This is a genomic window from Terriglobia bacterium, from assembly GCA_020072645.1.
Lineage (GTDB): Bacteria > Acidobacteriota > Terriglobia > Terriglobales > Acidobacteriaceae > Angelobacter.
In genome coordinates this window covers 1-230,686 of the sequence record JAIQGK010000001.1, presented here as the reverse complement: position 1 = coordinate 230,686, position 230,686 = coordinate 1, and the positions used below count along the sequence as shown (strand labels likewise).

Genomic DNA, 230,686 nt, shown 5'->3' with positions numbered 1-230,686 from the left:
CTGGCTGAAAAAATTCAGGAAGCTGGAATCGGACAGAGTTACGGACGAGTTAATGTCTCCGCTAGCCCCTCCCATCAATGTCGGGCTTCCGGAAGATGCGCCGCCGCCAAACTGGAAATTACTGAGGACAGCCATGGTGCTGCTGTTTCCCGCGCCACTTCCATCCGTGAGCTGAAAAGCCAGGTAAAACGGACCGGCGGGATGACCGACTAATTGCGACGTGTCCATTGTCACCGTGACGAGCGTGTCGGCGTGAACAAGGCCGCCCATGACGAACAAAACCGCCAAGAGACAGCCATTGCGAATTGACCAAGCCTTAAAAATCATGATGTGCTCCTTTTACTGGTTCGGGGTTCCGCTTAAGACTCGTGTCGTATAGGCAATGCCAAATGGGTCCTGCGATGCGAAGACCAGTGGCACACCGGCGGAGCCGCCCTGAGGCAACTCGCCGCCTACCAAGTTGAAAACGAGCGGAATGAGATAACTTCCCATCGGAGAGGTCGTACCACAATGGGTGACAAGCTGGTTCCCGAGCAGCCCCTTCGAACTGGTGGGAAGCCCGTCAAGCACCAAGTAAAGCGGCCCAGGTATGGCTGGTCCAGAATTGCTGACGGTGATGTTTTCCGAATATTCGTAAGTAGTGAACGGCAGAAAATTCATGCCTGAGCGCACGACACGCACCTGACTTGAAACGTCTGTTGCGCCGCAGGACTGGCCTGTTGGTGGTGTTGTATTTACATTTCCACCTCCGTTGATAATCGCACCAGTAAGTGCCAGGGATCCGGGCTGAGCTCCCGCAGGGAACGTGCCGACCAATGTCAATGCACCGTTGGCGGGATTAATGCGATAGCTCCCAACGTTGCCATCCGTATTGTTCGATACCAATACAACAGCTCCAGTCGCGTCAACCGCTATCGAAGCAGGGAAGCGGCCTGCTGGAAAAGGGGAGCCTGGAGCAGGTGTCAAGCTACCGCTGGCCGGGTCGACTCTGAATGCAGAGACGCTCCCTCCTGCGTTCGCTACAAACGCGAACTGACCTGATGGATCCAGCGTGATCCACCACGGACAAAAGCCTGCTGGAAAAGGTGAGCCGGCGATCGAGGTTAATGCCCCCGTCACAGAATTGATGCTGTAGGCCGTAATACCATCGCTGCAATTTGCTATATAGGCGAATGCGCTCTTGTGGTCGATGACGATTGCTTGCGGGGTTACTGGAGTTGGGAACGGAGATCCGGCAATTGGCGCCAGTCCTCCGGTCAAAGAATTGACTACGAAAGCGGACACGTCGTTGGAATTCCGATTGGTGACGTAAAGAAACTTCCCAGAAGGATCTATTTTCACTGAATTCGGCAACGTTCCTACCGGAAACGGAGAGCCGGGGATTGGCGACAGAACACCTGTTGCACCGTCAATCGCATACACAGAAATGTTATTCGAGCTAGCGTTAACCACATACAAAAAACTACCTGCAGGATCTACAGTCAGCGCGAAGGGTTGCAGACCTGCCGGAAAAGGAGATCCCGGGATTGGCGTCAGGGCACCAGTGGCAGGATTAATGGTGTATGCCGAAACGCTGTCTCCAAACCAATTCGCGACATAAGCAAAGCGGCTGCTGGGATCTACTGCCACAGCAATCGCCCCAGAGCCGGCGCTAAAAGGCGAACCCGGCACGACGGTTAACGTTCCAGTAAGCGGATCGATGGCGTATGCTGACAGGTTACTTGACGCAAAATTTGTTTCATAAGCAAAGCTCTCCTTCGGCGTCGGTGCAAATGAGAAGTTGTCTAGTATTGGAAACCCGCTCAAGGCAGAGAAATCTACAGAGTCAATGGGAATTGCTGAAACAAATCCAACAAACGCGCGGTTAGGATGGGTCAGAGACGCGACCTGAAATCTGGAACTTCCCCCAGCCGTGGATACCGTCACCTCAAATGGCGAGGCATACTGCAGAATACTCATGATGTCCGTTCCGAACGAGGTAACACCTTTAGGAAGCGTCACGTGGATATGGCTGTTGGGCCCGCCTTCCCCGGATGGACCGATCGGAACCGGCGGCCCAAGCAGGATGGCACCGGAGCTCCAATCGTAAAAAGCAGGGCCAAAAAGTGGATCGACCACAATAAGTTCAAACTGGAGCCTATTGCTGGGTTCTTGTCCTGCAAAGTTAACTCCCGATAAAGTCAGCCCTGAAGGTGTGTCAAAGAAAGTGAAGCTACCAACAGGAGCTATTCCTTCAAAGTCAATTGTGGAAGTTATCTGTCCTGAAACAGCTTGGAGCCACGCTTGACGGTTCGTGAATGAAGTGAATGCCTCGTTTCCCCGGATCGTCGCCACACCAGCGGGGCCAAAAGCTATTGCATCCTCATTGGTGAGGAACGTCAAAGAAAAACTGGACACGGATGTTCGAAAAAAAGAGGCCCCAGGAGGATTACCCAACCCGGCCTCGGTGCTGGTAGCGACCCGGTTTCCCGCGCGCCATGTCAGAAGATTACTATTCCCTCCTGTCAAAACGAGGTTCGTGGTGGCTGAGGACAAGTTGAAGTCCCGCGTTGTGGCTGTAAAGAAAGATTCCGTGGCCGGAACATCCGGATTAAAAAGGTTTACATTTACGCGAAATTGACCCACGAACGGATTGGCATTTGTAGTGCTTAGCGTGATGCTGTAGTTTCCTGTCGCATTGTCAAAAGTCATCAGCAAACCGGTGATGTCAATGGGGCCAGTATTGTCCCCGACCGGATCAGCAAATGAAATCGTTAGATTCCCCGACGGCGTTCCGGCGGAGGGCAGTGGTGTCGGCAAGGGCGTAGGCGTTGGAGCAGGCGCTGTTACGCCAGTGCCGCTCAGAAAGACTGTTTGCGGTACACAGCCAAGCGCACAGCCCAGATCTTCAATCATCGCCGTGCCAGTTCTTGAACCAATTGCCGTAGGTGCAAACACAATATTCAGATTGCAGCTTGAGTTTGGCCCAAGGCTCCCGAAGAAGGGGCAAGTGTCGCCAGATCCTATGCGAAAATCGGGGGTACTCAGCGTTATTTTGAAGCTAAGGGAGAATAAACTGCTTGGATTGTTAATTGGAATCATCTGCGGCGCGCTCGGTGTCCCAACAGCCTGATTACCAAAGGTCGAGGAAGACTGGGCTATGGCAGGCATACCCAACCAGCAAACTGACATAACCAAGCACAAAACAAAATTTCTCTTGCGATAGCTACACACCACAGACTTCTCCTTATTCTTTACAGCCAATGCAATGCTCCATTTAGGGAACGCACAGTGCTTGAGGGGTCGCTCAAAGCTACTCAGCCTTAAGCTGCCCAAGCTCGACACGGGAAGATAGTTCAGGGTTTGCTTTCCTAATTTAGCGTTGTACAATCCCTCTCACCGCCCCGCTACCGTTCAGCTACTCACACCAGCGGTGCAGTAAAACACCCCCTTCTTGCAACCGGCAAGGAAACATCCGGTAAAAAATTGGTAAAAGTCCCAAACGTATGCAAGGAAAGCCCATATACGAATTCGGACGGTTCCGTTTAGATCCCGCAGAACGTCGTCTCTTACACCAAGGACAGCCGGTTAGCCTGAGTCCTCAGCTTTTTAGTTTGCTGGTAGTGTTTGTCGAGAATTCCGGCAAGCTTATTTCTAAGGAAGCACTAAGAAATAAGGTTTGGGGAAATGCTTATGTGTCCGAAGACGCGCTTAAGGTGATCATCGGCAATCTCCGCAAGGCAATAGGTGAGAACGGTGAACGCTATATCGAAACCGTGCGTGGCGGAGGTTATCGGTTTATGGCGCCGGTCACAATAATCGAAGAAGTGAAGCAAGATCTTATCGAGGCGGATCGAGAGCCGGCCAGCTTTGACTCTTCCAACATTTCTGCCACTAGCGCAAACACAGCGGCTGCGTCTTCTACGCCTGCACCCAAGATCCGGTCTTTATGGGTAAAAACTGTCGGCGCATGCATGATCGCGGCCTTGGTAGTCGCAAGCGGGCTGTACTGGTCTAGAGTCCGCGAAAAAGATCGCCTGCGAGTTCCGACAAAGGATCAGCTTGTCGAGCAACAGGCACGTCCCTCCGTTGCTGTAGTTGGCTTTCGCAACTTATCGGCTATGCCAGGCAAAATGTGGCTCTCCACGGCTTTTTCCGAGATGCTGAGTACCGAGCTAGCCGCCGGTAAAGGGTCGCGGGTGGTGCCTCCAGACCGGGTGGCCAGGGCCAAGCGCGAACTCACCATAAATGACAATGAGAATCTAAGCCCTGAAACCCTAGAAAGAATCCATAAGAATCTGAGCGCCGATTTCATCGTGGCCGGTTCCTACACTGTGGTGGGAAGAGGCGAAAACAGCCAGATTCGGCTCGATGTTCGTGTCCAAAACACAAGGACTGGGGAAACTGTCGTCTGGAAAAGTATTGTAGGCAAGGAAAAGTACCTATTCGGTTTTGTCTCCGAGGCTGGCAGAGTGTTGCGCACCAGCCTCGGTCTGACCGAACTTCCACCAGAGCAGGCCAACACTATTAAGACCCTCTTTCCTTCCAACCCTCAAGCAGCGGAAATATATTCCGAAGGGCTGGAAAAACTCAGGTCATCCAACTTCCTGGAGGCCCGCAATCTGTTTCAACGCGCGCTGGCGCTGGAGCCACGGCATCCTTTGATTCACTCCGCTCTCGCGGCAGCATTGTCAAATCTGGGATATGAGGTTTTGGCCCGCCGTGAGGGAGAAAGTGCGGTGTCATTGGCAAGTACCCTTCCTCTGGAACAGCGGCTTTCCGTAGAAGGACAATACCGCCAGAGCACAAAAGAGTGGGACAAAGCGATTGACGTGTACAGAACACTTTTCAATTATGTTCCGGATCGCCTGGAATATGGACTCCAGCTTGCCAACACTCAGACCAGTGCTGGCAAGGGTGTCGACGCACTGATTACTTTGGATGCTTTGCGGAAAAATCCCGTATTCCAGGATGATGGTCGCGTGGACCTGGCCCAGGCGTCCGCTAAGCTGGCGCTCGGCGATTTCAAGGCATCTGACGAAGCGTCACAGCGCGCAATCGCGAAGGGCAATGCCGCGGGCGCGCGTACGCTAGTAGCCGAGGCGTTCTCTATCAAAGCAAGTGCTGACCGGTATTCTCGGCTGAATGACGCTGCCATTTCAGCCAGCGAGCAGGCTGAGCATATTTACGAGCAACTTGGAGACCGTGCGGGGATGGCGAGGGCTCTCGTCTTGCGGGCCGGGGCGCTCAGGGACAACGGCCCTGTTGCTACACGAAAAAAAATGTACGAAGACGCCATCGCTGTCTTCGAGCAGATTGGTAACAAGAGTGATAAGGCGCGAACGCTGAACGCCTTGGCCGGGGTGTATGAAGACCTGGGCGACATGCAAACTACGATAGTCATGTATGAGGCGGCGTTGCGGCTGCGCAATGAGATCGACGACAAAGCAGGAACCGCAGTCTGCCTGAATAACATTGGCACGGTTTACGGTATCCAAGGCGACCTGCAGCGTGCTAAACAAAAATATGAAGAAGCCCTGGCATCGTTCAAAAAGCTGGATCACAAGCAAGGCATTGTACTGGCCACAGGAAATATTGCCGGCATCCTTGAACGTCAGGGGGCACTTACGCAATCGAAAGAACAAAACGAGCAAGCGCTGGCCCTGTCCCGAGAGCTCGACGCCAAAGATAATATCGCGAGTCATCTGGAAAACATCGGCAACATCCAACTGGCTCAGGGCGACGTAAGTGGCGCGCTGACTTTGTTGCGCCAGGCCCTTGCTGAAAGTAAAACCGGACACAACAAGTTGCTTCAAGCAGGGATTCTGAACAGCCTGGGAAAAGCTTTAGCAGCACAGGCCAATTTTGCTGAAGCCGAAGAGGCACATGCAGAAGCGGCTGCGCTGATCAGCCAAGTGGGCGGAAAACTTTCTCATGCAGCAAACCAACTTGGAACAGCTGAGCTAATGATTGTGGAAAATCACTATGACCAGGCAGAGATAATGGCCCGAGAAGTTGTGAAGGAGTTTGAAAAGCAGCGCGAACGAGATGGGCTTCTCGAAGCCAGAGAAGTTCTTGCCCGCAGTCTACTCGGCACTAAGCAATGCACCGCTGCCAGCGAAGAGATTGGGCGCGCTCTGACATTGGCAAGACAGAGCCAGAACCCGAGACTTCAGGCTTCCGTTGCCATCACGGAGTCCCGCATTCAAGGCGCTTGTGATCCCGGCTCCTCCTCAAAAGCGAAGGTACGCCTGCTGAGTGCGATGCGCGATTCGCAAGCTCGTGGCTTTGTAGCGCTCGCCCTCGAGTCCAAGCTCGCCTTGGTAGAACTTGAAGCGAGGACGGGATTCTCTAATACCAGTGACAGCATGGTGGCAAGTCTTATTCAGGAGGCGAGCGCGAGAGGGTTCGCCCTCATCGTGAATCATGCGAAAGGACTTCAACCGCGACCTTTATCGGGGTCAAACTAAGTAGCTGCCTAACCAGTATTCAATCGGCTGAACCACCCAGAGAAAGGTTCGGACGATTCGCGCGCGAGGCGATCATTGATCACCGCCCGGAGGATTAACAAACTGCCCATTTTAGGATGTCGTCTGTGCCGTCAATTGGTTGCCAGATTCCACACCATAGTTGTGCCGGTCCCCTCATGCAATGCGATCGAGAACTTCCCTGCCCTCGCCGGAAACGTCAGGACCGAATCGCTGATTCCCTGCCTCTTCCAATTGCGCACCATAAGCATTGCGCTCTTTCTTGCTCTCACGTACCGGCAGCAATCCCGCATGACTTGGCGGGAATACAAAGTGATAAACAAAGTCCAGCCGCTCCTCTGTAAGGCGATTCCCTACAACATCCCTCGTGTGTTTCCGGCAGAATTCACAGAAGTCTTCTGCCTCGATAATGACCCTCACGGCCTTTCCGGTTTCCACCTGTCTTGCCTTCAGCCATCCGCGCGAGATCCACTCCTGAATTTTTTCTGGGCGAACATGCAGAGCTTCCGCTAACGTGTACACAGTGAAATTATCCTTGCCCATCTTCGCATTTGCCCCCATGCGCTGGAGCATGTGCCAGATTGAACTCTGTGACCGACGCATCAATCTGGCGATTTCATTTACGGGATGTAGATCAATCAGCTTCAATAAGCGCTGCTGTTCCTGCTCTGACCACATGCGATAGGGCCGTCGCGCTTGGATGCCCATGCTGCGAACGAACCTTCGGCAGGCCCATCTGGGGTTTCCAGATTCCGCCACCAGTCGTGAAATCAACAAACTCACTTCGCTTCCACTGGCATTCATATTCGCTCGCACGAGGTCGCGTGCGGATTTTGACCAGCGAAACTCACGGCGAGAATTCCTGTCTTTGATGTTATCCGTGTGACTCGCAATACCAGGCTCGGTAGCAGCTAATTTGGAACTATCGCTGTACTGAGATAACGGAGGCGAGGTCAGGGCATTCTCTTCTTGCGAACTGTCACGTTCATGGCGATTCGAGTTCATCGTTGACTCACGTAGTTCTACACGAGCGCGAGCCTCAAATGTGTGGCGCTATCGGAGCAGATACACCTAATGGCGAAACCCAGGAAAATGAGGCGTGACGAACCAGGTGTTGTTTTTTCAGGAAAGCTATCGGTTATCAACCACTTTGAAGGTGAACCGGTCTGTTCTGTCGGAGGAATGCAGGTGCACGGTGTAGTAGGTATCGGCTTTCAACAGATCGACTGGAACCACGATCTCTACGACCGAGCCGTTGTCGGCTCGCGTCGGCTGGAGAAAGTTCTGTGTCATCAGCGTCTGATCCCCTGTGAAGGTCTTCAATTCAGCGCTGTAGGTTGAATCTTTCGCTGTAGGGGTAAGTGGAAGTTCAAGGCTAATTGCCGGCGAATGGAGATGCAATGAAATCTCCGGGATGCCGGCCGTCTCAGTTCCGCGGACCCTCTGATCATCCCGAATCAGGGCATAGGAGATGATCGCGCGAGCAGCTGTCGGTGACAACTGCTGTTGACTCCGACGGGCCAGCTCGAGTTTTTGTTCGAGCTCTTTAACCTTGTGCGAGTAGAATGCAGTCGCCAATCCCCAGCCAATGAGAGCGATAGCTAACCCTGCAAGGACGTACTCACGAAGGGTTATCCGAAAGCTGGCGAGCTCGCGCCAAGCCATCCAGGGACGAGTCAATTGGAACGCTGAATGATAATTCAGGCTCAATATAGCCTGAGGCGGCCTCTGTCCACCTGTCGCAACCGGTATGATTTTAAACTCCAGTTTGCCCGCGCCGAGTTTCGCTGTTCCCCTTGAGGACTCAAAAGTGTTATTTACGTAGGGAATGAAGTGGGTCGCTAAGAGGAGGTCACCGTGTTCGTCATGACCCCGTATTTCGATCAGACTGGCGCCCGCGTCAAGGACAACCTGCAATTGGTGTTTCTGTGTCAAATCAAGCTGCGCGTGTTCCACGCCATCGATCATGATTGTTACGATGCGCGGATTTGCGTTACGTCGGCGCGCGTCCGTCACTGCCAACCGCCGCTGAATCTGATCCAGGTCCTCCTGGGACAACTCAGGGGGGCGCGGTGGTTGGACATTATTATCGTCACTCTTTTCTTGTTTGTCAGGCATAACAAATCTTGGCAAGGCCAGCCTCGTTTCTGGCGCATCGAACGCCAAGTCCTCCATCAGTTGGTCGTAGCACGTGGGTTCTATCAAGATGTGGCAGCATCTCAGCTCACTTTCGTTCTGATCAGTATCGGCAGACTTCTGTGCCGCTTTGAGCTTGATGTTGCCATTTACGCTCACGAATTGAGCGCAGTGTCCTTGTGTGCTCCAGGGAGTGAAGACACTTCAGAGAATCTCTGACCGCGTTGACCCATTGTTCCTGATTGTCTGAGGTTTCAAACCTAAGTTCTCCATGGTCCACCCGGGCTATCTTTAACAAACCGGCAAAGCGCTCGCTCATCTTATCCATCAGTGCAGATTTGGCTCGGCGATATTCATCTGGCCCGAGAAAACGGGACGTAAGCATTTCGTATAGACGTTGTGCTTCCGAAGTACTGTAGTTGTGGAGTAACCGGCTCACACCGACGTTGACGTAGAACGAGGACAAGGCGGTTGTGATCTGTATCAGGTGTTTGATGTAACGGATTGCCATGCCCCCTGATGAAATGGAGCCGGCTTGCTCCTGGGCTCTTTCGTCTTGCTCGGCTTCGAACATGATCAGCCACTGCAACATGTCCATATCGCTGCGCGCAATCCGCCTAACTGGCCGCTCTGCGTGCTTATCGCGCCAGTACAGTCTCTTCATTTCGCGTCGGCTTCGTGCACGGATCTTCTCTAGTGCACGGGTGAGTATGCCAATTGCAGTCACACGATCTGGAATGAGGAAATAGGCAAGTTCAAAGCCTCTCTGGAGCAGTTCGGCGGGCGCATCGGACTTTGTTGCGTCCCAATTACGGACCGGTAGTACTACCCGCTGCAATTGGGATGAAAAGCTTGATCGTTGTGATGGTCCACTGCGCATTTCGCGATTCCACTCTTCGTTTCGGAAAGAGTGAGTGAGAGTGTACCGCAATAGTCGCGCTCGGAGGTGTGGCACTGTTGGACTAATCGACTTCGGCCCGCTGCTTTCGGTAATCGCCAGCATCCGCCAAATCTGGTGCAGCCATCACGAACGCCAGCCAAGCCAATAGAAGCTCAACCAGCGTTTGGGGCAGGCCTTTGTCTGCTGGCGAGTTCAACGTGTGAGGCTTCAATGAAAGGGGCCATACAGCGTGGCACTATTGGACTAATGGCACATTCAGCGTCAACTCTGGATTGACATCCCAGGGCTGGTTTCCTATGATTCCCACTATACGGCAGATCTCAGGAGTTTGGGACAGTCTCTCATGCTGAAACTCTCTACCGTGCTTTCCCGAACACCCGCTAAGGTGGATCCCATCTGCTTTCGACAATGCAATTTCTTGTTCGATAAGGTCTGTCTGAACGAAGCCAGCCAACTCTTTTTTGGGAGAAATTTATGTTCTATTGGCTTTTGATGTTTCTAACCCTAGTAGCCGCTCAGTCAACGACCAGCGCCCCGTCTACTCGTGATGCGTCGCGCCCACACCCTGAACCTACTCCGACCTGCCCAGGCGGGGATGGAGCAGTTGATCCTTGTAATTGAGAATAATTCGAGGGTTGACGAAAAATTTAGTCAGCCCTTTTCTTGTCGTCTAATATGCTGTGTAAAGCCGTAACTGTCCCACTTGCCATCGTCTTCAATGTCACCCTATGTGCATTCTCCGCTGCCGAAAGTCCTTCTCCGTCCCGCACAATTGAGCCCGGGCTCGTCGTTGAATCAGTAGTAAGAGGCAGGCAAGCTGACAAGTTAGGTGTACGCCCCGGAGATATCATACGTAGCTGGAGGCGGGGCGATGCGAAGGGCATATTTGATTCACCATTTTCCCCTGCGTTTGTTGCGATCGACCAGGCTTCCCGAGGATTGGTCACAGTTCACGGTTCGAGAGGGACGCAGAGTCGGACTTGGATCTTTCAATCAGACTCATGGGGAGTCCAAACGCGGCCGAATTTTTCTGGAACATATTTGTCGATCTACCAGCAAGCGATGCAACTTGCAGCCGATGGCAAATCCATTGAAGCCGCTGAGTGCCTCGAGTCAGCTATTGCGATCACAAGCAATGACGACCCTATATGGCTTGCGTCCTGGTTCCTTGCTAGTGCGGCTAGGATCCTGATTCATGCCGGCAAATGGCAAGAATCTGATCAAAAACTGGAGCAGGCGATACACCTTTCGCAAAATGCAGGACCGATCGTCAGAGCGGAACTCTTTCGTATCTGGGCCAGCTCTTTTGAATATCGTGGCGAACTCACAAGAGCGGCCAGCTATTATCAGGACACCCTGCAGGAATCAGAGAAACTTGATACCGATGGCATGGAAGTTGCCAACAGCCTTCTGTTGCTCGCGGCAGTCGATTTGGAGCAAGATGACAGTGATCAGGCAGACGCTCATTTAACACGAGCCTTGGCGATTGCACGGCGGCTGGCCCCGTACAGTTTTCAAACCGCAACAATCCTTGAGCACTTTGGAATCCTGTTCGAGGATCGAAGTGACCTGGAAAATGCCGAGCGGTACTATCTGGGTGCATTGAAGATTGAAGAGAGATATTTTCCTGACAGTCGCCAATTGGCTAGTACCCTCACCAACCTTGGCACACTCATGCATTGGAGAGGCGACCTGGGCAGAGCCGAGGCCTATCATCGCCGCGCCTTGAGCATTGCTGAGAAAATTGAGGAGAACGGACCCCAGCTAGCAGAGATCCTGAACAATATTGGGGAATGCGTTTTAGAGCAAGGCGACGCCGCAAAGGCAGAACAATATCAGAAGCGCGCCCTGACAATTAGAGAACAGTCAGCGCCCGGGACCGTTGCCGTTGCGCTTACTCTTGGAAGTCTAGGCGAGATTGCGAGGGTCCGCCACGACTTCGCGCGGGCTGAAGCATACTACATAAAGGCGATCGAGGCTGCGGCGAAGGCGAATGCTCCGGAGCAAGAGAGCGCGCAACTTCTTACGGGCGAAGCCAATGTCTTCCGGGATCAGGGCGAGTATCACAAATCGGAGGAGCTTTACCGCCGTGCCCTTGAGATTGTCGCGAAGTCCAATCCGGGAGGCATGGATCATGCTGAACTCCTTGCGGAATTGGCGGGTACTCTGCAACATCAAGAACAGACGCAAGGCGCCTCAGAGCTATATCGAGAGGCCCTCACAATCATAGAGAAGCAGGCTTTACATCTGGGCGGAGTGGTGGAAGACCGCTCCCGTTACAGGGCAACGAACATTCGCTACTACCAAGGATATGCTGATGTCCTGCTTCGGCAAGGGCGACGGGAACAAGCATTTGAGGTTATGGAGCGCTCTCGGGCGCGAACATTATTAGAACTGCTTTCTAACGGCCACATCAACATCGGGAAGGGCGTTGACAGTGTCCTCCTCTCCCGAGAACGCGATCTCCAGCGAACGCTGCAGGCAAAAACGGAGGTCCGAGTACGTTTGGTGGCAAGCGAGCACACGCAAGAACAAGTGTCCCGTATCGATTCGGAAATCGACAACCTCTTAATGCAGGCAAAAGATATCAAGGCGCAGCTCCTTTTGAACACCCCCGAATACGCGGCATTGGTTGAGCCGCGGCAGCTTAGCACAACCGAGATTCAGCAACTACTCGATGGGAATACGTTATTGCTGGAGTACTCGCTAGGCGAGAATGGCAGCCATCTCTGGGCCGCGACCAATGATGCGTTGATGGTTTACGATCTGCTGCCAAAGAAGGAGATTGAGCGCGCAGCTCGTGAGTTGTACGATCTCTGGGCCTCGCGAGTAATTGAACAGGCCGGCAAAGGCAAAGGGGAAAGGGATTATGAGCGGGCAGCTCGGCGCCTTAGTCAGATGGTGTTGGAGCCGGTTACAGGGCTTCTTGGAACGAAACGATTGGTGATTGTCGCCGATGGAGCTTTGCAGTACATCCCGTTCGCGGCGCTTCCCGAACCGGGCAAATCCTTGAGTTCAATGCCGATAATTGTCCGGCACGAAATCGTAAACTTACCATCCGCGTCAGTCATTGCAGAAATCAGGCAGCGCCATAATAGCCATCCCAAGCCGCCAGGAATGATCGCGATTTTGGCGGATCCGGTGTTCGATGCGAAAGACGAACGCGTCTCCCCAACGGATCTGAAAACGGCGACAAATGGTACGATCCCAATCCGCAGCAACGAACTCGGACGTGCTGCTGCTGATCTGGGATTGACTAGGAATGGAACAGTTCATCTCAATCGTCTGATCTACACTCGCAACGAAGCAAACGCAGTGATGGCGGTCATCCCCGTGGGAAAAGGCTTTCAGGCGCTGGATTTTGAGGCAAGCCGTTCGACGGCCATGAGTGGAATCCTTGCTAAATATCGCGTTATCCATTTTGCAACTCATGGTTTGCTGAACAACAAACATCCTGAACTGTCTGGATTGGTGCTTTCTCTTGTGAATAAACAGGGCAAGACACGCGACGGGTTCTTGAAGCTCCAGGATATTTACGACATGAAATTGCGGGCTGATCTGGTCGTGCTGAGCGGCTGCGAAACCGGTTTGGGTGAAGAAATCAACGGAGAAGGCCTGGTTGGCTTGACAAGGGGTTTCATGTACGCAGGAGCCAGCCGTGTCGTGGCGAGTCTGTGGAGCATCAGCGACCTAGCGACAGCAACGCTCATGGCCGAGTTTTATAAATCCATGGAGAATGGTCTGCGGCCAGCTGCAGCCTTACGTGCAGCTCAGATTCAAATGTGGAAACAGCAACAATGGAAGTCGCCATATTATTGGGCCGCATTCCAGATTCAAGGTGAATGGCGGTAGCGTTTCGTACTTTGACGGCTGAAGGTTTCGCGTGCATAGGTCCATGGACGGGGTTACAACACATGAAGGCACAGTTTGTTCTTATCACCATTGCTTTAATCTCATTCGGGGCAATGAACCGGGTCGTCGCGCAGGAGTTATCCGACCTCAAGCAAAATCAGAAAGTCGGCGCTTTCGCAGTTGCCAATTTATATGCCGATTCGGATGGAAAGATCGTTGGGGCAAAATTCTTGCATACCCTGAGTGGCGCGCCGGTTTTTGTGATTCAAATTGAAACCGCCCCACAGACATTCATGTGGGTCGACACGCCGGCGCTCTCTAATAGAGGATTGGCTCACTCTCTTGAACATCTTCTTGCGAGAAAGGGGACAAAGGGCCGCTACCTGAACCTGCTTCGAATAATGCGGCTCAGCCAGTTTGGGGCCGCAAGTTATGAAGACTATAACTTGTACTGCTTAACATCTGGAACGGGGATGGCTGGATTCACCGAACAGTTTCATGCCTTCCTCGATGCGCTATACACGCCGGATTTTACTGATATTGAGGCGGAACGAGAGTTCTACCACCTCGGGATCGCCTCCGACCCGACCACAAAACAAAGGCACCTCATTGAACAAGGCACCGTTTACAACGAGGTGCAGACGGATCAGGGGAGCCTCAACTTTTATTTTGGGCTCAATAAACAGCAATTCGGAAGTTCAAACCCGTTTACTTTCAACATCGGGGGATCGCCGGATGAAATGCGGGATGTTACACCGACTGAAATACGGCAATTCCACGCTAAGCACTATCGACTCGGGCCCGCAACCGGTTTCATTTTCGTGTTCCCGCCCAAAGAAAATGTGACGAACTTCTTGACGCAGATATCCGCCGACTTTGCAAGGCTTCCCAGAGGTGCCGGCTCGTCAGAGAGCCCCTTGGCTCCGAAGCAGCCCAAATATGATTTCACGTCATTGGCCGACAAGGAAATCAAGATCTATCCATTCCCGAGTGCAAATGACTCCGACCGAGGGGAAGTGCGCTTCGGATGGGGCCCAATCAGAGCAAACTCGCAAGTGGAATTACGGTTGCTTCAGTTGCTTCTTCGGGCCGTGGCCGATGGAGAGCGTTCACTGCTATATAAGTCCTTGATCGACACCAAGAGCAAAACTTTGAACTCGGAAGCCACAAGCATCGAGTCCCAAGTGTTTCTCGGAAACTCACCTTGGTTTCCTGCAGAATCCATAGGGCTGAGCGGCATTCCCGGCAACCGCATAAACACTGACACGATTGAGCAATTGCGCCAGCATATTCTCACGACAATTAAAACAGTGTCATCGTATTCAGACGATTCACAGGAACTCCTCGCGTTCAATCACCTGGTTATGTCATATGCGAAAGCATGGGAGCGGGACCAACGGGTCTGGATGAAGAGTGCCCCTCTCTTTGGCTCAGAATATAAAACCGATTGGAAAGAGCATCTCAATTATCTCGAAACAGACCCGTCTTTTATCCGGTCACTGTCGGACAAGGCGGTCTGGCAGAGCGTCGACTCGCAAATCAAAACAGGCAAAAACATGTGGCGCGGGGTGATCAGGAGCTTTCATCTTCTTGAAACTCCCTATGCCACGGCCTCAACTCCCTCATCTCAGTTGCTGGCAAAGCTGGAATCTGAAAGAAAACAACGAATCCAGGAGAAAGTAAAGCAGATTGAGATGGCGTTCGGTGTCACCGAGGAACAACAAGCCTTGGATCGATACGAGCAAATAGAACTCAAGAAGACGGCAGAAATTGACCGCATCGACTCAAAGGTCGCCCGTCCGCGCTTCACCGACCATCCGCCGCTCACCCCTGACGATGATATTCAATATCAACAACTCCGTCTCAACACGGTCCCAGTGATTGCCGTGCTGTTCGACAGGGCACCAACAATCGATGTGGGGATGTCATTTGATCTTAGAAAAATCCCTCAGAAATACTACAAGTACCTTCCGATTTTGCCACGATCTTTTGATTCCCTCGGATTGAAGACGCAGAAGGGCGCAACATCATATTCAGACTTACTTACGGAAACGCAAAGAGACTTGAGCGCTTTTTCGATTGAATACAGTTCCAACGCGGCTTCAAGACGAGCAGATCTGGCGATCCGGGCCTCTACAACGTCGCCACGGGAACTTCAGACAGCGCTCACTTTGATAAGTGAAATGCTTAAATTCAGCACCGTCGACATTTCAAGTGTCGACCGGCTCAGGGATCTAGTAAACGAGCGATTGGCTGATGACGATGCCTTCAGGGCAAACGACTCTGGTTGGCTGTGGAAGCTTTCAAACGCATTCCGTTACCAAGATGATCCTTTATATACCGCTCTAAATTCGCGTTTCACCCAGGCCCATTGGGACGGCAGATTGCAGTGGCTGTTTCATCAACCGGTAAGCCATACTGAGATACAGCGTCTAGGCACATTCGCAGAGGGATTTCTCGCTTCGTCGGAGCGAGTACCGGCTGATCAGTTGCCGACAAGACTATCCCAGCTACAAGTGACGGGGCTGGAAAAGGAATTGGTTCAGTATTGGTTGCACAACATTTCTTTTTTCCCAGAGAGTGGGCGGTTGCGTGGTCTCCAGCAACTCACAGCAGAAGTGCAGCAGGATCTAACTGCAGGCCCGGCACAATCACTTAAGGAACTCATGGACCTGCAAAGGCTCGTGGTAGATAGGAATGCGCTGAGAGTCGACATAACGCTTGACCCAGCGCTTCTCGCGGACGTGAGGACCATGCTGACGACGTTTATTGGTTCCATTCCACAGGTCGCATCCCGGCAAGAAGTATCCAAAAGGATAGACGGATCGGCGCCCATCATGCGGACGATTGAAAAACGTGTTGGGGCATCCGGCGATAACTTCCCCTGGTATGTTGGGTTGGAAGACTCACACAGTGTGAACGGAGGAGTAGTGTTTTCTGCCGATTTTCTCGGCTATACACAACTGGACCGGCAGTCATTGATCACGTTTTTGGCGAGTAAACTCGCTTCTGGAACTGGACCGCATACATTCTTTATGAAAACAATCGAGAGTGGATTGGCATACTCGAATTCGATCGGCAGCGACCCACGGAACAGGCTCCTGATGTATTATGCCGACCGGGTCCCCGATATTGCATCGCTGATTCAACTTGTTAATTCTGCTGCGGTTTCAATTCCTAATCTTAATGACGCTTCGCTGATCGATTACACCCTCCAGAAGGCTTTCCCGTTCCAAAGATCAATGTTATCTTTTGCCGATCGAGGCAAGAATTTCGCTCGCGATGTTTACGACGAAAATGAGCCGACCAAGGTCCGGAGATTCTCAGAAGCCATTTTGAAGCTGAGGGATGACCCTGGTTTGATGTCGGAGGTGACGCGATCTGGTCTACCTTCTATCGGCCCTGTGCTCCTGAAGCCGGAATTCAAGAATGTCCAACGATCGCAAAGATCAATCTTTTTCCTGGTCGGTCCCGAGAGGCTGTTGGCAGACGCTGAAAAACGGCTTGCAATTCCTCGGCTCCTGCGGATGTATCCATGTGATTTTTGGATGGACTAAGGTTCGTCAATCTGCGATCTCCCTCAACCTTGACCCGGAGCGTTCTATGTCACTTCCAAGGAGACAGCCCTGACGCTCGTTTTTGTGACGCTAAATACAATCGTCGACTATTGCGACCTGTCTGCGATGCTCACTCGTCTCCAGAGAACAGCTGCGCAATGGTAGCCATGGGCAAGAAGAGTCGTCTTTCGATTTTGGGAAGATCGATGAATCCGTACTTCCTGTAAAACACAACCGCCTGGTCGTCTTTCGCGTCTACGACAACTGCCGCGGAAGCGATCTGTTCGCTCGATTGCAGCGCACGATGCAGTGCATCCATGAGCAGCATCTCCCCTAAACCTTGGCCCCGAAATCTCTCGCTGACTGCCAGACGCCCAAGGAGTGTCGTCGACACCATCGGATATCTGGGCATCCTTTTGCTGATATCTTCCGGCAGTTCTCCCAAATCCACTGCGTATTGCGAGAGGGTGTAGAAGCCGGCAATTATCTTGTGATCGGGAGTGATCACAAATGGCACGGCTGCCCTCTTTTTCAGGTCTTGCCCAGCTTGCTTCTGCAAATATGAATCCAGTTGGTGGTTGCCACAAGAGAAAGCCGCTCGGTCATGCCTTGTTCCGAGCGGCTCAATCACAAAGTGAGGTTCTTCGCGTTCCTTTGTCAATTACCCTCCCAATTGTGCTTTGTATCGACGTGCGGCGGCACGTGCGGCCTCGTTTGGAGGGGGCGGGTTGAGTATTGCATTCACAAAAACTTTGCGGGCCTGGTCGCGGAGGGTCAATACCTCAAAATCCTTGATCGTATCCGCCGCTGCTTGCTGCGCGCTGGCAACGACAAATTCCGTAACTGTTGTGCCGCGCAGCTGAGCGGCACGCTCAATCAAACGCTTTTGATCCGGAGTGATCCTGGCCTCTAATCGCTGCTCCTTTCGGGTGCGGGAGCCTGAACGACGTTTTAACACCTGTGCCATTGTCCCTCCTTAATAAAGTGTACGGCTAAATGCCGTACGAGTCAATATAAATGCGCACGACTAGAGAAGAAAAGGGTGAATGCACCAATCTATTGATGGTTGTCAAAGCACTCTAGCCAGAGTTCACGGTCTTCTTTGAGTACCCCAAATTCGACAAACGCGGGCCTAGCGGTCTGATCCGAATAAATCGGACGACTGAAACAAAACGTACCTGGATTGGATACGCAATATCTCTCCATCTCGCGAAACCGCTTCCCTGCTTCCGTCCAGCCCCGATTCAAGTCCCGCCGCTGAATGAATACGTTCGCCTCCATTCCATCGACAGCGCCACCGATTGTGTGCGCGATGTAGTGTCCTTTATCCCAGCCAGAACCGAATATTTTCTCGGTTGGTCCAAGCCATCCCTTCAGGCGGTAGTCATCCCGAGAACACACTTTCGGATTCGAGCATCCCAGCACCCCGACAAGTCGGGCTTCGACGTCTGCCGCATCTGGCACGACGCCCCTCAGTTCCAGAGAAGCGCAGTCATCGAAGACATATTCGAATGAGCCGTGGTGCCAGCGGACGATATTGACGGGGTGGGTAGTCATTTCAATGTATGCATCTCGCCATGCATACGGCAAATGATCACGTAAGAATGCGCCGAGACCTGTCGGTTGGTTCGCGGCCGCATGGAAGTCCCTGGTAATCAACGGTGCTGTTGCTTGGTCTCTCCATGATCTCTATATTACTCGACGCATTTTGGGCACGAGCATGTTGGCCGTGGCTGTCAGTTGCTTCTGCATTTGTCTACCAGCCCTACTGTCAGCGGTGCCATTCTTCCGCTCGCTAGATTGACGAAGCCGCCGTGATAAACAATCTCTTCATGCCGGAAGAGTCGTGCCAGCATGGCCAGAGCATGATATGCGAGCGTTTGGTTGATAAATGGCTCCTGCCGCTCGAGCGCTTCGATCGCACTGCATGACGGGAGATCGTCACCTTTGTCGAGGGCGGGTTCGATAATCTCTGGAAACAAGTCAGCCACGGTTGGCAGTCTGTTTCGTGTCCACTTGTTTCGGGTGTTCTGTGGCTGCCCTAACACAAACTGACCACCGTCCGCTGTATTCCCGATGTCCAGCCAGTAGCCGCATTCCTTGAAGAGCCGCGAACGGACAATTTCAAAACGTGCGGCACGCGTGTCCACGCAGGAAATGAGAATGTCCATCTTGCCCTCGGTCTTCCTGGTCACATATTCGGTGGAGGCCTGCCAGTTCAATCCCCAGAATAAGTTCAGCCGGTTCACCAGCACGGTTGATTTGAACAAACCGATCTCCGACTCAGAGAACGGCTGCCGCACACAATTCGTTGCTGAGACTCTGTCTCCATCAGCAATGATCACCTGCAGGCCGGGATGGCCGATCGCGGTCAGTGCCTGATGCAGGAATGGCAAGCCGCCAATGACGGCTGAGCCTGTCCCCCCGCATCCGATCACGGCCACTCTATACATGGCACGCGAGTGACTGAGCTTATGAACACTGTGGGTCATATTCTTATGCTGCCTCTCCCACAAATTGCTGCAACGTCTGCCTCGCCGGCAATAGATATTGACTTGGGAACTGGTGCTTGCCGGCCAGCTCGGTCCACAGCCCAATGAACCCGCCAGGATGAGTCGTCAGCTTGCCCATGCCGCTGGGATGAGTGAACCTGCTGTTGAAGAATCCTTCTTCCCATTCAAGCATGTTGTTGACGGCGGTCTCACGTGGCCGCCGCATGTCACCCTCGCAAACGTCCCCGCGCAAAGGCTCAGTATTCCAGTAAGGAGCAATCATCAGAGGAGTCGCGGGTTTAGGTCGAATGGACTGGTCCAGCGCCCGTAGGGAGAGGCGCCCGTGCCTCACCAACCAGACCAGGGCTGGATGGGGGCAGGCCCTGCCGTTGAGTTCACGGCGGTCTTCGGCGCCATCGGAAAAGAACATGCGATGCTGCCTTTGAGGTGTCCACCACACCAGCAGGTCCGACGTGCAGGCCAGGACATTCTCTGGCAGGATAATTGCTTGTCCTCGGCGCTCCAGGCCGCGGCACAGCTGTTTCAGGAAGGCAGTCGTAAGGAGCCGGCCCGGGCCCAGCCGCGATTGGTGCGGCGGCGAGCCTTCGCGAATAACGTCATGGACTGTGACGAACTGTTCGCGCCTGGAAAGCTGGTCCTCATAGACCAGTAACGCTTGTTTCAATACAAACTCGTGCCTGTTACCGATCTCCGTAGTTACACGCATTTTCGAGCTCCTGGGCAAAACGGACCCACTCACTGAGGCCGGCTATTGTCCGCACTAATCCGGGAAGCGCTTCGACAATTTGTAAGAAGAACTTCGTGTCCTTTGGGCGAAAACAGAGAATGATTGGCGCACGACAGGTCGAGCCGCTTTCGAACTGCTCCTGGCAAAATTCATCAAACCAGGCGACGATGGGATCGTCCCGCCAGTGGCTTATGCCCAGTCCGGGCACTGGATAGGCGTCCATGTAGTAAGCAGCGTCATCCAGAATGCGCCGGCCGTCTTCCGACATGGTGGGTAAGTTGATTTTCTGTGAGACCTCATACACCTGTTGAGCACTAACGAACGCCGCGCGGAGCTTCTCGTCCGTGATTGATTCGACGACAGCAGCCACTTCCCTAGCTTTAAGGACGAGTTTCGCTGAATCGCGGATGTAGCTGACTACTTTGTCCGGATCGGAAGCCTCGACCTCGCCTTCAATATCCACATCTTCTCCGTTTTCCCGTGCCTCCGTGTAGCACTCCTTGCGCCAGGCATATACGTTTTTCGCCTCGGCGAACCCGAATGGATCAAAGACCCGAGATGCCGCACCATAAAGCCACTGATAAACGCTTGCCATTAGGGTTTCACGATACGGATTCCCATCCAGTTTCTCGAAAACAGGACGCAGGGGAATGTACTGCGGGTCCATCGAATTGTTCCAGACGAAGAACAACACGTCTTCGAGTTTTCGATAATCCTCAAGACGGTCCGAAATGCAAAGGTCGATATTGAATTCATCCTGGGCGCCACAGAAGTTGTTGTTCACAATTTCCGCCAATGCAGCTTCCAGAGCACTAACCGGCGACTTGGCCGCCTGCAGATGCTCCTCTCGCAGCAGTCCTCTCCCTATGAGTGCGCGTGCCAACGGGAGCGCCGCGTCGCAGCCAAGAGAAAACTCGAATCGCTCCTTCACGCCTTCTAGGGCCGGAAGAGTAAGCGTGTGAGGAGGCGCAATCAGACGAGTGGATGTATCCAGCTTGCATGCGGTCTGAGGAGTTCGTCGCGATTTCCGCCGGAGTGGGATGCATTCAGGGCGCCGGCGAAGATCGCGCAAGCGGTCTTTGATGACGGGCATTTTTCCATCTCTTTTAGCATTTGTGCGTCTTTGGACTGCGCCTCGACGGCGATTCGTTGAAGCGCGCGAAGCAGGCGTTTTTCCTGATTTCGCCGTGGCATATTATCCCTTGTGCCCGATAGCCCGGCTGAACGTATAACGGAGCTTGTCATCGATAGGTTCAGGGCCGGTCACGGTAGCAGTAGTGATTTCCGGGTGCGTGGGAATATACATCTCGCGCACCTGTTCGACCGACATGTTGGGATTTGGATCGGGGAGCGGATGTCCGTCAAATACGAACTCCCGCTCAATCGTGGTGACTGTTACTGGCATAGAGACCCTGCCTCCTGTGCATTCGTGGATTGGCTGTTTGCCGCTGAACCATTGGCCGGTGCTGCTGGGGAGTTCGTGCTTTGTGGCGCAGGGGCTCCGGGCGGCGCAACTGATTTGTCTGTCCACCAGAGCGGCAGAGTCTCCTCAGTTTTGGGTTTGGCGTCGTCGGGCTTTGGCTTGGGATCTTGCTTCTGCTCGGTCTTGGCGCCGGCGGTTTTGGCCTTCGACTTGTTCTTATTGCGTTCGTCAATCGCTTTCACGGCATCCGAGATTTCCGCACTGGCCCGATCAAAGGTGGCCTGAAGCTGGCTATGGGACTCGACGAATTGAAGCAGTACATCTGAGAGCCTCGCGTCAATCTCTTCTGCCGTTCCAGTCAGCGAGATCGGCGTTGTCAGGGCTTTCACGGCCGCCTCCGGAATCGCAGCGACCTCATCTTTGTGTGAATACTTGATCTGTTCGTTGACTTTGGTGTCTTCAGGACGCGAATGCGGGATAACATTGACCCTGATTTGCCCCTCACCCAGCGCGGCGACCGTGATTGTCAGCGAACGCTTCGCGAGCAGAGGCTGTAATTCTTTGAACATGATGACTCCTTACGAGGCTTTTTTTGTCTGTGCGGTAATCGGCAAAGGGCGAGGTAAAAAGAAACCGTGATCTCCGCCGCCTCGTAAGATTGAAGCGGAGATCACGGGCTAATTCGGCAATTGTGCGAGAAAGCCGCCCAGCTTGGCCGTTGCTTTGAACTGCGGCACCGGATCAAGCTTCTTGAAGGCGCTGGTGAAGGCGTTCGACAGGCTCCACATGGTCCGGGCCGAGAATTCCGGGTACTGCGGCTCGAAGTAGAGCCGGTGGACCTCGGGCAGGAGGCTCCTGGGAGCTTCCAGCTTGCCATCAATGAATGCGGAGTAGAAGATCAGCTTCGCTGTCTCGTCGGTGATCTGCGTCTTCCTCCACGTCTCAACCTGGCGCTGCAGCGGCTCGAAGTTCCGTTGAATCCTGTCCACGCCGACAGAGAGCGTGTCAACCAGGTTGAAGCTCTTGGTGTGCTTGGCCAGGACAGGAGTGAACACGCCTGAGACAATGTTTCCAAATTCCCGTCAGTCTTGACTTCCCAGAGCCGACGAGGAATCTCGGTGAATCCGGTGATCCCTTGGTGTGAGCCTCGGTGGCTTCATGATCAACCACAACGAAGATCAACGGTCGCTGTTACGGTGAGTGGACTCCGAGCAGATCAGCCCGATTGCCCGTGTCTTGCTTGTCCATGCAAAATCTTGAATGTGAAAAGAACCAGGATAAGGACGACCCGCCTTTCATGGGTCAATGGCGCTCGAGATACATGTAATTAGCTGGCAAGTAATTTTATTTTTCCTAAAACGGAAATAAGACCTTCGTGAATTCCATTATGGGAATTTGCCAGTACTCTTTCAGCTCGGCGGATCACCTTATTAGAATAACGCGCCACCTCAGTAACGATAAAAGATATAGGGAGAGCCCCGTACTTGATACCTCACGCCAGGTACATACTAATTTGATGGTTAATATGGAGTAGAAAAAATATCTTGCAAAACGCATTTCTACTCTATACACTCGTCCAACTTGCAACAGCAATTGCGCCCTACGATAGAAGAAAAGGTAATCAACTGCTTCGAGATAATAGATTACCATGGTAAAAAACGTGCGGTTCCTTAGGGCTGTTCTGCTGATGCGAGAACTTCCTGTTCGGCTCCACTACCTTTGCCGGGGGCCATCTCCAGCATTTCACCCACCCTAGATCTAGTCAGTCCCGCTCGGTTCATCCCTGACTATCAGCGGTTCTGGTTTTGAAAAATACAGGCGAAGCACAGTATGTCGGACGGGTAAGCCGAAACAAATTGTCACCAAAGAGCGAAGACCCGGATCACGAACTTGAGCATTCGCACGGTAGTCGTGCACGGAATTCCACCAACGATGAATTACAAAAGAGGAACTACAATGCGGCGTTTCATTCAAGGCTTGATGGCAGCTCTCTCCCTTCTAGGCATTTTGATGACCCACCTGGATGCACAAGCTCAAGCGGCACCGCAAATCATTTCGGTTGCCCATAGCAGCATGCCTGTGGGCGGGGGACAAATCATCAATGGAACCGGCTTCGGGAATGCTCAGGGCAACAGCACACTGACTCTGAATGGAACACAGATTGTTCCCTGGTATTGGACTGATTCGCAGTTGAATGTCACCATACCCACGACAACAACGCCTGGTCTGGCAACCCTTCAGGTCACGACGGCTGGAGGAGCGAGCAATAATTTTAACTTCACGGTCACCTCACCACCAACGATCAACAGCATCAGTCCAGCAAGCGGAACCGTCGGAACTCAGGTGACACTTACGGGAGCGAACTTCGGGGCAACGCAGGGCAGCAGCACGTTGAGCCTCGGCCCGGCGGCGACCATCACCACCTGGTCGGACACGCAGATCGTATTCAATGTCCCGCAAGGCGCCACTCCAGGGCAGCAGACGATTTGGCTTTTTGTGGACTCCGTTGCGGCAACTGAAAACTTTACCGTCAACTCGCAAGCATCTCCTACAATCACAACCATGTCGCCCGCAAGCGGTCCTACGGGAACACAGGTGACAATTATCGGCTCCGGATTTGGCTCAATCCAGGGTACCAACACGTTGACATTTAACGGTGTCACTGCAACGGTGGCAAGCTGGACAGACACAAGTATTAGTGCGTCAGTACCGCCCGGAGCCACATCGGGCAATGTGGTTGTGACGGTGGGCGGGCAGGCCAGCAACGGGCTTCCGTTCACAATTGGCGGTTTTTTGTCAGGAACTGTTTCTCCGACAGTCACATCGGTCACCCTAACCTCGCCTAATGCAATTGACTGGGCACATTGGGGTACATCGTCCGACTTTCCTCTAGTGACAAGTGTTGGATTTCTTTCGGATTTCAGTCTCATCGGGGCAACTACCCCAATTCAGTTCAGCGACGGCGAGATCGAATACAGCTGGACTGATGGCTTCCAACTCGGCGTGGCTAACCGCACGACGACCGGTGTATCGGTTACTGGCGCCGGCAACGGATTTCATCTCAGCATTCCTGCGGATGTGGTTCCTCAGACCTTGCTCCTTTACGTCGGAGATTGGGAAGCGCAAGGCCAACTCACCGCATCGCTGAGTGACAACAGCGCTCCATCCTTCGTTGACTCTTCGGTTGATATCGTGGCAGCGAATGGCGATCATCATACGAACGGCACGTACACGCTGACGTTCCAAGCTACCCAGCCAGGCCAAACTTTAAACATTGATTACATCTTGGAAACGGATCACGGTGCAGCCTCTGGGCTGGCAGGCTATGTGTCATTGCAATCCGCAGTTCTACTGCCTGCACAGGCATCAGTGGCTCTAACTTCTCCAACAAACGGGCAAACCCTCACTTCTCCTTCAGACGTGCCGGTGACTGTCAGCGCGTCTCAGATCGGCGGGGCCATCAGCTCCGTTTCGTTCCTCAGTGACGGTCAGGACGTTTTCGATGCGGCCACCACTCCCTACAACTTCACCCTCGCGAGCCCATCGCCAGGCGACCATCTACTAACGGCGACTGCAACCAACAGTCAGGGTCTGAGTACCACGTCGGCCCCGGTCTTGATAACTGAGGTCGGCACAGGTGGCTTCTTGACCGCTTCCGTCGATTCTCCCGCCAGTGTTGATCTGAGTGCAGGCGCATCCGATTGGGTGCATTGGGGAAGCTCAATTCCAGACCGTAAGGCAGGAATCAACCCGGAAATCAGTGACTTTAAGACACTGGCCGACGGTTCTGCCCACTCTATTGACGCGGCCAGCCTCGGCGGTGTCAATTACAGTTGGAGTTCCGGTGTTCCCACGGATTCCCAAATTGGAACCGCCACCCAGATGAAGATGCAGGCTTTTAAGAACGGATTTACCCTGACAATTCCTGCGGATACCACCCTTCGCACATTGAAGCTATATCTGGCGTCGGGATATGGGGAATCCACCTTGCGGGTCAGTTTGAGCGATGGCAGTGCTGCGCCTTTCGTGCAAGCCTTTTCAACCCCCAATAATTTCAGTGAAAAGGGGTACACCATCCAGTTCCAGGCCGCCTCTTCAGGTCAAAAAATTACACTTACCGATCAAGTAACGCGTGATGATGGCTTTGCCTATGTGGCGCTAGAATCCGTATCCGTCCTCGATCAGAATGCGCCGCACATAGATTCTGTCACTCCCATCACGGTTCCACCTGGCGGCCAGCCCATCACTTCCGCACCCGGTAGCCAAATCGTTGTGACTGGCACCAACTTCGGAGGCGCACAGGGCAATGCTGCGATTTCACTGAACGGCGTTGCCATGAACGTAATCTCCTGGAGCGACAGTTCCATCACGGCTGTCATTCCTCTGGTCCAAAGCGGGCCCGTTGTGGTCTCACGCGGCCTAGCGAATAGCAACGGCGTTGCTTTCGTGGTCATCTTGCCGCCCCCGCCGGTGATTTCATTCATCAGTCCCAGTGCCGGGGTCGCTGGTAGTGTTGTCACCATTTTCGGGTCGAATTTCGTCTCTTCGCAAAACAACAGCACAGTAACGTTCAATGGCCTCGCGGCCACTCCGAGTTTCTGGAGTGACACGCAGATCGTTGTTCCGGCTCCCGCAGGAGTGCATTCCGGTCCCGTAGTCGTTACAACCGCCAGCGGTCCGAGTAATGGAGTCCAATTCACATTTACCCCAGCCATTCGGTTCGCGGCCCAGGCGATCTATGTCACGCCAGACGAAACTAGTCTGGTGGTCGCAGCATCTGCCAAGCTCAGCGTATCAGACGCGGCGGGCAATGTCGTCACTGATGCAACCTGGAGCGTTGACGAGTCCACGATCGCTACAATCACTTCAGATACCACTCCGGGAGCAGCTATCCTTCAGGCACTGCAACCGGGCGAAGTGACCATTACCGCGACGTCTGCTCTGGGCACTGCTCAGGCAAAGGCGATGATCTATTTGCCTGGTAGCACGCCCGTGGGGACGCCCGCTTGGAGCTTTTATCCGCAGACACAAAATGGTGGTTTTGCCGATGGAATAAAGGCAAGACGGAATACCCCGGACGATCCTTATCTTTACTTCACATCATTCGAGACCGCCACGGCAATCGTGGATGCACTTGACGAAAGCGGCCACTCGAAGTGGAAAGTGACCCTCAATCCGCACCCAGGAAATGACTTTATCTTTCCCATTGTCTCCGCCGGCACTAACGACGGCGGCATTCTGACGATGATGGGTGAGTGCTGCGGCGACAACGACAATTTCAATACCTTGTATCGATATGGGCCCGATGGCAAGCCCAAGTGGACATACACAACACCAACTAATGTCACATTCGAGCCGACGATCGGACCCGACGGTACGATATACTTCTGGTCAGAGGGAGACGACACAAACAATCACGATTCTCCTCTCATCGCGCTCGACGATGGCACAGGTACAGAAAAGTTCAGGTATCGTGGCGGATTGCCCTCCTCGCGGAGCGTAATCTCTTCGGAGCAGCCAGACACCACGAACCCTGACGGCACCGCCGTCACCTCTACGAATCCGTGGCAGCCTTGTGCAGCTTATTTTTCCGCTGCGAGGCCAATCAATGTTCCGTTACCGGTGGGAGGTGCTGGCGAGAATTCAATTCAGCCTATTGTCGGAACAGATGGTAATTTATATGTCATGGAGACAGGAGAGAATGTCGCCTATAGCTACTCACACTGCGCGCTCACTAAAATTTTTGTCCCACCAGGAGCGCCGCCCGCAGATCCTGCTTACTTCGTGAGCGCCCTTGACGGTCAAATGCAGTACAGTGCAAGTGTGGGTATAGCCCAAATCACCCCCGCCGGCGCAGTACAACACCTCCCGGTGAATAGCGTATCCTGGAGCGGTGAAGCCACTTTAGGCGGCTTTGTCGGCGGTTGGGGTTTTGACAAGGGCGCGTCACAGCTGCCCCAGGCTTTCTTCAGAAGGATCGCTCCCGATAGCAACGGAGGGCTATTGCTTGCCTGGGGTGGGAGATCATCGACCGCGAATGATCCGCAGCAACTCGTTCTGTCTCGGCTTTTGGATGGCAGCCCGGTGTATACAGTGCCGCTACCGGCCGACGGCGAGATTTCAAGCAATGACCAAGGCACGGCTTTTATAACCAGCCGAGGGCTGAGCATTACAGCTGTGGATGTCGCAAGTGGTATCCCGAAGTGGAGCACGAGCAGCTTAGCTGCGCTTGCGGCGACAGACAACGGTGGCATCATTCATGTGAATGCACAAGGGACTCAGTTCGTAGATATGAATGGTACGCCATCACCAACAGTTGAGGGAGTGTACCCTGACTCGTATCTCGACCCGAGCTTGTTCCTAGTCGAGGGGGATTTTGGGTCCAGGCAGGTGGTCGATACCTCGCTGGCGGGCACATCCTTGGACGATGAAATCAGTGCAGGCTTTCCAGTCGATTTCGATGGAAATTCGGGCCAGCAAAAACAACCTGAATTCAAGCCCGTGCAGGCGGATGCTTGTTCGGGTTATGACGACAGCCTACAGCCCACCGCGTTGGTACTTCCGTTCGCAGCGACTGCCGGCGCGCAACGGACTACTCAGGAAAGGACTGATTCGCAGAAAGTCGTCAGGATGCACTATCCCGACTGGAAAAATATTGACCTGAAAAGCAACGATATCGCAGTTTTCACCATAACCCCGGATCATTTGACTGGTGTCGATACCGACGTCACGTTCGAATCCGTTGGTCTGCCCGAAATGACGACGTTTAAGCCGGACGGAACGATTGACGTTCCCTCTGCTCCTCGTTGGCTAAAGTTCATCAACCGTGTGACCCAGACGGAGGTTGGACGTGTCTTAGTAGATGTTAAGCAGAACAAAAAATTTGCCGTTGCGCCTTATAGCGTAAGCGAACTGAATGGCAAATTGAAGCCGACTAGCGTACCGACACAGGGAGTACTGCAAAATGAACTGACTCGCATCTTCCCCAAACAGACGGGGATTACTCTTACTGTATCTCCGATTAAGGCTATATCGGTGCACTACAACCTCAACGCAGCAGCCGGCAGTAAGGCTCTGACATTTCCTGATAGCGAACAGAAACAAGACGAAGAGCAGGAGATTGTAAAAGCCACAGTGGCAGACTTCGCGCTCAATCAACTCTTAGTTTTTTATGTGCACGCCTTTGATCAAACGCCTCCCACCCACCCGGATGGGTTCACCTTTCGTAATCCCAAACTGTCAGAATCTGGACATGCTACTATCAACGGGCCAACTCTGGTTCGCGATCCTGAAGTCAGTCAGGATCCGCATGTAATTTTTATTCACAATTCGAGGCAAAATGTTACGGCTCACGAACTGGGACATTACCTCGGCTCACCTGACATCGTAGATGCGGATAAGACGAATGAGTTGATGTTTGGACAAGCTGCGGCTGATCATCCCGATCCGTGCCGGATTCGTAAACGCGAATGGGACAGGATGAACCCGCCAGGAACTTCGCAATGAACAAGATTATTATTCTTTGGCTCGCATGTTACTTCTTTATCTGTAGCATGGCCGGCCAATCGCTTCAGTCTGACAACTACCAAGTTCTCGCGAGCAAGCTCGCAGGAGGAGATCGAAGCTCAATTTACGAAGCAGGCGGAACGGGTGATCAGCGGTTTATTCCAATCTTACAAGAAATCGTGCGCCGACAAGAGAACAAGGAAAAGCCACTCCCTGCTGACTATGAACTCAGGGGTTTAGATAAAGAATCTATTGCGGGCGCGGCCCGGTTGGCCTTGGCGAAATTGGGAGACAAGGAGCAACAGCAAAAGGTCTTTTGCGATGTTTACAGCAAGAACATCGATATTCATTTATATGCTACGGAGATTGAGTTGCCTTATATTGGGGGGTGGTTTCGGACCAATATCCTAGGTTCTGCTCTTTCGGAGCACCCGGAAAACCAAATAGGCTGGAGCCGGTCTGACGTCGTCTACCCCAATTTAAGGCGGTATGCTGTCTCAGAATTGCGCCGGCTTTTTCCTGATGGTCCGGCACCCAAGGAGCCCGAGGGTTTGTCGTTCGGCGGCCTGCTGACATACCAGGAAGATGCATCGAAATGGCAACAATGGATTGAGGATCACGAGCAGGAACTCATGAAACTTAAACCGGCGGGCAGTTATTCCTACCAGGACTGCCCTCCAGAACCTTTGTTGAGCGGAAAAGTCTTAGATAGCAATGGAAATCCGATCGCTAATGCGCGTTTCGAAGTGGAATGGGACACAGCCAGAGCGAAGCCCAATGAGGAGGGTGGTTTGCGCTTTACTCTGACAACCCATGACGAAGGAACCATTGCAGAGACCATCCCCCCCGGACCATACCGCGTCTGTGCCAAGGAGGTTGGGTATTTTCAAGAGTGCCAAAAGATACGGCTCGAGAGCGGCCGGGAGGCCGTGCTAAACATATCCCTAGCAAGGGATACCGAGTACAGCCGGGCTGCATTGCAGTTCTTACTTGATGCGAAGAGATTTGGGACCCAAGCCGAGCCCGCAAGAATCAAGAAGGCATTTTACGCGCTGTCCCGCGACAGTTCTTACGCCGGCGCGCTGGTTGGACTGCTCGATTTTGAAGGGGATGAATTAGGGACAAGGGAAATCCAGTATCCTGCCATAGGCGCACTAGCCGTCATAGGAAAGCCGGCGGTTTCATATCTGATCGGGACGGTCAAAGAAAGTGACAACGATTTGATTAGAATGAATGCGGCTCACGCGCTTGGCCTGATCCACAGGACTTGCGAAGAAGATGTAGTTGCCCAATTGGAGTCGGAAGCAGCCGCACCCAACATTACGAGTGAGCAGCAGGCCAGGCTGCGGGTGGCTCAAGACTACATCGCACATCTCCACCTTCCATGTATTCAGAGTGATTCAGAAGATAATTGAAAACCCGGAGTTACGGCACACAGCAGCGTCCGCTCCAATGCTGCCGGGCTTGAAGAGAGTTCGGTGAATGAGATTTGGGGTAACCAAATGGTGACAACTTTTCTACTCTTAGCTCTAATAACTTCCTCGCCGGAGATACGAAATGCGATTCCGACAGTTGATGCACAACATTCCCGCAGACCGCTGGCGAAGACATTGGCAGGACGAGGCAGCTTGCTCGCAGTTGGCCTCTCCAGTAACAAGCTGGAATTTCGTCCTGTCGGATTAATTTTCTCTGCTGAGGACAAGCTGAAATCCAGAACGGCGCGCGCGAAACTAGGAGACAAAGCGGAGCAGCAGCAGTTTGTCTGCGAGTTGCTTGGTGCGGACAAACAGAAGATGCAATCAATGGCACTGGAGGAATTGCCGAATATAGGCGGCTGGTATGCCATCCAGATGTATCGAGAGTTGCTGTCACCAGGAGCGCGTATTCGATACTATCGAGCAAAAACCAAGCCTGGCCAGGATTCCAAGCTCTTATCAGAACCGCGTATCTGGAGCTTGGCGCAGCTTCCAAAGGTCGTTCCGAATCCACCTCTGAACCTGGCAGATCCGAAGCTCGATAATCAGGAATTGCTCCGCCAAGTTCAATTATGGAAGGATTGGATCCATGCAAATGAACTGTCTTTGCGAAAGCTTGAGCCTACGGGAGAGGGGATAGATTTTTCGGGCAGATCATGCGAGGGAGCTAAGAGTATTCCTTTGCGGAACACCGAAGGCCAACGCTGACAGGATCAGTTGGCTTCGATCGAAGTTGCTACAAGATAAACCCAACATCGGGTGGGAGGAAACATTCCTCTGGGGTTGCCACTCAGGGGGTCCCATTCATCTCTGAATGAGAACCCCGACCAAAAGAGAACGCCCTTACCGACTGAAGCACCACTCTAAAAACTGCAAGTAGTTTGCTTTCATTCGATGTTGGCGATTTCGGGACCAGGAGGAGCGGAGGTTCAAATTTATTCTCCCGCACCATTCTTGATTTTCTTGCCCGCAGAAAAGTTTAAGTTGACGCAGCGTTTATTCCACCTACGCAAAGCTCTCCTCTTTAAAAACGCTCAAACGCCAAAACGACCCATCCATAACTCATGAGTTGGGTTAAACAAGAAGCGGTCGGCCAATACCGCTCCATGCGCTAGAACAACCCGGAGAACCGCGCCTCCAGGAACCCACCCAACTTGGCAGTGGCCTTAAACCGCGGAATCGGGTCTAGTTCCTGGAATGCCGAGGTGAACGCGTTTGACAAGCTCCACGTCGTTCGAGGTTCGAACTCCTGATGCTGGGGATTGAAATAGAGTTCGTGTACTCTTCGGGCGAGGTGTTTCGGGACGTCTAGATCGCCTTCGACGAAAGCCCGGTAGATCGTCAGCTTTGCAGTCTCTGCAGACAGCTGCAGCGCTCGCCAACGTTCGACCTGCTGCCGCATCGGATCGAAATTCCTCTGCATCCTGTCCACGCCAATGGAGAGCGCATCTTCGAGCGAGAAGCGCTTCGAGTGTTTCGCCAAGACGGGAGTGTAGTCACCTCGAAACACGAGGTTGTGGCAGACGAATACTCGCAATCCGACGGTGCATGCCAGCCGGAATCGCTTGTTGTTCGCGTTCCGAATCCCAATTGCAAATCGGCATCCCTCGAAACTGGTTTCCAGGTCGAGCACGCCGAACATCTCCATTGCACCGCTCGATACAGCAAACTCTTCGCCGACCACACCGATCTGGCGGTGGCTCAAGGTTTCGACTAGGCTCTGCACAACCGCGGCATGCGGGATTGGGATATGAGTTGCTGTTGCCGGCGGCGTTGGCAGATTAGCCAGTTCCGCCCGAGTGATTTTGCCCGTGCATGAAATAAGCGTGCTTGTTTCTAACATTTGATTCATTCTCCTTTCAAGTTAAGTTCACTGCCAACACAGACCTCGCACTTGATCACAGCCACGGCGCTCTCTCAGCCTCTCTGTGGAGGCTTCTATGACCACGATTCGAACTGCGTTCTACGCGCGCGTCTCCGGCGAACAACAGGCAGCCGCGCACACCATCGAAAGCCAGATTGCCGTACTCAGCGAGCGCGCTAGCAATGACGGCACACCCGTACCGCCGGAGCGGCGGTTTGTCGATGACGGGTATAGCGGCGCCACGCTTATTCGCCCAGCCTTGGATCGGTTGCGCGATCTTGTTAGCGTTGGCGCTATCGATCGGATCTATGTCCACTCACCAGACCGACTGGCACGCAACTACGCCTACCAGGTCCTGCTTCTCGACGAGTGGCAGCGGCGAGGGATCGAAGTCGTTTTTCTAAATCGGCCACTCGGCAAGAGCCCAGAAGATGATTTGCTGCTGCAGGTGCAAGGAATCGTCGCGGAATATGAGCGAGCCAAGATCATGGAGCGGAGTCGACGTGGCAAGAAGCACGCTGCGCAAGGAGGATCGGTCAACGTGATGTCCGGCGCTCCCTTCGGATACCGCTATGTGTCTGTTCAAGAGGGAGGTGGCCAAGCACGATTTGAGCCAGTTGACGGGCAGGCGCGGGTCGTCAAACAGATTTTCGCTTGGGTGGCTGAGGATCGTTGCAGTCTGTCAGAGGTTTGCCGTCGGCTTGAGAAAGCAGGTGAACTCACTGCTACCAGGAAGCCAATCTGGTCGAGACAGGCTGTGTGGCACGTTCTCCAGAACCCAGCTTATCGGGGACAGGCCGCATACGGGAAAACACACATGATGCCACGCGGAAAGCAGGCCCGTCCGCGAGCGGCGCGTGGGCGTCCATCGAAACCACACCGAAGCAACAGGCCAGTCGAAGCTGGCCCACAGGAGTGGGTGTATATTTCCGTTCCAGCCTTAGTCGACGCAGGGCTGTTTCGCGCTGCGCACGCCCAATTAGATGAGAATCGCAGCCGAGCGCGACAAGGACGACGCAGGCCAGGCTATCTCCTGCAGGGGCTTACCTGCTGCGCGTTGTGCGGATATGCATACTACGGCAAAACGATTCGCCAATTAGGCGCGGGGCGCCAGATGAAAGATTTCATTTATTACCGATGCAGCGGGTCCGACGGCTATCGATTTGGCGGCGAACCAATTTGCCGCAATAGGCAAGTCGAGGGCAAGTTCCTAGAAACAGCTGTGTGGCAGCAGGTCTGCGAACTGCTAACGAATCCTCGAAGATTAGAGCAAGAGTATAAAGGTCGTGACTCCGGCGCTCCCTTGGAACGCCTTGAGAGTCTCAAAGCACAGCGCCTCAAGCTGCAGCACGCCGTGGAGCGCTTGATCGACGGCTTCACCGCGGGGCTGATTGACAAGGAACAGTTCACACTACGGATGGATAGAACCAAGGAACGGATCACTGATCTGGATGCCAAAATCAAGGCTGATACAGGCGATGTCAGTCGTTTAGACAACCTCCGATGGGCCGTGCAACGCGTGCGCGATTTGTCGACTGCCATGGGTGCCGACCTCACCAACGCTGACTGGCATCGTAGACGAGAGATTATCCGGACCCTTATACAGCAAATCGACATAAACACAGAGATGATCAACGTCATTTTCCGCTTAACGCAGAATGATCGTGGGTTTGCTGATGACTCCATCGTGATCAGTGTGCCACGGCCTTAGCTGCGCTCTTGGGCTTCACATTTGTGATGGAGATGCGGGATAAATTTGCCCAGTGCCAGAGGCTGGATTTCGGTCTTGTGCCTGGTAACGACGAAGAGAACTGCTATCTCAGGCCTGACTATGCAACATTGTCACAGGTGTGAAATCGCCGCTGAATGCCATATTGGAGCAGACAAAGACCCGCAGGCCGGCGGTGAGTCCCAGACGAATCGATTTGTCGTGGGAGTTACGAATGCCGATGGAGAAACGGCATCCTTCCATTTGCGTTTCCAGATCAAGCACGCCAAACATCTTCATGCCATCGGGAGAGACAGCGTATTCCTCCTGGACAACTCCGATGTGGCGAAAGCTGAGGGTTTCAACCAGCGCCTCGACGATGGTGTGATGAGGCACGGGTTTGTGGGTTGAGGTTGCTTCAGGAACTGCAATCTGCGCCAACTCAGGCCGGCCAATTTTGGACAGCCCGCTGGCTACAAGGGTTCCACTCATGTTGGTGTTGTTCTCCTTTCTTAAAGAGGTGTTGTCGAACAGACCTGCTAATTCCAGTTGAACAATGAGGGTTGCTCTGGAACTGAGTTGGTGCGCGGACGGCGCCTGGAAGAACGTAGTGCGTCCGAGCTCTGCCCGAACACCAGCACCGGGCCGCTGGTGATTGCGGACTCGATCAGCTCTGTCGCTTGCGAGTCTTCGCTGGTAGGCATCAGCACGGAAGCATCCTCGGTTTCCATTGCGCTGTGCACTGCCGGAAACAGCTTCTGATGTTCTTCATTGAGCGAGCGCCAGACAGCGTCGGCAGTGTCTCCAATCCCGTTCTTCTCTACCAGTTCCCGCGCCATCGCGGAGAGCATGTCGTCGTCTTCATCCATGCTCTGCAGGCCCTCTCCAGCGAACTTGCCTTCCATGGTGAGTGCGACCAGCAGTTTCCTGCCCATTAAGCGCAGGCAAGACCCCTGCATCGTGCTCTCGTAGCACAGGAATTTCACCCGTACTGGCCGCGCTTGACCGATGCGCCACGATCTGCGGCTGGCCTGCCGGAGCGTGTGCAGTGAATAGCCGGACTCATAGAAGATGATGGTGGGAAAATCGAGCAGGTCCAGCCCGGTTTCAACCAGCTTGGGATGACCGATGACTACCTGCACACCTTCTTTGACTTGTTTGACATACCAGGCCTCGCGCTTTGACGTGTCGACACTTGCTTTTAGAACAGCGGTCCGAATGCCCTCGTTCTCTAAAATCTGTCGCAGGCGGGCGGTAACATCATGTTTCTGCGTGTAGACGGCAAAGACCTGGCAGCGGCGCCCCTCGGCCAGCTCCCGTTTGATCTCTTCCAGCAGCCGGCGTTCCTTTGCGTGAAGCCGGTCCTGGGGAAGATCGCGGGTGTGCGCAATCAGAAACTTGATCTTGCGCTGAAGCTGGGGATCGAATTCTGTCCCGTATAGAGAACCCAGGCCATACGGATGATCAGGGTACAAGAGCAAGGTGTGGAGCATGATGCTCAGAACGGAACGATTGCCGCGGTGCTCCTTCAATGCTGTCCGAATCGCGTCTTCCAGTTCGCCGTAGGCCGCTCGCATCAGCGGTTCCATAGGCACGCTGACACAAGTTTCCTCATAGGGCGGGAGTTCACCCGAGATGTCTTCAAGAAAGACGAAGGCACAGAGGTCCATCAGAAATTCGCCAAACAGAAGCGGTGAAGCTCCCGGCTTGCGCCGTACCATGGTGGTGGCCTTGGCCTTCGAGCAGGCGTTCTCAGCCGGCTCAATCTTCGTGATGGTTTCAAGGACTCCGTAGTCCTGCGCAAAAGCGCTGCGGCCCGCAGCGCCGAACTCGTAGCCGCGTTGCTTCATCTTGGCGGCTTCCAGACGAAACAGCGTGTTGAACAGATCGTCGGCGTAGCCGCCGAGCAGCGTGCCGGTGAGTCCTACGATCTTGTCCGTGCAGGCAGCGAGCGTCCCGAGAGCATTGCCTTGGGCTGTGTCGCCCGCGAGTTGGTGAATCTCATCGCAGATGGCGTAATCGAACCAGCCGGGCATATATCGCCCGATAAACTCAATAGGCGCCATGCGGTGGATCTTTTCCGGGTCGGCCTGCCACATCGGACTGTAGGCCTGCTTGCATGGTTTCTCGTCGCGAGCTTCGATGACTTCCGCAATCTTGGCCTTGCGAAAATCGGCAACCGTGAGACGGCCCCCATCAACAATTACTGGGCTGCCTGTATCGGAATTGACCACACAGCCGAGGCTGGGCCCTGAACGGGGGACCCTGTAGGCGTGCCGCCAGAAATAGCCGAGCTTGGCTCGTTCGCGCCCGACAATGAACAATGCTGGTCTGGAACAGATCGAGGCCCATCGTTTGCGCGAGCTTTTGTATTGCTTCTTCAACCGCATGTCGCTCAGCGTGGTCTGTAGGCCTTCTCGGACTATGCGGCCGCTCTTTAGACGGACTTCGTTAATGCCATGCGGTGTCTTGTCATCACCCCCATTGCGCAGATCGTCGATGAGAAATACCCGGATTCCGGGAATGGTGAGAAACGCCTCGCGCGCCCATTTTTCCACCAAGTGTGGCGGCACCATGGCCAAGGCCGTGTAGGGTTTGCCGGCACTATGGACGTGAACAGCAGCCAGCGACATCAACGTTTTACCGGTGCCGCATTCAGCCACAAACATCGCAGTTCTGGCCCGCTGCCAGCGTTTGACCACGCCCATGATGGCAACGTTCTGAGCCGGCTTGGGCTTGCGGAGCAGCCGCTCTAGCCGTGGCGAGACCGGGTCCTCGAATTGCTGCAGGGCTGGATATTCCTGAAGTATGCGTTCACCCAGAAGTGGGGCATAGGAACGCATGTAGTCGTAAATGGTTGACAGTTCAGCCATAGGAAGCCTTGGAAGAAATGTGATTGAAAGAGAAATTCAGAAATGATTAAGCGTGCGTTGGGGGCTAGACGAAGGAGAGCCTAGGCAGCCGGCTGTGCCAGGAAAGTCTTTTCCAAACTCAGGCCTGGCCAGTGTGTCGGCCCTGCCTCTTCCGGAAACCCTAATTGGCCGGTCTTTACTCCCCTTGCCAGCCATGACAGGAACTGCTGCTTGTTGCCCTTCACCAATACTGGATTACATCCCAGGCCCAGCAATGGTGTGATCGCCTGATGATTTTCCAGCTGCTCTACAAACCACTCGCCCCAATCCGGAATGCCGGGAAGACCATGTAATTGGGCGAGCGAGGCCCATATAAAGGATGGGCTGCCACCGGCGAGCAAGGTCCGCCCGGCATTGGCGCTCGAATTGGCGGCGAACTCCTCTGAAATACCAATGAGATGCCGGACCGGCTTCTTTCTATCTGCCAGCTGAAGGGCGCCGTTGTAACATTCGGCTTTCTTATCGAAACCCACTCGAATTGAAGCAAGGTTCGGGCCTTCAATCATGAACTTGTCGCCCAAGGAGATTGCCGCACCGATCGCTGCAACCTGGGTGTCTGTCCCGAAGACGGAGAGGAAGTGCGCTTTGGCCTGCCGCGGCGGATCGGGCAGCACCTCGCCAATAAAGCGGTCCAGGCGCACCTTGAAGTGGGTAGTGCTCTTTTCCGTCATCTTCATGTAGGTAAGCCAGCCAAAGCGAAGGTGAGCGTTCTTCATGATGGGTTCTGCTTTTCGTGAGTAAGGATTTGGGTCTTGCCGCAGCAAAAGATGAGCGTCAGTTCATGCGAGAAGCGCTCGCGATCGTGAATGAGAACGGTGCCGTCCGGCTCTTCTTCTTCCCAGTGGTCGGTAAACTTGACGGAACGCCAGTGCGCGATATGACGTTCTTCGCCTTCCCCAAATACTCCATTGAGCATACCTGCCGTGCAGAGCAGGCCGACATGGCCGCCATGAAGAGGAGTCAAAGGCCTGCCGCACACACTGCCTTGTTCGCGCAGCAGGATCCGGCTGGCCTGTCGGTAAGCCGCAGATGCGGGCAGAAGGTCTTCTACCTCATCGAGCGGAATACCGGTGTTCGTCAGAACGATGGGTTGAGAACCGGGCACCTCATATCGTCCATCGGGCTCATCGGTCAGCGCGCCGAGATCGTTCTTGGCCGACAGACCTTCGAGGTATCGGGACGCGTCAAGCAGCGCCGTATCGCTTGTGCGCTCATTGCGTTTACGGCGCACTCCCAGCACCGCAATTTGCCTATATTGGAGACAGGCCGGATCAGTAAGCCGGTAAATTCGGAGATTGGTAAAGTGCTCAGCCAACAGCCGTGCGCAGGGCTGCAACTGCGGTTGTGGAATCACAAAGACCAGCACTCCCGCAGGCTTCAGCCAACGGTAAGTATGTTCCAGAAACACCCTCTCCAGCCGCTGATTGCCGCTTGTGCCGGCCTCGAAGTCGTAAGGCGGGTTCAGGTAAAGCAGTGAAATGCTCTCCGCCGGACAGCGCACATCGAGCGCGTTTGCCTGAACGGTGCTGATTCCCAGGCCTTTGGCCTGTTCTGCGCGATGGGCGTCAATCTCAATTCCATACCGATGGGCCGAGACGCCTCCCAAGAGCGCGCAAAAGGCAACACCGTCGCCGATGCACGGATCAACTGCTGAGATCTGCTCCCTGAAGAGAAGACAATTCTTCAGGCGTCTGGCTTCGGCTACGGGCAAGGGGTAAAAGCCAAGTTTGATTTTTCCCTGGTTTCTCATATGACTCTTCGGGCAGGTTGTCCTGGATGAGACGGAACATTGGTGGTCTTGCTATGGCTGCTCGATCCTGCCTTCGTGAATGACTCGGCCAATTTCTCCTTCCGCCGCAAGAAGGGATTCCTGGGCATCGGAAAGCCGGTTCTGGATAAAAGCAACCGATACTGCCACTTGCGATCCGGCTTCGAGTTCATCAACATTGGTTGCGAAGCGCTTGGCGGCGGATTCCGCAAACCTCAGAGCATGATTGGTCTCGTTCAGAGCAAAATAGAGATCTTCACGTTTCACAGGTTCACCTTAGTGTTGTTCCACGCGTTTTCGTGGCGTTTTTGCGCGAACTGATTCTTCGCGGTCTTGCTGGAGATGAAGAGGTGAGAGGTCTAATTCTTCCAGTTCGGAAACGGCTGGCGGCTTGAATCCCTAAAGGCAGTGATCAAGTCGCGGAGTTTGAGTCGTTGCTGATGCAGCGTTTCCACAAGCTGCTGTAAGGCACTGAAGTCACGGCCGTACCATTCTGGCGGGATCGGATCGGCGCAGCGCCAGAGGTCGAGCGGTTCAGCCTGTTCGGCTTTCGTAAGAGCGGGCTCAAACGCGTCCCAGCCGGTCACGCCCGCATAGACACAGTTCCGGGAGTAGACGCCACGCAAAGGGCTGTCCGGAAAGTTCCATTCACCGGCATTGAAGCAATAACCCTGATCAATGAAGGTCGCGGTATAGAGGCGTTGCTTCGCTCTCTTGCTGAACACCACCTGTCGCCCATCGCAATTGGCTGTCCATTTATCCAGCACGAGTACACGCGCGAAGTCAGCGGCGTTTCTGACTCTGGTGAACATGCTTTCGGGAAGATAGTCAAAGAGCACGTCTTCCAGAGGATCGCATGGATACCGTGAACCAAGCTGGCGGCCACTGTTGCATTTGGCCCTCAGACCGGCGGTGTCGAAACACAGCTCAGGCGTGTGCTGGACCAGCCAATCCGACACTTCGATGACAGCCACTTCAGGCATCGGCAGGCCAAGCCAACGGCCTAGCCGCGATGCCAGCATCTCGTTGGCGAGTACGCGGACGTGCTGGGGGTTGTTGGAGAATTTGGTGACATAGAAGCCTCCATCGGAGGCGCGGAGAAGGTGCGATTGCGATCCTCCTCGCATTCTCTTAACGTGCTGTACGGCATCAAGGGGACATGACATAAGAAGGGACTTGCGGGCGCAGAGGTGTGGCGTCCGGGGTAGTGCGGGTGGGCGTAATGTTTCGAAGGATGGAAAGGACAGGGATTCGGGAGCGGATGTCTGTTAGAGTGGTGGCCGATCGAGAGATCGTGGCCAACCTGTCTTCATCTCACTCCTTGATCTAGTCGACGGCAATCGCCGATGCGCATAGCCGCCTATTTGGAATTACTCGGAAGCATCTCAATCGTCGATCTCCGGGCGATCTACTGTTCCGTTGAGGATAACTACATGCCCGGTTTCAGCAGTGTGTCTCGCCGCGGCCTGTACACTTTCCAGGCCCGGTGTCGTATCCCCGTGAATTGGGCCGCAGCAACTGCACTGAGCTTCTACCACTAGCCGAACATCACACTCGGAGAGATTCGCCAGGTTGGGGGAAATGCTTAAGGACATTCGGTGTTCCTTGGAATTCAGGATTTGACGATGCAAAGAACGCTGGAGACTTCACGGCACGCGCACAATTTGTACGCGATATTCAGCCGGCTCCTTCTGTTGGACACGCCACGTACCCTCGCGGAGCCAAATCAGCAGACGAAAGTCAAATCCAAGGCCCCGTGTCTCCATCATCACGTTCTTGGATAACAACCCGCAGGTCATGACGTCGTGCCGATGCACGAGGTCGTTGATGAACCAGTGATCGTCACGTGCCCATCGCCGCACTCCTGGCCCGTGCTGCAGGTCGTACATGTCGGTGTTGGCCGCTTGCCATTCCTGGAGTGGCCTGGTGTTCCTAACCAAACGAAACTCAACCGGAGGGATTACGAACTGGAAACAATCCAATTCGACGCGATCACCGAATTGCTTCCGAAAATCAAGGCTGATGGTGGCACCGTAAGGTGCACTTAATGAGCGCATCATGGTGCGCGTCAGTAGTCCTCTGGGTACATGATGGTGAAACCGTCACCGTCTGCGTCAATCCACAGCGAATGCGTCTGGGCGTTGATGATGACCTGGAATTCGGCAGGAAAATCGTTCTCTTTGATTCCTTTGCTCTTGAGGCCCCGCAGCTTGAGATACGCCATCCAGAGAACATCGTGAAGCCGGCCACGATAATCCTGGCCTAAGCTCTCTTTTGGAATGTCTTCCAGTACGTGGTGCACGTGATCGGTAATGACGGTGGGTAAGAGTAACCCGGTCTCTTTGGCCTGTTCAGTTACATCGACCAGGACACCGTCCTCAATGGCCTGAGCGCGCGTGTAGCGGGAAATAATCTGGTCATTTTCATTCATGTCAGTTTCGGGTCCTTGACCGTGTGGGAGATCATTTGAGAGGTGCAGGTGGCGGCATCGCATCGGGCCGATTAGAGAATCTTCACGGCTCCTGTTTGCCAGCTACTCTGACCTCAATTGCTCCTCCATCGCCACGACTTCATTGACCAAATCCGTAACCGGACAGTTCAATCCGAAGGAGAGCCGCACGATTTGTGTGACTGTTGCATTGCTGGCCTTGCCACGTTCAAGGCTGCTGAGGAAGCGTGCAGACAAGCCAGACGCGCCGCTCAATTGCGCCCGTGACATGTTCTGTTTTTCGCGCAGCCGCCGCACGACGATTCCCAACGCTCGCGGCAGCCGCGGGTATAAATCTTGTTTCAAGGTTTCTTTAAAAGCTGCATCAGCCTGTTCAAGAGACATGCCCTTCTCAATGCGAATGTCGCGCAAGGCGTCTCCCAAGGCTTTCAGGACGGCTTCATCACCAGGGTAACCAGGAGGGTCTTTCCTTCTTTTCATTTCGTCTTTCGGGCAAACGTCTCCCCTCCCGTCCTGTGAACCAAAAAGACCGGTGGAGAGAGAATGCAGGTTGTTTGTTGGAAAACGACCGCAAAGCGGCAAATGCGCGATGGGCTATGCGGTCAGGGAAGACAGACAGTTGAGACGGGAGAGTTGAGGAAGGTTGCTACTGGGTAGGCGAGACGGCTCTCGATTCGAGCGCCAGCACGATCTTGTGTAGGGTGTCCAGGCTCTCAACTCTGTCAAGGGAGTTCAGATTGAACGACCGCAGAATGGTAGCCAAAGGCTCAGGGCCTGTTCTGTCCAAAGCGGCTTCGAGTCTCTTCAGTCCCCGCTGCGCTGCCTGCATGTGGGTCAGTACCTTTTCGAGTACGACATTATCCGTGACATCGCTGGGTTTCCACGCCGTCGCTATCGTCTTCAGCAGGCCCCGATAAAGTCCCTTACCTAGCACGTCCGCCATTCCCTCGATCCGTTGAACGAGTTCACGCTGTTCGCCCTGGGTGGGGCCGTTTCGGTGGGTCTGGTTGCCCTTTTGTGCCATCGAGTGCTGTGGATTTGGTGTTTGACCGGGTCGCAAGCCCTGCCGCCAGCCTTCAGGAGTGGCCCAGCCGGCCAATTTCGGAATCGTTTTCGGCCGTTTGCGGTCATCTAGATCAACCCAAGTCCCGGTGAAATGGTAGAGGTACCGGCCAAGACCAAAACAGGCGCAGCTTCGCTTGAAGGCCTGGGCTTCCGCTGCGGTCCCAGCATTTTCATCATCGGCCCATTCTTCGCCCGTGGCCGAATGGGAGCCAATACCAAAGATGGTCAGATCGCAGGTGACAAACACCTTGGCAGTAGTCTTTTGGTCCTTGGCCCGTTGGAAGTTTGCGCTGGTGTGGACTGAGTACTTGCGCGTCCAGCCTGCGGGACTGAAGAGGGCGTTGAGACGGTCTGTGTAAGCCCTTTGATCAGCGTAAGGAATGACCTGCCCTCGTGACTGCCTGTTCCCTTTGGTGGTGTTGGTGACCCTCCATTCAATAACCCTTGGATCGAAAGGCACTTCCAGGAGAGCGACGAATTCTTTGATCTGCTCTGCTGTGTAATGAGTCGCAGTATTCCAAGCGGGCGACAGAACTGGCGCTATGGAATGCTGGTCCTGGCTCCCAGGCGAGCCGTTTGCGTGTCCATTTGGTGGACTCATAGGGCATCTCCAAAGAAGAATTTAGTGGGTTCAGAGTTCCTGGCTTACTCGCTTCTTTCCGGTAGAAGGTACTGAGAACAGGTAATCTGGTTGCCTGCATATCGAACCTCAACGATAGTGTTGGTGAGGTCTCGGGCAGCGATATGCTTGAGCGCCGCACTAAACAGCGCTCTCTGGTCAGCCGGTGGCACATTCGGGACAATAACGATCACTCCAGCATGAAGTGGCTCGTTGGCATGAAGTCGTAGAAAATCCACGCGATTGTTGGTCACAAACGTGTATTCCCGTTCACGGATGATGGCCATGAGCTGCCAGTCTTTGTACCCACCCAGCGCCAGATAATTGACATGATCCGCCGCGTGCCCTGCTGCGTGCGCCAGTTCAACCAAGGACGTGTGCAGGCATTCATCGAAGAGGAGCTTCATTGTCGAACGACAAGGTTGCGGATCTCACGCGTCACACGTACGGGTCTTCTCTTGGCCCAGGGGCGACTAGCTGGACGGCCGCGGCGCGGGAAGGCTTGCACGTAGAGAGGGGCGAGTTCGACCTTCTCTAGGTCTAACGCTGGATAACCTTCCAGAATTTCGTCAATTTTGGCGCCCTGTCGGACCATATTAGCAATGAGTTCGATAGGGATACGGGTTCCCCGATAGACGGGAGTTCCATGCATGACCTCGGGGTCGGAAACCGCCATCTCCGCCGCCCGTTCAAGTCTTTTCAGGTCTGCATCGAGCTCTTGTCGCACTGATTTCACTTGAATTACAAGAGCGGATCCGCCGCCGGGAACCACAATGTCTTTTCCAGGAAAAGCCTCGATTTGCTTTGCGATAGCTCTGCGCGCGGATACCGGTAGGAGGCGCACACCCTCAGCCTCGAGACGCAAATAGAGCACTTGCTGCCAGTTAAGCATTCTTTGAACAGAACGCCCTGTGCGAAGGCGTCGCGGCCTAATGAGGCGGCGCTCTATGACTTTGTGGACCGCTGGAAGGGGGAGATTTGCCAGTACCGAAGCTTGCGCCGGGGTGTATTCTCGGGTTTCCATAAGATTAATTATACCCCGTACGGGGCAGAATTATGCAGAAATTTGCGAAGTTCCCGCGAGCACACGCCGTGCCCACCCAAAACTTCGAACAGGTCTTCACGTTTCACGAAGCATCGACCGGCATCTTTGATCGAGCAAGCGCGCCAATACTTCTGCATCATTGGCGGCATCAACAGGATCGCGGCCCAATGCAGAGCGGAGCGCCGCTTTCAACCAGAATGACGCCGACGGATCGCGCAGAACCTCTTCAATTGTTGGCAGTTCATGTTCTTGCTGCTCGCCTGTCATAGCGGTTGCTCTCCGTCGACTTGTCTGGTTGAACTAGCAACGTGGGCGTGACGACACCCGACACAACAGGCGCCAGCAGTGACGCGCAGAACTGCATCATGGAGGCAGTCAGGCGGTAGCACCTGCTCACCACTTTTGCTGTAAAAGGTGGGAGCAACCATGTTCTGCAGGCGACTGTCTTTGCCCCATAACTCCCATTCGAGCCGGCCATGTGCGCTGTGGAACATCACTGAATTCGAGAGCGCCGGCCGAACTTTGCCTTCCTTTGAAACCAAGGTGTGCTGAGTCAACAGCAGTTCGCAGTGGTGGTCGGAACGGAAGATCTGGATCCTGACGAATTCCGCGGAGAGGATGGCTGCATGAAAGCCATTGACCCCCACTGTGGCGACTGATTGAACCGTAGTCAGCGGACCGCCGCGAACATCTGCGAAGGCACAGTACATGCCCAATTGTGGAACAGCGCCACCAGATTCAATGCCTCGGATAACATAGCATCGTGCCTGCTGCTGGAACTCAATTGAGATCGAAGGCTCACAGCAAATTCCAGCCCGTCGCAGTCCTTTGAGGGCTATCGGGGGCAGCCGCAAGCCGCGAAGAGCAAGCACCTCAACTTTGCTCAGCCCCTTCATCGGCTTGCCCCGGTGCCATACCGAATTGGCGAGCCAAGTGCTGCACGAATCTCCGCTTTGCCACAGCCTGCCCAACATTTGTACTTTCGCGGGTCGGCGATACAGATGGCCAGGTTATCGCCCGTCCTATCTCGTCCCTGTCGGGCACAGGATGGACAGCGCGTGAAGTAATTCCTACCAATCCTGCGCTTTCTTCCGGTTATATGTTCCAGGATCAAAAACTCTTTTCGATTGTTCCCGGTCAACGTCTGTGGCCGCGCGAATTGCTTGCGCGCCGGTTCAGGCTCGGGCGGTATTTCAATGCCGGCCACGAACTGGCGCATCTCGTCCTCGGTGATGCGCGTTACACGAGTGAGATAAGACATCTGCGCGCTCAGCGTGTAATCGGCGCCGTAAAACCAGAACCGCTTGCCTACGCCCCGGTGAATCCCGAGAGGCCCACGAATCGCGTTGCCGAATTCATCGGCATGCACTTCATCTTGTTTGGGGAAAACCTCGATTCCGTCAGCCAAGGGGCCGCATGCATCTGCAGAAGTCTGGTCTCGGCGGGCGCCTTTGACCGGCACTTTCAGGCGTCGCGCCAGGCTGTGAATATATAACCTGCAATCACGGGCGAGCAGCGGCTGGGCTGCAAAGACCCAGAGATGTCCGCCGCGGCGAGACTTCTCCAAAGCTGCTTCAACTCCATCCTGCCGTAGCTCCCATTGCAACTTCAGCAGGTCTTCCAAAGCGTCTGGATAATCGGCATCGATCGCGACCCACTTGCAACGCTGAGTGGCAGGGTTGATGGCATAAAGGCCAATGGTGACTTGTCCTTCGAGATGTCGCCGGACGGTATCTCGGGACAAAGAAAGCCGGCCTTTCGGCCGGTAATAGTGACAGCGGCGAGTCCCGGAATCCGGAGTGGAAGACTGGACTGTGTAGGCTCCGCGGTTAACGAACAGCTCAAAATATCGAGCTACGGTCTCATCGGAAGCCAAGAGTCGGGATTGCATAGTTCACCTTCCAGGATGTTGGTACCCCGGTTCCGAGACTCGGTCAAATTTCCTCTGATTTGCCTTGACGGGTGTGACTAGGCGTTTCCGGCAGTTTGGAATGGGACTTGCAATAGTGCCGGTTGCTCGGCGTATCGAAGCAGGTTGTATTCGGGCAGAAGTTCGGAGAACTCGTCCACCGTAAGGTCATCTTCTGCGCCTTCGAACGAGAGCAAGAAGAACTCCTGGCGCAGGCGGTCATAGACGTAAATTGCCCCGGAAGCCGGGTTCTCGGGGGCCATTTGCAGCAACAGGATTGCCTTTGGCATCTGGATCCAACGGGCAGCTACTGCATCACCAATGTGGAGAAATTCGTTGATTACGCGTTCGACATGAGGCTCAGGATTGCCTACTGCCATGTCTTTCACGCTGAATAGACGGTGGGGGGTTATGGTTCCTCTGCTAAACGACATCGGTCTCCTTTCTTGCTAAGTTCATCGAGAAATTGACGTTTGGGTCGGATAAGCGCCACGGGCTCGCAATCAAGCATGTTCCGGAAGAGCCGCTGGCGCAAAATAGCGCTTTAGCTGGCCTGTTCACGCCTGTACAATTGTTGTTTTCTTTTGACCGTACAACCACAGGAACAAGGCTATGGCCCTGGTTCTTTGCACTGGTCCAGATCCCGTATTGCTCGAAACTCGCCGGCTGATTCTCCAGCAAGCTGGTCACACTGTGGTTTCTGCCTTAAACATTGAGCAGGTGATTCTTGCGTGCAAACAACATGTGTTCGATGTTGCAGTCATAGGTCAGTCCGTTTCACCAGAGAGCAAGAAGGTGATTGCGTCCACTGTTCGAAGGAACTGTCCTTCCGCCAAGATTCTCGAGCTGCACCAAGCGCATCATGGAAGAACACTTGCAGATGCAGATTCATGGTTGGAAGTCCCTGCAGATGTGCCGCAGCAGTTGGCGGAGCGCATTGCGGAGATGGGCATCAAGAAAACAGGGGAACAGACTCGCACGTAAGCGTCGGGGATTCTGGCAACGACGCAAGTCACCCAACGGTTGAGAATGCCGTTTTCACGCTCAAAAGAACATATTTCAGGGGATAGTCAGCTGCAACCTGCTGACCCAGAGAGGGTTCGAGGCGTACCGAGAGGGCAAAGCGAGGGCAAGAACAGCTCATATGCAGGTGAAAACTAAGGCATCAGTGGGCAAAGCTCACACGTTCATCGAAGCACCTGTATATAAAGGATGCGAGTAATGCAGAAATTCTTCAAGCGTGACCATAGCTCGATTGTTGTCTGTTGTGACCAACGCTTGCAACAGCTGCTGGCGGAACGATCTTGAGGTCAGGAAACCCAGACGCGTGGAGACTGGAGTCAGATGATACAAGAGTGCCATCAAGAGGTCTGGATCCACCGTCAGGTACAAAACGGAACCCACCTTGCGTTCAGCTTCCAGAGCCGCTCGAACTCTTTCATACTGTTTCGTGTTCTTCAGGGAATGCTCGTATTCCAGGGCGAATTCGCGCACCTCATCGCCCAACCAGACTTTCACAATAGCGTCGTAATCCTTCTGATAGGGAGCCGGCGAAACCATATTCCATGAGCTGATTTCGATTTCAGATTGCCAGCTAACCAGCAACGCGCTGCGCACGAGTGATAACCGAATTGCGTTCAGCTCCAGAGCGTGAAATACCTGTGCCCGATCCGGCATCTGGCGCGTTCCCGAATGTAGTGCTATCGCAAATTCGTGTTGGCTTTCGAGTTCGATGAGCCCATTTTGATTAATCGTATAAACGGAATACCCGTCACAGAGCACATCTTTCACGCGCTCAATTCGGCCGGCCTTAAGCAGGCGCCGCACGCGCCAATTGAAACTACCACGCGATGATTCGACTGCGTCGTGCTGTAACAGCTCGAACAACTGCTGGTGGCCGATGAAGCGACAATTCCGCACCAATTTGAGCAGGGGAATGTCTCCCGCGCGAGTAACAACGACGCTGCCTTTGGGGTACCGCATTAGCTTGAAATCTTTCCTCCAAGCTGCGCCAACATCGCTCGTTCACCAGAACCTCTGTCGGCGCTTAACTGCCAAAAGCCGGTGTTGGTCTGTAGCCAGTCGCCGGGTTTCATCAGCAACATGGCCTCTTGTTTATCGCGCAAGTGGCTCGCTGCGATGACCTGGCTGAAGACCGATTTCCAGACACCGGAAGTGAAGTCGACCTGCCCATGTACATCACTGGAAATGACAACCAGATAACAATCGGGAGCGGCAGATTTTGGCGCCCTGCTTTGAAAAAGGAGGCGGTTACCACCAAACGCCTGGGTAAGATCAGAGCAGACAAAAGTACGTCCGACGGCGCGATCTGGCAGGTTCGGATTGAAGTCGCCGACGCCGTTAAAGCGGATCAATCCTGAGATAATCCAGTGACGCCTGACTTTGCTGCCGCAACGCACTCCGGTCGAGTTGTAGTAGGCAGCGTGGCGCGTAAAACGGTGGGGATCGTCAACGTTACGTCCGAACCGAGCCCACCAATTAGTGCCGAAACTGAGCACCTGGACCAGCATCTCCGACCCGCTCCATAAGTCTCTGATTGATTTCCTTCAGCCGTGCGGTGCGCTCCGGGACCGGCAGTTTGTGCACCTCGCTGATGGCGTTAACAACTTCGGGGCCTAATTTCTCGTTGCGTTCCTGAAAGTACCGCCAGAGGTCGGCAAACCGGGCGAGCTCTTTGATAAGTTCACGCTCTTCGGGCGGTTTCGATTCGACCAGTTTGTCCCACTCATTTCGATCTTCGATTGGCGCAAGATCGCCGCCTTTCTCGAAGCGTTTGAACAGCCGTGCCATCTCCTGGAGCAGTTCTTTCTGCGGGGTATCGTCTGCCATTTTGTCCGGCTCCTTTCCGAGAACGGGCTGCCGGTCAGCCCACAATATTTGCATCTTTTGGCTGCGCCGCTTCCATGCGACGCTGCATTTTCATGAGTTCCTTCTGGAGGTTTTTCTCTCGCTCGTGAGAGTCATGCAATTGTTGCTGCAAGGTGCTGATCTGGGCAATCATGTCGCCTTCAGGCTCACGGTTTTGTGGCGCGGCTTCAGTTCGGCCAGCACCATTTTCATCGGTCTTGATTCTATCTTTTGGCGGGGGAGCCGAAGTCGGCTTGGGTTGCTTTACATCCCGGGCTGAATGCGTCGCTGAAGCCATCGCTTGCGCGCGCTCAGGCGGCTGCGATGCGGTCCGAAGCGCGGCTTCGGCAGCCGTGTTGGTCCTGTTCACGAGTGCGTTGTACCGGCGTATTGCCTGATCGGCTTGGCTACGGGCGTCTGCCAAGGCGTTGTGATACTGGGCCAAAAGGCCCGCGGCGATGATCTCGCGACGTTTACGCTCCCTGTGCTGGTGAAGCAGCAGGAAGAAAGACAGGACGAGAAACGAGAGCGCAACCAACGCTGCCCAGGAAGTAACGCTCTTGATCGTCTCATCGACCAGAAGTTTGCGCGCATCATCAATCTGGCAACCATAATCCTTGTCGTGGGAATTGACCTGCTTGAACGCAAAATCGACAAAGCCGTCACCCTGTTTGGCAGGCTGCTTGGTCGCAGGATCATAGGAAGATCGCTGACTCCAGGCCGGCAGCCATGACAACAAAATCAGCAGACTGATGATGCAGTACTTCATACCGAGGCGACCCTATTCTTGCCGAATATCCGATTCATGCGACGGGCCAGATCCGGGTTTCTGAACCTCAGATTTGCGCCGTTAGTGTCTGCGTTAACCTGCTGCAACCGTGGATATAGCACGGCCTCAAAGCTGGAAAGGAACCACCTCTGTGGCCGACGCACATGCACGTGCATGTGCAGCGTACCCAACCGGTTATCGGTCGTTAAGACCTGCATCTGTCCCACAGGCAGGTTCTTGATTTGAAAATCCACCGCTCTAGTCTTTTCGATTTCGGTAATGCTTCCGAATCCAATCTCCTCGTAATGTTCATCCAGAACACCTTTCTTTTCGACCGTCATAGTGCGTCTTTCACCAGTCACTCTGGCCGAAGCGTTGAGGAAATATCGGGCGGTTTCCTCATCGCGGGTTCGCAGGAGCATGATCGTGTTTGGAGCGGATGAAACGTCATCGCCAAAGCTGCGGCTGACGCTCCGCAGCTGTGGAATCGATTGCAGCGAAAACAGCAGGGCGATGTTGCTGCCGCGTGCAGTTTGCAGGATTTGCGCAAAATTGGGATAGGCAAACGGGGCAAATTCATCCAGGATCACGCTGACCATCGGGCGGTTCTCACGGCGTCTGTCCTGCTCGTTCAGGTAGCGTTTACCTACCATGAGTTGAAGATTCTGGAGCAGCATTCGACCAAGAGCCGTGACCGCTCTGGCGTTCTTGTTCGTGTTCAACGAGACGAAAAGAATGAGTTCCTGATCCACGATCTCGTCGAGGGTCAGCAGATCGTCATAGGCGTTGGTAATGACCGAAAGGTCGTCTTCGGTGAACGTCCCAAGCTCGTTCAGCAAACCCTGGATCTTTTGCAAACGCTCGCGGTCTTCGAGCGATTGCAGCAAGTTCTTTGCAGACATTTCGAAGTTCTGGCGCCGCTGCTGAGATACGTTGGACTGATCGCTTATGCTGCGCGAGGCCCTGGCAATTTGTTCTTTCAGCACATGTTCATCCCTGGCCATGACCAAAACATCCGGGATGTTGTAGATCTTTCCGGTGTAGTCGAGCACGCGGCAAACGTCGCTCAAATACGCCGCCTGGTGTCCTCTGAAGAAGTCCTGCCTCTGCAGAAAGGAATCGAAGAAGGCGTTAACAAGTTCCTGGCTTGAGCCCCCCTTGTTATAGAGCGGATTAAAGCGCACGGAGATGTCGGGGCGGAATGGATCAAGGACGCGCAATTGATGGAGCCGGCCGGCAGCGGCAATCTCCGGCAGCAGGTCATTCAGGAATTCCTGGTCGCCCTTCCCGTCAAAAATGATTACTGGCAAGTGCCGGCTGTTAAAAGTCCGGCGAATGTCCTGACTGGCAATGTTGTGAAGCAAAGTCGTCTTGCCGGAACCTGACTGACCAACCACCACCGTTTGCATCCGCCGGGCGTCGTCCGACCAATACCAGGGGCGCACATAGATGTCGTAGCCGGGAATGATGGCGTTCTGATCAAAAGCCCGTTCAACATAGCGGCGATCTTTGAGCATCGGAACAAACACCGCCGGATGGGGCCAGGCGTTCTCGATGCGCCTCTTTCGCGTTTTAAGGTACCAGGCTGCGCTGACCAGGGCTCCAATCAGCGCGATCAGATAGAAGCTCAGCTCGACGATTTGGTAGGTGCGGATATGAAAGCGCGAAACGAGAAGATAAAACCCGACTCCGAGCACAACGACTGCCAACACAACGAGAGCGAGCGCGGCATTATCTTCGTGCGTACGTTGATACTCGCGCCGGCCATACTCGTAGCTGTTGTGATTGATCATTTGACAAAACTGAAATAGAAGAAGACCACCATTGCAAACAGGATGACCAAACCAAGCGTCAGCCACAGGGGATGAATGCGTGGGCGGTTATTCGCATCCCGCAGCATGGCCGGATCAGATGCATTTCGGCCTATTTGTCCGAGGAAGCTCTTTTCAGGATCCTGCGCATAAGCGTCGCGGAGAAGCCTCCGCATCTCGGTTTCCGCGATGTACCGCCCTGACATGCTAGAACACCATCGTGGCTTGCACTTTTCGAGGACCGAGTGAACCAAAAGTCAGTTGAAAGATGGTTGGCGCGACAACTTGTTCCCGGATGGCGATCACTCCTTGCGTTTCCTCGCCTGGTTGCAGGTCCTGCTTTTCGACCTCCGCCCGCGCTGGCGACAAAGGACGTTCTCTAAGTTCTCCAAGCCTGCGCAGCATTTGATCGTCGAGTTGGACGTGATGAAACGACATGACCGAGATGGTGGCCTGCGGCGCAAGGGCCTCGGCAATTGCCGGTGTGGTCACCCGGTATGGCCGGGGTGACTGATTGCGAATTGAATAGTGAATGTAGAGAGTGTTTCGGGACTGAAATACATGCTCGATGCGGACGGTGATGCGGTCTTTGGCATCCCTGATGCTGGTCGAGTCCACGCGCTCGGCTCCAAGAAATGCACGCGTGAACATCATGTCGGCGATTTCTTCCAGATGTGCGCTGCTGTCTGGCGCCGGTTTAGGTGTTGGAATGCGGCTGTCAAATGCGAAATTCATGTTCTTTACCTCCCCTGGGGGCTCTAGCTCGTAGGCGAAGCGCCGTGAAGCGGTCCAGACAAAGAGGTCGGTCGAGACGCCAGGCTTCAAGGGCTTGATGAAGACCTTGTCTTCGTGACGCTCGATCTGGAATGCCGGGCTGCCGGCGGCGGCCATGGTGACGGGTTCTCCGAACTCAAGCACGGTCAGGTGGTCGAGTGCGGTCGCAACATGGATCACCTCGCCTGGGGGCCGGTTGACTCACCTTCAGCTCGTCAGCAGCAGTGAAGACTGCATACATCGTCAACAGAAATATCAGTGCGCGCTTCATGATGACCTTCGAATTCTTAACGAACGGAACCGGATTTCTCCGGCTCCATTCTGGGTTGATCGTTGACTCATCCGAAGAAGAACAGGCCGTCCTTGTACTGAAACAGGAAGGTCTGTTTTTCTCCGCCTTCAATCTTCTCGACCAGGAAGCTACGCCCTTCGGAGTCGCGGAAAATCGACATCCCGGACACCTCCGGCACAACAACGCGGACGGTTTTGCCGCCCGTCTGCTCTGCAAGTTTCGCGACGAGTTCCTGCGGGAAAGCATGGAAGAGGATCGAGCCACTACCCTGGCCATTGCATACCACCCGGTTCAAGGCCTGGCACCATCCCATCCGATTGTCGGTCTTGCTCGCTGCCCAGACACGCACGTAAGAGATGATCGCTTTCATCTCCTGCTTGGCCCGTTCTTCACCGTGGTAGTGAGCGGAATAGGCCTTGCGGCGCGCCTGCAACTTTTGCTTCCGCAGTTCCTTGTCGGAGCCCTTGCGCACAGCCTCCCATTCTGCCTGCGCCTTGTCGAGATCAGCTTTAAGTTTGTCCTGCCGCTCGGAGATCCGACCAACGACCGCGGCGTAGACGCTGTTGACATAGCGGCATTCATCGAACATGGGCCGGGTCACCTCTTCTCCCGAGACCAGTCCTTTGAATTCCTCTATGGGCAGCTTGGCCGTAAGCAGGTCTTCAATCTCCTTGCGAACGTGGTTATAGAGTTTTCCGATGCGGTCGTTCTCGTCCACATCGAGATGAATTGGCAAACCCGAAATTCGCGACTCATTCTTGTACTTGAGCCACGGCGCCGGATTTACCTGTTGGCGTATGTCGGCGATGACCTTGGCATCGGGCTCGACTTCGTGCTTGAGACTGTCGAGCGCCTTCTGCAATTCAGTGACGAGCTGGTAAGCAAGATCGCTCCTGCCGGCAGCCAGACACGAGGTCTTCAGGTCGGTAATCATGCCGATCTGGTTTCCTCGGGCCTTGATCGCCACATGTTCGAGGTTCCACCAGGGAGATTTGGCCTTACGGAGCTTCATCTTCTGCTGATGGAATTCGTTGGTCAGCGAAAACCGTTTCCGCACAAAGCGCGGGAACCGGCTTTCTTCCAGGATGCAGATCCAGTCAAAATCGAAATCGCCGCCGTTTTTCTTGGCTGCTTCTGAATGAAGAACATACGTGCCTTCCAGAAGCAACTGCTGTGCGGCAATCTGCCCAGCCAGGTCATGCGACGTTCGGCATCCCTGCTCATCCAGACTGCGATTGAGCTGCATGACGAGTTCTGATGAGCCTATATGTTCTATCGGCAACAAGTCCTCACACATGCGGATGGGATAACGGACACACAGACCACGTTTGGACTCAAGCGCCACAATGGCTTGCTGTTTTGAGATCCAGTCGGACCCCGCATACAGCCGTCCATCGTGAACGACCAGATAGCCATCGTCGGCAAGAGCATAAGCCGGCAGACGGAACCCTCCACCGGTCGCCGCTTTGAAAGCCCAACGCGCGAGCAGACGGTTGAGTTGATTGTTGATGTAGGGGTAGCGGACGATATGACCACTGGTATCGGCCAGCAGCGCCGCTTCCACAGTCCTGACCTCCTCGTCCTGGCTTTTCTCGGAATCGTCAAGACCCAGGAGCTCAAGCAGTTCCGTGTACCGGCCTTCGCTGATCGAATCATTCAGCCTGCGCACCTGACCGAGGGCCTCGGGCAGGATCTCAAGCTGGATCGAATCATCAGGCGCGTGTTCGATGAGGGTGTAGCTGGACTCGAATTCAAGCTTGCGCGAGAATTCGCGAATCCCCAACACTACCGGCCCACGGAACCTGCGGCCCTTGCCGAAAACCGAATACATCATGACTGGCACCTTCAGGCCTGGTTTCACCGCGCTTTCTGGGAGAACAATATCGGCGTCGAGCAGCTGCGCCGCCTCATCCTCCATGACCTTGAAGGATCCCTTCGCTTGTGTTCTTTCAAATGCCAGCCGGAACTGGTAGAAGCAGTTTCCCGGCAGTTGAAGTTTTGAAAACAGTGACCGCCGAATCCAACCACGGCAATCATTGGTTCCCAATACGTGATCTTCAACCACCAGCACCGACACGTCCGGCTCCTCGATTACCACCTTGCAGGAGGAGACCAGGATGCCGAAGTAGACGATGGCTGCCTGCGGCCAATGCTGGAAGCGTTCCGCAATCGATTGGCTGTGGTCCTTGTCCACGAAGTAAAACTTGCCGTCCTTGGACGAACCACTTGCCCCTACTAATTTGTAAGGAGTGTTTTTGAACTTGAGGTTCGCCATTGCGTTTTCGACCTGCGATTCCTCGTAAGCATCCAGAGGCTCGTTCGGTACGTTCACAACAGCGACTTTGATTCCGGGATACAGCGCATTGAGAAGGGTGTTCTCGAGCGTCGTCTCCAGGTTTGTGAGCCGTTGGGTCACACTTCCTGTTGAATCGATGTCAAGCGTAACAACCTGCTCGATTGAAAACTTATTCGTCTTGTTGCTATACTTTTCCATGATTGATAAAGCTCCTTAGTTTTTGCTGCGGGAAACCCGGCATTGACTAAGGGGCTTTCTTGCTTTCCCCGGACACTCTGTCTGCCTGGCCTCCCTGGTTTTGGGTTTCTGGCCAGGCAACCGACTAGAGCCGGGTCAGCACATCTCCCTACATGAAACGTGTAGGGTCTTCAAAGGACCGTAAGCTCGACGAGCTTGTTGGTCTCTTTTGAAAACTCGTGCCAACTCGAGTCCTTCCGCTTTTCAGCTTCGGGACAAAACCTGTTTCACAATTTTCGGTTCGTTTCCGTTAATCTCCGGCACCGCCTTCCATGCGACCAGCGTGTAGAACACCTGGCCGGATTTAAATGCCTGCACTAACGCTTCGCCTTCGCTCGCCATCTCCTGCCCCAGTTCCGGCTTCTCCCCCGAATTTCCCGCTTTGGGAAGGAAATAGCGAACGTTCTCACTGGTCATCTCCCAGCGCCTGCGGCGGCCGTTCCTTTCAGGAGTTCCGGCCGCGCCGTCATTTGTGGTTTTTGTTCCGTCCATGATGGTCCTCAATTCGAACTGCTAAGGGACGTGTCGCGGACGATCGCGTCCTTGCGCTCTCCCTCGATCAGCCGCTCCCCGTATTCAGCGATAAGCAAGCCACTGGGGTTTGCCTCTGAGCGCCGCTCGGTAATCAGCCGAATATGAATTTCGCCGACGAGCTTGTCGGTGGTTTCCTGGTGGTCGCGGACGCGATGAACTTCTTTCACGCCAAAGACCGTGAAGCTCAGGGGGTCATCCTTTGCCGGTTCCAGGGATCGCAGGTGAAAAACCGATGTAATCTGCTCGTCCTGAATCTTTCCGACCACATTGTTCTTTTCAATTGTGGCCAGGGTGGCCCGCCGTAAGTTGGTGGTCATCATATTCAGACCGTCAGCCCAGTTTCGGTTCACGCTGTCGGGCGAGAAGCTTAAGTAGCGGTCCAGGAAAAGCCGCACATAAGCGTTCTTCTCAAAGTCGTTGGGTTCCGCGTTTACGCCCTGAGACAACAGCACTGGCCTTGCAACTCCCGGCCTGTCACTGAGGACGCTTGCGGAGCCACTCGAATCGACCCGAATTACAGTAGGCGGCTGTAGACGGACATACGCGGCCATGGCAACGGCCAATAGGGTTGTCGGCACGCAAATGAACGCCAACACCATCGCGCGGTTGGCATACGCACGCAATGCGCCGTCGTGTTCGTAGTACCGGCTGTAGCGAAGTTTTTCCGGCGCTTGCTCCTTCTCTTTAGGATCTGTCTTCTTTAACCACATGACCTTTTCTCCTGCTTCGAAACAGACGGCCGAACAATCTGCCGATGAAAAATGCAATCAGCGTGCTGATATTCCACGGACGAAAGCGGCTGTCCTTGGGCTCGTAAATCGGACCGCGATACCATGGCAGCATTGCTAACCTTCCTTTCCAGCTCACGCATTCTCTTGAGCCCCATCGCCTTTCTTGCCGTTGCCGCTCACGATCCCGCCGGCGATTCTTCCGGCATGGAACGCCACTGTCTGAGTGACGCCCACTGGCCGAAATCCGCTGGAAGACTGGGACCTGCGTGGCGAGCTGCCTCCACTGGAAGCGCCTGAACTAGCCGCTGCGGCTTGCTGTGCGCTCCCGTCCCCATTTGACGACGGAGCTGTTGGTGCGGTCCCTTGCACCGCACTCATGACGCCCGCGCGAATCGTCTGCGCAAGGCTCGGTTGCGGAGGCGGTGCAGAAGAGGATGCCGCGGCGCTGGTCCCTGCGCCCGCCGATGCGCCGGTGCCCGCAGAGGCCATCGCTGGTGCAGCTTCTGATGCCGCTCCAACGCCGGCTGAGAAGCCAGCGCCCGCCGAGATCAGCGCGCCGGCCGCTGTCGCTGCAGCTTTTACCAGCGAACCTGCTGTCGCTCCAACATCCCCGGAAATCAACTTCTTCGCAATAAATGGAATCAGGCCAAGAGCCAGCGCATAGAAAATGCTGACCATGCCCAGAACGGTGGCGTCGGATGATCCCCGGAAGAATCCCTGCAGGAAACCCTGGTTCATCACCTCGTCGACACGATTAAATTGGATGGCTGTGATAAGGGAACCGAAGATTGCGTAAAGAATGCCCCAGGCGTTCCAGATCATCAGGTTCGTCGCATAACTCTTAGCCAGTTGACCAACTCCGGCCATTGGGAGAAGAGCCAACACCAAAGGCCCCAGCACATAAAGGACGCACCCGTAGAGCACATAGAAGAAAGCGAAGATCACCACCATCATTGCGTAAATGATGTAGGCCAGCAGGACCATCAGGGCCGTCGTGATGGCCGCAAAGCTCGCTGTTATCGACGGCAGGATGGAGTTTACGCCGTTGTTCGCGAACTGTTGTTTCAGCTGATCGAACCAGCTCAGGAACATATCGCCGGCGCCAGAACTGTTATCAATGAATTGCGCCACCTGATTGAACGAGTCGTTGACCTCGCGAAAAACGGTGGACCAGTTAGCAAGAATGATGGCGATGACCAGATACTTGATCCCGGTGATCGCCAACGACTGCACATCGCCGCCCCGCATGGCAGCCTGATAGAGTCCGATCAGGAATCCGATTAACAAGATCGTGTACCCGATGCCGACCACGGTCGGTATCATCGCCGTCCGATCGATCCCGTTCAGCCCTTGCTGGAGCAATTGCTGGAAATAGAACATGATTACTGCGCTCCCCGCCCTAAGACTTGACCGGTGTTATTGCGCAGGTTGTTCACATCCGTAGCGCTGAATTTCAGTTGTGCCCCGGAGTTGGCGAGATCAATCGAGCGCACGCGTATCAGTTCGGCCATCGCCGATTGCGTATAAGCATTTGCGCGGACCAGCCATGCAGAGGCCTGGGCTTCAAGGATCGGTGCGCTTCCTGGAGCCGCATTCTGGATTTGCTGGTTGATCTGATCGGCCGCTGCCAGTTCAACATCTGCCAAGGCATCCAACTCCACGGCCTTCTTGAGCGCCGCCTGCGCTTCGGCATCGCTCATATCGACGAGATCGCGAACCGGCTGTGGCGCATCCGACGGCGCCATAACCGTGCCGTATACGGCAGCATAGTTTTGGCTTACCTGTCCCAGGGCTTGAGGGTTGTGCGACAGCAGGGCTTGCTCAAATTGTTGCGGCGTTGGCAGAGTGGCGCTGTTGATGGGCAGCCGATACAGCTGATTGATCTGGCGCAGCTGGCCTTGGAGTTGCGAGGCGAGTCCGCGGGCATTGTTGATTGCCGTAGTGGGGTAAATCACCTGCTGCTGAAAATTTGCCGCCTGCTGTTGGATCTGCTGGATCTGCGACAGCGGTTTGGCAACAACATTCGTCAGGAGACTCGATATCGTATTGAGGCCGGCAGTGATAATGGCGCAGCACGGATCAAGCCCAAGCTGTCCTCTGGCTCCGAGCGGAACCAGGGCTAGAACAACCGCCAGCGCAGAGGTGAAGATCAGTTTCCACTTCATCGCCGGCCAAACTCGTTTGGTAAATGCTTTGACTGTTTGCATCTTCATAAGTTCACCTCTACCTGCTCAAGATCTGCAGCAAGTTGTTGCGCAGAGTCCGGTTTGCGTCTGCGCTCTGTTTCCGCAACGCATTTGTATGGGCCAGGCGAGCAGCTTCTTGGCGCAATTCAGCCGCAAGCATGCGCTGCAGCATCGCCTGGCTTTGAAGATTGGCGGCCTGGGCTTGAGCGGTCAAAATTGACGCGCTTCCAGGCGCGGATAACGCAGCCTGTTGCTCAAGCCCATCGGCCACATTCAACATTCGCTGGCTGGCCTGGTCGGAGATGGTCGTAGTCTTAAGCGCGCCAAGCGCGAGCGCGTCATCGACATCCATCAGGTTTCTCTGTGTCGCCGTCGCCTGGTTCGCCTGTGGCAGCGCCTGATAGACCTGTGTATAGGACCCGCTGATTTGACCGAGATTGCCAGATTGTTGGCTGCGCAGCAGGGTTTCCAATTGTTTCGGGTTCACCAGGCTCGCGCTGTTGGTCGGAATGCTCTGAATTTGCCCGGCTAGGCTGGTGAATTGAGAGCGCACCTGCGACACCTCAGCCCGAGTCTGATTGATGAGCGTGACCGGCCACACCACTTGCTGCTCGAAGTTCCTGACCGTGGTATTGATCGACTGAATCCCGCTTAGGACCTGGCCGACGCCATTCTGCAAGGTGCTTGTGATCGTGGTCAGTAGCAAGATGATGTCGGCAACGCCGGCTTTGGCTGCCACAGGCATCAAGGCCAGCAGGAGGATCACGCCGAGCGCAAGTGCCCTCTTTTTAAAGAATCGATTCGTCATTTGTGTGCTCCCTTTGCCACTTCCATCGATTGCTCCTCTGGGAGCGGTTCGACATCCGCCAGACCGAACGGAAATTTCCTGGCAAGCTGGCGATAAGCTTCGATGAGCGGCATATTCTTGTGTTGTGAAATCCACCAGGCCCGGTACAGTCGTTCTCGCGCGTAGGTGGTCGTAATCCAATAGTCGAGCGGCGTAGGCACCATGCGAATGGTGTGCGTGGTATCAGCTTTCTCGCCGATCACAATCAAAGCATCGGCACTGCGACCTTTTCGGGGAGCGCTGAAGTGCTTGATCTGGTGAAGTGCGGTCTCGTTCAGGTGCAGGTGGTCCCTCAAGGCGGTCATGTCACCCGGTTGCTGGCCCACGATCTTCGTGCTCGAATTCTTGACGATTCCGGCGCCATGTACTCTTGGCTTGGCTTCCGAGCCAACAAAGTCCTCCGCTGTCTGGCTGATGCCCCACACGCTCGCATTACGCTTCCGGGCCGTTCTGAACAGCTGGACTACTTCAGGCGCCAGCACAGGCGAATCGAGCAAAAACCAGCACTCATCGAGCACCGTGATGCTCGGCTGCCCGGTCTTGCCGGAAGCCCTCTGCGCGGTGGAATGAGCAATTAACAGACTCATAGCGGTCTCAAGGCGCGGATCGTCGGCGAGTTGCTCAACATTGAAGAACAGCCAGGGGTTGTCGAGGGAGATTGTGGTCGCGTGGTCGAACAGGCGGGAGTAAATCCCTTTCTCTCCTGTCCAGCTGCGCAGCTTGATCGCCGCCAGATGGGCCTCATCCATCACGCGCTGGTTTTTCTCTTCGTCGCGCCACTGCGCGAGTTCATCGCGCAAATCCGTGAACGTTGGAATCGGATTGGATGGCCGGATCGCCGCACGCTTGTAAGTTCGCAAAATTGCTTCGGTGATCAAATTGTCGAGAAGCTCTGTATCCTCCGCTGGGTTCTCTCCCAGCATGTGGCGCGTCAGGTTCTTAAGAAACGCAACCTGGTCCTTGCTTGGCTGCCGCTCACCCTGTGGCAGGTCCCATGGATTGATCGTCTGGTCGGCGTCGAGCGACATCGTGATCATGCGACCGCCCATCAATTCCACCAGCGGCCTGTAAGAGTCGCCACGTTCGATGATCGATACCAGAGGATTGGCGCGAGAGGCCATGGAAAGCAGTTGCTGCACCATGAAGGTTTTCCCGCCGCCGCTCTTGGCCATGATCAGAACGTTTGCATCGCTCAGAGCGGGATCAAATGGCGAGAATGGAATGAGCTGCCGATATGGCGTTTCGAGCAGGAACAGTGGCGACCGTGGGGTGCCCTGCCATGGGGCTTCCACTGGGAGCAGGTCGGCTGCATTCGTCGTCAACATATCCTGTTCGCGTTTGTCGGCATCCGCCATGCCAGGCAGCGAACTAAAGAACAGCCGCCTTTTCGCCAAAGTCTCGGTAATCGCTTTAGCGCCGTTCATTCGGGCAACCGAATAGAGAAGCTGCTGGCGCCGGTTGCTGATGAGCCGCTCGGCCTCCTCGAACTCGCCGCGCGTGATGGCCGGCTTTGATGTCCTGGTGGCAATCACCAGACTCAGCTTTACTGTCTTGATCGAGCTGGCAATGATCTCCTGCTGCACTTTGAAGAGCTGGGACTCCGCAACCTGTGCTTCGACATTGACGCGGAATCCGCCATGTGTGTCCCGCTGGGCGGCCTGCATCTTCCTGAGTCGCGTTTTGTAGCCCTTTAGGACCTTGGTCTGATCTGGAATCGTTAGCTGCGCATTCACAACAATCGGAAAATCAAGCGCGACCAGCTCCCGCAGGATTCCGGGAAACGTCGCATCCGGCAGTTCCTTGAGGCTTACGAACGAATACAGAATTCCGTTTATGTTGAGATACGTGTCGGTTTCATCGACGATGCTGGCATTGGCTAACTGCTGGCGGGCACTGCGGTATTCAAGATGGCCCTCGGCTGGAGTGTAGGGCCGTGTGTCGGAATCAAGCGGATTCAGCGCACGCCTGGCTTCAAGGAATAACTCCTGTTCATTGAGTCTGCGTGGCCCCAATTCTGCCGCCTGCATCGTCGTCTCGATGCCAACCAGCAGACTTTCAAACTCCGCCAAGAGTTCCTCGTGCTCGCGCCGGCTCCGCTCAATTGAGGCCTTGGCAGAAAGGCTCCAACTTGTGCTGCGTCTGGTCGCCTTGCCTGTGACGCGGTGGTGTATCGCCGGGTCCCAGATGAGGTATAGGTGAAGCACGGGCCGGAGATAGTGGCCGGCTTCAGCCTTTTGCTGCCAGGCCTCGAGCCTCACAGCATCGAGCGTCCGCCCAATTTCGCTTCCAAAACGGTCCTGCGCCGTGTAAACCTCAAACAGGTTACCCACATCTTCGACCATCTCATAGCGAACCTGGACTCTCATGCTCTGCTCAGGAATGGACTTGAGCAGAGCGCCGAGCATGACCTTGGCGCGGTCCCGTTCCTCGTCGCTCGCGAAATAGGAAGTGATTCCACGCAATTCGTAGCCCGCAACCAGCGCCCCGTTGGTGCGCACGAGTACGTTGTCCAAGTAATCACGGATGGACAGCTGTTCGCACAGCGCCGGATCATCAAGCCGCTTTTCGTGCTGTTCCCGGGTTAGTGGTGATGTCACGGGCATCGCTACTGCTCCTCTTTCATGTAGCTGCGTTGCATTTGCCGGTCGCGGGCTACCGCGCAATACGCCCTTGGCTTCGTGTACCAATTCAGCAGATCTCTCAGGTAGCCGCGCGGTTTGCCGTACTTGAAGACCATCAGCAGCGGAACGACCGCCAGGGGCACCCCATACTGCAGATAGGCGCTCATCTGACCGCCGACAAAGCGGCTGATGACATTCATCACTGCGGCCAGTCCCAGAACAACAAACAGATCTTCAAATTCAAGTGCCATGAAGGTCACGCGTGTGTGCAGGTTGCGATTCACCGGTGTCACATCTAAAGCCATGGCTGTTACCTCACTCCCGCCGTGCCGTTCTGAATCCAAAATTCCGCCAGCCGTAGCAGTCCCGATAGTCCGAAGCACATCATGGCCGCGACGAAATTCCTGACCCAGGCTTCGCCGATGGTCATGCGCTCGAGCACGCCCGCTGAATGCAGTACCATCATCACGACCTGGATAACTCCATATAGCGGCAGCATTACGTTGCCAACCCAATTGACGAGCGTCAGAATCGAGATCCAGTAGCGGTCTGGATCGTTTGGGCCTGCTTGCTGCGCGAATGCCTCAAGCGCCCTTAGCAGTCCTGAGCACATCAGCGCGGCGAAGCCGGCCCATGACAAGTGCGAGTAGGGGTGCGCCTTGCTGAAGCGGTAGATCGCCGCGGCAAAGAACAATCCCGCGAGAGTCGGCATGATCACATTGCCGGCCCAGTTGGTCATGTTCAGCAGTCCGTTTTCAAACATGGATCACCTCCGATCTCCGCTTCACCCGACCATCGCCTGGACAAGCTTCCACAGCCCAGTGACGCTTAAAAATGCCAATGCTGAGAACACCAGCGGCATGAATGGTTTTTTGCGTGAATAGTTAATGACAGCGCCAACGACCGCCAGGCCTGCGGCTTCCGGCAGGATCGTTCCAGCGAGGTAGTTCCAAAGAGAGGCCAACATATCAACGGTGGCCAGTGTGCCTCCGCTGTTGAAACCCTGCATGAGTTTTGCTGTCCCAGAAATGCTGAGCAGAAAGATCGCCGCTACCACCGAACCGAGCGGACTCGCTCCTTGCGAGGCATCAAGGGCAGCTTTGAGAACGAAGAAAGCTGCCAACACAGGAACGAGCTTGCCGACAACCACATCGGAGATGAAGCTCATGAAGCTCGTCTCCATTCCGCGTAGCCAAGGGCCACTGATTCCGGCACTCTGAGGCGGTACGTTGATCCCTTGCGCTGCAAACCACGACAGAAATTGCGGCAGAGTCAGGAGAATCACGGACCACAACATCCATCTCTGGAACCGGCCGCCGACCTCGAAATTGACACCGCTTTCCTGGCGCAATGCCAGCCCAGCCAGCACTAGCGTGCACATTGCCGCCGGCATTGCCATGTCAAACAGCAGTTGCAGCAAGTCGACCAATAACTGAGGTACCGTCATGACTCATCCCCAAGACACCATCCTTCGTGGCGCTACTGGACTCCCGCCTGGCCCTGCTGAATCCAAAATTCGAGCAGCCGTGTCAGCCCCGAGACCATCAACAAGCCGACAGCAGCGATGGCCCAACGGGCTACACCGCGCCCATGCGTGTAATTGATGATCGCCATGACCACACAGAGCGCAGCACCGACCGGACAAATCACATTCCCGACCCAGTTCACAATATTCAAGAACGCGCCCTCGGGTTGGGCCGCTGTCTGTCCCTGCACAGCCTTGTTGGTCGCGGGTGCGCCGCCAAGGTTCTGGGCCTGCAAGAGCACTGGGGATAGTTGAAGGAGAATTATTAGTAAAAGAAACAGTGGCGCAATTCGCTGCGGAAACTCTTTGGACTTCAGAAACTGCATACCGCCCTCTCCAGCGAACGTCAGTTCATCTCGTTCGCAAAGAGAACATAGGGCTGGTTTGGAACTCGCGCAAATTTAAGGAGGACGGAGCTGCGGTTCCTGGGCGGGCGTCGACGTCGTTTGTGAAGAGGCCAAATCGAAAGACTGGGATGACGCACTGAAAAGGACAACGTTTAGGAGTGTTGGCCCTCCTGCCTTGTGCACTCTGACTCAACGGTAAGTCGTTGGCACAATGTTTGGGTTTTTATCCAATGACGCTGCAGGCCATTTCCGCGGAACGTGCGTCCTCGACGGCGTACCAACACCCTCTCGCCCTCCAAAACCCACAGCAAGTCATTGGCACGATGTTCGGATTTTTACCCAGGGACTCGATTACACCACGCCGTTAAGAGCTCATTACTTCCGTGGACGCGGTGATCTGACCGGAATTGGATCGGCACATTGTGAAATTGGGCGAGATGCTGCGATACACCCTTTATTAGTAGAAAGGCATGGGGATCACAAAGAGCCGACAAGCGGAGGGTTTGGAACAAGAAATCGTGAGCAGGCGACAGTCTGGTCGCGGTCTGGAATGCGCCTCTACGAGAGCTTGGGGGCTGCCGCGAGGCTAAGCTCCTGCATCTAAAGACACAGCGGTCGACGAGCGGTCTATGGCATCGTCTGTGAATAACCTGCCGTGCAGATTCTCACGTCGATCCCTCTGGAGGCAAGAATGAAAGTTAAACTCACAATGGCTGTCCTTACGTTGTTTGTCTTTGCCGGCATTGCCGGATTAGCAAAGGCGCAGGAAACCAAGAAACCCACCCATCAGAAAACGCGGGCGCTCACCGGCTGCTTGCAGAAATCCGATGACGCGAAAGAATTCAATTTGGTCACCGGCGAAGGAGCTACCTGGGAGGTCAAGAGCGACGGGGTTGATCTGGCGCCGCATGTGGGCCATACGGTGACAGTGACCGGCGTGGTCTCCAATGCCGCCATGCACGGCGTGAAAGAAGACGCCAAGGAAGAAGCCAAAGAGCACGGCATGGACAAAAACGCCAAGGAGCACGGTCACATGACCGTGACCGATGTCAAGATGGTCAACGAGAGTTGCAATAAATAGTGTTGCAAGAAGCCACCACAGATACGCTGATTGATCCAGCGACTTCATACACCATCGGTCTTCGCCATAGCTAGGCTAATGCCAAGTCGGCGGGGACCGGGTGGTCGATTAGGACGACCTTCAGAGCTTGCGCCGATGTCGAGATGAGCTCCGTGCGTACGGTTGCCAACACGGAAGCAATCTAGTTCCAGTTGGCCGGGCGCATACCAGCCCGTTCGGACCCTTCGGCTGCCAAGCTAGGCACCCTCTATTACAACAATAAGTCATCGGCACAATGTTTGGGTTTTTACCCAATGACTCTGGCCTCATTCCGGTGGTTTGGTCATTCCCTGGTTTAATTCCTGTTGAAGCTGCATCAGTTGCCGCAATTCCTCGATGCTGGGCTGAGTTGCCGCTTGTGATGGCAATTGGACACGTGAGGTTTGACTATTTTCTTTTGCCGCCTTCTGCAAGATGACGTAAATCTCCGTGTCCGCAGGAACCGAGACCACAATTCGCTCCGTCAGGGCCAGGTTTGCGACAGTTTGATCGGACGCTTGCCCAATGTTATTCGCAACTCTTTCACGTAAAAGGTCGCCTTCGCTCAACGATTGATTAAGACTGCCTCGCCCAACTAGGGTCGCCGCGATCTCTCCCACACCTGCAAACGAGCGTACGAGCACGTTTTTGCCAGTGTGCTTGCCCCCAACTTTTCCTCGCAGTGGCCGCAACTGAAGATCCGTAGCAGCTGCTTCGAGCGATACCGAGGATCCATCTGGCATAAGTAAGGACTCAAAGCGGATGCCGATGTAGCCAGAATGGTCGGCAGATTCCAGGTGCCCGAAGGCTTTCGCGCCCGCTGGAATGATAATTTCCCCATTTTGCTCGTAGTTGTATTCGATAACGGCCACAACAGGAGTTCGAACTGCCGTATTTACCGCGGATTCGAGTCTGGCCCGCAGCCTGGTACCCGGTGGCAAACCAATGCCCCAATCAATGGCAGGAGTGACATCTGGCGGTTTCTGATTTCCTGGAGGGGAAGCACTGTTTCTCACGAAGACCAGGGATGTTTTGTCTAGTGCATCATGTTCGCTCCGCGTTTGGGTAGCATCACTCGAAGGAGGAACGTCGCTACTGGTCGTGGCTGATTGTGTTCCTGGCTGATATGGCGCGGGCTGCCACTGATTGCCATCAAAAGGCTTCACGTCGGCGAGCGTTGCTGCGCTTGGTTTCTGCTGCTTGAGCGCTGTGCGTCCGATCTGGTCCGGGTTTACCAGGCTGCCATCTGTCTCCTGTGCTGGCGAGCGCCCTGTATCAAGTATCGGTGTCATGCTCGTAGCCGGGACAGAATTGTCTGGTTTTGTTGGCTGTTGCTGCTTGGCGGTCGAAGAGTTCTTCTGTGCTGGTATGGAGTGGCGCGAAATGCCATTAAACGCCAGAAGCAAAAGCACGAGTACAATACCCGCTCCTATGAAGACGAGCCGGCCATTTTCCTTTAAAACCGATCTTGGCTTCTCCTTTGCCGGTATGAAGGGCTCCTTCCCGTTCAAGCTCGGAGGCGGAGTACTCGTAGAGAGTTGCTGCGGCACTTCTTCCAAAACCTGCGAACTACCGAATCCGTTTTGATCGCTCGTCTTCATTGCCCACCTCCCTGACTATTGGCTGTAAATGAAACGGGCAGCAGGATGGGACGATCCACCTGCTCCGCCTCCGCCAACTTCAGCTGTAGTTTTTCGGATGACTCCTTGAACGCCGGACGCTCAAACACGACCACTCCATCGGCCCGCTGCCCCGGCTGCAACCTTCTGGCGGTCATCCGATAATCGGAGACTGCAACCGGATCGCCTTTGATCCGCTTGCCTCCTTTTCCGTGTGCTGTGCCAGTCAATTCAAGCTGCGGCGGAAGCAATTCGATCACTCGTTTCGAGTCGTTCAGAATTGAGAAACTCAGAATCGTCTGATGGTTGGTTTCTAGGGAGTCGCCCAAAGCCGCACGCACCTCCTTGCCTTGCCACGCCGGAGAAGAAAGGCTTTTTTGTGTCTCAAGTTGCTTCGCAACCGAATCCGGTTTGTCCGATTGAGCAGGGGGATCGACCGGAGTTACTGATGAGACCGGATGTGTATCGGCAATGAGAAAGCTTTGCTCGTCAGGACTGATCAGCACGCTCTGCGCTGGCCGATATTCGACCAGGAAATCCACTCGCGACTTCGCGGCGTCCTTGCCGGCGCTTACCAGATGCAGGCTGATCTCCTGCCCGGATTTTGTCGTAATCAGGGCGTTGCTTTCACTCGGTTGGCTGGTCGTCGGTTTGAAGAAGACCAGTCGTGGTTCAGCTTCGGAATGCTCGGCCTTGAAGCCTGCTGGATTGCCAATGACAACGGAGCTGATTTCTTCAGGAAGTCTGACCGAGGTGGTGTAGCCGGGCGCAAGGTGCAGGACAGTTACCGCGCCGTCTTCAACGCGCGCACTAGTAACCGTAGGAATGATTTGATCTTCCTGCGTTTGTCCCATGCCAATTCCCGTGGTTAGATAAATAATAAAAATCAAATGCACTCTCATCGTGTTCTCCCTGGAGCGCGTGGAATATTTGCGCTCCCAAACTTCTGTCGGACAAAGCGCTCGCGCACGCTGGCCACATACGACAGCACATCCTGGTTGGAATATCCGAGGCCGCGCCGCTCGACAATGTTTTCGCCGGCGTAATATGCGGCTGCGACCAACCGCAGATCTCCATGAAACTTGTCCATCAACCAAGCCAGATACCGCACTCCGCCAGAGACGTTTTGGTTGATGTCGCAGCAATTCCGCACATTCAGGCGTGCGGCGGTACCCGGCATGAGCTGCATTAGGCCCGCTGCTCCTTTCGACGATACTGGGCATCTCTTCCATCCCGACTCCTGCTCAACCACAGCGCGAACGAATTCCACTGGCACGTTGTAATGCTGGGCGTAGACGGCAACGTAGTATTCCGCTTCGCGTCTTTGCTCCGCGGTTTGTCCTGCGCAGGGGAAGTGCGAAGCAATCAGACACAGTAATAATGTGCTCCACCTCATTGCTCAATCGCCTCTGCGCTGTACTGCTGAGCATCGTAGACCAGGCTGGCCCAACCATCCCGCAGCAGTAGTTTTTTCCGATCGGCTTCTGTCTTTGCCAGCAGTGGCAACAAAATGTCTCTCATTTCGGGAGTGATCCGGGCTTCTCCAAGTACTTCCAGTGCCTGTGACAAATCAAGCATTTCTGAAATGGATGGTGGCTTTTCCAGGCTCCAACCGCGCAATGCCTTCGCGAGTCCCGCCATTCCGCGATGAAACTCAGCGCTCTGGCTTGGCGTTCGCAACTGAAGAATCCTGGCTTCTCTTTGTGGCGTGGGGTGTTCAATCCGCAAATAAAAGCTCCGGCGCCGCAGTGGATCTCCGATCCTTCTTTCCTCGTTGGAGGTTAGGACAACAAATGGGATTGTCTCCGCCTTTACCAACCCTAACTTCGGGATGCTCAACCGCCACACCGAGAGCAGTTCCAGCAACATTGCCTCGAACGCTTGGGATACTTTGTCCAGCTCATCAATCAGCAAGACGCACCGCTTGGGATATTGCAGAGATCGCAGTAATGGCCCGGCGCTGAAAAACTTCAGGCTGTGGAGATCCTGCTTGAGCGGCTCCCATTCCACTGGGCCAGACTTCGAGCGCAGCTCCACCGCCAACCGTTGCAATGCCTCGTCAAACTTACCGATAGCCTTTTCTTCGTTGATCCCCTCAAAGCATTGCAACCGTTCAACTTCGGTATTGGCCGCCTTCGCGACCGAATAGGCTAATTCGGTCTTGCCACTACCCGGAGGTCCCTCAAGGAGGACAGGCTTGTTCAGTCTGCCCGCCAGGAATACGACCGTGGCGGTTATCTCGTCCGTGAGATAGCCAGCCGCGGCCAATGCACTCAGGGCATCTTTGGAAGATGAAAACACCGTGCTTTTCCTGCCTTTCCTCACCAGGAGGTTCTGGAGACCGAACCTTAAGGCCGAACCGAAACTCGGTCAAATTTCCTCCTCGAATTATGAATCGCACCGATTTTTGACCGAAAAACGCACCTGGGGTAACTTGCAGGCATGTTGAGAGCAATCCAGCCAAATGGCAGTTTCATCCGGGCAGAATCGAAAGAAGAGAACCCTTGCGAAGAAAAACACTATTCGGTGAACGAGTTGGCAGCTCTGTGGAACTTGAGCAAACAGACGATAAGAAGGCTGTTCGAGGACGAGCCTGACATCGTAAGGATCGGAGACAACGATGTGCGCCACAAGCGCGCTTACGTGACTCTGAGGATTCCTGAGAGTGTCGCACGCAGAGTCCACCAGCGGCTATCAAAGTCCGCCTGAGCAAGGGGAAGACCCTACGCTACTGGATCAGCGTCGTGGGCGGGCTCATCGGACCTGCTTCCGATTGCTTAGTGGATCCTGCTCGGGGCTCGCGTATTCGCCAGCTCCGCTTCACCGCAGCCGTGAGTTGTTGCTGGCGTGCCTTGCAGAATGGAGCGTAGTGCCGCTCAGTGATTTTCACGGACGAATGCCCCATCAGCAGCGATACCTGATCGATCGGGTTGCCGGCCAGCAGGAGTTCCACGGCAAAGGTGTCCCGGAACATGTGGGGATGGCACCGTTTTGGCGATCCATCCTCCCGGCGAATGTTGGCGAGCCTGAACAATTTCCAGAACGAACGCTGAAAGGCTTTTCTCGCGCTCCTGGGATCGCCATTGCCGGACCAGAAGAAGTAGCGTGGATTGTCGTTGGGCACAGACCGCAAGAGATCAGCGACATCAGGTGGAATGACGACCGACACCGGAACGCCGGTTTTGGCGCGATACAGGAATATCTGATCGTCTCCCTGGTCATCCTTGGAAAGGTGCTCTCGCTCCAATTTAGTTGCGTCCAGGATTGACAATCCGCCCCATCGCATTAAGAGTGACATCGCGCGCAGTCGCAGTCCACGAAACTGGCAATCATTCCCTCCGCCGAATTCGTACTTGATGGTCGCTGCAACGATCTTCTCGATCTCGTCGCGACGAAAATAGTCTGTGGGAACCACGTCCGGGGTCTTGGGCTTCTTCAGTGCGTCCATGGGATTTTTTCCGATGAGTTCGTTCCGCTGGCAAAACCTGAAGAATGATGCCAGCATTTCATGCTTGCGATGGGTGGTGGTCTCGCCGTTGGTCCAACTGGTACGGAACTTAGTCAATTCCGCGGAGTTGACCTTGGCCAGAAATTTTATTCTTCGAGAATCGGCCCAGGCCAGAAACTGGCGTTCGAGGAAGCCGCGATATTTTTTCTGCGTCTCTTTGCCCAAGCCACGAGCCTTCTGGTCGCCCAGAAATGTTTCAACGACTTCGCGCAGCGTGAACTCGCGGCGTGCTTCAATCTTTTCTCGTTCCGGATCGATCTCGGTCTCAAGTTCACGGGCCAGTTTCTCTGCCGCCTCCCAGTTGCCGGACTGCGTCGAACGGCGGATCTTGGTGCCGTTGAGGAGAACGCCGCGAATCCATTTGGGACAGTGACAGCGCCGCCAGTGAGCATCACCCGAATGTGCGCAGTTGACCAGATGGCGAGTGTAAACGTGGAGCATTTTGCCGCTTCCTTCAGAATTTCTGAATTAGCGCCGAGCGTAGAGGCGAAGCAAAATTCGCGCAAATCGGCTTCGCGGAAGGGCAATTTTCGGTGTAGAAAAAATGGGTCGGCGGTACATAGGAGGTACACGGCCGAGAGCCTGTCGCTAACTTATTGATTTCAGAGCCGTTAAAATGGTGGCCAGGGACGGAATCGAACCGCCGACGCCAGCCTTTTCAGGGCTGCGCTCTACCAACTGAGCTACCTGGCCATTTCGGGTGAGTTACATACGTGCATCTTCGGTGGGACGGCTGAAGACTTTGTGCGTACGGAACGTTTTCGATTATAACAACCCCGCTGAATTCACTCAAACCGGACTCTCGGCAGCCGATAGCGGGCCGCATCAGCTTCAATAAACGGACCGACTTTGCGCAGTCTGTTTTGCGGCCAGTGAAAAGCGCGGTTCGCCCAGTGCTCCATGCAGGATTCGCGCACTCAGATATTCGCCCAGCGCAGGACCATGCTTGAAGCCATGCCCGGAACCTCCGCCGGCGATCCATACATTTTCCATTTCTGGATGACGGTCGATTAGGAAATCCCCGTTCCAGGTGTTTTCATACTGGCACACGCGCGTCTCAAGCACGGGCGCGTGCTCCAGCGATGGGATGTGTTGCCGCAGATATTCTCGCAATTGGGTTATAGAGGATTCCCCTACTACTCGCATATCGGTATCGGGATCGAAACGATCTCCGTGACGGTCAAAAGCGATTTTGAATCCTCGTCCCTCGATATCCGGCAGAGCGTAAGGTAGCCCAACATGTGTGCGATGCAGCCATACAGGCATTTTAGGCGGACGGAAGTCAGCACTGCCTGCCGCAGCGCCAAGAAAGAACACTTCCTGCCTGGTTACAAATATCCGCTCCGACAATAATTCAGGAAAAAATTTTGGCAGCCACGGACCACAGCAGAAGATAAACGTTCCTGCAGAAATAGATTCGCCCGCGCTGGTATGAATCGTCTTCAGATCGCTTCCGCCTGAAGGCGCCTTGGCGGAAGATTGAATGTAATCGATGCCGTTTGCTGCCAGTCCTTTCACCAGTGTCTGCACCGCATCGCGCGCAAGCAGAAGGCCGCTATCCGGTTCCAGCACACCCCAGGTCACATCGTGGAAACGAAGTTGAGGCCACCTTCGCACAATCTCTCCGGCCTCAAGTTCTTCGTGCTTGACTCCCGCCTGCGCCAGCACGCTGCACAGACTTTTCAAATAAGCGTCGGCGTCATTGCTCAGCCAGAGCACTCCGGTCCGGCGGAAAATTTCATGTCCGGTGCGAGCGGCAAACTCACGCCACAGCGGCAATGATCGCATGGCCCAGCGTGTGTAAAGCTCGTCCGGGCCGTAGCCCATGCGAATCACCCGCGTTTCACCGCCGGAACTCGCGCGGCTGTTCGCTGGTCCGTGGGCATCCAGCAATGCGACAGATGCGCCGCTCTGGCGTAAAAAGTGCGCCGTCCACGCGCCAAAAACGCCCGCACCGACCACTGCGAAATCGTATGTTTTGTTATTCACGACAATTTTCGATCGGTACGCTGATAAATCAGTTGCGCCGCTACCAGGTCTTCCAATGCGCATCCCACGCTCTTAAACAATGTAATTGACTCCGCGCTGGTCCGCGCTGGTTTCTTGCCTGAAGCAATCTCATGCAGATCGGCAATGATATGTGAACGGTCGATGGTTCCATTCTTGATTGGTATCAGCAAGTCGCCGGCTTCCTGCAGCGCACCGTCATAAGTATCCACTACTACCCGAGCGCGCTTCACCGTGATGTCATCCACCTCGCGAGTCTCCGGCTGAAACGCCCCTACCAGGTTCAGGTGTGTGCCAGGACGCAGCCAATTGCCGTCAAACAGCGGCTTATGCGCGGTAGTGCAGGTGCAGATCACGTCGGATTCTCGCGCCACCGTTTCAGCATTGATCGTCTCAACATTCAGGCCCAACTCATTTTTAATTTTGCAGCAGAATGCCGCGACGTCAGATCTTCCGGATCCGCACACCAGAAAGCGCTTGAACTTCCGCACTCGTGGAAGCGCCGCCAGATGTGCCCTTGCCAGTCGCCCGCTGCCAAAGATACCAAGCGTCTCTACATCCGTCCGCGCCAACAGATCAGTGGCGACTGCGGAGGTCGCAGCGGTTCGAACGTCAGTAAGATAGTTTGCCTCCATCCGCGCCACGGCGATACCAGTCTGCGGATCAAGCAATTCATAAGCCGCCTGAACGCCTGCTTTGGCGCTCACGCTTACAAGTTTGACTCCTGCCGCGCCCAGCGCGGAATCATAACAAGGCATGACCAGCAAAACGGCGTCATCCATATTCAGCACAGTCCGTACTGGCATGGTGACAGTATCGAAGCCGCGGGCAAATGCTTCGTGGATTGCTGCAATCACTTCATTTACTTTGACTGCATTGCGGATTTGCTCTTCTGAATAGAGACGCATGAGCGGAATCTACTTTTTTCTCTTCCCTGCCCGCGCCAATATCCGGCGTACCTTCTTGGGCGACACCGACAGTCTTTTGGCTACGCGCGCAACTTTTCTATCTTCTTTTTCCCAGACTTTGGGAATCACGATCTCCGCAAACTGCTCAGTCAATTCCTGGAAAGTTTCCTCGCCGGTAATTCCCTGTGACCATGCACGCAACAATGGATCGATGCTGCCCTTAGGCATGACTTTCTGTTTGAGCATCTGAAGTTCTTCCCAGAGATCGTCATAATCCACGGCTTTCAGAAAGGAGCTGGCGAGTTCGCAGCAGCGCTTGGCGTCCTCTGTATCGTGAATTGCAGGATGGCAAGCTGTGAGGCCGCGCCAGATATAGGCGCGCGCCAGCAAACGATGGTTTTGCGTGTGCTTGGCGGCTTCCACGGCTTCGCGGGCATAGTCGCGGGCGGCCTGCGCATGCTCCCATGTGTGCGTGCTGCCTTCAATCTCTTCTTCCAGTTTCCCGTTTTCCACTTCGCACTGCAAAAGCCGCGCGCGCGCCATCAGGATTGAATCATTGACCTGCTTGCCCAGCTCAAATGCCTGCGCGGCCTGGGCGCTGGCATTATCAAGGTCGCCCACATCCAGATAGAGCAGCCCGCGATTTTCCAGCACGCTGCCGATCCCATGATGATGATTGTGGTGGCGATAAATATCTTCTGCCAACTCCAGATTGGCAAAAGCTTTGGTGCGTAGCTCCTGATGTTGACGCAAGAGAGTCTGCTTCTGGTCGCGGCTGGCGACTGTCTTTGTGCCCTGGCGGCGTTCTCTTTCCGCATCAATCTGCTTGCCCATCTGCACCGCCACCAGTCTCTGCACATATGCGATGTTCGTAAGTGTGCGAGCCAAATTCCTGTGGTGAGGATTTGTTTTCTGGAAATGCTCAATGGCGCGGGAAAAGAATTTCAGCGCTTCCTGATAATGTCCCTGGCGCCGCACCATGCGGCCATGCGCGGAATAAATATTGCCCAGCGTGATGTGATCGTCGCTGTTGCGGAGCGCTGCTTCGGCCTGGTCCAAAATGCGCGAAGCTTCGCGAAATTGCCCTTTCTGGAATAACAGCCAGCTTTCCAGGACGCGCATGACGGCTGCCATATTAGGGAAACCCAGCACCTGTGCCAGTTCGCGTCCGACTCCGGCGCGCTTCAGCGCCTCATCATACTCGCCCTTCTTGCGGTGGCAGCGCGCATTCCAGAAGTGGGCGATTGCCACCACTTCTTTGTCTTCAATCTCGTCCTGCATGGAAAGCACCAGGTCGAACTGCCGCAACGCATCATCAGGATTGTCACGCAGAAGCGCGAGCAGTCCTTCCGCCATGCGAAGTTGAAGATAGTCGCTAACGGAGAGATGTGCGCGCTTTTCCCGCGGAAACCGCGCAAGAACTTGCTCAATCAAAGCAGGCTCGCCATAGCCGATATCAACCCACTGAGCAAGACAGCCGACAAAAGCGGCGGCATTCGGCATATCCGGGCCAACAGCAGCAAAGAGGTGCTCATGGCGGTCCAGCAATTCAATACCGCTGGATACGTGGCGCATCACCAGGTTGTGTTTCAAGTCCTGGAGAAGCTGGCGGGGCACGCCAGAATTCTGCTTTTTGTTGAGCCGGGATGTGGCCACAGTGTTGAGAATGATAGCACTTTTTTGTCCAGGTCGTCCGAATCGGACGAGTTGGTTTGCAACCCGGGCTGCACCCGCATCTAATGGGTGCGGCGGAAAGAAAGTTTTCTTTTCTGCCGCGCCATTATAGACAGACAATTCGGAGGCTTCACCGTGAGACAGACCCCAGAACAACGCTTACAGGAAAGATGGATACAAGATCCCCGCTGGACGGGCATTGAACGGCCTTACTCGGCCAAAGACGTAGTGCGGCTGCGCGGAACCGTGCAGATTGAACACACGCTCGCATGTCTGGGATCGCTGCGCCTCTGGGACATGCTCCACTCAGAACCTTACATAAAAGCGCTGGGCGCAATGACCGGCAATCAGGCCGTGCAGCAAGTGCTTGCCGGGCTAAAAGCCATCTACCTGAGCGGCTGGCAGGTGGCAGGCGACGCCAATCTGGCTGGGCAAATGTATCCCGACCAGAGCCTGTATCCCTGCAACAGCGTTCCCAACGTGGTGAAAGAGATTAACAATGCTTTCCTGCGCGCTGACCAAATGCATCATGCCGAAGGCAAGAACGGAATGTACTGGTTTGCGCCGATCGTGGCCGACGCGGAAGCGGGATTTGGCGGCAACCTGAACGCGTTTGAACTGATGAAGTCGATGATCGAGGCAGGCGCGGCAGCGGTCCATTTTGAAGACCAGTTGGCATCGGCAAAAAAATGTGGACACATGGGCGGCAAGGTGCTCGTTCCCGCACAGGAGTTCGTGCAGAAGTTGGTGGCAGCACGGCTGGCGGCCGATATTCAGGGCGTACCGACGATCCTGATCGCCCGCACAGACGCGAATGGCGCAAAATTGATCACTTCAGACAGCGACCTGCGCGACGTGGAATTCCTGACAGGCGAACGCACTCCTGAAGGGTACCTTGGCTTCAAGGGCGGGATTGACGCGGCGATTGCCCGCGGCCTGATCTACGCGCCCTATGCTGACATGATCTGGTGTGAAACATCAGAGCCGAACATTGAAGAAGCGCGGCGATTTGCTGAAGCCATCCATGAAAAGTTCCCCGGCAAGCTGCTGGCGTACAACTGCTCGCCTTCTTTCCACTGGAAGAAGAAGCTGGACGAAGCCACCATTGCCAAATTCCAGACTGAGCTGGCCGCGATGGGATACAAGTTCCAGTTCGTTACGCTGGCCGGCTTCCACGCTTTGAATTACAGCATGTTTGAACTTGCGCATGGCTACGCGCGTGAAGGCATGACGGCCTATTCGCGGCTCCAGGAAAAAGAATTCAAGAGCGCGGATAAAGGTTATACGGCGGTCCGGCACCAGAGATTTGTCGGCACCGGATATTTTGACGAAGTTGCCCAAACCATTGCCAGTGGACAGTCGTCCACAACGGCAATGGAGGGATCGACGGAGACGGAGCAATTCATTGAGCCTGCAGCTGCGCCTGCTCTTAAGCCTGCTGCTTAGTTGTATCCATTGAGGTGACTTGGCCTTCCTGTCGTGGCCCGGCAGGAAGGTATTTTTTTATGGTCGCTGCTTTTCTATGTCGCTCCGCTCCAAACCGCTCCAGCTCATTCTGTACCGCGACTCTGCTTCGGCTCCTGAAGCAGCGGCTCGGCGCGCAAGTCGGCCTCGCCGCCATTTATTTAATGCGTACGATGAGCCGGTTTGTAGATCAACGCACAGATTTTCTTATGAATGTCTCTACGAGCAACTTGGTATCGTCTGAGATGATTCCGTCCACTCCCATCTCAGCGGCTTGCAACATTTTTCGCGGATCATTGACGGTCCAGGTGACCACGGTTTTGCTGGCGGCGTGCAGCTCGTCTACCAGCTTTGGGGTGAGCAATGTGTAGTGGGGCACCACATAGCTGACGGGCAGCCCCTTCCACCGCCGCAGGTGCCAATAAGACTTGGAAATCGCTCCCAGAACCAGCGAACGATCCAGCGCATGGAGCTTGCGCACGACGCTGGGTAGGAACGAGGAGATAAAGTATCCACGCTGCGGAGGAAAGCGCTTGACCGCGTCAAGCACTACCTGCTCCATGCCGCGCACCTTCACTTCAATATTCAGGAAGGCCTTGCGAGAGTAGAGTTCAAGAACGTCTTCAAGACACGGCGGCCTGCCATCGACCGAGCATTTTGCATGGATCTGTTCGAGTGTCCGCGTGCGCACCGCAATGCGGTTGAATTTTCTATCATGGCAAATAATGGACTCTTTGTTGCGGGTGCAGCGGACATCGAACTCAAAACCATCTGCGCCATGCTTGAGGCAGAGGTCGAAAGCGGGTATGGTGTTTTCCGGTGCGTAAAGCCGGGCGCCGCGATGTCCGAGCAGTAAGAGTTTGGCGGGCAAAGCTGTCAGCTAGTCCAGGTCAAAGTCGCGCAGCGGGCGGCCTTCGTCGGGCGTCTCTTTGGCCTTCTTCACGGCTTCCTGGAATTTCTTTTCCAGCAGGCTGGCATTGTTCTTCTGCGCATCTACGGCCTGGCGGAAGATGGATTCCTTGCGGCCTTCCTGCTCACGCATGGCTTTGGCGGCAGCCTCAAAATCATTGAACGTTTTGGGCTTCACGGCGGCAACGTGCGATATCACGGCCTTGGTGTCAGGATCGACCTTCAGTACGGCGTTGCAGCAGGGGCAAGCAACTTCAAAGGGTTCGGGCGTGGATTTTGCCTTTGCCATAACAAGATTGTAAGCCCATTCGGGCCATTGCCAAAATCGCCGAAATTGCCAAAGATTGCCAAAATTGAAGGTCATCCGATTCCAAATCGGAACATGTTTGCCAAGTCCGGAACAATTTCGAGTTTGCTACAATTTGGCTATAGTTCCCATGCCTTTTTCCGCCGCATTTACCGATGTTCCCACGGCTATCGAAGAGATCCGCGCCGGGCGGATGATCGTGGTTGTGGACGATGAAGACCGCGAAAATGAAGGCGACCTCACCATGGCGGCCGAGAAGATCACCCCAGAAGCCATCAACTTTATGGCCAAGTTCGGGCGCGGACTGATCTGCCTTGCCATGACGCCGGAACGGCTGGATTATCTGCGCATCGGGCCCATGACGCGCGAAAATACGTCGCCCTACGGAACGGCCTTCTATGAAAGTGTCGAGGCGCGTGAAGGTGTCACGACCGGAATTTCAGCCCATGATCGCGCACGCACGATTCAAGTTGCCATTGATCCGGCAAGCCGGGCGGCTGACCTGGTGCGACCGGGACACGTCTTCCCTCTTGCGGCGCGCAAAGGCGGCGTACTCGTTAGGGCCGGACAGACAGAAGCCTCTGTCGATCTGGCGCGTATGGCCGGAATGATTCCCGCGGGCGTGATCTGCGAGATCATGAATGAAGACGGCACCATGGCGCGCGTGCCTGATCTTACTGAATTCTGCAAGACGCACAACCTGAAAATGCTTACGGTGGCGGAGATGATTCGCTATCGCATGGAAACGGAGAGCCACGTGGCCAGAGTGGGCGAGGCCATGCTCCCGACGCGTCACGGCGAGTTCAGGATGATCGCGTTTGAAAACCAGCTCGACGGCGAATCGCACGTTGCCCTGGTAAAAGGCGACGTGGAACGCGGCACCGGCCCTGTGCTGGTGCGCATGCATTCGCATTGCCTGGCGGGAGATGTTTTTGGCGGATCGCTTTGCGATTGCCAACAGGTCCTTGATCGCTCATTGGAAATGATTGCACTCGAAGGGACCGGGGCACTGATCTACCTGCACCAGACTTCCAAAGGCTTCAACGTGGACGAGGAAAAACGGCTGGTGTTCCATCGTGAGCCGCGCTCTGCCCCAGCGCATCAGAGAAAAACGCAGCGCGATATTGGTGTGGGAGCGCAGATTCTTTCCGGCCTGAACATCCGTTCCATCCGCCTGCTTACCAACCATCCCAAGCGCGTGGCTGCGCTGGAAGGCTTTGGAATCAGAATTGTTGAGCAGGTGCCAGTGCCGACATTAAAGTCCGCAACAAAGTGAGCGCACCTGTTTAGCGATATCCTAAAAAAACAAACCTTACCACGGCTAAACACGGATTTAACGGATTGAATACGCAGTTGAGACCGTACATGCAACGGAATCATCCATGGAAATCAGTGTGATCCGTGTCATCAGTGGCGAGGTTTTATTTCAGTTTAAGGTGCTCGACCTTCACGTCGTCTGAAGTGAAAATCGAAATGAATTTTGCCGGCGCGGCTGATTTCTCCACCGCAGGCCGACCGCCGGCTTCAAGGCGTTCAACCAGACAAGCTACGCCGACGACGTTGAAGCCGAATTCGCGCGCGGCTTCAGTCGCCTGGATCGTGGAACCGCCGGTGGTACAGACGTCATCCACAATGACAACGCGCGCGCCTTTTTCCTGAAAACCCTCTATGCGGCGTCCCATGCCGTGCGCTTTCTCCGCTTTGCGCACTAGAAAACCATGGATCGGAGCGCCAGCCTGCGAGCTGATGACTGACGTCGCCACGACAATTGGGTCGGCGCCCATCGTGAGTCCGCCCACGGCTTGCGGTTTCCAGCCGTGCTGCTGAATAAGATCAAGGAAGACGCGCCCAGTGAGTTCCGCGCCGCGGGCATGAAGCGTGGTGGTACGGCAATCAATGTAGTAGTCACTCTTGGCGCCGGAAGAGAGCGTGAATTCACCCAGACGGAAAGAGTTTGTAGCCAGCAACTCAAGAAGTTGGTCGCGCGCAGAAGACATAGGTTTTTAAGATTAACTTATTTCCGGCTTAGATTCCTTGCATCTGGCGGAATCCGTGCGTGGCAATATAGGTTTGCAGCAACAGGACAAAATTATAAGTCATATGGACGATGACGCACGTAGCCACTGAGTTGGTCCGAATCCTGGTGAGCGTGAGCGTGAAGCCAACCACAAAAATCAGCAGCAACGGAGCCCAGGAATAGCCCAGCTGTGCCCCATGAAGCAGGGTAAATGCCGATGCGGTAATAATGAGTGACGCAGTTGTGCCTGTCCATCGGGCCAGCGCAGGATACAAAAAGCCGCGAAAAAGCAGTTCTTCCATAAGCGGCGCCACCAGAATCCCAAATGCCCCCAGCAGCAAGGCTGACGGACGGTCTTTGAAAAACTCGGTGATAGGCAGTGAGTCCGGTATCCAGCGATGGAGCACAACTTCGCCAATGTCAGAAATAAAAGCCAGGGCTGTTCCTGTTATCAGCGCAAGCCCCCAAACGCGTCTGCGCGCAGGCAAGTTCCAGTGGACAGCTTCAGCTAGTGAATTTTTATGGCGTACCCAGACCAGTACCGCCATGAAGCCAATAATTGCCACATAAATCACAAATTGCGTGGGCACAATGAAAAATGCATTCCTGGTCATGGCATCTTCCAGCACTTTGGGGTTCAGGCCGGGAGACCGATGGGTAAGAAGGAAAATGGTCGCCGCCATAGTGCCAAAAACGACAAAGGCGACGGCCATGGCCACGCCCACCAGCAGGACATCAAGAAGATCAATTTCTGTTTTTGCCGGTTCAGCAGCTTGCAAAGGCTCTATCGCCAACGGCGGCATGGGGTCGGCCTGCGAAATGGGATCGAATGAATGCACAGGATTGAGGAATGAGTCCTTAAATTCCAATGTACACCATTGAGAGTTTTCTCAGAAAAGACTAAAGGGGTAGCGTTTGAACATTGGAAGCCAAAGCCGCTACCCCTCGATTGTGCCCAGGTATAAGGAGAAGGTTGAAAGCACTCTACTTGATTAAATTAATCATGAGATAACTTTTATGTTTAGTTTACGAATCTGGAACAGAATCATATAATACTTTTAAAATCAATCACTTAAGCGATCTGTTTCCGTATTCTGTTAAGGCCTGACCGGTATAAGATTTCTTGATTCTGGAAACTTGGTCCGGCGTTCCCTGTGCCACCACTCGCCCACCATCCTCTCCACCCTCTGGTCCCAGATCAACGATCCAGTCCGCATTACGGATGACATCAAGATTATGCTCAATGATCACCACCGAATTTCCCAGGTCAGTAAGGCGGTGGATGACTTCCAGGAGCTTGCTAACATCTTCAAAATGCAGGCCGGTGGTTGGCTCGTCCAGGAGATAGAGAGTTCGCCCGGTCTGCCGCTTGGAAAGCTCCTTGGCCAGCTTCATGCGCTGGGCTTCGCCGCCGGAAAGCGTGACAGCGGATTGACCCAGCTTGATATAACCGAGCCCCACATCTACCAGGGTTTGCAATTTCTGCCGGATTTGCGGAATGTCTTCCAAGATCGGCAGCGCGTCTGAGACAGCGGTTTCCAGCAGATCGGCGATAGATTTTCCTTTGAACCGCACTGCCAGCGTCTCATGGTTATAGCGATGGCCGCCACAGACCTCGCACAGGACGTAAACGTCCGGCATAAAGTTCATCTCGATGCGGCGCTCGCCCTCACCCTGGCAGTGCTCGCAGCGTCCGCCTGAGACGTTGAAAGAAAAACGTCCCGCCTTGTAGCCGCGTTCGCGCGACTCCGGCAACATCGCGTAAAGATCGCGGATGTGCGTGAACACTCCGGTATATGTCGCAGGGTTTGAACGCGGTGTCCGGCCAATGGGCGATTGATCGATGCGGATGACTTTATCAATGTGCTCCGCGCCGGAGATTGCCTTGTGCGCGCCGGGCTCCTCCCGCGATCGATACAAGGCCTTGGCCAGCGCTTTATAAAGAATGTCATTCACCAGCGTGGATTTTCCCGACCCGGAAACGCCGGTGACAACCGTGATTGCACCCAGCGGAAAGGTGACATCAACGCTGCGCAAATTATTGGCTTTGGCGCCCAGTACCGTAACGGCTTTGCCATTTGTGGCCCGCGGCTCAAAACGCGCAGCAATATTTTTTTGTCCGGAGATGTACTGACCTGTAAGCGATCCAGCCTGCTCCATAATCTGCGCGGGAGTGCCGGAAGCCACTACACCTCCGCCCAGCAATCCGGCCCCCGGACCAAGATCAATTACGTAATCAGCGCGACGAATGGTTTCTTCATCATGCTCCACCACCAGCACTGTGTTTCCCAAATCGCGCAAATGCTCCAGCGCCTGCAAAAGCCGATTATTATCGCGATGGTGCAGGCCGATGGAAGGCTCGTCGAGAACGTAGAGCACTCCGCGCAGCTTTGATCCAATCTGTGTCGCCAGCCGGATGCGCTGGCCTTCTCCGCCGGAAAGCGTTGCCGCCGAGCGATCCAGCGATATATACCCCAGCCCCACGGCATGCAGAAACTGGAGCCGCTCGCTGATCTCATGCAGTACACGGCCGGCAATCAGCCGTTCCCGGTCAGTCAGAGTGATCTTGGCTGCCACGTCCACTGAACGCGAAACCGGAAGGGCAGTGAAGTCTGAAATCGACAAGCCATTTACTTTTACCCCAATGCTTTCCGGACGCAGCCGCTTGCCCTGGCAGACAGGGCACTTTGTCGCGGACATGTAACTCAACATCCACTCGCGATAGCTTTCTGATGTCGATTCTTCCAGGTTCTGCTTCAGGAAACCAAGCACGCCGCGAAAGCCCAGGCGCGGAGCTTCTTTTTCATCCGGCCCGTACAGCAGCAGGCTTTGGATTTTCGGCGGAAACTTCTCAAACGGTGTCGCGATGTCCAGTTTGTACGCGGCGGCAACAATATCGACCATCCGCTGAAGATAAGACGATCCCGATCCGGGACCGAGTGCGCCATCCAGCAGCGGTTTGGACCAGTCCACAATGATCTTGGCCGGATCAAAATCATACTTGCTGCCCAGACCGTTACATTCCGGGCACGCGCCATAGACGCTGTTAAAAGAAAATGAGCGTGGCTCCAGTGAAGGAATATTGATGCCGCAATCGGGACAGGCCATGCGCGCCGAATAAAGATGCTCTTCACCATTCACCACCGCGACCTGAACCAGTCCTTTACCCAGCTTCATGGCCGTAGCCACGGATTGTTCCAGGCGCTTTTCAATCCCAGACTTCACCAGCAAGCGGTCAATCACAACTTCAATAGTGTGGTTCTTGCGCTTGTCGAGCTGGATCTCATCCAATTCTTCATCCAGGTGGCGAAGCTCACCATCAATGCGGGCACGCACGAATCCGTGTTGCGCCAGCTTTGCCAGTTCTTCCTTAAACTCGCCTTTGCGTCCCCGAACCAGCGGCGCCATGATCATCACGCGATCTTCGGCTTTCAGCTGCATCACGCGTTGCACAATCTGGTCAGACGTCTGGCGACTGATCGGCTTATCGCATTTTGGGCAATGCGGGACGCCGACCGAAGCGTATAGCAGGCGTAAATAATCGTAAATCTCAGTGATTGTTCCGACTGTAGAGCGCGGGCTGCGTGAGGTAGTCTTCTGCTCAATGGAGATTGCCGGACTCAGGCCATCAATGGAATCCACGTCCGGACGCTCCATCTGGTCGAGAAACTGGCGCGCGTATGCGGAGAGCGTTTCCACATAGCGGCGCTGGCCTTCGGCATAAATAGTGTCAAAAGCGAGCGACGATTTGCCCGAACCGCTAAGCCCCGTGATTACCGTTAAAGTATTGCGCGGGATTTCAACCGAAATGTTTTTCAAATTGTGCTGGCGAGCGCCGCGCACAGTGATGTTGCTGATAGCCATGGACCTTCTAAACCTGGTTCGAAAAATTGGCGCCACCCCAACAAAATTGCGGGGGCCTTCACTGGAAGGTCCCGGAAGGTGAGCGCACAGCTCTACTCCGTATCTTATCGTTGGCGGTTAAGATCGGTCAATTTTCGCGCTTGGCCGCGAAAAAACTCGGGCTTTAACCTAATGACTTCAGTTATTTGCGGGCTGTATGACCAAAGGGCATGATGAGGTATCAAGGGTGCAGCAGCGGCGGTAATGCAGACATTTGAACCAATATTGCCGACAATGCACATGGCCGGCGAAACCAACCGGCCCGAGAAAAGGACCATCAAAGAGATTGGACAATGAATCCCATTCTGGCTTCCTCCACCGTGCTCTTTACCATTCTGTTTTCACTCGCCTTTGGTATTGCCTGCGGCTACGCTGTTATCAGCGCGATCCTGCACGCTTTTGCCCGTAGACAAACTGAACCTCAGGCCACCACAACCGCGGTGATTGCCACTACGGCGTCCAGCCACTAAGCCTTATTCTTCGGCGTCTGCCGGGCTTTGCTATAAAAGCTAACCGGCGTGCCGATCCACGGCCCCGGAATGCGGAAAACTTCTCCGCTGCAACAGTTGTAACGCCAGCCAACCGCCAAAAATCACATCGAATGCCGTGCAGAAACCCGGCCACCAGTGTGGCACCCCGGGATTTGCAATCACGCTGGGACGAAGAAAATCAAATATCCCGTGCCCCATCAATGCAACCGCCACCAGCCAAAAATTCCCTTTAAAGCCAAGCAGGGCAAAAAGAATGAAGCCACCCGCGATTGCGATTTCAATCACCAAGGTTCGCCCTGAGGCTCCCATTATGGCGAACAGAATGTAATAGGTGGCGACAACAATCAGCACCGTCGAATAAAAAGATCTTTCCCGGGCAAAGCCAATCACAGCGGCGAGGACTATTGTCCCAAGCGACAATAAGATGCCAACCAGATATTCCATTTCCCGTCACCACTTTCTCACAAATCAATTCTTTTGAAAGGCAGCAACAGGCTTTTGACTTCCAAGCGAGCGACTGTTCTATCTCGGCGGCGCTTTCCGTGGGGCCGGATTGGGATTGTTCGTTGGATCCTCCGGCGAACCTTTTTGCCGCCGCATTTCCTGTAGCTCTTGCAGCAACTGTTCTGGCGTCTTCGGCTGCTGGTTGGGCGGCGTTTCAGCTTGTGGAGGTGGTTGCGGCACCGGAGGCTGAACAGGCGTATCCTGCGGCTCGCCGACATTTGGCTGTTCTTCCGGAGCTTCTTCTTCTTCGCCCTGGTTCGCGGCAGGAGGTTGCTGCTGCGCCTGCGCTTCTCCTGCTGCGCCGGGTTTATTCTTCACTGTCAGAATGACCTTCTGCACAATGGTCGGGCTGTCTGCCCTTCCAATGGCAAGAAAGTCATACTTCGAGCCGGCAAAAATCGCAGCCAGAACGTCACCTTCCGGCGCTGGGCCCAGGGCAATTGCTACCCGTTCTGAAATGCCTTCTGCGCCTTCAAATTCAATTCCTGTCTTGTTCCGGATGGCCGTCACCACGCTGCTCAGGTTTGAATTCAGCGCCTGCACGCTGAGCAAGCCATCGCGATACGTGACCACAGGGGCCACAGGCGGTCCCATTGGACCTGGCTGGACGGCTGGTTGGCCGATAGTTGCGGCGGGAGATGGAACGCCTATAGGGGATTGGGGGGGCGGCGTTTGTTGGGGCGTTTGCGGAGCAAGGCTGCCGGGCGGATTGGGGCGTTGCACGGGCACTGTAGGACGCATGGTTTGCGCCTGAAGCAACGTCAATGCGCCGAAAAGAACAAAACCGCCACAAGTTATTGAAGAAAAACGTGCCATAAGATTTGGTTCGGACCGAGCCCTTTGCCCCTAATTTGTTTGTTCTGGAGATTTTACTCCTTATGGATAAAGAACGTTCAGCGTTGGCAAACTTGTCCCGCTAATTTCACTTAGGCCTCATGAGTTTCCATGCTTAACTCCACTTCCCTGCTTGTCCGCCAAAGCGATATATTTACCTATGAGTTACGGGCTTGAGCCGGAAACGTCGTGCATCTGAAAAGCGGTCCAAAGCATCCTAAATAAACCGGAGTAGCGCACTTTTATGAAGCATCTTACATTCAGGATTCTTACAGCAACACTGGTTCTAGCCGGAAGCTTTTCGGCTTGGGCCCAGACCTGCCAGAACAAGGACGAAATCCCGGAGCCTGCGCGCAAGGCCATTGAGACCGCAGCGCAGCAGGCATTCGATCAAAGCGCCAGCGGCAACGTACAAGGCCTTCAGGCCAGCTCAGTTCCTTCATTGCAATCGAACTTTGCCGGCATCACCGGCGCGGTCAACGATAACAAGGACGCTTTTGTAGGCGCCAAGCCGCAACTCCGCAACCTCTACTTTCTCGATACCGGCACGAATCCCGGTCCGGACGGCACCTTCTACTGCGGTGTTTTCGGCGCCAACGGCATGAATCCGAATACGGCAGAATTTGATCTTGCCGGAATTGCCGTTGGCAAATACGCAGTCACCATTCAGGATTTCATCGGCAACAAGGGGCCATACGTTCTTTCCATCATTTTCCAGGACCTTGGTGGCTGGAAAATTGCCGGATATCAGATTCGTCCCGGCTCCGCCGCCGGCCATGACGGCCTGTGGTATCTGCTGCAGGCGCGCGATTATAAGAGCAAAGGCCAGACCCACAATGCCTGGTTTTACTATCTGAACTCTTACGATCTTCTGCAGCCCGCCACATACATGAACACAAAGATGCTCAGCAAGATTACCGATGAAACCAATAGCATCCAGCCAAAAGATATCCCTGTGGGCGGCAAGCCGGTGGCGTTTACCGCCGGCGGCAAAACCTACAACATTACTGAGATGAACTTCTTCCGCAATGACAAGAACTTTGATCTCACAATGAAATATTCCGTCCCCAGCACCGCGGATTTCAACGGCACGCAGGCCGACGCGCGCAACCTGGCCAATGCCATGATCGCGCAATATCCGGAATTGAAAGACGGATTTAATAACGTGTGGGTGCATGCCGTGGGTCCGAATGGCGGAGATGTTGTGGGACTCGTAAAACTTAAATAGCTTTTGCTCGTTAGGCGTTGAGGCAATGAATCGGCGCGCTACATCCATAAGACAAACCTTCCGCCGTTGGTTGTGATGATGGCCAGGTTCATTACTACCAGCATCAGGTCGTAATGCCAGCCGTCCGTGCCGTGCTTGCCCCAAAAGCCTGTTTTCCATACAAAAACCTTCTTCTGGATAGCGCCGAGCATCACCAGAATCAAGCCTGCGGCGGCAAGTTGCGTCAGCACGCCCAACGTTACGCCCAACGCCCCGGCAAGCTCAGCCGCCCCAAGAAACGCCGTGAAGCCCTTGCTCATGCCGATGCTTTTGCCGCGGCCTTCCGGATCTTTCAGGTGACTCCAGCCGCTGCTGGCAAATATGGCTCCGACCATTAGCCGCAGCAGCAGAATGGCAACATCTTGAAACTCGGCAAGTTGAGGAAACATAACGCTATTCTCCCTGGCTCTGCGGTTTCCATAAAAAAGAAGCCTATTCGAGACTACAAAAATAGCCCAACTCTTTACCAATTCTTACGCTTTCGCGGCAAACACTTGGACCTCTGATAAGAATCCAAATCTATTACTCTCATTCTTATTGGGACCGGCCGAGAAAAGAGACTCTTCCATGCGTAAGTTGGCATTGTTGCTGGCAAGTCTACTGATCGTTGCAAATGGCTGCGTGATTTCCCCGCGCCGTACCGTTGGATCGACCACCGGGAGCGGCGGCAGCAACTCAGAGTTTACTTTGTCCGCGAATCCAACTAGCCAGTCGGTTGCCGCGGGCGGCTCCACCACTTTTACCATCACTGTCCAGGCCGTCAATGGCTTCACTGGGACCGTATCGCTCAGTTCCTCCTCGTCAAATTCAAACGTTCTTGCCAGCTTTGATACCACTTCCATCACCGGTGGCTCCGGCTCTGCGGTCTTAACGGTTTCCACCGCCAGCGGGACTCCCGTTGGAAATATCACCATCACCGTTACGGCTTCAGACACGGCGAACAATGTCTCCCAGAATATTTCCCTGACTGCTTCTGTCCAGAGCGCAGCGTCGCCGGCCAGCCAACTCATGTCTGCTGAAAGTGCTATCACTCCAACGGGATGCGTAAGTACGCTGGCAGGCTCAACCGCTCAACGCGTCAGCTTTCCTGTGTCGCTGGCCAAAGGCTTTACCGCCACCTTTTCCGTTACTCCTTCTTCATCGGCCATGGACGCGGCTTTAGGCTTCTTCGGCTCTTCCAGCGGCCAACCGAGACTAAGCAGCCTGATCAACTTCAGTCCCGACGGCATAATCCAGGTACGCAATGGCGATTCATTGACTTCATCCGCTGTTCCCTACTCTGCCGGTGAGACACTCCAGTTCCGACTGGTAGCGAACCTGCCGGCAACCACTTATTCCCTGTTTGTCACGCCGCCGGGCGCCGCTGAGGTTCCATTGGCAACCGATCTGCAGGTTCCTTCCGGCCAGCGCGGAGCAACAACTCTGGGCGGATGGGGACTGCTTGTAAACGCTCCTGATGGAGCAACGCTGGCCGTCTGCAATTTCTCTCTTCAGTAGTCGATCACTTCGCCGCTGGTCGACACCACTGAGCAGCCAGAGCTGGGCGCAATCTTGATCTCCCATCTTCGCTACGCGATCGTAAGACCCTCCTGCTGATTGGCATTGCAACGAACCTCATCTGAAACTATGCCTTTCTGTGGTAAAGTACCGCCGCATGAAAGCTCCAATTCAACTTCGCACCTTGCGCGTTGCCATAACCTGTCTGTTGGTTTCCTCCTTGCTTTGCGCTGCGGCAGGACCAGCCGCCGGTAAGACCAAGGCCAAAGAACCGGCTCCACGCTTCAGCGCCACCACCACCCGCGGCGAGAAGTTCAATAACGACTCCGTTAAAGGCAAGGTCGTATTGCTGGAATTCTGGACCACATGGTGCGGTTACTGCCTTCAGGAAGCCGGCTTCGTCGACCGCATCAATGACGCATACGCCAACAACGGGCTTGTCATCCTGGCGATTAACGTAGGCGAATCCAAAAAGACGGTAAAGAAATATCTGGAGCAGCACCCGCGGTCCACCCGCATTGTCCTTACTGACGACACTAACCTGGCAGCCATGTTTGAGGCCAAGGTCTATCCGATCTATGTCGTCATCGACCGTGACGGCAACGTGGCTGGCGAACAACGCGGCGCAGCCGGAGAAGGCGCACTGCGCAACTTGCTTTCCAGCGGCGGCCTGGATGATGACGACGACAAGGACGATGACGACAAATAGCCTTCCTTCTTCCTGAGTCAATCGTGCTAAGGGTTTGGTCTTCCGATCTCGGCGATCACGCGATTCCGGCGATAGGCGCGCTCCGCGCCACAGCCCTCTGCCTGCGTCCCTCAGCCAGAGCCCCCACCCCCATAGACGCTTTGTTGAAAACAAAAACCAAAGTGCAATTCGACCGAGCGGTCACCGAACGGTCGAAGCCTCTTTTTTTCGTTTTCCAGGGCTCGAATCCAGGTCGATTTCAGCTCTTTTTTCCATTTCTAACTGTTCGGTCGGCAGAGGGTCGCAATGCTTTCACCAAGTACCAAATACCAAAAACCAAGTACCGGCTTTTGCCAACTGCCAGCTGCCAATTGTTAACTGCTATATTTTCAAAGAGCTTCTTGGAGACCTCACACCCTGGGGCGTTGCCGGAGTATAGCCGCTTTCACTGAGCGAATCAATTGCGAATAATGGCAATGCGACTCATTGTCAATTGTCCTTCTCCGCCCAGCCGTCCGGCCACTCTGTTGGTGGAAGGTCATACGCGGGTGGTATAACCCTGTTTGCAACAGACACATTCTTTCAACAACACGCGAAATTGACGGAACAATGATCTTCGACCGTTACATCGGCATTGATTACTCTGGCGCTGAAGTGCCTACGTCCAGCCTCAAAGGTCTGCGCATCTACGAGAGCGACGGGCTCACGCCTCCCCGCGAAGTCGCTCCCCCAAAAAGCCCCCGCTGGTATTGGACGCGCCGCGAGATAGCTGAATGGCTTGTGGCAGAGCTGAGCGCCGGCCCTCCCTCTATCGTTGGCATTGATCACGGATTCTCATTCCCAATCCGCTATTTTCAAAAGCATGGCCTGCCGCTTGACTGGCCTGCATTCCTTGATGATTTTCAGCAACACTGGCCCACCGACGACAAATATACTTACGTCGACTTTGTCCGCGATGGCATACGCGGAAACGGAGCCGCGCGCTCGGGCGATTCCCGTTGGCGACGCCTTACCGAGCTGCACGCCCGCACGGCCAAGTCGGTTTTTCATTTCGATGTCCCCGGCTCGGTGGCAAAATCCACCCATGCGGGCATCCCCTGGCTGCGCTATCTCCGTCAGCATCTCGGTAGTCGCACGCACTTCTGGCCTTTTGACGGCTGGCAGGTTCCACCCAACACCTCCGTGATCGCTGAGGCCTACCCCGCGCTATGGAGCAAGGATTTCCCCTCAGAAGGGCGGACCCGTGACCAACAAGACGCGTTTGCTATTGCTGAGTGGCTGCGCCGTAACGACACGGCGGGAACACTCTCAGACTTCCTTTGTCCCGTCCTCTCGCCCGCCGACCGCGAGATTGCCAAAATAGAAGGATGGATTCTCGGCATCGCGCCCGCGCCTCCCTGGGCCGATCTTAAGGCATCCACGCGAATTCAATAATGTTGAAGTGTTCAAATTCCAGACGCCACCTTTACCGCCCCAAAAACGCTCCAATCTTCTCGTTCAAAAACTTCAAGTCCTCAGGATTTGGCCCCGCGCCGGCTGTATGTCCCCATAGCGACGGAATCGGTGTCAGCGTTACCGTGCTCATGAACGCCGCTTCATAGCGCGCATCGCCGATCGGAAAATACAGGTCGGTTTCCGACGGCATATAAAGAAATGGCGTCTTGATTGATCGCAGCGCCTTCTCCACGTCGCCGTTGAAGCCCGGAGTCGCTCCCACGTCGTGCTTCTCCCACGTGCGGCATTGCAGGATTAAGTTATTGGCGTCCGCGCCGGGAATAAAGTTCGTCCGGAACTCGTGCAGCGTCTGCTCAAACGTAGTCCCCGGCGGCGACGAAGCCTTCCACAACTCCTTGCGCCACCATTCCTGAGAAAACAGCCATGCCGTCCACACCGTGGCAAACGCTTCCAGGCCTTTGGTCGGCGGCGCGGTGTAGTCTCCATTTTGAAATGCCGCGTCCGCCGTAAGCGCGGCAATCTGCCCTTCCAGCCGCACAACGCCATGAGGGTAGGTTTTTGCTGTGCCTGCCGTCGCCACAATCTTGTCCGCAAAATCCGGATAGCTAACCGCCCACTGAAACGCCTGCTGCGCACCCATCGAGAATCCGACAATCGCGCGCAAATGCTTGATCTTCAGCTCTTCCGTCAGCAACCGATGCACCGCTTCCACGTTGTCTCGGATGGTCGTCACCGGAAATCGCGGCCCATGAAAAGGCTCTGGCGTGTTGCTGGGCGAAGATGAATGCCCGTTGCCGAAAAGCTCGGTCGCAACCAGAAAGAGCTTGGAAGTATCCAGCGCGCGGTCCGGCCCGATGAGCCATTCGTAACCGTGGCAATCCGCCATGTAATGCGACGGCAGCAGGACCACGTTGTCCCGCGCCGCGTTCAGGTGGCCATACGTTCCATAGACCACACGCGCCTGCGGCAACGTGACGCCGCTTTCGGTCTTGAAGTTGGCGATGACAAATTCATGGATGTCCGGCTTCTCCGTCTTGTCTTTGGCCGCATCCTGCGCCTGCGCTTGGGCGTCTTTGTTTTGGACGTCTTTGCTTTGCGATGATTTACCTTGTGTGGCGCTTTTGTCCGCCTTGCCCTGCGCACCCTGCGCTGACATCGCTTGCAACATGGCTGCCAGTAAGACCAACAACACAACCAGATCCTTCGTCCTCATGAGTCCTCTCCAACTGCGCTGCTTATGCTATCACTTGGGCGTCGCTGTCACTCGATCATTGCATCTCCTGATCCTTGTAAATCTCATGCCTATCAGTAAGTGTTTCCTCCGCTTACTCCGTTCCTCCGTGTTTCAAGGGTTTTTGTTTTTCTCCGCGTCTCCGCGCCTCCGCGGTGGGGGCTTCCGATTTCGGCGATTCCGCGCGATTACGGCGATTGATTTAAAATCTTTGGTTCACCATGAACCGTCCTCTTGTCCTTATCATTCTCGATGGCTGGGGTTATGCGCCGCCTTCCAAGGCCAATGCCATTGCGCTGGCGCACAAGCCCAACTATGACCGCCTGCTCACCGAATATCCCAACACGCTTATCCATACCAGCGGACCCTTTGTCGGCCTTCCGCAGGGACAGATGGGTAATAGTGAAGTCGGCCACCTGAATATTGGCGCGGGCCGCATTGTTTACATGGACATCACCAAGATCGACCTCATGATCGAAAAGGGCGATTTCTACAGCAATCCCGTATTGATGGAAGCCATGAAAAATGCGCGCAGTGGCGGACGGCGGCTCCATCTTTGCGGGCTGCTTTCCGATGGCGGCGTGCATTCCCACCAGAACCATCTCTATGCGCTGTTGCGCATGGCCAAACAGAACGGCGTTGATCGCATCTTTGTTCATTGCTTTATGGATGGCCGCGACACTCTGCCCACCAACGGCGCTGTTTACCTGCAGCAATTGCAGCAGAAAATGCGCGAGCTTGGCGGCAAGATCGCCAGTGTGAGCGGCCGCTACTATGCCATGGACCGCGACAAAAAGTGGGACCGCGAGCTCAAGGCCTTTGACGCCATGGTCGCGGGCAAAGCCGAAGGCGGAGAATTTGTCGATCCGGTGCAAGGCGTGAAAGATTCCTACAACCGAGACGTCACTGACGAGTTCATTATTCCATTCACCTGCGTCGACAATCGCGGGCAAGCCGTTGCGACGATTCGCGATGACGATTCGGTCATCAACTTCAATTTCCGCGCTGACCGCGCTCGCCAGATCACCCGCTGCCTGGCTCGTGAAAGCGGACTCACCGCCCAGGGCGGACGCGATCTGCCTGACGCTGAAGCGCTCGACGCTGCCATCCCTCGCAGCCGCGTTCCCAAGAATCTGAAATACATATGCATGACGCAGTATGACAAGCAGTTCACTCTGCCCTTTGTCGTGCAGCCGGACTCGCTCAAAAATATCCTGGCCAACGTGATGGCCGAACACAACCTGCGCAACCTGCGCGTGGCCGAAACCGAAAAGTACGCCCACGTGACCTACTTCTTCAATGGCGGAGTGGAAAAGCCTTTCCCCGGTGAAGACCGCGTTCTGGTTCCTTCGCAGAAAGTCGCAACCTATGATCTCAAACCGGAAATGTCTGCCCAGGGAATTGCCGATGCCGTGATCAAGGCTGCTAACGATTCTGCCTTTGATGTAGTGATCGTCAACTTCGCCAATGCCGACATGGTCGGCCACTCCGGTAAAATTCCGCCAACGGTGCAGGCCGTTGAAACGGTCGATCACTGCCTGGGAGAAATTTATAAGGCTGTCCGCGCGCGCGGTGGCGCCATGCTCATTACGGCCGACCACGGCAACGCCGAGCAGATGATTGACCCGGCAACCGGCGGGCCGCATACCGCGCATACCACGAATCCCGTGCCGTTCATCGTGGTCAGTGAAGATGCAAAAAAACTGGCGCTGCGATCGGAAGGTTCATTGCAGGATATTTCTCCCACGGTGCTCGGCATGCTGGGCTTTGATCAACCAAAAGAAATGACCGGGAAAGACCTGCGGGTAGTAAAGCATGCTTAAGAAACAGATGTGTCCTAAAGGAAGACAAGTGTCAGGGCACGAGTTTACTCGTGCCGTCAGCAGCCTAAAAAAGATTGGGCTTTAGCCCCTGCAAAATCAAGCATCCGGCTAATTGCTATTTGCTCACCATGAAAATATTAATCGTCCACTACCACTCCTTTGAACTCTGGCATGCGCCCTCATGGATACGCGAACGCCTCCAGCAGGATTTTCCGGGCCATACAGTCGTCCAGCTCCAGAACTATGACCGTGTGCCGCAGGAAATTGGCGACACTGATGTCTTCATCGGCTGGTCATTGCGGCCTGAGCAATTCGCCGACGCCAAAAAACTTCGTTGGATACATTCTCCTGCGGCAGCGGTGCACCAACTCATGTATCCAGAAATGGTTCGAAGCAACGTGGTTGTCACCAACTCAACTGGAATCCATGGCCCCGTAGTCGCCGAGCACGCTATTGCCGTTCTGCTGGCGTTGGCCAAGCGGCTGCCTCAGGCGATGCAATATCAGGCAAAGCATGCGTGGTCGCAAGATCAGCTCTGGCATGACAAACCCCGCCCGCGAGAGGTGGCCGGCTCTACGGTGCTCATCGTCGGCATGGGCAGCATTGGACGCGAGTTTGCTGTGCGAGCCAAAGCGCTGGGCCTGAAAATCGTGGCCATCCGGGAAAATCCTGCCAAAGGCCTTGACGGCGCGAATGCCGTCTACGGTTCTGCGCAGATCGACGAGGTTTTGCCCCAGGCCGACTACGTCCTGCTCTGCACGCCGGTCACCCCATCCACCATGGGACTTATGAACGCCGCACGCCTCAGCAAAATGAAGCCCGACGCCTACCTGATCAATGTCGCTCGCGGTCCGCTGATCGATGAACCCGCTTTGCTCGACGCCTTGCAGAAACGTCGCATCGCCGGGGCTGCGCTCGATGTCTTCAATGAAGAGCCATTGCCGGCGAGCTCGCCTTTCTGGTCGCTTGACAATATTTTGATCACGCCGCACACAGCAGCGGTCACTGAACGCCTGTGGGAGCGCCACTACCGCTTGATCGTGGACAACATGAAACGCTTTCTGGCGGGCCAGCCATTGCTGAACGAAGTGGACAAGGGAAGAGGATATTGACAAAGCAATTGGCAACTGGCAAATAGCAGTTAGCCGGAAACTCGGCTATTCGCAGTCAGCGCTCAACCTTAAAGAACCAACCGTCCAAACGTGGAGATCCAGAGAGGATGTGATTCGGAATCTTCGTATCGTTGCGTTCTTCGCGTCCTCTGCGGTAAAAAGGTTTGGCTAATTGCCAGTTGCTAATTGCTAAGTACTCCCTATGCTTCTCCACATCAATGGCGAACAACGCGACTTTCCTGACGGCCTGACCGTCGCTGCGCTGGTGGTACACCTCGGCATGAAACCCGACCGCGTGGCCGTGGAGTTAAACATGGAGATCGTGCCACGGACACAGTGGGACGCGACTGCGCTCAAGAATGGAGACAAACTGGAAGTCGTTCACTTTGTTGGGGGCGGAACGGTCAGTCCCGCTGAATCCGTACAATCAAAGGAACACGACTCGTCAGAGCCGCCCGCCGAAAACCAATGGCAGTGTCCTGCATGCGGGAAATTCGTTTCCGGCAGGTTCTGCTCCGCCTGTGGCGAGAAAAGGTTTAGCACCAATGATTTGTCCATCGGACATTTTTTTACCCACGCTCTGGGCGAGTTCTTTCATTTTGACTCGAAGATATTCCGCAGCTTCAGACTACTTTTCACCAGGCCAGGATTCCTCACCGCTGAGTATCTACGCGGCTGCCGCAAGCCTTACCTGCATCCTTTTCAACTGTTCTTTGTCTCGAACCTGATTTATTTTTTCGTGCAGCCCTACATCGGATGGTCCGGCCTGCGCACCACGCTCGACATTCAGATGCACGGGATGTCATACAGCAATCTCGCGTCGCGATTGGTGGCGCAGAGATTGGCCGCCAAAGGCATCACTCTCACCCAGTTCTCTCAGTCTTTTAACCACGTTGTTGACGTACAGGCCCGCTCCCTCGTGGTCGTTATGGTCCTGCTCTATGCCATGCTTCTGGCCCTTCTGCAATGGCGCAAGAAACAATTTTTCGGCCAGCATCTGGTTTTCAGCCTGCATTTCACGGCGTTCTGGCTAATGGCGATTTTCGTCGCGCTCTACCCTGGCGTAACGCTGGTCTTGCGATTCGTCCTGAAGCGCGGCGTCCATCTTCCTTCCGTGAACTGGGACATGCTTATTTTTCCTGTCGCGCTCCTGGTATTGCTTATCTACAGTTCTCTTGCCCTGCGCGCTGCATATCGCGAATCGGTCTTCTGGTCATTCGCTAAGGCGCTCGTTCTCGTTGTTTCATTCCACTACGTTTTGGACTTCTACCGCTTCGTACTCTTCCTCACCGCCCTCTATTTGTCTTGAGCAGCTCTGCCTTGGACTTTCCTGTTGACTTTCTAGATACTGCTCCTAAAATGAATCAAACATTTATAGGAAGAAATGTTTTAAACATTTCCTATACGCAATGGACCAGCGTTTTACATCGGCGCAAGTGGTGAAACTTACGGGCATCACGCCGCGGCAGCTTCAGTGGTGGGATGAGCGAGGCATTGTGCAGCCGCAGCGCAAAGGCCGCATCCGGCTGTACTCGTTCGATGACCTCACGGAGATCGCGGTGATTTGCGCTCTCCGCCGCAAGGGTTTTCCGCTGCAGCGCGTCCGCCGCATCATGAAATTCCTGCAAAAGGAATTCGGCAGGCGGCTGGCGGAAGCGGTGAGCAACGGATCGGAGTATCACCTCTTGACCGATGGAAAACGCATTTACCTGGAAAACTCAGAGCGCCAGGTAATCGACATTCTCAAGAACTCGCGCCAGCCGTTGCTGGGGATTTGCCTGAGTGACGCTGTGAAGGAAGTCCGGGCTGAAATATTCAACCGTCGTCCAGCGCAGAAGCAGGCGGCGCGAAACGCGGGCAGAAGGCGAAGTTCGTAATCAGCCGGCTGCGCGTGCTTGAATGCAGGTCCTAAAAAAGGGGAGAAACAGAGTGGCGGAGGTGACCATGGTGGCAGAGCTGAACATCGTGACGGAATGGCTTCCGGAACAAATGGAGCCGGGAACAATCTTTGTGTTGGAAAACGCGGGCGAGGTCGGCGACCAGGAAGATCCTTACTGGGCCGTGCTCTCTTGTCCGGAATGCGGCACGCTGGGTTTGATCACCCGCAGACAGATGCGCGGCGTGGTGCCCGTAATTTGCGGATCAAGCACCTGCCCGGCGCAGTTCGTGATTATTGATGAACAAGTGGTGCCGCGGCGGCCCAACTAGGCCGAAGTTCGATTCATGATGAACTAGCCGCCCCCAGCGGATTAGTCCAGTTTGCGCGCTTGAGATTTCCCATTTCGGGATTTGCGGAAGATGCGCGCCTTCACCTCTCCAATTACAATCTTGTAGATGATTCGCTCACTTGAATGGACCAGCCAGGGAATCCGCCTTATTGATCAGACGCGGTTGCCCATGGAAGAAGTTTTTGTAACCTGTGGCACGTATCAGGAAGTTGCAACCGCCATCCGCGACATGATTGTTCGTGGTGCGCCCGCCATTGGCGTGGCTGCGGCCATGGGCATCGCGCTCGGCATCAAACATTCCGCTGCCCCGGATATCGCCACCCTGCGTACGGAATTCGGCCAGATCTGCCGGATCATGGGAGAAACACGGCCTACAGCCGTAAATCTTTTCTGGGCCATCCGCCGTATGCAGCAGGCGTTTGAAGCTGCGGCCCCGCAGGGTGTTCACCAGGTGAAGATCAACCTTGTGGAAGAAGCACAAAAGCTGCTGCTGGAAGATATTGCCGCGAATCAAGCCATGGGACGCCATGGCGCCGCACTTATGCCTTCGTCCGGCGGAGTGCTCACCCACTGCAATGCGGGCGCGCTGGCCACGTGCGGTTACGGCACTGCGCTCGGCGTCATCCGGTCCGCCATTGATTCAGGCAAAAAACTGCATGTCTTTGCCGATGAAACACGCCCATTTCTGCAGGGTTCGCGCCTTACCGCATGGGAGTTGATGAAAGATGGCATCCCGACCACGCTCATCGCGGACAATATGGCCGGCGCCATGATGCGCCAGGGCAAGATCAAGGCTGTGATCGTGGGCGCGGACCGCATTGCGGCCAACGGCGACGTGGCCAACAAGATTGGCACTTACAGCGTGGCTGTTCTGGCCAAAGAGCATGGCATTCCTTTTTATGTTGCTGCGCCGTGGTCCACCGTGGACATGAACATGCCCGACGGTGAAGGAATTCCCATCGAGCAACGCTCAGCCCGGGAAGTTACGCATCACGCCGGTAAACAAGTTGCTCCGGATGGCGTGCTGGTGGAGAATCCCGCCTTTGACGTAACGCCGAGCAAGTACGTGGCGGCCATTGTCACCGAGCGGGGAATCGCCAAGCCGCCTTTTGTAGAAACTTTGCGCGAACTGGCAGCAATGGAAGCGGTTAAGGCCTAGTCTAAGCGCATTCACCCTCTGTTTCTAAGATGGCATGGATTCCCAAGTCATTGCCCACTGTTCCCGCGGGTCCAGGCAATCAAACAATGGATCGGCTCTTCACCAATCTGTGCCCGCAAGCTTCCGTCCTAAACTAAAAAACAAGACCCAGCAGGGTTTGTTGTCTGTTCCGGAACATTTTGCGCATTCTTACTTGCAATATCCGTAACGTTTTGCAAGTTCTCCTCACTACCTACCAAAACAATTGCATCTGGAGCATCAAGTTCTTAGGGTTCCGATTTGGACGATATCCAACATGATCTTTGGATTCTCAACGACTAATACGAACGGATTGGGCCCGTGGTGCGGATCGTGCAATTGCTCTGTTTCTACAAAGAAAGCGTGGAGGCTTTGAACTATGAATAATGCTACCGTCTGTGGAGGAGTGGTCAACCGTTTAGCGTCGCAGGCTGACGCCATGGGACGCCCTCCGCATAAGTATAGGAACTCGCGCCGGACCTATCTGGTCGGGCTGGTATTGTTGATTGCGGGAGCGGCGCTGGGGTTGACGATCCTGTTGGTCCAACCATCGCCAGTGAATGCTCAAACCATTCCCACGAACGCCTCCGGCGGCTGTCCGGTTTCTGCGGCAACCTTCAACGGCTGGTTTCAATCCGGAACGCCCTCGGTGAACGGCATAGTAAATCCGGCCAACAGCTTGACCTTCACGGGTTCCAGCCTGTGCGCCTTCTATCAGTGGTCGGAACAGATGTTCCTTTGGCTGCTCTCTCCGGCCCCATCGAGTTATGGCGGCGGCGCTCACATCTTCGATTCTCCCACCTTCTATGACGTGTCCCCTCTCAACTCGAGCGACCAGCGCACGATGACCAAACACGTCTCTGGCCGGTTTCCCATCATTGGGGTGCGCGTCCCTATCCCCGGACCGCACGGCTTGCCGATGATCATGGACCGGAATCACCGCCTGTTCGAGGTAGAGCCCGCAAAGGTTGCGCCCAGCGGCAAGCAGCTCATCCGGAATGGCTTAGGCAAGGAAGTGGAAGTTGGGAGTGCTGCCATTACACAAGGCAAAGTGGTCTTTAAGGACCCAGCGGGCAAGGTGATTGCGACGCCCAAGCCGATCCTCCGTCCCGAGTTGCTCAAGCCGGTAGCGCCGCTGAAGCCTGCTCCGAAGGCTGCTCCGCGAGCTATCACCAAGGTGATGCGGAAATCCGCCGCACCGCAAGCAGTAAAGCCGCAGATCGCGCAGCGGTTTACTATCAACGGCCGGAAAATCTTCATCAATCCTTTTGGCGGGCTGGTGACCCCAGTAGACCCAGAAGAAGGTCAGGCGACGTTCGATGCGCTCTTGTCACAGGGACCATCGCTCGTTTACTACACAATCGTGGTTAACGACGTATATGCTTACTTCCTGACCGGCAACAAGACCGGTGGCATCACGCCGGCGGCATCGGAGTTTCCAACCACCGCTGCCGACCTGGCCAAGGTCACGACCTTCGCTTCGTCGAAAGGTGTAACTTTTCCTGATCCCAATGCTCTGGCTGTCGAAGTCAAGATGTCGTGGGTAGACGCGTCCACTATTTCCAACCCAGGTAACTACATCACTGTGAAGGGGACCGTGCCGACGTATAACACTTCGAATCCCAGCCAATGGGTTCCCACTGGAACGAAGAACATCACGCTGGCTCTGGTGGGTGTGCACTTCGTAGCTACGACCGCCGGGCATCCGGAAATGATCTGGGCCACCTTTGAGCACTTCGGCAACACGCCCAATGCGGCCTATACCTACGCCTCAACCACGGGAAATAAGACCATCCCGCAGGACAGCGCCGGAAACTGGCTGTTCTGTATCCCGAACTGCCCGACCGGCAGTACATTCAACCAGTCGCACGCGCAGCTATCCGGAAACAACATCGTCGGGTCCCCGTCCATCACTCCCAGCAATACCCTCCGGACGAACCCATGGGGACTGCCGGGCACGGCGGCGGCTAGCGTGAGTTCGAACACGCAAATTGTCTCTATTAACAACAGTGTTATTTCGCAGTTGGTGTCAGGAGACATGCGCAAGAACTACTTCATGCTTGGAGCAACCTGGACCGCGGGCGGCCAGCCTCCGTCAAGCGGCACTCAGGTTGGCACCAATGTACTGGCCAACTCCACCATGGAAACCTATGTGCAGGGCACCTCGAACTGCTTCAGCTGCCACGACGACCTGGGATCAGCTAACGGCATGTTGGGCATAAGCGCGGACAGTGGGCTCAGCCACATCTACTTCCCCATACAACCGCTTCCTTAAGAATTGAGGATTGCGGACTCGGGCGGCTCTTGTGGCCGCCCGTTTTTTATGACTGGCACTCCGATGAGCGCATATCCGATCTCAGTATTGTTCATTCGCGTCGCCGTGACCCGGCGACTGCCGAGAACAGCTTAAGCTGCGTGTGTCTGTTTCTGGATTGTGATGGCCGCGCCATCCAGCTCATAGCCTTCGTCTTTCAAGGTTGTTTGCGCCGCCGCGCGAAGGTCAGTTTCACTTGCGGTCTGGGGGAGACTGCAATAGCGGCGAATTACCTCTTCGCCAACGGAAATTCGTACCATCCACTTTGACTTTTCGGAATCCCAGGAAACTTCAGCATGATCTGCACGCATTTGCTTGCCTCCGTTGTAACTACCTTTTTCCGATTGCCTAAACCCGATTTTGGTTGGTTCTTAAAACTCCATTGTCTTCAAATTCGGGCTCACGATCAATCGGGCCGCGGTGGCTTTTTGCACGTCTTCCGCCGTCAACCCCGGTGCCACCTCCTCTAATAGTAGGCCTTTGGGCGTGACATTGATATAAGACATCTCGGTCACAATGGTGTCCACAACTTTCATTCCCGTTAAGGGAAGAGTGCACTTGGGTAGGATTTTGGACGTGCCGTCTTTCGTCGTATGCTCCATGGCGATGATCACGCGCCGCGCGCCCGCCACCAGGTCCATGGCGCCGCCCATGCCCTTCACCATTTTTCCCGGAATCATCCAGTTCGCCAGGTTCCCTTGTTCGTCCACTTCCATGGCGCCCAGCACGCTCAGGTCAATGTGGCCGCCGCGGATCATGGCGAATGAGTCGGCGCTGGAAAAATACGCCGTACCCGGTACTTCCGTCACAGTTTCTTTGCTGGCATTGATCAGGTCAGGATTCTCTTCGCCTTCAAAAGGAAATGGCCCGACCCCCAGCATGCCATTCTCGCTTTGCAGAATTACTTCAACGCCTGGAGCAATGTAGTTGGCCACCAGCGTTGGCATGCCAATCCCCAGGTTCACATAGAAGCCATCCTGCATCTCTCGCGCGATTCGTTTCACGATCCGCTCGCGCTTCTCCACGTCTTTTTGCTTGTCCACTTTATTGACTGGTGTTGTCGCCATAATGGTCCCCTGCAATCGCGATGGGCTCTGTGTAGAGACGTAGCATGCTACGTCTCTACGTTAACAGTATCGTTCGAGCAATGCGCAGTCGTTACCTGACGCTTCACGCCCGCTTTCTTACGGTGCGCTTTTCAATGCGCTTTTCCTGTCCGGTGCTCAACACGATCCGCTTCACATAAACGCTGGCCAGGTGAACGCCATCTGGATCAAGCTGCCCAGGCTCCACGATTTCTTCCACCTCGACAATTGTGACCCGCGCCGCCGTGGCCATAACAGGATTGAAGTTTCGCGCGGTTTTGCGAAAGATCAAATTGCCCCAACGGTCGGCTTTCCATGCCTTGATAAGCGCGAAGTCGGCCTTCAACCCGCGTTCCATCACATACGGACGACCGTCGAATTCTCTTATCTCTTTGCCTTCTGAAACCACGGTGCCAGCACCGGTGGGAGTAAAAAACGCTGGAATACCCGCACCGCCAGCACGTATGCGCTCCGCCAGTGTGCCCTGCGGATTCAACTCCAGCACCAGTTTGCCGGTAAGAACAAGTTTTTCAAACAACTTGTTCTCGCCGACGTAGGAGCCAATATGCTTCTTGATCTGGCCCGTCTGCAAAAGTTTGCCCAGGCCAAACTCGTCCACCCCGGCATTGTTGGAAACCGTGGTCAGGTCCTTTACGCCCTTGCGGACAAGGGCATCGATAAGATCGGCAGGAATTCCGCACAGCCCGAAACCACCCACCATGATCATTGAACCGTCTTTTACGTCGCGGACGGCCTCATCAGCGCTGGTAACGACTTTATTCATAAACAGATGATTTTAACTAGCTGTGGCGACGGGTGCAATCAGCGGACAAAGTACGGGAGCATGAATTTGCCGATAAACACTATCAGACTGAACACGCAACCAAACACCATCAGCGCAATGGCAGCATGCTACCATTCTTTTCGCTTTGGATCTTCAGGATCGACTTGAGCGGTCGCTGCCATTGCACCGATAACACAGGAAATGAATCCAAAACCGAGCGAAACAGTCCAGCGATCCAACCAGACAGTAAGGATCGCCAATCCTGCCCACACGTAAACATATGCCTTCAAAATGGCAATCTTTTCGCCTCGGCTCACTCTCCCTCAATCAAATGCCTTAACAGCCGTTTCCCTTCCGGCCAGTCACCCAGGCCGGACTCTCCATTGATGTGCCCGGCGGCGCCGATATCGACAAACCGGCTGCCCCAGGAACGCGCAAATTCCCGGGCACGGGCAATCGTCAGGTAGGGATCGCTGCTGCTGGCCACAACGATTGAAGGAAATGGAAGCAGGTCACGCGGGACGGGCGCAAAATCCTTGAGCTGCTTGGGAGCGTCTTTGCCATCAACGTCAGCCGGCGCCACCAGCAATGCGCCTTTGATCTTGTGGACCTCTGACGGCGCGGCTTTGCACCAGTGCGCCAGCGCGATACAGCCCAGGCTATGTGCCGCAAAAACAATCGGCGCAGGCGACTGCTTCACTTCGGCGGTAATCCGTTCCAGCCACCAGTCGCGGTGAGGATACTCCCAGTCCCGTTGCTGCACCCGCAGAAAAATGGGATTCTGTTGTTCCCACAACGTCTGCCAGTGCCGCGGGCCGGAATTCTGCCATCCCGGCAGCACCAGCACCGTGGCAGCAACGTCTCTTGTGCCCAGCTCAAAGCGGTTGGCATGATCAAATTCCTCCCGCAATGCCGGCGTGCGCAGGTTTTCACGAATGTGCACCAGCCGTTGCTCCAGCTTGCTCAGAACGTTTTCAATGTTGGCCGTATTGGTGTGCGCAATGTCCCGCCACATGGAATAAGGGCTGGAAGCGATGCGCGTCATCTCTCGCAACGCGCGTCCCCCAACGGCATGCACATCAGGGTTGTCGCCCAGTTCCTCGACCAAAGTCGCCGCCAGCGCGGTGGCAATCATCTGCGGAAGGTGGCTGGTCCACGCGCACATCAGATCGTGGCGCTCCGCATCCATTTTCAAAATGCGAACGCCAATTCGCTCCAGCAGTTCGCAATAATCCTTGATCTTGCCGCGGTCCGTGGATTGGCCTGCCTGCGGGACCAGCAGCCATACGGCATTGAGAAATAACTTTGCCTCGGCATTTTCCAGGCTGCTGTGTTCCTTGCCCGCCATAGGATGGCCGCCGATAAAATGCTGCGCCGCTTTGTCTCCAAACACGGCACGCGCGCGATCAAGGATCTCTTTTTTTGTGCTGCCGACATCCGTGATTAACGCGTCCGGCGGCGCAACGGGACCAATGCGCTCAATCAGGTCGATAATTCCGCCCACGGGCGTAGCCAGGACGATCAGGTCGCTTCCGGCCACGGCTTCCACTGGATCTTCAGTGCCTGTGTCTATGGCGCGCATGCTGCGGGCGCGGTCCACAACGGCGCGGCGATCGCAACCAACAATCTTGCCGCCAAACCCCGCCGCCTTTAAGGCCAGCGCGAAAGAGCCGCCGATCAGTCCGGTGCCGATAATGGTGATCTGCTTAAACGCCATACTTGCTTCGAACGCTATACCAGATTGAAAATTCGAACCTTGCTCGATCCGATCTCCCGGTCACCTTGATGACCCGATCTTGCGGATCAGATCCGTGTGATCGTGTTGCTCAGCAGGAGGTTTTTGGTTTTCCGATCACTCGATTCCCCGATCACCGGATCCAAGGTGCGCTTCGCGCACCCCCCTCCCCCCTATACCTCAACTAGGATTCCAAAGCACTTACACGATTCAACCCCGGGGATACTTCTTTCAACCCCGGCATCTCCCCCCGATCCCTGCGGCGGGGCACAGGCATGAAAACCATACCGCTCATAACAGACATAAGACTATGAAAATAAAAGGTTTATTTTACAACTGCTTGACAGAAAAGTCAATGAAAATTCTCTTATATTTGCACGCTGAAGGCCCAGATCTGCCCCTGACTGTACAGGGTTCAGCATGCTGCTCAGCCCCCACGCGTGCCATCCCCTAGGATCGAACCTATGCCACGAGCTTATCTTGTGCGTTCTCGCGAGAACCAGAAATCGGCTCCGCTGCTCTTCAGGGTTGCCTATGCTTTGGTCTTCCCGGATTGCAAATCTATTAGCAGCTTGGCAAACGCCTTCTTGTACGCATCATGATTCTTCCAATTACTGAAATCAGGGATGAGATACTCGCGGATCTCGGCAGCGAGGTCTTTCGACAGATCGCCCTCCCAGTACTCCCACTGCTGTAATTGTTTGAACGGTACCAGCGAAACCGGGAACAACACGTCTTTCTTTTCCTGCGCCTGACGTTTCGCCGCCTTCTTGATCTCTCGCTTGACCCAATCACTCTTAATGCTGTCAGGAGAAAGAATCAGCAACACTTTTTCGTGCAGTCGGATAGCCTGATCAATCTGCCGATCGAGTTTTAAGCCTGCTTTGGCATCATGTGCGGCAAACCAGCAACGCACGCCCTTATTCTGCAAATCGGCATGTAGCCGCTCCGCAAATTCCTGGTTTTTTGTGGAGTAGCTGATGAAACAGGAGTAGTACTTGAATGCGGTCCCGGTGAGTGAATGCATGTACTCGATGAAGTTGTCTGGAACGCCGGCACCACGCAGGAATTCGAAGGGAATGTTGCCTTGAGACTTATACACAGTATCGATGCTGATATAGGAGGGCCCTTCATGGACCATTTCGTTTAAGCCTTTGACCGAGCTGAGATCTACATCTCCAAAGATCGTATGTCCGACGTTTGCTGCACTAAGATCCGCTCCGCTGAGGTCGGCACGCGAAAAATTTACTCCCCAAATATCTGTTTCATAGAAGCTTGCCTTATTCAGGATAGCTTCACTAAGGTCCGTCCAGCTAAGGTCAGCATTATTGAGTACCGCACGGCTTAGATTCGCTGCAACAAGACTCGCCGATACGAGCCGTGCCTCGCGGAGGTCAGATCCAGTGAGGTTTGTCTGATAGAGATTCGCCCTTTGAAGAAACGCCCTGCTCAGGTTCGCCCCACTCAAGTTCGCTCCATCAAAGTGCGTTTCAGTAAGGATTGCGTCACTTAGATCGGCATCATTCAAGTCGGCATTCTCGAATCGAGCTCCAGTGAGTTCGGCATTACTAAGGTCTGCTCCAATGAGAATCGCATCCGTCAAATCCGCTCCCGTAAGGTCAATGCTTTCACCAAAGTTCGCCTTACGCCACTGATTCCAATTTTGAACATCTTTTTTCAAACGCTTAATTAGCTGTTCATCGGCCACAGTTTGAACTCTTTCTTGAGAAAAATGAAATTTGGCCGACATTCTAATTCAATTTGAAACTCGTCGATTGGTTGGCGTAGCGCGAATCGGAGAAAACGGGAACAGCCTGGACTGTCATAAATTAACTTTGGAGAATTCATCTGATCGACCGATCGCCGTCATCGCGATTCATCGCCGGAATCGGAAGCAACATCTTTGAAATACGGAGGACAGGAGAAAACGGAGGAAATTGGGTTGTATCCCAAGCGTAGCGATGAACCCCTATTCATAATGAAATGTATACATTTCGCGAAAATAAACTGAACATATCGTGGGATAGCAATCCCTTGCTCCGCTCGGGATTTCAGAAAGATTCCCCTCCGGTTCCTCCTTTCCTCCGTGTTTCAAAGGTGTTGTTTTTTTTTGCTTTTCCGATCACGGCGATCTCGGCGATCCGGGTCAACTACGCCATCTTTCTTCCCACCGCAGGCGCAATAACTCGCAACTGTCCCACGAGTTGGGCGAACTGCTCGGGATACAGCGACTGAGCGCCGTCGGAAAGAGCTTTATCAGGACAGTTGTGGACTTCAATCAGCAGGCCATCAGCGCCGGCCGCGATCGCGGCGCGGCCCATAGGAGAAACCTTTTCCCGGCGGCCAGTCCCGTGCGATGGATCGGCAAGGATAGGAAGATGAGAAAGCTTCTTGACGATGGGTATGGCGGAAATATCCATGGTGTTGCGGGTGTAAGTCTCAAAAGTCCGGATGCCGCGTTCACATACGATGACGTCATAGTTGCCGCCGGCCATCAGGTATTCAGCGGAAAGCAGAAGCTCTTCAATGGTTGCGGCGATGCCGCGCTTCAATAGCACCGGCTTGCGGACCTTGCCCAGTTCGCGCAACAGGTTGAAATTCTGCATGTTGCGCGCGCCCACCTGCAGCAGGTCAACATAAGGCAGCATTACTGGAATCTGCGAGATTTCCATGACCTCGCTAACCACCAGCATGCCAAATTGGTCTGCCGCTTCGCGCATCAGCTTCAGCCCGTCTTCACCCATGCCTTGAAAGCTATAAGGCGAGCTGCGAGGTTTGAACGCGCCGCCGCGCAGGAACTTGGCCCCGGAACGCGCCACCGATTCAGCGACAGCAAAAATCTGGTCGCGCGATTCAATCGAGCATGGCCCGGCCATCAACACCACTTCGTCGCCGCCAATGCTCACGCCGCGCTTGAACTTGACCACTGTTCCTTCAGGACGAAAACTGCGGGCCACCAGCTTATAAGGCGAGCTGATGCGGTGCGCTTCGCCCACACCGGGCAGCACCTCGATGTCGCGAATATCGAACTCATGGCGCGCGCCTACCGCGCCCAGCACCGTCTGCCGTTCTCCGGTGGAGCGGTGGACTTCAAAACCCATGTCGATCAGGCGCTCGATCACGTGCTGGATCTGTTCTTCGCTGGCTTTTTCCTGCATTGCTACGATCATTGATTTTTGTCGCTCCGCTCCAAACCGCTCAAGACTCTCCTGTATGCCGTCATTCCTCTGCTCCTGCTGCAAGCAGCTCGCCGCGCTAGCCGGGCTCGCTACGTGCTTTCCGATTACGGCGATTACGCGCGATTACGGCGATTACGCGCGATTCAATCGTTCACTTCTGTATCAAATTCTGTGCGACCGTCGCCGGCAACCACTTTCGGCGCGATTTCATTCTTCTGGATATTCCGCATCACGTCGATAATTCTTTCATACACTTGCCGCAGTTCGCTGTGCGGCAAAGGTCCGTGGTTGGCGCGATGCACGTTCTCAAAAATCTTTTTTTCGCGCTCCGGTTCGTAGATCGGCATACTGGTATTGCGTTTCAGCTTGCCGATTTCATGCGCTGCCTGCGCGCGTTCGTTCAGTAATTCCACCAGGCGGCGGTCAAGCTCGTCGATTTTTACGCGCCAGTCGGCGATGTCCATAAAGTCTCGGGATCCTGATATACAGCCATTAAAGGCCGCATAAACTTAACTAAGTTAATGCTCTAATAGAATAACTTAATTATATTAACTTTGTGAAGAGGCCGCGCTCTTGCCGCCTGACTTCAATCCGCGCACAAAGCCCTCAACCGCCTGTGCTTCTCTTCCCGGATTTTGCTCGATGAGTTGCACAATCGCGCTGCCAACCGCAACGCCATCGGCAAATTGCCCCACTTCTGCAAACTGCTGAGCGTTGGAAATGCCAAACCCCACGGCAACCGGCAGCTTGGTGAACTTGCGGATACGTTTCACCAGGCCCTGCACATCTGCCGCCACCTGTTTTTGCGTTCCGGTGATTCCGGTGCGCGAAACCGCATAGACAAAACCTTTGCACGCCTCTGCGATGGCTTTGAGCCGCGTGTCAGTACTGGTGGGAGCAGCAAGAAAAACCGTATCGAGATTATGCGCAGCCATTGCGCGGCGATATTCGTCTGCTTCTTCAACCGTCAGATCGGTAATCAGCGCTCCGTCCACGCCGGCTTTTGCTGCTTCGGCACAAAAACGCTCCATGCCAAAACGCAACATGGGATTCAAGTAGGTAAAAACGATTAACCCGGCGTCCGTTTGTTTGCGTACATCACTCGCAAGCCGCACAACGTCTTCCAGCGACGTGCCATTCTTTAGCGCACGCTCGCTGGCCCGCTGGATCACTGGCCCATCCGCCACAGGATCGCTGAACGGCACGCCCAGTTCAATAATGTCGGCGCCGCCGCGGCACGCAGCCAGAATGATCTCCCGCGTGGTAGCGATGTCCGGATCACCGCAGGTGACATAGGCGACGAGAGCGGGACGCGCGTTGAAAGATCGGGTGATCCGGTGATCTGGTGATCCAGTGATCGGAACCTGTGATTGAGGCTGTCTTTTATCCATCATGCTTTTGCCGTCCTTCTCGATGCGGAGAAAATTGACAATAGTTGATTCGCCTCGTTGCTTAAGTCAGTGAGCTTGCTTGCTGCTACCATCCCGCTATCGCCCAGCATCTCAAGCCAAAACACAGTTTCGTCAGACTCTTCAACGACAATGCCCAATTTCGCAATAAATTCAGCCTGTGAACGCGCACGGCCCACCGCTCTGTAGTTGGCGGCCATAGAGGTCGCTGAGCGAAGAATCTGCTGAGCAATGACATTGGCCTCGCGCGTTTTCGGTAAAACCTGCGACATCCTTATGATTCTCAGCGCAAACGCCTTGGTTCTGGTTCGCAGTTCAAGATGCTTGTCTATTCCCATATGAATCTTTCCTCCGTGTTCAGATCACCCGATCAACGGATCACCCGATCACCCGATCTTTGCTTCTTCATCCGATCTTTAAATTTTCGCGCAGAATTCCAATATCTTTGTCGCCCCGCCCGGAAATATTCACAATCACAATCTCAGATTTCTTCATCTTTGGAGCTCGCTTAATGCATTCCGCCACGGCGTGAGACGACTCCAGCGCCGGAATGATTCCTTCAGTCCGAGCCAGCCAGGTACATGCCTCCAGTGCTTCGGTATCGGAAGCAGCCACGTATTCGGCGCGCTTTGAATCTGCCAGCGCAGCGTGTTCCGGCCCGATGGAAGGATAATCCAGCCCGGCAGAGATGGAATGCGTAAGCCCAATCTGGCCATGCGCGTCCTGCAGGACGTAAGAAAAAGTTCCCTGAAGCACTCCGGGCAGTCCGCCGCGAAAACGCGCCGCATGGTCGCCCAACTCATGGCCACGCCCGCCGGCTTCGACGCCGATCAGCTTGACCTTTTTATCCTTGAGGAATTCATGAAAGATTCCAATCGCGTTGGACCCGCCGCCCACGCAGGCAATAATCGCCGCGGGCAACTTGCCTTCAGCTTTCAGGATTTGCGCGCGGGCTTCGCGGCCAATCACAGAATGAAAATCGCGCACCATGGTGGGATAAGGATGAGCGCCCAGCACGCTGCCCAGCAGGTAATGCGTGTCGCGGACGTTGGTGACCCAGTCACGCATGGCCTCGTTGATCGCATCTTTCAGTGTGCGCGAACCTGACTCCACGCCGCGCACCTCCGCGCCCAGCAGGCGCATGCGGAAGACATTCAATTCCTGCCGCCGCATGTCTTCCGTTCCCATATAGACAACGCATTGCAGTCCGAACAGCGCGCACACGGTTGCGGTGGCGACGCCGTGCTGGCCCGCGCCTGTTTCCGCGATGATGCGCTTCTTGCCCATGCGCACAGCCAGCAATGCCTGGCCCAGGCAGTTATTGATCTTGTGCGCGCCGGTGTGCAGCAGGTCTTCGCGCTTGAGATAAATCTTCGCGCCGCCCAGTTCCTTCGTCAGCCGGGCCGCATGAAACAACGCTGTTGGACGGCCCGCATAGTCCTTTAACAGGCGCTCAAATTCGGCGCGAAATTTTTTGTCGCGCTTTGCCTTGTCATACTCGCGCTCCAATTGCTCCAGCGCCGCCATCAGCGTTTCAGGCACATAGCGGCCGCCATAGAGGCCAAACCTTCCGGCTACATGTTTCTCTTTTTTTAATGCGCTTGTTCTCATATCTGTTCCGCCCTCCGCACCGCCGCGACAAATGCTTTAAGTTTTTCTGGATCTTTCCGTCCCGGTTCGCGCTCCACTCCGGTCACAACGTCAACGCCCCAGGGCCTGAAAGTTCGAATCGCGTCGCCAACATTCTCCGGATTCAGCCCTCCGGCAACAACAAATTGGCCCTGCCGCTCGCCCAATTGCGTCCGCGCCGATTGCCAGTCAAAGGTCTGACCGCTGCCTGCTCCCGAATCCAGCAACCAGGTATCGACCATGCCCGACAAACCAACATGATCAAGCCGAAGCTCATGGCCGGTCTTTACGTGGATGGTTTTGATCTTACGCATTGAGTCCCGCCTGTCGGGTGGAAGACACTCATACACAGTCGCCGGCGATTCCTCCCCATGCATCTGCAATCCCGTTAAGTCCACTGCATTGACCACGCCACAAATTTCTGCCGCTGAATTGTTCATAAACACGCCGATCTTTTCTACTTTCACAGGCAACTGGCTGATAATCTCCTGCGCCTGCCCTGGAGTGACGCGCCGCTTGCTGGGCGCAAAGATAAAGCCCAGAGCGTCCGCGCCGGCTGCGATCGAGCTGAGCGCGTCTTCAAGAGAGGTAGTCCCACAGATTTTGATCCATGTACGCATGCAATTTGTTTTTGTAGGGAAAGCTGCTCGGACTTCTTACTGGACTGTGCCACGCCAATGTGGAGAAGTCGAGGTGGATGGCGAATACCATCCTGCATCCTGTAATAGCTGTTGCAGTTTCTGCCCGGGATCGTCAGCGCGCATGAGCGTTTCACCAATCAGGAATGCCTGGTACCCGGCGCCGTGCAACTCGCGGATTTCAGAACCGCTATCAATTCCGCTTTCGGCCACGCGAAGCACGTGATTGGGAATGCTCTCCGCCAGATCAATCAGCGTATCCATACTGACCTGAAACGTCTTGAGATTGCGGCTATTCACGCCGATGATATCCGCGCCGCCCTCAATCGCGCGCTTCAACTCCTCTTCGTCGTGGACTTCACACAGGGCATCCAGGTCCAGCGCGCGGGCGTAATCCAGAAGCCGGCGGAACGTAGCATCATCCAGCGCCGCCAGAATTAAGAGGATGGCGTCAGCGTGATGAGCGCGGGCTTCAGTGATTTGAAATTCATCGATAATAAAATCCTTGCGCAGGCAAGGCAGATTGGTAGCGGCAGAAGCCTCCAGCAAATTCGCCAGCGATCCATGAAAAAATTCTTCATCGGTAAGCACTGACAATGCAGACGCTCCGCCACGAGCAAGCTGGTTGGCCAGCGTTCCCACGGGAAAAGTTCCGCGAATCGTTCCTTTGGATGGAGAGGCTTTTTTTAACTCGCCAATCACTGCCGGTCCCAACTGGGACATGGCAGCCAGCCGCTTGCGAAAGCCGCGCGGTATGTGCGCCGCGGCCGCCTTTTCCAAAGGACGCAGCTGTGCCTGTTCCTTGGCGCGGTCAACGCGTTCACGGGTAGCGGCAAGAATCTGGTCCAGAGTGGTCATGGCAGCGGCAGATTCAAGTATATGGCTTTGCCGGAAGAAATCGAAGGAGAAAAGCCGCCCGGCCAGCGAAAATCCGAAATGGAACAGAGATAAAGCTCAGGCCATTTCGAACTAAGGCGTTCCCTGGGCGGCCCCATGTTTGGCCGAGTAAAAGCTATAATTCGCCGCGTGTGCGGGAACGGTCTTCAATCACAATGCCGCCGTTTTCCGTGGTGGCCCTCACCTGCGGGTTTGTGCCGCCCATGCGGAACAATTTGTGTCCGCTGTCCCATGTACGCTCACCGGCATCGCAGGCATTGTCCTTGCAGATGATGGAAGTGTGCTCTGATGCCACGACTTCCAACCCGCCATTAAAGGTCTTGGGCACGGAAACCACCAGGCCGCCGTTGCGGGCATGCGCTTCCAGCCCCTTGCCTTCCCAGCGGTCAGCCAAAGCGAGCGATAGTCCACCGTTTTCCACTTTGGCCGTCACATCTCCCCCACAATCTTTAATAGAGATGCCGCCATTCTGTGCCTGTGCTGTTAATTTTCCGGTGCTGCGCCGGAAGGAGATGCCGCCGTTTTCAGCGTGAGCTTCCGCCGTTCCCGTAAAGTTGGTCAAGGAAACCCCGCCGTTGTGGACGTTGAGATTCAAGTCCGCGTTTCTGGGAGCTTTAACCAAAAGCAGCGTTCCCAGAGAATGATGATTCTCTTCCGGCGTGTGTATGGAGATTTTTGCTCCATTGATTTCCAGCCGCGTATCTGCCAGGATCCGGCGTCCTTCATTTTCATCGTCAACAGCAACCTGCTTGCACAGTTTGAGACTGACTTCCGGCTTGTCCCAGGTAGTGACCTGGATGCCGCCATTGTGCTCTGCCGTAATGGTCAGCGGTTGATTGGGAATGGTCTTGATCTCTTCGTCGCGCACATTCGAGCGATACTCGTCATTTCCAACGCGCAGATGCTCGCGGCAATCGTCACTGGCGGAGTCATCATTCATAGTGACGGTTGAACTGTGCCAGTTGGGGTGCTCTCCAGCGCGAGCCAGAACCATACACAATGGCAATGTAAGGCCCAAAACGATCAGCTTTCTCATTTGTCTACCTCGCAATTCGAGAGGTTAGACCGCGATCTTGAAGAGCGGTTAGCTTAATTTTGAGCGGACGATCAAGGGGAAGTGCACTTCATCCCAAGGCTGGGGTATAGCGATTGCGTGATTGAATCGGCTCGGCCGACTTGCGTGCCGAGTCGCCTGCCTCAGGAGCAGATGATCCTTATCTCTAAGCGAGTTACTCAAGCGGTTTGGAGCGCAGCGACAAAAAAGAAGACGCGATTTACGGCGGCTCGGCCGGCTTGCGCGCCGAGTCGCGCGCATCAGGAGCATAAACGGCTTTGATGGAATCGAAGCACTCAAGCGGTGTGGAGCGCAGCGACAAAAAAAGAAGATCAGGCTGTGATGAGACCGCGCGGTTTTACGTTTTTGCGGATGAACTCTGCAATGTCATCCATCGGCGTACCAGGGTTGAAGATAGCGCTGACGCCGGATTTTTTTAGAAAATCGAAATCCTGTTCTGGAATGATGCCGCCGATCACGAACAGCACGTCATCCATTTTGTTTTGCTTGAGCAGATCAGACACACGCGGAACGATGGCGTTGTGTGCGCCGGAAAGAATGGACAAGCCAATCACGTCCACGTCTTCCTGCAATGCCGAGTTGACAATCATTTCCGGGGTCTGCCGCAGCCCGGTATAGATCACTTCCATGCCGGCGTCGCGCAGTGCGCGGGCAATAACCTTAGCGCCGCGATCATGCCCATCAAGACCGGGTTTGGCAACAAGCACACGGATTTTGCGGTCAGATGACATCTTCTCTGATTCTATCAAAACAGATTAACCACAGAGGGGCACTGAGGATCACAGAGGGGTTAACATCCCGAGCGCAGCAAGGGATCCCTATGGCAACGATAACCTATGAAAGAAATCAAACTCCGGAACATAGAAATTGAGAAAAAGAAAAGCATTGCTTTCCATCGAACTCTTTCAATAGGCACAGCGCAGTAGGCTATATCGATACCAATCTTGTTCAAGGCTGCAGGGATCCCTCACTTGGTTCTGGACTTCAGAACCCTCCGTGTTCCTCTGCGTCCTCTGTGGTTGAGATTTTCGTCTTTCGGCAGCTCCAGGCTCCGCCATAAATACCACGCAGCAAAGCTGCAATACGGGTGCCAGCCTTTAGCGATCTGCTCCACTTGCTTGGGCGTTGGCATCTTGCGTTTTCTATAAGCTTTTTGTATCGCCATGCGCACTCCCAGATCGCCGATGGGAAGCACATTGGGCCGCCGCAAGGAAAACAGCAGGAACATGTGCGCCGTCCACACGCCCACGCCTTTGATATCGGTCAGCGACGCAATCACTTCTTCGTCACTCATGGCGGGAAGCTTGGCAAAATCCACTTTGCCGCTGAGAGCGTGCTCTGCGAGGTCACGGATGTAGCCGAGCTTCTGCCGCGAAAGCCCGGCCCGCCGCATCTCACCCACACTCAGGTTCTGGATCGATTCAGGCGTGAGCGCGCCGCCGGCGGCTTCTTCAAGACGGCCATAGATCGTCCGCGCGGCTTTGGTGCTCAACTGCTGGAACACAATGGCCCGCGCCAGCATTTCAAACGTTGGATCGCGATAGGCCATCTTGCAAGGCCCAACGCGGGCAATAATAGAGGCAAGGATTGCGTCGGATTTCTTGAGATGATCAAGGGCCTTTTTCATGGATGATCGTGATTTTATCATCGCCGAAATCGCCGTCATCGCGCGTAATCGCCGAAATCGGAAACCGTCAACGAAAACGCAGAAATGCGGAAAATTGATACTACTTGTTCAAATGACTGCCAATCTTAAACAAGGCGGCCCGCCTGACTCTTCAGCCGATGCTGCGTTCCACCTCAGGAACGCCTTCGCACGCCACTGGCGGGAAAGCGTGCGTTACTTCGGCTGGTGGCGGTCTTTGCTTGAGATGGCCAGAGCAACATGGGACGCCTTGCTTGAGTTGCTGCCGTCGCGCCGCAAGGCGCGCTTCGGCGATCTCGACTACGACTGGGAGCATTCCATGGACACCACGCGCTCCAATGTCGGCGTGGGCACGCAGTTCCTGGCAGGCGTGATGGCGCGTCCTTATTTTGCGACGGAACCGTGGCTGTTCCGGCAGATCATGCAGGCATTAGCGCTCAGCATTCAGCAATCGGCAATCAGCCAGGGAAACGTTGTCCCAGCCGCGTTGCAAGACTTCACCTTTATCGATCTCGGTTCGGGCAAGGGACGTGCATTGCTGATGGCCGCGCAGTACGGATTTAAAAGGATTATCGGCGTGGAGTTCATGCCGGAGTTGCATCGGGTAGCCCAGGAAAATATCCGCAAATACACGGCGCACCGCACTGAAGCATCTCCTGATCATTTGTGTGGCACAGGCACTCCTGCCTGTGCTGCTGAAATGGTGAGGGATGAAGGCACAGACAAGAGTGTCTGTGCCACAAAAGCTGCATCCATCGAAAGTTTCTGTATGGACGCGCTCGATTTCGAATTTCCCGCCGCCCCGCTGGTGGTCTATCTGTTCAATCCGTTTTCTGAAGCGACGTTTGTGACTGTCCTGGAGAATTTACGAAAGTCTATTGAACATGCGCCGCGGCCGGTTTGCATCGCGTATCGATTCACCGAGCATGAAAAGCTTTTGGCTGAAGCAGGATGGCTGGAAAAAACTGCAGGGACCGAGCAATGGGCGATCTATCAGAATCACCGAGATCGCTCGCGATCGTCCGAACATCTCCGTCGTCGGATCTTCACCACAGGGGGTGCGAAGGTGCAAAGGGAGACTGATCTGTGTTAGACGGCGAGTTCCTGGCTGAATTTAAACGGCTCACTGAGTTGAGATGGAAGAATGCTGCCATCCATCAGGATATCTTTGGATTTCAAGTTCAATCTGGTACGCGATGGCTGCCAGGCCTTTCTATCAACGAGATTGCAAAGTATGAACAGGCTCTGGGCATCGTTGTCCCCAGTGATCTACGGACTTTCCTGCAGTGTGCGAATGGAACAGATTTGCCGTTAGTAAACGTACACGGCTCACCGAAAGAGGTCTTTGGACTATATTCCTACCCGCGGGACTTAAAAGCTGTGCTGCAAAGGATTGCAGAAGTTGAAGCAGATCGTACTGCAATTACTACAGAGCTATCTGAACAAGGATTCACGCTTCGTGCGGAAACAAAGCTGGTTCCAATTTATTTCCATCGCTATATAGCATGTGAATCGAATCCCGCCAACAGCGTTGTTTTATCGATTCACGGCAGAGACGCCATCGTTTATTCAAACTCGATGCACGAGTACTTGGTCAAGGAATTCCTTTGTGACGTCTAGAACGTGGGTGTTGCAGGGATCCCTCAGCGCGCTACGCGGGATTCGGGATTTCAGAAAAAATCCGATCACCAGATCACCCGATCCTACGTAATGCTCACCTCTTCATACGTCCCATACACCTCGCGCAACGCCTGACAAATTTCTCCCCCGGTAGCGTAGGCACGAACGCAGTCGATAATGAACGGCATGGTGTTCGCGTTGCTGATGCGGCCATCGGAACGGACAACTGGCTCCTGGGCTGCGGCCTTCTTTAGCGCGTCCAGGGTACGACGGACATCGTCATTGTTGCGGCGGGCGCGCAAGGCTTTAAGCTTTGCCGTCTGGTGGCGGGCCACGGATTCGTCAATGTAGAGCGTATCCATCTGCTTTTCTTCGACGTCAAAATCGTTTACGCCAACCACAATCTTTTCTTTTGCCTCGACGGCGCGCTGGTACTGGTAAGAAGCTTCAGCAATTTCTTTTTGCGGGAAGCCGTTCTCAATGGCCTTGACCATGCCGCCCATGGCGTCGAGGCGCTCAAAGTAGTCGAACGCGCCTTTCTCCATGTCGAGCGTGAGCTTTTCCAGGAAGTAAGAGCCGGCCAGCGGGTCCACGGTCTGGGCCACGCCGGACTCATACGCAATGATCTGCTGGGTGCGCAGCGCGATGCGCGCGGCTTCCTGCGTGGGCAGCGCCAACGCTTCATCGTAGGAGTCGGTATGCAGAGATTGCGTTCCGCCCAGCACGGCCGCCAGTCCCTGCAGGGCCACGCGGGCGATGTTATTAAGAGGCTGCTGGGCGGTCAGCGACACTCCGGCAGTCTGCGTGTGGAAGCGCATCAGCCATGTGCGCTCCTGCTTTGCGCCAAAGCGGTCTTTCATCAGGCGATACCAGATCTTGCGTGCGGCGCGGAATTTGGCGATCTCTTCAAAGAAGTCGCTATGCGAATTGAAGAAATAGCTCAGGCGCGGGCCAAAGTCGTCCACGTCGAGCCCGCGACGGCGTGCCCACTCCACGTACTCAACGCCGTCATAAATTGTGAACGCCAATTCCTGTAGAGCCGTGGAGCCTGCTTCGCGGATGTGGTATCCGCTGATGGAGATTGAATTAAATTTGGGTGTAAATTTCGATCCGAACTCAAAAGTGTCGATCACCAGGCGCATCGAAGGCGCGGGCGGATAGATATATTCCTTCTGCGCGATGTATTCCTTCAGGATGTCATTCTGCAGCGTGCCGGAAACTTTCTTCCAATCTGCGCCCTGCTTTTCCGCCACCACCAGATACATGGCCCACAGGACGGACGCCGGAGAATTGATCGTCATGGAGACGGTGGTCTTCTCCAAGTCGATTCCGTTGAAGAGGATCTCCATGTCTTCCAGCGAGTCAATGGCGACACCGCACTTGCCGACTTCGCCTTCACTGGCTGCATGGTCAGAGTCATAGCCCATCAGCGTAGGCAGGTCAAATGCGACGGACAGGCCGCCGCCTCCGCTGGCCATCAGGTATTTGTAGCGCTCGTTGGTTTCTTCCGGAGAGGCAAAGCCGGAAAACTGCCGCATGGTCCATAGCCGGCCGCGGTAACCGCTGGAATGAATGCCGCGCGTGTACGGCGCCTGGCCGGGATAGCCAAGGTATTTCTCGTAACTCCAGTCCTCGGGCAGATCGGCCTGGGTATAAAGCCGGCGGATGGGAACACCGCTGATGGTGGTGAATTGCGCGTGGCCACTTTCGTCCAGGTTGACGCCGCTGGCTGCGCCAATCGGTTTTTCCGGCGACTTCTCCAGCGTCTTGGCCAGCGTGGTCTCAGCCCAGCGCTTTTCAGATTCAGAGGGGTGGCGGCCTTCAAAAACGTCCGCGATGGGGCTTTCAGCAATGCCGCTGGGGTCTTTCTTCTTGTTGTGATCTGCCATAGAGAATTCCTGCTCCATCATAGAAGATGCGGAAAAGGCGGGGCAAGGAGCAAAAGATTACTTCAGTCAGGGACGGAAACTTTACAAAACCAAAAGATTGTCTGGTCGCGGCAAAAAATTGGCAGCCTCGCCGGCTGCCAATTGATTTTAGATTTATCGCCGTTCCAGCTCAGTTCACTTTTTTCAGCACAGCCATGTTTTTTTCATCCAGGTTGATCTGGCTGAAAAATTTCTTGAGTTCGTCAATGTGCTCCAGAGAGACCTCGCTGGCCGTCTGCTTGTATTCACGCGTATATTTCAGCACGCCCTCACCGCTCTCAGTCTTGCTGACGTACTCGGCAAACGGGAACGTGACCTTCGCCGGATCGGGCAACTCGTCGACCTTGAAGCCTTCCGGCAGCGAGATCTCCACGGTGTCGCGATCGAGAAAAGGCCCACGGAACTCATAGGCGTAGTGCCGGGGCTTGTTGGCGTCCCACGGCCCAGCCAGTTCGCCGAGCACGCGCGGGCGCACCAGCAGCATGGAGCCTGCGTTCTTGGCATAATGCGCCGCGCTGAAGTTGAACCGGATGATCAAATCCTTATCGAGGTCATCGGCATTGACCAGCTCGTATTTGTCGAGCTGGAAATTGCCGAGCGAATTCGCGACCAGGCGCTCAATGATCTTCTTGCGATCATTTTCGGTTTCGTGCTGGAAAAATGCGCGGCCGATCATGGCGTTGAAGCCGGTGTAGCGCTCCTCGATTTCACCCTGCAGGGTTCCGTCAGGCACGAGCTTGAGCTTGGCGCTGCGAAAGACCCCATTTGCCTCCGGAGGGCTCAGCGGCATGTGAATTAGCTCGCCGCCCTGCTCACCCACCAGAAGCCCATAGTTGTCCTGCTCGTAATACGGAATCTGTCCGAAAGGCACCACGTCATTGGTGGGATCGAAGATTAGCAGGTGCCCGAGCTTGGGATGTTCATAGAGCGCAGACAACGGCATGGAATAGCTTGCTTCGGGCAGGGCTATAGCCAGGATCATGTGATTGAAGGCCCCGGGATTTGCCGGAGTCTTCCCAGTGACCACACCGCGGGTGGCATTCACAATAATGTAATAGGATTTTACGCCGATCTGGGCCAGCATGGTGCTGAGCACGGTGGCCTTGTCTTTGCAATCGCCATAGCGGTGGGCAAAGATATCCGACGCGCTGTGCGGTTTGTAGCCGCCAACTCCGATTTCAATGGCCACATAGCGGACATCATGCTGGGCGAAGCCGGCCAGAGCCTTGATACGCTGTATCAGCGGCATGCTGGCAGGCGCCAGTTCCTGGACTTTTTGCGACAGGGCGGGGCTTGCGCTGCGAACGTCGGAAGAAAGCCCGGTGTACCAAGTCCCGATGTCACTCCAGTTACGGAAGCTCTTGCCTGGGATCTTATCGTTGAAGAAGGTGAATACAGCGCCTCCGGCAAGGCCCATGTGAGGCGGCTGCCGTGGCTCCTTTTCGATGCGTGGGATATCAGTAAGCTGCCACTGCACCGCGCCATTCTCCTCAATCGGCTTTTCTTCCTTGTGATTCATCCACTGCGACTGGAAGCGCCAACCTGAGGCGAGGTGCAGTTCGTAATGCGATCGCTCCACCGGGTCACTTTCCTGAAAATACCAGGTGTCATGGAAGGTGTACGGATGCTCCGCCTCTTCATACTCGAAGCCGACCACAGTGCCCACATCAGTTCCCGGAACGCGGAGGGCCTTGACCTTGGCGTCGGAATAGATCTCATAACTGCTGACGTTCGACTCGAAGACATCAGAGCCCTTGGTTTCGTACTCCTGGCCTTTGCTGGTGATGCTCCAACCGCGGAGATAGTTGACCTTGGAGTCGCCATTGTAAGAGCGGGCATAAGCGCCCTGGTCCCGCCCTTCGGGCCGCAGAATCCTGATCACGCGCCGGCCGTGCCGCACAATATCGCCATTTTCCTTTACAGTGGTGACATTATCGTCCAGCAGAATCACTGCATTTACGTCGTCCGCGTAGGTCTTGGCCGGCTGTCTAGACAATGAACGAAGCCATTCCGGGACCTCAGCCTGAACAAAGCCGTTGGAAAATGAAAAGAGAGCAAAGAAAAACGCTGCGCTAATTGCCTTTTTGAGCACTGGTGCTGCCTCCTACGTGCAATACAGCCTGCTGTTCGTCGCCGGCCTGGACCTTACCAAAGAACGTTTTCAATTCTGAATATTTCTCCACCGGGAAAAAAATCCCATTGAAGGCGAGCTGCCGTTGACTGACAAATTTAATGCCGTCAAAATTGCTCACATTCTGGTACCGGGCAAACGGCAGCTGAGCATCTTCCTTCTGCGGAATGCTCTCCAGCGTAAATCCCGCTGGAACCTGCAAGGTGACAGTATCATTCTCGGTGAAGGGATACGGGAAATAGATTGGATACTTGCGCTGGCCATGAGCAAAGGCCTGATTCTGCTTTGATTGGAAGAGAAATGCCGGGATCAGGAGCCGCTTGCCCGCCAAACTGGCGTAATTCGGCACTTCCACATTGAAGCTCGCTGTGATTGGAGCGTCACCGTCTTCCCATCCCTGGGCCGCGTCCATCTTCACCAGCGAACCGCCGGGGAGCCACTGCTTGACTTCATCTTCCAGGTCTTTCTTGCGGCCGGCTTCATCGCGATCAATTGCGTCCAGGCGGTGCTCCAGAGCTTCCGCGCCCGTGAATTGAAGGACGACAGTGCCTTTGAGGGCGCCGTCTTCGCTCAGGGTCATATTCGCGTTTCGCCTGGTGACCGATTTGTCATAGCCCATGGAAGGCGCCTTGATGAATGTGCCGCCCTTTCGGTCGAGCTTCAGCGCATCAATCTCGGTATGGTTCCAGCGGACGAAGCCATAGGGGCAAAAACGCGTGCCCGGCTCCAGATACATGCTCTTGCCGTTGAGATTGACGGCAGCAATTACGCTGTCAATCTGACGTTGTGAGGTCCAATCGCGGACAAAGAACCGGCGTTTGCGGTCGGGCACCATCACTGGAGTAGCGTCAAAACCGCCGGAACGCGCCATGGCGACAAATAGAAGAGTAAGGTCTTCGAAAGTACCATAACCATGGGCCAGGACATCTCCAACATTGTTGTTTCTCTGGATGTGCTCCGCCTTCCGTTCTTCAGTGGTGCGGGGCCGCTCGAAAGTCAAATTGCGCAGCTGCTGCACGCGCTCATAGATTTTGCGCAGCTTCATGCCGGGCTCGGTCTCGCTACCGATGGCCTTCAGGGCAGCTTCTTTCACGCCTTTATCCGCGGCCATATATCTTTCGTACGCTTCGTAATACAGTTTTCCTAAGTCAAGCCATTCCTTGTCGACGTCCACTTTCCCTACGCGCCCAGTAAAGAAAATGACGCTGGGCTTGAAATTGTTCTCCGGCGGCATGAACTCTTCAGATTCAAACGGCGGGATATTGGTCAACTCCAAACCTCTGTCGGCGCCATTCTCACGCAGTTTTTCCCTGAAGTCTTTCATGTTGAGCATGATCTGGCTGAGGCGCTCGCCCCCGGAATCAAAACTGGGCCGAGTGGGGCTCTGGTAGCGCGTTCCTGTATCGGGCTGATAGTAGAGGCTCTCTTTCACGGTGAAGAGTTCGCTCTGGATATCCCACGCATCGCGCACAGGAATCTTGAGATCGACAAGAACAGGTATGTTCAGGGTGGCGCGGTACTTGTATTCGATAATGCTGCCTACGCTCACCTCGGGCATACTGAAAGCTTTGACAGAGTCTTTGATTCCGCGTCCCTTAAACCTAACTTTCTCGAACACCTTACCGTTGAATTCCACGATGGAACCGTCCGGCTTGATGGTGCGCGCCTTGAGGTCGCTGATCTCCTCTACAAAGTCTCCGAACGTAAGAATGGGGATCTCCACATCCGCGTAGCTACTGCCGCCAGCGATCGCCTTTTCATTCAGGATCTTAATGCGCTCGTAAAAAAAACACGAAGCTGTGTTGTCATTGATGTACTGCGCATGGTAAAGCCTTACCGCTGAAGCGCCTTTGTTTCCGGGAACCTCTTTATACTGCAGGTCCTGTGGAGTGATTGGAAGCCAGTCTTCTTTTTGGGCAAAAGAAGCAAGGGAAACAACAAAGCAAAGAACCAGCAGACAAGGACGTACAATTCGCATCCTGAAACCTCAAATAGACTGAATTCAATGGGCGCAGCACCATTGGCACAAGGGGGGAAGTGTAAAGATATATACACCAAAACTGCCGGTTTTACCAGAGTTCCTCATCAGTCTAGCGTTAAGTTCTTCTAAAACTTAAGGCCCTTCACATGATATTGCTATGGGGCGTTGGAATGGGAAGGTATCCCACTTTCATGGCTAGCGCTGCCTCCGATCAGTACAGCTTGCTGTTCGTCGCCGGCCTGGACCTTGCTAAAGAAATCCTTAACTTCAGGATAGAGTTCCAGCTTGAAGAAAATACCATTCACCTGCAATATCCGCTGGGTGACCAGCTGTTTGCCATCAAACTGCGCCACATTCTGATAGCCCGCATAGCCTAAACGGGCGGTTTGCGCCTGCGGCGTGTTTTCCAGAGTGTAGCCATCCGGAAGCTTGATGTTAACCCGGTCAACTTCACCAAACGCGTACGGAAAATAGACGGGGTATTTACGATCCACATGCTTAAAAGCGTCCATTTGTCTGGCCTGAAAGAGATAAGCTGGGACCAGAAAACGCTTGCCTGCGGCGGAGGCGTACCCCGGCATTTCAACGCTGAAGTTTGCCATGAGTGGGCCATCGCTGGTTTCCCAACCTTCCGATTTTGTCAGCTTAATGATGGCCCCGGTAGGAAGCCAGCCCTGCAGCTCATCTTCCAGGTCTGCCTTCCTTCCCGCTTCGTCTGTATCCAGTTCGTCCAGACGGTGCTCCAGCGCTTCCCCGCCTTCAAACTTCACGGTGATTGTTCCCGTCAAATTACCATCTCTATCGAGCGCCATTTCCGCATTGCGCCGGGTTGTGGCTTTGTCATAACTTGCGGCTGGAGCTGTGACAAAAACGCCGCCTTTTTTATCCAGCTTGAGGCCCTGGGTAGAAGTACGAATCCAGCGCAGGTACCCGTAAGAGCAAAACCTGGTTCCGGGATCAAGATAAATGTCTTTACCCGCCAGATTGACGACCGCAATCTCCGTATCGAGCTGCCGCCTGGAAAGCAGCCCTTTATCAAAGAATTTGCTCTTGCGGTCGCCCACACGCACAATGGAGGCTTCAAAACCGGCAGAGCGGGCCAGCGCCACAAACAAGCGCGTTATGTCGTCGCGATAGCCGGTGCCCCGGGCGAGAACATCGCCTGCATTCTGGTTTAACTTCAGCTTTTCCTTCTTTTGTTCCTCTTCGGTCCGTTCCCGCTCATAGGTCAGGTTCCTGATCTGCTGCGCTCGCGCATAGAGCTTGCGGAGTTTCTGCTCGGGATCGGTTTCATTGCCAATGGCCTGAGCAGCAGCCTGGCTAATCTCTTTGCGATTACCAATGAACCGTTCCGCTTCATCATTCCATCGCCGTCCGGCATCCTGCCAGAATTTATCCGGCGTGGAACTTGCCAAGCTGATATAAAAAAATCGCATTTGCGGCTTGAGATCTTCTTCCGGCGGCATATACCCCTCAGACTCAAAAGCCGGCATGTTCTCAACATCCAGTTCATAGCCTCCGCTCTTCTGTACTGGCTTGATGTTATTGGGCATGTGCGAGTAGAGAGCCGCTACCTGATATCCATTTTCAAATCCTTCCAGCCCCCCGGAATAAGGTTTCATGCGGAAGCTTTCTTTCACGGTATAGAGTTCGTGCTGGATGGTCCAGGAGTTGTCGATAATGATGCCGGGCCAATCGACGTGATACTTATATTCGATGATGCTGCCTACGCTGACCTCCGGCATGGTAAATGCCTTGGCCAAAACCTTTACGCCCCGCGTTTTGATTACGATTTTTTGAAACGGTTTTCCGGTAAAGTCCGTGATTCTTCCGTCTGGCTGTATGGTGCGCGCCTTCAAGCTGGAAATTGATCCATCGGGCGGTACCACCAGCTCCACGTCAGCATGGCCTTTTCCTTTTTCATTCAATACCTTAATGCGGACATAGAAGAATTCGGTCTGCTGCTCATCATTGATGAAATCAGCATAGTAAAGCTGGACGGCATCCGCACCGGGATTGCCGGGAACCTGTTTTAGCTCCAGATCCTGCTTAGTAATGGGTTGCCAGTCTTCTTTCTGGGCCCGAGCGGGCGCCACGAAAACCGTGAAAAGAACAAATAATAGACATAGCCGGACAGGATTCAACGCAAGCACCTCAGCACTGTTTAAGGGGGGATTTTGTTTGCAAACTATATAACAAGAAAGGCAATCTGACCAGAGTCTCTGGCCCATTTTTTGAGCCGGCCCAGAATGGTTCTCCGGTCATTTCCGTATGCTGGAATTTTTGATCTAGTCGCGCCGCAGGACGGCCTGGCCCTCGTCTCCTTTTTGGACCACGGTGAAAAAGTTTTTAAGCTCCTCATACTTATCCGGCGGTAACTCGGTTTCCTTGAAATTCAACTCGCGCTCGGTGGTTAGCTCATGGTCCTTCACTTCAGAAGAAATTTCGTATCCAGCATAGGAAAGACCTATTTTGCGCCGATAAGGGGGCTCTTCCACTGCGTAAGCTTCAGGCAGTTCCATTGTCAGCTCATCCTCTTCAGTAAATGGAGAAGGAAAGCTGATGGGGTAGCGGCGAAATTGGCTGAGAAACATATTCTTCTGGAGAGTAGAAAAGGAAAATGCCGGCAACAACAAGCGCTTTCCGGTCAGTGACGCGAAGGATGGGATTTCAATCTTAAATCGCGCCACCAATGGATCGTCAATCGAATCCCAGCCTTTGGAATCGTGCAACTTGACTACAGCCGCCTGGGGAAGCCATCCTTTCACTTCATCCTCCAGGCCCTTGCGACGCCCAGCATCGTCCTGATTCAGCGCTTCCAGCCGGTGTTCCAGCGCGTCTGCTCCCTTGAACTCCACGGAGAGTTCACCATTTAAGCTGCCATTGCTATCCACCGTAACATGGGCTGTTCGGCGCAATACTGAACTTTGGGCCTGCGGCGTGGTAATGAAACCGCCATTACTCGTACTATATTTCAGCGCGCTCGTTCCGCTGTTCCGCCATCGCAGAAGTCCAAATGGACAAAACATGGTCCCCGGATCCAGAACGAAGTCCTTTCCGCCCGAACTGACCATAACCGCACTGGAATCAAGCTGTCCTGCCCAAAGGATGACCTTATTGAACGAACGCTCCCCGCGGTCCGACACACCAAGCATATTGGCGTCAAAACCAGCTGCTCGAGCCAGGGCCGCAAAGGTGGCATTGACTTCCCACGACGTGCCATAGCCCTGTTGCAGAACTTCCTGCGCGCTGGAATGGCGTTTGAGATGTTCTTCTTTATTCTCCTGGTCTGTTCGCTTCCGCTCGAAGGTAAGATTCCGGATTTGCTGGGCGCGCGTGTACAGCCGGCGCAGCTTTTTTTCGGGATCGGTTTCACCGCTTGTGGCCTGCGTGACAGCGTCGTGGATTTGGCGAGCGTTACCGATGAATTTATCCACGTATTCTGTGGTCGACTTCTGCCATTCATCCCAGAAGCTATCAGGAGAGGACATTTCCCGTCCGCCATAGTAGAACAACAGGACGGGCCGGAAATCGTCCTCTGGCGGCATGTATTCCTCGGCATCAAATTTGGGAACATTCTGGAGTTCAAGCTCCATCAGGTTCCCTTCTTTTCTCTCCGGCACATTAGGATCAATCTGGTTCAGGTAGGAATAAGAAACCTTCGACCTGGGGATGACGCTTCTCCATTCACTGGGCACCATCACAAGCCCCTGGTAAGCACGAAAGCGGAGATTCTCCTTCAGGGTAAACAGATCCCCCTGGATCGGCCACGCTGAGATGGGACTAACTACGCGAGGAGGCAATGCAATCACATATCGATATTCGATGATGCTACCTACGGTGACATCCGGCAATGTGAATGCCCGAGCTACCAACTTTACTCCCCGAGTCTTGATGATGACTTTTTCAAAGGGCTTGCCGGTAAAATCTACAATCGTCTGGTCTGGGTGAATGGTCCGCGCCGCTAGTTCTTTGAGCGATTGTCCAGGTTGAAGAGTGATCTCCACATCCACCAGGCTCTTCCCCGGTTGCAGCGCCCCTTCACGCAAGATTTTGATGCGCTTGTAAACAGAAATGAATTTGGCGTCATCATCCTTGTAATAGCTCATGTAGAGCTGGATAGCATCTGCACCCCGGTCATTAGGGACCTCCTTAATCGATAGGTCCTGCTGGGTGATTGGCAACCATCCTTCCGGATATCCCTTGTCATTAGATTTAGCGAAGACACTCAATCCTGAGATCAGGAGAAGCAACACGAAGGCTTGCTGGCGTGACATGGATTCAGCTCCATCAAAAGCTTGGGTGGGGGTTACAAGGGGGTTGGAAGAATATATATCAGGTTGTTGCACAAATTCCAGAGTTTTACCGACGAGAAAGCGAGCGGATCTTCAACGTAAAGATCGACAAATAAAACCGGCCAGCCTAAAAAGGCCAGCCGGCGGTGTTCAACGATTTAAAAGTAGGTAGTGGGCAATTTTAAGAGACCCATTACCTAAAAATATTATTTCGGCGGTTGCTGCTGCGCCGGAGTGTTGGTTTCCTGAAGAGCGGTCTTGTTAGGAATAATGCCTGGTACATTTGGCTCTGTGTGGATCTCTCCCGTGACAGCCTCATCGAGCTTAATATTGTTGCGTTCAAGGGTCTGGGCAGTGTCCCTATCCAGAAGGACCTTGGACTTTGCGTAGTTGGTCATGGCCGCTACAAGGGCGGATTCTGACGCCGCAAGATCGCGCTCATCCTGCAAAACTGCCAGATACGTTGACGCGCCCAGATTGTACTTCTTCTGCTCAGCATCAAGAGTCTGGGAGGCGAGTTCACGCGCCTTTTGCGCCGCCGCGACGCGAGCCCGGTTCTGTTCGACCGTGAAAGCGTCATTGCGGACAGTGAACGCAATCTGGTTTTCCAGCGACTTCAAGGCCAACTGAGACTGCCTGAATTCCAAACGGGAACGGACCTGCGTGGCCTGCGCCGCACGATTTCCCAACGGAATCTGGATGTTGATGGCGACACCTTTATCTGGCGCGCTGGAATTGAAGAGATTAGTGAAGGCGTCTCCGAATCCCGTGGTGGGAACAGTGCCGGGCAGAAGGCACTGATTGACAGCGGGATTTTGACCCGCGGCGCAGGTTCCCAGCGGGTTTTGCACGCCGGCAATCGACGATGCGCCGTAAAAACCGACAAGATCAATCACGGGCAGAAGTCCATTATTCGCGCCCTTGATATTGATTTCACCATTCTTCAAGTTGATTTTTTGCTGGTTGTAGTCAGGACGGTTCGCCAGCGCCTGTTGAATCAAATCATCGACTGGCGGAAGGTTCTCCTGTGCCGGAATCTGAATTGTGTCCGTGGGAATTACGTCAGCCTGCACTACCGGGGAATTGCCGGCCAGGCTGCGAGTGAGGGCATTCTTGATTACCAGTTGCTGAAGTTGCAGATTGGTCCTGGAAATGATCAGGTCCTGCTCCGCTGTAGCCACGCTACTCTGAGCGCGGACAACGTCAAGCGGCGCCAACGTGCCGATTTCCACCTGTTTCTGGTTGTCTGAAAGCGTCTTTTGCGCCAGTCCAAGCGAACGCTCTTTTACCTTGAAATCTTCGTAGGCGTTTACCAGGTCCCAATAGATGTTCTGAATCTGGCTTACCGTAACGATTACCTGCTGCCGGAAGCCTTCTTCTGTAATCTTCTTATTGTTCTTTGCCTGCCGGATCAAACGAGTGTTGAGCGATGGACCAAAGCCTTGCAGAAGATGTTGCCGAATCTGCGCCCGGAAGCTCGATTGCAAATCCGGGTTGGTAAAATTGCGCGCGCTGTTGGAGGTAAAACGCTGGTTATTGAAACCCACGGTCAGAGCGGTGCCGGGAGAAAAACCCTGGGAGTAGCTGACGTTGCCGGTCGTCGTATTCTGGTTGAGAACGGCAGTGCCTGTGGTAACTGCGTTGGACAGAGGGAAGACCGCACGCTCAAAACTGAGCGTCCCGCTGATGACAGGATCAAAGCTATCGGGCTGCGGGCCTGCGCCACTGGTGCTTCCGACGAAACCGCCCGCACCGACGCCTGCTCCACCGGAACCTGCTGTTGTGCCGCCCGCGCCGGCGCCCGTGACACCGGACCCTACCCCACCAACACCTCCGCCTGGAGTATTTTGTACGACGCCTGTATTGGTGCCCAGGAATGATTGTCCTGCTTTGGTGCGCAGGATGTCAGTATCGGCAATGGGCAAATTGTAGCGTTGCACCGCGATATCAAGGTTGTCTGCCAGAGCAATGGCGATCGCGTCATTCAATGACAGCAGCAGCTTGCCGTTTTGGATCAACTGCTCGATCTTCGGCGCGTTCGTAAACGATGGCGGTGGTACCTCGCGCGGAATATAGCGTGCGAATGGATTCGGAAGCAGCGGCGACGGCCTGGAGTAGTCGACATGCGTTGGCTGCGGCAGCTTCTTTGGCTCGGGAGCATTCGGCGTCGCAGTGCCAGGTTGTTGGCTTCCGGACTGTTGTCCCGCCACCGGCATGGCCTGCATCGTCAGTCCGGTATTCGCCTGTTGTGCGACTGCCGGGAACGTCAATAAACACACCACCGAGACTACTTTTCTAGCATTACTGCGGATAAATCCTACAGACATTCTTTTTCTCCAGATCTCATGTAGCTGGCTGATTGATAAATTTATAGAGACTGTAATTTTCAGGTTCCGTCACCTTTGCTCACTCAAGATACGCGGGAACCCCCTTTGCGGTTCCAGACTGAAACTGTCAGTGTTGCGGAAACCCGTTAGTATATCGGCTCAGTGCTGCTTTAGGCGTTAAAAAGTGTTGGGGGAACCCGGCTTGCGAAATCTCAAACTCACGCTCGCTTACGATGGTCACGACTTCGCCGGATGGCAGGTCCAGCCCGACCGACTGTCCGTTCAGGGGACACTGGTGTCCGCTTTCGAACACCTCACGGGCGAAAAAACTCTCCCGCAAGGCTCTGGCCGCACCGATGCAGGCGTCCACGCGCTCGCTCAAGTCGCCACCGTAACCACTAATTCTCCCATTCCGGTCGACAACCTGGTTCGCGCTTTAAATGACATTCTTCCCCGCTCCATACGCGTTCTTGCCGCGGAAGAAATGCCGCCTGAATTCCACGCGCGCCGCTCGGCTATCGCCAAAACTTACCGATACCACATCTATCGTGGAGCAATTTGCTCTCCATTCCAGGCGCGCTATGTTTACCACCATCCTTATCCGCTCAACGAATCGCTCATGATCCAGGCCGCCGCCCTCGTTGAAGGCGAGCATGACTTCACCAGCTTCGCCGCCGTCGATCCAGAAAAACGCAAAGAAACTCTTGCAGCCGATCAAGAGACTCTCGCGGCAAATGCCGGACTTGAACCCAACAACGTCCGCACCATCTTTCTCTCCCAATGGCAGCGCCACGCCGACGAATTGATCTATACCGTCCGCGGCAACGGATTTCTTCACCACATGGTGCGCAACCTCGTCGGAACATTTCTCATGGTCGGCAAAGGCAGCCTCTCAGTCGCCGATGTCCGGCGCATTCTTGAACTCCGTGACCGCTCCGCCGCCGCAGCCACCGCCCCAGCGAGCGGACTGTTCCTGGTGAGCGTTGAGTACTAACATCCACCACGGAGACACTGAGGCAGGGAGAAAACCAAAAGATTTTAACCACAAGGACACGAAGGAAACCTTTCCTTGCGCCGCAGGCCCGCGCGCAGCTGCTCCCATCAGGCCCGATTTTGGCTTGCTGGGACGCAATGCAGCGAAGCGCGCGCAAAAAATCCTCTTCCGCGTCTACACTGCTCGCCCTCATAAACCGCGCAATTTTCCCGCGCTCGTGCGATCTACTTAGGACCGCTCTCAGGTTACTTTGGGCATAAGTATCAGCCCTTTCGTTGCTTGAGCAACCGGGAGAATCACCGCATAGTGGTAAGGAAACGGACTCCTTAGCGTGCGATACAGCGATACAATAGAACCCAAGTCGATGGCTTCCACTGAAATTAAGTCTTCCACCACCAGCACCAGCGCCCGAGCGGCGGCTATTGAGCAATCGCTGCGCACCATCATCCGCGGCAACGATGAAGTGTTGCGCCTGGCCCTGGTCTCGGTGCTCGCGCGCGGCCACCTGCTGATTGAAGGCGTACCCGGCGTCGGCAAAACCACGCTGGCCCACGCTCTTTCACGGGCGCTTGATTGCAGCTTTCAGCGGATCCAGTTCACCAGTGACATGCTGCCGTCGGACGTGCTGGGCATCTCAGTCTTCTCGGCGTCAGAAAGCCAGTTCGAATTCAAGGCCGGCCCGATTTTTACCAATGTCTTGCTGGCCGATGAAATCAATCGCACCACGCCCAAAACGCAGTCCGCCCTTCTGGAAGCGATGAATGAAGGCCAGGTCACCATGGACGGCAATTCGCATCCATTGCCGCAGCCTTTTCTGGTGATCGCCACGCAGAACCCGATTGAACATCACGGCACGTATCCGCTGCCGGAATCGCAGCTTGACCGTTTTCTGCTGCGCGTCCGCATGGGCTATCCGCAAGGCGATAACGAACGCGAGATTCTGCGCTCTGAAGCTGGCGCAGCCCGCTTGGATTCCGTGAAGCCCGTCGCCACCGGCGCGGACATCATCGCCATGCAGGATGAAGTCACACAGGTGAAGGTGGACGATTCGCTCGTCGACTACGCGCTGGAAATCGTCAAAAAGACCCGCGAGATTGAAACGCTTTCGCTCGGCGTCTCGCCCCGCGGATCGCTCATGCTCTATCGCGCCGCGCAGGCCATGGCCTATCTTGAAGGGCGCCGCTTCGCCACGCCCGCCGACTTTAAGCAGCTCGTCGTGCCGGTCTTCTCGCATCGCGTTGTGGTGAATGCCCGTTATTCTTCCACGCTGAAGAAATCCGACCAGGGCGACAATATTCTCCGCGACATTGTTCAGTCGGTGCCTGTGCCGGTTTAGTTGAAATCCCGAACGCAGTGAGGGAGCCCTATAGCCAGATGTGCTGCTGAAATCCCGAACGCAGTGAGGGAGCCCTATAGCCAGAAATGCTCTGGAGCGCAACCGCGACGCTTCTTATTTTTTCATCTCAAAATCCTATTGGCCATATGGGTCCCTCACTACGTTCGGGATTTCAGAACAGCAGCTATACTTTCCCAACATGTCCTTTCTTCGATTTCTCATGCTGCTGGCGCTAATCGTGTGGATCGGCGGGATTATCTTTTTTGCGTTCGTGCTGGCGCCGACTCTTTTTGGCGTCCTGCCAACAACTAAATTGGCGGGCGACGTTGTGAACGCGACGCTGGGTAAGCTTCACTGGATGGGATTGATATCCGGCGTGGTTTTCCTGGTTTGCTCACTCGTTTATAACTGGCAGAAATATGTTCAACTCCGGCCGTTTGCCTTGAGCCATATTTTTATTGTGCTGATGCTTGCTTTCACGATGGTCTCGCAATTCGGGATCACGCCACGGATGCGTGAGCTGCGATCAAGCCCTTCAATGATGGAATCGTCTCTCGGCCGGGCCGAATTCGACAGTCTTCATGCATGGTCCACCCGCCTTGAAGGCGGCGTTCTCTTCCTCGGTCTTGGCATCGTCATTTTGACTGCGCGACGGTTCGACTCGAGCAATTAGCAAATGGGAAAATCAGCTCTTGGCCATTGGCTTTTGGCTCGCTCAACCTTAGTCCCGTCATCGCGACTTGATACAATCTTGATAGGGCCTCAACACACTCCCTGGCGTCAAATTTCTAACAACAGAAACATATAAGGGCGAGGCCGACCACGCGCCGAGCCCGCTGCAACAAGCGCAGAACAGAGTTTACCAACACGAGTCACATTGGCGGTTTGGAGCGAAGCGACAAGATTGAGGGCGAAGCCGACCACGCGCTGAGCCCGCTGCAACAGGCGCAAAACAAAGCTTATAGAACACGAATCCGCATAGCGGTTTGGAGCGAAGCGACAAATAAATGAAAACAGGTATCATCGGCCTGCCGCAGGTGGGCAAGACATCGCTGTTTAAAATTCTGACCAAAGTGGACGTATCAACCCGCGGCCACTCGAATCCCCGTGAAGCGCATTTGGGGATCGCCAAAGTCCCCGACGACCGTCTCGACCGTCTTGCGGCCCAATACAACCCCAAGAAGCTGACGCATGCGGTGGTGGAATACGCTGACGTGGCCGCCATCGGCCAGGAAGCATTGAAGGAAACGGCTTTCCTCACAGCCCTGCGCACCGTGGACGCGCTGGCCCACGTTCTGCGCGCCTTTGACGATCCTTCCATCCCTCACGTAGGTGACATCAACCCGCTGCGCGACGCCAAGACCGTGGACTTTGACCTAATCGTAAGCGACCTGGGCCAGGTGGAAAAACGTCTGGAGCGCCTGGAAAAAGATTTAAAGAAGATGAAGAACGCGGAGCTTGAGCGGGAAAATGACTTGATCCTGCGCGCCAAGGCGCATCTGGAAAAAGAGCTGCCCCTGCGCGAAATGGAAATCACCGCCGACGACGAGAAGCGCATCCGCGGCTTCATGTTCCTGAGCCAGAAACCGATTCTCTACGTGCTGAACGTCAATGAATCGCAGACCCTGGGCGACGATCTGGAAAAAGCTGTCAGTAAATTCGGGCTACAGGAAATCTCGTCGCGCAAAAACGCTGGCGCTACGGCTATCTGCGGCAAAGTCGAAGCCGAACTCGCAGACATGAGCGACGAGGAAGCGCAGGAATTTCTTTCCAGTTACGGACTCAAAGAGAGCGGCCTGACACGCCTGATCCGCAAGACCTACGAATTGCTGGGCGTGATTTCATTCTTCACCATTGGTGAAGATGAGTGCCGCGCCTGGACCGTGCCGCGGGGATCGCGCGCGCAGAACGCCGCGGGCGCAATCCATTCCGATCTGGAAAAGCATTTCATCCGCGCGGAAACCATTCACTGGGACACCTTGCTGGAAGCGGGCTCTGAAGCCAATGCTCGCGCCAAAGGCCAGCTGCGGCTGGAAGGCAAAGAGTACATCGTTCAGGACGGCGACGTGATGCATATCCGCCACAGCGGATAGGCCACCCCTGTATCTATTCAAGCCGACTCTGAAACTGCCGTTGCAATGGCGGCGAGACCCGTGCAAGTCGAGCCGCCCTTCACCTGGAGCATAAGCGAACTTCCCACATTTGAAACTCGCTAGCGGTGTGGAGCGAAAGCGACAGAATCAATAGAAATCCCCGGCCTCCAGGGTCGGGGATAGGGCGTTCAATCGCGGTATTACTAATTTGCTATCTGGTCAACGGAAAAGTCTGTTCCGAAATTGGTGACAAGATCGGTGGTGATGATCGGAGTTGAAAAGCCACCTGCAACTTGAGCCATTTCTTCTTGCGTCAGTATGCGCGCCCCCGTGCGGGCAAGAACTCTATTACTCTGTTCGGTCATAACGGTCCTCTCTCGAAAAGATTCAACCGCTCCAAATGACCCGGGCTGGCGAAATTATAACTCTCAAGAATTGCGGTAATGTTACCCAGATGCCAAAGCGGTTTTCCCGCTGGCCCGTTTTGGAACAGGACACAATTTTCGCGGCAACACCTGTCAAGGCAGCCGCCAGGGATTTCCTAACCACGAGGCTCGGTGCGACTCTGCTATTCTGGTGAATTGCATCCATGAACCCAATCACTACTAGCATCCTGCTGGGCCTGACTGCTGCTCTGGCCAATGGCCTGGGCGGTGCCGTCATCGTCCAAAAAGACTGGGAACGCCGCTATCTGCGCTATTTCGTGGCGCTGGGCGCGGGTTTCATGCTGGGCACGGTATTTCTGGAAATGCTGCCGGAAAGTATGTCCATCGCCGGAGCAAACGCGCCGCTGCTGATGCTGGTGGGATATTTTCTGGTCCACTTCTTTGAACATACCGTTACCGGCCATTTCCATTTCGGAGAAGAAACGCACGCGGAAGAGTTTGCCCATCGGCGGCGCAGCTATTCAGTGCTTTTCGGATTAGTGATCCACACGTTTTTTGACGGTATCGCCATCGCATCCGGCTTTTTGATCTCCGGCTGGCTGGGCTGGATCATCTTTCTGGCCGTCATCCTGCATAAAGTCCCGGAAGGATTCACCGCTTCCTCGATCATGCTTGCCAGCGGACGCAGCAGGGCCGTGGCCTGGGCGGCTTCTGGAATTTTAGGTCTTGCAACAGTCGCGGGCGTGCTCACCATGACCATTTTTAGCCGCACCCTCACTGCGGGGTTACCTCTTGCCGCCGGCGTTACCTTTTACGTTGCGGCTTCTGACCTGATCCCTGAAGTGAACAAAGACCCCGGAATTCGCACTGCCCTGGTCGTTTTTCTGGGAGTGGGACTTCTGGTGATGTTGCGGCACTACTTCCACTAGTTTTTTGAAAATCCCGACCCTGAGCGAAGCGAACGGGGAGGGAACCCTATCAGCACAAAAAACTAGCCGCGAATTCACGCAAAGACACGAATCAAAAGCTGCCTAACTCAGATGATTCGCGCACTTCGTGTTCATTCGCGGCCCAATATTTTTTTGAACGGGTAGCGATCCCTCACTGCGCTCGGGATTAAAACAAAATCACTCCACCTGCTGCTTCGCCTTGTAGCCCTCGCGCGCGATGATCTGGTATTTAACGTCCTTGCCTTTCTCGTCTTTCATCTTCAACGGGTGACCGGTTTCATCCACCAGTTCCACCTTGATCTTGCGGAAAGAACCATCTTGCGCGTGATTGGTGGGATGGTAGGAAATCGCATACTGGTTCCGGATGGTCTGGCCGATATCGTTGAACACTTCAGGTAGCTGGCCATCGAAAATCGGCTCAAACCATTTTCCGCCAGTCATCTTGGAAAACGTCTTCATCTGGTTATCGGCCTGGAGAAACGTCATGTTGCAGCTGAATTCAGTGATGGGGCACAGGTACCTCATCAGGCCGTGCGTCTCGGCATAGTTCAGCAGGGCCTTGCCGGTGCTCACGGTATAGATGGCAATGTCCTTTGAAGCCTGGACTTTCTTCAGGGTCTGGTCCAGGGTGTGCTTGCTGAAGCTGTCACGTCCGCTGCTGATAAGAATGATGTACTTGCGTCCTTCCACATTCTCCAGCCGGTCAATCGTGTCATAGAGCGAATCAAAAAGGTTCGTCTCCTGGCTCATGGCCATGCCGGGCTGCAAGCTGTTCACCGCTCCCAGGATCGCCCGCTTGTCCTGCGTGAAGTCTTCAAGGATATGCGCCTTAAGATCATAGGAGATCATAGCGATCCAGTCGTCTTTTTTGAGCGTCTGGGCAAAAACATATGCCGATTTTATGGAATCGATCTGGAAGCTATAGAAGTACTGGTTGTTGGAAAATTCCACCAGCATCACTGCCGTGATCGGGGCCTGGATCTGGGTGAAGCTGCTAATGGTCTGGGGGACATTATCTTCCAGCACTCTGAAATATTCCTTTTTCAGGCCGGGGATAAAGCTGCCGTCTTTGGATAGAACTCCCACGTCCAAGGTGACGAGCTGAGAAGCCACGCGCATGGAGAAGTTATCCAGCCCTTCGACTTTCTTGGGGGCTTTGGGAGCATCGTCTTTTGGCGGCGGCTCGTCTTTCTTTTTGGGCACAGCGATTGGGCCAATGTCGCCCTGCGGCCCTCCTGCTTCAGCCGGTGCGTTGGCTTTGGGTGTGGGGGTGGGACTGGCCTGTTCCTGCCCGCTTTGGGCCTGCGCTACAGGGCTGGCCAGCCACAAACCGGAGACCAACATAAGTACTGCAGGGACACGCAGGCAGGCGTTTACCTTAGAAATCAGAGAGGAGCAAAATGATTGTATTAAGCGCATTTGACAGGTGCCTTTTTATGAGTTTGTACATTAGTATAGATGCACGAACTCAGCTTTTTAGAAGCCATTTTTCCCCGCGCTGCAGGGCCAGTTCGTAAGATTGTATTCGCAGCACTGGTTTGTTGTATGAAAAAAGCCGCTGTATTGCTGAACGTCTTCTTCGTCTTTATGAGCCTGGGCCATGCCCAGACACGCGCCGCCAGCCTGCCCGCCCAGAAAGATCCTGCCCCCACAAAGATTATGAAGGTGGACGACGTGCGTCCGGGCATGAAGGGGGTTGGCTACACCGTTTTCCAGGGGACCCAGCCGGAACCCATGGGAGTGGAAGTGCTTGGCGTGCTTCGCAACCTGAACGGCCCCAAGAGTGACGTGGTGCTGGTAAAGCTCGTTGGCGAGAAGCCCGAGTTCACCGGCGTGGTCGCGGGTATGAGCGGCAGCCCGGTTTATATTGACGGCAAGTTGCTGGGCGCAATTGCCTACCGCATCGGCCAGTTCTCCAAAGAGCCGATCGCCGGCGTGACTCCCATTGAGCAGATGCTTGAGATCAACGAGTTTGATCAGAGCATCCCGCAGGGTGGCGCAGCTACCTCGGCGCGTCTCTCTGGCGCATCAAGGACCAGCACGCCCGGCAAAGATGACGGCAATCCGATCCAGAGCTATGCGCAGTATCTGACGCCCATCGAGGCACCGTTCGTCTTCAACGGATTTAATGAAGCCGCGATCAAGCAGTTTGCGCCGGCTTTGTCCGCGGTCGGCATTACGCCGGTGATGGGCGTCGGCTCCGCCAGCAAAGATAAGCAGCCTGAGCCTTTGGTACCGGGCTCTGCCGTGAGCGCCATCATGGTCCGGGGCGATATGGACGTGGCCGCAACCTGCACAGTCACATACATGGATAAAGACCATCTTTTGGCTTGTGGCCATCCGCTCATGCAATTCGGCATGGTGGATATGCCGATGACGAAAGCCAATGTGGTGGCAACTCTCTCTTCTCCGCTGAATGCTTTCAAGATCATCAATACCACTGAAGCTGTTGGTGCGTTTGTGCAGGACCGCCACACCGGAATTCTGGGGCGCTTTGATCGCGATCCAAAGATGATTCCGGTAACGCTGAGCATTCACGGCCCTAGCGGCCCGCGCGAGTATCACTACGAGGTCCTCAACAATCCCAAGCTCACGCCCGTGATGATGATGACCACGGTTTACAACGCTCTGATGGGCATGAACCAATACGGTGAAGAGACGACCTACCGCATGAATGGCCGCATCCACGTAAATGGATTTTCCGATGTTCGGCTGACCAATATGTTCTCTCCCGTGGACGCAAATCCCACGGCGTACTCTGTGGCCATGTCCCTGGGTGAGCATTTTGGCCGCATCTATGACAATCCTTTCGAAGCGCCTACGGTCAGCGGCGTAAATCTTGAGTTCGACCTGGAGCCGGAACGTCGCGCTGCCGTGCTGGAAAGCGCGCGCACAGACGTAACCGAAGCGCGTCCCGGCGACGAGATCACGATTGAGGCCGTTCTGCGGCCTTATCGCGGCGACCGCATTGTGCGGCGCATTCCTGTCCGCGTCCCGACTTCAGCGCCTAAAGGTTCTCTGCGCATCCTGGTAAGTGACGCGGAAACGCTGGATCGCGCGCGGCGCTCCACTCCAGCCATGGGTCGGCGGATGGACTTGAATTCCACCATCGAAATTATCAACAAAGAACATTTGAATGATCACTTGTATGTTTCTTTGCTTGAGGCCAATCCGCAAGCCACGGTGGAAGACAAGGTCATGCCGGCAGTACCTCTTTCCGTGATGAACGTGATGGAAGGCATGCGGGCCACGCAGGAGATGGTGGTGTTCAATGAGTCGGCGGTGAACGAAGCTTCAACGCCAGTCGGCTACGTGGTGAGCGGCGCACAGATTATCAGCGTCAGCATTAAGTAACTGAAATCCCGCAGCGCAGCTTTTTCTGAAGTCCCAAGCGTAGCGAGGGATCCTGCCGGACATAGCTGTGAAGAAACTTGAGAATCCCGAGTGAAGCGTAATGTCTTTTGTTTTTAATTATCTTGTATCGATGAGGTATCTCCTGATGGGATACCTCCGTCGCTGTGTCTGCGTTTTTTCTGTAATCCCGAGCGCAGCGAGGGAACCCTATAACGCCAATGGTCTTTGTTCCCAGGATGACGCATAAAAACTTTCAGAATTGAGACCTGGAATCTCTCATAACAATAGCGATCCCTCCCTTCGCTCGGGATTTCAGGAAAACTCGGGATTTTAGAAACTGTTACCCTTATTAGTGATGAAAAAACTTCTTCCTGTATTCATTGTTATTGCTCTTGTTAGTCTGGCCGTTGCTGAAGGCACACGCCAATGGAAAGAAACCGGCTACGACGAATTTGAAAAAGGCACGGCCCGCGGCATCGCCATCCGCAGCACCGGACAAATTGAACTCGCTCCGGCATTCAAGGCCATCTACACCAGCCCTTCATCTTTTATCTGGAGCATAGCTGCGGATAAAGACGGCGTAGTGTACGCCGCCACCGGAGCGCCTGCGCGAGTTTATCGCGTAACGCCCGATGGCAAATCCAGCGTGATCTTTGAACCCAAGGAATTGCAGGTTCAATCCATTGCGCTGGGCCAGGACGGCGCTGTTTACGCGGCCACATCGCCCGATGGCAAGGTATATCGAATCACGCGCAAACCGGGCAGCGCGGCGGCGGCCCCGGAATTCGTAGCGGAAACGTTCTTTGATCCAAAAACCAAATACATATGGGACATGGAGTTCGACGCGCAAGGCCGCTTGTACATCGCCACGGGAGATAACGGCGAAATTTTTCGCGTCGAAAAAAACGGTCAGGGCGCTGTCTTCTTTAAGTCGGATGAAGCGCACATGCGTGTGCTCGCGTTTGATCCCAAGGGCAACCTGATCGCCGGGTCTGACGGCAGCGGTCTGGTGTATCGCATCTCGCCAACAGGTGAGGGATTTGTGCTTTACAGCGCGGCAAAGAAAGAAATCACGGCGCTGGCCGTGGATGCGGCCGGCAATATTTACGCCGCCGGAACCGGTGAGAAGCGCTCTGGCGGGCAGCAAAGTGTGCCTGGCCCTGTAGCGCCGCCTTCAGCGCCGGGCGCTCCGCCCGCAACCGCCCCACTTGGCGGCAACGTGAGCCTGTCCGGATCAGATGTGTACAGCATCGCGCCGGACGGCTCTCCAAAAAAGATATGGTCTTCGCATGATGACATTGTCTATGCGCTGGCATTTGATTCATCCGGGAGATTGATTGCAGGCACGGGAAACAAAGGCCGTGTGTATGCGATTGAGAAAAACGGTGACTATACCGATCTGCTGCGGGCCACGGCAAACCAGGTGAGCGCATTCAGCAAAGCGCCTAACGGCGGTCTTTATTGTTCCACCAGCAATCTGGGCAAGATCTTTCTGATGAGCAATGGCACGGAACCGGAAGGCACGTTTGAAAGTGACGTGAAAGATGCACAGATCTTCTCGCGCTGGGGTCGAGCTGAGGTCCGCGGGCGCGGTAACTTTGAACTGTTTGCGCGCAGCGGCAACGTGGATAATCCTGATCGCAACTGGAGCTCGTGGGCGCGCATTGACCTGGCCAAAGATGCACGCACAGAAGTCCCGGCAGCTCGATTTATTCAGTGGCGCGCCGTGTTGAAGCCGGCCAATCCTCCAACGCAAATCGATGACGTGGCAATTAACTATCTTTCCAAGAACGTTGCGCCGGTAGTGGACGAGGTAGCGGTCGTGGTGGGCGCGCGCTTTCAGCCGCAACCAAAAATGTCAGGGCCAGAAACAGTTGCCGTAAACCTGGGACCGCCGCCACAGCAGTTTGGCAACAACCGCATGGACAATCCGCCGACTGCCAATAAAGACCGGGGTTCCATTGCCGTCCGCTGGGCCGCACATGATGAGAATGATGACAACCTGGTTTACTCAGTTTATTACCGTGGCGATAACGAGCGCGAATGGAAGCTCTTGAAATCCGACCTGACCGACAAGTTTTATTCCTTTGAATCCGGCCTGCTGCCCGATGGCGGTTACACCGTGAAGGTGACGGCCAGCGATGCGCCTTCACACAGCCCTGAAGACGCGCTGTCTGATGAAAAGCAGAGCTTGCGTTTTGAAGTAGATAATACCGCGCCCCGCATTGAAAATCTGGCTGCCCGCGTGGAAGGCCAGGATTTGCACATCACCTTCCATGCCGCCGATGATGGCTCTCCAATCAAGCGGGCTGAGTACTCCATTGACGCGGGCGATTGGCAGTATGTTGAGCCCGTGGGCGCGCTCTCTGATGCAAAGAGCGAGAACTATGATTACACGGTACTGCTGAGCAATGCTCCTCCCGCACCGGAAGAACCGGTGGAGCAGAAACGCAAGAAAGGCAAGCCTGCTCCTGTGGCAGCGCCTGCACCGGCAGCGGAACATGTAGTGGTCGTGCGGGTTTATGATCGCGCGGACAATGTTGCGACGGCGAAGTACGTTACGAAATAGTTCGGAAACTGGCCGCGAATCCGCGCGAATCGAGCTAACTCGTGTTCATTCGCGTTAATTCGCGGCCTTGATCTCTCTGACAAGAGCCGACCGCTTACTAATTCACATAATCAGCCAACCTGCTGCTCACTTGTGCGTTCTTATCCAGCAGCAACCTACCTTCCCCTGGTGGAGAGTCTATGAAAAACTTCGTCTCTACCTGGAGTGTGCCTGTCTTGGCTCTGTTATTGGTTCTTTCTCTCGCCGGATGTGGTGGCGTGAGTGCAAATCCAAGACCTACACCCACACCAACGCCAATGCCAACACCGCCCGGTCCCGGCCCCACGCCTACTCCGGCTGCCCATGGGACATTTGTATATTTGAGCAATACCACCACCATCACCGGTTTCCGACTTAATCCTGACGGCACTCTCAGCCAATTGGCCGGCTCTCCCTTTGCCATTCAGGGATTCATCCGCACGGCGGGAAGCTTTCTGCTGGTTTTTTCCGGAACCTCAGTTTCCACGTATCAGGTGGATCCGGCTTCCGGCGCTCCCAGCTTTGTCTCCAGCGTAAACGTTCCCGGCGCCAGCGGCGGCACAGCTGACGCACACAACCTTTACGTGGAAGGCAATATCCCTAGCGGGAATTTGATTGGATTCTATGGCTTCGCCATCAGTGCCGGCGGCATGCTCACGCCACTGGCAGGATCGCCGTTCCCATTCGGCCAAGCCTGCGACTTTTGCGATGTTCCGGGAAGCCTGGCCCTGAACGATAACTTCCTGATCGTGGGCGGCGAGGGGTTCCACGGCGTGGGCGACTTCACCGTCTATGCGCGCGGCCCTGGCGGCGTTCTGGGCCCGGCACAAATCCTGGGCACCAACGCCCAGGAATCGGTTGCTATCCAGCATCCGGGCTCGTTTGCCTACGGGCTGGACACCAGCGATTTCAGCTTGCAGGAATACACGATCAGCGCATCAGGAAAAGCAACGCCCGGAGCGCAGCTCTTCCTCGATAACCCGCAGCAGGTCGTGGTTCACACTTCAAACAAGTTCCTGTTGGTGCCTGACCTGTCCGGAGTGGTGCACGTCTTCAGCATCGATCCCGCTACCGGAGCTTTCAGTCAGATTGGGACTTCAGAAGCCGCCGGGAACGGCACGGGCGGACTGGTCATGGATCCCAGTGGGCGTTTTGTGTTTGTGGCGCAGGGCGCCAATCCCAATTTTCCCGGCTCAACAAACCAGATCACAGAGTACAGCTTCGATCCGGGCAGCGGAGCGATGAAGAAGCTGCAAGTTCTTCCGCAGCCGACGCCACCCGGCATAGTGATCATCACGCGCTAGGCGGGCAAACTGAGCTTTGGAAGCAAGTCCGGGCCATCCACCCACGGATGGCCCGATTTATTTTTCTCGCTGCCACGCTCCCTCTGCGCACGCTTCTTCGCTCTTAATCTGCCCCCTGCTGCCTCTATCGTTGCGGAACAACCGGACTGAGCAGCGGCGGGGACAACAAGCTGCGGTCCCCGCTTTTTCGAACCTTTATTTCTTTGTGTCGCCCCAGTGATACGGCAGATTCCTGACCTCAGAAATATTTTCGATCACGTAATCCGGCTCTTCTTCCCGCCCTGCGGGCATCTGCGACTTGAACTCTCCGTGACGCAGGCGAACCGTGTGCATTCCCAGTTCTTTGCCTGCGCGGATTTCACGCATCGGCCTGTCGCCGACAACAAGAATCTCACTCGGCTTCAGTCGTGTCCTCTTCTGGATTTTGCGGAAGGCTGCTTCTTTGGTGAGTAGGTTGCTACGGTCGGCAAAATAAATTTTTTCGACGGAAGGCTCGCAGTCGAGCCCCAGAGCTTTCACTTTGGCGTGCTGGGTCCTGGGTTCGCCAAAGCTGACGACGAAATTTCTAACGCCTCGTTTCGCCAGAAAGCGCAGCAGCGGCAATGATCCGGGAAAGAGCGTGAGCTTGCCGACAGGGCAATTGAAGTAGGCCTCGCGCGCCGCGCGGCTTATTTCTTCGGGATTCTCCGCGCCGAAGTGGCGCGAAACCTCGGCATCGATATGGCGCAGCATCGGGTCCGTGCGGAAAGCGCGCATGCGGGCACGATAAACGGCTTCAGAATCTGCTTTGAGCCCGGCCGCCACCATGGCTTGCGCGGCGTAACGGTGGGCCACGCGGACGCGCTGGCCAAAGCAGTCATAAAGCGTATCGTCCAGGTCAAAGATCACGCAGCGGATGAGCTGCTTCGCGTGCTGGCGCACTGGGCGATTCTTTACGCGTGGTTGCGAGACCAAATTCTTCTTCTTCTTTTTTGTCTTTTTTGTCTGGGCAGGCAGCGGCATCTCTCCGGATACTGCAATATTCATTCTAATCACTGCTACAATCGAAAACATGGAGGCGAAGCTGCTGCACATCCCATGGCTGGTGAGTGTGCTCTACAGCAGTATTCCGCTTTTCTGGTTTGCCATCCATCCGTTTGCCGATTTCTGGCGCGGAATGCACCGCTCACCATACTGGCTGTTGCTGCCGATCTGGGCAGCGATCATCTCCGCGCTCGCCTGGGCTACATGGCCGTGGCATTCGGAACGGCTCTACTCTTCTCTGTGGACGTGGGCACCGGCGGCGCTTCTTTTGTTCTTTGGTCTCAGGACATACAGGGACATACGCTCCGGCTTTGGAGCGCATAAGCTCAGCGGTGAAGCCGAGTTGCGTCCGCAGGAACACGCGCAGGAATTGGTCACCACTGGATTGCACGCCCGCATGCGCCATCCTATATATGTCGCCCACCTGCTGAATCTTGCGGGCTGGGCGATTGGCAGCGGCCTTGTAGTCAGCTTTGTTCTGTTGGCAATCAGCGCGCTCGGAACGTTTCCATTGATGGTCTGGATTGAGGAAAATGAATTGGAAAAAAGATTTGGGCAGCGCTTTCGCGAGTACAAAGCCCGCGTGCCTCTGATCCCCTTGCCATTCCAAAGGGTGTCCGCATGAACCGCCGAACGTGGTCTGAGAGGGCGGGATGAGATTTGAGCTATTTGTTGCCGCGCGATATCTCCGGGCCAAGCGCCGGCAGGCGGTGATTGGAGTTATCACCGTCATTTCGGTCATCGGCGTCACAGCGGGCGTGGCTTCTCTGGTAATCGCTCTTTCCATCAACGCAGGATTCCAGAAAGATCTTCAAGACCAGTTGCTGGGTTCACAATCGCACATCAACCTGGTTCGCGCACAGAATGATGGCATTGAAGACTGGCGAGCCTTGATGACGCGCCTGGCAAAAGAACCTCGTGTTACGGGAGTCGCGCCGGCGATGTACGGGCAGGTAATGGCGTCACGGGCGGCGCGGGCCAGCGGAGCGCTGGTAAAAGGCGTGATCCCGGAATATGAAAATCGGGTGAGCGAGCTACTGAAAACCATAAAGTTTGGTTCCGCTGCCGCGCTGGAACCTTGCGCGGACACAGACGAGGCTTGCAAGAGTGGCAGGGCGATTCCGCCGATAGTGCTGGGAAAGGACTTAGCTGAGACTATCGGGGCCACTGTGGGCTCAACCATCATGATTATCAGCCCGCAAGGTGAACTATCGCCGGTTGGCATGATGCCTAAATACCAGCAATTCAAGGTCACCGGCATTTTTCGCTCCGGTTTCTATAACTATGACAGTGCCTGGGCCTTTATTCGCCTCTCTGACGCACAACGGCTTTTTAGCCTGCCGGACACTGTGATATCCGTCATAGAGTTCAAGATCGACGACCTGTATAAAGCTGAGGAAGTAGGCAATGCCCTGGAGAAAGCAGCCGGGCCCGGCTTTGTGGCCAAGAGCTGGATGGACGAAAACCGGGCGCTGTTCCGGGCGCTGCGGCTGGAGCGCGTTGTGACATTCCTGACCATCGGGTTGATCATTTTTGTCGCGGCCCTGAACATCCTGATTTCACTGATCATGATGGTCATGGAGAAAACCAAGGACGTGGCTGTGCTGATTTCCATGGGAGCCAAACGACGGCAAATCCGGGGTATCTTCATGTTCCAGGGAGTGCTTATAGGAGTGATCGGTACGGTAGCGGGATTGATAGTGGGTTATGGCGTGGCCATAGCCGGGGCGAAATACCATTTTGTGGCCTTGTCTGCGGAAGTTTATTCCATTGACTACCTACCTTTTGCACCTCGGCTGATTGATGGCCTATTGATTGCGGCGGTAGCCCTGCTGATATCGTTTGTTGCCACACTATATCCCTCCTGGTCAGCGGCGCGCGTTTTGCCCGCGGAGGCATTACGCTATGAGTAAAAAACCTCATTGCTTTGTTGGTCGCAATGGGTGGAAGATGTTGAAAGGCTTGGAGTTGCTGTTAGGAAGAATTAAGAAGTTTAATGAAATCTCAAGAAGTTTCGAACCAGAAATTTTAGAGATTAACTTTAGTCACATGGGTTCTAATGAACAGGCAGTTCACGCGATGCAAAAGGCAGTGAAAATGCTGGGAAACAGGCAGGGTTGCACCATTGAGGCGGGCCGGTGCATCCAATAGAACAAGCAGGTCTGCAGCCCGAAATCGTTCGCGTGAGTGGACTTAAAAAGGTTTACAAGTCTGGTCAAACAGATTTGGTGCTCTTTGAAAACTTGTCCTTCCAGGTGAGGAAGGGGGAAATGCTGGCTATCGTGGGCGAGTCCGGCGCCGGTAAGAGCAGCTTGTTGCACATCCTTGGTGCTCTTGATCGTGCTTCCGCAGGTGACGTATACTGCGCCCAGATTCCCGTAGCGAAACTTACAGATGATGCCGCAGCGGATTTTCGCAATCGGACCATCGGTTTTGTCTGGCAGTTTCACTACCTGTTGCCGGAATTCACGGCGCAGGAGAATGTTGCAATGCCGCTCTTGATGCAAGGGACCGCATACCGTAAAGCCATGGAGAAAGCCGGCGTATGGTTGCGGGAAGTTGGATTAGAGGGCCGCAGTCATCATCGTGCAGGAGAGCTTTCCGGCGGTGAGCAACAACGGGTGGCCCTGGCCAGGGCTCTGGTGACAGGCCCGGGAATCCTGATGGCGGACGAGCCAACAGGTGACCTGGATAACCGTACCGCGGAGATGGTATTCGCTTTGGTGCAGAGACTTCATCGAGAATACCGGCTCACTTCCCTTATCGTCACCCACAACCTTGAGTTTGCGCGCCGCTGCGATCGTGTATTGCGGTTGCATCACGGCATGGCAGAGGAAGTGTCGCCCGCATCGCTGAATTAGCGAGGAGGGTGAGGGACAGTTTAAGGTTTTTCTGCCGATTTGGCAGATGGTAGGTTTGTCCGGCGCAGCATTTTGACGCTCTCTCGTGACGGAGGGTCGCTGGCAGGACAGAAAGGCTTCTTTCTGGTGGGGTGCGCAGTACGCAGCCAGAAGGACAGAGAGATGTTTCCGGCAGAGGTGACTGGGAGCATCTGGGTGAGGGGAATATGTTCGAGCGGTACACAGAGAAAGCCAGGCGCGTAATCTTCTTTGCAAGATACGAGGCCAGCCAGTTCGGCTCTCCGTATATAGAGACGGAGCACCTGCTGCTGGGCTTGTTGCGCGAAGACAAGGCGTTGACTAACCGCTTTCTGCGCTCTCATGCGTCGGTAGAGTCCATCCGCAAGCAGATTGAAGGGCATACCACGATTCGTGAAAAGGTCTCCACGTCAGTGGACCTGCCTTTAAGCAATGAATGCAAACGGGTATTGGCCTACGCGGCGGAAGAGGCGGAACGCCTCAGCCACAAGCACATTGGCACGGAGCACCTGCTCTTGGGATTGCTGCGTGAAGAAAAGTGCTTTGCCGCCGAAATTCTGCACGAGCGCGGACTGCGCCTGAGCGCTATCCGCGAAGAGCTGGCGCGCAGCACGCAGGAAAAAGCCCAGCCCCAGCGCGGCTCCAACCGCGAATCTTCCCTGCTGGCGGAGTTCTCCCGCGACCTGACCCAGGCCGCCATGGACAGCCAGCTTGATCCGCTCGTTGGCCGTGAAGGCGAAGTTGAGCGCGTCATCCAGATTTTGTGCCGCCGCACCAAGAATAATCCGGTGCTGATCGGCGAACCGGGCGTAGGCAAGACCGCGATCGTTGAAGGTCTGGCCCAGCGCATCGCCGATGGAGACGTCCCGTCATTCCTGGCGGACAAGAGAATTCTCGGCCTTGATCTTTCATTGATCGTTGCCGGGACCAAATACCGCGGACAGTTTGAAGAGCGCCTGAAGACCATCATGAAAGAGCTGATGGAGAGCCAGAACTGTATCATCTTTATTGATGAGTTGCACACGCTCGTAGGCGCCGGGTCGGCGGAAGGTTCGCTGGACGCCGCAAACATCCTGAAGCCCGCGCTTTCACGCGGAGAAATTCAATGCATCGGCGCAACCACGCCGGGCGAATACCGCAAGTCGATTGAAAAAGACCGGTCGTTGGAACGGCGCTTCCAGGCCGTAAAGGTCCCGCCGCCGGGTGAAGAGCAGGCGGTTAAAATCATCTACGGCATTAAAGAGCGCTACGAAAAATTCCACGCCGTAAGCTATACGGATGAAGCGATCCAGTTCGCGGTGTATCACTCAAATCGCTACATTCCAGACCGCTTCCTGCCGGACAAGGCAATCGACCTTCTGGATGAAGCCGGAGCGCGCGTGAAACTGCGCCAGACTTCACTTCCTGAAGAAATTACGGAAGTCCAGAAGCGGATCAAATTCATCGTTCATCGGATGGAAAACGCCATTGCGAACCATGAGTTCGAAAAGGCGCGGTTCTACTCCGATGAAGAGCGCAAGGAGCGCGAGAACCTGCGCGCCCTGCGCGAGAAATATCACCTTGATGAGTCTTCCACCGGTGTTGTGGCCCGCGAGGACATTGAGGAAGTGGTGAGCCGCTGGACCGGCGTACCCGTGACCTCCATCAAGGAAGAAGAGACACAGAAGCTGCTGCGCGTTGAAGAAGAGCTGCACAAGCGCGTGATCTCGCAGGACAAGGCCATCAGCGCCCTGGCCCGCTCGATCCGCCGCTCGCGCGCCGGGTTGAAGTCACCGCACCGGCCCATCGGCTCGTTCCTGTTCCTGGGACCGACCGGCGTGGGCAAGACGGAAGTCGCGCGCACTCTGGCGCACTTCCTCTTTGGCAGCGAGAAATCACTGATTCGCTTCGATATGTCAGAGTTCATGGAGAAGCATTCAGTCAGCAAGCTGATCGGCTCGCCTCCGGGATATGTGGGTTATGAAGAAGGCGGCCAGTTGACCGAGCGCGTGAAGCGGTCACCCTATTCAGTCGTCCTGCTGGATGAAATCGAGAAAGCGCATCCGGATGTATTTAACATCCTGTTGCAAGTGCTCGAAGATGGACAGCTCACTGATGGACTGGGCAACACGGTAGATTTCAAGAACGTAATCATCGTGATGACCTCAAACATCGGCGCGCGGCACCTGATGAAGCGCAAAGGCCTCGGTTTCTCACTCGACAAGGAAGAAACCGTCCACGACAAGGTTGAAGAACTGGTCAAGCAGGAAGTGAAGAAGACGTTCAATCCTGAATTCCTGAACCGTCTGGATGAAGTGATTCTGTTCCAGGCGCTGACCGATGCGGACCTGATCCAGATTTTGGAACTGCTGGTACAGCAGCTCAATGGAAACCTGGCGCAGCGCCACATCACGATCACGGTGACCGAGGAAGCGAAGCGGTGGATTCTGGATAAGACGCTGGTGGACCGCAGCTACGGCGCGCGTCCGCTGCGCAGGGCGTTGCAGCGGTATATTGAAGACCCGCTGTCTGAAGCTCTGATTCAGGGGACCATCACGACGCGTCCCGCGTTCATTGAGGTTTACCTTGAAGGCGACCAGCTGTTCTATCGTCCTGTGGGCGATGGCGCAGAGAAAAGCGATGGAGTGCTGCTCTACAGCAACTAATCGCTAGTCAGCATTTAACCAAGGCCCGCCGGCAAAAACTGGCGGGTTTTGCTTTTTATTAAGAATGGGTCGCGCAATGGCTTGACCCTTTCAGCCGGATAGAGATTTTGAGGCGTTTATACGAAAGCAGCTAGCGAGATGCAGATAAAGGCGTGGGTGTGGGAGTTGGTGTAACATTCAGGCCAGGAGACAATGGCGTCGGCGTTGGAGTCGCGGTCGGAGTTGAAGTTGGACTCGGAGTAGGGCTGGAAATGATTCTGGTCGGACCTTTGGGAGTCGCGGTGGGAGTTGGGCTGGGTGTCGGCGCAAAGTCCGGAGTCGGAGAAACGGTCGGAGTCGGCGTGGGCGAGGAGCTTTGCGCGAAAGCGCTGCGAGACGGAACAACCAAGCCTGCAACAATCAGAAGCAGCAAGCAGCACGCTGCGGTTACGGCAAGAACATGGAGCGTTTTTGCCTTTTGAAATCGCACACTGACAAGGATGCCGGCCTGTCTCGGCCGGTTGGCCCGGGATTTGCGCTGTTTTTAGAGCAATGTGACAATAGAACCATGAAAAAACTTTTGATCGTAGTAAGAACCATGTTGGCCGCTGGGGTGGTACTGCTGGGAAACGCGGTAGCGCAAACATCCGCGGCCCCAAGCCAGACTCAGCCGGCCAAGAAGCCGGCTGCGCCTGCAGCCAAGAAATCTCCACCCACCGCCAAGAAAACCGGCACAGCGACCAAGGAAGAGGCCGTTACTGCGCTCACTACCAGCAAGCAGAAAGCCAGCTACGCAATAGGCATGAACTGGGGCACGGGCCTGCATCGCCAGGCAATTGACGTGGATAGCGCCGCGCTGATCCAGGGCATGAAAGATGCATTGGCTGGCGGCAAAACATTGCTGACGGAAGACGAAGCGCGCTCCGCGCTCATGCAACTGCAGAAGGAAATGCAGGAAAAGCAGCAGGCCAAAGCCGCGCAAGAGGGTGAGGCCAACAAGAAGGAAGGCGATGCGTTTTTGGCCGCCAACAAGACCAAGCAAGGCGTTGTAACGCTTCCCAGCGGCTTGCAGTACAAGATTCTGAAGGAAGGCAGCGGCCCCAAGCCGACTGCTACGGACAGCGTGGTATGCAACTATAAAGGCACGCTGATCAACGGCACAGAATTTGATAGCTCCTATAAACGCGGAGAGCCGGCAACATTTCCGGTCACCGGCGTTATCAAGGGCTGGACGGAAGCGCTGCAACTGATGCCCGTGGGTTCAAAATGGCAGCTGTTCATTCCCCCTGATCTGGCTTACGGACCTCGCGGCACGCCGGGAGGACCTATTGGTCCCAACGCCACACTGATCTTTGAAGTGGAATTGGTATCGATCAAAGAAAAGAACCCGCCGCCTGACAAAGTTCCTGCTCCAGGAGCCGCGCCGGACAAGACTCCAGCAGGTGGTGCAACTTCGTCACCAACCCCGGCTGCATCACCTACGCCGAAGAAATAAAGATTCATTCGCTTCATTGAGGGGGCCGTCAGCACAAGAGACGGCCCCTTTTGCAATGCAGCATGCGTTTCCTAGGCGCGCTTTTTGTTATTGCCGTTCTTCTCTTTGCCGTTCTTCAAAATTGCTTCCACCTGCCGCAGATGGTTCAGATCGTGCCCTGCCACCATCTTGACGACGTGATTGACGGTTTCATTGCCGCGCTCCGCGTGGACGCCGTAATTTTCCCAGAGCTTTCGCGGAACTGATTTGAGCAGAGCAATGTTGGCTTCGCGCAAGGTACGAAAATTCACGAGCGATTGCCGCGGATCACGGCGAGCATAATTAAACGTCCTCGCCCACAAGTCCTGATCATAAGGCTGGATAGGAACCGCATTGTTTGTCAGGACTTGACGGAGCCGCCAGGCGATGGCGAGTTCCGCATCGGCCAGGTGGGCCACGATTTCAGCTACCGACCATTTGTCCGGCGCAGGCCGACGCGTCAATTGTTTGCCGGTCTTCCCTTTCAGCAGGGCAGCCAGTTTGATGGGTGCGGCCTGCTGCGAACGCAAGGGATCTTTGCCTTCGCTGTAACTTAATAATCGTTGGGTGTACTCCTGAACTGTTTCCTGCATCGATCCTCCTCCAGATTCGGTGATTGGATATATTTCGCGGGCCACACGACTCAGCAAATGATGGGCAGCAGGCCCCATCCGCTTTCGTCTTGTAGAATAGGCGGCATCATGGCCGAAAAACGCATGCAGGTGCGCGAGGACTTAAGACTGAGCGCATTCATGCCGCCGGCCCATCCCATTCTGGTGGTGTGCGAAAAATGCAAGAAATGCGCCACCCTGCTGGAGTTCCTATTTCCCCGGCAGCCCAGGGGGATGGTTGTGCGCTTTGGCCGATGCAGCTGCCTGCATTGCGGTCATCAATGGATGATGCCCGCGGGATTTCACCTCTTCACGCGGGGGCCGCTCTGGCTCAGGATGCCGTGCCACAAGAATGTCTTGTGGATCCTGAACCGCCCGCATCTGGAGTTTATGGAGCAGTTTATTGCCGCCGATTTGCGGGAAGAAAGGATGCCGAACCGCTCCAGCCGTCGCCTTTCGTCGGCTCTGCCGCGCTGGCTGATCGCGGGCAAGAACCGCGATGACGTGGTCCGCTGCCTGAAGAAGCTGAGAGAAAAGCTGGAAGCAACGAAACTTGACTGAATCACAGTGCTTGGTCGATGGCGGTTTGCAAGTTCTGGACCAGAGCTGGAGTAAAGCGGCAATTCTGCACCTTCACCGCCCCGCGTTTCATCTAATACATAACTGCGTATGAAGCTAACCGTCTATACAGCCCCCTGGTGCCGCGATTGCCATGTCGCCAAACGCTGGCTCGCCCAGAACAACATTTCCTATGACGAAATCAATATCGAAGAGACGCCCGGAGCCGCCGAGGAAGTAATCCAGCGCACCGGCAAACGCGCCATTCCACAGTTTGTGATCAATGGCGACTGGGTACAGCCATACATTCCCCGGAGAAGGTTTCAAATATCGGGAAATGGCGGAGCTGTTTGGTGTAAGCGAATAAATCAAAACGCTTCTGAAGCAAAGCAGGTCAGGTGGATGCGACTGCATCCACCTGGCTTTTTAATTGCGCGGCAGCTTCTTTTCCGCGGGCCGTCTCCAACGCAATGATGGAGGCAGGCGCAGGCGCAGAATGCGCTCGCGGTGAAGTTCATCGGCCACGGACAGTTCGCGGGCCTTCAGCAGGTCCTGCAACCCGATCAGCCCTACTAGCTTGGGGCCGCCATTTTTCGTCACCACGGGAAAGCGTGTGAGTCCTGTCGCCGCCATGCGATTTACCACCAGACGCAAAGGCTCTTCAGGAAATGCCACGATTGGCGCTTTTGCTATTACCTGCGAGAGCTGAACATTCCCGTGATGGCCATCACGCTGGTTTTCTATGGCAGTGAGAAGATCATAGCGAGTAATCACGCCCAGCAGGTGCTGATCGCCATTAATCACAGGATAGACGCGCTGGCCACGTGGATTGTCATTGTGGGCCAGAGCGGCTTCCAATTCAGCAATCGTGCTCTCTGCCGGAAAGGCGGTAATGTTCGTCCGCATTACATCCTCCACGGCGAGAGCTTCCAAAGGATCAACCACATACTCGCGGGAAAGATGATGGCCGCGACGGCTGATCTTTTCCGTAAGGATGGACCGCTTCATGACCAGTACGGTAAAGGTATGCGCGCTGACGCAGGCGATCAGCAGAGGCAGTATGGAGTGATAGTCGCCGGTAAGCTCGAAAGCAAAAATTACACCCGTGAGAGGTGAGCGCATCGTCCCGGCCAGCATGGCGCCCATGCTGATGAGCGGCCAGAAACCAGCTCCCTGATGCGGCAGGAAGAGCGCATCCACAGCACCCAGAGCGCCGCCCATCATGAGCAATGGAGCCAGTACGCCCCCGGATGTCCCTGATCCCAGGGAAAAACTCCAGATGAGGCACTTAACGATGAGAACGCCCAGAATCAGCCTGACGGTGGCATTGCCCTGCAAGACCTGCTGGATAACGTCATAACCAACGCCGAGCGCGCGAGGATAAAAATAACCGCCAATGCCGATACCCAAACCTCCGATTGCCGGCCACCACATCCAGTGGATTCCTTTGAGATGAAGAAATGCATCTTCAAAGGCATAGACCAGTTGCGTAAGTAGCGCGGAAAGGCCGCCGCTCAGCAACCCCGCGAGCAAACAACCAAAGAGAACGGCGGGCGCCCACACAACTTCATGGGCTGGAACGGGAAAAATTGGGCCGCCACCCAGCAAGTGCACGCGGGCAGCCGCAGCCGTGATGCTGGCCAGGGCAACCGGAATAAAGCTACGTGGCTTCCATTCGAACAATAGCAGCTCAACTGCGAGCATGATGGAAGCAAAGGGTGCGGCAAACGTAGCAGACATGCCGGCCGCAGCGCCGGCTACAAGAAGCGTCTTTCGCTCAGCCGATGAAAGATGGAAGAATTGGGCGATGAGAGAGCCGAATGCACCGCCCGTCATGATAATTGGGCCTTCCGCGCCGAACGGTCCTCCAGAGCCGATGGAAATAGCCGTGGAGACGGGCTTGAGCACAGCCAGGCGCGGTTCCACCTTGGCTCCTCGCAGAAGAATGGCCTCAATCGCCTCCGGGATGCCGTGACCACGAATCTTGTCCGAGCCAAACTTGGCCATCAGCCCCACAACCAGCCCGCCAATCACAGGCACAAGAATTACCCAGAGGCCCAGGTGAGAGTCACCCGGTGAAGCCGGCACAGTGCTCAGGCGATGAAAGAAAAAGACGTTGGTGAAGAAGGCGATCAGCTTGAGCAGCACGACGGCAACATACGCAGACAGGACGCCAATAACCAGGGCAAGCCCTGAGATCGGCAGTACTCGCCATGTTGTGGTGAAATCTCCAAGCGTTCCCGCTGGTGCAATGTTTAGATTTTCCGCGAGGGATGACTTTTCCTGGGTGGGTTCTTTCATTGTCCAGATTTCTTGGTTACTCCTGTTCGTGGCCGTGTCTCTGTCTTTGCATCTCTGGCTCGGCCGTCTCCGGTCAGGCGAAGGATCGCTTCCACCAGGGTCGGTCCTGCATCGCGCAGTTCCTGGCGAGCCGCGACGCCAAGCTTCCGCAGCAGCGTTTCGCCATCGGGAGTGATGGAAAGCGAAACCTGGCGGCGATCTGTGGCGGGACGCGTGCGGCGAAGCAGGTTGTGCTCCTCACAGCGGTCAGCCAGTTCCACCATGCTGTTGTGGTTGAGCTGCATTCTCTCAGCCAGATTGGTGATGGTGGGCTCCATATCCTTGGGCAGCCCTTTAATGGCCAAAATCAATTGATATTGCTGAGGATTGGCCCCCAAAAGCCGCGTGGACTCCTCCATATTCCGGAGAAACCGGCGCAACTGATAACGAAATTCCCCTAACGCCAGATATTCCGGCTCAGTGAGAGGACGCAAATTTTTTCCCTTTGACATTTTATATCGCCTCGCGACATAATACCAGCATTCTGCTAGATTCGAGCCTGGGCCTTCAGCCGGCTACCAAACCCGGTTGAGGGCCCTTTTAAATTAAGCGCTCTTTGAAGTAGTGCTGGTTGAATTGTAAATAAATGTAAGCATAATTAAACGCCCTTCCCTTTGCCACCCATCCAAAAAGTAACGTCACGTTAAACTTTCCCGGACAAAAGTCCAGAGTTGGCGAAAAAAGGGCGTCGCCATTTATGATCAAAGTAGCTGGTTTATGCCCTTTTTTGAGAGGAAGAGCCTTTGATTCCACGCTATACCCGTCCTGAGATGGGCCGTATCTGGAGTGATGAAAATAAATTCCGTTGCTGGCTAAAGGTTGAAGCTGCCGCCAGCCTTACCCTGGCCGATGCGGGGATTGTCCCTGAGAATGCCGCGCGGGCGATTGCCGAGCGCGGTGACTTTGACCTGAAACGAATCCATGAAATTGAAGCCGAGGTGCGGCATGACGTGATTGCCTTTACCACTGCCGTGGCGGAAAAAGTGGGCCCCGAGGCGCGCTGGCTGCATTACGGCCTTACGTCGAATGACGTGGTGGATACGGCGCAGGCGCTCCAGATCAAAGAGGCATCGCGGATTATCGCGGAAGACCTGGAGCAGTTAAAGCAAGTGCTGGCGCGACGCGCGCACGAGTTTGAGCACACGCCAACGATTGGCCGTACCCATGGCATCCATGCCGAGCCCACGACGTTTGGACTGAAGCTGGCCAACTGGTACGCCGAGACAGTACGCAACATCGAGCGGTTCCAGCGCACGGCGGAAGAGATGCGCGTGGGAAAACTCTCTGGCGCTGTGGGAACATTTGCGCATCTGGAGCCGGAGTTCGAAGAAAAAATTTGTGAGCGCCTGGGCCTGAACGCTGCCGCAATCTCAACGCAGGTGATCCAGCGCGACCGCCATGCCTATTACGTAGCCACGCTGGCGACAATCGCATCCACGCTGGACAAAATCGCCACTGAAATACGGCACTTGCAGCGGACAGAAGTCCGCGAGGCTGAAGAATATTTCAGCGAGAAGCAAAAAGGCTCTTCCGCCATGCCGCACAAGCGCAACCCGATCACCTGCGAGCAGATCAGCGGACTCGCGCGCGTGGTGCGGGCCAACGCGCAAGCCGCGTTTGAAAACGTGGCGCTCTGGCATGAACGCGATATCTCACATTCATCGGTCGAACGCGTGATCTTGCCGGATTCCACTATTCTTGTGGACTATCTGCTGACCAAGACCATCCATTTGATTGACACGTTGATGGTCTATCCCAACCGCATGCTCAAGAACCTGGAATCAACCGGTGGGCTGGTCTTTAGCGGGCAGCTGCTGCTGGATCTTTCTGAGCATGGCATGGCGCGTGAAGACGCTTATCGCCTGGTGCAGAAGCACGCAATGCGCGCATGGAAAGAAGATCTCAACTTCCGCGAACTGGTGATGAACGACGCGGAGATTACGTCGCGGGTTCCGGCAAAGCAGATTGAACAGGCGTTTTCAATCGAGCGGCAGTTGAGGAACGTGGACAAGATTTTTAAGAGGGTGTTTGGGAAAACCAGTTAGCCGCAGATTTCGCAGATGGACGCAGATCAAGAAATTTAGCCGCGAATCAACGCGAAAATACGCGAATCAACATCAGGTTTGAAAGGTAAAAACCTTACTATGGATTTTCGCGGATGAATGCGGATCAAATGATTCAGCCGCGAATAAACGAGAATATACATAATTCTTTTTGATTCGTGTTTATTCGCGAAATTCGCGGCTAGGCTTTTTAGACGGAAATGGTGAACGACGTCTCAGTCCTGGTCACCGGACGATACATGGTGTCGCGCTCGACAGGTTCCCGGCCGGCTTCGCGGATCAGGCGCTCCAGTTCCTTGCGGACCATACCTTGCGGCGTGGTTGCGCCGGCGTCGTGATAGATTTTTTCTTCAATCACAGTGCCGTCAATATCGTCGGCGCCAAAGCGTAGTGAAATCTGGGCAATCTTGGGCGAAAGCATCTGCCAATAAGCCTTGATATGCGGGAAGTTATCGAGCACCAGGCGACCGATGGCGATCTGTTTCAGGTCGAGCATTCCGGTGGTCACAAACAGGTGCTGCAACGGCGTGTTCGCTGGATGGAAAGCCAGCGGGATAAATGTCTGGAAGCCGTGAGTCTCGTCCTGAAGGGTGCGCAGGCGGATCAGATGGTCGGCGCGATCTTCTTCGTTTTCAATGTGGCCATAGAGCATGGTCGCATTCGATTTGAGGCCGATCTTGTGCGCTGTGCGCGCCGTGTCAAGCCATTGGTCGCCGTCAATTTTATGGTCGCAGATCACACGGCGCACACGCTCATTGAAGATCTCAGCGCCGCCGCCGGGCAGTGAGTCCAGGCCGGCATTCTTGAGCTGCCGCAAAGTTTCTTCAATCGATAATTTGGCGCGCTTGGCCAGGAAAGCGATCTCAACCATGGTCAGGGCCTTCAGGTGTACCTGGGGAAAACGCTCTTTTAATCCTGAAATCAGGTCAAGGTAATACTGGAATGGCAAGTCGGGGTGCAGGCCGCCGACGATATGAAACTCCGTAATGGCTTCAGAGTAGCCCGAAGCCGCGGTCTGGAAAGCCTCGTCAAGGGCCATGGTGTACGCGCCGGGAGCGTCCTTCTTGCGGCCAAAGGCGCAGAGACGGCAGGCGGCCACGCAGACATTAGTCGGATTGATGTGGCGGTTGACGTTGAAATAAGCCACATTGCCGTGCAGGCGCTCACGAACATGGTTAGCCAGCCAGCCGATGGCCAGAATGTCCGGTGAGCGATAGAGGGCGACCGCATCATCAAATGTGAGCCGCTCGCGCGCAAAGACTTTATTGGCAATGGGTTGAAGGGTGCTGTCGTCCGTCTGAAACCCATGTCTTGCCTGGGTGGGAACAGTTGTGGCCATAAACAAAATAATACCTTGTTTTTGAGGGTGGCTTCAATTGCTGCGACAATGGACGCAATTCCCTCCATCCAACGCCCTTTTAGCAATCATAGATTGCTACCGTCACGTCTTTGCCCGATCAAGAAGATGACAAACCATATTGCAGGATACAGAAAATGGTATGTTTCTTGGCTTCGTTCTTCTGCTTGTGCGATCTTGTGGGACGGCGATTCATGGCGTTTCAATATCGGGCCCAACTTCAATTGCCCGGCGAACTTTACAAATGCCAGATTCCAGAGGGAAATCCGAATGTTGATTAAATTTTTCTTTCCGGATAGCCGCGGCATTAAGGCTTGCTTCCCCCTTTTATTGAGCACCTAATTTCCCATTTTGGGCTGGAAAAATCCTGCGAGTTTGGTAACAGCCGTGCTGGTCTGTAAAGTACAGAAAAGTTAAATAAAGAAAGATTTGAAAGGGCACTCCAAAAGCGCCAAGCAATCCCCAATTCCCTAATTCTCCAAGGAGAGAAAAATGAATAGCAAAAGATGGTTATGTTTTGCCGTCATGAGCTGCTTAGTCCTGCTCAGCGCCACCCTGTTCGGACAAGCCACGAGCAATGCCACACTGCAGGGGACGGTCACGGACAAGAACCAGGCCGTGATCAAATCTGCTGAAGTAACAATCACCAATAAGGCGACCGGTGCAGTCCGCACCGTGAACACCAATGACGTGGGCGAGTACCGCGCGGATTTGCAGCCCGGCATCTACACCGTGAAAGCCAAGGCAAATGGATTCTCGGCGGCGGAAACGAAGGACCTGGAAGTCTTTGTCGGCAGGACGTTGACGCAGAACTTCTCGCTCGTCCCAGGCGGGGTAAGCGAGACAGTGGAAGTGACAGCAGCCGCGCCGCTGGTTGACCAGACAAAAACTGACGTAAGCACGAACATCACCCCGGAACAGATTACGGACCTGCCGCTGATCGGCCGCGATATCGCCGACCTTGCATATCTTTCTCCCGGAGTGAAGGCCGCAGACTCCTATGATCCAACCAAGAACCGTTATGCAATTCTGTCAGTGAATGGCGAAGGTGGACGCAACGTAAACGTCACCGTCAACGGCATTGACAACAAAGATAATACGGTCGGTGGACCTGTAATGCAGCTTCCGGCTGAAGCAGTACAGGAGTTCCAGATTTCGACACAGAGGTTCTCCGCAGTGAATGGCCGCTCCGAAGGCGCCGCCATCAATGTGATCACAAAATCTGGGTCGAACAGCATCCATGGATCGGCATTCGGATTCTTCCGCGACCAGGCCCTCAACGCGGACCAGACGCAGCCCGATACCACGTCTCCCAGTGGCTTTAAGTCTTCAAATCCGCCTTATTCGCGGCAATGGTTTGGCGGATCCATTGGCGGACCAATCAAAAAAGACAAATTGTTCGTCTTTTTCGCCATGGAGCGTCAACGCGAGCATACTTCGAAATCTGAGGCTCCGTTCGCATTTACTGAGTTGACTCTGGCAGCCCCGATAGGAGCGCAGGCAGCCGCAATTATTCCGACGCCGTTCTTTGAAAACCGTATTGCGGGAAAAATGGATTGGACGATCAATACGAAAAACAGCGCCTACCTCTCTGTGGCTACGCAGGCGAACAACAGCCTGAACGACCAGAGCGACGGCACGCTGGACCTGACGGCCGGCAACTTCACAAAAAACCACATGCAGATTGCCAACGTCACCCTAAACTCTTCAATTACGCCGACGTTGATCAACCAAGCTACGATTGGTTTCCAGTATTGGAATAACCTGATTGACAGCAATCAACGTGTTCCTCTTGTGACATTCCTTAGCGGTGAGCAGTTTGGCACCAATACCAACGTTCCGCAAAACTCGATTCAGCGCAAATACCAATTCAAAGACGACCTGAGCAAGACAATTGGGCGGCACACTTTGAAGACTGGAATCGACTACATCTTTACGCCCTTTATGGGTGGCTTTTTCGAATTCAATCCAACTTTGGAGATCGATTTCGGCCAGGACCCCAGCTGTATTCTCGGTGTTGGACCAGGCGCCGGCCAGCCTGGTTGCGGTCCGGCTTTCTTCCCGCAAGGATTTTCAACTCCGGGTCTCATCTCCGGCAATGGCATTGGTGGCGGAATGAGCATCGCTGTGGGCGATCCGACCTTCATCATCAAGGATGCGAAACAGCTCGGCTTATACTTACAGGACGACTGGAAGGCGACCTCGCGTCTAACCCTGAACCTTGGTCTTCGTTATGACAAGGACTTCGACTTCATCGGCGGCTCAAAGATTTCCGACAGCCGCACCTTCCAGGAACTGCAGGCGGCCGCGCCTTTCAGCCCTCTGGCAGCGTCACTGGTGGCCAAAAAGGCGACTGATTACGGCAAGAACTTCAGCCCGCGCTTCGGCTTCGCATACGATCTCAACGGCCAAGGCAAGCACATTGTCCGCGGTGGATTCGGAATGTACTATGGCAACACTTTCCAGAACATCCCGTTGTTCATGGAGCAGCAGGCCAATGCCACCATCTTCCAGACGGCATTCGCCATTTCCGGCACGGACATCGTGCCCGGCACAGGCATTCCGCTGAGCAGTTGGCGTTTTGGCGTTGATCCTCTGCCAACAATTCCGGCGCCCTCTGGAACGCTGGCTGCCGGTGCAACAGGCAGAATCATGGACCCGAACTATCGCAACCCCGTGACCGAGGAGTTCAACGGCGGATATACCTGGTCGATCAACTCCAAGACAGTGTTTGAAGCCGAGTACGTACACGTGCTTGGTCTGCACCAGAACAAGACGATCAACCTCGATCCCAATATTCCCGTCGACCCGAATAACATTACCACTACAAAAAGAACCGGCGCTCCCGGCGGGTTTTTCCGTCCTCTCGACGCCGCGTTCACAGCGGCGGGTGTACCGGTGCTGGGCAGCGTCCGCGATGAAACTTCTGGCGGGCGTTCGCGCTACGACGGCATGAACATCAGCTTCCGTCAGCGTGGTTTCCACAAGATGGACCTGATCGCCAATTACACGCTGGCCCGCGCCGTTGGGTATAACCAGGATGGCGGCTCTTTCCGCTACTATCCTCGTGATCCGCAGCACCCGCTCTCTCCTGCCGAGTTCGGACCTGCGTTCAATGACGAACGGCATCATTTCACATTGGCTGCAACAGCACACCTGCCCTGGAATATGGAATTCTCTCCAATTCTTCAGGCGGGATCGTCCCGTCCATTTAACGCTATTGCGGGGAACAATATGCTGAACCTGGGCGGCGGCAGCGACGCTGGGGCTCTGATCGTGACGAATAGCGATCCGAACAATTTGGCCTCTGAGCTTAACGCTGCGAAGGCCCTGAATCCCGCCAACCCAACCTTGCCGGAGGTGCAGTGCTACTACTCAGGCAACTGCCACCTTGCTCCCTACAACTCCTTGCGCGGCGACCCATACTTCAACATGGATGCCCGCGTGGCGAAGAACATTAAACTGGGTGAAAACCGCAACCTGCAACTTGCGTTCCAGGGGTTCAACCTGTTCAACCATGCCAACTATGGAAATGATTTCTTTAACACAGTTGGTACCAACTTCAATACACCTAGCGACTTTATTAACCCCACGAGCAGCACACTGCCGCGGGCTTTCACGGGTGAATTTGGAGCAAGGTTCACCTTCTAAAATCTTGAACGTTACCTAACCTTGGGCCGGCAGAAATGCCGGCCCATTTTTATTGGGCGCGATTTGAAGATGATTGCGGGATGCAAGACAAGCGTGACGTGCCTCAAAGCAGACATTTTCCGCGGGAGCTCGCTAAGATTATTCTTCGCCGCTCTCGTTGGGGTCCCAGGTAATTGAAGCCCCAGAACCTTCCTGGACGGCAGAGCCGGAAATACCGCCTTCAAACTGGTCAGGATCGCCACCGGCTAGCTCGATCTTGCGGCGCTGGACCTCACGGATTTCACGCAGGATGGCCGCTTCGGCTTCAAGATATTGCTCTTCTGTGATGGAGCCTTCTTCCAACTCGACCTGCAGGTGCAGGAGTTGCTCTTTGAGAGGAGCGTCGTCCGTCCACTGCTCTTCCGCTACCTTCAGCAAGGTGCGCATGATGAAGTTCCAGCCGGAAAAGGGCGCGAAGAGCAGATCGTCGATTAAGAGCATAGTGTGCCGTTTCTTTTCTGCGACCCCGAGCGAAGCGAGGGGTCCCTATCGTTATCAATACATTTTGGAAATATGAACCGATCCGTATGAGCCTTTATGGCTATAGAGTTCCCTCGCTACGCTCGGGATCCAAAAACAAAAGCTTACCCCTGTCCGCCGCGCTCCAATTTCAGGCGGATATTCACAAAGTTGTAAGGCGGCCACGGGCCGGTGTACTTGAAATTCAGGCGGTCGCCAAATTTCTGCGCGACTTTGTTTACAGCGGCGTCAAACTCCGCCTCACGGGCCTTCTGGATCAGGAACGCGGCGTTCATGATCATCTTGTCGCCAATTGGTTTGTTGTCGCGTGAAGCCACGCAGACGGCGCGCAGTCCGTCATAAATTTCACGGACGTAGTTTGCAGCGAGCTCGGCCAGCGCCTTATCGATCATGCGGCCCAGCTGCATGCGCGCGAAGTACGTGGATTGCAGGTGCTTGCGCGTTAATTCCTGGTGGAAGCGATGGATTTCATCATGCTCACGCTGAAGTTCCTCGATAATGCGGTCGCGGTCCCAGGTAACTTTCAGGCCGAACTCAAGCTTGCCGGTCATCTGCTTGAGAACGTCTTTCAGCGACGAATAAATGCTCTTCAGCACTTCACGTATATCGTCGTCTGTGCGGAACACCGTGCCAAAGCTCATGGGAATGATGGTGTAATTCTTCATCACGGATTCGATGACGTGCTCATGGGCCAGCGCGTTGTCACGCGTCGGATCAAAGATGAAAACAGGCGTGCGGCTCACGACGGCAGCGATATCGCCATAATGCACCGTATACACGTCTTCATTCACGCCGCCGATGCTGCTGCGGCCAAAGCCGACAGGGGCGCGCGATTCAATCACGCCATAAACGTAGCGGCCTTCCTGCTGTTGTCCGCTTCGCGGCTCCATCTTCAGGCTCGCCGGCGGAGGCACAAGATCCAGGACCGCTGTCGCCGGTTCAGCCTTGATGGTCGCTTTGCGGACCGCGGTTGTCTTCTTGCCTGCCTTCTTGCTTGGACTCATTGTCTCTCCTCAACATGTTGGAGGTTGTCGCCAAAAATTCTTCAATCTCAATCGGCTTGAACATTACGCCAATGCCACGGCTGGCTGCTTCATCCGCGGTTTCCTTGGTGGCATACCCCGTAAGCAGGGCCGCGGGAATGGCGGCGTTAATTTTTCTTGCCGCAGAGATTACTTCAAACCCTGTATGTTGCTCTTCCAGTGAATAATCGCACAGAACCACATCAAACTGCTGCCTCTCCATGGCCTCAATCGCGGCCTTGGAGGTGCCGCACGCCACAACTTCATAGCCCTGCCGCTCAAGAATAAGACGATAGGTGAGCAGGACGGCCGCTTCGTCGTCCACCACCAGCACGCGGTATTTTTGATCGGCACTCACAATTTTACGACTGGCAAATCAATCTTGAAAGTCGTGCCGCGCCCCAAACGGCTCCTGACGGAAAGCTTGCCTGCATGGTTCTGGATGATTCCTTTCACGATCCAGAGGCCCAGCCCGGTGCCGCGTTCGCCCTTGGTGGTAACAAACGGCTCAAAGATGGTGCGAATCATTTCCGGGGGAATTCCCGAGCCGGTATCAGCGATTAAGATGCGCACCCAGCCATGCAGGTCGTCATAGCCAGGAATATGGCGGCTGCGTATGCGCAGCTTGCCTCCGTTCGGCATGGCGTCACGGGCGTTAATGACCAGGTTGGATAGCACCTGGCGAATCTGGTCGGCGGCGATCACGGCGTCCGGAAGCACGTCCAGTTGCGTCTGGACTTCCACATTGGCGCGCTGAAGCTGGCGATTCAGCAGCAGCAGTGTATCTTCGATAATGGTATTGACGTTGACCGGCTTGACCTGTTCCGTGTTGCGGTAGAGACCAAGCATCTGCCGCACGATGCGCGCAACGCGCTCAGTTTCCGACTTCAAAATGTTGTAAACGGGCGCGGCATTATCTGGAATGGCGCTGGCCAAAAGGTAGATCGCGTTCTTGATGGCCTCCATGGGGTTGTTGACCTCATGGGCGATGGTGGCGGCCAGCCGGCCGGTGGCGGCAAACTTTTCAATTTCCAGCATGCGCCGCTCTACCTTGAGCTGCTCCACTTTGCGCAAGGCCGTGAGGTCGCGCAGGACTGTGACGGTATATGCAACCTGACCGCGCTCACCATAGATCTTGCCGGAGCGGGCATCGTAATCGATTTCCTGCCGCAGCGTGGGATTGTACAAACGCAATGGCGCCGTTTCGCGATCGGCGAAAGAAGAGGTAAACGCGTCAATAAAAGCCGTGAGCTTGGTCTGGTTCTGAAACTGGACGGTGTCGCGCACCACGTCCACCTCTGTGCCGAAAAGCTCCTGGGCCAGCGGGTCCACCAGCACGATCTTGGCTTTGCCATCGCACACCACAATTGGGTCGCCGACGTTTTCAATAATCAGGTTCAGGCGGTCACGGTCCTGCCGCACAACTTCTTCAGCTTCGCTGAGCCGTTCATAATTCAGGCGCAATTCCTGGTCAGCGCGACGGAGATCGGTCACGTCACGCATCACGGTTACAGTGCCGAGCTGAATGCCGTCCGGGCCGAAAGTGGGCGCAGAAACGGCTTCAAACAGCATTTCTTCGCCCTCAATGGCGTCCACCAGCGTGAGATCACGATGGGAATCGCTGCCGGAAACCAGCATGGAAGAGAGCGCCGCGGAGAAAAGCAGGTTGTTGAACTCAACCGCGCGCACCAAACCTTCTGTCATCTCTTCCGGCACTCGGAAGAAGCGCTCTGCGGCCTTGTTCTGCATGATGACGCGATGCTGCGTGTCAGTGAGAATGACCGGGTCAGCCATGCTCTGCATTACAGTGCCCATTTGCGCGATGGTGATTTCCATATCACGCATGCGGTTGTAATAATGCTCAACCTTGAACAGGCGCGAAAGATAGCGGTTGGCCAGGTCAATCAACTCGCCTAGCTCGGCAATGGCCTGGGCAGAGTGGTTCCTGGGCAGTTCCACCACCACTACCGCGGCATAGGCGCGCATCTCACAGGTGGAACACACCTGGTCTTCCAGGCGGACACGTTTTTCCCGGCGCGAGTTCTGCACCGCCAGACAGCTTGAGGCGCGAATACGGTCCGCTTCCCAGCAAAGATTGCGGTTGGAATAAAGAATGGGATGGACGTAAATGGGGCGGTTGTGCAGGTTGCTTTTTTCCAGCACCTCCGGCCGCACGGAGTGCAGAACGCTGGTAAGAGGATGGTCCTGCATCCAGAGCGCGCTGGTAAATTTTTCCATCTGCGCACGAGGCCATTTCAGCGCCGCAGCCGGCGTGATTTCACCACTGTCGAGATTCACGTCAACAACAAGCGCGCGCGGATTGCCGAGAGCGATGATCTCTTCCAGCAAAAGCGGGAAGATCTCCTCCGAGCGTTCCGCCTGCAACAGACGAAGAACGGCAGGACGGCGAGGTTGGGCTGTACGCCGTCCATTCATGCGCGCCGGTTGCATCCGGATTTCGGCCGTAGCCATGCGTGTCCCCGAGTCCAGGCCTTACCGCCGCCGGCGGGGTGTACGAGGACTGACTTCACCCAGTTCTCCTTCTTCACCTTCAGCGCCGCCTTCAGTCAACGTGGGACGGGAAACCAGACCCGTGAGACCCACAGCGTCAGCGTACTTGAGGTAGGTATCAATGGACGCAACGACGACGCGGGCTTCTACCGTGATCAAGTCAATGCCGACCAGCGAAATGCGAACCCAGGCATCAATGACGATACCTTTGTCGAGCACTCGATCCAGAACATCGATTAAACTTGATCCGCCGGAAACTCTTTCAACGGCCATTCGAGGGCCTCCTTCATTAAGATCGATCGGCTCACTTCACTCTTTTTGCGCGGACAGCGGGCCTCTTCCGGTTCGGCGTCTGGGACGCCGGTGGCGCACCGGGTAACTGGGTCCTCCGCACAACGTTCTCAGGCACAGGAGCCGTGAGATTAGGATCGTACTTCCACCAATTGAGACCTATGGCCTCAGCTTTATCGACAGAACAAACAAGCAGCCGGATACGGATCGTGAGCAACTCCACGTTGGCAAGCGAAACGCGGATGTCACCCGCAATCACAAGCCCTTTATCGAGTACTCGATCAAGGATGTCCAGCAGGTTTGCTGTTCCGGAAACCGTAGGAACTCTTTGCATAATATCTCAGGAAAAAACAGAAGAGATCGCCGGGGACTGGGAGAATCCACGCGACTCGTGTCACCGCATCCTAACCAGCCTCACTACAAACTGTCAACCTTTGATAGCTTTTTTAACTGGCCTACGAACAATCCGGAAGGGGGAGGAGCCAGCGCGTGATTTTGAGATGCTCACATTCCCGAAATTGGTTGCCTGCATACGCAAAACCCGCATTTTATGCGTCTGATTGATGGGTTTGAGCCCGCGGCGCTTTATTTGTCCAGAAGATTTCCCAGAGGGCCCAGCTCAAGGTTCAGGTCTTCCGGCTTAAGTCCAAAGGCGGCGGCAAGCTCGTTGACCTTGGCTTCCAGGCGCATCAGCGCCTGCCCCATCTCTTCCACCTTTGTATCGCCTAACGATCCACCTTCCATGCGACGGATAGCCTGGCGCTCCAGCAGACGCCGCAACAGCTCAATTAAACTGAGCACAAGCCGCGCAAGCCCTTGCTCAATGTTTTCCGGAGAACAATCAATCCGGTCGATTGCGCCCTCGCCCACGGCCTTTAGCTCGCGGTTCATCTCAGAGACCGCAGCGGCAATTTCCTCTGGCGTGATCTTGCGAATGTCTGTCATTGCGCTCCGGCAGTCCCGTTTATCTGAGGCATTTTGACCTGTTCGCTCAGGAACTCAGCGGCCGGCCAGGGGCCACTCATGCGCCGCGACAGGTGTGTTGGGATGGGCACGGCAGTCACCGCCCGGCGAAAATCATTCTCGCGCCCTCGCTCCACCAGCGCAAAGATGCGCGTCCCGTTCTTGCCTTCGCGGACGCGAACGTCCCTGCTCAAATGAGCCAGAGCATCCCGCGTGGCCTGCGCAAATCCTTCTGAAGATCGCAAGGCCACGGCTTTCTGCTGAAGATAGGCTTTGCCGGAACTGCGGTCGATTTGAACCTGTGAAGGCGCGGGATAGATGACGCACTCCATCTGCACAAAGTCCTTGAGACGGCTTAAGTCTTGCAGAAAGCGCTGGCGATTTTCGGCGGCAAAGGCGGTGAACGCCTGCTGGTCATCAAAGACGGACAGGAGACGGAACGGAATTACTGCAGTCTGCTTAAACACCTTATGGACGACCTCATGAAACTCAACCGCGCTTTTCTGCATTCGCTCTGGATCAAACGGCCACTCTACTTCTGACCAGAGCAGGCCAAGGTCATCCGAAGCCGCCAGCTGGACCGGCGCGGCGTTGACGCCCAGCGCGGGCAAAGCGAGTTCCGGCGCATGGCGAAAGCCGCAGTAAACCAGCACGCGGCTCACTTCTGCCTCCGCTTCTCCTCTATTTGCAGATTGTTCAGCGCCGTTTCAACCGACGTCAGCACAACATTGAGGCCGAGATAGACCAGGTCAACCCCGGCCAGAGAGATCACCAGCGATCCATGGATCACGACGCCGGAGTTCAGCACGTGATCCAGGATTTCGAGAAGCGAAACTTCATCTTCTCCGCCCAGCGTTTCTAAAGTTTCAAAATCATTTGGCATCAGAGACAAAAGAGTACGGCGGCCATGGCCCATTTACTTCGATGCGCCGCTGCCCATCCCACCTCTCCACAAAATTTTTCAGCGCCTGGTCCCATTGTTTGCGCTTGGTGCGCGGAACAAGAAAAGTTGCCTGCCAGAGCAAGTTGGGCTGCGCTCCACTTACCTTGCCGCTGGGCGCGGAATGCGTGGCAATCTTGCCCAGCGCCGTTGCCAGCTCCTGCAATTCCTGGTCATTGCGCTCGGGACGCTTCTTCAACCGTGCCGCTTTCTGCTGCAAATACTCCTTGCCTGAGCGAGCTTCGGTTACGGGAACCGCGGCAACCTGCCGCTCGGCAAATACCTTTACACCCCATTCGTCGCCGCCGGAAACGCGAGCAAAGACTTTCTTGAGCGCGGCTTTTCTTCCCAGTACGTCCTTGAGAAGCGCTGGCTCGCCAGAAAATACGGTACCAAAGCGGGCTGGAACAATCGTCATCTGCTCCGCCACTTCGCCTACTACCTGCTGGTGGCGTACGCCATGCAGCGCCAGCCATTCAAGATTTTCCATGTTGCGCTCAACGGCATCGGCAAAGCTGGCCTGATCAACCTCACACACCCAACAAAGAAAATCACCGCAGGCCAGAGGCTGTACGGGATGCAAGCCGTCAATGCCAACGCTGCCGAGTTTTGCAGGTTTCCTGGCGGCAGACGCAGGCGCTTCAGAAATCCCATAAAGATAGAGTGCGCCGCTGGCCGCTATTTTTCGGTTTGAATTTGCCATAACTCGCCGGTAAATTTCTTCAGCTTTGCCGCGCCCGTAATTTCCGCGGGAAAATCCCGCACCAGATACAAACGATGGCCGCCGTATTTCTTTTGCAATGACTGCAATGTTGCTGCCTGCCAGTTCTGCGCGCGACGGCAAGTTTTACAGCCGGAATCCGGCCCAAGCAGGACCCGGTTCACGAACAAAGAATCTATGGCAACGCCAATTTCCTTGATCGCGGCCAGAAGGCGTTGCGTCTGCCGATCAGGCACAGGCTCCGGCAACATCACCGCCCATGCGCGGCTCTGCCGGGGATCACGCATGAGCTCCAGCAGTTTCCGCACTCGCTGCCCCAGTCCGGCCAGTTCCACAGCAACATCCTGCGCGAGGGCTAGTGTACGGTGCGCCGCCAGGCTTTTCAATAAAAGGCGCGACCACAGCAAAATGCGGTCCGGCATGCGCAACAATTCCAGCGCGTGGCCTGTGGGCGCCATATCAATGAATACGCTGCCGTGCTTTGCTTCCAGCAGGTCAAGGATGCGGAAGATGGCAAATACTTCATCCACGCCGGGCGGGACCACGTCCATAAGCGCGGCGAAGACTTCTTTTTCAAAAGTGAGATCAACATGCAGGCCGCCCGATTGCATGCTGGTTCCGGCGGAAAGCTGCTGCTTGATGCGGGCCGCCCAGCGGCGAAACTCAAAGACCGCGTCCATTTCCATGGCGGCAAGACCGGCATCGCCAAGGACAGAAACCATCTGGTCGCCGATTTCTTTCTGGAAAATGTCATCGAGCGACGGCGCAGGGTCAGTGGAGCACACAGTGACGTGAACATCTTTATCCAGCGACCGTTCATGGAAGGCCAGCGCGGCCGTGACCGTTGTCTTGCCCACGCCGCCTTTGCCCAGAGTGAAGGAGAGACGAGTTTTGGCGGCAGGCCATTTGGTCTTTGCGAACTTGAGTTTGATTTTGGATGTTCCTGGAGGCGGAGCGGCGAGGTTGGCGTGACCTCCAGCAAAGATCGTCTCGCCAAAGCGCTGCAACTGGCGCGGGCCAAGAAGAGGATTGCCCGGATCGGGGCCGATCAGCCTGGGCACGCGCGGAAATTTTTGCTTCAGGAACTGGACAGCCTTTTTGCCCTGAAGCGAGCGGGCGCGGCAGCGTGGGCACTTCCCTGCTGACATGACTACGCGGTTCAGGACGATACCGCCCAGACGCATCTCTGCTGCCGACTCCCGGAGCGCATCCACGCAGCGCACGGCTTCATTGAGAGAGAAGGTTTCCGCCGATGTGACCAGCAGAACCTCTGCCTGCTCCGCACTAAAAGCTTCTTTCACCTGCCTGACGGTGGCCTGCCACTTTTCCAGAAAGCCATGGGCCGGGCCGGACGTTCGTCCGCCGAAGCGTTGCGCCAGCAGGTCATCGCGGCTGGAGGCGACCTCAAGAAAATTCAGGAAGCGCTGAAAATGTCCTGGCAGCTCAAAGAGGCGCAACGTGTGGCCGAACGGGGCCGTATCAACCACAATGTGATCATGCTCGCCGCTTTCCAGCATGTCACGCAGCGCAAGCAGGCCAGCCACCTCTGACATTCCGGGCAGCGTGGTATCCAGCAGCGGCGCGATTTCTTCGCGATTGAAAAATGTACCATTCTCAACAATGTTGAGGATGCCTTCCCGGTTGCCCTCAAGAAACTTCTTGAACTCGCGGTCACTGTCAATCTGCCAGACGGAAACTTTGCCCTTGATGCCGGTAAGTCGGTGCGGCCCAGCTTTATCTTTAATTTCCAGCATGTCGGCCAGCGAATGTGCGGGATCGGTGGACATGAGCAGCGTCGATTGCCTGGGTTGGCGCGCGGCCAGATGCAGCGCGAGCGCGCAGGAGACGGTCGTCTTGCCTACGCCGCCTTTTCCCACGACAAATGTCAGCTTGGCCACAGATGGGTTTTACCGCAAAGGACGCGAAGGACGCAAAGAAATACGAGAAAGACTTCCTAGAATGCACCTAGGACACAGCAGTCGTACCGCAGTGATGGACGCGCTTCATTCCCTTCTTTCAAATCCCCTTAGCGGCCTTTGCGTCCTTTGCGGTGAATTGATTCGGGTTTTAGCGTCCGTGGCGGTAAATTGCGCTCACTTTCCGCCCAGGCAAAACTCGGCCACCAGCGGCAGATGGTCAGACGCCAGCAGGGCCATGCGGCTGCGATGCAGCAGAAATTCTTCCAGCGCCAGGTCACGATCAAAATACATATGGTCAAGATGCATGATAGGCAATACGCCGGGATATGTGCGTCTACGGTTCAGGTGCAACTGGATATCGACGCTCTCAAACGAATGCTGCAAGCTCTTGGAAACCAGGCCGCGCGTCCATTCATTGAAGTCGCCGATGATTAGACGCGGGTGCTTCAACTGCGGCGACAGCAAAACTTCACGGCTCATCAGCAGACGCGCCTGTTTGCGGCGCTCCATGTATCCCGTTCCCAGATGGACGTTGAATAGATGGACAATTTTTCCCGGCGCAATCTCAAGATCGCAACGAATGCAGCCACGAGCTTCACGGCGAGAAGCCGTCAGGTCATAGACCCGGACTTCACGAACGGGAAAGCGGCTGAGAATTACGTTGCCATAAACGGCGCCACGCAGCTTGCGCGTCTCACCAATGCGATAGTCATAGCCTGCGGCGTCCGCCAGGTACTGCGCCTGGTTCTGCTCTTTGCGCCCGCCTTTCAGGCTCACTACTTCCTGCAGTGCGATCACGTCAGCCTCAAGCTCATTCAGCACTTCAGCAACTCTGGACGGGCGAATGCGTCCATCAATGCCACGGCATTTGTGAGTGTTATACGTGGCTACGCGGAAGCGAGGCTGTTCTTTCATTGACGGCAGTTGCTTTGAGGATAACCCTTGTCACTGCTCGCGGGCAATAATCCAGCCGAGCCATTCCATGGCGCGTTCCGCAAATGATCGATTCTCCCACTCTTGCAGCGTTTCACGATGCGATTTTCCCAGATCTTCATCAAAGTTTGCTGTGAGCTTGGCGGCGAGCGCAGGATCGGCGGTGGCCAGGTTCACTTCGTCATTCCAGCCGAACGAGCGGTGGTCCATGTTCGTTGATCCCACAACGCACCAAAGATCGTCCACGATCATGATCTTGGCGTGAATCATGGCGGGCTGGTACTCATAAATTTCAGCGCCGGCTTTTAGAAGGTCGCCATAAGTTCCGCGGCTGGAGCTGCGTGTCATGCTGTGATCACTATGCTTGCCGGGCAGCAATATCTGCACGCGGACGTGGCGCTCCTGCATGGCCTTGACCAGTTCTTTCCTTAAGCTCTCATCGGGAAGAAAATACGGTGTGGTGATCCGCAGATTTTTGCGGGCTGAGGCAATCAGCGTCTGGAAGAGAATGCGCGCGCGCGTGGATCCGCCCTGCGACGGGCTGCTGTCCACAACCATGGCTTGCGCGCCGTCACTATTGTCTTCTGAAACAAAATATTTTGGTCCGATCAGGATTTGTCCGGAAGATTCCAGCCAGTTTTCAACAAACGTGCTTTGCAGCGAGCGCACGGCGTCTCCGGTGATCTTGAACATGGTGTCGCGCCAGGGCGCGTCTTTCTTTTCGCCGTGCCACCATTGGTCGGAAATGCCGGCGCCGCCCAGAAATCCCACCTTGCCATCGATCACGATCAGTTCGCGATGCGTGCGGTTATTGGCGCGCGGCCAGTTATACCAGCGCAACGGATGGTACCACTCAACGTGTCCTCCGGCCTGCTTTAGATCGTTAAAGAATTTCTTGGGCATGCTGGCGCTGCCGATTGCGTCAATGTTCAGGTTGACTTCAACGCCGGCGCGGGCGCGTTCCGTCAGGGCATCCACGATCCGCCGGGCAATTTCACCTTTGGCGACAATGTAAGCTTCCCAGTTCACGCTCTGCTGGGCGGCCTTGATGGCGGCGATTTCCGCCTCATAAAAATTCACCCCGTTGGGCAGAGCTTCAATGTGGGTATGCGGCTCAATGCGCGACGCGGAGAGCGCTTCCAGTTGTTGCAGATACTCGCGTGAGTTCAAGTCGGCTGTGGGCTGGTTGTTGAGCTGGTATTTCGGGATCGGGCCAAAGAGATCAATCAGCACCCAGGAAATGATCGCCAGCATGGATATCACGGCGAACCAGCGCAGCACGCGATAATGTTCCAGCGCGCGAGTAACCTTGTCATCCTGCTGACTGGCCTGGGGACGCCGTGGTTGGGTCAATGTTGCCATCTACTACGTTCGATGCCGAGATCCGGGACAAAGCCAGCTTGCACTCTGCCCATTTTTGATGCCGGTTTTTTTACTGTTCGCGAGCAATGAGCCAGCCCAGCCATTCCATGCCGCGTTCCGCAAATGGGCGATGCTCCCACTCTTGCAACGTTTCGCGATGTGAATTTGCCAGATCTTCCTCAAAATTGGCGCCGAGTTTTGCAGCGAGCGCGGGATCCATCACGGCAAGGTTCACTTCATCGTTCCAGCCGAACGAGCGATGGTCCATGTTGGTGGAGCCAACAACGCACCAGAGATCGTCAACGATCATGATCTTGGCGTGGATCATGGCGGGCTGGTATTCATAAATCTCAGCGCCTGCTTTTAAAAGATCACCATAAGTAGCGCGGCTGGAGCTGCGCGTCATGCCGTGGTCGCTGTGCCTGCCGGGAACAAGAATCTGCACACGGACGTTCCGCTCCTCAATGGCGCGGACAAGTTCCCTGATCAGGCTGCGGTCAGGAAGAAAATACGGTGTGGTAATTTTCAGGCTCTTTTCGGCGGAAGCAACCAGCATCTGGAAAAGAATGCGAGCGCGGGTTGATCCGCCTTGCGAAGGGCTGCTATCAACGACCATGGAAACGGCGCCATCAGTATTTTCGGGCGCTGCGAAATATTTTTCTCCGGCGAGGATTTCTCCCGATGATTCCAGCCAGTTCTCAAGGAACGAGCTTTGGAGAAAGCGCACCGCGTCTCCAGTGACCTTGAACATGGTGTCCCGCCAGGGAGCTTGTTTCTTTATGCCATGCCACCAGTGGTCGGCCACGCCCGCGCCGCCGATGAAACCAACTTGCCCATCAATAACAATCAGCTCGCGGTGCGTGCGGTTATTGGCGCGAGGCCAGTTGTTCCAGCGCAGAGGATGAAACCATCGCACGTGGCCGCCGGCCTGAGTGAGCGGGGCAAAAAACTTCTTTGGCATGGAGAAGCTGCCCACGCCATCGATCGCCAGGTTTACTTCCACGCCGGCACGCGCCCGCTCCGTGAGCGCAGCCACCATGCGTTGCGCAATTTCACCCTGGGCAAAAATGTAGGCCACCCAATTCACGCTCTTTTGCGCCTGGGCAATGGCCTGAATCTCCGCTTCGTAAAAATTCACTCCGTTCGGCAACGGTTCAATCCGCGTGTTTGCCACGGCGCGTGAAGAGGCCAGCGCTTCCAACTGGCGCAGGAACTCAGGCGAATCCAGTGCGCCATCTAATGGGTGGCTGATTTTGTAGCGCAAGACGGGGCCAAATAGGTCGATGATTACCCAGGTGATGATTGCCACCATGCAAACCACGGCAAACCAATGCAACATCTGATGGTGGCCGATGGCAAGGCCAACGCAAGCCGCGGCGAACCACAAGACAAGATGATGGCGGCGCAGCGCGAAGCCGATGTCATGGGTCTTGTGATCGCGCTTGCGGAGCGGCTTTGCTCTCGATTTGGTAACGGTGTACGTGTGTTCACGAGTACTCATGCGTTATTCATTTCGATGCGGGACAGCGGCAGCAGGCTTGCGCCGAGAATCAATAAACCGTGAGCCAATTAAAATAGGTGCGTGGCAACTTTGAGCAAATCTCCTAAAGTGAAATCGGTAAAGCGGGTCCAACTCCGGCTGTTGCAATCGCCTGACTTAAAGCGTGTTCCGTGGCTGGTCCATGGATTCACTACGCGTCCCGGCGGCTTCACTACCAGCTATGGCGGACGAACCCTGAATGTCGGCTTTACCAAAGACGATCTTCGCGCCAGCGTGGAACGCAATCGCAAAGCAGTGCTGCTGGCTGCAGGAGCTGCGACGAAGAGCGAGCCGTGGCCGCTGGTCACGCTGCGGCAAATTCATTCCGACCTGATTCATGTTGTCCTCTCGCGCAAACCGGAAAAGCTGGTGGGCGATGGAGTGGTCACTGATCTGCGCGGCATTGCGCTCGCAGTTCTTACCGCCGACTGCTTCCCTGTCGTGCTGGTCGACACAAAGAAGAAAGCTGTGGGCGCGTTCCATGCCGGATGGCGCGGTACGGTGAAGCGCATCGTGGAAAAAGGCGTCGGGATTATGCGGCTGGAATTTGGCTCGCGTCCGGAAGATATTCACGCGGCGATTGGGCCGGGAATCCAGCAATGCTCGTTTGAAGTTGGCGAGGAAGTGGAAGAAGCTTTTCATACGCAGTTTGCTTACGCCGCTGAACTCTTTCATCGCGTGCAGGAGTCGGACGCCGTGCGGGAGCGCTATCCCATGCTGTTCATGAACCAGCGCGCGCCGGGGCATGGCGATCCGTGTATTAAGGTGCATCTTGACCTGCGTGAGGCCAATCGCCGACAACTGATCGACGCGGGCGTGCCAGAGGAGAACATCACCGCGCTAAAAGACTGTACCGTGTGCCAGCCAAAAAAATTCTTCTCTCATCGGGCGGAAAGAGGAAAAACCGGACGCCAGATGGCTCTGATCGGCATCCAATAGGTAAATCAAAACCTACCACGGAGACACAGAGGCACGGAGAAGAGCAAAGGCCGCATGAGATCTGGTGATCGCACGTGATCGGGTGATCAAACATCAAAACGCTTTCACCGCAAAGGACACGAAGGATCGCAAAGGAAGACCTGAAAGCTAGAACTTGTGACAAAGAGTATCCTTAATTGGCAGGATCAACAGGAATTTTTATGTTGGATTTTTTTAAGTTTGGTTTCCTAAAGACCATCAAGTCGCCGGAGCAGCGCAAAGCGTGGTTCGTCGCCATTGTGGCGGATGCCATCCAAATCGTCGGCATGCCCTTGTTTGCTGAAGGCGGCCTTTCACCACTGGATACCGGGCTGGACGTGATCGTCGGCGCAATCCTGATCAAGCTGCTGGGATGGCACTGGGCGTTTCTGCCCACCTTTGCCGCGGAGCTTGTCCCCGGCCTCGACCTTTTTCCCACATGGACGGCAGCAGTCTTCTTTGCCACGCGTCAATTGAACAGCGCACCCGAGCAGGACGCGATCGATCATGACCACAAACGGTCGACGGAGCCGGAGATTCTAGAGCCAGGACCTGCGCCGGCAAGAAGGGTTTGAGGGATCGCCGGGACGCCGAAATCCGAAAACCAAGGCTTACCGCGGATCAGCGCGGATGGGAAAAGATCAAAAACCTACCACTGATCCACACTGATAATACTGATCTAAAAAAAAATCGCCGGAATCGCCGATATCGGAAAACCAAAACCTCACCGCGGAGGCGCGGAGGAGATCGATGATCGGAAGAAAACCCCAAGTATGCATTTCGTCCCAGGCCGTCTTTCAAGACGATGCGCAGCCACGCCAAGGAAGCGCGTCGCCCGGGCAGCAGCACTGCTGTATAATTCGCGCATGAAAACCTCTCTTTTGCAGCGCGTCGTGTGCCTACTGATGATCTACGTGTTACTTGTGCCGCAGAGCTGGGCCACGTGTGGTGGCGGCGGTGGCGGAGGCATGGGCGGAATGGGCGGAGGGTCGAGCCAGCAGACCTACCAGGTGCCGTGGAAGCTGATTACGCCGCAGGAGCCGGTGAAAGAAGGCCTGGCGGTGTACTGGTTCCCCACGGGCAAACAGGAGGTTGAGCGCTCAAGCCTGCGCGAATCGCGCACGTTGCAGCTTTATTCCCAGCAGTGCGTGACCATGGGAATTGTGGATGTGCAGAGCGCGCTGGGGCAGAAGTATGTCCCGGATGGGAAGCTGCCGGTGGCGCTGCTGGTGCAGGCCGATGGCACGGTGGTGACCAAGCTTGAGAACACAAACGGAAAGCTCAAGGTTGGCGACCTGGAAAAGCTGCTGGAAAGCGAGATGAAGAAGCGCGAGTCTGCAGTGAAAGAGAAGATGGAAGCCGCCAAGGCGAAGGCGAAGTCCGGCGACAACCAGGCGGCGATTGCCGAATTGAAGCAGGTCGTCGAGCAGAAATGCATGTTCCCCGGCAAAGCCAAAGACGCGGTAAAAGAGCTGAAGAAACTGGGCGTAACCGACCTGAATGCCGAAGCGATGCCTGATAGCCCGAACTTTGATCCGGCGGTGAGCGCCAGGATCCAGAAAACGATGACAATGGGCCTGATGGCGGAAAACGACGCCAAGTACATGCTGGCGCAGAAGTATTACACGGCGGCGCACAACCTTGATCCGAATGATCCGACGCCGCTGCGCTATCTGGGCGAGCTTTACAGGCACCACACAGGCGAGTGGGACAAAGCGCGGGCCACTTTCAACCAGATCCTGGCCATGCCGGCTGATCCGCTCTCAAGGGCCGTGGCGCTGCATGGGCTGGGCAAAATGACGATCCATGAAGGCGACTTTAAAAAAGGCCTGCACCTGATGGAAGCTTCAACGCAGGAGTTTCCGCTGGCGCTGGCGTACCGCAATCTGGCCGTCTATTGGAATTCTGAAGGCGACAAAGTGAAGGCCGATGAATATACGCGCAAGGCGCTGGCGCTCGATCCGAAGGAGCCTTTCAACCTGATTTTTGCCGCTGCGTTTATGGCAGGCAATGGTCATGGCGACGAAGCGCTGAAAATCGCCAAAGAGAACGAAGCGATTCTGTGTGCCAGCTACAACCTGGCCGCGATCTATGCGCAGCTTGGGCAGAAAGAAAAAGCGCTGTCACTGCTGAAGCGCCACTTCTTTGAGTATGAACGGTATCAGTCCGTCCGCAGCAAAGAGATGATGGAAGCGCGCGTGGATGCGGTGTTTGCGTCGCTCTACAAAGACCCGCAGTTTGTAACGTTGACCAGCGGCGCGGATGGCCGTCTGCCATTGCCTGGAATGGGCGCTAAACCGGCAGGAAACTAGGGGCGGAATAGAGGGCATTTGGCGGGTCGCGAGTGAGAAATTGCCAGTTTGATAGTTCCCATTTTGGGAATGGTGGAAACCGAGGTAATCTCGTTTCGGGGCGTGCAGTTTGTTAGAGTGAGCTTACTTTAGGGAATCAGTAAGGTAAGTATGAAGACCCTCACAATTCTTGTTGCTGAAGACGATTTGCTCACCCGCATGACGCTGGAACGGTCAGTGGTCCAATGGGGCTACCAACTGGTTTCTGCCGCCGATGGAGAAAACGCGCGTGAGTTGCTGCGCACACGCAGCATTGACGTTTGCCTGCTGGACTGGGACCTGCCAAAGCTGAACGGCATTGAACTTTGCAAATGGCTGCGGACGCAGACCACGGCCCGGGCCCCGTATGTGGTGCTGATTGCCGGGACGGAGCAGCCGGAAGAAATCCAGACAGGGTATGAAGCAGGCGCCAACGATTACGTTACAAGGCCGTGTGACCTGAAATATCTGCGACGGCGGATTGCAGCCGTGGCTGACAAGCTTAGCCAGCAGGAATTGCGGCTGGATAAAGCCGAGATCGAAGGCGCGGAGAACCGCAGCGTGGCCGGATTGAGCCCGCTGGATATTTATCTATCGGACCTGCGATTCATGCGGCGCAAAACGTAACGCTTTTGCTGGACGTGGTTTGCGTCGGACGAGCGAAAGCTTGCGGCGACGCGAAATTTAAAGATCGCTTTCCGCAACCACCGTTACTTGCTTGCCCATGCGCCTGCCGACTTCAATACACGCGGCAATGGTTTCATCGTCGGTAAGCCGGGCGCGCACGATTTGCAGATTTTTGCCGCTAAAAACAGGATCGGCAAAGCGCATGCCCGCAATCCTGGCCGCGCGATAAGTAACGGAAGCGACTTCAGTCACGCTGAGAGCAGTCGTGTTCGAAATCAGGATAGTTTGCGGCCGGCAGATTTTATCGAGCAGCGTGAAGATTTCAATCTTGGATTCCAGTTCGTCCGGCACGGCTTCAATCACCAGATCGGCTTCGCGCGCGGCGTGTTCCACCGTCGAGGCATATTCAAGGCGGTTGAAGGCAGCCAGCGCTTCCGGTTTGCTCACGGTCCCAAGATCGGCGGCGCGGGCCAGGTGCTCACGCAGTTCAGCGGCAGCGGTGCGCAGGCTGGAAGGCAGAATGTCTTCCAGGATGGTGCGATAGCCGCCCAGCGCAGCGGCAAAAGCGATTCCGCGGCCCACGGCTCCGGCGCCAATGACCGCGATGGTCCGGATTTCGGCCATCAAACTAGCCCTTGTCCAGGCTCTCCAGGGTTTTCATGAAGCTGGGGTCGGAGTTGCGCATGTAGTCGGCCAGCCGTTTGCGTTCTTCCGGGGTCATGGTGGAAATGCCCACCACGATGCGGCGGAGCGTGGCGGCAATGTCGTCCACGTAATTCATCATTCTGATCAGTTCACCGGTTGCTGGCATGCTGGATGTAGCTCCTTTATTTTCCAAAATCTATTTTCAACTGTTCCGGCAAAATTAGCAAAGCGCTCACGCTCCATGTCACATCATGCCGGATTTGTGCATCTAAATCCGTTGGAGTATTTCGTCTTAAAACTGTCCTTTCGCGATTCAGTCCCATGAGAGCCAATCCAGCGATATTGACGCCAGAAACGAGCGGAATCTCGGAGTGCCTTGATCGATTGGCGTCAGAGAAAGGCAGCGTCAAGCCGCTTTCCACGTATCGCCTGCAGTTTAATGCCGGCTTTCGCTTTGAGAATGCGCGCCGTCTGGTGGGATATCTGCATGCTTTGGGCATCTCGCACATTTATTCCTCGCCCATACTCAAGGCCCGAACCGGAAGCCAGCACGGTTATGACATTACAGACCACAACCAGCTCAATCCTGAAGTCGGCAGCTATGAGGAGCTGCAGGAGCTGGTAAGTGAATTGAAGAATTACGGCATGGGTCAGGTGCTGGATATTGTTCCCAACCACATGGGAATTGGCCTTGGCGCAAACCCGTGGTGGTGGGACGTGCTGGCTAACGGCCGCGCGTCCGAGTTCGCGGAATTTTTTGATCTCGACTGGGAGCCGCTAAAGCCAGAGCTTCGCAACAAGCTTCTTCTTCCCATCCTGGGCGATCAATACGGCGCCGAGCTTGAGGCAGGACATATCCGTCTGGTGAGCAATAACGGCGAGTTTCACATCGACTATTTTGACAAGCGCTTGCCGCTCGACCCTCAAACCGTTCCCATGATTTTTGAGCCGCGCGCTTATGACTTGCCGCAGGAGCTGCGCAATCTTTTATCGGGCCTGCGTAACCTGCCTTCGCACAGCGCGTTGGAAGGTGATCTGGTGCGCCAAAGACGGCGTGCCATCGCGTCCCTGGCTGTGGCGTGGAAAGAGTTGATGGAAAAGTCTCCCGACTTGCAGGAGACTGCGGCGCGCGCGGCCACGCTGATGAATGGTCGCCCAGGCGACCCTCGCAGCTTCGATTCACTGCATCGTCTGCTGGAGGCGCAGGTTTATCGTCTGGCCAACTGGCGCGTCTCTGGCGAAGAAATTAATTATCGCCGCTTCTTTGACGTAAACGATCTCATTGGCTTGAGCATGGAAAATCCGCGTGTCTTTGCCGCGACACACCAACTGTTACGCCACCTGCTCGCGGACGATATGGTGCAGGGCGTGCGCGTGGACCACTGCGACGGCCTGCTCAATCCGCGGCAATACATGGTGCGCATGCAAATGCTCTATGCCGCCAGCCAGTGCAATGGCGCAACGCCTCGTGGCACGCTGGCGGAAAACGGAATTGAGTTAGACCTGCAGCAGGCTTTTGGCCAGCATGACTGGATGAACCAGCGCGCCCTGCTTTATACCGTGGTGGAAAAAATCCTGGAGCCGGGTGAAGAGCTTCCTCGCGAGTGGCCGGTGGACGGCACTTCAGGCTATGACTTCACCACGCTGGTGAATGGGCTGTTTATTGATCGCCGCAATGAGAAGAGCTTCACCAATTTTTATCACCGTTTTACCGGCGGAACGCAGGACGTGGAATCCATTATCTACAACAGCAAGAAGCTCATCATGCATGCCTCCCTTGCCAGTGAGGTCAACGTGCTGGCGCATATGCTTGACGCCATTTCTGCCACAGATCGCTATGCCCGCGACTTTACCCGCAAGTCTTTGCGCGACGTAATTCGTGAGACCATCGCCTGCTTCCCAGTTTATCGCACATATATTGACGAACGCGGTGAGATGACCGAACGTGACCGCGCTTACATCCATGAAGCGGTTGCCAAAGCCAAGCGCCGCAACACGGATAAAGCTCCAGCCAGCTTTGATTTTCTCCGCGACATCCTGCTGCTGAAGCACAAGCACACAGAAGATCAATCTGATCTCTATCGCAAAAAGCTCCGCTTCACGCTCAAATTTCAGCAGCTCACCGGCCCGGTAATGGCCAAAGGCATGGAAGACACCGCATGCTATGTCTATAACCGGTTTATCGCGGTGAATGAAGTAGGAGGATCGCCGGGGCAATTCGGCATTAGCCCAGAAGAGTTTCATTCCGGCAATCTCAAGCGCGCGGAAAGCTGGCCATATTCCATGCTGGCCACGTCCACGCATGACACCAAGCGGAGTGAGGATGTGCGCGCGCGGCTGGATGTGCTCTCTGAAATGCCGAAAACGTGGGGCGCGCACGCGCTGCGCTGGCGCCGCACCAACAGACTGCGCAAGCGCATGCTTCCCGATGGCCGCCAGGTCCCGGATTTCAATGAAGAATACTTCCTCTACCAGACATTGGTGGGGACTTGGCCATTTGAGTTTGGTACGGACGCGGATCGCGAAGAATATGTAGAAAGAATCCAGCAATACATGTCCAAGGCGGTGCATGAGGCCAAAGTAAATCTAAGCTGGATCAGTGACGATCCGGCGTATGTGGAAGCGCTGCGGCAATTCATAGAGAAGATTCTGATTTCGGGAACGGCGGCGAAGCCAAACGCTTTCCTGGAACAGATGCGGACGTTCATGCCGTCCGTAAATTTCTTTGGCGCCATCAATTCTCTGGCGCAGCGCGTGCTGATGCTCACATCCCCCGGCAATCCTGACATCTATCAGGGGACGGAGCTATGGGACTTCAGCCTGGTCGATCCCGATAACCGTCGTCCGGTGGATTACGCCTTGCGCGAGCATCTGCTGACTGAGCTTGACCGCAAAGCTGAAGCGGGCAATCTTCCGGCACTCTGCACCGAACTGCTGCACAATTACCAGGATGGCCAGATCAAGATGTGGACAACCATGCAGGCGCTGCGCCTGCGTCGCGACCGGCGTGATTTGTTCCATCCCGGCCTCTACCAGCCGATGCACGCCAAAGGCACGAAACAACAGCATGTGGTTGCTTTCGCGCGTGAGCATAACAGCCAGATGGCAATTGTAGCCGTACCGCGACTGAGTTATACGCTGGCTGGCGGCTCCGTGCGTGCTCCGCTGGCATCTCTGTGGGAAAACACTGAGCTGCCGGTTCCGTCGCGCTGTCCGGAGTTTCTGGAAAATGTTTTTACCGGAGAGAGAATCAGGGTCAGTCCGCAGCGAACGCTGTTATGCCGCGAAGTCTTCGCGCACTTCCCCGTGGCCCTGCTGGTCAGCAGCTAGCGCTTGCGGGTTGCGATCACAGACAGTTGTAAGCGTGGCCAGCTTTTCCGCCAATGCATTCGTGAGCGAGCCCTTTTTAAAGCGCCAGCCCCAATTGCCGCCGCTCAGTGATGGCGTGTTCATGCGGGCATCGCTGCCCAGGCCCAGAAAATCCTGCAAGGGCACAATCGCCATCCTTGCCACTGAAGAAAAAGCGGCGCGGATGAACGCCCAGTGCATACCGTCCGCGGGTTCGCCAAGATAGTTTGCGGCAAAACGCTTCTCTTCCTTGTTCGCAGAGGATTTCCACCAGCCCGCCGTCGTATCGTTATCATGCGTGCCGGTATAGACCACGCAATTGGGTTCAAAATTCTGCGGAAGATAAATATGCGCTCCGGGATCGCCAAAGCCGAATTGCAGCACCTTCATGCCGGGAATACCCAGCCGCTCGCGCAACGCATGCACCTCTTCGGTGATCAAGCCCAGGTCTTCAGCAATAAAAGGCAGGTCGCCCAGGCTCGCGCGCAACGCATGGAATAAATCATCACACGGTCCCTTGACCCATTTGCCGTGCACCGCCGTGGGCTCGTCGGCTGGGATTTCCCAATAACTCTCAAAGCCGCGGAAGTGGTCCAGACGCACGATATCGCACATCTCCAGCGTGCCCTTCATGCGCTGGATCCACCAGTCATAACCGCGCGCCTTGTTCACGTCCCAGCGATACAGAGGATTGCCCCAGCGCTGGCCCGTCACGCTAAAGGCGTCCGGCGGGACCCCGGCCACTACTGTGGGCAACAGGTTTTCGTCCAGAAAAAATAGATCAGGATTGCGCCATACGTCAGCCGAGTCATAGTTCACAAAGATGGCAACATCGCCCACAATCCCGATGCCCCGCTGGCGGCAGTATTGATGCAGCGCCCGCCACTGTTCGAAGAATGCGAATTGAATGGCCCGCTCAACTTCCAACTCCCGCTGGTATTCCAGCCCGAATTTGTGCAAGCCCTCAGCTTCTCGCCGCGCCAGCTCTTTTGGCCATGAACTCCACGTCGCGCCGTGATGGACCTGGCGCATTACGTCAAAGAGCACAAAATCTTCCAACCAACCGGCGTGGGCCCTCTTGAATTCGGCAAAGAGGCCACGGTCGCCGTTGCCGCGCTCCAGGAAGTTCTGTGCTGCCCTTTGCAGCAAAGGTAGCTTAACGGCCTTTGTTTCCTCAAAATCTACCCGGCCATGATGAGTGGGAAGCTTTTTTAGCTGGTCTTTTTCTATCCAGCCGCGTTCAGCCAGCCTTTCCAGGCTGATCAGCAGCGGATTGCCGGCAAATGCGGAGATGGCCGAATAGGGCGAGTTGCCCAGCCCCGGTGGTGAGAGCGGTAGCACCTGCCATAGGCGCAGGCCGGACCGGGCCATGAAGTCCGCAAAGGCGTACGCTTCCGGCCCAAGATCGCCGATACCGCCCAGCGAAGGCAGTGAGGTTGGATGCAATAATATTCCGGCCGATCGCTGGGACAGCATAGTTCTCTATGATGCAGTCTTAGCTGCGAGATTTGGCAAGATTGTCCATTTCTGTTTTGTTGATTTTTACCTTGCCCTCTTTTTCCAGGCGGGTATTGAGATCGTTCACAAACAGGCCCAGTACTTCCTGCCGCTTTTGTCCGGCAAGGCGCTCGCGCAACTGGTCGCGTTGCTTGGCAAACTCGGCATCGGAGGCGGAAGGCTCTTGCCGTTCCACAATCTGCAGCACGGCCTGGCTTGCCCCCAGATTCAACGGTCCGCTGATTTCGCCCGGCTTCATCGTAAAAGCCGCGCTGGCCGCCCCTGACATGCTGCCAATGTCCGGCACGGTCTGCGTCCGTGAAACCAGGTCGCTGGTCTTAAACGTGGCGCCGGCTTCCTTGGCGGCTTTTGCCAGATCATGCTCGGCATGTGCGCGGTCCGCCATTTCCTGGGTCTTGCGCCGCAGGATATCGGCCGCACGCTGGTTCTTGAATTCCGTCGTCACGCGGTCCTTGATCTCCTCAAATGAAGGCGTGCGCGCCGGCTCGATCTTGGTGACTTCAAATACCACGGTGCTTTGCGGTGTTTGGCCAACCTGCGGGCCTGACTTCTCATTGGCGGCGAAAATCGCGTCCATCAACTGGGGTTGAGGGCCAATGCCGGGCAGGGCATCACTATGGGTAATCGGATTGCTGCTGACGACCTGTACGCCATACTTACTGGCGGCTTTATCCAGCCCCTGTTTTTGCGCAATGGATTCCGCCTCCGTCGCAGCCTGGGCCATCATGCCCTTGATTTTTTCCTGCTTTTTGGCCTCTTCGATTGCCGGCTTTACCTCAGCCAGCGGCTTCAGGTGCGCATCTTCCTTATCTTCAGTCTGGATGATGTGAAACCCGAAAGATGTCTGCACCGGGTCGCTGATCTGCCCTTTGTTCTGGGCAAATGCCGCTTTGTCGAATTCCGCTACCGTCTGGCCTCTGGTGAGCCAGCCCAGTTCACCGCCTTTATCTTTGCTGCCGGGATCGCCGGAATATTTCTTTGCCAGACCGTCCCAGTCCCCCGTAGCCTTGATCTGCTTTAGGACATCCTGGGCTTTGGCCCGCGCTTCATCCATCGCTTTCGGGTCAACCTTGCCGTCAGGTCCCGGCTTGGGCATTTCAATAAGGATGTGGCGGACTTTCACCCGTTCCGGAATGCGATAGGCATTCTGGTTCGCGCTATACTCGCGCTGTATCTCAGTGGGATCGACGGTCACCTTATCGGCAAAGTTCTTGTCTGTCAGCACAAAATACTTGATCTGCCGTTTCTCCGGGACTGAGTTTGTGTAGCGCGCCTGGTTCGCGGTGTAAAAAGCCTTTAACTCCGTGTCAGTCGGCTTGATGGTCTTGGAAACGTCGTCCATCTTGATGATGGCGTACTGAAATTTCACTTTCGTGTTCTGGTCTTTGTAAGCCTGCTCCACTTCCGCGTCGGTTGCGGTGGCGCTGGCGCCGATCACATTCACCAATTTCCGCTGCAGCAGGTCAAGCCGCACGTCGCGCTCAAAATTTTCTACCGTGGTGCCGCCCTGGGTCAGCATCTCCTTGTACTTTTCCGCGCCAATCCACTTCCCGCCGGGAAAGAAAGCCTGCTTGTACGGGCCGTACTGCAACTCATCGCGGAACTCCTGGTCTGAAACTCTCAGTCCCAAGCGCTCGCTCTCATACTGAAGTTCAGCCTGCTTGATCAGCTCTCCCACCGCATTTCGCCGCAGGATGGGCAGGTAAAAATCTGGGACTTGGTTTCCGCGCACTTGCGCCTGTACCGCACGGGCCACGTCTTCCTTGTGGATCTCATGGCCGCCCACGGACGCCACCACTCCAGTTTCGCCCGCTGTGGTATCGCCCATGAATCCGGGAATGAGGTAGGTCACCATACTGGCGGCAAGAATCAAGAGAAATCCGGCAAGGATATATTTGGCGGCTTTGTTGCCGCTTTGCAAAAACTTAATCATGGATGGAAAGCTCCAGGAAAAATGATGAGGTCAACTATGACTATTATAAAGTGGGTTGCCCCTTTAACAAAACTTTACCCGATGGCCACTAGCCTAATGGGTCAGCGCCGGCATCCCACCTTTCGACATCATCCAAAAATACAGATTTTGCGCGAATATAGACTCCGAGACTGGTCTACAGGGAACGCAGTTTGTGAATGAAAATCTTTGCGGATGGAAATGTATGGTTCCGAAGAAACACAACAGTTTGCTACTTCTCCAATCTTTCCGCTGGAAAGCAACATTCATACGTTCCAGCGTTGGAGGAGTTCTTTGGGTTGCGGCCTGAATCAACAAACCAAGCTCGGTCTCTTATTTTTGATGTCATACTTCTTTGATAATCGCGAGGTAAGAAAACAATGCCGGTAAAAAAGCGCTTTCCTTTGTTTATAGCTGCCGCAATCGCTCTGGCAACGATTGCAGGATGTGGAGGGGGCGGCAGCGTCAGGTTTCCTCCTCCTCAAGGTGGGTTTACGAATGCGAACCTGAGCGGCCCTTTTGCCTTCTCTTATACCGGGTCTGACGCTGCAGGCTTCCTGGCCGTTGCCGGCAGCTTTGTGGCTGATGGCTCCGGCCATATTACCTCCGGCACTCAGGACATCAACAGCGGCGCGGCCGTAAGTACCAATGCCGCTGTCAGCGGAACTTATCTGGTGCGGGCGGACGGACGGGGCACCATCACTCTCAATTCACCTGCCGGCAATTCCACTTTGGATTTTGTGATTGTGGCCGGCGGTCACGCGCTGGTCACCCGCTTTGATAACCGCGCGACCGGTAGCGGCACAATTGACCAGCAGACGACTTCTGCCTTTTCCAACGCTGCGCTGGCCGGCTCTTTCGCTTTCACATTATCGGGCATCGACACTAATGCGGCGGTTCCTTTGGCGATAGGTGGAGTTTTTACCTCTGACGCTACTGGCACCCTCACCTCCGGCTTAGACGACTCCAATGACAACGGTCTCATCGTAACCAATGACCCAATGACGGGCTCGATCCCCGTGGCTTCAACCGGTCGCGGCACTGCTACGCTCAATACCTCCCATGGCGCGCTCACGTTTGCTTACTACGTGGTGGACGCCAACCATTTAAAAATTGTGGGGACCAACAATCTCCCCGCGCTGGGCGGCGAAGCTTTCCGCCAGACCGGGCCGTTCAGCAATGCGTCAGTTTCCGGGCCTTTTGCGTTCACGATTGCCGGAGCAGATTTGCTCAACGGCAACCCGTTTGCCGCAGGCGGAGTGTTGACCTCTGACGGCGCAGGCAACGTGACCAGCGGAATTGAAGACTTCAACGACGGCGGCTCTGTCACCACAGCGGTACCGCTCACTGGCACATACGCAATGGCGGCCAATGGACGCGGCACTCTCACTCTCAACACCACCGCCGGCACATTCTCCCTGATCATCTATCCTTCCAGCGGGGGAGTGCTTGTGCTGGAAATCGATAACCGCTTTCTGACGTCCGGCGACGTGCTCCAGCAACAGTCCGCGCCATTTACCGCTGCGTCTTTCCAGGGAACGTATGGAATGAACTTTACCGGCGCGTCCGGCGGCTCAGAGCTGGATTCAATTTCTGAATTTACTGCCGACGGCGTAAGCAAGGTCAGCGGCATTATTGACATTAATAACAGCGGCGGCATCACCTTTGGCCAATCGATGAGCGGTACCTACGTTGCGAATACCAATGGCCGGTTCGCATTGTCACTGCAAACGCCTTTGGGCCCCCAAAGCACGATCGCGTATTTGGTGGATGGCAACCGCGCCGTCTTCATTGAAATTGACGGGCTGGTGGCTGCGGGAGACATTCGCCATCAGTAACGCGAATTGGTGAGAAGAAAGGCGCATTCCTTGCGGAGTGCGCCTTTTTTACGCCTTTTATTGGAGCTAGGGAGTGTAGGTCACATCCATGGCATCCACGTAGACTGTATAAGAGTCATCGTACTGGTCCATATCGAGCTGGAAGGCATTGTTGAGCGTGTTACCGGCGGTTTTTGGCACAGCCGCGTGGGAGTTGTGAATTGTTGGAACAAATCGCTGGCCGTCGATGGTAAGGGCATCATGCCAGATGGTGCCGCCGGTATCGACGTGGAATTCCGCGACGATATCGTGCCATGTGTCATGCGTAAACGCGGTGGCAGGTACGTCAGTGGTTTCCCAGGCATGTGTGGACATGTTGTAGACATTCCAGGTGCAAGACGTGCCGCATCCGCGATATTGGTCCTGCCAGGCAAAGTTATAAACCGTGTTGCTCTCGTCCTGCTGGACCTCAAATTCAATGGCTTGAATGGGCTCTTTGCTGTCACCGCTGGGCTGGCCGCTGGGGATATAAATCTTGAAATGGTATTTGACGTACTGCACCACCTGCGTGGGCGCGGTGTGCGTCAGGAACCAATACACGCAGTTGTACATGCCGGCGCCGCTCTGCGCGACCGTAAACTTGGCCGACTGGCTGTCGACTGTGTGGGTCGTAGAGGGCGTCACGCTGAAGCTCGTAGGCAGGCCATTGTTGCATCCGTTGCCGCTAACCTGGTTATCGGGAGGGAAAGAGTCGTCGAGCGAGCCTAGAACGTGCGGTGAAGCGGTAACGGTAATGGATTCCACAGTCTCTGCCAGTATGGTGTTAGTGCCGGTGGCGGCAATCACCACGAAGCGGTCAGTACCGGTGCCAAGCGTCAATGCACCAACGTATTTGGTGCCCGACTGCTGATCGACCTTGGAGCCGTTGACCCAGATTTCGATGCGCGATGCTGCTGTATCGGTGCTGGCGATGATCGGCACCGGGTTGGGAACGGTTTCCGTATCAAACGGAGTTTGCACGGTGACAGTCTGCGCCATGCTATAGGGGCCCGACATCAGGATGATGAAAGCCAGTAAAGTCGTGAATGAAAGTAGCTGGATGGGGGTCTTGCCGGTCTTGCTCATGAAATGGTTCTCCTTGCAGATAGGTCGTGCAGGCTTTGCCAGGAAGCGCTGACACGCCGGAGTGCAATGCTTGCAATTCATGTTCCCAGACAGCAGCTCAGGTTTGAGAGACATAGAGCATCAGGAAAGAGGCAGGGAAAAAATACACTTGCAAAGAAATGGAACCCAAGTTCCAAGAAGAAGCCGGATTGAAATATTTACCGGTTTTCAAATTGCGCACAAAAAGGCGGAACGCCTGTGCTGCGCGTCCCGCCTTTGGGCTCTCAGAAAGAGCTAACGTCAATTTTTAGTAAACCCATCCGTACCCGTTCCAATAAAGCCAGCGACGTCCGTCCCAGCGCCGATTGTAGCCGTCATAGCGGCGATCATATCGCCAGTCCCGGTCCACATATCTGCGGTCATCTCGATCGCGATAGACCCGGCGGTCGTCGCGGTCCCCATCGTGGTCGCGATAGACCCGGTAGTTGTTGTATCCGCGATCTCGATCCCTGTCCCTGTCTCGGTCGCGATCTCGATCCCTATCATGGTCGCGGAATGCCACATCCTGTTGAACTACCTGTGCCGATGCCAAAGCCGAACCGCCGGTTATCAGTGCCGCCCCAACTAACATCATTCTTAAACGATTCATAGTATCTCCTCCGATTTTTCGCCAGGCCCGACGTCTTCCCGCTTGGTTCAGGTCTTAGCTTTTTCGTCCTGTCCATACAAACACTGATTGCCCGCGGGTGTTTTGAAAGCCCTGTAACGATTCTCTAAGCCCATGTAACGAACTGTTGGGTTTTGTAAGTCGGACAACTCCTGCCGGAGCGCAAAATATTTTTGTTCTGGCGGGACAGTTGCCCGGGTCTAAGCATCCAAAAGCGTTTGAGAGGTGCGCCTTGGCACATTTTCCCCCGATGAGTGAATCCGAACAGCTGTTACAAGCGCTCAGGCAGTGCGGTGACCAGCTGGCCCTGTGGATCAGCAAATCCCCGGCAAATGCCTGCTTGCTGGTGGAAGATCCGGCGGCCGCCATTGAAGCCGCTACCGCGCCCGCTGACCTGGATCTTGAGACCATGCGCGAGTTGGAATCTGTGTTGACCAGTCTTGCCCAGAAGCTCGATCTGCCTCCAGTCATCCGCATTGAGACCGATATGAACAAAGTCTGCTAAAGCGCAGGGCCATCTGCCGCGTTGGCAAGAGTCCCGCGGGCCTGCGCGGCGTTTAAAGATGAGGCGAACAAAATGGCCCGGGCTTTCAGCAAGCTCGGGCCACCTCGTTATTGAGTAAGGGGGGTCGTCCTACTCAAACCGTAAAGCTTCTATTGGATCCAGCATCGCCGCTTTCCGCGCCGGATAAAACCCAAAGAAGATTCCCACTGCCGTTGAGAACACCACCGCCGCTCCCACCGCCACGGGCGAAATCAATATGCTCCAGCCCAGGACCCTGGTGATGGTCATGGATGAAGCCACGCCAAACAAGATGCCAAGAATTCCTCCGGCCATGCTCAGCACCACTGACTCGCTCAGGAACTGCCGCAGCACATCAGATTCGGTTGCGCCAATCGCAATGCGAATGCCGATTTCCCGCGTACGTTCCGTCACTGAAACCAGCATGATGTTCATGATCCCAATTCCGCCGACAATCAGCGACACGCCGGCAATCGACGCCAACAACAGCGTCATGACCTTTGAAGACTCGTCCGCCAACTGCGCTACGTCTGCCAGGTTGCGCACGCTGAAATCATCATCCTGCCCAAACCGTATGCGATGGCGGTCGCGCAGCAATGACGTGATCTGCCCTTGCGCCGCATAACTGGCTTGCTGCGACGTGGCGGAAGCCATGATGTATTGCAGCCAGTCCTGCCCGGTAATCTTCTTTTGCAGCGTAGTGATGGGCACAAACACTCCGTCATCCTGGTCCTGTCCCATGCCGGACTGCCCTTTGGCCTGCAATACGCCGACCACCTGAAATGGCAGATTGCCAATGCGGACCGTCTGGCCCGTGGGATCGCTGTTCCCAAACAGATTCTGTTGCACCGTCGCGCCCAGCACAACCACGTTGCTCGCGCGCGTCACGTCATCCTGCGTAAAATTCGCGCCCTTGGCAAAGTCCCAATTGCGGATATCAAAATATTGCGGCTCCGTCCCAGTAATCCGCGTGCTCCAGTTCTGATTGTCTGCGACTACCAGCGCGCTCGCGCCTGCGCCCGGCGCAACCTGCGCGATCGTCGGGACCTGCTGCTGAATCGCCTTCATGTCGTCATAGACGAGCGTCTTCGTCGCGCCGCCGCCCAGCCGTATGCCGCCTTTGTTCACGCTGCCGGAACTGATATACAGCAGGTCCGTTCCCATCGACGCAATCTGGTTCTGCACCTGTTGTTGCGCGCCCTGCCCCAGTCCCACCGTGGCGATCACAGCTCCCACGCCGATCACAATTCCCAGCATCGTGAGCAGCGAACGCATCTTGTTCCTCGTCAACGCTCGAACCGCTATTTTTAAAATCGCTATGAAATCCATATAACCCCCCGTTTGTATCGCCGAGATCGCATGTCATCGCCGCCATCGCCGTGATCTGTCGTTTCTCTTTGACCTAATCTCCTCTGTGTTCCTCAGTGTCCTTTGTGGTTAATTGTTTTTCCCGATCTTGCTTTTCTCCGTGTCTCCGTGCCTCCGTGGTAGGTTTTGATTTTCCGATCACCGGATCACGCGCGATCACCCGATCTTCTAATCCTCGTCCACCGTCGGCAAGCTCTTCAGCACCTCTGCCGCGCGCGGCCGATTGCGTACCGGATCGTCATGCCGTATCTTGCCGTCGCGGAACACCACTGTCCGCTTCGCAAACTGCGCGATATCCGGCTCGTGCGTCACCAGCACAATCGTGAGCCCACTGTCATTCAGGTCCTGAAAGATCTGCATGATCTCCACGGACGTTCTGCTGTCCAGGTTTCCCGTGGGCTCATCGGCCAGCAGGATCGCCGGTTTGTTTACCAGAGCCCGTGCAATGGCCACGCGCTGCTGCTGTCCGCCGGAAAGCTGCGATGGGAAATGGTCCATCCTCTCGCCCAAGCCAACCAGTTCCAGCACTTCTTTCGCTCGCGCCTGGCGTTGCTCTTTCGCCATCTGCGCATACAGTGTGGGCAGCTCAACGTTTTCCAGCGCCGTAGTACGTGAGAGCAGATTGAACCCCTGAAACACGAATCCCAGCTTCCGGTTCCGGATCGCCGCCAGCTGCTTCTTGTCCAGGCTGGAAACGTTCGTTCCTTCCAGCACATAGTTGCCGCTACTTGGCTTGTCCAGACATCCCAACATATTCATGAACGTCGATTTGCCGCTGCCGCTCGATCCCATGATCGCCACAAACTCTCCCGGCTCAATCGTCATGTCCACGCCGCGCAGCGCATGCACCTTGGTCTCGCCCAGGTCGTAAAACTTGTGCACGTCCTGCACCTGGATTACCGGATTGCCCGTGACTGGATGTTCCTGCTTCATTACTTCATTTTTCAATTCGACTTCTGCCAGCGTTGCCATAAAGCCCTCTCCTATTACTCTCTCTTGCCAGATCTACTCGCAAAGGTCGTTCTCTTCCTTTGCGTCCTTAGCCGACCTTTGCGGTAAATCGTTTTCTCCGTGTCTCCGTGCCTCGGTGGTAGGTTTACCGGCCGCCTCTTCCGCCGCCACGCGCCGCGCCCATTCCCGGCGCCGCCGAAGTCGCAGCAGCAGTCTTGTTGGCCGCCGCTGAACCCGTAACTACCTGGTCTTGGGGATTCAATGATCCCTTCATCACCTGTGCTACTTCCGTCGTGGTGTGGTCGGTGATGCCCAGCTTGATCTGCACTGGCTCAACGGACTTGTCCGCATTCAGCTTCCAAACGATCGCGGTACTCGTCTGCTGTCCAGACGCCTGCTGCGATCCCTTGCCGCCTTTGCGTCCAGCGCCGCTCGCAGCAATGCCAGCCTTCTGGTACAAAGCGCTGATCTGATCTGCCGTTAAGTCCGGAGTAAAACGCAGCGCTCCGTTCGGGACCTTCACCACGTCAGCCGCCGTAGCCACCGGGACCGTGACATAGGCCGTCATGCCGGGGAACAGCTTCATCTCCGGGTTATCAAAATCCACGATTGTCGTATAGGTCACTACGTTCTGCACTGTCGTGGCGTTCAGCCGCACCGCGGAAACTTTTCCTTTAAACGTATCTTTGGGAAACGCATCCACCTTAAAATTCACTTCCTGTCCGGCGTGGATCGTGCCCACATCGCTCTCATCGGTGCTCACGTAAACCTGCATCTTGGTCAGGTCCTGCGCGATGGTGAACAGCGTAGGCGCCTGCAATGAAGCAGCCACCGTCTGGCCCACATCAACGCTGCGAGCAATCACCGTGCCGTCAATAGGAGAGCGTATGGTGGAGTGATCAAGATTGGTCTGCGCTACCGTCACAGCGGCGGATTTCTGCTGCGCCTGCGCTGCTGCCTGCGTTACCTGCGCCTTGGCCGCGCCGACTGCGGCATCCGCGCTCTGTGAAGCTGCGCGCGCCGTATCCAGTTGCTGCGTCGGCACCACGCCTTCCTGCGCCAGCGAGGTATAGCGATTGAAATCCAGCTTCGCCTGCGCCGCCGTCGCTTGCGCCTTGTCCAGGTTCGCCTTGGCCGCAATCAGGTTCGCTTGCGCGTCAGCCAGGTCAGCCTTCGCCTGCAACAGCGCTCCCTGAAACAGTGACGGATCAATCTGCGCGATCACCTGGTTCTTCTTCACGTGCGAGTTGAAATCCGCTGCCAGCGTCTGGATGGTTCCAGACACCTGGGAACCCACCTGCACCGTGGTCACCGCGTTAATGGTGCCCGTGGCCTGGACAACGTTCTGTATGTCGCCCTTTTGCACCTTCTCAGTGAAATATTGCGGCGTATTCTTGCTCTCATACTTAAAAGCCGTCAGCAGCCCAATGGCCGCCAGAAGCACGCCAATGATCGTCCATTTACTTTTTAAGAATTTCATTTCCAACCCCCAGGCCGCGTTCCCAGCCTCTGTAGGATTAGACCCGAATCCGCGCGCCTCGGCGTAAACACTGGGTAAGGCAGGGGTTAATAATTGTCAGGATGGTTAATTCGCAAGGCTAATGAATTGGCACGGAGGGTTAACGGAACTTTACGGTTGGGGAAGCTAGAAGCTCTGTTTCGAAACAAGGGGGGTTTCAGATGAATAGCAGTCTATTGAGAAAGAAATTCTGCTATTTTCCCGGTATCTCAACTTCCGTGTAGGTTCCCGCTCTGACGGCGTTCACGGCGCTTACAACACGCTGAACATAACGACGCACCACAGGCCATCGAGGATTGGCCAACACCAAAATCGCAATCTTGCGTCCAGTAAGATTTTGTTGATGACGAATGTTTTTATCTGTTGTAAGCAGCAGCTCAAATCCGGCTTCCTCGGCTACCTTTAAGAGCTCACCATGAGTATCCCTTCCCAGGTCTTTCGTTTTTCTGACCGTGTGCTGTGTGAGAAAGGATGCTAACGGAGCGGGTGTCCCATGATCAAAGAGGAGGAGCATCAGCGGGAAGAACCTGAAACCTCAAGGCTCCGTGCGGCAAAATTCAAGGCGTCGGTGATCTGTTCCCGGGTCAAATCAAACCATTCCATGATTTCGTCAATCGAGGCACAGGCTTCAAGGTTCTCAAAGACCGTCGCCACCGGCATGCGTGTGCCGCGAAAAACCCATGCCCCACTTACCTTACCGGGGACACTTTCCACCGCCGGACATTGTGACCAATCGAGTGCCATAGAATTGCTCCGATGACCTTAGTGTAATTCTAGTTAATTTTCGATTTCAAAAGCGGAAAAAGGGTGCAGATTTCTCTACATTAATCTTCCTAATCAGCTTGCCATGCGCATCTTTGCGGGTTATAGTTCGCTCGTGATGGCCTCCTCTGGCTCTCCCATGCCGTGTTGTTGTCCACCGTGCCCGCGTAGGCACACAGGCGGCTGGGGGCTATGAGTTAAGAAAGTTTTTAAGCAATCAAACAACGCCTCCCCGCTGCCAACAAGCAGTGGGTTTTTTTGTTAAGAGAGATTCGCCCGGTCGTTCGGGGACACAGCGACAAGCACCAAGCCGCGGGGCAACCCACGCCGAGCGGCGTGATTCAGTGAGGAATGAAGATGCAGAGGATAAGCGAGACTCCCCGGCGGTTTGGAGCAAAGCGACAAAAATGAACGACGGATCGATCAATCACCGCGCACTGCTGGTGAATGCCCGCCGCCTTGTAATCAAAGTCGGCACCGGCGTGGTGTGCAACAGCACGAACGAATTTGATCCGCTGCAAATCGCCGCACTTGCCAACAGCATCGCCCGGCTAGCCAAAGAAGGCCGCCAGGTAGTGCTGGTCAGTTCCGGCGCTGTAACACTGGGCGCGGCGGAGTTGGGAATCCATCGCAGTCGGCTCAAAGATGCCAGCGTCACCCGCGCTTGCGCCGCCGTGGGCCAGTGCAGGCTTATGCAGGCTTACGCTGAATCCTTTCGTCCGCACGGCGTGAAAGTCGCGCAGGTGCTGGTAACAGAAGATGACTTCAGCGATCTCAAGCGCTACAGCATCCTGCGCCAGACTTTTGAGCGTCTGCTGAAGCTCGGCGCGGTGCCAATCGTGAATGAGAACGATACCGTCACCAATATTTACACCGAGCAGGCGCCGGTCTTTCGCGATAATGACCGCCTCGCCGCTCTCGTCCTCAGCAAACTCGATGCTGACGCTCTGGTCCTGCTTTCCAACGTTGATGGACTGCTTTACAGCCCAAACGGGGATCTGGCGAATGCCACAGTTGTAACCATGGTCACTGAAGTTACCGCCGCAATTCGCGACTCCGCTCGCGGCACATCAACCACCGGACGCGGGGGCATGACCGCCAAACTGGACGCCGCTGAAATCGCCATGCAGTCCGGAGGGATGGTGGTAATCGCCAACGGAAAAACTCCCGGCATTCTCGAACGAGTATTTCAAGGTGAAGAAGTGGGCACGCTTTTTCTGCCCGGATCGCGCATGGCGGGGAAGCGGCGGTGGCTGGCGTTTGCCACCACTGTCCGTGGGCAAGCCACCATCAATGCCAATGCGGCAAAAGCCCTTCTGCACAGGCAGGCCAGTTTATTGATCTCCGGAGTTACTGCGTGTCAAGGCGAATTATCTGCCGGACAGGTGATCGCCGTACTCGACTCTGAAGGGAATATCATCGGGAAAGGGATTGCCGAACTCGGCAGCCAGCAGCTTCAAACATTGCTTTCGTCTGAACAAAGCAAGCGCGGCGTGCTGGTGCGCCGCGAAAATTTTCTGATCCTCTCAACCAAGGAAACAAATGTCCAGCGCAGCGGAGTCTAAACATTCGGAATCCATTGCCGCGCAGGTGCAGGCCGCGCGCCGGGCTGCGCGCGAACTGGCTCGCCTTTCCGCTGATCAGCGCAACCAGATCCTGCTTGTCGCCGCCGATCTTCTGGAACAACATGAAGCTGAGATTCTCAAGGCGAATCTGCAAGACTGCGAATCTCTGGAACAAGAAGCTCGCGAAGTTCACAAAGGCATAGCTTCCGCCGCGCTGCTGAAGCGGCTCAAGACATCCTCTGCCGGCATCAGGGACATGGCAAAGCAGGTTCGCGATGTCGCCAAACTGGAAGACCCTCTGGGCCGGGTACTCGCCACCACCGAACTCGACGACGGTCTCACATTGCAAAAAGTTTCCTGCGCTCTTGGCGTTGTGGCTGTCATATTTGAATCGCGCCCGGACGTGGTGCCGCAAGTCGGCTCGCTTGCCATCAAGACCGGCAATGGTCTGGTACTAAAAGGCGGCGCTGAAGCGCTGCAGACCAATCGCGTCCTGGTTTCCATCTGGCATGAAGCGCTCGCTGCTGTCAGCCCTTCGCTGTGCGCGGCTATTTGTGCTCTTACAGACCGTGCTGATGTGGCAAGGATCCTGGAAATGGACCGCGACATTGATCTGGTTGTCCCGCGCGGATCGACGGAGTTTGTGAATTACGTTTTTAAACACAGCCGAATCCCGGTTCTCGGCCACGGCAGCGGCATCTGCCACATCTACGTTGATTCCGCCGCCGATTTGAAAATCGCGAAGGACGTCATTGTCGACGCCAAAGTTCAATATCCTGCAGCCTGCAATTCAGTGGAAAAAGTGTTGGTCCATCAATCAGTCGCCCAGGAATTTCTCCCGGCACTCGTCGGCGCGTTGCAATCAGCGGGGGTCGAAGTCCGCGGCTGCTCTCGCACAATCAAGATGTTGCCGAACAGCCAAATCATTCCTGCCACAGAGCAAGACTGGCACACCGAGTATGGCGATCTCAAAATCACTGTAAAAATCGTAAGCGATATAGTCGAGGCCATCGAGCACATCAACCATTACGGCTCGCGCCACACAGAAAGCATCCTTACTCATGACGATCGCGCTGCCGATCTATTCATGGATGAAGTGGATGCCGCCAGCGTCTTCCACAACGCCTCTACCCGCTTTGCCGATGGCTTCCGCTTTGGCCTGGGCGCAGAGCTGGGGATCAGCAACAGCAAGCTTCATGCCCGCGGGCCAGTGGGCCTGGAAGGGCTGCTTACTTACAAATACAAACTGCACGGCAGCGGCCAGACCGTAACCGACTACGCTCAGGGCAAGCGTACGTTTAAGCATCGGCGGCGCTAAGCCAGCGCCAAACCATACTTTCTTCCAGCAATTCAACTATAGTAGAAGGTCGAAATTCTAAGGAGAGTTCCATGCAAAACTCTGGCACTGTATCTTTCCTTGCAGTCATAGGTTTCTGGAGTGGCCTTTTGGGCTGCGTACTCTTGATAATTGACGGCCCTCTCTACCGTGGACACTTGCTGGATTTGGGCACGGCCTTGCGCATCGTCATTCCCGCTGCGTTGTTTCTCGGCGTGATTGCCGTACTGCTTTCTCTCATTGGTCTGGTGCGCTCCGGCAGCAAAGGCATGGCAGTTGCCGGTTTGGTTCTGGGCGTGATCGCCGCAGGCATGCCGCTCAAAAGCATCAATACCGCGCGGCACTCTCCCATTCACGATGTAAGCACAGACCGCGAGAATCCGCCGCAATTCATTGCCGTGTTGCCGTTGCGCGCGGCAGCCAAAGCGAAAAACTCAACCGACTATGACGCCAAGACGGCGGAGTTACAGAAGGAAACTTATCCAGACATCGGCCCCCTGCATCTTGACGTGCCTCCCGCGCAGGCCTTTGACCGCGCCGCAGCCGCGGCCAAAGAAATGAAGTGGGACGTGATCATCACCGATCCCGCGCAAGGCCGGATTGAAGCCACAGCAACTACTTTTTGGTTCGGCTTCAAGGATGACGTCGTGGTCCGCGTTACCGCCGATGGAAGCGGCAGCCGCATTGATGTCCGCTCGCTTTCGCGCATCGGCCAGAGCGATGTCGGCGCTAATGCCAAGCGCGTGCGCGAATATCTGGCTAAAGTAAAAGCTGGATAAAGCTGCTCGCGAAGTTATTTATCTTCACTTATAGACCTTGCTGGACAAATTCGCTAGACTCTGGGCATTCACCAGCTACTCTTGCGAAGGACAAACTATGCCCAGCCTTAGGAAGCTCTTTGTAAAAACTATTCTGGCGCTTTTCTGTGCAATCTCTGCCTTGGGACAGCAGCCTGCCGCGAGCGCGGCACAATCCGGCCCGTGCGCCGTCCCTTCATTTTCCAAGGTAGTAAATGAGCCCAACTTTTTTAATGAGCAGCAGGAGATATGGCTTGGCCAGATTCTAGACGAGCAGGTGCTCAAGCAATACAACGTGGTGGAAGACCCGGAGCGCGACTACCTGCAAAAAATGGGCGACCGCATGTTGGCGCAGCTTCCTCCAACCAGCCGGCATTATGAGTTTTACATCATCGACTATCCCATCAATAACGCCTTCTCACTGGGCGGCAGCAAGATTTATGTCACACGCCAGCTCATCGCCTTTCTGCAGAATGAAGACGAACTGGCCGGCTTGCTGGGTCATGAGATTGGCCATGTGGTTACACACCAGGTAGCGATTGACGTAACGCGCATGTTTCGCAAAGCCCTGAACGTGTCCCAGGTGGGCGATCGCAATGATATTTTTCAGAAGTGGAACCAGCTCCAGGATATCTGGGCCAAAAAGCGCGCGTCATTCGGTGCCTTCAACCGTGAAGAAGATGAGCAGCAGATAGCGGATCGCATCGGCCTTTACGCCATGATGCGCGCCGGCTATAAGCCCGCTCATCTGGCTGACTTTTTTGATCGCCTTACGGAGAACAAGGGCAAGACCGGAAACTTTCTCACCGATTTCTTTGGCACCACTGACCCCAACATGAAACGCGTGCGGCTGCTGATCAACAAGGCCACGCCGCTGCCTTCTGAATGCGTATCCTCGCTGGCCAGCAACTCTGACGTCCGCTTTCAGGATTGGCGCAAGGCGGTCATCGGCGCCGGACGCGCTACTGCCCACGAACATGTTGGAGGCGTGATCAGCAAGATCGCGCTCAGGCCGCCACTGCGAGGCAGCCTAGAATACCTGCAATTCAGTCCGGATGGCCGCTACCTTCTGGCGCAGGATGAGAGCAGCGTCTTTGTGTTGTCACGTGAGCCGCTCACCACTCTTTTCCGCATCGACGCGCTGAATGCGCAGTGGGCGCAATTCAGTCCGGACTCACAGTCAGTGGTGGTCGCCGACGATGAATTGCGCGTGCAGAAGTGGGACATCGGCAGCAGGCAACGGACATCCATTAACGCCGTTGTCCTGCCCGGTCGCTGTCTTAATTATGCCGTCTCCAGCAATGGCGCGTTCCTTGCCTGCATGCGGCGCCGCAAAGACGATCTGGAACTGGACCTGGTGGATGTGAACAGCGGCAATACGCTTTTTACCAAAGGAATGAACTGGCCGGTACAAGTCTTCAGTTTCATGTTTGTTGACCAGAGCCAGCTCACGCAATTTCGGCGTCCGCCCAACATTCGCCTGCAGTTCTCGCCAGACAGCCATTATTTGCTTGCCGGCACCGCGGACGGCGCAATTGGGTACGACATGGAAGGTCGGCATGAAGTAGGCCTTCCCGGGCGCATCAAACAGATGGCCACTTCAAACTTCACGTTTACTACAAACAACGATCTTGCCGCTTACAATTTTCAGAACCCCTCGCGCTCGCAACTCGTGCACTTCCCGTCCGGCGACCTGGTCCAGGAGTTTCCGCTGGAAATCAACGGCTTCAAGCTGAATGGGAGGCTGATTGCGCCAGCCAAAGGCAACTACATCCTGGTGACGCCCGCAGCCATGCATCCGATCGCCGCGATTGACCTGGAGAAGAAAAAATTGGCAACCGGATATAAGAGTCCGGGAATGGCGATCTACGGCGATCTGATAGCCGGGGAACAACTGGGCGGCAGGATCGCCCTTTTCAGTCTGGCCGGCCAGAAGCAGCTTGCCGGAACGCAGTTGCCGCTTAGTTACCTTCCGTCGCTGCGCGCTTCCGGTTTTTCTCCCGATGGCAAGTGGCTGGCCGCGGCCGGCGAGACCAGCGGTGGGATCTGGAACGTGGAGACAGGCGAGCGCGTTCTTGATACCGGCACATTTGCCGGTGGTTACTTCGACGACGGTAAAATCCTGGCCACTTTCTCCAAACTGGAAACAAGACCAAAGATGATGAGTCTGGATCCAGTCGCAAAAACGCAAACAGAGCTTTTCGATATTGGCAATGAGGCTCCCGCGACAAAGAAAAAAGATGAGGAACGCGAACGAGTCTGGCAGGCGGGCGACATGGTTTTTTCCGCCATGCCTCCCGTGAAGGGGCGAACCACCATCACGGCCCACGATGCGCGCAACAACCAGGTGCGCTGGTCACGGGACTTTCCCGGCTTCCTGCCCAACATGACCTATTCGCGCTCAGGAAAATCCCTGACCGCTGTATTTCAGTTCCTGACGTCCGCAAAGGACGAGGTCAAACTTGATCCTGAACTCAAACAAAAATATGCCGCGCTTCCCAATAAAGATGACGCCATCCTCATCGAGGTGCTTGATCCGCTGACAGGCAAGACGCGCGGCAGCATCTTTGTGGATACCGCAAACTATTCCTTCTTCGGCAATGGCGCCATTACGGCCGGCGATACTGTGCTGCTTTATGACACACACAATCGCACCCTGGTGTATTCGCTCAGCTCAGGCCAGCAAAAAGGCAAGCTTGTTGGCAGGTTCCGCGCCCTCTCAGCCGAAGGCGATCAGATGTTGATTGAAAATGAAGCCGGCATTGCCGAGCTTTACAGCACTTCCACCTTGCAGTCTCTGGAGAAATACACGTTCCCTTCACGGATCACGCATGCAGAGTTTGTTGCTTCCGGCAGGCTCATGGTTTTGGCGGCGGACCAGACGATCTATGAAATCAAGGTTCCGGCGAGCACGGTGGCCCGAAACGATCGGTAAATTGCGGAGGTTATTTTTCCGCCGACTCGATCTGCACAAACTGCCAGCCAAAGCGGCCTTTAATGCACAGATTACCGTGCGTCACAGAATGGTCGAGCGGAGAAGTGACCTTCACGATGTCGCCATCCTGCTCATGCACGGTGAGGTTGCAGCCAACGCCGCAATAAGGGCAGATGGTCGTCGTCTGCTCCTGGCGCGCTTCGTCCCACGTGCCGGCCTGGCGCATATTGTATTCGCTCTTGAACATCAACGCGCCGGTGGGGCAAACGCCAATGCAATTGCCGCAATAGACACACGCCGATTCAGGCAATGGGACCTGGAATTCCGTGGCAATCGAGGCGGAAAAGCCGCGCCCTGAGACGGCGATAGCAAAAGTGTTCTGCGCGTCCACGCCACAAGCTTCCACGCACTTGTAACAGAGAATGCATTTTGAGTAGTCGCGGACGTAAAGATCGTTATCGATCTTGATAGGCTGCTGCACCGTGTCGGCATGGCCGCCAAAGCGTTCCGGCTTCGCTCCGTAGCGTTCCATATAGCCCGCGAATTGCGGCGCAGTTGAAACATCCACAGAAGATGCCAGAAATTCCAGCACCATCTTGCGTGAGAGGCGCACTCGCTCTGAGTCGGTCTTGATGGCCATCTTTGGTTCCACCTTGCGCGAGCATGCGGGAACCAGTGTGCGGGAGCCTTCCATCTCAACCACGCAGACGCGGCAGACGTTGACCGGCGTAAGGCTTTCCAGGAAGCAGAGCGTTGGCGTATCGATGCCGAGCTTACGAGCCGCTTCAAGGATGGTCGAGCCTTCCGGCACTGAAACCGGCTGGCCATCAATGGTGATCTCAATCATCCGGCGCTCGCGCGGTGGCGGCGCTTGCGGTACAGGACCAGGCGGAATCGGCTTTAGAGGCGTGGGCGCCAACTCCTGCTCTGCTGCCTGGGTCGGGACTGGCATCATCTGTTTCATGCGAATACGTTCCACCTTTGCAACGCGGATTCCAGCGCACTGGCAGCCGTTTGTCCCAGTCCGCAGATGGATGCGTCACGCATGGCCTGTGCCATCTCTTTCAGCATCACCAGTTCGTCCGCTTTCGAGCCCAGAGGATTGTTATCGAGAAGCCGCTGCAACGCTTCCTGCTGGCGCACCACGCCAACTCGGCAGGGCACGCATTGTCCGCAGGTTTCATGGCGGAAGAACGCAGCGATGCGCAGCAATATGCGCTTCAGGTCAATGCTGTCGTCCAACAACATCACCACGCCCGATCCCAGGGTGGCGCCGATGGCGCGCGTGCCTTCAAACGTGAGCGGAACGTCAATCTCTTTCGGCGAAACAAATGTTCCGGCAGCGCCGCCCAGCAAAATCGCCTGCAGCCGTCCGGTTCCGGCGACGCCGCCAGCCATGGTCAGCAGTTGCCGCAGCGTTGCTCCCATGGGCGCTTCATAAATTCCGGGGCGATCGACGTGCCCGCAAAGACAAAACAGCCGCGGCCCCGTGGAACTCTCAGTCCCAATGCGAGCGTACGCCGCGCCGCCCTGATTGATGATGACAGGAACATTGATCAGCGTTTCAATGTTGTTGACGACAGTTGGCTGGCGGAAGAGGCCGGCCTGCGTGGGAAAGGGCGGCTTGTTGCGCGGCTCGCCGCGATGTCCTTCAATGGAATTGAAAAGAGCCGTTTCTTCGCCGCAGATATAAGCGCCCGCGCCGCGGCGGAGTTCGATATCGAAACTCAGGCCGCTGCCAAGAATGTTCTGGCCCAGAAAGCCTTCCCATCGCGCAGCTTCAATGGCTGCGGCGAGACGCTGCGCTGCTAAAGGATATTCGCCACGCAAATAAATATAGCCACGCTCCGCGCCGGTTGCGAGAGCAGCAATCGTCATTCCTTCCAGGACCGCAAATGGATCGCCTTCCATGACTATCCGGTCTTTGAAAGTGCCGGGCTCGGATTCATCGGCATTGCAGATCAAATAATGTTTGCGCTTAGGATTGGATTTCAGTAGATCGCGCTGCATGTGCAACGCTTCCCACTTCTTCGCTGCCGGAAAAGCCGCACCGCCTCGGCCCAGAAGCCGCGACGCGTTCATCTCCCGCAACACACCTTCAGGGCCAAGATCAAATGCCTTGCGCAATGCTTCATAACCGCCCAGCCGCTGGTAACCGTCAAGCTCCGGAGCATTGTTTTTGCCTACGCGGCGCAGCAGGACCAGTTTTGGCGAACCTTCCTGGGGCACAGACAATTGAGGATTTAGAGCGTCGGACGCGGCCGGCATCACATCATTCGCGGCGTCATTGATCATTGACTGCACGCGGTCTGTGGTCGCAGGCGCAAGCACACGCTGCTGCGGCTTCTTGCCTGCTTTCACCACCAGCACGGCTGGCGCGCGTTCACAGAGACCGAGGCAATTGCTGCGCACCCACATGGCCCGGCCTCCGGCACACGGCAAATTCTCAGGCCCCAAGCGTGTGTCCAGTTGGTCGCAGAGTTCTTCTGAACCTCGTGTCATGCAGGCTATGTCATCGCACACATGAGCAACAACGGCGGGACGCGGCTGAAGAGAAAACATGCCGTAGAAAGAAGCCACGCCGTAAACTTCCGCGGGTGGCACGTCCAGCCGGAGCGCGGTGTAGTTCATAGCTCCAGGGCTGATCCAGCCAATGCGGTTCTGTATGGCGTGCAGAACCGGCAACAAAAGGTGGCGTTGTGATTCCGCTTTCTGATTGCCGCCATTCGCAGAGCGAGTATCGGCTTCTACATCGGGCGCTCCGCCTTCCCAGACGGATTCCGGTGCGCCGCCTAATTCAAAATCAACGGCGGCTTTTTCTTCAGATGTGGGACGATCGCCGGTGAGATGAAGGTCCAATTATTGCTCCAGACACTTTTCAATGCGGATGGCGGTGGCCTTAAATTCTGAGGTCCCGGACCTTGGATCAACCGCGTCGATAGTGAGATCGTTGGTAGCAACCTGGTCAGGAAAATGCATGGTAAGAAATGCCAGACCAGGACGCAGGCCGGAATCAAACCGTACCGGCGCGACCACCGAGCCTCGACGCGAAGTAACGCGCACCTTGTCACCTTCGTGCAGATTGTACTGCCGGCCATCCGCGGGTGACAGATCAATGGCTTCCTCATGGCGCAGCGGTGAATTAAGCCAGCCGCTCTGGACCCCGGTATTGTAAGAATCAAGGCGGCGGCCGGTAGTGAGTCGAATGGGAAACTGCGGATCAAGCGCGTCCACAGGATCCACGGACTCCACCACGCTGAATGGGGCACGCGGGCCGATCAATGGATCGTTCCACAGCCGGCCATGCAAAAACATTTCGCCGGGATGCTGTTCGTCATAGCAGGGCCATTGGATGCCGCCATGCTCTTCCAGCCGCGCATAACTCATGCCGGCATTCATGGGGCTGAGACTGCGAAGTTCGTTCCAGATGCATTCTGCTTTCGGATCACCCCAGTTGTGGCCCAACCGACGGGCAAGGTCAAAGATGATTTCTGTGTCGTCGCGCACACCGGGCGGCATGGGAACGGCAGCGCGCACGCGCTGCACTCGGCGCTCGCTCGATGTAACTGTGCCTTCACTCTCACACCAGCCCGCGGACGCGGGCAGTACGACATCTGCCAGCTCGGCCGTCTTGGTATAAAAGAGGTCCTGCACCACCATAAATTCCAGGCCGCTCAGCAGCTTGAGTGCGCGATGGCGGTCAGCTTCGGAATCGGCGGGATTTTCGCCCAGGCAATAAAGCGTTGTCAGTTCGCCGCGCTCCATCGCGTCTAGCATGTGGCTGATGTGCCAGCCCTTCTTCGCCGGGATTTTTGCTCCCCAGGTTTTTTCAAATTTGGCGCGCAACGCGTCATTTTCAACGTGCTGGAAGCCAGGCAGCCGATCTGGAATCGCGCCCATGTCACCGCCGCCCTGCACGTTGTTTTGTCCCCGCAAAGGACAGACGCCGCTGCCGTATCGGCCCACATGGCCCGTAAGCAGCGCCAGATTGATCAAAGCGAACACGTTGTCAACGGCGTTGTGGTGTTCGGTGATTCCAAGCGTCCAGCAGAGTTGTGCGCGGCCCGCGCCGGCGTACGCACGCGCCACCTGCTTGATGGCCGCTGCCGGAACTCCGGTTTCGCACTCCGCGCGCTCCAGCGTGAACTTCTGCACGTGCTCCCGATAGGCTTCAAATCCGCTGGTGGCGTGCTCAATGAATCTTGCATTCGCCAGGCCCGCATTGATAATTTCGCGCGCCATGGCGTTGGCCAGATAAATGTCTGAACCCACATCAAGACCGAGCCATGTGTCCGCCCACTGCGCGGAACTGGTGCGGCGCGGATCAATCACAAACAGCTTGGCGCCGTTGTGAATGCCTTTGAGGACATGATGGAAAAAAATCGGGTGCGTTTCCCGGGCGTTGGAGCCCCAAAGCAGAATCACGTCAGCGTCTTCTGCTTCGCGATAGGAACTTGTGCCGCCGCCCGCTCCGAAGACCGCCGCCAGACCGGCGACGCTGGGGGCGTGTCAAGTCCGGTTGCAACTATCAATGTTGTTTGTCCCCATCACGGAGCGGACAAACTTCTGCGCGGTGTAGTTCAGCTCATTGGTGGTCTTGGAGCAGCTGAACATTCCAAAGTCTCGCGGATCGTTTTTGGCAATGGACTTCTTAAACGCCGCGGCAACGCGGTCCATCGCTTCATCCCATGTAGCTGTACGATGCCCGCCGTTCTCGCGCACCAGCGGCTGGGTAAGTCGGGATTTCACTGGCTTAAACATTGCATCCACTCGAAGATCCGGGTGCCCGAAAAAGGGGCGCTAGCAAAATCGTAGCACTTTTTGAGTTGGAATCCACCTGCCGTACCGCAATGGTACCCTTGCGGGCAGCCCGAAGCAGCATAGCAGGTGGAACCAGCTCTCATCACTTACTGCTTGGCGGGGCAGGCGCTGTCGCAGTCCCTGGAGCCACTGTTGTAGTAGCTGCGGGGGGTGATTGAAATAGTTTCCGTGCATTCTTCCAAAGCTGCGTAACTCCCCAGGTCCAGGGAAGCCCAACAAACAGCCACGCCAGCATAACCAGCACTGCGGGCGTTCTCTTGATCTGACCTTCCATGATTTGCTCCTTGTATTTGCGAATCGCGCACGCGCAATGATCCGCTGGTTAGGCCGTTAACAGTTCCTTGCTTGGTTCCTGAGCTTTGTACCAGTATTTGGAACTCACTGGCCGCACAGCGGCATTGGCCAGCAACCCAACAACCAGCAAGCCGACCATTACATACAAAACGGTGGAGTAGGAATCGGCCAGCGGAACCCCGCGGTTCTTCTCATACTCGCGTATGTAATTGACCAGCACGGGTCCGCAAATTCCCGCCACGGACCAAGCCGTGAGCAAGCGCCCATGGATGGCCCCAACTTCCATGGTTCCAAACAGGTCGCGTAAATATGCCGGCACCGTGGCAAAGCCGCCGCCATACATACTGACAATTACGGCTGAGATGATCACAAACAAAGGAACGCTGTTCATGCCGCTGACGCCAGTACGCGGCGCCAGATAGTAAAGCACTGCGCCCAGGACGAAGAACACGTAATACGTATTCTTGCGGCCGATATAGTCAGAGACGCTGGACCATATGAAGCGTCCGCCCATGTTGAATAAGCTGAGCAAGGCAACAAAGCCGGCCGCCGCGACGGGAGTGACTCTTCCCCGGAAAAGCTCCTGGATCATGGGAGAAGCCTGCTCCAGAATTCCGATTCCCGCGGTCACATTCATACACAACACAATCCAAAGCAACCAGAATTGCAGTGTGCCAAATGCCGCATTCACTTCAACGCTATGGGCCGTGACCAGAGCTTTAGGCTTTACCGGAGCCACCCAGCCTTCCGGTTTCCATCCAATTTCCGGCACCCGAACAGTAAAGACACCGAACATCATCGCTACAAAATAGATGGCGCCCATCACCAGGAAAGTCTTCCCCACGCCCAGCGAATGGTCAGTGCGGAAGTAGTGCATGAGATTGGTCGCCAGCGGGGAGCCGATGAGCGCGCCTCCCCCGAATCCCATGATGGCCATTCCCGTGGCCATGCCGGGACGGTCAGGAAACCATTTGATCAGCGTGGAAACCGGAGAAATATACCCCAGTCCCAATCCGATGCCGCCGATCACGCCGTAGCCCAGATAGATCATCCAAAGCTGATGCACCTGCACGCCCACGGCTGAGATGAAAAATCCGCTGGCAAAACAGACAGCAGCGGCGAACATGGCTTTGCGCGGGCCCGCTCTCTCCAGCCACTTGCCGAAAACAGCAGCGGAAAGCCCCAGGAATACGATGGCAAGGCTGAAGATCCAACCCAGGTCTGTGAATTTCCAGTCCGCGAGGTGTGGGCTGTCCACGCCGGGCAACGCCTTGAGGCCGCCGCCGGTGGTTGCCACCTGCAGCAGGTAATTTAGCGGCTTCTTGAATACACTGAAGGCATATACCTGCCCGATCGCCAGATGAATGGAAAGCGCGGCAGGTGGGACCAGCCAGCGGCTGAATCCCGGTTTTGCTACAGAGTGACTGCGATCGAGAAAAGATAATGCACCCATGGTGACACCTCATTCGTGAAATGGCCTTGCCTTACGAATGCAGCGAGCGGGGCGTTCAATAGGAACCTTGCCGCAATTCCCGGAAGCGTCTGGTCCGCGATAGCGAAAGCCAGAGCGGTCGTTCAATTCGTTGCAAAATATTAACAATTCGTAACACGATATATCAAGTGTTTTCTTGCTCTTGTCGGAAAGGGTCAGCCATCTGCAAGGCAGGATGTGCCATCCCATAGAACATGGGATGGATTCAGGATTATCGCCGCCAAAGCTCACAAGATTCTCATGGTCAACCGGCCCCGGAAAGCCAGTTCGCCACAGCCGCGCGTTCACGCTGGCGTGAGCTGGGCGACGAACTGCGCGCTGACGTAGCGGAATTTAACAAGCAAGGCACGGGCGCTGATTTGGTGATGGAGGGTGAAGATACGTATCGCGTCCGCAACTCCGGTTCAGGACTGGAATTGGTGCTGAAGGCTGACTTCGATAATCATTCCGCAAGCTACGACTATGCGGCCATCAACCAGCGCAGCGCCGGCGTGCCTGAGGGTGGCATGCTTTCCATGAGGCAGTCACGGCGCGGCAATGTGGAGTTTTATTCCGCCGACGAGCGGCTTACATCGGAAGAAACCCGGCAGGTGCTGCTGGAGCCGCTGCTGTTTCCCAAACAGTCATCGGCAGCGTAGCTTACTGCCAGAACTACGCAGCACTCGACAGCGCAGAAAGCTCTGCCAGCGAATGCACTTCATAGGTTGGGGTTGCTGTTCCAGGCCTGGCTGCTCCTGATCCGGGTCTGATCGATGGCCGGTTGACCCAGACGTTCTGAATTCCCAGCGCATTCGCCGGAGCAATGTCATGGTAAAGGCTTTGTCCGGCGTGCAGTATCTGGTCATTGCTCAGTCTGCTGCGGCGGATAGCTTCCTCGAAATTCCGGTGTGCGGGCTTATAGCTCTGCACCTGCTGCGCCGTCACAACAAAATCAAATTCAACCGGCGCCAGCTTTTTTCGCGTTTCGGCAAAAAGGTCATCGTCGACATTGGAGATCATACCCAGCCGGAAACGCCTGGCTAAAGACTGCAATGCAGGCACGGTGTCAATAAACGGCTTCCAGCGCGTGAGTGATTCGGCAAATGCGCTGCTTTCTTTGGATGAGATTTCCGTGCCTAGTCTGCGGCCAATTTCCTGCGCCGCCTGCGCCAGTACCTGGCGATAAGGGAGGTAAGGACCGGCTTCAAGTTGGGCTTCAATCTCGCCGTAAAGCTCAAGTATTTGCGAGTCGGAAACACGGCGGCCGTCTTTGGAAAGCAATAAACGGGAAAGCAGTGGACGCAAAGCGGCCAGCATGCCGCTTTCCCAGTCAATCAAAGTGCCGTAACAATCAAACGTGATCAGGCGAATGGATTCAAAAGACATTGAGTCAGGATATCAAGCCAAAGACGCGCGCCTGCCCCATCCATAATGGCCCGCGGCAATTTATGCGTATTTGATCCATTTCATGATTTCCGGCAGGTTCGGCTTCTTGCCGTACATCAGGATGCCCACGCGGTAAATCCGTCCGCAGAGCCAAACCATGCCGTAGATGGTAGCCAGCATCAGCGCGATGGAAAGCGCGATCTGCGGCCATGGAACCTGGCCCTGCTGCATGGAAATGCGGCTGAACATCACCAGCGGCGCGGTAAAAGGAAAGAGAGAGCCAAAAATGGCGATCGGCGAATTCGGGTGCTGGAAGATGTTGGCGATGAAAATCACCGCAAGAATCATCGGCATCATCACCAGGAATTGCATCTGCTGGGCCTCCTGCTCGGAGTTGACCATGGAACCCACGGCGGCGCAGAGCGTGCTGTACAAGACATAGCCCAGAAGAAAATACACGCAGAAGTAGATGAGCAGGCTGGGACTGATGAGTCCCTTGATCTGGCTGGCAGCGGCTATGATCGTGCCCGCAGACATCACCACCGCCACCGCTGCCCAGATTCCGACCTGGGTCAGGCCTACGGCGCCCACGCCCAGAATTTTTCCCGCCATCATGTCCCGGGCGCTGGCGGTTGAGAGCATGACCTCCATGATGCGCGATGTTTTTTCTTCCAGGATTGAGCGCATCACGTTAATTCCATACAACAGGACCGTCATGTACATCACCATCACAAAGCCAAGAGTGCCCAGGAACATGGTTTTCGGGTTGGGAGCGCCCTTGCCCAGCGGGCTCATCGCCTGCACGGACACGGGTTCCAGAGCCGCGTCAATGTCGCCCTCCTTCAGTCCTTTGTTCTTCAGGGCCTGGCGGCGCAGCGCGTCACTCACAATCTCTCCCAGAAGCTCGTTGTCAATGAGGTTGGAAACGTCAAAGGTCACAAAATCGATCTTCTTGGCTGCGATTGCCTCCGGCGTGGCCCAGAGAAAAGCGTCCAGTTGTTTGCTCTTCACCTTTTCAGTCAGAGAGGCGCGTTCGGCATCGGTAGCATTGGTGCTGACTTCGACAGTGTAGTGCGCGGGCGGCAAGTTCCGCGTCGTTCGGGTTTCGCTTTCAGCCTTGGCGGATTTGTCCTGGCGCTGCTCAATCCTGCTGCGGATCATCTCCGCTGTATCGCGGTCGCCGGCCACCACCACCATGTGCTTGGCCTCATTTGAGCCGCGGTTCGCCAGCAGCGTGGGAAACACGGAAACGCCGATCATCAATGCCGGAATCAGGAACGTCATGATCACGAACGAGCGCGTCCGCACCCGCTCCAGGTATTCACGCTTGGCGATAATAAGAATGTTATGCATTGGTTTTGCCCACCGTATTGATGAATATCTCTTCCAGAGACGGCTCCATCAGTTCAAACTTGTTGATCCGTGATTTCTCCGCCACCATGTGCAGTAATTGCTGCGCGTCCGCGCCCGGCGCCAGGCGGACTTCAACGTAATTGCCGTAATTGTTATAAGAGCTCACCAGCGGATTCTTCTCCAGAAAATCCCCGTTGCCTTCATATTCGATTTGCACGTTGCATTTGCCGTAGCCGGACTTAATGGTCTTTAGATCGCCCTGAAGCACTGCATTGCCTTTGTTGATGAGGCAAATGCTGTCACACAGCTTCTCCACCTGGTCCATGCGATGGGTTGAAAAGAGGATCGTCTTGCCCTGCTTCTTCAGGTCCAGCATCACGTCCTTCAGCAGCGTGGCGTTGACCGGATCAAGGCCGAAAAACGGCTCGTCCATGATGACGAAATCAGGATCATGCAGCAATGCGGCGATGAACTGGATCTTCTGCTGCATGCCCTTGGAAAGCTCTTCCACTTTTTTCTGCAACCACGCATCGATTTCCAGCCGCTTGCACCAGTTCACAGCTTGTTGTCGCGCATTGCCGGCGGTCATGCCGTGCAATTCACCCAGAAAGATCAGTTGCTCAATGATCTTCATCTTTTTGTACAGGCCCCGTTCTTCCGGCAGATAGCCGACTTTGTTCAGGCTCTTGCGCTCAAAAGGCTTGCCAAAAAGATTGATCTGGCCGGAATCGGGAGCTGTGATGCCGATCATCATGCGAATCGTACTGGTCTTTCCGGCGCCGTTGGGCCCCAGCAGGCCAAAAACGCCTCCCTGTGGAATGCCAAAGGAAAGGTTATTGACGGCCACAAACTGGTCATACGATTTACGCACATTACTGAGTTCAATGGTTTGCATAAAAGCGGAGTCCTGCCTCGGATGTTATACGTTGGGAATGTTCCAAAGTTACACGATTTCCAGATATTGATCGATCCAGCCGCGGACCTTCAGCCGGCGTTCGTCGGTGGGATCAAAGCGCATGCCATACACTTTGTCGCTGTCGCGATACCAGCATACAAACGCCCGGACATATTGTTTCTCTATCCCCGGCAGTGTAAGGGTGAGCCGAATAGGGTCAGATTTGGGCAGCGGCGCAAGGCAGCGTATGGAAATGCCCCCGGAACTGACTTCCACAGTTGTCCCCATAACGGGCCTGCCGTTGACTTCAAATTCTACCTGTGAAGAAACGGGGATACGCACATAACGCCGCAGTTCATGGATCACCAGCAGGTGCGTGGCGCGGACCACCTTCAGCACACTCTGACGGTCCAGAGGTTCATCCAGGACGGCATTGATTCCATAGCTCGAATAACGAAGTGCTTCCTGTGTGTTTCGCGCAATCCCATAAACCACAAGGCGGCGGTTGGAAGGCGAATTGCGCGCCGCTTTCAGAATCTTGTCGGCCTCCGGGTCATACAGGCGCAGTACACAGGCCTCAAATTTCTGCCGATTCAAGAGCAGGATCGGGTCCCCTTCAGCCGGAACCACCGTGATACCGAATTGCCGGAAACAATCATTGAGAAAGGTGTTACAAGCGGGATCAATATGGATGCTGGCGATCCTGGCAGTAATCTTGCCCGAAATGGCCGCGACTGTGGTGCTGCTCATATCTCCCTGAATCTTTATCTGGAGGCGGAATATTCTTTCTTTGTGTCGGCCGAGGCCACCTTGTTACGTCCTAATTGCTTTGCTTGATACAGCGCGGCATCGGCCGCAGCCACTACTTCATCGCGCGTCACGCCATGCGCCGGATAGTCTGCCACGCCGCAGCTGATGGTAACAGGCCGCGGCACGCCGGGAAAGAAATGGGTTTCCACCTGGCGGCGTAGCTTTTCCGCCACCCGTACGGCACTGTCTCCGGTCGTTTCCGGCACGACAATCGCAAACTCGTCGCCACCATAGCGGCAAACCATATCCATCTTGCGCAGCTGCTGCTTCAGGATGGTGGAAACCGAGCGCAGCATTTCGTCGCCCAGCAGATGCCCGAATTCGTCATTCATCTTCTTAAAGTGGTCGATATCCACCATAATTACGGACATACGGCCCTGGAAGCGGCTGGCGCGCTCCAACTCTTCCACAATACGCATTTCAAAGAATCGCCGGTTGTGGATTCCCGTAAGCCCATCCACATAGGCAAGCTGCTTCATGCGATCAAAGTTGTGCGCGTTCTGGATTGCCGCAGCGCAGATGTCCGCCACGGACTCCAGAGGCTGAACGTCATCATGATCGAACGCGTTTTTACGGGCGCTATCCAGCGCCAGTACGCCCAGCTTTTCACCAAAGATAACCAACGGCACGCACATTTCCGACTGCGTTTCCACAAAACCCGCTATGTAGCCATCCACGCTTTTAACGTCATTTTCAATCACGCTTCTTCCAGACGCCAGTGATCGTGCGGCCAGGCCACTGCCGGGCGACAAAATCTCTCCCATGGTGAGCTTTGCAGTAAGACGCCCTTCATGTGCACGCACTCGCAGGCTGTCGCCTTCAGCCAGCAGCACGGCGGCATGGTCAATGCCAAACAAATCCATCAGCAAGCGGCAAACCACGGTGAGCAGTTCATCCAGATCGAGCACGCGCGTGGTCTTTTTGGCTACGGCATTAATGGCCTCAAGTTGCTTGGTCCGGCGACGCTCCGCGGAGTACAGCCGCGCATTTTCCAGGGCCATGGAAGCCTGCGTGGAAAACAGCGTGAGCAGGTCAATCTTTTCCAGATCAAAGTAGTCAATCTGGTCACTTTGAAAATCCAGGACGCCGACCACATCATCGCGGACCATCAAGGGGATTGCGACCTCAGACTTTGTTTCATCCACCTTCCGAAGGTAGCGCGGATCTTTGCTCACATCGGGTGCGTAGACAGGGCGTTTAATCTCAGCCGCTGCCCAAGTCAGTCCTTTGCCTTTGGGAATCCGGTAGCCAACGTCAAGATTGCTGCGGCCAAGGTGGGCGCGGACCTGAAGCTCCTGCCCGGACTTGTCCATCAGCAGCACGGCCCCGTTCTGCAACTGGAAAAAGTCACGAATGATGGTAAGGATGCGGTTCAGCACCTCATCCAGATCAAAGGTAGACAGGATCGCCTGACTGGCGTCATACAAAATAGCTATCTTTTGCATCGACTCGAGCAAGACGAATCCTTCTCCAATGAATAAATTTTGGACCACGCAGCTCCCGGCGGGATGACTTTACCGTCTGCCGGAGGGGGATGTGAGCTCGTTCAGCCTGGTATTCAGGGTTAATTAATTTTATAGCGAAAACCGACCGAATGAAAGGTGATTTTAGTCACCTAGTGTAAGTCTTTGGTCACCAGGGACAATAGGCCATTTTTCAGGCTGAAAATGAGATTTATCGCAACAAGACGGGCTGAGAATTTGCAGGAATTTTACTTGCACATCTTTCAATATCAGGAGCTCTCTTTGCAGGTTTGGGCGAGCTGGGACTTCATAGCATTTTCCCAGCGACAGGCGAGATCGCTTTGGCCAATCGCAGCTAGCGTTTTAACAGATCAATTGGCTCGCGTACGTCCGTCACACGGAAATATTTTGCCAGCGACGGATGCTTCTTTGCCACTTCTTCATACATGGCATAGGCCACATTGCGGTAGGAAAAGTGTCCCGCCGCGCCGCTGCGCAACTCGGATATGTACAGCGCTTCAGCAAAATCCATCTTGAACAAAGTCCGTTTGCGGAACGCCATGGGCAGCAGATAAAACCCCGCGTGTGTTCCAGCCGCATTAACCTTGTCGCTGGCTTGGATTGTTTTCTGGATCGCCGCTTTGTAGCGTGCACCCAGCCCGGCGTCGTTGATGTCCGGGGGGATGTCATAACCGTGATGGCGCGTGAAGCCCTGCTCGATTTGCGTGCAGCGGCGGTGACGATGCATGTCGCGAAAGCCGCCGATATCCATGAGGATGTCAAACTTAAACTGCTGCACGGCATGGAAGCTGCGTAACAGTTCATCATGCCGCCCGCGATGCCGCATTCCCAAATCGATGATCTCGCTGCGCTGCCTGGCCGTAAGCGCCTGCACCCGCTCCGTAACCTGCCGATACCCGTGATGGCAAGATGAATACAGCAGCGTCGCAGCCATCTCCACTTCGAGTGGTCCATCCTCTACTAAATCGACCAGCGGAGCCGATTCAAGCGGCACGCCTTCCATCAATTCAGTGGCGGCATGTTCCAATTCGGTCCGCGTCTGGCTTTCATACTCGCTGGCGTTGGCATACTTCACCAGAGTGGGCGCTACGCGCGTTGGACGCAGAAGCTGTTGCTCGGCCTTCGCGCCCAAATCAGGATTCGCTGCCTTGATCTCTTCCACTAGCGCGCGCATGGATTCAGCCTGGACGTTATACGAAGGTTCGCGGGCCGCATCCTTCAGTAGCGCGCCCAGATGGCGAACCTCGGCATATGGGCTCGAAAGCAGCCGCGCGATCTGCGTCTCCAAGGTGCGCGCGTTGACGATCTGGCCCAGCGAGGTGTTTGTCGCCAGCGGCAGCAGGTAGCGTGAATTGTCAAAAGCCCGCGCGCGCAACGTACGCGTGTACTGATCTTCCGCCATTTCCTGCGGACGCGGAATCTTGCCGCTGTAATACTGCAGCATCTCCTGCGTAAACGCCTCATACTCGGCAAAGAGAAAATCGATGGTCGCGCAATATTCGGTGCGGGCCGCGGCATCTGCTCCGAAATCCGGAATAAAGTAGCCGCTCTTTTTGAAATTCTGATAGCGCGTGGAGCGCTCTTGCCCGTCCCAGCGTTGCTCATCTACGAGAACGATCGCCGCCAGGATGGAGAGCTTTTCAATGGCAAACGCCAAATGCGCCAGGTCGGCAATCGAGCGGTGGCCGTATTGGAAATAAAACGTGTTGAGAAACTGTTCGGCCTTCTGCTCGCTGATCTCCTTGAGCGATTCCTTCATCGACAGCGCCGACCGCGAATACTTGGCCATGGCATAGGCCTGGACTTCAGGCTCCACCCCGTACACGGCAAAGACATTGACTTGCGGGCCGGAACTGGCCCCGTTCTTTTCTGGCGTGAGCGGCTTGGTGGTGATGGGGTCGGGCATGGAAAGTTGATTTTAGTCCATTCCAACTCGAGCTGAGATTTCTTTGCGAGAAATTGTTTGCGGTTATCTGGAGTATTCTTACTTTCGACAGGAGAAATCGAGTTTGAGCAAGACAAAGTTTGTTGCATACGCGGCTCGCAGCTTCTGGGCATATGACGTCGCTCTGAATGTCTTTCTCAAGCACCTTATCGATGCGGCCAGGGCAAGCGACCAGGCGGACACACCATGGCTTTCTGGTGCCATCTCAGATTGGCGTGTGACCTGCGTCCCGGATTTTGGTCTCAAGCTCGACACGAATTGGACGGCAGCACAGCAACAAACATTTTGCATTCTAGCTGAACAGGCGTGCGCCACGCTCGCAGAACGAGAGTCAATATCTGCTGAGGAGATCGTCTCCTGGCGGATACTCGAAGACCTGCAGCTTTACACTCGTGGTGAAACGGAAGTGAGCACTGGACCGGTTATTGAACTTGGCCGCGCGATCATAGCCCTTGTGTCGGGACATTTGCCGGATGCACCAGAAGGCAAGATCTGGATCTATGGTGCGCCCGAGGGCCGGACAACCATCGGATGGCAGCGAGATCCTCTATGAATGGCCCTTCACCCGATAATTCAGTTCTACTACGCCGTCCGGAAACGCCTTGCTGGAGAGTAGCTTGAGGGGAATTGATCGGTGCCGGGGTTGGATCAGCGGAATGCCCTCTCCAATCAGGATCGGGATAACGTGGATCATGAACCCGTCAATTTCGCCTTCGTCCAGAAACGAGGCGATGAGTCCTCCACCACCCATCATCCATATATCTTTGCCGGGCTGCGCCCGCAGCCGTTGCGCGAAAGTTTTCACCGGTTCGTTCGTCCACTCAAATCCCGGCAGCAATGACTTCCGTGCACGGCGAGAAAAGAGGTAGTTCTTGGTCGCCAGCCCGAAGTCCGCGCCCTTCATGCCCATCTTGATTCCCTTGTCATATGTCTTGCGGCCCCACAGGATCGTGTCGATGGTCTTGAAGAATTCACCGATTCCATAGTCCCCTTTTGCCCCCGGGCGGTTGAGCCAGGCCACGTCACCGTCGGGCCGTGCGATGAAGCCATCTGTGCTGATCGCAACGGACACGACAATCTTCCTACGCCGCTTCATGGTTCTTTCCCTCACCCGAACGTCGCCTAATATACCTCTGTTGGAGCATTAAGTCTGGGTAAAGATTGACGGAGAAAAATCTTGGATTTCTGCCTCCTTATCCACAGCCGCTCGCCTTCTCCCTCCGCTTCAGAGGTGATAAAATCTTTAAAATCCACTCCTCGGAGTTCCGATGCAGGCTATCCTTGCGCTGGAAGATGGACGAGTCTTCAGCGGCATAGGTCACGGCGCGAAAGGCGAATGCTACGGGGAAGTTGTTTTCAATACTTCCATCACCGGTTACCAGGAAATCTTTACCGATCCTTCTTATGCGGGCCAGATTGTTGTCCTGACCAATCCCCAGATCGGCAATTACGGCACCAATCCAGACGACAACGAAGCCACGCATCCTTATATCGAAGGCCTGGTCGTCCGCGAATTTTCGCCTATCAGTTCCAACTGGCGCTCGCAGCAGGTGACCGACGAGTATCTGGAAAAATTCAAAATCCCTGTGATCGCCGATATTGACACGCGCGCTGTCGTCCGCCACCTGCGCACCAACGGCGTGATGCGCGGCGTGATTTCTTCGATTGAAACTGATGCGCAGAAACTCATCGCCAAAGCCAGGGCGCTTCCCAAGATGGATGGCACTGACTTGGCCAAGGTGGTGACCACTAAGCAGCGGTACCAGTGGGAAACTGGCACGCGCTCGCATGAGCCAACGGAAGTTGTGGGCGTAAAAGACCGCCCGCCGAGCAAGCATGTTGTCGCCTACGACTTTGGCATCAAGCAGAACATTCTCCGCATGCTGGTGGATCAGGGCTGCCGCGTGACCGTTGTCCCGGCTATGACCTCGGCGGAAGACGTGATGTCGCTTAATCCAGACGGCGTGTTTCTGTCGAACGGCCCCGGCGATCCCGAGCCATGCACCTACGCCGCTGACAACATTCGCCGACTCATGGGCAAAACGCCGATCTTCGGCATCTGCCTTGGCCATCAATTAGTCGGGTTGGCGCTGGGTGGCAAGACGTACAAACTCAAGTTCGGCCACCACGGCGGCAACCATCCGGTAAAGCAGTTGGAAACCGGCAAGATCGAGATCACCGCGCACAACCACAATTTCGCCGTTGATCCCGATTCGCTAAAGGATTCAGAGGTTCTGAAGACTCATATTGACCTGAACGACAATACTCTGGAAGGGCTGCGCCATCGGACACTGCCGCTGTTCACTGTGCAGTATCATCCGGAGGCCTCGCCGGGGCCGCATGACTCGCATTATCTGTTCAGGGATTTCATGGGGTTGATGGAGGAGTGGAAGGGAAAATGAGAATCCACCACGGAGGCACGGAGACACGGAGAAAGGCAAGAAGAGAAGTTTGCCGCAGATCAGCGCAGATGAGCGCTGATCCGAACGAGCTGACGAGAGTGAATTTTCTGATCAGCGTCGATCTGCGTTCATCAGCGGCTACATCTTTTTGCTTTTCTCCGCGCCTCCGTGACTCCGTGGTGGATTTAATTTAAAATGCCACGCCGTAATGACATCGCGAAGATCCTGATCATTGGCTCCGGACCAATCGTTATTGGCCAGTCGGCGGAGTTCGACTACTCCGGCACGCAGGCCTGCAAGGCGCTCAAGGCTGAAGGCTACGAGGTGGTGCTGGCCAATTCCAATCCGGCCACCATCATGACCGATCCGGAGATGGCGGACCGCACTTACATTGAGCCGCTGACGAAAACTTATCTCGAAGAAATCATCCGCCAGGAATCAGAAATGCTGCGCGGACAGCCGGGCAAGTTCGCATTGCTCCCCACCGTCGGCGGACAGACGGCGTTGAACCTTGCCGTGGAGCTAGCCGATTCCGGCATTCTTGAGAAATACAACGTCGAACTCATCGGCGCGCAGCTCAGGGCCATCAAGATGGCGGAAGACCGCCTGCTCTTTAAAGACGCCATGACGCGCATCGGGCTCGACGTGCCGAAATCCGCGCTGGTCAACAACCTGAAAGACGGCCTGGATTTCTCCGGCAAGATCGGCTTTCCGCTCATCATCCGGCCGTCATTCACGCTGGGCGGCAGCGGCGGCGGCATTGCCTATAACCGCGAAGAGCTTCTGGAAATCCTGGCGCGCGGTCTTGATCTTTCTCCGGTCCATGAAGTCCTGATTGAAGAATCCGTTCTGGGCTGGAAGGAATACGAGCTTGAGGTCATGCGCGACCTTGCCGACAATGTCATCATTGTCTGCTCCATTGAAAATTTCGATCCCATGGGCGTGCACACCGGGGACTCCATCACCGTGGCCCCGGCGCAGACGCTCACCGATCGCGAATATCAGGCCATGCGCGACGCTTCCATCAAAGTGATCCGCGAGATTGGCGTGGAGACCGGGGGCTCTAACATTCAATACGGTGTGAACCCGACGAACGGCCGCATGGTTGTAATTGAGATGAACCCGCGTGTCTCTCGCTCCTCGGCGCTGGCGTCAAAGGCCACCGGCTTCCCTATCGCTAAGATTGCCGCCAAACTGGCTGTCGGTTACACGCTGGACGAGATTCCCAACGACATCACAAAGATGACGCCCGCCTGCTTTGAGCCGACGATCGACTACGTTGTCGCAAAGATCCCCAAGTGGCAATTTGAAAAATTCCCCGGCGCCGATGAAGGCCTTGGCCCGCAGATGAAGTCCGTGGGCGAAGCCATGGCCATTGGGCGCACCTTCAAAGAAGCGCTGATGAAGGGCATACGGTCACTGGAGACGGGCAAAAAAGTTGGGGCGGAAAAAATCGAGCCGCGCATTCTTACGCAGCGACTGGTCACGCCGCATCCCGAGCGGTTGACGTACATTCGCTACGCGCTGCATCAGGGCATGACGGTAAAAGAGCTGCACAAGATGACCAGCATTGACCCCTGGTTTCTTTATCAGCTCAAGGAAATTGCGGCCATGGAGACGGAACTGGTCAAACTATCGGCCGATTCGTTGACCAAAGAAATAATGGACAAAGCCGACCGACTGGGCATTGAAATCACCCCCACAGAAGCCAGCGAACTGAACCAGTCGCCACAACTGACAAAAGAAAAGTTGCGCCAGGCCAAACGTTTGGGGATCTCCGACGAGCGGCTTGCGCTCTCCATCAAGACCGGTGTGCAGACGGTGCGCCGTATGCGCGAAACGCTGGGCATCTTGCCTGTGTATAAACTCGTGGATACATGCGCCGCGGAATTTGAAAGCTACACGCCCTATCTTTATTCCACGTACGAAGAAGAAGACGAAGCGCCACCGACAGAAAAGAAGAAGATCCTGATCCTGGGCAGCGGGCCGAATCGAATCGGCCAGGGCATTGAGTTTGATTACTGCTGCTGCCACGCCGCCTTTGCCCTGCACGACGATGGTTATGAAACCATCATGGTCAACTGCAATCCTGAAACGGTTTCAACCGATTATGACACCAGTGACCGCCTTTACTTTGAGCCGCTCACCTTTGAAGACGTGCTTGCGGTTTACCAGCATGAGACAAAGGGCGGCGCGCCTGTTGGCGTAATCGTGCAGTTCGGCGGACAGACGCCTCTTAACCTGGCTCTACCGCTTCGCGGGGCCGGCGTCACAATCATTGGCACTTCGCCGGAATCAATTGATCTGGCAGAAGATCGCAAACGTTTTGGCAAGCTGCTGGAAGAACTTGATATCCCCCAGCCTCCCGGAGCGATAGCCACCAGCGTGGAAGAAGCCGTCGCCGGCGCGCGCAAAGCCGGATATCCGGTGCTGGTGCGGCCTTCCTACGTCCTTGGCGGACGCGCCATGGTAATTGCCTATGACGATGACAGCGTTGTTCGCTACATGAAAGAAGCGGTCGAGTATTCGCAGCAGCGCCCGGTGCTGGTGGATCATTTTCTAGAAGACGCGGTTGAAGTTGACGTGGACGCGCTTTCTGACGGTGAAGACGTCGTGATCGGCGGCATCATGCAGCACATTGAAGAAGCCGGCATCCACTCCGGCGATTCTTCCTGCGTGCTGCCTTCCGTGGGCCTGCGCAAACCTGTGCTGGACACGATTCGCCAATACACTTTCAAGCTAGCGCGCGCGTTGAAAGTCGTTGGGCTTATGAACGTCCAATTCGCGGTCCAGAACGAAAAAGTTTTTGTCATAGAAGTAAACCCGCGCGCATCACGCACTGTGCCGTATGTGTCCAAAGCGACTGGCGTGCCGCTGGCCAAAATCGCTGCCCGCCTCATGACTGGCCGCAAGCTGCGCGAGTTCCTGCCCACAAACGTTGAAAAGGAAATCGACCTTGCCACTGGAGCCGGATACTTCGTTAAATCCCCGGTCTTCCCGTGGAACAAATTTCCCGGCGTGGACACAGTCCTTGGGCCGGAAATGAAATCCACCGGCGAAGTAATGGGCTCAGCCGACACATTCGGCGAGGCCTTTGCCAAGGCGCAGCTTTCTGCCGGACAGGCACTGCCCACGCAGGGGACAGTCTTCATCAGCGTGATTGACCGCTACAAGCAGGAATCCATTGAACTGGCGCGGCGCTTTGTCGAGATGGGCTTCAGCCTGGTCGCCACGCACGGCACCGCAGACCGACTGGAGCGGGCAGGGCTGAACGTTGACCGCGTCTACAAAGTAAAAGAAGGCCGTCCTAATGTGGTGGACCTGATCAAGGGCGATCGCGTTCAACTCGTCGTGAATACGCCGCACGGCGCTGAACCATGGTTCGATGAAAAAGCCATTCGCCGCGCCGCTGTCACGAATCGCATTCCCACCATTACCACCATGGCAGCCGCCTGGGCCGCGGCGGAAGGCATTGCCGCGCTGCAACGCAATGAAGTGAACGTGCGCTCACTGCAGCAATGGCACGGAGACAAAAGCTCGCAACAATCGGCCATCACCACAAAATAGGCCTGGCTCGCTGGTTATCAAGGTCCTCGCTCTTTAACAATTCCTTAGCAAGATTCGTATTGCGATGGTCAAAGGCTTGAGACTTGATGAGCTGGTAAAAAATATCTGCCCGGTCGCAAAAAACCGGGCAGATCACTTTTAGGCCGATCTAATTCCCTGTTGGACTGGCGTTCCGGCCTTAGAAGCCCAGACCGAAATGAGTAGCAAACGTCACAGAGTTGGTGGCCGGCCCGCCCGAGGGACGATTGAATTTCACAGGCAGATCAGCTTCAACAAAGTAGGACTTGAAAAAGCCTTTGTCATTTTTGAATTTCCAGCTTTTGTTGAGCAGCGGGATAAATCCAAATTGTGAGGAGTTCACGTCAAAAGCAACCCGCCCTCCTGCAGCCCATCCATGGGAGATACTCCAGACCAGTCCTGGATCCACGGTGAGGGTAACGGCGCGAGGGTCGTCAGAAATACTGGGCACCATCTCCAGATCAAGAGTCATGCGTCCTGGGCCGTGGAAGGAAACTCCCAAAGGGAATCCAATCTGAAAGTTATCTCCGATGGTGGTGGTCTCTCCTCCACCATGAGTGACCCATGGGATAACAAATCCCACGTGGCCGCCTACCGTGATCTGCGCCTGGGCAGCTGGCGCCGCCAGGCAGATGACAAATGCTGCCGCTGTAACACTTACAAAACGCCGAAATAGATTTCCGAGCATTCTCTCTCTTACCTTTCTATTGATTTGGTTTTGGTTTTTTTTGAAAAAGAGGAGGCCCGCGCTGGGGCGCCGCAGTACAGAGTAGCGGCGGAGAGCGGAGTGTGAAGCGGTTACCCTGAAGACAAACTAGGGGACTTCAGCCCACAGGCAGCTTATCGTAGAGGCGCGATTTACTGCAAACGGAAGCTTGGTGCATAGTTCCATATTAGGAATTTCCGTTGCCATTGCCCCTATGGGCTTTTTCCATGCCCTTTGTAGCCAGGGCTGAAATGCAGCTAACTCCGCACGGCAAAGGCATCTTCTCCGGCTGCAGGATGCTGAAAATGATTTCAAGACTATCCAAGAACGGTTTTCCAAAGTAATGAGCTATTCCTATTTCGGCAATGGCAAAAAAGAAGGGCATGGTGTAGAAACGACAGTCGCGGTAATCAAGGTTCTTGAATCCAGTATTTACTTCATTTCAGGGAGATTGTTCTTATGCAGCGTCGCATGCTTGGCTTGTGTGTTCTGATGATTATTTGCGCGGTATTGGCTTTGCCGCAGGAAAGACCTCTTCGGCCCGTCCATACGTTTTCCATCGTGGCATTTGATCCTGCCACTGGCGAGATGGGCGTCGCGGTGCAGTCGCACTGGTTTGCCGTGGGCGGAGAAGTTCCGTGGGCGGAAGCAGGCGTAGGCGCGGTGGCAACACAGTCTTTCATTGATCCCAGCTATGGGCCGCTTGGTTTGAACCTGATGCGCGCGGGCAAGAGTGCGCCGGATGCGCTGCACGGATTGTTGATCGCCGACGACGCTTGCAATGTCCGCCAGGTTGCGATGGTTGATACACAAGGCCGCGTGGCGACTTTCACCGGCGCGAAAGACATACAGCCTGCGGGCGGAATTGCCGGCGCTTCAGCTTCAACGGGAGGCCCTGTCGCAATCCAGTGCGGCGGACAGCCCGGCGGATACATACAGACGGGCAAGAACTATGCCGTCCAGGCCAACCTAATGAGCAATGACCGTATCTGGCCCGCGATGTCAAAGGCTTATGAATCTACCAAGGGTGACCTGGCAGAACGCATGCTAGCCGCTCTGGATGCGGCTCAAGCCGCTGGAGGCGACGTGCGAGGAAGACAATCAGCAGCCATTGTGATTGTGCCCGCTAAAAGCACCGGCAAGCCGTGGCAGGATTACGTTTTCAATCTGCGCGTGGATGACAGTCCTGAACCGTTGAAAGAACTTCGTCGGCTAGTAACTTTACAGCGCGCTTATAACCATATGAACGCCGGCGACAAAGCCGTGGAACTACACGATAACGCCGGCGCTCTGCGAGAATACGGCGCCGCCGAGCAGCTAGTCCCGGATAGCGCCGAGATGATCTATTGGCATGCCGTGGCGCTGGCCAACATGGGCCGCGTGGATGAAAGCCTGCCGCTCTTCAAGAAGGTTTTTGCCATGGACCACAACTGGCTTGACCTGACGCCTCGGCTGCCCAAAGCGGGTCTGCTGCCGGATAATCCGCAATTGATCCAGAAAATTGTGGCGGAGGGAAAGTAACGATCCCAGCCAACATATTTGGGTCTTTTGCAGGTCGGCTTAAACCGCCGCCAAGCTGAGTTCCAGAATGGGTCTTACGCCCTTTTGTGGAAAAGCATGTTTTTTCTATAGCGAAACTATTGGGGTGGATAGATTTAATAGTTTGTTTTGAAAGTAGTGCAATAGTTTGCGGCAGGACTATGTAAGTTTTTCGCGTGACATATCTTCCCAAAACGTTTCATGAAACTCATAGATTAAAAAAAAATTAAAAAGGCTAACTGGACTAGTCGGCGCTTGACACTGAGACACAGTGGGCGGAGAATCTTTAACACTTAAGATGCGGCTCTCGCATAAGCGCCCAGGTTTCGCTTTGGAACGTGATGAGCCCTGAAAGATTTGTTTTGCCGGAGAACACATGCAAAAGCTAGATCCCAGTGCGGTGGCAGATGCCCGTAATTCGGGTGGCCGCGCGGTGCGCCACGAACTGAATATTCCCCTGCGCTACCGGCTGGAAGGCCAGGAAGACTGGGCCACGGGCGAAGCCATCAACATGAGCGAATCCGGACTACTGTTCACTTCAGACCAACTTCTTGAAGTTGACACCAAGGTGCAAATCACCTTTCAAAGCATCGATACGCCACAGGTAAAGTCGAGCACGAGACTGGCCCGTGTGGTGCGCCGCACGCTGAGCAATTGGCCGGAAACGCGCGTGAAATTCGGCGCACGATTCTGTTCCTGATCGCCTAAGCCCCGGTTACATTTCAAAGCAAATTGCATCCTTATTTTACGCACAATTCCAACGTCACTTGAGAGTTCGGCGTGGCCCCCATTGTGCGCGCGTCCCGATCACTGCCCGTTCATCGATTGGGTCAGTGTACGAAAAACCTCACTTTGCCAGGGCGGCAGGTATCATCTAAGGTACTGAGACAGCGGGCCGCCATGCAGGTACCTTTAAGTTTGAAGGGACCGGAGGCGGGGCGCGAATCCAGAATCTCAGTTGGCCACCGTTCGGTTGCGATGGTAAAACAGAAACATGAGTTCACAAGACGACCCCAAGGCAAAAGCGCGGTTCGAAAATTTTGGCCGCAAGCTGGACGCCGAATTTGGCGGCGCGGCGGAGAAGCTGGAACGGGAAAAAGAGAAAGTCATCACGTACCTGAACAACGAAGTGGTGCCAGCGATCCGCACGCATTCGACCAAAGCATTGCGCGCGGCCGCGGAACAACTCAGCAAGCTGGCCGAATACATGGACAAAAACCGCTCGTCCAGCTAGCGGCATTATTTCTTCTGCTGGCGATTTTGGCAGGCTGCGCGGCGCACCATGAGCCGCCACCGGCGATGCCTGCGCCTCCACCACCTCCATCGGCTTCAATTCCGTCGCGGCTGCCTACCCCCACGCCCACGCCGGTTCCTGCGCATCCCGCAGCGCCGGCTCCCAAGATCCGCGGCGAAATTACTGTGCCCAAAGACGCCAAGGTCCTTTATACGGAAGTGGGATATGCCAGTTGGTACGGGCCGGGATTTCAAAAACGCAATGCTGCCAACGGCCAACCGTATGACATGAACGCCATGACGGCTGCGCACCGCACGCTGCCGCTGAATACCATTGCTCGCGTCACGGACGTGAAAACCGGCGACTCTGTCCTGGTGCGCATCACTGATCGCGGCCCATTTGTCGGAGACCGCATCATTGATCTTTCCCGCGCAGCGGCGCACCAGCTCAGCGTTTTCCAGAAAGGCGTTTCCCTGGTGCGAATTGAAGTGCTGGAAACTCCCGCCCCAATCAAAGAAGGCGGCCGCTGGTGCGTCCAGATTGGCGCGTTTGCCGATGCGAGCGATGCCTCACACCTGAAGGAAAAACTTGCTCGCCGCTACCACACGGCCAAGGTGCTGCAATTCAGCAGCCCTGTGGGCGGTGACTGGCTGCGCATCCGCGTGGCCGACGACGATAAAAAGCGCGCCCAGGAAGTGATGCGTGAAACCCATACCGACGCGGGCGTTTATCTGGTAAGGCTGGATTGATCCCTAGCAATTAGCAATTGGCAAATAGCAGTTAGCACAACCAAGGCAGAGCGTGGCATTTTCAAAAATGCTCGCGGGCGCCTTCAGCTGCGTTTCTTGCTAATGGCTAATTGCCAACTGCTTTACCATTGCTGCGCATGCTCTGATAACATTTTTCCCATGACTGACTGCCTCTTCTGCAAGATCATCGCCGGTTCCATACCGTCGAAGAAAGTTTACGAAGACGAGAAGGTCTTCGCCTTTGAAGACATCAAACCCGGCGCGCCGACGCACGTCCTTATTGTCCCCAAGAAACACATTGCCGGTGTCGATCACCTGACCGAGGCGGATACAGAGATTGTCGGCTATTGCCAGCTTGTGGCGGCAAAGATCGCCCGCGAGCGCAAGCTGGAGAATGGGTTTCGCACGGTATACAACGTGGGACCGGACGCGGGGCAGACTGTTTTCCATCTGCACCTGCATCTGCTGGGCGGAAGGCAGATGCATTGGCCGCCGGGATAAAGCAATTGGCTACTGGCACAGCTAAAGCAAGGGCCGGCATTAATTGAATGGGAAGAAGTGCTCGCCGCGGTCGGCTTTAGCCGGGCTAATTGCTAAGTGCTAATTGCTAGCGGCTTTCATCACGCTGCCCCAATCATCCGCGAAGCACTCGGGAATGACCGCTGCCACACTGACGTCAGCAGCGCAAATTGCGGTAAGAGCTGGGCAAAGCCATCCACCATCTCTTCAATTTCACGCCATTGCGGCGCGCTAAGATCTTTCAGAATTGCGCGGTGGTCTCTCACCGGCAGTCCCGACAGCAGAGCGCGAGCGCGGCGGTTCAGTTCTTCGCGTGCGGTAATGAATGAGGGTTCGGCCAGCAGGCGTTTGCCGTCGAGCCACGCCGAAGCAAGATAGCTCGGAAACGGCGAAAGCGCGCGGTACACGCTCAGAACGGTCTTAGCGCCGGTGGTCTTCTTAATGTCGGAATAAATCAGCCAGACCCGAAGGCCGGCTTCGCGCTCATTGGGCACGTGCACGCGCACCATCTGGGCCAGGGCCGAGACCTGCTTTAATTTAGTCACTCTTCCCTTTTGTCCACCGGAATAGCCGCGCTGCATCAGCCGGGAAAAAAGCGACATCTGCGCCGTTGCGCGGGCAAAGAGGCCAATCATGCCGCCAATGAGGCGAATATCGGCATTGGAGAATTTGTCGGCGGAAAGAACCCCAGGCTGGTCAGAAAACGTCCAGCCGCCGCTGATGGCCGCCGAGTGCGCAATTTCCTGGTAGGCGCGAGCAGCGGTCTCAAATTCGCGGGAGCACACCACGCTTTCCAGGTCTTTCCAGACCACCTTCAGATATTGCGGGATTCCCGCGGAAAGCTTGAAGACGGTTGGAACAAATGGAAGGTCGAATCCCGAGCGGATGCTTGCATACATCCGGCGTATTTCGGGCGTGACTTCATGTTCTTCATACGCGCGATTGAGAGCCATGGTTGTGCCTTTATGGGAGATTGGACGTTCTCGACAGCTACTCAGTTGCTAGGAAATAGAAATTAATCGCCGTGGCGCGCAAGAATGGGACAGGAGGTGCTGGGAAGGGCGCGAACCAGCACCACTTTCGACACGAAGCGCCCTGTGATCCATTTTGGGACACTACCGATGTTTGAGCGCCGTTGTGTTCACAGCCCGCTATTCCCATAGACATTCGAGTGGTCTATAATTCCTGCTCACCAAGACGTTCGAGTGGAGTCGAATAAGACGGCAAAAAGGAAAAGCATGGCCAAAAACAAGACAGCGTCGAGCCAGGAAATGTTGCAAGGGACGCTCGATATGCTCATCCTGCAAACGCTGATCATGGGGCCGGCGCACGGGCATAGCATCGCGCGCATAATCGAGCAAACGTCGGAAGACGTGTTGCAAGTGGAACAAGGGTCGCTCTACCCTGGATTGCATCGTCTGGCAGACCGCGGCTGGGTCAACTCATACTGGGGCGCGAGCGAAAACAATCGCAAAGCCAAGTATTACAAACTGACGGCAAAAGGACGCAAGCAATTGCTGGCTGAAACCAGCCGCTGGCGGCAGATGGTGGAAGCTATTGGCCGGGTGCTGGCCCGGGGTCCGATCGACTGAGCCAGGGCATAAATGCCTGCTCCACCCCGCGGTCGGATACAGCGACTATGGAACTGCTACGCGCGGTTGAAATTATCGTCTGTATCGTCGTCCGCGCCGTGGCGGCGGAGAATGCTTACCAGGTTTTGCGAAAACGCCGAGCGCGGCATGACCACATCGCAGCCGGCTTCCGCGGCCTTGACCTTGAGATCGCCCTGAACGTGGGAAACAAAGCCCACAATCGACGTGGCTTTTTTGTACTTGGAGCGCATCTTGGTGATGACCGGAAGCGGCTTGATGCCATTGCTGTTGAGGTCAACAATAATCAGCGACGGTTTCTCTTCCGAACCCTCAGTCTTTTCCGCGATCTCTTTGTCGGTCTTGACGAACTCGACCTTCACGTTGAGCTTGCGCGAAACTTCCTGGATCTTGGCCACAAAGAAAAGATCGTCGACAAAGGCAAAAATCTTTGTTGGAGCGTCCACGCGCTGAGTGAGCGGCTCCATGTTGGGAGAAGCCTGCGCCCCATTGTGGAACCGCGCTCCCTGCATGCTGTTGCCGTTTCCCTGATTGCGATAGCTGTGGTCCATTGGCCCCACAAAGCCCGACCCGCCGCGACGCTGTCCACCGCCACGATTGTTGCGGTTCTGGCGGTTCTGCCCGCCGCCCTGACGTCCCTGGTGGCCGGACCCATTTTGGCTATTCTGGTTGTTCTGGCCCTGATTTTGCGAGCCAAAGTTCCGTCTCCGCCGCCGCGACTTGCGATTGCGCGGGTTCTGCGGATTCTGCGGTTGGTTCAATCCTTCATTCATTCGTATACCTGTGAGCTTTGATCTATCTGCCGGACTTCCAAAAATGTGGTGACCCGCCGTGAGTGAAATCCTCAGGGTCTGGCTGGAAATCAGTCGGCTAAGTTTCGGAAAATCTTCGTTATATCTGCGCTATTCTTAAAATCACTTTGCGCGAATCGTCGCACCGGAACGGGCGGCTACTGAAGACTCCGTGATGTTACCACGAACGTGCCCTGAAGCAAGCAAAAACTTGTAAATTTCCACCCCGGGAATTCCACAACAGCACTTCATTACCTCTGGCATTCTGGAGTGGTGGGCGCTATAGGATTCGAACCTATGACTTCCACCGTGTGAAGATGGCACTCTACCGCTGAGTTAAGCGCCCGATCCGCTGGGATGTTGCTGCCGTCGGGGGTGAAGCCATTCTAACAGAAGGCTTTTGCCGCTGTCTTGCACCGGCGGCGTCTTGCAAGGTGACATGGCGGTGTGTACCATGTGAGCAAGCCCCTGGAATGCAGGAGAGAACGAATTTGACGCGGCGAACAGGCGAACAGCAGTTACGCGGAGAGAGCTGCGCCATTTGTGAATCCCGCCACCAGCAGGCCACGGTGGAAATCTTTCAATTTTCCGACGAGGTTGATACCTATATCTTTCAAATCGATACGGCCAAGAAAATAGTGGCCGATGGAAGGGCAGCGCAGCCGGTATCACGAGAGATGCTCCGCGCTTTTGCCGGGATGAATGAATACGATCTCAATCATATGCTGCATGTCGATCTCTTTCGCCCGGGAATTTTCACCCGGCGTTTTGGCGCTCCCATCCTGCTGGACGGGACCCATCGCGCGATCCGCTGCTTTGCCAAACAACGGCAATTTTATGCCTACGAACTGAGCTATGAAGAGTCTATGGAATGCCTGTGGCAGCAACGCATCTCCACCAAAGATGCCGCCGCGATTGTTCGCAAGCTGCGCCAGGTGCGGCATATTTTTCCCTCTTCCGGCCCCGTGGATACACCGCTCGAATGCGCGCCTGAAGTAGTGCGCGAAGTGGAAGAGATGCTTACCGCGGAAGAACGCCGGCACTTTATTCTGCGCGTCGTGCCGGAACCGGAGTAGGATTTGCCCCCGGAGGGGGCGGAATTATTGAGCCCACCGCGTCAGCGGTGGGTGGGCTTGTGGACCCAATCAAAGCCCCGGAGGGGCGACACATCCGCGGTGAAAAGGAGCATCATGTCTCATTCATTCGTCAAGCGGGTTGGAATTTGATCCGAAATATGCCTTTGGATAAATCTTTGTGTCGCCCCTCCTCCACCCCAGCGCGCGCAAAACCGGCACGCTCTGGGGACCCCGGCTCCGGGGCTCTGTCATTTTGCACGCTTACCCAGGCCTTACGGCCTGGGCTCAATAATTTCTCGCCTGCGGCGCTTGGATTGCGAAAGCCTATGATTGAAGCGGGGTTGAGGAATTGCTCCTTTGCGTGCTCCGCTCGGGATGGCGTCTGGGCGGGGAGGAGGCTTCGTGGTTCAACCTGCAACACGAGAACCTATAGGACGAGATCTACAGGACCTCGGCAAGGTCGTGATAGCAATCCTCGCCGTAAGCCCGGCTCAGGTACTCCGCCGCGATCCTGATTTCCTGGTAGGCAAACAGCAGGTCATAAGAGTCATCCGCATGGCGCAGATGGGAGAGCATGGGCGCGGGACGCGCCGGGAAGAACTTCATTTCGATAAACCACAGATGCAGTTGCAACTGGACGGCGCGCGCCGCGTAGCGGAACTCGCGGCAACTCTTGATCAGCTCCAGGCTTTGTGAACGTATGCCGTCTTCATCAGCGTAGCGGCGGCGGTTGAAGCCGTACTCGCCCCACTCCTGGAGGATGTCAGCGTTGTGGCGCATCCGGCGCGTGTATTCCTGTAACAGGCGCAGCCGGACCAGTTGTTCTTTGCGAAATTCCCCGGGAGTAAGGTCATAGCGCAGCCGCTCTTCCGTGAAATTGTCCACCAGGTAGGTCAACTCGGCGAGATCGACGCGCAGCATAAAGGGCACTACGTCATCTTCAGTGCGGTTGCGGAAACGGTAGATGTAACGCCATGCCAGACGGACAAGAAAAAATAGGAGCAGAAATGCCGCTATGTATCCACCTGTCATCTAGCTCTTTCCTCTAAGCTTTCCCAGGATCTTGCTGTACTGCCGCATTTCTTCCAGCAGTTGATCCGGCGTGATCTTCAATCGCCACTGCGGCTCCGGCTCAGGCGGCCGGAGAAAGGTCTTCAGCCACAAGATCACGGCCAATATGTATGCCACAGCGGGAGCGTAGCTTGATACAGGATTCAATTTTGTTCCAAATTCCGAACGCGCCCAGGTGGCAGCAAACATCACGGTAGCAATTGCAGCAAAGCCCATGACGATACCGAAGGGATATTCACGCCAGCCAATGCCATTGAACCAGACCAGCACGAAGAACAGGACGAAGAGAAAAGCCTGAACAAGATTAACAGCCATGCCCAAAGAGATGATGAGGCTTATCTCTTGATTCGCCTGCGCTGGTGGACTGCCGAAGCGATAGATTACAGCCAGCGCGGAAATAGCGATTACAACTGCCGGGAAGAACAGCCAGAACCAGCGCTTTTCATAAAATGCCGCAAAGACTTTGCGGAAAACCTCGTGCAGGGCAAGGAGCGCTAAGAAAACGTAAATGGCCTCCGTACTCCAATAAACCTGAAAAAATAATTTGTAATCGCTGCTGACGCATAATCGCAGAATCGGAAAACCTATCGAAGAGCTGACATACAGGAAGAAGAATGGAAATGCGCGGTTGATCTTACGCCGGACCAAAATAGCTACCAACAATGCGCCCACAAGTGGGCCGACGAGGCTCAGCAGTATGTCACTTTCACGCATATCTGTGAGTGGCCAGCTTAAACCAGCCACTCACAAGAGGGCAAAGCTACTGTATTGCGCAAGGTTTTGGATAACACATAGGGGCTGGTACGGTATCGGCCAGGATCGGAGTCGCGCCTGATGCGAGCAGCAAAAACGTAACCAAAATAATTCTGACAATCGTCTTCTTCATGTTTTTCTCCTGTGGTTGAGTGGATTCGACTTTCAGGGCAAAGCATAGCCGCTGACCGGCCTACGGGAGAGTAAAAATGTGTGTTTTCCAATCTTTCGAAAGTGAGCCAAGTCCTTGTGGCTGATTGGCTTACGGACATGCTGGTGTGTCAACTCGTGCTGCAGCGGAGCAGGTCCCTCGGGTCTCACGGAAACCGCGTGGAAGTGGATGAAGCAATGCAGTTCGACCTCTCGGGATGGCGCGTCGTTGAAAAAGCGGGAAGAAAGTCCCAGAGATGTTCGCCAAGGATACAGCAAGCGAGGAACCGCTCTAGCACACAAGCGGTTTTTATCTTGACAATAGGGGCGAACAAATGGTAAATTTGATTATTTTCCTCCCAGCGAGGAAAAGCAGTTTGTGGACGGTCTTTGACAATTTAGCTGCTAGTGTGGTGTCTCACAAAATACCTTTACAAAGAGTGGGCCCGATACTTGCCCTGCCCAAAAGATTATTCCGCGCAGCCGAGGGCGGCTGCGGTCCACAATGATTTGTTTATTGCATGCATTGTCGAGTTATTCAGAGACACCGCGCTAGCTCCTAGCCAAACCGGATGTTCCGGGACATCAGGTGATTGGAAGCCGAAACCCCACCGCGGAGAGCGGCGGTGCCACATGGGTATCGCCGGGGATGATCCGCTAAGCCCTTTGGAATCCTAGTTAGGTACCGAGGGAGGGGGTAGGGGAACATCTGGTACAGACCGGGCACATCCCTGACAGAACAGACCGGGCACATATCTGACACTGCAACCAAGAAGCAGGCGCGAGTAAAAAGGAGCGCATGCCATGGAGAAAGAGCAGTGTTATGGAAGAGAAGCTGCGGTTCATTTTG

At 55.1% G+C, this 230,686-nt stretch carries 199 protein-coding genes, 2 tRNA genes and 2 pseudogenes (1 of these 203 cut by a window edge); 66 read left to right on the top strand and 137 right to left on the bottom strand.

From position 1 onward, the window contains the following. Both LAO76_01015 and LAO76_01010 read right to left on the bottom strand, forming a co-directional pair. Nucleotides 1-327, bottom strand: partial view of an NF038129 family PEP-CTERM protein gene (locus tag LAO76_01015; protein MBZ5489495.1) — the beginning only. It extends 1,140 nt beyond the left edge of the window; the window shows 327 of its 1,467 coding nt (coding positions 1-327); its start codon is at nt 325-327; the stop codon falls past the left edge of the window. A 12-nt stretch (nt 328-339) separates the two neighbouring features. Next, the gene (locus LAO76_01010) at nt 340-3,243 is read right to left on the bottom strand and encodes a lactonase family protein (protein MBZ5489494.1); all 2,904 of its coding nucleotides are present in this window, start codon (nt 3,241-3,243) and stop codon (nt 340-342) included. Between the two features lie 242 nt (nt 3,244-3,485). On the opposite strand from LAO76_01010, the gene LAO76_01005 reads away from it, so the two are divergent. After that, complete coding sequence (locus LAO76_01005; GenBank protein ID MBZ5489493.1) at nt 3,486-6,449, top strand: tetratricopeptide repeat protein; 2,964 nt, start codon at nt 3,486-3,488, stop codon at nt 6,447-6,449. A 174-nt stretch (nt 6,450-6,623) separates the two neighbouring features. Here the strand turns inward: LAO76_01005 and LAO76_01000 are convergent, their stop codons facing one another. The 3 genes from LAO76_01000 to LAO76_00990 all read right to left on the bottom strand — a co-directional run bounded on the left by LAO76_01000 (nt 6,624) and on the right by LAO76_00990 (nt 9,483). Continuing rightward, complete coding sequence (locus LAO76_01000; GenBank protein MBZ5489492.1) at nt 6,624-7,175, bottom strand: hypothetical protein; 552 nt, start codon at nt 7,173-7,175, stop codon at nt 6,624-6,626. A gap of 423 nt (nt 7,176-7,598) precedes the next feature. Beyond that, complete coding sequence (locus tag LAO76_00995) at nt 7,599-8,762, bottom strand: hypothetical protein (GenBank protein ID MBZ5489491.1); 1,164 nt, start codon at nt 8,760-8,762, stop codon at nt 7,599-7,601. Then, the gene (locus LAO76_00990) at nt 8,707-9,483 is read right to left on the bottom strand and encodes a hypothetical protein (GenBank protein MBZ5489490.1); all 777 of its coding nucleotides are present in this window, start codon (nt 9,481-9,483) and stop codon (nt 8,707-8,709) included. The genes LAO76_00995 and LAO76_00990 overlap by 56 nt, the downstream gene beginning before the upstream one ends. A 1,062-nt stretch (nt 9,484-10,545) precedes the next feature. Between LAO76_00990 and LAO76_00985 the strand changes: the two genes are divergently transcribed. Next, nucleotides 10,546-13,356: a CHAT domain-containing protein gene (locus tag LAO76_00985; GenBank protein MBZ5489489.1), complete on the top strand. Its 2,811-nt coding sequence runs from the start codon at nt 10,546-10,548 to the stop codon at nt 13,354-13,356. A 62-nt stretch (nt 13,357-13,418) separates the two neighbouring features. Next, on the top strand, nt 13,419-16,913 hold the full coding sequence (locus LAO76_00980; protein ID MBZ5489488.1) for a hypothetical protein: 3,495 nt from the start codon (nt 13,419-13,421) through the stop codon (nt 16,911-16,913). Between the two features lie 130 nt (nt 16,914-17,043). Here the strand turns inward: LAO76_00980 and LAO76_00975 are convergent, their stop codons facing one another. The 9 genes from LAO76_00975 to LAO76_00935 all read right to left on the bottom strand — a co-directional run bounded on the left by LAO76_00975 (nt 17,044) and on the right by LAO76_00935 (nt 22,631). Then, on the bottom strand, nt 17,044-17,574 hold the full coding sequence (locus LAO76_00975; GenBank protein ID MBZ5489487.1) for a GNAT family N-acetyltransferase: 531 nt from the start codon (nt 17,572-17,574) through the stop codon (nt 17,044-17,046). Continuing rightward, complete coding sequence (locus LAO76_00970) at nt 17,575-17,880, bottom strand: DUF1778 domain-containing protein (GenBank protein MBZ5489486.1); 306 nt, start codon at nt 17,878-17,880, stop codon at nt 17,575-17,577. 89 nt (nt 17,881-17,969) lie between these two features. Continuing rightward, the gene (locus LAO76_00965) at nt 17,970-18,470 is read right to left on the bottom strand and encodes a hypothetical protein (GenBank protein MBZ5489485.1); all 501 of its coding nucleotides are present in this window, start codon (nt 18,468-18,470) and stop codon (nt 17,970-17,972) included. A 179-nt stretch (nt 18,471-18,649) separates the two neighbouring features. Continuing rightward, nucleotides 18,650-19,366, bottom strand: coding sequence for a PRTRC system ThiF family protein (locus LAO76_00960; GenBank protein MBZ5489484.1), 717 nt, complete (start codon nt 19,364-19,366; stop codon nt 18,650-18,652). A gap of 43 nt (nt 19,367-19,409) precedes the next feature. Then, the gene (locus LAO76_00955; protein MBZ5489483.1) at nt 19,410-20,132 is read right to left on the bottom strand and encodes a PRTRC system protein B; all 723 of its coding nucleotides are present in this window, start codon (nt 20,130-20,132) and stop codon (nt 19,410-19,412) included. Continuing rightward, nucleotides 20,107-21,036, bottom strand: a complete 930-nt coding sequence (locus LAO76_00950; protein MBZ5489482.1) for a hypothetical protein — start codon at nt 21,034-21,036, stop codon at nt 20,107-20,109. Before LAO76_00950 ends, LAO76_00955 begins: the two co-directional genes overlap by 26 nt. A 312-nt stretch (nt 21,037-21,348) precedes the next feature. Next, nucleotides 21,349-21,558: a PRTRC system protein C gene (locus tag LAO76_00945; GenBank protein ID MBZ5489481.1), complete on the bottom strand. Its 210-nt coding sequence runs from the start codon at nt 21,556-21,558 to the stop codon at nt 21,349-21,351. Then, entirely contained in the window at nt 21,549-22,145 is a 597-nt protein-coding gene (locus tag LAO76_00940; GenBank protein MBZ5489480.1) for a PRTRC system protein E, read from the bottom strand. Before LAO76_00940 ends, LAO76_00945 begins: the two co-directional genes overlap by 10 nt. Nucleotides 22,146-22,253: 108 nt before the next feature. Beyond that, the gene (locus tag LAO76_00935; protein ID MBZ5489479.1) at nt 22,254-22,631 is read right to left on the bottom strand and encodes a hypothetical protein; all 378 of its coding nucleotides are present in this window, start codon (nt 22,629-22,631) and stop codon (nt 22,254-22,256) included. Nucleotides 22,632-23,532: 901 nt separating this feature from the next. Between LAO76_00935 and LAO76_00930 the strand changes: the two genes are divergently transcribed. The 3 genes from LAO76_00930 to LAO76_00920 all read left to right on the top strand — a co-directional run bounded on the left by LAO76_00930 (nt 23,533) and on the right by LAO76_00920 (nt 31,265). Then, a complete protein-coding gene (locus LAO76_00930) occupies nt 23,533-29,082 on the top strand; it encodes an IPT/TIG domain-containing protein (GenBank protein MBZ5489478.1) in 5,550 nt (1,849 codons plus the stop codon). Then, complete coding sequence (locus LAO76_00925) at nt 29,079-30,497, top strand: carboxypeptidase-like regulatory domain-containing protein (protein MBZ5489477.1); 1,419 nt, start codon at nt 29,079-29,081, stop codon at nt 30,495-30,497. Before LAO76_00930 ends, LAO76_00925 begins: the two co-directional genes overlap by 4 nt. 63 nt (nt 30,498-30,560) lie before the next feature. Beyond that, nucleotides 30,561-31,265 carry a hypothetical protein gene (locus LAO76_00920; protein MBZ5489476.1) on the top strand — a complete coding sequence of 235 codons (705 nt, stop codon included), beginning with the start codon at nt 30,561-30,563 and terminating at the stop codon, nt 31,263-31,265. 403 nt (nt 31,266-31,668) lie between these two features. Here the strand turns inward: LAO76_00920 and LAO76_00915 are convergent, their stop codons facing one another. After that, complete coding sequence (locus LAO76_00915) at nt 31,669-32,400, bottom strand: hypothetical protein (GenBank protein MBZ5489475.1); 732 nt, start codon at nt 32,398-32,400, stop codon at nt 31,669-31,671. Nucleotides 32,401-32,497: 97 nt separating this feature from the next. Between LAO76_00915 and LAO76_00910 the strand changes: the two genes are divergently transcribed. Next, nucleotides 32,498-34,132, top strand: a complete 1,635-nt coding sequence (locus tag LAO76_00910; GenBank protein ID MBZ5489474.1) for a recombinase family protein — start codon at nt 32,498-32,500, stop codon at nt 34,130-34,132. 108 nt (nt 34,133-34,240) lie between these two features. On the opposite strand, the gene LAO76_00905 is transcribed toward LAO76_00910, so the two are convergent. The 15 genes from LAO76_00905 to LAO76_00835 all read right to left on the bottom strand — a co-directional run bounded on the left by LAO76_00905 (nt 34,241) and on the right by LAO76_00835 (nt 46,330). After that, nucleotides 34,241-34,621 (bottom strand): hypothetical protein, encoded by a 381-nt coding sequence (locus tag LAO76_00905; GenBank protein ID MBZ5489473.1) that lies wholly within the window; start codon nt 34,619-34,621, stop codon nt 34,241-34,243. 47 nt (nt 34,622-34,668) lie between these two features. Next, nucleotides 34,669-37,002 carry a hypothetical protein gene (locus tag LAO76_00900; GenBank protein MBZ5489472.1) on the bottom strand — a complete coding sequence of 778 codons (2,334 nt, stop codon included), beginning with the start codon at nt 37,000-37,002 and terminating at the stop codon, nt 34,669-34,671. An 80-nt stretch (nt 37,003-37,082) separates the two neighbouring features. Then, complete coding sequence (locus LAO76_00895) at nt 37,083-37,757, bottom strand: hypothetical protein (protein MBZ5489471.1); 675 nt, start codon at nt 37,755-37,757, stop codon at nt 37,083-37,085. Next, on the bottom strand, nt 37,754-38,791 hold the full coding sequence (locus LAO76_00890) for a DUF6094 domain-containing protein (protein MBZ5489470.1): 1,038 nt from the start codon (nt 38,789-38,791) through the stop codon (nt 37,754-37,756). Before LAO76_00890 ends, LAO76_00895 begins: the two co-directional genes overlap by 4 nt. Before the next feature lie 51 nt (nt 38,792-38,842). Then, entirely contained in the window at nt 38,843-39,076 is a 234-nt protein-coding gene (locus LAO76_00885; protein MBZ5489469.1) for a hypothetical protein, read from the bottom strand. Between the two features lie 92 nt (nt 39,077-39,168). Beyond that, on the bottom strand, nt 39,169-39,975 hold the full coding sequence (locus tag LAO76_00880) for a phosphatidylinositol kinase (GenBank protein MBZ5489468.1): 807 nt from the start codon (nt 39,973-39,975) through the stop codon (nt 39,169-39,171). A 480-nt stretch (nt 39,976-40,455) separates the two neighbouring features. Next, nucleotides 40,456-40,749: a hypothetical protein gene (locus LAO76_00875; protein ID MBZ5489467.1), complete on the bottom strand. Its 294-nt coding sequence runs from the start codon at nt 40,747-40,749 to the stop codon at nt 40,456-40,458. Nucleotides 40,750-40,877: 128 nt separating this feature from the next. Further along, on the bottom strand, nt 40,878-41,240 hold the full coding sequence (locus LAO76_00870; GenBank protein ID MBZ5489466.1) for a hypothetical protein: 363 nt from the start codon (nt 41,238-41,240) through the stop codon (nt 40,878-40,880). A gap of 102 nt (nt 41,241-41,342) precedes the next feature. After that, nucleotides 41,343-41,738 carry a helix-turn-helix domain-containing protein gene (locus tag LAO76_00865; GenBank protein MBZ5489465.1) on the bottom strand — a complete coding sequence of 132 codons (396 nt, stop codon included), beginning with the start codon at nt 41,736-41,738 and terminating at the stop codon, nt 41,343-41,345. A gap of 166 nt (nt 41,739-41,904) precedes the next feature. Continuing rightward, the gene (locus LAO76_00860) at nt 41,905-42,924 is read right to left on the bottom strand and encodes a hypothetical protein (protein MBZ5489464.1); all 1,020 of its coding nucleotides are present in this window, start codon (nt 42,922-42,924) and stop codon (nt 41,905-41,907) included. Nucleotides 42,925-42,968: 44 nt separating this feature from the next. Then, complete coding sequence (locus LAO76_00855; protein ID MBZ5489463.1) at nt 42,969-43,349, bottom strand: DUF5615 family PIN-like protein; 381 nt, start codon at nt 43,347-43,349, stop codon at nt 42,969-42,971. Then, nucleotides 43,346-43,834: a DUF433 domain-containing protein gene (locus LAO76_00850; protein ID MBZ5489462.1), complete on the bottom strand. Its 489-nt coding sequence runs from the start codon at nt 43,832-43,834 to the stop codon at nt 43,346-43,348. The genes LAO76_00855 and LAO76_00850 overlap by 4 nt, the downstream gene beginning before the upstream one ends. Before the next feature lie 228 nt (nt 43,835-44,062). Next, nucleotides 44,063-44,254, bottom strand: coding sequence for a hypothetical protein (locus LAO76_00845; protein ID MBZ5489461.1), 192 nt, complete (start codon nt 44,252-44,254; stop codon nt 44,063-44,065). Between the two features lie 625 nt (nt 44,255-44,879). Beyond that, entirely contained in the window at nt 44,880-45,878 is a 999-nt protein-coding gene (locus LAO76_00840; GenBank protein ID MBZ5489460.1) for a hypothetical protein, read from the bottom strand. A gap of 77 nt (nt 45,879-45,955) precedes the next feature. Beyond that, complete coding sequence (locus tag LAO76_00835) at nt 45,956-46,330, bottom strand: hypothetical protein (protein ID MBZ5489459.1); 375 nt, start codon at nt 46,328-46,330, stop codon at nt 45,956-45,958. A gap of 178 nt (nt 46,331-46,508) precedes the next feature. On the opposite strand from LAO76_00835, the gene LAO76_00830 reads away from it, so the two are divergent. Then, nucleotides 46,509-46,880, top strand: coding sequence for a hypothetical protein (locus tag LAO76_00830; GenBank protein MBZ5489458.1), 372 nt, complete (start codon nt 46,509-46,511; stop codon nt 46,878-46,880). Nucleotides 46,881-47,075: 195 nt separating this feature from the next. Here LAO76_00830 and LAO76_00825 read toward each other — a convergent pair whose 3' ends face one another. The 18 genes from LAO76_00825 to LAO76_00740 all read right to left on the bottom strand — a co-directional run bounded on the left by LAO76_00825 (nt 47,076) and on the right by LAO76_00740 (nt 63,713). Beyond that, on the bottom strand, nt 47,076-47,879 hold the full coding sequence (locus tag LAO76_00825) for a hypothetical protein (protein ID MBZ5489457.1): 804 nt from the start codon (nt 47,877-47,879) through the stop codon (nt 47,076-47,078). Then, on the bottom strand, nt 47,879-48,427 hold the full coding sequence (locus LAO76_00820) for a hypothetical protein (protein ID MBZ5489456.1): 549 nt from the start codon (nt 48,425-48,427) through the stop codon (nt 47,879-47,881). The genes LAO76_00825 and LAO76_00820 overlap by 1 nt, the downstream gene beginning before the upstream one ends. Beyond that, nucleotides 48,396-48,746 carry a hypothetical protein gene (locus LAO76_00815; GenBank protein MBZ5489455.1) on the bottom strand — a complete coding sequence of 117 codons (351 nt, stop codon included), beginning with the start codon at nt 48,744-48,746 and terminating at the stop codon, nt 48,396-48,398. The genes LAO76_00820 and LAO76_00815 overlap by 32 nt, the downstream gene beginning before the upstream one ends. A gap of 34 nt (nt 48,747-48,780) precedes the next feature. Further along, the gene (locus tag LAO76_00810; GenBank protein ID MBZ5489454.1) at nt 48,781-49,533 is read right to left on the bottom strand and encodes a hypothetical protein; all 753 of its coding nucleotides are present in this window, start codon (nt 49,531-49,533) and stop codon (nt 48,781-48,783) included. Then, nucleotides 49,530-51,326 (bottom strand): type IV secretory system conjugative DNA transfer family protein, encoded by a 1,797-nt coding sequence (locus LAO76_00805; protein ID MBZ5489453.1) that lies wholly within the window; start codon nt 51,324-51,326, stop codon nt 49,530-49,532. Before LAO76_00805 ends, LAO76_00810 begins: the two co-directional genes overlap by 4 nt. After that, entirely contained in the window at nt 51,323-51,520 is a 198-nt protein-coding gene (locus LAO76_00800; GenBank protein ID MBZ5489452.1) for a hypothetical protein, read from the bottom strand. The genes LAO76_00805 and LAO76_00800 overlap by 4 nt, the downstream gene beginning before the upstream one ends. 31 nt (nt 51,521-51,551) lie before the next feature. Beyond that, nucleotides 51,552-52,298: a TrbG/VirB9 family P-type conjugative transfer protein gene (locus LAO76_00795; GenBank protein MBZ5489451.1), complete on the bottom strand. Its 747-nt coding sequence runs from the start codon at nt 52,296-52,298 to the stop codon at nt 51,552-51,554. A 158-nt stretch (nt 52,299-52,456) separates the two neighbouring features. Beyond that, nucleotides 52,457-54,826: a hypothetical protein gene (locus LAO76_00790; GenBank protein MBZ5489450.1), complete on the bottom strand. Its 2,370-nt coding sequence runs from the start codon at nt 54,824-54,826 to the stop codon at nt 52,457-52,459. 321 nt (nt 54,827-55,147) lie between these two features. After that, a complete protein-coding gene (locus tag LAO76_00785) occupies nt 55,148-55,435 on the bottom strand; it encodes a hypothetical protein (GenBank protein ID MBZ5489449.1) in 288 nt (95 codons plus the stop codon). A gap of 8 nt (nt 55,436-55,443) precedes the next feature. Further along, the gene (locus tag LAO76_00780; protein MBZ5489448.1) at nt 55,444-56,187 is read right to left on the bottom strand and encodes a hypothetical protein; all 744 of its coding nucleotides are present in this window, start codon (nt 56,185-56,187) and stop codon (nt 55,444-55,446) included. A gap of 153 nt (nt 56,188-56,340) precedes the next feature. Continuing rightward, nucleotides 56,341-57,588 carry a hypothetical protein gene (locus LAO76_00775; GenBank protein ID MBZ5489447.1) on the bottom strand — a complete coding sequence of 416 codons (1,248 nt, stop codon included), beginning with the start codon at nt 57,586-57,588 and terminating at the stop codon, nt 56,341-56,343. 2 nt (nt 57,589-57,590) lie between these two features. Then, nucleotides 57,591-58,421: a hypothetical protein gene (locus LAO76_00770; GenBank protein MBZ5489446.1), complete on the bottom strand. Its 831-nt coding sequence runs from the start codon at nt 58,419-58,421 to the stop codon at nt 57,591-57,593. 10 nt (nt 58,422-58,431) lie between these two features. Further along, entirely contained in the window at nt 58,432-59,202 is a 771-nt protein-coding gene (locus LAO76_00765; GenBank protein MBZ5489445.1) for a hypothetical protein, read from the bottom strand. Beyond that, nucleotides 59,199-61,844, bottom strand: coding sequence for a hypothetical protein (locus LAO76_00760; GenBank protein MBZ5489444.1), 2,646 nt, complete (start codon nt 61,842-61,844; stop codon nt 59,199-59,201). The genes LAO76_00765 and LAO76_00760 overlap by 4 nt, the downstream gene beginning before the upstream one ends. Nucleotides 61,845-61,846: 2 nt before the next feature. Further along, nucleotides 61,847-62,167 carry a hypothetical protein gene (locus tag LAO76_00755; GenBank protein MBZ5489443.1) on the bottom strand — a complete coding sequence of 107 codons (321 nt, stop codon included), beginning with the start codon at nt 62,165-62,167 and terminating at the stop codon, nt 61,847-61,849. A gap of 5 nt (nt 62,168-62,172) precedes the next feature. Continuing rightward, complete coding sequence (locus tag LAO76_00750) at nt 62,173-62,625, bottom strand: hypothetical protein (protein MBZ5489442.1); 453 nt, start codon at nt 62,623-62,625, stop codon at nt 62,173-62,175. 21 nt (nt 62,626-62,646) lie between these two features. Then, nucleotides 62,647-63,309 (bottom strand): hypothetical protein, encoded by a 663-nt coding sequence (locus LAO76_00745; GenBank protein MBZ5489441.1) that lies wholly within the window; start codon nt 63,307-63,309, stop codon nt 62,647-62,649. A 32-nt stretch (nt 63,310-63,341) separates the two neighbouring features. Next, nucleotides 63,342-63,713, bottom strand: coding sequence for a hypothetical protein (locus LAO76_00740; protein MBZ5489440.1), 372 nt, complete (start codon nt 63,711-63,713; stop codon nt 63,342-63,344). A gap of 712 nt (nt 63,714-64,425) precedes the next feature. Here LAO76_00740 and LAO76_00735 point away from each other — a divergent pair. Beyond that, nucleotides 64,426-64,815: a hypothetical protein gene (locus LAO76_00735; GenBank protein ID MBZ5489439.1), complete on the top strand. Its 390-nt coding sequence runs from the start codon at nt 64,426-64,428 to the stop codon at nt 64,813-64,815. Nucleotides 64,816-65,120: 305 nt separating this feature from the next. Here LAO76_00735 and LAO76_00730 read toward each other — a convergent pair whose 3' ends face one another. The 9 genes from LAO76_00730 to LAO76_00690 all read right to left on the bottom strand — a co-directional run bounded on the left by LAO76_00730 (nt 65,121) and on the right by LAO76_00690 (nt 74,492). Further along, nucleotides 65,121-66,434 (bottom strand): TrbI/VirB10 family protein, encoded by a 1,314-nt coding sequence (locus LAO76_00730; GenBank protein MBZ5489438.1) that lies wholly within the window; start codon nt 66,432-66,434, stop codon nt 65,121-65,123. Next, nucleotides 66,431-67,354 carry a hypothetical protein gene (locus LAO76_00725; GenBank protein MBZ5489437.1) on the bottom strand — a complete coding sequence of 308 codons (924 nt, stop codon included), beginning with the start codon at nt 67,352-67,354 and terminating at the stop codon, nt 66,431-66,433. The genes LAO76_00730 and LAO76_00725 overlap by 4 nt, the downstream gene beginning before the upstream one ends. Continuing rightward, complete coding sequence (locus LAO76_00720) at nt 67,351-67,848, bottom strand: lytic transglycosylase domain-containing protein (protein MBZ5489436.1); 498 nt, start codon at nt 67,846-67,848, stop codon at nt 67,351-67,353. The genes LAO76_00725 and LAO76_00720 overlap by 4 nt, the downstream gene beginning before the upstream one ends. Then, nucleotides 67,845-68,753, bottom strand: coding sequence for a MoxR family ATPase (locus LAO76_00715; GenBank protein MBZ5489435.1), 909 nt, complete (start codon nt 68,751-68,753; stop codon nt 67,845-67,847). Before LAO76_00715 ends, LAO76_00720 begins: the two co-directional genes overlap by 4 nt. Before the next feature lie 427 nt (nt 68,754-69,180). Continuing rightward, nucleotides 69,181-70,401, bottom strand: coding sequence for a site-specific integrase (locus LAO76_00710; GenBank protein ID MBZ5489434.1), 1,221 nt, complete (start codon nt 70,399-70,401; stop codon nt 69,181-69,183). Between the two features lie 176 nt (nt 70,402-70,577). After that, nucleotides 70,578-70,653: transfer RNA gene (locus tag LAO76_00705), tRNA-Phe, on the bottom strand. Between the two features lie 138 nt (nt 70,654-70,791). Further along, complete coding sequence (locus tag LAO76_00700; protein ID MBZ5489433.1) at nt 70,792-71,949, bottom strand: FAD-dependent oxidoreductase; 1,158 nt, start codon at nt 71,947-71,949, stop codon at nt 70,792-70,794. Next, entirely contained in the window at nt 71,946-72,875 is a 930-nt protein-coding gene (locus LAO76_00695; GenBank protein MBZ5489432.1) for an ornithine cyclodeaminase family protein, read from the bottom strand. The genes LAO76_00700 and LAO76_00695 overlap by 4 nt, the downstream gene beginning before the upstream one ends. Nucleotides 72,876-72,884: 9 nt before the next feature. Beyond that, nucleotides 72,885-74,492 carry a tetratricopeptide repeat protein gene (locus LAO76_00690; protein ID MBZ5489431.1) on the bottom strand — a complete coding sequence of 536 codons (1,608 nt, stop codon included), beginning with the start codon at nt 74,490-74,492 and terminating at the stop codon, nt 72,885-72,887. Between the two features lie 192 nt (nt 74,493-74,684). Between LAO76_00690 and aceA the strand changes: the two genes are divergently transcribed. Next, nucleotides 74,685-75,995 (top strand): isocitrate lyase, encoded by a 1,311-nt coding sequence (gene aceA / locus LAO76_00685; GenBank protein ID MBZ5489430.1) that lies wholly within the window; start codon nt 74,685-74,687, stop codon nt 75,993-75,995. 208 nt (nt 75,996-76,203) lie between these two features. On the opposite strand, the gene LAO76_00680 is transcribed toward aceA, so the two are convergent. Next, the gene (locus tag LAO76_00680) at nt 76,204-76,884 is read right to left on the bottom strand and encodes a glycerophosphodiester phosphodiesterase (protein ID MBZ5489429.1); all 681 of its coding nucleotides are present in this window, start codon (nt 76,882-76,884) and stop codon (nt 76,204-76,206) included. A 9-nt stretch (nt 76,885-76,893) separates the two neighbouring features. Further along, the gene (locus tag LAO76_00675) at nt 76,894-77,211 is read right to left on the bottom strand and encodes a hypothetical protein (protein ID MBZ5489428.1); all 318 of its coding nucleotides are present in this window, start codon (nt 77,209-77,211) and stop codon (nt 76,894-76,896) included. Nucleotides 77,212-77,359: 148 nt separating this feature from the next. Here LAO76_00675 and ribB point away from each other — a divergent pair, with 148 nt between their 5' ends. Further along, nucleotides 77,360-78,505 (top strand): 3,4-dihydroxy-2-butanone-4-phosphate synthase, encoded by a 1,146-nt coding sequence (gene ribB, locus LAO76_00670; protein MBZ5489427.1) that lies wholly within the window; start codon nt 77,360-77,362, stop codon nt 78,503-78,505. A gap of 145 nt (nt 78,506-78,650) precedes the next feature. Here ribB and pyrE read toward each other — a convergent pair whose 3' ends face one another. From pyrE to uvrA, 3 genes are all read right to left on the bottom strand, one after another. Beyond that, on the bottom strand, nt 78,651-79,226 hold the full coding sequence (gene pyrE / locus LAO76_00665; GenBank protein ID MBZ5489426.1) for an orotate phosphoribosyltransferase: 576 nt from the start codon (nt 79,224-79,226) through the stop codon (nt 78,651-78,653). A gap of 28 nt (nt 79,227-79,254) precedes the next feature. Further along, nucleotides 79,255-80,115, bottom strand: coding sequence for a CPBP family intramembrane metalloprotease (locus LAO76_00660; protein MBZ5489425.1), 861 nt, complete (start codon nt 80,113-80,115; stop codon nt 79,255-79,257). A 199-nt stretch (nt 80,116-80,314) separates the two neighbouring features. Continuing rightward, complete coding sequence (gene uvrA / locus LAO76_00655; protein ID MBZ5489424.1) at nt 80,315-83,110, bottom strand: excinuclease ABC subunit UvrA; 2,796 nt, start codon at nt 83,108-83,110, stop codon at nt 80,315-80,317. Between the two features lie 332 nt (nt 83,111-83,442). On the opposite strand from uvrA, the gene LAO76_00650 reads away from it, so the two are divergent. After that, nucleotides 83,443-83,619: a hypothetical protein gene (locus LAO76_00650; protein MBZ5489423.1), complete on the top strand. Its 177-nt coding sequence runs from the start codon at nt 83,443-83,445 to the stop codon at nt 83,617-83,619. A gap of 39 nt (nt 83,620-83,658) precedes the next feature. Here LAO76_00650 and LAO76_00645 read toward each other — a convergent pair whose 3' ends face one another. Together LAO76_00645 and LAO76_00640 are read right to left on the bottom strand one after the other, a co-directional pair. Then, on the bottom strand, nt 83,659-84,084 hold the full coding sequence (locus LAO76_00645) for a hypothetical protein (GenBank protein MBZ5489422.1): 426 nt from the start codon (nt 84,082-84,084) through the stop codon (nt 83,659-83,661). 78 nt (nt 84,085-84,162) lie between these two features. Next, on the bottom strand, nt 84,163-84,885 hold the full coding sequence (locus tag LAO76_00640; GenBank protein ID MBZ5489421.1) for a hypothetical protein: 723 nt from the start codon (nt 84,883-84,885) through the stop codon (nt 84,163-84,165). A gap of 337 nt (nt 84,886-85,222) precedes the next feature. On the opposite strand from LAO76_00640, the gene LAO76_00635 reads away from it, so the two are divergent. Continuing rightward, the gene (locus LAO76_00635; GenBank protein MBZ5489420.1) at nt 85,223-86,206 is read left to right on the top strand and encodes a hypothetical protein; all 984 of its coding nucleotides are present in this window, start codon (nt 85,223-85,225) and stop codon (nt 86,204-86,206) included. A 38-nt stretch (nt 86,207-86,244) separates the two neighbouring features. On the opposite strand, the gene LAO76_00630 is transcribed toward LAO76_00635, so the two are convergent. Continuing rightward, nucleotides 86,245-86,634 carry a DoxX family protein gene (locus tag LAO76_00630; GenBank protein ID MBZ5489419.1) on the bottom strand — a complete coding sequence of 130 codons (390 nt, stop codon included), beginning with the start codon at nt 86,632-86,634 and terminating at the stop codon, nt 86,245-86,247. 178 nt (nt 86,635-86,812) lie between these two features. On the opposite strand from LAO76_00630, the gene LAO76_00625 reads away from it, so the two are divergent. The 3 genes from LAO76_00625 (at nt 86,813) to LAO76_00615 (ending at nt 89,864) form a co-directional block, all read left to right on the top strand. Continuing rightward, nucleotides 86,813-87,742 (top strand): hypothetical protein, encoded by a 930-nt coding sequence (locus LAO76_00625; protein ID MBZ5489418.1) that lies wholly within the window; start codon nt 86,813-86,815, stop codon nt 87,740-87,742. A gap of 157 nt (nt 87,743-87,899) precedes the next feature. After that, entirely contained in the window at nt 87,900-88,451 is a 552-nt protein-coding gene (locus tag LAO76_00620; GenBank protein MBZ5489417.1) for a TlpA family protein disulfide reductase, read from the top strand. A gap of 588 nt (nt 88,452-89,039) precedes the next feature. After that, on the top strand, nt 89,040-89,864 hold the full coding sequence (locus tag LAO76_00615) for a hypothetical protein (GenBank protein ID MBZ5489416.1): 825 nt from the start codon (nt 89,040-89,042) through the stop codon (nt 89,862-89,864). A gap of 31 nt (nt 89,865-89,895) precedes the next feature. On the opposite strand, the gene LAO76_00610 is transcribed toward LAO76_00615, so the two are convergent. Then, complete coding sequence (locus LAO76_00610; protein ID MBZ5489415.1) at nt 89,896-91,041, bottom strand: alpha/beta fold hydrolase; 1,146 nt, start codon at nt 91,039-91,041, stop codon at nt 89,896-89,898. 296 nt (nt 91,042-91,337) lie between these two features. Between LAO76_00610 and gpmI the strand changes: the two genes are divergently transcribed. From gpmI to LAO76_00575, 7 genes are all read left to right on the top strand, one after another. Continuing rightward, complete coding sequence (gpmI, locus tag LAO76_00605; GenBank protein ID MBZ5489414.1) at nt 91,338-92,939, top strand: 2,3-bisphosphoglycerate-independent phosphoglycerate mutase; 1,602 nt, start codon at nt 91,338-91,340, stop codon at nt 92,937-92,939. Between the two features lie 128 nt (nt 92,940-93,067). Continuing rightward, entirely contained in the window at nt 93,068-94,051 is a 984-nt protein-coding gene (locus tag LAO76_00600) for a D-2-hydroxyacid dehydrogenase (protein MBZ5489413.1), read from the top strand. Nucleotides 94,052-94,253: 202 nt separating this feature from the next. Continuing rightward, nucleotides 94,254-95,360, top strand: a complete 1,107-nt coding sequence (gene thiS, locus LAO76_00595) for a sulfur carrier protein ThiS (protein ID MBZ5489412.1) — start codon at nt 94,254-94,256, stop codon at nt 95,358-95,360. Between the two features lie 100 nt (nt 95,361-95,460). Further along, the gene (locus tag LAO76_00590) at nt 95,461-95,928 is read left to right on the top strand and encodes a MerR family transcriptional regulator (protein MBZ5489411.1); all 468 of its coding nucleotides are present in this window, start codon (nt 95,461-95,463) and stop codon (nt 95,926-95,928) included. A gap of 67 nt (nt 95,929-95,995) precedes the next feature. Then, nucleotides 95,996-96,259, top strand: a complete 264-nt coding sequence (locus LAO76_00585) for a hypothetical protein (GenBank protein ID MBZ5489410.1) — start codon at nt 95,996-95,998, stop codon at nt 96,257-96,259. Nucleotides 96,260-96,385: 126 nt separating this feature from the next. Then, on the top strand, nt 96,386-97,438 hold the full coding sequence (mtnA, locus tag LAO76_00580; protein ID MBZ5489409.1) for an S-methyl-5-thioribose-1-phosphate isomerase: 1,053 nt from the start codon (nt 96,386-96,388) through the stop codon (nt 97,436-97,438). Between the two features lie 397 nt (nt 97,439-97,835). Beyond that, nucleotides 97,836-99,731 carry a hypothetical protein gene (locus LAO76_00575; protein ID MBZ5489408.1) on the top strand — a complete coding sequence of 632 codons (1,896 nt, stop codon included), beginning with the start codon at nt 97,836-97,838 and terminating at the stop codon, nt 99,729-99,731. A 131-nt stretch (nt 99,732-99,862) separates the two neighbouring features. On the opposite strand, the gene LAO76_00570 is transcribed toward LAO76_00575, so the two are convergent. The 16 genes and pseudogenes from LAO76_00570 to LAO76_00495 all read right to left on the bottom strand — a co-directional run bounded on the left by LAO76_00570 (nt 99,863) and on the right by LAO76_00495 (nt 113,828). After that, nucleotides 99,863-100,081, bottom strand: coding sequence for a hypothetical protein (locus LAO76_00570; GenBank protein ID MBZ5489407.1), 219 nt, complete (start codon nt 100,079-100,081; stop codon nt 99,863-99,865). A 60-nt stretch (nt 100,082-100,141) separates the two neighbouring features. Beyond that, nucleotides 100,142-100,837, bottom strand: a complete 696-nt coding sequence (locus LAO76_00565) for a CoA transferase subunit B (protein MBZ5489406.1) — start codon at nt 100,835-100,837, stop codon at nt 100,142-100,144. A 103-nt stretch (nt 100,838-100,940) separates the two neighbouring features. Further along, the gene (locus tag LAO76_00560) at nt 100,941-101,639 is read right to left on the bottom strand and encodes a CoA transferase subunit A (GenBank protein MBZ5489405.1); all 699 of its coding nucleotides are present in this window, start codon (nt 101,637-101,639) and stop codon (nt 100,941-100,943) included. 313 nt (nt 101,640-101,952) lie between these two features. Further along, on the bottom strand, nt 101,953-102,513 hold the full coding sequence (locus LAO76_00555; protein MBZ5489404.1) for an alpha/beta hydrolase: 561 nt from the start codon (nt 102,511-102,513) through the stop codon (nt 101,953-101,955). Between the two features lie 3 nt (nt 102,514-102,516). Then, nucleotides 102,517-103,356 (bottom strand): annotated as a pseudogene (locus LAO76_00550) (prephenate dehydrogenase). Between the two features lie 550 nt (nt 103,357-103,906). Beyond that, nucleotides 103,907-105,124: a toll/interleukin-1 receptor domain-containing protein gene (locus LAO76_00545; GenBank protein MBZ5489403.1), complete on the bottom strand. Its 1,218-nt coding sequence runs from the start codon at nt 105,122-105,124 to the stop codon at nt 103,907-103,909. 400 nt (nt 105,125-105,524) lie between these two features. Continuing rightward, nucleotides 105,525-106,544 (bottom strand): 3-deoxy-7-phosphoheptulonate synthase, encoded by a 1,020-nt coding sequence (aroF, locus tag LAO76_00540; protein ID MBZ5489402.1) that lies wholly within the window; start codon nt 106,542-106,544, stop codon nt 105,525-105,527. A 152-nt stretch (nt 106,545-106,696) separates the two neighbouring features. Beyond that, on the bottom strand, nt 106,697-107,017 hold the full coding sequence (locus LAO76_00535) for a chorismate mutase (GenBank protein MBZ5489401.1): 321 nt from the start codon (nt 107,015-107,017) through the stop codon (nt 106,697-106,699). A gap of 84 nt (nt 107,018-107,101) precedes the next feature. Continuing rightward, on the bottom strand, nt 107,102-107,944 hold the full coding sequence (gene trpA / locus LAO76_00530) for a tryptophan synthase subunit alpha (protein MBZ5489400.1): 843 nt from the start codon (nt 107,942-107,944) through the stop codon (nt 107,102-107,104). Continuing rightward, on the bottom strand, nt 107,944-108,300 hold the full coding sequence (locus tag LAO76_00525) for a four helix bundle protein (protein ID MBZ5489399.1): 357 nt from the start codon (nt 108,298-108,300) through the stop codon (nt 107,944-107,946). Before LAO76_00525 ends, trpA begins: the two co-directional genes overlap by 1 nt. Before the next feature lie 67 nt (nt 108,301-108,367). Beyond that, nucleotides 108,368-109,573, bottom strand: coding sequence for a tryptophan synthase subunit beta (gene trpB / locus LAO76_00520; protein MBZ5489398.1), 1,206 nt, complete (start codon nt 109,571-109,573; stop codon nt 108,368-108,370). Then, nucleotides 109,570-110,211 carry a phosphoribosylanthranilate isomerase gene (locus LAO76_00515; GenBank protein ID MBZ5489397.1) on the bottom strand — a complete coding sequence of 214 codons (642 nt, stop codon included), beginning with the start codon at nt 110,209-110,211 and terminating at the stop codon, nt 109,570-109,572. The genes trpB and LAO76_00515 overlap by 4 nt, the downstream gene beginning before the upstream one ends. Nucleotides 110,212-110,247: 36 nt before the next feature. Then, complete coding sequence (trpC, locus tag LAO76_00510; protein MBZ5489396.1) at nt 110,248-111,087, bottom strand: indole-3-glycerol phosphate synthase TrpC; 840 nt, start codon at nt 111,085-111,087, stop codon at nt 110,248-110,250. 154 nt (nt 111,088-111,241) lie between these two features. Then, entirely contained in the window at nt 111,242-112,162 is a 921-nt protein-coding gene (locus LAO76_00505) for a hypothetical protein (protein MBZ5489395.1), read from the bottom strand. A gap of 350 nt (nt 112,163-112,512) precedes the next feature. Continuing rightward, nucleotides 112,513-112,932: a cobalamin B12-binding domain-containing protein gene (locus tag LAO76_00500; GenBank protein MBZ5489394.1), complete on the bottom strand. Its 420-nt coding sequence runs from the start codon at nt 112,930-112,932 to the stop codon at nt 112,513-112,515. A gap of 236 nt (nt 112,933-113,168) precedes the next feature. After that, nucleotides 113,169-113,828 carry a DNA-3-methyladenine glycosylase gene (locus LAO76_00495; protein ID MBZ5489393.1) on the bottom strand — a complete coding sequence of 220 codons (660 nt, stop codon included), beginning with the start codon at nt 113,826-113,828 and terminating at the stop codon, nt 113,169-113,171. A gap of 337 nt (nt 113,829-114,165) precedes the next feature. Between LAO76_00495 and LAO76_00490 the strand changes: the two genes are divergently transcribed. Together LAO76_00490 and LAO76_00485 are read left to right on the top strand one after the other, a co-directional pair. Continuing rightward, the gene (locus LAO76_00490; protein MBZ5489392.1) at nt 114,166-114,939 is read left to right on the top strand and encodes a class I SAM-dependent methyltransferase; all 774 of its coding nucleotides are present in this window, start codon (nt 114,166-114,168) and stop codon (nt 114,937-114,939) included. Then, on the top strand, nt 114,933-115,466 hold the full coding sequence (locus LAO76_00485) for an SMI1/KNR4 family protein (protein MBZ5489391.1): 534 nt from the start codon (nt 114,933-114,935) through the stop codon (nt 115,464-115,466). Before LAO76_00490 ends, LAO76_00485 begins: the two co-directional genes overlap by 7 nt. A gap of 83 nt (nt 115,467-115,549) precedes the next feature. Here LAO76_00485 and LAO76_00480 read toward each other — a convergent pair whose 3' ends face one another. From LAO76_00480 to LAO76_00455, 6 genes are all read right to left on the bottom strand, one after another. Then, nucleotides 115,550-117,229 carry a methylmalonyl-CoA mutase family protein gene (locus tag LAO76_00480; protein MBZ5489390.1) on the bottom strand — a complete coding sequence of 560 codons (1,680 nt, stop codon included), beginning with the start codon at nt 117,227-117,229 and terminating at the stop codon, nt 115,550-115,552. Nucleotides 117,230-117,524: 295 nt separating this feature from the next. Beyond that, nucleotides 117,525-119,486 (bottom strand): DUF3857 domain-containing protein, encoded by a 1,962-nt coding sequence (locus LAO76_00475; protein MBZ5489389.1) that lies wholly within the window; start codon nt 119,484-119,486, stop codon nt 117,525-117,527. Continuing rightward, nucleotides 119,467-121,503: a DUF3857 and transglutaminase domain-containing protein gene (locus LAO76_00470; GenBank protein MBZ5489388.1), complete on the bottom strand. Its 2,037-nt coding sequence runs from the start codon at nt 121,501-121,503 to the stop codon at nt 119,467-119,469. The genes LAO76_00475 and LAO76_00470 overlap by 20 nt, the downstream gene beginning before the upstream one ends. A 158-nt stretch (nt 121,504-121,661) precedes the next feature. Further along, nucleotides 121,662-123,602: a DUF3857 and transglutaminase domain-containing protein gene (locus tag LAO76_00465; protein MBZ5489387.1), complete on the bottom strand. Its 1,941-nt coding sequence runs from the start codon at nt 123,600-123,602 to the stop codon at nt 121,662-121,664. Nucleotides 123,603-123,794: 192 nt separating this feature from the next. Then, nucleotides 123,795-125,783: a DUF3857 domain-containing protein gene (locus tag LAO76_00460; protein ID MBZ5489386.1), complete on the bottom strand. Its 1,989-nt coding sequence runs from the start codon at nt 125,781-125,783 to the stop codon at nt 123,795-123,797. 224 nt (nt 125,784-126,007) lie between these two features. Further along, a complete protein-coding gene (locus tag LAO76_00455) occupies nt 126,008-128,128 on the bottom strand; it encodes a TolC family protein (protein MBZ5489385.1) in 2,121 nt (706 codons plus the stop codon). Between the two features lie 202 nt (nt 128,129-128,330). Between LAO76_00455 and truA the strand changes: the two genes are divergently transcribed. The 4 genes from truA to ychF all read left to right on the top strand — a co-directional run bounded on the left by truA (nt 128,331) and on the right by ychF (nt 132,551). Further along, the gene (gene truA, locus LAO76_00450) at nt 128,331-129,122 is read left to right on the top strand and encodes a tRNA pseudouridine(38-40) synthase TruA (protein MBZ5489384.1); all 792 of its coding nucleotides are present in this window, start codon (nt 128,331-128,333) and stop codon (nt 129,120-129,122) included. 364 nt (nt 129,123-129,486) lie between these two features. Further along, entirely contained in the window at nt 129,487-130,458 is a 972-nt protein-coding gene (locus LAO76_00445; GenBank protein ID MBZ5489383.1) for a MoxR family ATPase, read from the top strand. A gap of 199 nt (nt 130,459-130,657) precedes the next feature. Beyond that, on the top strand, nt 130,658-131,131 hold the full coding sequence (locus LAO76_00440) for a DUF4149 domain-containing protein (protein MBZ5489382.1): 474 nt from the start codon (nt 130,658-130,660) through the stop codon (nt 131,129-131,131). A 334-nt stretch (nt 131,132-131,465) separates the two neighbouring features. After that, nucleotides 131,466-132,551 (top strand): redox-regulated ATPase YchF, encoded by a 1,086-nt coding sequence (ychF, locus tag LAO76_00435; GenBank protein ID MBZ5489381.1) that lies wholly within the window; start codon nt 131,466-131,468, stop codon nt 132,549-132,551. A gap of 203 nt (nt 132,552-132,754) precedes the next feature. Here the strand turns inward: ychF and LAO76_00430 are convergent, their stop codons facing one another. After that, entirely contained in the window at nt 132,755-132,916 is a 162-nt protein-coding gene (locus tag LAO76_00430; protein ID MBZ5489380.1) for a hypothetical protein, read from the bottom strand. 224 nt (nt 132,917-133,140) lie between these two features. Here LAO76_00430 and LAO76_00425 point away from each other — a divergent pair, with 224 nt between their 5' ends. Then, on the top strand, nt 133,141-133,866 hold the full coding sequence (locus LAO76_00425; GenBank protein ID MBZ5489379.1) for a ZIP family metal transporter: 726 nt from the start codon (nt 133,141-133,143) through the stop codon (nt 133,864-133,866). A gap of 198 nt (nt 133,867-134,064) precedes the next feature. Here the strand turns inward: LAO76_00425 and LAO76_00420 are convergent, their stop codons facing one another. Beyond that, complete coding sequence (locus LAO76_00420; GenBank protein ID MBZ5489378.1) at nt 134,065-135,306, bottom strand: VWA domain-containing protein; 1,242 nt, start codon at nt 135,304-135,306, stop codon at nt 134,065-134,067. Between the two features lie 126 nt (nt 135,307-135,432). Between LAO76_00420 and LAO76_00415 the strand changes: the two genes are divergently transcribed. From LAO76_00415 to LAO76_00405, 3 genes are all read left to right on the top strand, one after another. Beyond that, nucleotides 135,433-137,241 (top strand): SpoIVB peptidase S55, encoded by a 1,809-nt coding sequence (locus tag LAO76_00415; protein ID MBZ5489377.1) that lies wholly within the window; start codon nt 135,433-135,435, stop codon nt 137,239-137,241. Nucleotides 137,242-137,596: 355 nt separating this feature from the next. After that, nucleotides 137,597-139,810, top strand: coding sequence for a hypothetical protein (locus tag LAO76_00410; GenBank protein MBZ5489376.1), 2,214 nt, complete (start codon nt 137,597-137,599; stop codon nt 139,808-139,810). A 179-nt stretch (nt 139,811-139,989) separates the two neighbouring features. Continuing rightward, a complete protein-coding gene (locus LAO76_00405; GenBank protein ID MBZ5489375.1) occupies nt 139,990-141,132 on the top strand; it encodes a lactonase family protein in 1,143 nt (380 codons plus the stop codon). 195 nt (nt 141,133-141,327) lie between these two features. Here LAO76_00405 and LAO76_00400 read toward each other — a convergent pair whose 3' ends face one another. Further along, the gene (locus tag LAO76_00400; GenBank protein ID MBZ5489374.1) at nt 141,328-142,158 is read right to left on the bottom strand and encodes an HAD hydrolase-like protein; all 831 of its coding nucleotides are present in this window, start codon (nt 142,156-142,158) and stop codon (nt 141,328-141,330) included. Between the two features lie 25 nt (nt 142,159-142,183). Here LAO76_00400 and LAO76_00395 point away from each other — a divergent pair, with 25 nt between their 5' ends. From LAO76_00395 to LAO76_00365, 7 genes are all read left to right on the top strand, one after another. After that, nucleotides 142,184-142,780 carry a hypothetical protein gene (locus LAO76_00395; protein MBZ5489373.1) on the top strand — a complete coding sequence of 199 codons (597 nt, stop codon included), beginning with the start codon at nt 142,184-142,186 and terminating at the stop codon, nt 142,778-142,780. 28 nt (nt 142,781-142,808) lie between these two features. Then, nucleotides 142,809-144,068, top strand: coding sequence for an ABC transporter permease (locus LAO76_00390; GenBank protein MBZ5489372.1), 1,260 nt, complete (start codon nt 142,809-142,811; stop codon nt 144,066-144,068). Next, complete coding sequence (locus tag LAO76_00385) at nt 144,061-144,306, top strand: hypothetical protein (GenBank protein ID MBZ5489371.1); 246 nt, start codon at nt 144,061-144,063, stop codon at nt 144,304-144,306. The genes LAO76_00390 and LAO76_00385 overlap by 8 nt, the downstream gene beginning before the upstream one ends. After that, the gene (locus tag LAO76_00380) at nt 144,303-145,016 is read left to right on the top strand and encodes an ABC transporter ATP-binding protein (protein MBZ5489370.1); all 714 of its coding nucleotides are present in this window, start codon (nt 144,303-144,305) and stop codon (nt 145,014-145,016) included. The genes LAO76_00385 and LAO76_00380 overlap by 4 nt, the downstream gene beginning before the upstream one ends. 206 nt (nt 145,017-145,222) lie before the next feature. Next, entirely contained in the window at nt 145,223-147,679 is a 2,457-nt protein-coding gene (locus LAO76_00375) for an ATP-dependent Clp protease ATP-binding subunit (GenBank protein MBZ5489369.1), read from the top strand. 158 nt (nt 147,680-147,837) lie between these two features. Then, nucleotides 147,838-148,140 carry a hypothetical protein gene (locus LAO76_00370; protein MBZ5489368.1) on the top strand — a complete coding sequence of 101 codons (303 nt, stop codon included), beginning with the start codon at nt 147,838-147,840 and terminating at the stop codon, nt 148,138-148,140. A 116-nt stretch (nt 148,141-148,256) separates the two neighbouring features. Beyond that, nucleotides 148,257-149,153, top strand: coding sequence for an FKBP-type peptidyl-prolyl cis-trans isomerase (locus tag LAO76_00365; protein ID MBZ5489367.1), 897 nt, complete (start codon nt 148,257-148,259; stop codon nt 149,151-149,153). A 71-nt stretch (nt 149,154-149,224) separates the two neighbouring features. Here LAO76_00365 and LAO76_00360 read toward each other — a convergent pair whose 3' ends face one another. After that, nucleotides 149,225-149,764 carry a DinB family protein gene (locus LAO76_00360; GenBank protein MBZ5489366.1) on the bottom strand — a complete coding sequence of 180 codons (540 nt, stop codon included), beginning with the start codon at nt 149,762-149,764 and terminating at the stop codon, nt 149,225-149,227. Between the two features lie 108 nt (nt 149,765-149,872). Here LAO76_00360 and LAO76_00355 point away from each other — a divergent pair, with 108 nt between their 5' ends. Beyond that, entirely contained in the window at nt 149,873-150,343 is a 471-nt protein-coding gene (locus LAO76_00355) for a hypothetical protein (protein MBZ5489365.1), read from the top strand. Between the two features lie 108 nt (nt 150,344-150,451). Further along, nucleotides 150,452-150,707 (top strand): annotated as a pseudogene (locus LAO76_00350) (glutaredoxin family protein). Nucleotides 150,708-150,766: 59 nt separating this feature from the next. Here LAO76_00350 and LAO76_00345 read toward each other — a convergent pair. Together LAO76_00345 and LAO76_00340 are read right to left on the bottom strand one after the other, a co-directional pair. Continuing rightward, nucleotides 150,767-152,641: a chloride channel protein gene (locus tag LAO76_00345; GenBank protein MBZ5489364.1), complete on the bottom strand. Its 1,875-nt coding sequence runs from the start codon at nt 152,639-152,641 to the stop codon at nt 150,767-150,769. Next, a complete protein-coding gene (locus LAO76_00340) occupies nt 152,638-153,132 on the bottom strand; it encodes a MarR family transcriptional regulator (GenBank protein MBZ5489363.1) in 495 nt (164 codons plus the stop codon). Before LAO76_00340 ends, LAO76_00345 begins: the two co-directional genes overlap by 4 nt. Before the next feature lie 291 nt (nt 153,133-153,423). Between LAO76_00340 and purB the strand changes: the two genes are divergently transcribed. Next, a complete protein-coding gene (gene purB, locus LAO76_00335) occupies nt 153,424-154,725 on the top strand; it encodes an adenylosuccinate lyase (protein MBZ5489362.1) in 1,302 nt (433 codons plus the stop codon). A gap of 208 nt (nt 154,726-154,933) precedes the next feature. Here purB and mqnE read toward each other — a convergent pair whose 3' ends face one another. Continuing rightward, nucleotides 154,934-156,082 (bottom strand): aminofutalosine synthase MqnE, encoded by a 1,149-nt coding sequence (gene mqnE, locus LAO76_00330; GenBank protein ID MBZ5489361.1) that lies wholly within the window; start codon nt 156,080-156,082, stop codon nt 154,934-154,936. Between the two features lie 510 nt (nt 156,083-156,592). Between mqnE and LAO76_00325 the strand changes: the two genes are divergently transcribed. Beyond that, nucleotides 156,593-159,751, top strand: coding sequence for a TonB-dependent receptor (locus tag LAO76_00325; protein ID MBZ5489360.1), 3,159 nt, complete (start codon nt 156,593-156,595; stop codon nt 159,749-159,751). Nucleotides 159,752-159,889: 138 nt separating this feature from the next. Here LAO76_00325 and LAO76_00320 read toward each other — a convergent pair whose 3' ends face one another. From LAO76_00320 to LAO76_00255, 14 genes are all read right to left on the bottom strand, one after another. Beyond that, nucleotides 159,890-160,231, bottom strand: a complete 342-nt coding sequence (locus LAO76_00320) for a gas vesicle protein GvpG (GenBank protein MBZ5489359.1) — start codon at nt 160,229-160,231, stop codon at nt 159,890-159,892. Nucleotides 160,232-160,374: 143 nt separating this feature from the next. Next, nucleotides 160,375-161,274: a GvpL/GvpF family gas vesicle protein gene (locus tag LAO76_00315; protein MBZ5489358.1), complete on the bottom strand. Its 900-nt coding sequence runs from the start codon at nt 161,272-161,274 to the stop codon at nt 160,375-160,377. Then, on the bottom strand, nt 161,210-161,650 hold the full coding sequence (locus tag LAO76_00310; protein MBZ5489357.1) for a response regulator: 441 nt from the start codon (nt 161,648-161,650) through the stop codon (nt 161,210-161,212). Before LAO76_00310 ends, LAO76_00315 begins: the two co-directional genes overlap by 65 nt. Beyond that, nucleotides 161,647-163,764: a PAS domain-containing protein gene (locus LAO76_00305; GenBank protein MBZ5489356.1), complete on the bottom strand. Its 2,118-nt coding sequence runs from the start codon at nt 163,762-163,764 to the stop codon at nt 161,647-161,649. Before LAO76_00305 ends, LAO76_00310 begins: the two co-directional genes overlap by 4 nt. 21 nt (nt 163,765-163,785) lie before the next feature. Further along, complete coding sequence (gvpA, locus tag LAO76_00300; GenBank protein MBZ5489355.1) at nt 163,786-164,076, bottom strand: gas vesicle structural protein GvpA; 291 nt, start codon at nt 164,074-164,076, stop codon at nt 163,786-163,788. Between the two features lie 31 nt (nt 164,077-164,107). Further along, nucleotides 164,108-164,428, bottom strand: a complete 321-nt coding sequence (locus LAO76_00295) for a gas vesicle protein (GenBank protein ID MBZ5489354.1) — start codon at nt 164,426-164,428, stop codon at nt 164,108-164,110. Nucleotides 164,429-164,679: 251 nt separating this feature from the next. Further along, nucleotides 164,680-165,039, bottom strand: coding sequence for a gas vesicle protein K (locus tag LAO76_00290; protein MBZ5489353.1), 360 nt, complete (start codon nt 165,037-165,039; stop codon nt 164,680-164,682). After that, the gene (locus LAO76_00285; GenBank protein MBZ5489352.1) at nt 165,036-165,719 is read right to left on the bottom strand and encodes a GvpL/GvpF family gas vesicle protein; all 684 of its coding nucleotides are present in this window, start codon (nt 165,717-165,719) and stop codon (nt 165,036-165,038) included. The genes LAO76_00290 and LAO76_00285 overlap by 4 nt, the downstream gene beginning before the upstream one ends. After that, complete coding sequence (locus LAO76_00280) at nt 165,716-165,940, bottom strand: gas vesicle protein (GenBank protein ID MBZ5489351.1); 225 nt, start codon at nt 165,938-165,940, stop codon at nt 165,716-165,718. Before LAO76_00280 ends, LAO76_00285 begins: the two co-directional genes overlap by 4 nt. Beyond that, nucleotides 165,930-166,700: a GvpL/GvpF family gas vesicle protein gene (locus tag LAO76_00275; protein ID MBZ5489350.1), complete on the bottom strand. Its 771-nt coding sequence runs from the start codon at nt 166,698-166,700 to the stop codon at nt 165,930-165,932. Before LAO76_00275 ends, LAO76_00280 begins: the two co-directional genes overlap by 11 nt. Further along, the gene (locus LAO76_00270) at nt 166,676-168,616 is read right to left on the bottom strand and encodes an ArsA family ATPase (protein ID MBZ5489349.1); all 1,941 of its coding nucleotides are present in this window, start codon (nt 168,614-168,616) and stop codon (nt 166,676-166,678) included. Before LAO76_00270 ends, LAO76_00275 begins: the two co-directional genes overlap by 25 nt. Nucleotides 168,617-168,811: 195 nt before the next feature. Then, on the bottom strand, nt 168,812-169,552 hold the full coding sequence (locus tag LAO76_00265; GenBank protein ID MBZ5489348.1) for an endonuclease/exonuclease/phosphatase family protein: 741 nt from the start codon (nt 169,550-169,552) through the stop codon (nt 168,812-168,814). A 30-nt stretch (nt 169,553-169,582) separates the two neighbouring features. Next, nucleotides 169,583-170,932 (bottom strand): cardiolipin synthase B, encoded by a 1,350-nt coding sequence (locus LAO76_00260; protein MBZ5489347.1) that lies wholly within the window; start codon nt 170,930-170,932, stop codon nt 169,583-169,585. Between the two features lie 70 nt (nt 170,933-171,002). Continuing rightward, the gene (locus tag LAO76_00255) at nt 171,003-172,271 is read right to left on the bottom strand and encodes a cardiolipin synthase B (protein ID MBZ5489346.1); all 1,269 of its coding nucleotides are present in this window, start codon (nt 172,269-172,271) and stop codon (nt 171,003-171,005) included. 243 nt (nt 172,272-172,514) lie between these two features. Between LAO76_00255 and pgeF the strand changes: the two genes are divergently transcribed. The 4 genes from pgeF (at nt 172,515) to LAO76_00235 (ending at nt 176,386) form a co-directional block, all read left to right on the top strand. Then, entirely contained in the window at nt 172,515-173,411 is an 897-nt protein-coding gene (pgeF, locus tag LAO76_00250) for a peptidoglycan editing factor PgeF (GenBank protein ID MBZ5489345.1), read from the top strand. Nucleotides 173,412-173,611: 200 nt separating this feature from the next. Then, the gene (locus tag LAO76_00245) at nt 173,612-174,004 is read left to right on the top strand and encodes a hypothetical protein (protein MBZ5489344.1); all 393 of its coding nucleotides are present in this window, start codon (nt 173,612-173,614) and stop codon (nt 174,002-174,004) included. Between the two features lie 291 nt (nt 174,005-174,295). Next, nucleotides 174,296-175,741 (top strand): tetratricopeptide repeat protein, encoded by a 1,446-nt coding sequence (locus tag LAO76_00240; GenBank protein ID MBZ5489343.1) that lies wholly within the window; start codon nt 174,296-174,298, stop codon nt 175,739-175,741. A 150-nt stretch (nt 175,742-175,891) separates the two neighbouring features. Next, nucleotides 175,892-176,386 carry a response regulator gene (locus LAO76_00235; GenBank protein ID MBZ5489342.1) on the top strand — a complete coding sequence of 165 codons (495 nt, stop codon included), beginning with the start codon at nt 175,892-175,894 and terminating at the stop codon, nt 176,384-176,386. A gap of 57 nt (nt 176,387-176,443) precedes the next feature. Here LAO76_00235 and LAO76_00230 read toward each other — a convergent pair whose 3' ends face one another. Both LAO76_00230 and LAO76_00225 read right to left on the bottom strand, forming a co-directional pair. Beyond that, nucleotides 176,444-177,010, bottom strand: coding sequence for a hypothetical protein (locus tag LAO76_00230; protein MBZ5489341.1), 567 nt, complete (start codon nt 177,008-177,010; stop codon nt 176,444-176,446). 4 nt (nt 177,011-177,014) lie between these two features. Then, complete coding sequence (locus tag LAO76_00225; protein ID MBZ5489340.1) at nt 177,015-177,197, bottom strand: hypothetical protein; 183 nt, start codon at nt 177,195-177,197, stop codon at nt 177,015-177,017. Nucleotides 177,198-177,415: 218 nt separating this feature from the next. Between LAO76_00225 and treY the strand changes: the two genes are divergently transcribed. Further along, the gene (treY, locus tag LAO76_00220) at nt 177,416-180,361 is read left to right on the top strand and encodes a malto-oligosyltrehalose synthase (protein ID MBZ5489339.1); all 2,946 of its coding nucleotides are present in this window, start codon (nt 177,416-177,418) and stop codon (nt 180,359-180,361) included. On the opposite strand, the gene malQ is transcribed toward treY, so the two are convergent. Together malQ and LAO76_00210 are read right to left on the bottom strand one after the other, a co-directional pair. Continuing rightward, complete coding sequence (gene malQ / locus LAO76_00215; protein MBZ5489338.1) at nt 180,308-181,855, bottom strand: 4-alpha-glucanotransferase; 1,548 nt, start codon at nt 181,853-181,855, stop codon at nt 180,308-180,310. The two genes, treY and malQ, sit on opposite strands and share 54 nt — an antisense overlap. 19 nt (nt 181,856-181,874) lie before the next feature. Continuing rightward, nucleotides 181,875-183,830 carry a peptidyl-prolyl cis-trans isomerase gene (locus LAO76_00210; GenBank protein ID MBZ5489337.1) on the bottom strand — a complete coding sequence of 652 codons (1,956 nt, stop codon included), beginning with the start codon at nt 183,828-183,830 and terminating at the stop codon, nt 181,875-181,877. Nucleotides 183,831-184,228: 398 nt separating this feature from the next. Here LAO76_00210 and LAO76_00205 point away from each other — a divergent pair, with 398 nt between their 5' ends. After that, nucleotides 184,229-185,686, top strand: a complete 1,458-nt coding sequence (locus LAO76_00205; GenBank protein MBZ5489336.1) for a hypothetical protein — start codon at nt 184,229-184,231, stop codon at nt 185,684-185,686. Nucleotides 185,687-185,752: 66 nt separating this feature from the next. On the opposite strand, the gene LAO76_00200 is transcribed toward LAO76_00205, so the two are convergent. Continuing rightward, nucleotides 185,753-186,790 (bottom strand): hypothetical protein, encoded by a 1,038-nt coding sequence (locus LAO76_00200; GenBank protein MBZ5489335.1) that lies wholly within the window; start codon nt 186,788-186,790, stop codon nt 185,753-185,755. Nucleotides 186,791-187,076: 286 nt separating this feature from the next. Continuing rightward, nucleotides 187,077-187,418, bottom strand: coding sequence for a hypothetical protein (locus LAO76_00195; protein ID MBZ5489334.1), 342 nt, complete (start codon nt 187,416-187,418; stop codon nt 187,077-187,079). A 268-nt stretch (nt 187,419-187,686) separates the two neighbouring features. Between LAO76_00195 and LAO76_00190 the strand changes: the two genes are divergently transcribed. Next, entirely contained in the window at nt 187,687-187,941 is a 255-nt protein-coding gene (locus LAO76_00190) for a hypothetical protein (GenBank protein MBZ5489333.1), read from the top strand. Nucleotides 187,942-188,070: 129 nt separating this feature from the next. On the opposite strand, the gene LAO76_00185 is transcribed toward LAO76_00190, so the two are convergent. The 5 genes from LAO76_00185 to LAO76_00165 form a co-directional block, all read right to left on the bottom strand. Next, nucleotides 188,071-189,288 carry an ABC transporter permease gene (locus LAO76_00185; protein MBZ5489332.1) on the bottom strand — a complete coding sequence of 406 codons (1,218 nt, stop codon included), beginning with the start codon at nt 189,286-189,288 and terminating at the stop codon, nt 188,071-188,073. Nucleotides 189,289-189,495: 207 nt separating this feature from the next. After that, nucleotides 189,496-190,260 carry an ABC transporter ATP-binding protein gene (locus LAO76_00180; GenBank protein MBZ5489331.1) on the bottom strand — a complete coding sequence of 255 codons (765 nt, stop codon included), beginning with the start codon at nt 190,258-190,260 and terminating at the stop codon, nt 189,496-189,498. A 163-nt stretch (nt 190,261-190,423) separates the two neighbouring features. Further along, entirely contained in the window at nt 190,424-191,758 is a 1,335-nt protein-coding gene (locus LAO76_00175) for an efflux RND transporter periplasmic adaptor subunit (GenBank protein MBZ5489330.1), read from the bottom strand. 232 nt (nt 191,759-191,990) lie between these two features. Beyond that, on the bottom strand, nt 191,991-192,311 hold the full coding sequence (locus LAO76_00170) for a hypothetical protein (protein ID MBZ5489329.1): 321 nt from the start codon (nt 192,309-192,311) through the stop codon (nt 191,991-191,993). Then, on the bottom strand, nt 192,311-192,541 hold the full coding sequence (locus tag LAO76_00165; GenBank protein MBZ5489328.1) for a DUF433 domain-containing protein: 231 nt from the start codon (nt 192,539-192,541) through the stop codon (nt 192,311-192,313). Before LAO76_00165 ends, LAO76_00170 begins: the two co-directional genes overlap by 1 nt. Before the next feature lie 425 nt (nt 192,542-192,966). Here LAO76_00165 and proB point away from each other — a divergent pair, with 425 nt between their 5' ends. The 4 genes from proB (at nt 192,967) to LAO76_00145 (ending at nt 199,192) form a co-directional block, all read left to right on the top strand. Next, nucleotides 192,967-194,124, top strand: a complete 1,158-nt coding sequence (gene proB / locus LAO76_00160) for a glutamate 5-kinase (GenBank protein MBZ5489327.1) — start codon at nt 192,967-192,969, stop codon at nt 194,122-194,124. Next, nucleotides 194,102-195,442, top strand: coding sequence for a glutamate-5-semialdehyde dehydrogenase (locus tag LAO76_00155; GenBank protein MBZ5489326.1), 1,341 nt, complete (start codon nt 194,102-194,104; stop codon nt 195,440-195,442). Before proB ends, LAO76_00155 begins: the two co-directional genes overlap by 23 nt. 71 nt (nt 195,443-195,513) lie before the next feature. Then, nucleotides 195,514-196,239: a DUF1499 domain-containing protein gene (locus LAO76_00150; GenBank protein ID MBZ5489325.1), complete on the top strand. Its 726-nt coding sequence runs from the start codon at nt 195,514-195,516 to the stop codon at nt 196,237-196,239. A 97-nt stretch (nt 196,240-196,336) separates the two neighbouring features. After that, on the top strand, nt 196,337-199,192 hold the full coding sequence (locus tag LAO76_00145; protein ID MBZ5489324.1) for a M48 family metalloprotease: 2,856 nt from the start codon (nt 196,337-196,339) through the stop codon (nt 199,190-199,192). A 10-nt stretch (nt 199,193-199,202) separates the two neighbouring features. On the opposite strand, the gene LAO76_00140 is transcribed toward LAO76_00145, so the two are convergent. The 4 genes from LAO76_00140 to LAO76_00125 form a co-directional block, all read right to left on the bottom strand. After that, on the bottom strand, nt 199,203-200,144 hold the full coding sequence (locus LAO76_00140; protein ID MBZ5489323.1) for a (2Fe-2S)-binding protein: 942 nt from the start codon (nt 200,142-200,144) through the stop codon (nt 199,203-199,205). A gap of 8 nt (nt 200,145-200,152) precedes the next feature. Beyond that, complete coding sequence (locus LAO76_00135; protein MBZ5489322.1) at nt 200,153-202,051, bottom strand: NAD(P)H-dependent oxidoreductase subunit E; 1,899 nt, start codon at nt 202,049-202,051, stop codon at nt 200,153-200,155. Beyond that, entirely contained in the window at nt 202,052-203,953 is a 1,902-nt protein-coding gene (locus LAO76_00130; protein MBZ5489321.1) for a molybdopterin-dependent oxidoreductase, read from the bottom strand. 382 nt (nt 203,954-204,335) lie between these two features. After that, nucleotides 204,336-205,760, bottom strand: a complete 1,425-nt coding sequence (locus LAO76_00125) for an OFA family MFS transporter (protein ID MBZ5489320.1) — start codon at nt 205,758-205,760, stop codon at nt 204,336-204,338. A gap of 233 nt (nt 205,761-205,993) precedes the next feature. Here LAO76_00125 and LAO76_00120 point away from each other — a divergent pair, with 233 nt between their 5' ends. Next, nucleotides 205,994-206,437 carry a hypothetical protein gene (locus LAO76_00120; protein MBZ5489319.1) on the top strand — a complete coding sequence of 148 codons (444 nt, stop codon included), beginning with the start codon at nt 205,994-205,996 and terminating at the stop codon, nt 206,435-206,437. A 13-nt stretch (nt 206,438-206,450) separates the two neighbouring features. Here LAO76_00120 and LAO76_00115 read toward each other — a convergent pair whose 3' ends face one another. From LAO76_00115 to LAO76_00090, 6 genes are all read right to left on the bottom strand, one after another. After that, complete coding sequence (locus LAO76_00115; GenBank protein MBZ5489318.1) at nt 206,451-207,164, bottom strand: haloacid dehalogenase type II; 714 nt, start codon at nt 207,162-207,164, stop codon at nt 206,451-206,453. Nucleotides 207,165-207,224: 60 nt separating this feature from the next. Beyond that, nucleotides 207,225-208,517, bottom strand: coding sequence for an ABC transporter permease (locus LAO76_00110; GenBank protein ID MBZ5489317.1), 1,293 nt, complete (start codon nt 208,515-208,517; stop codon nt 207,225-207,227). Beyond that, nucleotides 208,510-209,412: an ATP-binding cassette domain-containing protein gene (locus LAO76_00105; GenBank protein MBZ5489316.1), complete on the bottom strand. Its 903-nt coding sequence runs from the start codon at nt 209,410-209,412 to the stop codon at nt 208,510-208,512. The genes LAO76_00110 and LAO76_00105 overlap by 8 nt, the downstream gene beginning before the upstream one ends. Before the next feature lie 48 nt (nt 209,413-209,460). After that, a complete protein-coding gene (locus LAO76_00100; protein MBZ5489315.1) occupies nt 209,461-210,162 on the bottom strand; it encodes a PilZ domain-containing protein in 702 nt (233 codons plus the stop codon). A 14-nt stretch (nt 210,163-210,176) separates the two neighbouring features. Next, nucleotides 210,177-211,667 carry a diguanylate cyclase gene (locus LAO76_00095; protein MBZ5489314.1) on the bottom strand — a complete coding sequence of 497 codons (1,491 nt, stop codon included), beginning with the start codon at nt 211,665-211,667 and terminating at the stop codon, nt 210,177-210,179. 373 nt (nt 211,668-212,040) lie between these two features. Next, nucleotides 212,041-213,612 (bottom strand): FAD-dependent thymidylate synthase, encoded by a 1,572-nt coding sequence (locus tag LAO76_00090; protein MBZ5489313.1) that lies wholly within the window; start codon nt 213,610-213,612, stop codon nt 212,041-212,043. Nucleotides 213,613-213,715: 103 nt separating this feature from the next. On the opposite strand from LAO76_00090, the gene LAO76_00085 reads away from it, so the two are divergent. Continuing rightward, nucleotides 213,716-214,204, top strand: coding sequence for a hypothetical protein (locus LAO76_00085; protein ID MBZ5489312.1), 489 nt, complete (start codon nt 213,716-213,718; stop codon nt 214,202-214,204). Here LAO76_00085 and LAO76_00080 read toward each other — a convergent pair. Beyond that, a complete protein-coding gene (locus LAO76_00080; protein MBZ5489311.1) occupies nt 214,199-214,747 on the bottom strand; it encodes a dihydrofolate reductase family protein in 549 nt (182 codons plus the stop codon). The genes LAO76_00085 and LAO76_00080 overlap by 6 nt on opposite strands. Before the next feature lie 172 nt (nt 214,748-214,919). On the opposite strand from LAO76_00080, the gene carA reads away from it, so the two are divergent. After that, nucleotides 214,920-216,053 (top strand): glutamine-hydrolyzing carbamoyl-phosphate synthase small subunit, encoded by a 1,134-nt coding sequence (carA, locus tag LAO76_00075; GenBank protein ID MBZ5489310.1) that lies wholly within the window; start codon nt 214,920-214,922, stop codon nt 216,051-216,053. 195 nt (nt 216,054-216,248) lie between these two features. After that, nucleotides 216,249-219,620 (top strand): carbamoyl-phosphate synthase large subunit, encoded by a 3,372-nt coding sequence (carB, locus tag LAO76_00070; GenBank protein MBZ5489309.1) that lies wholly within the window; start codon nt 216,249-216,251, stop codon nt 219,618-219,620. A gap of 178 nt (nt 219,621-219,798) precedes the next feature. Here carB and LAO76_00065 read toward each other — a convergent pair whose 3' ends face one another. Then, complete coding sequence (locus tag LAO76_00065; GenBank protein MBZ5489308.1) at nt 219,799-220,326, bottom strand: hypothetical protein; 528 nt, start codon at nt 220,324-220,326, stop codon at nt 219,799-219,801. 489 nt (nt 220,327-220,815) lie between these two features. On the opposite strand from LAO76_00065, the gene LAO76_00060 reads away from it, so the two are divergent. The 5 genes from LAO76_00060 to LAO76_00040 all read left to right on the top strand — a co-directional run bounded on the left by LAO76_00060 (nt 220,816) and on the right by LAO76_00040 (nt 224,367). Next, a complete protein-coding gene (locus LAO76_00060) occupies nt 220,816-221,865 on the top strand; it encodes a DUF1028 domain-containing protein (GenBank protein ID MBZ5489307.1) in 1,050 nt (349 codons plus the stop codon). Nucleotides 221,866-222,259: 394 nt separating this feature from the next. Beyond that, entirely contained in the window at nt 222,260-222,583 is a 324-nt protein-coding gene (locus LAO76_00055) for a PilZ domain-containing protein (GenBank protein ID MBZ5489306.1), read from the top strand. A gap of 351 nt (nt 222,584-222,934) precedes the next feature. Then, complete coding sequence (locus tag LAO76_00050; protein MBZ5489305.1) at nt 222,935-223,117, top strand: hypothetical protein; 183 nt, start codon at nt 222,935-222,937, stop codon at nt 223,115-223,117. Between the two features lie 65 nt (nt 223,118-223,182). Continuing rightward, nucleotides 223,183-223,866 (top strand): septal ring lytic transglycosylase RlpA family protein, encoded by a 684-nt coding sequence (locus LAO76_00045; protein MBZ5489304.1) that lies wholly within the window; start codon nt 223,183-223,185, stop codon nt 223,864-223,866. Between the two features lie 159 nt (nt 223,867-224,025). After that, a complete protein-coding gene (locus LAO76_00040) occupies nt 224,026-224,367 on the top strand; it encodes a histidine triad nucleotide-binding protein (protein MBZ5489303.1) in 342 nt (113 codons plus the stop codon). Between the two features lie 119 nt (nt 224,368-224,486). Here LAO76_00040 and LAO76_00035 read toward each other — a convergent pair whose 3' ends face one another. Then, nucleotides 224,487-225,338: a halocarboxylic acid dehydrogenase DehI family protein gene (locus LAO76_00035; protein ID MBZ5489302.1), complete on the bottom strand. Its 852-nt coding sequence runs from the start codon at nt 225,336-225,338 to the stop codon at nt 224,487-224,489. A 285-nt stretch (nt 225,339-225,623) separates the two neighbouring features. On the opposite strand from LAO76_00035, the gene LAO76_00030 reads away from it, so the two are divergent. Further along, on the top strand, nt 225,624-225,977 hold the full coding sequence (locus LAO76_00030) for a PadR family transcriptional regulator (GenBank protein ID MBZ5489301.1): 354 nt from the start codon (nt 225,624-225,626) through the stop codon (nt 225,975-225,977). Nucleotides 225,978-226,033: 56 nt separating this feature from the next. Here the strand turns inward: LAO76_00030 and LAO76_00025 are convergent, their stop codons facing one another. After that, the gene (locus tag LAO76_00025) at nt 226,034-226,462 is read right to left on the bottom strand and encodes a response regulator (GenBank protein ID MBZ5489300.1); all 429 of its coding nucleotides are present in this window, start codon (nt 226,460-226,462) and stop codon (nt 226,034-226,036) included. Nucleotides 226,463-227,057: 595 nt separating this feature from the next. Beyond that, nucleotides 227,058-227,132 (bottom strand) — tRNA-Val (locus LAO76_00020). A 145-nt stretch (nt 227,133-227,277) separates the two neighbouring features. Between LAO76_00020 and LAO76_00015 the strand changes: the two genes are divergently transcribed. Continuing rightward, complete coding sequence (locus LAO76_00015) at nt 227,278-227,862, top strand: hypothetical protein (protein MBZ5489299.1); 585 nt, start codon at nt 227,278-227,280, stop codon at nt 227,860-227,862. Nucleotides 227,863-228,303: 441 nt separating this feature from the next. Here LAO76_00015 and LAO76_00010 read toward each other — a convergent pair whose 3' ends face one another. Together LAO76_00010 and LAO76_00005 are read right to left on the bottom strand one after the other, a co-directional pair. Continuing rightward, nucleotides 228,304-228,894, bottom strand: a complete 591-nt coding sequence (locus LAO76_00010; GenBank protein MBZ5489298.1) for a hypothetical protein — start codon at nt 228,892-228,894, stop codon at nt 228,304-228,306. Continuing rightward, nucleotides 228,895-229,647, bottom strand: a complete 753-nt coding sequence (locus tag LAO76_00005) for a hypothetical protein (protein MBZ5489297.1) — start codon at nt 229,645-229,647, stop codon at nt 228,895-228,897. It abuts the gene before it with no gap. Between the last annotated feature and the right edge of the window lie 1,039 nt (nt 229,648-230,686).

Bases quoted from the DNA above. Each gene is read 5' to 3' on its own strand.
- LAO76_00710 (MBZ5489434.1), bottom strand. From the start codon at position 70,401: ATGCTCCACGTTTACACTCGCCATCTGGTCAACTGCGCACATTCGGGT.
- LAO76_00525 (MBZ5489399.1), bottom strand. From the start codon at position 108,300: ATGGGAATAGACAAGCATCTTGAACTGCGAACCAGAACCAAGGCGTTT.
- LAO76_00100 (MBZ5489315.1), bottom strand. From the start codon at position 210,162: ATGAGCAGCACCACAGTCGCGGCCATTTCGGGCAAGATTACTGCCAGG.
- LAO76_00870 (MBZ5489466.1), bottom strand. From the start codon at position 41,240: ATGAATGAAAATGACCAGATTATTTCCCGCTACACGCGCGCTCAGGCC.
- LAO76_00235 (MBZ5489342.1), top strand. From the start codon at position 175,892: ATGAAGACCCTCACAATTCTTGTTGCTGAAGACGATTTGCTCACCCGC.
- LAO76_00820 (MBZ5489456.1), bottom strand. From the start codon at position 48,427: ATGCTGGTCCAGGTGCTCAGTTTCGGCACTAATTGGTGGGCTCGGTTC.
- mtnA (MBZ5489409.1), top strand. From the start codon at position 96,386: ATGATTCGCTCACTTGAATGGACCAGCCAGGGAATCCGCCTTATTGAT.
- LAO76_00445 (MBZ5489383.1), top strand. From the start codon at position 129,487: ATGGCTTCCACTGAAATTAAGTCTTCCACCACCAGCACCAGCGCCCGA.
- LAO76_00730 (MBZ5489438.1), bottom strand. From the start codon at position 66,434: ATGAAGACGAGCGATCAAAACGGATTCGGTAGTTCGCAGGTTTTGGAA.
- LAO76_00650 (MBZ5489423.1), top strand. From the start codon at position 83,443: ATGAATCCCATTCTGGCTTCCTCCACCGTGCTCTTTACCATTCTGTTT.
- LAO76_00210 (MBZ5489337.1), bottom strand. From the start codon at position 183,830: ATGATTAAGTTTTTGCAAAGCGGCAACAAAGCCGCCAAATATATCCTT.
- LAO76_00860 (MBZ5489464.1), bottom strand. From the start codon at position 42,924: ATGAGTCCACCAAATGGACACGCAAACGGCTCGCCTGGGAGCCAGGAC.
- LAO76_00200 (MBZ5489335.1), bottom strand. From the start codon at position 186,790: ATGAGCAAGACCGGCAAGACCCCCATCCAGCTACTTTCATTCACGACT.
- LAO76_00470 (MBZ5489388.1), bottom strand. From the start codon at position 121,503: ATGCGAATTGTACGTCCTTGTCTGCTGGTTCTTTGCTTTGTTGTTTCC.
- LAO76_00545 (MBZ5489403.1), bottom strand. From the start codon at position 105,124: ATGTCGGCCAAATTTCATTTTTCTCAAGAAAGAGTTCAAACTGTGGCC.
- LAO76_00325 (MBZ5489360.1), top strand. From the start codon at position 156,593: ATGAATAGCAAAAGATGGTTATGTTTTGCCGTCATGAGCTGCTTAGTC.
- LAO76_00880 (MBZ5489468.1), bottom strand. From the start codon at position 39,975: ATGTCATGTCCCCTTGATGCCGTACAGCACGTTAAGAGAATGCGAGGA.
- LAO76_00035 (MBZ5489302.1), bottom strand. From the start codon at position 225,338: ATGGCTCTCAATCGCGCGTATGAAGAACATGAAGTCACGCCCGAAATA.
- LAO76_00005 (MBZ5489297.1), bottom strand. From the start codon at position 229,647: ATGCGTGAAAGTGACATACTGCTGAGCCTCGTCGGCCCACTTGTGGGC.
- LAO76_00320 (MBZ5489359.1), bottom strand. From the start codon at position 160,231: ATGCTCTTAATCGACGATCTGCTCTTCGCGCCCTTTTCCGGCTGGAAC.
- LAO76_00890 (MBZ5489470.1), bottom strand. From the start codon at position 38,791: ATGAGAAACCAGGGAAAAATCAAACTTGGCTTTTACCCCTTGCCCGTA.
- LAO76_00815 (MBZ5489455.1), bottom strand. From the start codon at position 48,746: ATGGCAGACGATACCCCGCAGAAAGAACTGCTCCAGGAGATGGCACGG.
- LAO76_00145 (MBZ5489324.1), top strand. From the start codon at position 196,337: ATGCCCAGCCTTAGGAAGCTCTTTGTAAAAACTATTCTGGCGCTTTTC.
- LAO76_00560 (MBZ5489405.1), bottom strand. From the start codon at position 101,639: ATGAATAAAGTCGTTACCAGCGCTGATGAGGCCGTCCGCGACGTAAAA.
- LAO76_00040 (MBZ5489303.1), top strand. From the start codon at position 224,026: ATGACTGACTGCCTCTTCTGCAAGATCATCGCCGGTTCCATACCGTCG.
- proB (MBZ5489327.1), top strand. From the start codon at position 192,967: ATGAACGACGGATCGATCAATCACCGCGCACTGCTGGTGAATGCCCGC.
- LAO76_00230 (MBZ5489341.1), bottom strand. From the start codon at position 177,010: ATGGCCGAAATCCGGACCATCGCGGTCATTGGCGCCGGAGCCGTGGGC.
- LAO76_00010 (MBZ5489298.1), bottom strand. From the start codon at position 228,894: ATGACAGGTGGATACATAGCGGCATTTCTGCTCCTATTTTTTCTTGTC.
- LAO76_00925 (MBZ5489477.1), top strand. From the start codon at position 29,079: ATGAACAAGATTATTATTCTTTGGCTCGCATGTTACTTCTTTATCTGT.
- LAO76_00255 (MBZ5489346.1), bottom strand. From the start codon at position 172,271: ATGTTGCATTGGTTTGCCGTGGTTTGCATGGTGGCAATCATCACCTGG.
- LAO76_00190 (MBZ5489333.1), top strand. From the start codon at position 187,687: ATGAGTGAATCCGAACAGCTGTTACAAGCGCTCAGGCAGTGCGGTGAC.
- LAO76_00405 (MBZ5489375.1), top strand. From the start codon at position 139,990: ATGAAAAACTTCGTCTCTACCTGGAGTGTGCCTGTCTTGGCTCTGTTA.
- LAO76_00720 (MBZ5489436.1), bottom strand. From the start codon at position 67,848: ATGAGGTGGAGCACATTATTACTGTGTCTGATTGCTTCGCACTTCCCC.
- trpC (MBZ5489396.1), bottom strand. From the start codon at position 111,087: ATGACCACTCTGGACCAGATTCTTGCCGCTACCCGTGAACGCGTTGAC.
- LAO76_00225 (MBZ5489340.1), bottom strand. From the start codon at position 177,197: ATGCCAGCAACCGGTGAACTGATCAGAATGATGAATTACGTGGACGAC.
- LAO76_00170 (MBZ5489329.1), bottom strand. From the start codon at position 192,311: ATGCTCCTCCTCTTTGATCATGGGACACCCGCTCCGTTAGCATCCTTT.
- LAO76_00830 (MBZ5489458.1), top strand. From the start codon at position 46,509: ATGGCCCTGGTTCTTTGCACTGGTCCAGATCCCGTATTGCTCGAAACT.
- LAO76_00590 (MBZ5489411.1), top strand. From the start codon at position 95,461: ATGGACCAGCGTTTTACATCGGCGCAAGTGGTGAAACTTACGGGCATC.
- LAO76_00740 (MBZ5489440.1), bottom strand. From the start codon at position 63,713: ATGCAGTTTCTGAAGTCCAAAGAGTTTCCGCAGCGAATTGCGCCACTG.
- LAO76_00125 (MBZ5489320.1), bottom strand. From the start codon at position 205,760: ATGGGTGCATTATCTTTTCTCGATCGCAGTCACTCTGTAGCAAAACCG.
- LAO76_00025 (MBZ5489300.1), bottom strand. From the start codon at position 226,462: ATGGAGCCGCTCACTCAGCGCGTGGACGCTCCAACAAAGATTTTTGCC.
- LAO76_00990 (MBZ5489490.1), bottom strand. From the start codon at position 9,483: ATGCGCAGTGGACCATCACAACGATCAAGCTTTTCATCCCAATTGCAG.
- LAO76_00205 (MBZ5489336.1), top strand. From the start codon at position 184,229: ATGCCGGTAAAAAAGCGCTTTCCTTTGTTTATAGCTGCCGCAATCGCT.
- uvrA (MBZ5489424.1), bottom strand. From the start codon at position 83,110: ATGGCTATCAGCAACATCACTGTGCGCGGCGCTCGCCAGCACAATTTG.
- ribB (MBZ5489427.1), top strand. From the start codon at position 77,360: ATGCCTTTTTCCGCCGCATTTACCGATGTTCCCACGGCTATCGAAGAG.
- thiS (MBZ5489412.1), top strand. From the start codon at position 94,254: ATGCTTCTCCACATCAATGGCGAACAACGCGACTTTCCTGACGGCCTG.
- LAO76_00565 (MBZ5489406.1), bottom strand. From the start codon at position 100,837: ATGGCGACAACACCAGTCAATAAAGTGGACAAGCAAAAAGACGTGGAG.
- trpB (MBZ5489398.1), bottom strand. From the start codon at position 109,573: ATGAGAACAAGCGCATTAAAAAAAGAGAAACATGTAGCCGGAAGGTTT.
- LAO76_00725 (MBZ5489437.1), bottom strand. From the start codon at position 67,354: ATGAGAGTGCATTTGATTTTTATTATTTATCTAACCACGGGAATTGGC.
- LAO76_00030 (MBZ5489301.1), top strand. From the start codon at position 225,624: ATGGCCAAAAACAAGACAGCGTCGAGCCAGGAAATGTTGCAAGGGACG.
- LAO76_00765 (MBZ5489445.1), bottom strand. From the start codon at position 59,202: ATGACGAATCGATTCTTTAAAAAGAGGGCACTTGCGCTCGGCGTGATC.
- LAO76_00785 (MBZ5489449.1), bottom strand. From the start codon at position 55,435: ATGGACGGAACAAAAACCACAAATGACGGCGCGGCCGGAACTCCTGAA.
- LAO76_00095 (MBZ5489314.1), bottom strand. From the start codon at position 211,667: ATGCAAAAGATAGCTATTTTGTATGACGCCAGTCAGGCGATCCTGTCT.
- LAO76_00775 (MBZ5489447.1), bottom strand. From the start codon at position 57,588: ATGTTCTATTTCCAGCAATTGCTCCAGCAAGGGCTGAACGGGATCGAT.
- LAO76_00625 (MBZ5489418.1), top strand. From the start codon at position 86,813: ATGCGTAAGTTGGCATTGTTGCTGGCAAGTCTACTGATCGTTGCAAAT.
- malQ (MBZ5489338.1), bottom strand. From the start codon at position 181,855: ATGCTGTCCCAGCGATCGGCCGGAATATTATTGCATCCAACCTCACTG.
- LAO76_00425 (MBZ5489379.1), top strand. From the start codon at position 133,141: ATGAACCCAATCACTACTAGCATCCTGCTGGGCCTGACTGCTGCTCTG.
- LAO76_00120 (MBZ5489319.1), top strand. From the start codon at position 205,994: ATGGGATGGATTCAGGATTATCGCCGCCAAAGCTCACAAGATTCTCAT.
- LAO76_00945 (MBZ5489481.1), bottom strand. From the start codon at position 21,558: ATGCCAGTAACAGTCACCACGATTGAGCGGGAGTTCGTATTTGACGGA.
- LAO76_00400 (MBZ5489374.1), bottom strand. From the start codon at position 142,158: ATGAATATTGCAGTATCCGGAGAGATGCCGCTGCCTGCCCAGACAAAA.
- LAO76_00955 (MBZ5489483.1), bottom strand. From the start codon at position 20,132: ATGCGTGTAACTACGGAGATCGGTAACAGGCACGAGTTTGTATTGAAA.
- LAO76_00535 (MBZ5489401.1), bottom strand. From the start codon at position 107,017: ATGGACATCGCCGACTGGCGCGTAAAAATCGACGAGCTTGACCGCCGC.
- LAO76_00280 (MBZ5489351.1), bottom strand. From the start codon at position 165,940: ATGCCAAATGATTTTGAAACTTTAGAAACGCTGGGCGGAGAAGATGAA.
- LAO76_00045 (MBZ5489304.1), top strand. From the start codon at position 223,183: ATGCCTGCGCCTCCACCACCTCCATCGGCTTCAATTCCGTCGCGGCTG.
- LAO76_00315 (MBZ5489358.1), bottom strand. From the start codon at position 161,274: ATGAGTCCAAGCAAGAAGGCAGGCAAGAAGACAACCGCGGTCCGCAAA.
- LAO76_00915 (MBZ5489475.1), bottom strand. From the start codon at position 32,400: ATGTTAGAAACAAGCACGCTTATTTCATGCACGGGCAAAATCACTCGG.
- LAO76_00675 (MBZ5489428.1), bottom strand. From the start codon at position 77,211: ATGGCAAAGGCAAAATCCACGCCCGAACCCTTTGAAGTTGCTTGCCCC.
- LAO76_00175 (MBZ5489330.1), bottom strand. From the start codon at position 191,758: ATGAAATTCTTAAAAAGTAAATGGACGATCATTGGCGTGCTTCTGGCG.
- LAO76_00115 (MBZ5489318.1), bottom strand. From the start codon at position 207,164: ATGTCTTTTGAATCCATTCGCCTGATCACGTTTGATTGTTACGGCACT.
- LAO76_00640 (MBZ5489421.1), bottom strand. From the start codon at position 84,885: ATGCGTCCTACAGTGCCCGTGCAACGCCCCAATCCGCCCGGCAGCCTT.
- LAO76_00420 (MBZ5489378.1), bottom strand. From the start codon at position 135,306: ATGCGCTTAATACAATCATTTTGCTCCTCTCTGATTTCTAAGGTAAAC.
- LAO76_00825 (MBZ5489457.1), bottom strand. From the start codon at position 47,879: ATGCGGTACCCCAAAGGCAGCGTCGTTGTTACTCGCGCGGGAGACATT.
- LAO76_00140 (MBZ5489323.1), bottom strand. From the start codon at position 200,144: ATGCCAGTCCCGACCCAGGCAGCAGAGCAGGAGTTGGCGCCCACGCCT.
- LAO76_00490 (MBZ5489392.1), top strand. From the start codon at position 114,166: ATGGACACCACGCGCTCCAATGTCGGCGTGGGCACGCAGTTCCTGGCA.
- LAO76_00575 (MBZ5489408.1), top strand. From the start codon at position 97,836: ATGAATAATGCTACCGTCTGTGGAGGAGTGGTCAACCGTTTAGCGTCG.
- LAO76_00110 (MBZ5489317.1), bottom strand. From the start codon at position 208,517: ATGCATAACATTCTTATTATCGCCAAGCGTGAATACCTGGAGCGGGTG.
- LAO76_00180 (MBZ5489331.1), bottom strand. From the start codon at position 190,260: ATGAAGCAGGAACATCCAGTCACGGGCAATCCGGTAATCCAGGTGCAG.
- LAO76_01000 (MBZ5489492.1), bottom strand. From the start codon at position 7,175: ATGGGCATCCAAGCGCGACGGCCCTATCGCATGTGGTCAGAGCAGGAA.
- LAO76_00415 (MBZ5489377.1), top strand. From the start codon at position 135,433: ATGAAAAAAGCCGCTGTATTGCTGAACGTCTTCTTCGTCTTTATGAGC.
- LAO76_00260 (MBZ5489347.1), bottom strand. From the start codon at position 170,932: ATGGCAACATTGACCCAACCACGGCGTCCCCAGGCCAGTCAGCAGGAT.
- LAO76_00395 (MBZ5489373.1), top strand. From the start codon at position 142,184: ATGGAGGCGAAGCTGCTGCACATCCCATGGCTGGTGAGTGTGCTCTAC.
- LAO76_00155 (MBZ5489326.1), top strand. From the start codon at position 194,102: ATGTCCAGCGCAGCGGAGTCTAAACATTCGGAATCCATTGCCGCGCAG.
- LAO76_00635 (MBZ5489420.1), top strand. From the start codon at position 85,223: ATGAAGCATCTTACATTCAGGATTCTTACAGCAACACTGGTTCTAGCC.
- LAO76_00340 (MBZ5489363.1), bottom strand. From the start codon at position 153,132: ATGTCAAAGGGAAAAAATTTGCGTCCTCTCACTGAGCCGGAATATCTG.
- LAO76_00620 (MBZ5489417.1), top strand. From the start codon at position 87,900: ATGAAAGCTCCAATTCAACTTCGCACCTTGCGCGTTGCCATAACCTGT.
- LAO76_00505 (MBZ5489395.1), bottom strand. From the start codon at position 112,162: ATGAGAAAGCTGATCGTTTTGGGCCTTACATTGCCATTGTGTATGGTT.
- LAO76_00290 (MBZ5489353.1), bottom strand. From the start codon at position 165,039: ATGACAGACATTCGCAAGATCACGCCAGAGGAAATTGCCGCTGCGGTC.
- LAO76_00080 (MBZ5489311.1), bottom strand. From the start codon at position 214,747: ATGAAGCGGCGTAGGAAGATTGTCGTGTCCGTTGCGATCAGCACAGAT.
- LAO76_00630 (MBZ5489419.1), bottom strand. From the start codon at position 86,634: ATGTTTCCTCAACTTGCCGAGTTTCAAGATGTTGCCATTCTGCTGCTG.
- LAO76_00065 (MBZ5489308.1), bottom strand. From the start codon at position 220,326: ATGCTCGGAAATCTATTTCGGCGTTTTGTAAGTGTTACAGCGGCAGCA.
- LAO76_00265 (MBZ5489348.1), bottom strand. From the start codon at position 169,552: ATGAAAGAACAGCCTCGCTTCCGCGTAGCCACGTATAACACTCACAAA.
- LAO76_00965 (MBZ5489485.1), bottom strand. From the start codon at position 18,470: ATGACTACCCACCCCGTCAATATCGTCCGCTGGCACCACGGCTCATTC.
- LAO76_00910 (MBZ5489474.1), top strand. From the start codon at position 32,498: ATGACCACGATTCGAACTGCGTTCTACGCGCGCGTCTCCGGCGAACAA.
- LAO76_00805 (MBZ5489453.1), bottom strand. From the start codon at position 51,326: ATGATCAATCACAACAGCTACGAGTATGGCCGGCGCGAGTATCAACGT.
- LAO76_00455 (MBZ5489385.1), bottom strand. From the start codon at position 128,128: ATGTCTGTAGGATTTATCCGCAGTAATGCTAGAAAAGTAGTCTCGGTG.
- LAO76_00195 (MBZ5489334.1), bottom strand. From the start codon at position 187,418: ATGAATCGTTTAAGAATGATGTTAGTTGGGGCGGCACTGATAACCGGC.
- ychF (MBZ5489381.1), top strand. From the start codon at position 131,466: ATGAAAACAGGTATCATCGGCCTGCCGCAGGTGGGCAAGACATCGCTG.
- LAO76_00960 (MBZ5489484.1), bottom strand. From the start codon at position 19,366: ATGTATAGAGTGGCCGTGATCGGATGCGGGGGGACAGGCTCAGCCGTC.
- trpA (MBZ5489400.1), bottom strand. From the start codon at position 107,944: ATGGATAAAAGACAGCCTCAATCACAGGTTCCGATCACTGGATCACCA.
- LAO76_00760 (MBZ5489444.1), bottom strand. From the start codon at position 61,844: ATGCCCGTGACATCACCACTAACCCGGGAACAGCACGAAAAGCGGCTT.
- pyrE (MBZ5489426.1), bottom strand. From the start codon at position 79,226: ATGTCTTCTGCGCGCGACCAACTTCTTGAGTTGCTGGCTACAAACTCT.
- LAO76_00365 (MBZ5489367.1), top strand. From the start codon at position 148,257: ATGTTGGCCGCTGGGGTGGTACTGCTGGGAAACGCGGTAGCGCAAACA.
- LAO76_00055 (MBZ5489306.1), top strand. From the start codon at position 222,260: ATGCAAAAGCTAGATCCCAGTGCGGTGGCAGATGCCCGTAATTCGGGT.
- LAO76_00930 (MBZ5489478.1), top strand. From the start codon at position 23,533: ATGCGGCGTTTCATTCAAGGCTTGATGGCAGCTCTCTCCCTTCTAGGC.
- LAO76_00980 (MBZ5489488.1), top strand. From the start codon at position 13,419: ATGAAGGCACAGTTTGTTCTTATCACCATTGCTTTAATCTCATTCGGG.
- LAO76_00810 (MBZ5489454.1), bottom strand. From the start codon at position 49,533: ATGAAGTACTGCATCATCAGTCTGCTGATTTTGTTGTCATGGCTGCCG.
- LAO76_00375 (MBZ5489369.1), top strand. From the start codon at position 145,223: ATGTTCGAGCGGTACACAGAGAAAGCCAGGCGCGTAATCTTCTTTGCA.
- LAO76_00695 (MBZ5489432.1), bottom strand. From the start codon at position 72,875: ATGCGTCTCTATTCAGAAGAGCAAATCCGCAATGCAGTCAAAGTAAAT.
- LAO76_00895 (MBZ5489471.1), bottom strand. From the start codon at position 37,757: ATGAAGAACGCTCACCTTCGCTTTGGCTGGCTTACCTACATGAAGATG.
- carA (MBZ5489310.1), top strand. From the start codon at position 214,920: ATGCAGGCTATCCTTGCGCTGGAAGATGGACGAGTCTTCAGCGGCATA.
- LAO76_00275 (MBZ5489350.1), bottom strand. From the start codon at position 166,700: ATGGCAAATTCAAACCGAAAAATAGCGGCCAGCGGCGCACTCTATCTT.
- LAO76_00585 (MBZ5489410.1), top strand. From the start codon at position 95,996: ATGGTGGCAGAGCTGAACATCGTGACGGAATGGCTTCCGGAACAAATG.
- LAO76_00610 (MBZ5489415.1), bottom strand. From the start codon at position 91,041: ATGTCAGCGCAGGGTGCGCAGGGCAAGGCGGACAAAAGCGCCACACAA.
- LAO76_00615 (MBZ5489416.1), top strand. From the start codon at position 89,040: ATGATCTTCGACCGTTACATCGGCATTGATTACTCTGGCGCTGAAGTG.
- LAO76_00850 (MBZ5489462.1), bottom strand. From the start codon at position 43,834: ATGCTTAACTGGCAGCAAGTGCTCTATTTGCGTCTCGAGGCTGAGGGT.
- mqnE (MBZ5489361.1), bottom strand. From the start codon at position 156,082: ATGGCCACAACTGTTCCCACCCAGGCAAGACATGGGTTTCAGACGGAC.
- LAO76_00245 (MBZ5489344.1), top strand. From the start codon at position 173,612: ATGTTGGATTTTTTTAAGTTTGGTTTCCTAAAGACCATCAAGTCGCCG.
- LAO76_00515 (MBZ5489397.1), bottom strand. From the start codon at position 110,211: ATGCGTACATGGATCAAAATCTGTGGGACTACCTCTCTTGAAGACGCG.
- LAO76_00305 (MBZ5489356.1), bottom strand. From the start codon at position 163,764: ATGGCTACGGCCGAAATCCGGATGCAACCGGCGCGCATGAATGGACGG.
- LAO76_00755 (MBZ5489443.1), bottom strand. From the start codon at position 62,167: ATGGCTTTAGATGTGACACCGGTGAATCGCAACCTGCACACACGCGTG.
- LAO76_00385 (MBZ5489371.1), top strand. From the start codon at position 144,061: ATGAGTAAAAAACCTCATTGCTTTGTTGGTCGCAATGGGTGGAAGATG.
- LAO76_00410 (MBZ5489376.1), top strand. From the start codon at position 137,597: ATGAAAAAACTTCTTCCTGTATTCATTGTTATTGCTCTTGTTAGTCTG.
- gpmI (MBZ5489414.1), top strand. From the start codon at position 91,338: ATGAACCGTCCTCTTGTCCTTATCATTCTCGATGGCTGGGGTTATGCG.
- LAO76_00460 (MBZ5489386.1), bottom strand. From the start codon at position 125,783: ATGTCACGCCAGCAAGCCTTCGTGTTGCTTCTCCTGATCTCAGGATTG.
- LAO76_00835 (MBZ5489459.1), bottom strand. From the start codon at position 46,330: ATGTCGTTTAGCAGAGGAACCATAACCCCCCACCGTCTATTCAGCGTG.
- LAO76_00750 (MBZ5489442.1), bottom strand. From the start codon at position 62,625: ATGTTTGAAAACGGACTGCTGAACATGACCAACTGGGCCGGCAATGTG.
- LAO76_00905 (MBZ5489473.1), bottom strand. From the start codon at position 34,621: ATGAGTGGAACCCTTGTAGCCAGCGGGCTGTCCAAAATTGGCCGGCCT.
- LAO76_00780 (MBZ5489448.1), bottom strand. From the start codon at position 56,187: ATGTGGTTAAAGAAGACAGATCCTAAAGAGAAGGAGCAAGCGCCGGAA.
- LAO76_00845 (MBZ5489461.1), bottom strand. From the start codon at position 44,254: ATGACAGGCGAGCAGCAAGAACATGAACTGCCAACAATTGAAGAGGTT.
- LAO76_00440 (MBZ5489382.1), top strand. From the start codon at position 130,658: ATGTCCTTTCTTCGATTTCTCATGCTGCTGGCGCTAATCGTGTGGATC.
- LAO76_00645 (MBZ5489422.1), bottom strand. From the start codon at position 84,084: ATGGAATATCTGGTTGGCATCTTATTGTCGCTTGGGACAATAGTCCTC.
- LAO76_00345 (MBZ5489364.1), bottom strand. From the start codon at position 152,641: ATGAAAGAACCCACCCAGGAAAAGTCATCCCTCGCGGAAAATCTAAAC.
- LAO76_00855 (MBZ5489463.1), bottom strand. From the start codon at position 43,349: ATGAAGCTCCTCTTCGATGAATGCCTGCACACGTCCTTGGTTGAACTG.
- LAO76_00355 (MBZ5489365.1), top strand. From the start codon at position 149,873: ATGGCCGAAAAACGCATGCAGGTGCGCGAGGACTTAAGACTGAGCGCA.
- LAO76_01005 (MBZ5489493.1), top strand. From the start codon at position 3,486: ATGCAAGGAAAGCCCATATACGAATTCGGACGGTTCCGTTTAGATCCC.
- LAO76_00940 (MBZ5489480.1), bottom strand. From the start codon at position 22,145: ATGTTCAAAGAATTACAGCCTCTGCTCGCGAAGCGTTCGCTGACAATC.
- LAO76_00150 (MBZ5489325.1), top strand. From the start codon at position 195,514: ATGCAAAACTCTGGCACTGTATCTTTCCTTGCAGTCATAGGTTTCTGG.
- LAO76_00735 (MBZ5489439.1), top strand. From the start codon at position 64,426: ATGAAAGTTAAACTCACAATGGCTGTCCTTACGTTGTTTGTCTTTGCC.
- gvpA (MBZ5489355.1), bottom strand. From the start codon at position 164,076: ATGGCCGTTGAAAGAGTTTCCGGCGGATCAAGTTTAATCGATGTTCTG.
- LAO76_00295 (MBZ5489354.1), bottom strand. From the start codon at position 164,428: ATGCAAAGAGTTCCTACGGTTTCCGGAACAGCAAACCTGCTGGACATC.
- LAO76_00165 (MBZ5489328.1), bottom strand. From the start codon at position 192,541: ATGGCACTCGATTGGTCACAATGTCCGGCGGTGGAAAGTGTCCCCGGT.
- LAO76_00800 (MBZ5489452.1), bottom strand. From the start codon at position 51,520: ATGCGGAGGCTTCTCCGCGACGCTTATGCGCAGGATCCTGAAAAGAGC.
- LAO76_00500 (MBZ5489394.1), bottom strand. From the start codon at position 112,932: ATGTCATCTGACCGCAAAATCCGTGTGCTTGTTGCCAAACCCGGTCTT.
- LAO76_00240 (MBZ5489343.1), top strand. From the start codon at position 174,296: ATGAAAACCTCTCTTTTGCAGCGCGTCGTGTGCCTACTGATGATCTAC.
- LAO76_00600 (MBZ5489413.1), top strand. From the start codon at position 93,068: ATGAAAATATTAATCGTCCACTACCACTCCTTTGAACTCTGGCATGCG.
- LAO76_00865 (MBZ5489465.1), bottom strand. From the start codon at position 41,738: ATGAAAAGAAGGAAAGACCCTCCTGGTTACCCTGGTGATGAAGCCGTC.
- LAO76_00060 (MBZ5489307.1), top strand. From the start codon at position 220,816: ATGCTTGGCTTGTGTGTTCTGATGATTATTTGCGCGGTATTGGCTTTG.
- LAO76_00745 (MBZ5489441.1), bottom strand. From the start codon at position 63,309: ATGACGGTACCTCAGTTATTGGTCGACTTGCTGCAACTGCTGTTTGAC.
- LAO76_00360 (MBZ5489366.1), bottom strand. From the start codon at position 149,764: ATGCAGGAAACAGTTCAGGAGTACACCCAACGATTATTAAGTTACAGC.
- LAO76_00900 (MBZ5489472.1), bottom strand. From the start codon at position 37,002: ATGGCTGAACTGTCAACCATTTACGACTACATGCGTTCCTATGCCCCA.
- LAO76_00185 (MBZ5489332.1), bottom strand. From the start codon at position 189,288: ATGGATTTCATAGCGATTTTAAAAATAGCGGTTCGAGCGTTGACGAGG.
- carB (MBZ5489309.1), top strand. From the start codon at position 216,249: ATGCCACGCCGTAATGACATCGCGAAGATCCTGATCATTGGCTCCGGA.
- LAO76_00390 (MBZ5489372.1), top strand. From the start codon at position 142,809: ATGAGATTTGAGCTATTTGTTGCCGCGCGATATCTCCGGGCCAAGCGC.
- LAO76_00495 (MBZ5489393.1), bottom strand. From the start codon at position 113,828: ATGAAAAAGGCCCTTGATCATCTCAAGAAATCCGACGCAATCCTTGCC.
- LAO76_00090 (MBZ5489313.1), bottom strand. From the start codon at position 213,612: ATGCCCGACCCCATCACCACCAAGCCGCTCACGCCAGAAAAGAACGGG.
- LAO76_00770 (MBZ5489446.1), bottom strand. From the start codon at position 58,421: ATGAAGATGCAAACAGTCAAAGCATTTACCAAACGAGTTTGGCCGGCG.
- LAO76_00970 (MBZ5489486.1), bottom strand. From the start codon at position 17,880: ATGGCACAGGTGTTAAAACGTCGTTCAGGCTCCCGCACCCGAAAGGAG.
- LAO76_00430 (MBZ5489380.1), bottom strand. From the start codon at position 132,916: ATGACCGAACAGAGTAATAGAGTTCTTGCCCGCACGGGGGCGCGCATA.
- LAO76_00570 (MBZ5489407.1), bottom strand. From the start codon at position 100,081: ATGCGTGCAGATCATGCTGAAGTTTCCTGGGATTCCGAAAAGTCAAAG.
- LAO76_00105 (MBZ5489316.1), bottom strand. From the start codon at position 209,412: ATGCAAACCATTGAACTCAGTAATGTGCGTAAATCGTATGACCAGTTT.
- LAO76_00840 (MBZ5489460.1), bottom strand. From the start codon at position 45,878: ATGCAATCCCGACTCTTGGCTTCCGATGAGACCGTAGCTCGATATTTT.
- aroF (MBZ5489402.1), bottom strand. From the start codon at position 106,544: ATGATCGTAGCAATGCAGGAAAAAGCCAGCGAAGAACAGATCCAGCAC.